Genomic DNA, 186,070 nt, shown 5'->3' on the forward strand with positions numbered 1-186,070 from the left:
AGTATCGTGCCGTGCGTTACGCGGAGCGACTCGCGGTAGAGGATGCTGTCGCGTCGGTCGGGTCACGTGGTGACTCGTATGACAACGCGATGGCGGAGGCGCTGAACTCATTGTTCAAAGCTGAGTTGGTCCGCAATCACGGGCCGTGGCGCGATGTGTCGCATGTCGAGGTCGCGATCGCGGAGTGGGTCGATTGGTACAACCATCGCCGTCTTCATGGCGAGATCGGGCACGTTCCTCCCGTTGAGTTCGAAGCAGTCCACGCGGAGCAGCCTGCTCGAGCATTGACATCAATTTCCAGATAGAAATCCCTCTACAAAACTCGGGGCTTGACATAGTTAGAAAACCGTTCCACCACCGTGCCAATGGCCGAGGCGCCGTTCTTACCCACGATCAGATCCCCTTCCCAATGACCGGGAACTTTCCGCTCCAGGGCTTCTGCGGGCCGCTCCCAGATCGAGGCCATGTTCTTGAGCCGGCCTCGGCGGGCATCGGGCTTGCGGTTGGGGTAACGGATAGTGCGCCCGGTGCGGGTCAGCGCGGTGAGATCTCGCTTGAGCCCGCCGCGGGCTTGGAGGTAGATCGTGCGGTAGATCGTTTCGTGGCTCACACGCATCCGAGGATTATCGGGGTAATCACGGTGTAATCGTCCCACGATCTGTTCCGGGGAGAACTTCTGATCCAACCCGGTCTGGACTGCTTCGCGTAGGAGGTGATCACTGGTGATTTTCAGTGGCTTGGGACGTAACCGGTTGAACCAGGCCAGATTCTGAGCTCGCGTGGGCAGGTAACGGCCTCGCGTTCCTTCCAGGGAGCCGAGTTTGATTTCGCGACTGATCGTTGATGGAGCCCGCCCCAGCTGGGCTGTGATCTGCCGGTAGGAACGTTTCTCTATCAACAGCTCCTTGATCAGCAGCCGTTCCTGGTAACTGAGCAGCCGGGAGGGATTAGCCCATTTTTGCGGACGTATCCCGCCACATCTCCAGATGTAATTTTCCATCGGACGCCTGGCTAGTCCCAGTGCGGAAGCGATCTCACCAGTAGTTCTTCCCATACCACGAGCATCCCAGACAGCCTCGGCAAGAGCCGGGGAACGCCGCCAGAACGCGAATGGACCAATCATGGGCCAACCCATCACACAACACCCCTGTCACTAGAAGCGTTGCAACCACCCTCTGAACCCGCGGGGATTTCGTGGCGGCACCGTCGATCAGAGCGCATGGCATGCGCGCGGGGTGGTCCTAATGTCGAGCAGATTGCGCGATGCCATGAATGGTGCTTGCGGGAGTTTATTAGCAGTTGGCTGGCTGCCGATCGCCAGGGAACCTATTGGGCGGGGTAAGCCCATTCCCAGCCGTTGTTGTCAGAAGCTGGCTCCAAGAGTTCCGGGAGGATGATGACTCCCTCGGCGGTCGGAACATCGAAGATGATCTTGCCGGAAGTTTTCTCGCCAGCATTTACATCGACCGGGACGGTGGGGCCTTGACCCCGAATCGTGGACACGGTGTCGTTTCGGTTATGCCGCTTCCGTGAGCGTAGCGGAGGCGGCGGTTTCGTAGGCNCCTGGCGGGTATCGCCCTGGGATGGCTCATGCTGGCGGTATGGGCGTTGTCCATGGTCCGTAAGGCGGCCCGGTACGGCCGTGATCAGGTCAAACAGGTGCAAGAGCAATTCGAAGCTCAACACGGTCGGGCACCGGTGGCCGGTGGTCAAGCCGGTTCGGGGCAGTCACTGCGCGACCAGAAACTTGCCCACGGCATGCAGGTCATCCTGGTGCAGTCCAAGGTGGTCAAGGAACAACTGGCCGAGACCGACCCGGATGAGGAGACGGTGCGCCGGGCCCTGGAAACCATCGACATGACCGCGGCCAACGGGCTCAACAGCCTCAAGGAATCGTCCAAGCCGGTCGACGGTACCGTGATCGACTGAACCACCCCTTCCACTCTTCTCTCGACGAGTTTTCCCACGCCGAGTTCTTCCACAGCGAGGTACTGATCTTTCATGGCTGATTCCGCGTCCACGATCCGCATTGCCACCGTCAACGTCAACGGCATCCGCGCCGCCTACCGCCGCGGCATGGCCGACTGGTTGCAAGGGCGCACCGTGGACCTGCTGTGCTTACAGGAAGTCCGCGCCCCGGACAGGATCACCCGTGACCTGCTCGATGAGGACATCTGGCACATCCACCACGCGGAAGCGTCCGCCAAGGGACGCGCCGGTGTCGCCATCGCCACGCGCCGCGACGCATTCGACGGATCCCTGCTGCCCGTGGCCACACGCGGCGGGATCGGGGACGCGTACTTTGCCGACTCCGGTCGCTGGGTCGAGAACGACATCACGCTGCCCAACGGTGAAACCCTGACCCTGGTATCCGCTTACGTTCACTCCGGGGAGGTGGACACCCCGCGCCAGGTGGACAAGTACAAGTTCCTGGACCTCATGATCGAGCGGCTCCCGGCGCTGGCCACGCACAGCGACCACGCGCTGATCGTGGGAGACCTCAACGTGGGTCACACGGAACTGGACATCAAGAATTGGAAGGGCAACGTCAAGAACGCGGGTTTCCTCCCCGAGGAGCGCGCCTACTTCGATCGTTTCTTCGGCGACCTCGGGTACGTGGATGTGGCTCGTTCCCTGGCCGGTGAGGTGCCCGGCCCGTACACATGGTGGTCCTACCGGGGTAAGGCTTTCGACACGGACGCCGGCTGGCGCATCGACTACCACATGGCCACCCCGGCGCTCGCGGATCGGGCGCGGTCGGCCACGGTGGACCGTGCCGCGAGCTACGACACGCGGTTCTCGGACCACGCACCGCTCGTGGTCGACTACATCTTCGACTGATTCGCCATTCCCCGACGACGACGCCGCTCGGTGACCTCGGCCGCGGGCCCGGCCGAGCGGCGCGGTCACCCGTGACACACAATGATTCGCACTAGGTGAAAGAAGTAACACTCGTGAACGAGCAGACCACCCCAGTATCCACCAAGCCCCGTGTGGTGTCCGGCGTACAGCCCTCGGCGGACTCCCTGCACCTGGGTAATTACGTGGGAGCACTGCGCAACTGGGTGTCCATGCAGGACGACAACGACTGCGTGTTCTTCGTGGCGGATCTGCACTCGATCACCGCGGGGCAGGACCCGGCCACCATGGCCGAACGCACCCGCGTGACCGCCGCGCAGTACATTGCGGCCGGTATCGACCCCGAACGCTCCACGCTGCTGATCCAGTCCCAGGTACCCGAACACACTCAGCTCGCGTGGGTACTCAACTGCATCACCGGCTACGGCGAGGCCGCCCGGATGACCCAGTTCAAGGACAAATCTTTGAAGCAGGGCGCGGACAACACCACGGTTGGCCTGTTCACCTACCCGGTCCTGATGGCCGCGGACATTTTGATCTACCAGGCCAACCAGGTCCCCGTGGGCGAGGATCAGCGCCAGCACCTGGAGCTCACACGCAACCTGGCGCAGCGCTTCAATGCGCGTTTCGGGGAAACTTTTGTGGTGCCCGACGCCAGGATCCTGACCAACTCGGCCAAGGTGTACGACCTGCAGAACCCCACGGCCAAGATGTCCAAGTCGGCCGCATCCGAGAACGGCTTGATCCGTCTGCTGGACCCGGCCAAGAAGAACGCCAAGAAGATCAAATCGGCCGTGACCGATGACGGCAACGTGATCCGTTTCGACCGTGCGGCGCAACCGGGTATCGCCAACCTGCTGACCATTTACTCATCGCTGACCGGCGAGCCGATCGAGTCCATCGTGGAACAGTTCGAGGGCAAGATGTACGGCCACCTGAAGGTTGGTCTGGCGGAGGTCGTCACCGACACCCTCGACCCCATTCAGCAGCGCGCCCAGCAACTGCTGGACGACCCGGCCGAGCTGGATCGGCTGCTGGCACGCGGCGCGGAGAAGGCGCGGGAGGTAACGGGCGAAACCCTCAAGGCGGTCTACGACCGCATGGGCTTCCTCCCGGGTGTGCGATCGCAAGGCGGCCTCGACTAGGCTGAAACTCGCGTGAGGCGAGGAGGCCCAGTGAAAAACCAACACAGTTCACCCACGGTCAAACCGGGGCAGGTCTACGCGGGTGTGGTCATCGAGTTGCCCGAACCCATGGGCAAGGAGCTCCAGGATTGGCGCGCTTCATTCGGTGATCCCGTGGCCGGAAGTGTGCCCGCGCACATCACGCTCATGATCGCGGCGCGGGAAGACCGCTGGGACGAGCTGGTGGCCCATGTGCGGGCCGTGGTCACGGGGTGGAAGCCCTTTCACGTGGAGATCAACGGCACCGGGACCTTCCGGCCCGTGACACCCGTGGTGTTCCTACGCATCGACAAGGGGTACCAGGACTGCGTGGCCCTGCACAGTCGCCTCAACCAGGCCGAACTGATTTCCGCCTCACCCTTTGAATTCCACCCGCACGTGACCCTGGCCCACGCCGTCCCGGATGAGCATCTGGACCGCGCCCAGCAGATGCTGCGAACCTACCGGGCCTCCTTCCTGGTGGATCACATCGATCTGTACGAGGGCGACGAGAACGGCCAATGGCACGTGCGTGAACGCATTGCATTCGCCGGCGATGACCGTCCCTGACAACACCCCGCCGCCAGTGGTCCCAGCGATCACCGACCGGCGTGGACTGACCGCGGAGTATCAAAGACTCGCTCGGGTCCGGAAGCAACTCGCCAGTGAAGGCGCTCCGCTGGGCAAGCGGTTGGGCACTTTCTTGGGGTGGGCGTTCGCGCGGCTGATGGCCCTTTTCCCCGCGCGCATCATCACGCACTACATGTTTCACGGCGGCCCGCTCATGGCTGCGGGCCTGGCCTACCAGCTGTTGTTCGCCTCCACGGCTCTTTTGGTCATTGGCTTCTCACTCCTGGGCATGATCCTGGGCTCCGACTCGGCCCTGCAGCAATCCCTTGTCCAGGGCATTGGACAGGCGGTCCCCGGCCTGTTGGACGTGGGTGACGGCCGCGGGGGAGTGATCCCGTTGGCACTGCTGGAAAACACGGCGCCGTTCACCGTGGCCTCCGGTATCGCCTCGGGTGTCTTGGTCTTCACCGCCTGGCGGTGGATCGCCGGGATCCGCCTGGCCACGCGTCGCATGTTCGAGTTGCCCCCGGCACCGGGAATGCCCATTGCCGCGGTGCCCCGGGATCTGGCGTGGCTCGCGGTCATCGGGATCCTCCTGCTCTCGTCCGCAGCCATCAGCGTGTTCGCCTCGGGCGCCGTGGAGACGGTGACGCGCTGGCTCGAGGACAGCGGATGGATCGAACCGCAAGCGTGGCTGGACGGCGGACTCAACGTGCTGTTCGCCGTCGTGGCGGGTTTCGTGGTGGATCTGCTCATGAGTTTCGCGCTGGTCCGTGGAGTCTCGCAGCTCAAGCTGCACCGTAAGGCGCTGTTGATCACGGTTCTGGTGGGCGCGATCGGTTCTCAGCTGCTGCGCTTCGCGGGCGGCGAGATCATTGCGCGAACCACGAATAATCCTTATCTTTTCTCCTTCGCGGTGCTGGTGGGCGTGCTGCTGTGGTTCAACCTCTACGGCCAAATCCTGCTGTTCGCGGCGGCCTCGGGTGCCGTGGTGCAGGCCGATATCCGCGGCGCGCGAGCACAACCCGAACGGGAGTCGCGCGCGGTGACCGTGGTGGCGGCGTCGTCCCTGCCCACCGCTTCGCGGGGGCATAAACCCTACGAGTCGGTAACGGCCAACGGCGAGGTCCCCGAGGACCGAGGACGTCCTGCGGATCGGGACGGCAGCACCGCGATCCGCCCTGGTTCGTAACGGTCATCCGCGCCGGGAAGCTCCCGGGACAATTCTCGGAACAGGAACCCGCACGGAAAAGTGGCCCGGATCCATTCGGATCCGGGCCACTTCACTGACCGCTGGTCACAGGGCGCTGGAGAAGACCGCCTTCTTGACCTCGGCAATGGCCTTGGTCACCTGAATGCCACGGGGGCACGCCTCGGTGCAGTTGAAGGTGGTGCGGCAACGCCACACACCCTCCTTGTCATTGAGGATTTCCAGTCGCATGTCGCCGGCCTGGTCGCGCGAATCGAAAATGAAGCGGTGCGCGTTCACGATCGCTGCGGGGCCGAAGTACTGGCCGTCGGTCCAGAAAATCGGGCACGACGAGGTGCACGCCGCGCACAGGATGCACTTGGTGGTGTCATCGAAACGCTCGCGGTCCTCCTGGGACTGGTAGCGCTCGTACGTGGGGTCGTGGTCGTCGTTCACCAGGAACGGCATGATCTCACGGTAGGACTGGAAGAAGGGTTCCATGTCCACGATGAGGTCCTTTTCGCACGGAAGGCCCTTGATGGGCTCCACCAGGATCGGCTTGTCCAGATCCAGGTCCTTCAACAAGGTCTTGCAGGCGAGGCGATTGCGGCCGTTGATGCGCATGGCATCGGAACCGCACACGCCGTGAGCGCACGAACGGCGGAAGGACAGCGAACCGTCCAGCTCCCACTTGACCTTGTGCAAGGCATCCAACACGCGGTCGGTGCCGTACATGGTCAACTGCCATTCGTCCCAGCGGGCATCCTCGCCGAACTCGGGGTCGTAGCGACGCACCTTGAGGGTGACATCGTAGGTGGGGATCGCTTCAGCGGATGAATCCTGCTGAACGTCCTGGTTCTCGTTCTCGGTTACTGCAGTGGACATTAGTACTTACGCTCCATCGGCTCGTAACGGGTAAAGATCACGGGCTTGGTCTCCTGACGGATACCGGCCGTGGACGAGGACGGGTCTTCGTAGACCATGGAGTGAACCATGAAGTTCTCATCGTCTCGGTCCGGAAAGTCCTCGCGGAAGTGACCGCCGCGCGATTCCTGGCGGTGCAGGGCGGCCACGGACATGACCTTGGCCAGCTGCAGCAGGAAGCCCAGCTCCACGGCTTCCAGCAGGTCCAGGTTGAAACGCTTGCCCTGGTCCTGGATGGAGATGTTGGCGTAGCGCTCCTCCAGCGCGGCAATGTCCGAAAGGCACTGCTCGATGGTGTCAGCGGTACGGAACACCTGCATGTTCAAATCCATGGTGTCCTGCAGCTCCTTGCGGATGGCGCCGACCTTTTCGCTGCCCTGTCCGCTGCGCGCGTTGTTCAACAGGGCCTCGGTGCGCTCGGTGGCGTCATCGGGGATCGGCAGGAACTCGGCGTCACGAGCGTACTCCGCGGCGTAGATGCCGGAACGCTTACCGAACACGTTGATGTCCAGCAGCGAGTTGGTGCCCAGGCGGTTGGAGCCGTGCACGGACACGCAGGCCACTTCGCCGGCCGCGTAGAGACCGGGGACGGTGGTTTCGGAGTCCTGGAAAACCTTGCCCGTGATGTCCGTGGGGATACCACCCATGCAGTAGTGCGCGGTGGGGAACACGGGTACGGGTTCGGTGTAGGGCTCGACACCCAGGTACGTGCGAGCGAACTCGGTGATGTCCGGGAGCTTGGCGTCGATGTGCGCCGGCTCCAGGTGGGTGAGGTCCAACAGCACGTAATCCTTGTGGGGACCGCAACCGCGACCCTCGCGAACCTCGTTGGCCATGGAACGAGCCACGATGTCACGGGGTGCGAGGTCCTTGATGGTGGGGGCGTAACGCTCCATGAAGCGTTCACCCTCCGAGTTACGCAGGATGCCGCCCTCACCGCGGGCCGCCTCGGACACCAGAATACCCAGACCGGCCAAGCCGGTCGGGTGGAACTGGACGAACTCCATGTCTTCGAGGGGCAGGCCGGCGCGGAACGCGATGGCCATGCCGTCACCGGTGAGGGTGTGCGCGTTGGACGTGGTCTTGAAGACCTTACCGGCACCGCCGGAAGCAAAGATCACGGATTTGGCCTGGAACACGTGCAGTTCACCGGTGGCCAGGTCGTAGGAGACGACACCCGCGGGGCGGCGCCCCTCCGGGGTGTCCACCATGATGAGGTCCAGCACGTAGTACTCGTTGTAGAACTCCACGTTGTGCTTGATGCAGTTCTGGTACAGCGTCTGCAAAATCATGTGACCGGTGCGATCTGCGGCGTAGCACGCGCGGCGCACGGGGTTCTTACCGTGGTCGCGGGTGTGACCGCCGAAGCGACGCTGGTCGATCTTACCCTCGGGGGTGCGGTTGAACGGCAAGCCCATCTTCTCGAGGTCGAGGACCGCGTCAATGGCCTCCTTGGCCATGACCTCGGCGGCGTCCTGATCGACCAGGTAGTCACCACCCTTGACGGTGTCGAACGTGTGCCATTCCCAGTTGTCTTCTTCGACATTGGCCAGCGCCGCGCACATGCCACCCTGGGCTGCGCCGGTGTGTGACCGGGTGGGGTAGAGCTTGGTCAGTACGGCAGTGCGGGCGCGCTGGCCGGATTCAATGGCGGCGCGCATGCCGGCGCCACCGGCGCCGACGATAACCACATCGTACTTGTGAACCTGCATACCAGATGCTCTTTCTATGTGGATGAATGAGGTGAGTGAACGTGCCCGTTCCGGGCGATCAACGAATTAGGCGGCGAAGCCGAAAGGCTCCGCCGCCCGATTCATCACGCGGCGGGGCAGAAGGAAGCCAACAGCTCCGGATCGGCGCTGGCCGGGCAGGGGTCGAAGGTGAAGATCACCAGGGTGCCCAGGAAGATCACGAAGCCCGACGAGAGGAACAGCAAAACCTTCAGCCAGAAACGGGTGCCACTACGCTCGGCGTAATCGTCAATGATGGTGCGAATACCGTTGGTGCCGTGGAGCATGGCCAGCCAGAGCATGACCAGGTCCCAGACCTGCCAGAACGGGTTGGCCCACTTACCACCCACGAAACCGAAGTCGATGGCGTGAACGCCGTCGCCGACCATCAGGTTCACGAACAGGTGACCGAACACCAGCACGACCAGCACAATGCCGGACAAGCGCATGAACAGCCAGGCGAGCATCTCGAAGTTGCTGCGGGAGGCACCTGAACGGTTGTACTTGACACCGTTCACCTCGAGGTCCCGGCTACGGGGGACCTGGATCTTGGTCTTGAGAGGTGTGCTCACGGAATCAGCCTCCGAATACGATCGACAGGTGGCGGATGAGGAACGGAATCATGACGATGACCCACAGGGCGATGACGCCCCAGAGCAGGCCCTTTTGATTCTTGGTGCCGCCCTTCCAGAAGTCGATCAGGATGATCCGCAGGCCGTTGAAGGCGTGATAAACGATGGCTGCTACGAGCCCCGCTTCGCCGAGGCCCATGATGGGGTTCTTGTACGTTGCCATCACCGCGTTGTAGGCCTCCGGGGATACCCGGACCAACGCGGTGTCGAGGACGTGGACCAACAAGAAGAAGAAAATGGCCACGCCGGTAATACGATGAGCTACCCAAGACCACATGCCGTACTGGCCGCGGTAAAGGGTGCCCCTGGTTGAGTTCGCCACGGAATAACCTCCCTGTGTCGCTCGTCGTCGTGCGCACTGGTTGCAGAAAAAACGGGATTAGCGCTGCTGCACGGCTTAAGCGGAGCCCTGGCTGGCCCTGTCATGGATGATGCGCTATTTCGATTCAAAGATACCAGCCTGCAGGGTAGTTCCTGACAACGTGTCGCTATCTGTATCGAGCAGAAAAACCCCGCAATTACGCCATGGATGTGTGCCTAAATTAACCGTTTTCGCCCCGTGGGGATGGTCCAGGCCACACCGCGGATCCCGGGGGCGAGAGCAGTTGTCCGCGAGTGCTCCGGGGGAGCCGTAAACTGGCGCTCGTGACTTCGCCATTGCAACGTTTCCATCCGTTCATCCCCGCCGGTGGAGTGGGGTCGCGATTGTGGCCGCTCTCACGTGCGGATGCGCCCAAGTTCCTTCTGGATCTCACCGGTTCCGGGTCCTCATTGTTACGGGCGACCTATGATCGACTCGCCGGACTGTCTGCCGGGCCCGTGATGGTCGTGACCGGGCGAAGCCACGCCGGTGCCGTGCAAGAACAACTGCCCGAGCTCACCGGCGATGACCTGGTGCTCGAGCCGTCTCCCAAGGACTCTGCAGCGGCCATCGGTCTGGCGTGCACACTGATCGCGCGCCGCGATCCGGACGCCATCATCGGTTCGTTCGCAGCAGATCATGTGGTGGAGCCGGCCGAGACATTCCAGGGGGTCGTACGGGAGGCCGTGGAGGCCGCCGCAACCGGCCGCATCGTGACCATTGGCATCACGCCGTCCTCGCCGGCCACCGGTTTCGGCTATATCAAGGCGGGGGAGTCCCTCGGTCTGGAGCGGGCACCGCACGCACTCACCGTGGAGCAGTTCGTGGAGAAGCCGGACATGGAGACGGCGCGGCAATACGTGGCCAGCGGTAAATACACGTGGAACGCGGGCATGTTCGTGGCCCCGGTCGGGCTCATGCTGCACTACCTCAGGCACAGCGAACCGGAACTGGCGGACGGCTTGGACGTCATTGCCGATGCCTGGGACACGGACCGCCGCGACGCCGTGGTGGACGAGGTGTGGCCCACCCTGACCAGAACGGCCATTGACTACGCGGTGGCCGAACCCGCTGCAGCCGCCGGCGACGTCGCCATGGTGCCCGGGGATTTCACGTGGGAGGACGTCGGGGACTTCGCCGCGATCAACAGGCTGAACCAGGTGGATCCAGGCGGCGATTCTGACGTCGCAATCCTTGGCAAGAACAACCGAGTGCTCTCGGATGAGTCGTCGGGCATCGTGGTTTCGGACACCGGCCGTTTGATTGCATTGATCGGTGTGCAGGACATTGTGGTGGTGGACACCCCTGACGCCCTCCTGGTCACGACCGCCGAACACGCCCAACGCGTCAAGGACGCGGTGAACTCGCTCAAGAAGAATGGCGACACGGACGTCCTGTAGTGCGTGCTGCGGTGCTCGGCGCTGCTCAACCCAGATCGGGCCGTGCAGCGGTACGCTGAAACCCATGTTGGATCTTCCGCTGCCGTCCGCAGATGACATTGGGCTCCCCCCGGCCATTGGGCCGCTGCTCTCGCATTACCTCCCGGGGTTGATTGCGTTCCGGCGTGACATCCACAAGCACCCCGAGCTGTCCTACGAGGAGTACCGGACCACGGATCGGATCGTCACGGCACTGGAGGCAGTGGGGTTGAACCCGGTGCGGTTCTCGGCCACCGGTTGTTACGTGGACGTGGGGCGCGGCCCCGTGATGGTGGGCTTGCGCGCGGACATCGATGCGCTACCGATTCAGGAGAACACCGGGCTCTCGTACGCGTCCGTCAACGAGGGCGTCATGCATGCGTGCGGCCACGATCTGCACACGACGATCATGGTGGGCGTGGCCCAGGTGTTGTCGGATCTTCACCGTTCCTCCCCGTTTGCGGGAACCGTGCGCGTGGTGTTCCAACCCGCGGAGGAAAAGCTTCCCGGCGGTGCGTTGACCATCATTGAGCAAAATGTGCTGGACGGGGTGCCGCGGATGTTTGCGCTGCACTGCGAACCCAAGGTTGATGTGGGCCACGTCGGGACGCGCATCGGTGCCATCACCTCGGCCTCGGACACCGTGCGGATCGAACTCTCCGGCCGCGGTGGTCACACCTCGCGCCCGCACCTGACCGAGGATCTCGTGTACGCCATGAGCCAGATCGCCGTGAACGTTCCGGCGGTGCTGTCGCGTCGCATTGACGTTCGCTCGGGCGTGGCCGTGGTGTGGGGACAGTTCCACGCGGGTGTCGCCCCCAATGCGATCCCGGTGTCCGGTTTCATGGCCGGGACCATGCGCTGCCTCGATGCCGAGGCCTGGCATCAAGCGGGCGGCCTGCTGGACGAGGTAGTGGAACAGGTGGCCGCCCCGTACGGCGTGACGGTGGACCTCGAACACATCCGCGGTGTGCCTCCGGTGGTCAACGGGGAAACGGAAACCACGTTGCTGGAAATCGCTGCCCGGGCGGAGCTCGGTGAGGACAGCGTGATGCTCGTGGAGCAGTCCATGGGCGGCGAGGACTTCGCGTGGTTCCTGCAGCACGTTCCCGGGGCCATGATGCGCCTGGGCACCCGGGCCCCGGACGGGCCCACCTATGATCTGCACCAGTCCGATTACGCTCCGCAGGAAGAGGCCATCAACTGCGGAGTCCAAGTGATGGCCTCCACCGCGTTGCGCGCCATTCGCCTGCGCGTGCGAGAACTCCACGACACAGCGAACTCGACTCCCGTCGAGTGATCCCGTGGCTACACTGAGACTCTCTAAAGTTTCCGGGGAGTAACTTTTGTGGCCTCCCCACCCGAAGAGCACCTTCTCTCGTATCACCGGAGGACAATGATGACCCCTCGTTACTCGCGCGCATTGAGCGCCATAGCACTGACCGGCGCGGCCGGACTGGTTCTAGCCGGCTGCGGTGCCGCACCCGAGGAATCCAGCGGCGGAGAATCCGAAGCCCAGGATTTCAAGGGCTGCATTGTTTCCGACGACGGCGGCTTCCAGGATCGTTCGTTCAACCAGGCGTCCTACGAGGGCCTCAAGGCGGTCGAGGAGAAGCGGCAGATCCAGGTGAAAGAGGCCGAGTCCCAGGCCGAAACCGAGTTCGAACCGAATTTGACCTCCATGGCACAGGAGGGTTGTGACCTCACCGTGTCCGTGGGCTTCCTGCTGGCCGACACCACCAAGAAGGTGGCCGAGGCGAACCCCGACAAGCACTTTGCCATCGTGGATGACCAGTCCATTGAGGCCGACAACGTCAAGCCCATTGTCTACAACACGGCCGAGGCCGCGTTCCTGGCCGGTTACCTGGCCGCGGGCGCGTCCGAAACCGGTAAGGTCGCGACCTACGGCGGCATGGACATCCCCACCGTGACCGTGTTCATGGACGGGTTCGCGGACGGGGTGGACTACTACAACGAGCAGAAGAACGAGGACGTGGAGGTGCTGGGCTGGAACAAGGAGTCTCAGAACGGAACGTTCTTGACCTCGTTCCAGGATTCCTCACGCGCCAAGACCGTCACCCAGAACCTCATAGGTGACGGCGCGGACGTGGTGCTTCCCGTGGCGGGTCAGGCTGCCCAGGGCACCGTGGACGCCGTGACCGAGGCCAACAACGGAGGCGACAACGTGCGCCTGATCTGGCCCGACACCGACGGATACGAGACCCTGGACACCGGCAAGGAATTCGTCCTCACGTCCGTGCTCAAGGAATTGTCCACCTCCGTGGAGGACGTGGTCGACCAGGCGGTCGACGGCAACTTCGACAATGGTCTGTACGTGGGCACCCTGGCCAACGAAGGTGTGGGCCTGGCCCCGTACCACGATCAGCAGGACTCGGTGGACGAAGAGCTCGACAAGGAGGTCCAGCAGCTGAAGCAGGACATCATTGACGGCAAGGTCAAGGTCGAATCCGAGAACGCGCCCAAGGCGTAAGTAGTCGCGGCCCCGAGCAGGAGTGAATCTGTGAAGTTAGAGCTGCGTGACATCACCAAGAAGTTCGGCGGTTTCACGGCCAACCAAAGTGTCAATCTGACCGTTGAACCGCATCAGATCCACTGCCTGCTCGGGGAGAACGGCGCGGGCAAGTCCACCCTCATGAATGTGCTGTACGGGTTGTACGAACCAACCTCCGGCAGCATCGAGATCGACGGTGAACCCGTGTCGTTCTCCGGTCCCGGTGAGGCCATGGCCGCCGGGATCGGCATGGTGCACCAGCACTTCATGCTCGTACCGGTGTTCACCGTGGCCGAGAACGTGGCTCTCGGTAAAGAGGCCACCAAGGGCGTAGGGCTGGATCTGAACTCCACCCGCCGCAGGATCCGTGAGATTTCCGAACGCTATGGGTTCCAGGTGGACCCGGACGCGATCGTCGAGGATCTTCCCGTGGGCGTGCAGCAGCGCGTGGAAATCATCAAAGCCCTCGTGCGCGACGCGGAGGTGCTCATTCTCGATGAGCCCACCGCGGTGCTCACACCCAAGGAAACCGACGAGCTGCTCAACATCATGCGGCAGCTGCGCGAGCACGGCACCTCCATTGTGTTCATTTCCCACAAACTGCGCGAGGTCAAAGCCGTCTCGGACGTGATCACCGTGATCCGCCGCGGCAAGGTCGAAGGGCAAGTGGGTCCCGAGACGTCCACCGACGAACTCGCGGCTCTGATGGTCGGACGCGACGTCTCCCTGACCGTGGACAAGGAACCCGCCCACGCCATCGGCTCCGCCCTTGAGGTCACCGACCTGACCGTGGTGGGGGAGAACGGCGTGGTGCTGGTCGACAACGTGTCCTTCACCGTGGCGCCGGGTGAGATCCTGGCCGTGGCGGGTGTGCAGGGCAACGGCCAGACGGAGTTGACCGAGGCCCTTGTGGGGTTGGCCGATCACGTGTCCGGTTCCATTAAACTTGAGGGCCAAGAACTGGCCGGGCGCGGAGTGCGCGAGGTGCTGTCCTCCGGCGTGGGATTCGTACCCGAAGACCGCTCGTCCGAGGGGCTCGTGGGTCCGTTCACCGTCTCCGAGAATCTCATCCTGGACCGCTACAAGGACCGTGCATTCACGTCGGGGCCCTCACTGAAGCTCGGTGCGATGCGCGATAATGCTCAGCAGGCCGTGGACAGCTACGACATCCGTGCCGGTTCGGTGGATGCGCCCGTGTCCACGCTGTCCGGCGGTAACCAGCAGAAAGTGGTGCTCGCCCGCGAGCTCTCCCGCCCCCTGAAACTGTTCGTCGCCTCCCAACCCACGCGCGGTGTGGACGTGGGATCCATTGAGTTCATCCACAAACGCATCGTGGCCGAACGCGACAAGGGTGTGCCCGTGATCATCGTGTCCACCGAACTGGACGAGGTGTACGCGCTCGCGGACCGGATCGCCGTGTTCTTCCACGGGAAACTGATGGGCATCGTCCCCCCGGATACGCCCAGGGAAACATTGGGCCGCATGATGGCCGGTGAGACGGCCGACGAGGTCCTGCCCCCCGCGCCCTGGGATGACAGCCAAGATCAGCATCAACACGAGGGGACGCACACGGCATGAGTGCTACGACCACCTCTCCGGAATCAAATCAGGTCTCGGCGCCCTCGCCGGTCGAACTGACCCCGGACGACTACCGCCGTTCACTGCTGGGCTCCACACTGCAATCGGTGTTGGCGGTCCTGGTCGCGCTGTTACTGGGCGGACTGTTGATCGCGGCCACCGACGAGACGGTGCGCGAATCCGCGAGCTACTTCTTAGCGCGGCCAGGGGACACGTTCACAGCCATGTGGGATGCGGCCTCCAGCGCGTACATCGCCATGTTCCACGGCGCCGTGTACAACCCCCACGGCAGCGGACCGGCCGGCAAGTTGTACCCGCTGACCGAAACGCTCACCGTGGCCACCCCGTTGATCCTCGCGGGTCTCGGCGTTGCCCTGGCCTTCCGCACGGGCCTGTTCAACATCGGTGCGCAGGGTCAGATCCTGATCGGCGCGACCCTGGCCGGTTACGTGGGCTTCGCGTGGCAGCTGCCCGCCGGTTTGCATCTGCTGGTGGTCGTGGTGGCCGGCGCGCTGGGAGGTGCCATCTGGGGCGGCGTCGTGGGCCTGATCAAGGCACGAACCGGCGCTCACGAGGTCATCCTGACCATCATGCTCAACTACATCGCGATCAACCTGGTGTCCTGGTTGCTGACCCTGTCCACGTTCCAGCGTGAGGGCTCCGCCAATCCCATCAGCCCGCCCATTGCCGAGACCGCGATGTTCCCCAAACTGCTCGGGGACGGTTTCCGGCTGCACTGGGGCTTCGTGGTGGCCGTGGTGGCGACCGTGGCCGTCGCGTGGCTGCTGAACCGCTCGACCATTGGTTTCGAACTGCGAGCCGTGGGCGCCAATCCGCGGGCCGCACGCACCGCCGGTATCTCGGTGACCAAGGGATTCGTGGTGGTCATGGTGATCGCCGGCATGCTGGCCGGTTTGGCCGGCACCGCGCAGATCGCCGGAACGGAACACTCGCTCACGGTGGGCATCGCGGCGTCCTTCGGATTCGACGCCATCACCGTGGCGCTGCTGGGCCGATCCAAGCCGTGGGGCACGTTCTTCGCGGGCATCCTGTACGGCGCGTTCCGCGCCGGAGGCGTGACCATGCAGACGTCCACCGGAACCAACATCGACATCGTCCTGGTCGTGCAGTCCCTGATCGTGTTGTTCGTGGCACTGCCGCCGCTGCTGAAACTCAAGTCCCGTCGCAAGGAGGTGGCAGCGTGAGTATCGCAATCACGGCACCCGAGTCCTCGGACGCGCCCCGGGAGGAACTGTCCACCGCGGCCGCGAACCGCACCGTGGGTGTGCGCACGTTCCGACCCGCCATCGGTCTGGCGATCTTGGCACTGGTGGCGCTGATCCTCTTCGCGCTCAACGCTGCCGGCGGGTCCGTGGAGTTCCGGCTCTCGGACCCCGGTGACGCCATTGAACTGCCCCACCTGTCCGTACCGATCACCCCGTACGGGTGGCTGGTCACCATTGCGCTGGCCGCTCTCGCGGTGTTCGCCGCGATCCGCGCCCGCAGTCTGCCTCGCTGGGCTCTGATCCTGGCCGGTTTCCTCTTCGTCACGGGTTTCCTGGTGTGGATCGTGGGCACCGCGCAGACCCCCAGCATCTCGCTGACCGCGCTGCTGGCCGGTTCGGTCGCCCTGGCCACGCCCTTGATCTTCGGTTCCCTGGGTGGCCTGTTGTGCGAACGCTCCGGCGTGGTGAACATCGCGATCGAGGCGCAGCTGCTGTTCGGCGCGTTTTCCGCAGCCGTGGCCGCAACGCTGGCCAACAACGTGTGGGTGGGTCTGCTGGCCGCCGTGGTCGGCTCCATGCTGGTGTCCCTGGTGCTCGCGATCTTCTCGATCAAGTACCGCGTGAATCAGGTGATCGTGGGCGTGGTGCTCAACGTCCTGGTCTCCGGCCTGACGGGCTTCCTCTTCGCCACCGTGCTGCAGCCCAACGCCGCGGACTACAATTCACCGGCCCGGCTGCCCCACGTCACCATTCCGGTGTTGTCCGAAATTCCCGTGATCGGCCCGGTCTTCTTCGATCAGTCCATCATTGGGTACATCATGTACGTGACCGTGGCGGTCGTCTGGTACGCCCTGTACCGCACCCGCTGGGGTCTGCGAACACGCGCCGTGGGCGAGCACCCCAAGGCCGCGGACACCCTGGGCGTGTCCGTCAACGCACTGCGCGTGCGCAACGTGCTCATGGGCGGTGCGGTGGCGGGCCTGGGTGGGGCGTTCTACACGCTGGTCTCGGTCTCGGCGTTCACACGCGACATGACCTCGGGCGCGGGCTACATTGCGCTGGCCGCGTTGATTTTTGGCCGGTGGAACCCGGTGGGCGCCCTGTTCGCCTCGCTATTGTTCGGTTTCGCATCCAACCTGGAATCGATCCTGTCGTTCCTGGGCACGTCCGTACCCAGCCAGTTCCTGGCCATGCTGCCCTACATCGTGACCATCCTGGCCGTAGCCGGCCTGGTCGGAGCCTCCCGGGGTCCCGCCGCGTCCGGCGAGCCCTACGTGAAGGAGTAACCATGATCGACGACGCCGCTTGGCGCAGCCTGCAGCAGGCCGCCACCGACGCCCTGCAACATGCGTACACGCCCTATTCGAACTACCCGGTGGGTGCCGCGGCTCTCGTGGACGACGGTCGCGTGGTCGCCGGGGCCAATATCGAGAACGCGTCCTACGGGGTCACCCTCTGCGCGGAATGTTCATTGGTCTCGGCCCTGTACATGTCCGGTGGCGGCAAGCTCTCTGCCTTCGTGTGCGTGGACGGCAACGGAGATGTATTGATGCCGTGCGGTCGTTGCCGTCAGCTGCTGTACGAACACCGTGCCCCCGGCATGGAACTGCTGACCGTGAGCGGCGTGCGCAGCATGGACCAGGTGCTCCCGGACGCGTTCGGACCCCACAACCTGGCATGACGCTTGGACCTTTCCACGACGGGCGAACCCCGGGTCATCACCGATGAGCCGGGGTTCGCCCGTCATGTCAACTCGGTTCACGCGCCGCCGGAACCCCCATTCCCACCCGGTGCTCAACACACAGCCCTATACTTTGGCAGAAGAGTACGCGACGGTCCGGAAGGAAACTACACGTGGGTTTGAGAGACTTGTTCCGCAGTAAAAGCACCACCCCCAGCACTCCGCAGCCAGCACCCGGAGCGCCCGCCAACGACCCCCGCGCGCAGGGCATTGATTCTCGCGCGCAGGACAATCAGAACGCGAGCACGTCGGGACAGGGTGCCCCCGTGGGTAACGCCCCGCGGGCAGAGGCCACCCACGACACGGCAGATGTCGCCGCCGACAACCGTGCCGATGATCGCCCCGCTCAAGAGGCCACGAGGCAGCAACTGCCGGAATCCGGTCCGCTGCGCAACCTGGTGGACATCCTGTTGTCCCGGGGCGCAGACCGCGCGCGCTTGACGCTGGTCCAGTCGGGAAACGTCATGACCCACCAGACGCGCCAGGCGCACGGTGATGCCCAGGACGAGGTGGAGAACGGCACCGTGGATCAGGGATCCCCGCTGTTCGACGATGTCGCCGATCTGTACACCCAGTCGATGAACACCCCCGTGGGCCCGTGGCGTCAATTGGATGTGACCGTGGCTCCCGAGCAGAACGGTCAACGCCTGGTCACGGTTGACTACGCCTTCCCGAGCGGGCAGTCCGGCAAGGAGAGTTATGTGCAGGGCCGCACCCTGTCCGATGGCGATGTTCGCCAGGACGCCCAGGGCTCCGAGCAGCGCAACCCGGCCGGACTCGACACTCACTCGGGCGCTACCGACACCCCCGTCCCGGACCATGAAGTCCACGACGACCGCCAGGCGAAGGACATCGAGTCCGTGCGCGTGGTCGACGGTACGGATACCTCCCCGGTGGCTGATGGCCAGATCGTGACGAAAGCCGACCCCGAACCCATCGTGGTTGCGGCCGACGACCAGGCAACCCACGACCACGCCCGGGAGCTCCACGAGAACCGTCCGGCCGAGGAGCCCCGGAGCGTCGATTCGGACCCCGCCCATGGTGAGCACGCCGATCGTGACGCGCAGGGCTCCGCGCAGGAGAGCCAGGAAACCGAGGTCCAGGTCCGAACCGAGCATGATGCGCCCCGTGATGAGCGCACCGACTTGCCGGAACACCTGGATGAGTCCGAGTTCGGCGGTTTCACCGAGCCCGAAACCCCGGTGGCACCCAGCGGCGCGGGAGCAGCGGCACTCGCCGCGGACGACGACCCCGCCGACGCCCCTCAGTTTGCGCAGAACACCGATGTGGCGCCGTCCTACACCGCGCCGAGTGAGCAGCCCAGCGGCGACTCGTTGGCCACCGGCAACCTGGTGTTGACCCTGGCGGACATCCAGTCGCGCCTGAGCGAGGCGCAGCAGCACCTCTTCGGTGACGGCGGCACGGCACGCGAGGTGTCCACCGTGCTGATCCGGGTGCGCGCGTTGGGTACCTACTACGACGCCCTGACCCACGTTCGCCTGAACGGGTTCTGGGATCAGCGCGCCACGTTCGACCTGGTTCCGGAAAACCAGTTGAAGGTCCAGGAGCTCAAGGACGATTCCTACGTGGAGGGCTCCGGCGCACCATTGGCCATGATGTTCCGCTTCCGCCCGGGCGTGCCCCCTGAGGTGTCCTTCGACTACTCGGACGAGGAGGCCTTTGTGCGGTACGAACAGCGCCTGCCGGGTCAGAACTACCTGGAGGAACTGCGCATGTTCCCGCGCACCGGTTCCAACATCCCCCAGCACATGAACGACGCACTGCAGGATTGGAACTACTGATTCATGAGGCAAGCAACACCCACCGAGGGCTCCGTCCGCGCCATGGACGGGGCCCTCGGGCCTATTCCGGCGGTGTGTCTCCACGATCACCTGGACGGTGCGCTGCGCCCGGCCACCATTGTGGCGCTCGCCCAAGACGTGGGCCATCAACTGCCCACCACTGATCCCGTGGCATTGGGCCAATGGTTCGTGGACAATGCGAACTCCGGCAGCCTGGAGCGCTACCTGACCACGTTCGCGCACACCACGGGGGTGACACAGACCGCGGCCGCCCTGGAACGGGTGGCCGAGGAGTACGTGCTCGATGCCGCTGCCGACCGGTTGCTCCACACCGAGGTGCGTTGGGCCCCCGAGCAACACGTGACCAGGGGACTCACACTCGAGCGGGCCGTTGACGCCGTTCAGAAGGGCCTGGCCCGCGGGGTGGCCGCGGTGAAGGCCTCGGGTGGTCACATTTCCGCGGTCCAGATCCTGTGCGCAATGCGGCACCTGAACAACTCCCGCGAGATCGCCCAGTTGGTGCTCGATCGGGTCCGTGCGGCGGCCGGTACGACGCCGCTCGGTGCCGTTGTCGGCGAACCCGAACCCGGTTCCGTGGTGGCCTTCGACCTGGCCGGCCCCGAGAAGGGGTTCCCCGTGTCGGATCACCGGGAAGCACTGGACCTGCTGGCGCAGAACCTGGTTCCCGTGACCCTGCATGCCGGTGAGGCGGACGGCCCGGAGTCCATTCGTGACGCACTGGTGGCCGGACGCGCCCTGCGAATCGGGCACGGTGTCCGCCTGCTCGAGAACGACCCGGACGCCACCGGGGCGCTGTCCCGTTGGGTGCGCGACCGTCGCATTGCCTTGGAAGTGTGCCCGTGCTCCAACCTTCAGACCGGGGCGATCAGCCACTGGGGTGATTCCATCAAGGATCACCCGATCACCCAGCTGCATCGAACGGGTTTCACCGTCACGCTGTCCCCGGACAACCGGCTGATGAGCGCGACCTCCGTGTCCCACGAGATGTCCTTGCTCATCTCGGACGCCGGATGGTCCAACCGGGAGCTCACGGACATCCAGCTCAACGCGGCCCGCGCGGCGTTCGTGCCCCGCGCATATCAGGAGTGGTTGTGCGAGCGGATCGAGGAGGCCTGCGCGTGAGCTCCCGAGATGTCTCACCGGCCGTCCCCGAAGGCACGGGCGAACGGTTCGAAGAGCTCGTGCGCGTGATGGACCGCTTGCGTTCCCCGGGCGGTTGCGAGTGGGACGGCGCCCAGACCCATGAGTCGCTGCTGCGCTACCTGGTCGAGGAGGCGTACGAGGTGGTCGAGGCGGTCGAGTCCCCGAACGACACGGAGGACGGAAGCGCGGGCAACCGGTCCGAGCTCGTGGAAGAACTCGGCGACATCCTGCTGCAGGTCGTGTTTCACGCGCGTATCGGACAGGAACACGCGGCTGGTGGGGCCTTCGACGTCACCGACATCGTGGCCGCGGTGACCGACAAACTGGTTCGCAGGCATCCGCTGGTATTCGGCGGCCGGCCCGCGCGGAACGGGGCCCCTGACACGGGCACGAACCCCGCCGGGGATCCCGCTGGCCCTGCACGGGCCACCCAGGAGGAGCTCTCCGCGCGGTGGGATGCCGTCAAGCGCTCCGAGAAACCACACCGCACCAACGTGTTCGACGGGATTCCCCCCGCGCTGCCCGCGCTGGCGCTCGCCGAAAAGGCCTTCACCAAGGCGCGTCGCCACGGCGTGGAAAATACGCCGGGCCCCATCGGGACCCAGGACGCCGCGGGCGTGGAACGTGCCGAGGCCGAATTCGGTGACCGGCTGCTGGAACAGGTGCGAGCGGCGTCGGCGATGGGACTGGATTCCGAACGTGCCCTGCGAGGCGCCGTGCGACGTTACATCGAGACAAATAATCGGCCGATCCAGCCGGGAACCAGCCGAGATCGGTAGGCTGACATCAGGGCACCGCCCGATAGGTCAACGACCAGCAAGGAGATTATCCATGGCAATGATCATTGCTTTGCAAGCCCGTCAGATTCTGGACTCGCGTGGTAACCCCACGGTAGAGGTAGAGGCACTGCTCGAGGACGGCAGCTTCGGCCGCGCAGCAGTTCCCTCGGGAGCTTCCACGGGCGAGTTCGAAGCAGCCGAACGCCGTGACGGGGACAAGAAAATCTACCTGGGCAAGGGCGTGCTGGACGCAGTCAACGCCGTGGATGAGGAGCTGGAAGAGGCAATCGTGGGCCTGGACGCCTCCGACCAGCGCGCCGTGGACCAGGCCATGCTGGACCTGGACGGCACCGACAACAAGTCCAAGCTGGGCGCCAACGCCATCCTGGGTGCTTCCATGGCCGTGGCCCGCGCCGCGGCCAGCTCCGCGGACCTGCCGCTCTACAAGTACCTGGGTGGCCCCAACGCACACCTGCTGCCCGTTCCGATGATGAACATCCTCAACGGTGGCTCTCACGCGGACTCCAACGTGGACATCCAGGAGTTCATGATTGCTCCGATCGGTGCGCCCACGTTCGCCGAGGCCCTGCGCTGGGGCGTGGAGGTTTATCACAGCCTCAAGTCCGTACTCAAGGATCGTGGCCTGTCCACCGGCCTGGGTGACGAGGGCGGTTTCGCACCCAACCTCAAGTCCAATGCCGAGGCCCTGGACCTGATCCTGGACGCCATTAAGAAGGCCGGTTACAAGGCCGGCACCGACATTGCCCTGGCCCTGGACGTGGCCTCCTCCGAGTTCTTCGAGAAGGGCAAGTACTCCTTCGAGGGCAAGAAGCGCTCCGCCAAGGACATGTCCGACTACTACGCGGACCTGGTCGACAAGTACCCGTTGGTCTCCATCGAGGACCCGCTGGACGAGGACGACTGGGAAGGCTGGGCAACCCTGACCCGTGCCATTGGCGAGAAGGTGCAACTGGTCGGCGATGACCTGTTCGTGACCAACCCGGAGCGTCTGGCTCGCGGCATTGAGGGTGACGTGGCCAACGCATTGCTCGTGAAGGTCAACCAAATCGGTTCCCTCACCGAGACCTTCGACGCCATGGAACTGGCGCAGCGCAACGGCTACCGCTGCATGGTCTCGCACCGTTCCGGTGAAACCGAGGACACCACCATTGCGGACATCTCCGTGGCCGTGAATGCCGGTCAGATCAAGACCGGTGCCCCGGCTCGTTCCGAGCGCGTGGCCAAGTACAACCAGTTGCTGCGCATCGAGGAGGAACTCGGCGACGCCGCTCGCTACGCCGGCGCTTCCGCGTTCCCGCGCTTCTCGGCCAAGTAAGACCCTCCACCCACACTGTTGGGTGAACGAACCGCCCGGTTCCCCTCGCGGGGACCGGGCGGTTGCGTGTGGGGAGCGCGAAGTTTTCGCCGCTAGAATGGCCGGCAGGATAAATTCGGAGCGCGTCTCACACGAGAGAGCGCCGTGCAACGCGGGAGGTGTGCATGGTTGGCCCCAGGCCGAGGATTCCTCGGTTCTCCGGTAAGAGGCAGGGCGCGGACGGGAAACCCACATTGGCCGAGGGCCGTGGCAAGAGCCGATCGGTCAACGCAGGAGAGCGCACACCCGCTTCGCACGCCGGTTACTCCGGCGGCGGATCGTCCACGGTCACGGCACCCACTCCCGCGCATTCCTTCAACGGCAGACTCATTGCCCTGATCTTGGTGGCCACCCTGATCTTGTTCCTGGCGGCGCCCACCGCCAAGATCTTCTTCGATCAGCGCGCCCAAATCACCGCGCTCGAAGAGTCCATCGCGGCCAAGGAACAGGAGCAGCAGCAACTCAAGCTGCAAGAGGAACGCTGGGGTGACGACGCGTACGTGGAGCAACAGGCTCGCGAGCGCATGTTCTACGTGATGCCCGGTGAACGCGCCTACCTGGTGCTCGGCGCCGAAGAAACGGGCCGCCAAGCCGCGGAGTCCTCCGCCGAACAGGTCGAAGCGGGTAAACCCGCGTGGGCGGACGGTTTGTGGCAGTCCGTGGTGGATTCGGCGTTCCCCCAGAGTGAGCCGGAAATCGCCCCGGTGGAGCCGGAGCAGTAACCGTTTATTTCCGCAGGGCATCCCTCCACACCGTTTTCTTCCCCATTGACCAACTGGCCCAGCAGTGCGCCGGAAAGTAGTACGCAAGTGACTGAAGCACAGCCGAACCCTGCCCCCGCAGTGACCCAGCAGGATCTCACGGTGGTGGGACATCAGCTCGGCCGCCCCGCGCGGGACGTGGTGGAGATCGCGGCCCGTTGCGTGTGCGGTAACCCCCTGGTGGTTGCCACCGCACCGCGATTGTCCAACGGCACGCCGTTCCCCACGGTGTTCTACCTGACGCACCCGGTGATCACGTCCGCGGTGTCCCGGCTCGAGGCCGAGGGCAGCATGTACGGCATGTCGGACAGGATCACAGAAGATGCGCAGCTCGCGGAGCAGTACCGGGCGGCCCACGAACACTACCTGGGGGAACGGCGTCGGATTGGTGAGAAAGCAGGAATCGGCGAGGTCCCCGAAATCGAAGGGATCTCCGCCGGTGGCATGCCCACGCGCGTGAAATGCCTGCATGTGCTGGTGGGACACAGTTTGGCCGCCGGACCCGGGGTGAACCCGCTGGGCGACGAGACCCTGGGCCTCATCGCGGACACCTGGAGCACGGACCGCTGCGCGTGCGACCCGGAATGGCGCACTGCGGACTGAGCGGGTTCACCGCTGAGGGCGGGGGCGTCATTCGCGCCGTCGCCGGGCGCCAGGTCTTCGCCGTCGTGAAGGCGTCAAGAACGTGGGTAAAGTGGGATCGCGCTGCTGAATCGGCGCACTCCCCATAGAGCCGAGGATCCATCACCCATGCGCGTTGCTGCCATTGACTGCGGGACCAACTCCATCCGCCTCCTGATTGCGGATGTCAAGGACGAGAACGGACACCCCGAGCTCATCGATATCGTGCGTGAAATGCGCGTGGTGCGCCTGGGTCAGGGTGTGGACGCCACGGGTTGGCTCGCCGAGGCCGCGCTGGACCGGACCTTCGCCGCCGTTGAGGAATACGCCCGCCTGATCAAGAAGCACAAGGTGGACAAGATCCGTTTTGTGGCAACTTCAGCCACGCGCGACGCCGGCAATCGCCAGGTGTTCGTGGACGGCATCAGGCAACGACTGGGTGTCGTGCCGGAAGTCGTGACCGGCGAGGAAGAAGCGGCCCTGTCCTTCCGCGGTGCCGCCAACGCGACCGGGCCACTGAAGCCCGAGGACCGCGTGCTCGTGGTCGATCTGGGCGGCGGTTCCACCGAGTGCGTGCTGGGCACGGTGGACGGCGTGACCGCGGCCAAGAGCGTGGACGTGGGATGCGTGCGCATGACCGAACGGTACCTGGGTGCCAACCCGCCCACCGATGAACAGCAACGCCAAGTGCTTCGGAACGTGGACGAGGCCATGGACTCCGTGGCCCGGATCGTTCCGTTGTCACAAACCACCCACCTGGTGGGTGTCGCTGGGACGATCACCACGGTGACGGCTCGCGCCATGGACCTGGCGAGCTACGACCCGGACGCGATCCACGGATCGACCATGTCCGTGGACTCGATCGCCCAGGCCTGCAAGGACCTCACGGCCATGACCAGGCAGGAACGGGCGCAACTGGGGTACATGCACCAGGGCCGCGTGGATGTGATCGGCGGCGGCGCCCTCGTCTGGCGGCGTGTCATCGAACGGGTTGTCTCCGCGACACAGGGCCGAGTGCGGTCGGTCACGGCCAGCGAGCACGATATTTTGGACGGAATTGGTCTGTCCCTGGTGCGCTGACCCCTCAATGGTTTTGAACACCCAACGGCCAGGGGTGTCCCCGCCAGTGCGTTCCTATTCAAGGTGAGGTTAGTCATGTCGGTCCACGCCACGCGCCGCCGCGCACTCTCGGGTGCGGCCGCTGCCGCCATGGTCCTGTCCCTTGCCGTAGCCCCCGCGGTGGCCATGCCCGACAACGAGCAGGCACCCGCGGCACCCGCGCCGTCGATCCCCCTGGAAACCCCGGTGGCACCGCCGCCCACGGACGGCAAGGTACCCGTGTCCGTGGACTCGATCCGCGAGCGAGAATACTGGCTCGACGAATACGGTGTGCGCGATGCCTGGAAGGAATCCACCGGCAAGGGCGTGAAGATCGCCGTGATCGACACCGGCGTGGACGCAACCCACCAGGATCTCAGCGACGCCGTTGTGGATGGCACGGACGTGTCCGGCAACGGTGCTGGAAATGGACACCGCGGCCTGGGCGCGGAACCCGAACACGGCACCCTGGTTTCGTCGTTGGCCGCCGGACGGGGCCACGGCGAAGCCAATCCGGACGGTCCAGGGAAGCAGAGCGGTGTGATCGGTGTGGCTCCCGAAGCGGAGATCCTGCCGGTGTCGCTGTGGCTCGGCAACGAGGAGCCCGGCGTCAAGGATGTCAACGAGCAGATTCCGAACGCCGTTCGCTGGGCCGTGGACAACGGGGCGGACGTCATCAACATGTCCGTGGGCTCGGACTCCACCGAATGGCCGCAGTCGTGGGACTCCGCGTTCGCCTACGCGGAGGAGAAGGATGTCCTGGTCGTGGCGGCCTCGGGCAACCGTGGTTCCGGGCTCAACCAGGTGGGAGCCCCGGCCACCATTCCCGGTGTCCTCACGGTGGGCGGCGTGGACCGCGCGGGCCGGGCGAGCTGGGACTCATCGTCCCAGGGAATCTCGATCGCGGTTGCGGGTCCGAGTGAGGACATGGTGGGCGCTATGCCGGGTGACGGTTACGCCGAGTGGTCCGGCACGTCTGCCACAGTGCCTCTGGTCTCCGGAACAGCCGCGTTGATCAAGGCCAAGAACCCGGATCTGAGCGTGGCGCAGATCGCCAACCAGATCATCCGCACCGCCCACGATGCCGGCGAGGAAGGCCAGGATCCGTTCTACGGATACGGGATCCTGGACGTGAAGGCCGCCGTGACGGAGGACGTGCCGGACGTCGACAAGAATCCGCTGGGCAGCATGCAGCACTGGATGAGCGTGCACCGGCCGGCATCGGCCGCGGCCAGTGAGACGGCGTCGTCGCCGGGGGCCACCGAAACCTCTGACACCGAGCAGGTCACGGAGGAAGCCACCCCGCCGGTGGCGCATGCCCCGCTCAACGAAACGGGTGCCCTGCCCGTGGTGATCCTGGCCGGTTTCGGACTGGTGGTTGCCGGGCTGACGGTCGCGGCGGTGTTCCACATCCGCTCCGTGAACCGCTGACGCGCACATTTCACGATCAGCGCAGCCCGCCCGGCGTCGTTCTGAACGGAAATGGGGTCAGTGATGAGTAGACTTTTGGGTATGGCTTTCAATCAATTGGCTAAAGACCGTCCGCGTCTTCTGATCGTCGGCGGCGGATACGTTGGTTTCACGCTCGCACAACGGCTACAAACGCGCATCAAGGAATCGGGTGGCGTCGTCACGGTTGTCGATCCCAACCCGTACATGACCTACTTGCCGTTCCTGCCCGAGGTTGCTGCCGGCAACATCGAGGCACGCAGCGCCATTGTTCCGCACCGTCAGCACCTCAAGGACTGCGAACTCATCGGTGGCCGCGTGGAGAGCATTGACCACGCCAACCGCACGGTCAGTATCCGCGGTATCGATCAGGGACCCAACTTCGATCTGCCCTATGACGAGATCGTCATTGCCGGTGGCTCCATGACCCGCACGTTCCCCATCGAGGGCCTGGCGGACAGCGCCATTGGTCTGAAGACCATTGAAGAAGCCGTCTCGCTGCGCAACTGGGTTTTGGAGCGCATTGAAATCGCGTCCCTGACTGACGATGAGCACGAAAAGCGTAAGGCTTTGACTTTCGTCGTGGTCGGCGGAGGTTATGCAGGTACAGAGGGTCTCGCCGAGCTTGAGGACATGGCCCGTACCGCCGTGGAGCGCAATGACCGCCTCAAGGTCTCCGACCTGCGTTTCGTTCTGGTCGAGGCCATGGACCGCATCATGCCCGAGGTTTCCAAGGAACGCGCCGAGCAGGTCGTGGCACAGTTGCGTTCCCGCGGTATCGAGGTGCTGCTCAACACGTCCCTGAATTCCGCCAAGGACCAGCTCGTCAAGCTGATCAACATGAAGGACAAGTCCCCGGCCGGCGAGATGTACACCGACACCCTGGTGTGGACTGCTGGCGTACAGGCCTCTCCGTTCGTCAAGAACAGCGACCTGCCCGTCGACGAACGCGGTCGAGTGCGTGCCGGCGCGGACCTGCGTGTGACCGGAGACGACGGACCGATCGAGGGCGCCTGGGCGGCCGGAGACATCGCGGCCGTTCCGGATCTCACCGGTACCGGGCCGGGTGGCTTCTGTGTTCCCAACGCTCAGCACGCCGTGCGTCAGGCCAAGACCATGGCCAAGAACATCATTGCCGCGCGCGAGGGCAAGGCGCTGGAAGATTACTACCACGAGAACTTGGGCGCCGTGGCCGGCTTGGGCCTGTACAAGGGTGTAGCCAACATCCGCGGTGTCGAGTTCAGTGGCTTGCCCGCCTGGGCGGCTCACCGCTTCTACCACGGCTACGCGATCCCCACGATCGAGCGCAAGGTGCGCATCTTCAGCGAGTGGGGCATCAACATGCTCTTCGGTCGCGACACCACCGGCATGCGCCACGTGCGCGACCCGCGCCGGTCGTTCAAGGTCGCCGCAGGTGACGAGGTGGATACGGCCAAGGCAAGGCTGTAACCTACGTGTACTCGCGAAGCTACCGGTTCAGCTCCCTTCCCGGGTGATGAACCGGTAGCTTTTGCACGGGCCCCCATAGCCCAATTGGCAGAGGCAGCGGACTTAAAATCCGCGCAGTGTGGGTTCGAGTCCCACTGGGGGCACCCCTTCCTTCTTATCCGGTCAGGGATTCGGCGCACCGGTTCCTGCCCGTGGCATCTGAGGCACAGGTTCGCGGCCCATGACATTTAAGGCGCCGGTTCGCAGCGTCGACCCAGGTTCCGCGGTGATCCGGAGCCTCAGATGTTCGGCTGCAGCGACCACTGTTCAAGAGGCACTCTGCTGCCGTCTCTGATCGAGGTGTCAACGGATGCGCGTGACGGAGACCCACACCTCCCGCTGTAGTAGTGCGGCAGTTATGCACATGTTTGACCTGCTGCAAGGAGGCCAAGAGGTCAACATGCGAAGCTTTGCGTATGGGTTCCGTTTCTGACTTGCCTGCAGGGGTGGCCTACGTCAGTGCCTTAGCACCAGCAGGAGTGGCGATAGTCGCTTCGATCGCGGCCATCATTGCATGGCGGTCTCATGTTCGGCAGAAGCGCACGGACCAAAGGAATGTGTTTTGGGACAGGCTCGTGTGGGCGCTGGATCAGTGTTCGGACCAGGATGCAGATATCTACTCCGTGAACATGGGCATGGTGGTGTTGACATCTTTAGCCAAGGATTCCTTGATGACGGCCGAAGACATCGAAATGATCGAGCAAGTCAACGACATTGTGGTAGACCGATTCTCGGGCATTCCTCCGGAGGAGGATGAAGAGTCAACTGACCCAGAAGCTACTCCAAGGCAGCAATGACCATGTGTAGAGTGGATGTGCACAGGAGGACGGTGTATCCCATGGCGACGACAAGAAAATTTTCCGCTTCTGGTCGTAACGCGCGCCCACGAACAACGGTAAGAACCGACAACGCCGCTCGTACGGGCAAGGTCATTACGTACAGCGCCAAGCAGCAGCAACAGCTCCTGAGGCAATCGAAGAAGCTGCAAAAAGTGCTTGATGAGCGAAAAAAAGAACTCGGCGTGGCCTGAGTCGAACTACTCGATAAAACCCCGCTACCCTCATCCACTCTTCTTCCCCACGAACCGATCCACGCGCTGCACCGTGTCCGGGTGCCCGGACAGTTCCGCGATGCTCGCGGATTCGTGACGCAAGTGCTCCTCGTACCCGTTCAGCGCGGCAGCCCGCAGCAACCTCTTAGTGGGCCCGTAGGTCTGCACCGCCCCGCCCAGGAAACGGTCCTCGACTTCGGTAAGGCGTTGCCCGAACGAGGCCGCCTCGGTCACCTCGTTGGCGATCGCCCAGTCCACGGCGTCGGCGCCGCTCAGTATTCGGCCATTGAGCGCCAGATCGATAGCACGTTGATGACCCACCGCGCGGGGGAGCAGATAAGCGACGCCGGTGTCCGGTGAGAGCCCCATCGAGGAATACGCCGCCAGCATGCTCGACCGATCGGAGACCAGTACCCAGTCGGAGTTCAACACCAACCCGAACCCGGCGCCGGCCGCCGTTCCGTTGACGCCCGCAAGGATGAGTAAGCGCGAACGCATCATGGCCAACGCGACGTCGTGGGCGGCGTCGGCGAGGGAGCGCAGGAATGCGGGCCGGTCGGCGGGCTCGTAGGACGCCATGCTCGTCACGTCCCCGCCGGCGCAGAAGAACCGGCCCTCGCCCGTCAGGGTGAGCACGTGAACGTCCGGGTCGGACTCGGCGTCGCGCAGGGCGGCCAGCACCCCTCGTGCCATGTCGAGAGTGAGGGCATTGCCGTCCGCGGGCCGGTTCAAGATGAGCCGAACCACGCCGGGGCGACGTTCGACCCGGACGGCTGAGGATGTGTTCGTAAAGGTCATGGTGCTCCGTAGGTAGTGGTCACGCGAAGGCGCTGATGCCGGTGAGATCACGGCCCAGAATCAAGGCCTGGACGGACTCGGTGCCTTCGTAGGTGTGCAACGCTTCCACATCGCTCAGGTGCCGGATCACGTGATTCTCGAGCAGGATCGCATTGCCTCCCAGCATGTCCCGCGCGACAGCGGCGATCCGGCGGGCCGCACGGGTGTTGTGATACTTGAGCATCGAGGCTTGGGCGGACCGCATGGTGCCCCCCGCCTGTAGGCGTGTCACGGCCACGCACTGCAACTGCATGTTGGTCAGTTCCGCGAGCATCTGGGCCAAACGCTCCTGCACCATTTGATGACCGGCCAGCGGCTTACCGAACTGGGTGCGTTGCGTTGAGTAGGACAGCGCCGCCTCGAACATTGATGTTGCGTGGCCCAGCGCGGACCACCCCACGTTCACACGGGTTTCCACCAGAGCGCGGGAGACGTCCTTGAACGAGTGCACGTCGGGTAGCTGCGCATCGGTGGGTACGCGCACGTTGCTCAGGGTGATTTCCGCCTGGTGAATGGCCCGCAACGCGCCCTTTCCCCGGATCACCTCTGCCGAGTATCCGGGCGTGGACTGTTCCAGAATGAAGCCCTTGACCTGGCCGTCCGCCTCATCGCGCGCCCACACGATGGTGATTCCGCCGGCCGCGCCGTTGCCGATCCACTTCTTGTGTCCGTTCACCACCCACTCGGATCCTTCGCGCCGGGCGGTGGTTTCCAGCGACACGGAATCGGACCCGTGGTGCGGTTCCGTCAACGCGAACCCACCCAGCAGATCGCCCCGGGCCACCGGTTCCAGATAGTTGGCCTTCTGTGCAGCACTGCCGAACAACACCAGGCTGCGCAGCACCAACCCACCCTGCACCGCCGCGGCTGCCGCCAGCGAACCGTCCGCGCGGGACATCTCCATGGTGACCAGCCCCGCCGCGAGCGGGGACATTCTCTGATGCCCGGGTATATTCAGTCCGTCGGTCAGCAGGTTCAGTTCGCCCGCCCGCCGGACCAGGTCCGTGGGGTACTCACCGCGGTCCCAATACTCGTTGACCAGGGGCAGGATCTGCGCGCCGTACTCGCGAGCCCGGTCCCAATGGGCTCGGTCGTCGTCACTGATGCCTTCGAGCACCGACAGGTAATCGGTACCCAGTGCCTCGGTCAGGTCATACCGCCGCGACGGCCCGGCGCTCACGCGCGATCTTCCGTGCTCGCGGTCCCGGTGCCGTCCTGGGAACGTTCCGCGCGCAGCTGGCGCTTGAGCAGCTTGCCGGACTGGTTGCGGGGCAGTTCCGCGACGAAGTCCACCCGCTTGGGCACCTTGTAGTCGGCGATCCGAGATTTCACGTGTGACCGCACCGTTTCGGGGGTCAGCGTGGTCCCCTCCTTGAGTACGATCACCGCCGTCACGGCCTCGATCCATCGCTCGTCCGGCAGCCCCACCACGGCGACCTCGGCCACCTCGGCCAACTCGTAAATACAGTCCTCGACCTCGCGCGGGGCCACGAGCACGCCACCGGTGTTGATCACGTCCTTGATCCGATCGACCACCTGGATGAACCCCTGCGCATCCCGGGTGACCTGGTCACCGGAGCGGAACCAGCCGTCCACGAATGCCTGCTCGGTGGCCTCCGGTTTGTTCCAGTACCCGGTCAGCAGTTGGGGGGAGCGGTACTGGATCTCACCGGGTTCACCGGGCGCGCCCAACGCACCTTCGGAGGTCACCACCTGGGCCTCCACATAGAACACGGGGCGCCCGCACGATGCCGGCCGCGCGTCATGCTCCTCCGGGCGCAGCACGGTGCACAGGGGACCCAGCTCGGACTGGCCGAAGCAGTTGTAGAAGCCGATCTTCGGATACCGCGAGCGCAACCGCTGCAGCACGGTCACCGGCATGATGGACGCGCCGTACTGGGCCTTGGTCAGCGACGAGAGGTCGCGGGTGTCCAGCTCGGGGGAATTGGCCAGGGGAACCCACACGGTGGGGGCCAGGAACAGCGAACCGATGTGTTCTTTCTCCACGAGCTCAAGGATCCGCGCGACGTCGGGCCTGGCGATCACGCGCACGGTGGCGCCCAATGTGAGGTAGGGCAACAGGAACACGTGCATTGCGGCCGAGTGGTAAAGCGGCATGGCAATCAGGGGCCGGTCCTCGGCCGTGAAATCCAGGGCAATGATCGAGGAAACGTACTCGGCGATCAGCGCGGCGTGCGTCATCATGGCACCCTTGGGCGCGGATGTGGTGCCGGAGGTGTACAGCAGTTGCAGCAGGTCACTTTCGTCCACTGGCACGTTGACCGGCTCCGACGACGCCGCCCGGTCCAGCGCCGTCTCCAGCAGCGAGACACCCTCGGATCGGGTGCCTGCGGACGGCTGCGGATCCGGGAACATGGACCACACATGTTCGACCTCCGGTGCCCGCCCGGAGCCGCGGACGTCATCGACCAGCGGCAACAACGCGTTATCGACCACGAGCAGGCTCGCCCCGGAATCCTCCAGGATGTAGGCCAACTCGTCACCTTTGAGTGCGAAGTTCACCGGTACATGCACCAGACCGGCCTGGGCACAGGCAAGGTACAGCAGCAGGTAAACATCAGAATTGGCGCCGTAGGCGGCAACCCGGGACCCCCGCGGCAACCCGGCATCGACCAGGCGGCGGGTGACGCGGTGGACCGCGTCGCCCAGTTCGGAATATGTCCAGCGCCGATCCTCGAACAGGACCGCGGTAGCCGGGCCGTTGCGGGTGACCGTGCGGCGCAGGAGTGCGCCCATCGTGTTGGACGTGGCCGTGGCCACCGCCGAATCGGTCTCGTGCTCCCGAGCTGATGCATTCATGACGGACGGGTCCTTTCGGAGGAAATCGGGTGGCTCAGAGACGTTCGATGATGGTGACGTTGGCCTGACCGCCGCCTTCGCACATGGTCTGCAGCCCCCATTGGGCGTCCCGGCGCTCGAGTTCGTGCAGCAGTGACGTCATGAGCCGCGCACCGGTGGCGCCGATGGGGTGGCCCAGGGCAATCGCCCCGCCGTTCACATTGACCGTGGACATGTCCGCACCGGTTTCGCGTTGCCACGCGAGCACCATCGCGGCAAAGGCCTCGTTGATCTCGATCAGGTCCATGTCGGCCAAGCGCATGCCCGTGCGCTCCAGGGCGTACCGGGTCGCGGCAATGGGTGCGGACAGCATCATGATCGGATCAGCACCGCGGGCCGACACATGGTGGATGCGGGCTCGCGGGCTGAGTCCGTACTTCGCCACGGCGCGTTCGGAGGCAATCAACAAAACCGCAGCGCCGTCGGACATCTGAGACGCGGTACCCGCCGTGTGCAGACCACCATCCACGATCGGTTGCAGGGATCGGAGTTTCTCGAGGTCGGGTTCGCGCGGACCCTGATCCTCGGACAACCCGGCCAGCGGCAGGATCTCCCGATCGAAATACCCCTCTCGCTGGGCGGCCAGTGCGCGCTCGTGGGATTGCACGGCAAAGGCCTCGAGCTCCTCACGCGTGAGACCCCAGCGATGGGCCATCATTTCCGCGCCCCGGAACTGGGAGACCTCTTGATCCCCGTACCGTTCGGCCCAGCCGTTGGAACCGGTGAAGGGGTCCGGAAACCCGAATTTCTGGGCGGCCGCGTTGGAGTAGGAAAGCGGAATGCTGGACATCGACTGCACGCCACCGGCCACCACCAGCTCGCTCGTGCCGCTCATCACCGCCTGCGCCGCGTAGCTGATGGCCTGTTGCCCCGAACCACACTGCCTTTCAATGGTGCTGCCGGGAACCGCCTGGGACAGTCCCGCCGCGAGCCACGCGTTGCGGGCAATGTCCATGGACTGTGGGCCCAGCTGGTCGATGCACCCCAGGATCACCTCGTCGTACTCCTGGGAATCAATGCCCTGCCGGGTGACCAGCTCCTTCAGTGGCGCGGCGGCCAGATCGAGCGGATGAACTTCCGCGAGTCCCTTGCCCCGGCGCCCCACGGGGGTGCGGACGGCATCAACGATGTAGGCCTCAGCCATGAAAAATTCTCCGAACGGTCGATCGAACAGGGGCGGATGTCATCAGGAGGATGTCAGCGCGGGGCCATGCGCAGGGCGCCGTCCATGCGCAGCGTGGTGCCGTTGAGGTAGTCGTTGTCCACGAACGTGGTCACGATCTGCGCGAATTCGGAGGGGCGGCCCAGCCTGTGGGGGAACGGAACACCGGCGGCCAGACCCGCGCGGTACTCCTCGCTGACCGTGGCCAGCATGGGGGTCTCCACGATGCCCGGTGCCACGGTGTTCACGCGGATACCCAGGCTTGCCAGGTCACGCGCAGCGGCGATCGTCAAACTGTGCACACCGCCTTTGGACGCCGCGTAGGCCGCCTGACCCACCTGGCCCTCGAAGGCCGCCACGGAGGCGGTGTTCACGATCACCCCGCGTTGGCCGTCCTCATCCACGGGATCGTTGGCCGCCATGGCCTCCGCGGCCAAGGTCAGGACGTTGAAGGTGCCGATCAGATTCACCCGGATCACGGTCTCGAACAGTCCCAGATCATGCGGGCCCTTCTTGCCCAGGATGCGGGCGGAGGGCCCGATGCCAGCGCAATTGACCACCGTTCGCAAGGGGCCGTTCGCGACCGCGGCACTCACGGCGGCGCGCACTTGATCGGGTTCGGTGACGTCCGTGGCGTGATAGGTCACGCCCGCGACCTCGGGAGCCTTCTCCACGCCCGCGGGCAGGTCCAGACCCACCACGCGCACGCCACGGGTGGCCAGCGCCGCGGCGGTCGCGGCGCCCAGGCCCGAGGCCGCGCCGGTCACCAGGGCAGAAGTGTTGGAGACATCCATGAAACGTTCCTTTCGGTGAGGTGCTTTAGTAGGATGCCCAACTATTCAAGTGTTGTCCAGGTCACACGTGATGCGCCCGTGGGAACATGCTGGACGGGCCTCGTGCTCACAGGTCATGGACGGCCGGATTCAGTGTTCGCTGTGCACAAACTCCCAGCTCCGGGTGACGCGTCACTGCTACCCTTGTTGCACAGCCCGTATACGTCATGAAAGGACGCACCCATGGCCGGTGGAAACCCGCTCCTGCGCGACTTCAACAAGAAAAGCGCGCGACAAGGCGCGCCCGGTTCCTACCAGGATCCGCGTTACTCGCCCGAACACCTCGAGCAGATGTACAACGCCCCGGCGGCTGGCCCCGCCCAGACCGGACGGATGAGCTACGACGACGTCGTGATGCGCACCGGCGTGCTGCTGGTCTGCATTGTCGTGACCGGTGTTCTCGGTTGGATGATGCCCATCCTCGCGCTGCCCGGCGCCCTGATCGGTCTGGTCCTCGGTTTGGTCAACGCGTTCAAGCGCGAGCCCAGCCCGGTGCTGATCATTGCGTACGCCCTGGCCGAAGGGCTGTTCCTGGGTGGCATTTCCGGCATGTTCGAGGCCACCTACCCGGGCATCGTGATCCAGGCCGTCATGGGTACCGTCGCGGTATTCGTGTCCGTGCTGGTGCTCTACAAGGTGGGTGTGCTGCGTTCCTCGCCGCGCGTGACCAAGATCTTCATGGTCGCCATCATGGCGTACGCGTTGTTCGCGCTCATCAACCTGGGCACCTCGCTCCTCGGCGGCTTCAACATGCGCTACGACGTCACCCTGTTCGGCATCCCCCTGGGGCTTATCGTGGGGGCATTGGCCATTCTGTTGGCCGCCTACAGCTTTGTGCTGGACTTCGAGAACATCACCGACGGCGTGCGCCGTGGCATCCCGGAGAAGGCAGCATGGTCGGCCGCATTCGGTTTGACCGTGACCCTGATCTGGGCCTACGTGGAGATTCTGCGCGTTCTCGCCATCATCCGCAGCATGGCCGAGTAATCCGGTTCGCTCGCGACCAGAGCAACTGACGACGCCGCGGGCCTCGCGTTATCAACGCGAGGCCCGCGGCGCGGTTTAACTCCCTCTTGTGCCCGACATGCAGCAAATTCCTGTCTAAGAGGGCAGGGCGAGGCCATCAGTCGGTCCACTGCACGCTGGCCCGGAGTGGGACTCAGATTGATCCACGGTTTTCGGAGTATTCGCCGCTACGGCCACTCAAGCGCTCGTGGCACTTTCTCTTGGGGATGGGGCCATCAGGCGTGCATGCTCGGGCAGCGGTCCTAAAAATGTTTGTGTTTTCATTGCAATTGCTCACACCCCCCCCTTAGTATCGCACGCATCACACAACGAAGTGTGTTATTCCTAGAAAAGGACAAGGTCATGAAACGTCTGAAGAAGGCACTGGTGACTGTCGGTCTCGCCGGAACCCTTGCAGCAGGAGCGGCAGGAGCCGCCAATGCTGCTGTCACTCACCCTGGTGGTGGCACTTGGGATTCCGGCGTCAGTTATTGGACCAATAGCGTGTGGTCTAATTATCACCACCCGACTCGTGCTCACGGCAGCACCGCTTGCAATAGCACTCGCTGTAACCGTTCTGCCACCGTTGCCCCCAACAGGTGGTCTTACGCCTCCATCACGGCCAGTCTTGGTGGTAACACCACATACTGGCGGTATTAACCGTTTCAATGGTTGGCCGGGTGACGGAACGCCGCTCGGCCAACCATCGTGAGGGCGACGAAACACGGGGCAGGGGCGCATGAATAATAACCTGGGATTTGCACGGGCTGTCGTATGGGTGTGCGCGCTATTGCTTTCCGGAATTCTCACCGGTGTCTCGGCCATGTTTTTCTTGGACCAAGACCGCTGGGGACCTGAGGGAATTACTGAGGTTTTCACCATTACGGAAATCCCACCTGACATATCGCGTGAGGCCCTGATTTCCACCGTGGATGACGTGGTAAACGATGCCGCTGTCAATGTTTACAAGATGTCACCCTTCTCTCAGGGGGATGACCGAGGCACTGATTATTATCTCTTCGCGGGTGACCCCTTATCGGTACTCGGAAATCCGGAAGACGGCAGCTTCCCGACATTTTCTAGCGGGTACCCCGCCGCACTCCATGATGCGACTGCCTTGACCCGGGACCGCCTGCTGGGTGCCTATGCCGTTCAAGGTAGTTCCGTTCAAACACATCAAATCGTTGACGCATTGGCGAGCCACCAGATTGTCGCCGCTCCGGTTTCCTCCCCGCCTGGTGTTTTTCTCTGGCCATTCTTTTTCTTGACCAGCCCCTGGGGTATCGCGGCCATCACTCTCTGGATCGGCTTAGTACTCGCGCTGGTGAACCAGTCCGCGGTGCGTTTGACCATCGTGGGATTGCGCCAAGCGACGGGGGCGGAGCCCTCCCGAGTTCTCACGCCCGAGGCAATCGCTGCGCTGGCACCGGCCGTCGCCTGCGCTGCGGTGATGCCGCTCGTTCTGCTGACTTATTCACAGTTGTGGGTAGACGGTTACCAGGTTCGCTCGATCTTGACGGTCGGGGTACTACAAGCGTTGATACCGTTGTCCGCGGCACTTTTCGCCCTTGTGGTTGCGATACTGGCGGCGCGGCGTCATTCGGTCGGGCGGATCCTCAATGGTGCGCGGCCGGCGGGGCTACTTGCGACCTTGTCCGTGGTTGCGATCGTGGCCACTGCGGCAGGAGTGGGCGCGAGTAGTGCCTCTGCGGTTCATCGGATGATTGACGAACAATACGCGCGCTCAGCCGACGTATATCGGGCACAACATCCCGAGCTCGTTCAGCCCGCACTTGGCTACGCAATTACCACGAGCCAGGCGTCCCACATCGATGACCAGCTAAGGCTCATCTACAGAGAGATGGAAGCGAATGATCAAGTGTTGTTGACGACGCCTGGTTCCCTCGATAGTTCCGGAGCCGTCCCTTCTGCAGCACTGCAAGAGCGCACGCTGGTGGTGAACACCGCGTTCCTCGCTTCCCTGTCGGCCGCGAATGCCGAGGTAATTCGCAAGACCGATGCCGCCGCACAACCCGGAGGACTTGTCGTATTGGTTCCCTCCAACCTGCTGGTCCAGCAACGCGACCAACTTCGCTCCGCCGTGGAACAGTGGGTGAATTTTCAGATCTCGCTGCGCCCTACGGCCGAGCAAGTCGAGCCGAAGGTGTCCTTCGTAGACAATGTAAATCTGGGCGTGGTCCCCAGGCTCGACTACGACGACTCGGACAACCCCATGTATGGGGTAGACCCCGTGTTGATCGTCACGGACGCGAGCAGCGGGGTGCTGTCCAATGACTTCTACGCCGGTCTGGGTGCCTATACGGATGGTGACGTGTACCAGCGCCTTCTCAATGACCACCAGGTGAGCCATGCGGTGGTGTCCTTGCGGAACGTCGCCCAGCTGTCGGCCCTGGACCACGCCGATCGGCGCTCCGAGCTGCGGGTCACCCTCACCGGAACTGCAGTCATGCTCCTTGCCTTGATTCTCGGTTCGGCCGTCTTCGCCGCCGTTCACCATGCGCGCCGTCGCACTGCCGTGTTCTTGCTGTCCTCGACCGGCAGTGGTTATCTCGGGATCCATGGCAAATTCACTGTGCTGACCGCAGTTCTCGCGGTAATCCCCGCCTCGTTGGGTGCGGCGGTATCGAGCATCCCTTGGGTTGCGCGCATTGGGGTGGTAGTCGTCTGCGCCGCGGTAGTTGTCGTTGCGACAGTCGTCACCCTGGGCGCGCTCCAACACAGTGTCAACAGGACCGCCCTAGAGATCTCATGACCCCTGCATCATTTGCTGAAAGGACAATGCATCCATGAGCGACAGTGTTGAAGGAATCACGGCCAAAAGTCTCGCCTTTGAGTATCCGGGTCGCGTGGTGTGGCAGGAACTGTCGTTCACACTCACACCCGGTTCGTTGGCCGCCGTCCGCGGCGAGAGCGGTTCGGGCAAGACCACACTGCTTCAATGCTTGGGAAGCCTGGAGCAATCCACGACGGGAGGCTTATGCGTCTTCGGCCAAGACGTGGGCGCGCTACGTGGCGCGGCCCTTCGGGAGTTCCGTCGAAATTGTGTCGGGTTCGTCTTCCAGAATGCCGGTTTGGTCGCGTCCTGGAGTGTGCGCAAAAACGTTGAGGTTGGGGGGTACCGCGTCAAGGATGACCCGGAGCGGGCGCGTGAGGTTTTTGAAGGCTTCGGGCTGCCCTTCGACCTTCTGGACATCCCGGCCCACCGGCTCAGCGGTGGTGAACAACAGCGCGTGGGTATCATTCGGCTTGCACTCCGACGGCCGCCGCTCATGTTGCTGGATGAGCCCACGGCTGCCCTTGACGACGAGAATAGTCAGCGCGTGACGAATTTCTTACGTGGGCATTGCCGATCAGGCGGCATCGCCCTGGTGGCCACTCACGATGCCCGCGTTGTAGAACATGTCACTGACGACATCAGTCTGTCACCTGTTCACTGCGGGAAAGCTGAAAATCCGCAGCGCGATACGGGCGATAGCCAATCCTGTGACGGGCCAACTGAATCCGGGACCTATCAAGAAAGCTTGATGCCCCGCAGTAACTAGATATAGGTGATCTCAAGGTCCCGGGGCGGTAAGTTGATGGCGCGATCCGGTGCCGAGTCGTGTGCCGGGCGGCCCACGAACAGCCAGCCGAGGATCTCCTCGTTCTCGGCCAAGCGATAAAAATCACGCAGCATCTGATCGTCGCTGGGAGTGCGTCGAGACCACACGGTGGCCCAGCCCTGCGCGTAGAAGGCGGCCTCCAGCAGGCCCCGAATCGAGTAAGCGTCAAAGCGTTGGACTTTCTTCGGAGTCTCCGATTCGGGATCGAACCGGAAAATGATGGCCAGTCCGGCCCCGCCCGTGGACGCCCACTGCAGACCGCCGCGGTAGGCCGCCAACCGACGGATTTTCTTCCCCTTGAGCCGCGGAACGGGGCCATCCATGGTGGGAACCGACGTCAGCCCGGCCATGGCAGCGGCCAGGTCCGAGGCCGACTGACGATTGGTCACGGCCACCCGCCACGGGGTGCGTGAATCGTCGAACCGGGCGCCCGCCACCGCGCGGAGCACGGATTCCAATTCGGGGCGTCTGGGCGCTTCCTGCGTCAGGACACTTGCGGGGCGGCGCTGGGACAGGACACGGAGCAAGGTGGCGGACATACCCACCATTTTTGCACCACTTGACAGTGACCTGTGAAATAAAGGATTCCCGGGCGGGCATGCCATGATGTAGCCATGTCTTCAACCGTGTCTACGTCACAGACGCATTCTCAGCAGGACCAACCTAAGCATGATTCCGTGCCGGTTTCGAACCCCGAACGTCACGGGCGTGACATGGTCTCCGCCCCGGTGCGCATTGCTGCCGCGTGGTCATGGCGCGTCATTTTGGTGATCGCGGCCATCGGCCTGGTGGGTTGGCTCATGTCCAAGGTTTCCACGGTCCTCATCCCGGTGGCCCTCGCGGCGCTGTTGGCGGGTCTGCTGGCCCCCGCCGTCAAGTGGCTGCGTTCCAAGCATGTGCCCAGCGGGCTGGCAGCAGCCATTGTCGAGGTCGGTCTCATCGCGTTGGTGCTCGGCCTACTGACCCTGGCCGGCCAGCAAATGATCGCCGGTTTCGCCCAACTTTCGGACAGCGCGGTGGGTGGCTTCCAGAAGCTCATCGGCATGCTCGAGGACAGCCGCCTCAACGTCTCCACCGACACCGTTAATCAGTGGTTCGGTGAGATCGGCAGCGCCCTGCAGGAGAACTCGCAGGCTATTCTGTCCGGGGCCATGACCTTCGGCTCCACCGCGGGCAACATTCTGACCGGCATCGTCATCATGTTGTTCGTGCTGCTGTTCTTCCTCATGCAGGGCGAGTCGATTTGGCTGTTCATGGTCAAACTGTTCCCGCACCGCGCCCGCGCTGCCGTCAACGGTGCCGGTCGTAAGGGTTGGGTATCCCTCGCCCAGTACGTACGCATCCAGGTGTTCGTGGCGTTCGTCGACGCCGTCGGCATCGGTTTGGGTGCCTTCCTCCTGGGCGTCCCGCTGGCGCTACCCATTGGCGTGTTGGTCTTCCTGGCCTCGTTCATCCCCATCGTCGGTGCCGTTGCCACCGGCATCATTGCCGTCCTGGTCGCGTTGGTGGCCAATGGCCTGGGTGTTGCCCTGGCCATGTTGGGTGTCGTGCTGCTGGTTCAGCAGATCGAGTCGAACGTGCTGCAGCCGCTGGTCATGGGCAAGGCTGTTTCCCTGCACCCCGTGGCAGTCTTCCTGGCCGTGGCCTCAGGTGCCGTGCTGTACGGCATTGTGGGCGCGCTGTTCGCTGTCCCCCTGTTGGCGATCCTGAACACGATCGTGCGATACCTGTCTTCCCGTGCATGGGAACAGGATGACCAAATCGCGTGGACCCCCTTCATGTATCCGTGGGAGATCAAGAAGGAAGCCAAGAAGCAGGACCTGACGCGCGAGCAGGTCATGGAGCAGCTCCAGCGATTCCGACTCAAGCGCCATAAGGACCGCGAATTGGAAGAGCTCAAGCGCGAGGAAAAACACAAGAAGGACACCGAGCACGACGCCACCATTAACCAGGACAGCGTGAATCGCGCATAGTCGCGGGACGAAACAGCGTCCGAACGGGTAATAGCATGGAACGCGGCGCCCTTGAACGAGGGCGCCGCGTTTTGGTACGGCAGCGCATAGACCGCGGCTGACCAACCGATACGGTGACCGCCCGCGTGCGGCGCGCAGTGCAGAGTGAAAGAAGTGTGAAGTGGGCCTCAACGAAATGCCGGTGACCGCGGCGGATGTCGAACGTGCCTCGCACATGTTGGAAGACGTCATTGAGCGAACGCCCGTGGCGCACTCACGAGCGCTGTCCCGCATGCTCGGCTCCGAAGTCCACATCAAGTGCGAGAATCTGCAGCGTGCCGGGTCCTTCAAGATCCGCGGCGCGTACATCCGGATGGCCGGGCTCTCCGAGGAGGACAAAGCGCGGGGCGTGGTGGCGGCGTCGGCGGGTAACCACGCGCAAGGTGTGGCGCTGGCCGCCAACAAGCTGGGTATCAAGGCGCGGATCTACATGCCGTTGGGCGCGGCGCTGCCCAAGGTCGCGGCCACCCAGGACCACGGAGCCGAGGTCGTGCTGTTCGGCAGTACCGTGGACCAGGCCCTGACCGAGGCTCAACGGTACGCGGAAGAAACGGGTGCGGTGTTCGTGCATCCCTTCGATCACCCGGCCATCATTGCCGGACAGGGCACCCTGGGGCTGGAGATCGTGGATCAGGTCCCGGACGTCGACACCATCATTGCCGGCGTGGGCGGGGGAGGTTTGTTGGCCGGGCTGTCCGTGGCCGTGAAAGCCAAGGCGAAGGAACTGGGACGGGACATTCGTCTGATTGGTGTGCAGGCGGAAAACGCCGCCGCCTACCCGCCGTCACTGGCCGGGGACGCGCTCGTGACGCTCAGCAAGGTGTCCACCATTGCCGATGGCATTGCGGTGGGCCGCCCCGGTCAGCTGCCGTTCCAGATCATTAAGGAACTCGCGGACGACGTGACCACGGTCAGTGAGGACTCACTGGCTCAAGCGCTCATCTTCATGCTGGAACGCAACAAGATGGTCGTGGAACCCGCCGGCGCCGTGGGTGTGGCCGCCATTCTGGAAGGCCGGCTCAAGGAGTCCTACGGGGATCTGGGCAACACGGTGGTGTTGCTGTCCGGCGGCAACATCGACCCCATGCTCATGCTCAAGGTGATCCAGCGCGGTCTGTCCGCGGCAGGCCGGTACATGACCATCAAGATGATGCTCACCGACCGCCCCGGTGAGCTGGCCCTGATCTCGCGGATCATCGCGGACATGGACGCCAACGTGACCGGAGTGGATCACACGCGCATCGGCGGTTCGCTGTCCATGGGGGATGTCTCCATCACCATTGACATGGAGACCAAGGGCCACGCCCACTGCGACAAGGTCATCGACGCGCTGGAGGCTCAGGGCTTCCGGCCCGTGGTGGTGCACTGACCCACACGGATGGGCGAGCAGCGCCGCGCATCGGGTGTCAGCGGCGTCGTCCACCCCGCGCGGTGAAATACGTGAGGAAGGCAACGACGAACGTTGCGAACCACAGGATGTTACGCAGACCGCCCGTGGCGTTGAGCTCCGGGTTCGACTGGCCCAAGAAGTGCACGACGATTGCGGAGACGGCCAGCAGCGCGGTCAGGGCGATCAGCGGCACGGTCCATGTGGTGGGTTGACGGCTCCAGTGGGTAACCACGAATGCTCCTGGGCTCGGGAAATCAGGGGATTGACGTGACAATGACCGAGGGCCGCCCTCGGATGGTGAGAGCGGCCCCGGATCATGACTGCGAGTGGGTCAGTTGTTGAACGGCTTGGCGTCCAGGACCTTGACCTTGATGTCCTTGCCGTTGGGAGCCTTGTACGTCAGCTCGTCGCCCACCTTGTGGCCGCTGATCGCCGCGCCCATGGGGGAGCGTTCGGAGAACACCTCGATGTCCTCACCGCCAGTCAGGTCCTCGGCGACCTCGCGGGAGCCGATCAGGAAGGTCATCTCGTCCCCGGCGATGTCCGCGGTGACCACCATGCCGGCCTCGATCACGCCGTCGTCCGCGGGGGCCTCGCCCACCTGAGCATTATCCAGCAACTGGGTCAGCTGGTTGATGCGACCCTCGTTCTTGCCCTGCTCTTCGCGGGCAGCGTGGTAACCGCCGTTCTCCTTGAGGTCTCCCTCGGAGCGGGCCTGTTCGATACGATCAACGATTTCCTGACGGTACGGCCCGGAAAGGTGGTCGAGCTCCTTCTTGAGTCGATCGTATGCTTCCTGGGTCAGCCAGGCGCCCTCGTTTGTAGCCACGCTATCTCCGTTCTCGGGTGCCCACCGGTGTGGTGAGCACGTGTGAAAAACCCCGCCCCGGTGGTGAGCCGTAGCGGCTCGCTGCCCATCCGGTCGGGGATCGTACAAAGTTTCTATACCCCAGTGTAAGTGAGGCCACGGTCCGGGCTCAAAAGCAGCCGCGTCACGCGACGGCGCGGGACCGTGATCAGTCCACGCTCCAGCAGGAATCCACGCCCACGGAATTGGCCTCGTTGGTGGTGCGCACGGGCACCCGGTGCGTGCTGGTGCGGCCGTTGAGTTCCTCGGGGGCCACCTCGCCGATGGTCACTTCATTCCACCCGACAATCGCGTACTGCTCGTTGAGCGCGCGCACCGCACACGTGACCGTCTGGTCCGGGTCCTTGGTGAGGTCGAAGTCCGCGTACGTGTGGCCGGCGTCCTGCACCCGGAAGCTGACGTCCTTGGCGGCCGGCGCGCTGGACTGACCCTGCACGATCCACACGACGAACAGCGCCGAGAGCACCGTGGCGATCACGGCAATGATCACCCATCCCCGGTAGGAAGGTCCGCGCCGGCCGCGTGCGGACACCGGGCCGCGCCCGGTGCCATAGCGTTGCGCCAGGACATCGCCCGAGGCGGATCCTGATGCGGGGGTGGAAGAACTCATGGCACCACTGTATCCAGTGCGGGTTGGGATCCCCTGAGAATGCGTGGTGCGGGTGACGGACCCGACAGCATTAACCGAGGTACGGGCGTAAGATACCGGGGATTGTGTTTTGTCCGAACCCACCCTGGAGGCTCCCGTTCCGTGACGGATTATTCGAAACTCCGGCTCTTGGCCATTCACGCCCATCCGGATGACGAGTCCAGCAAGGGCGCGGCGACCATGGCTCACTACGTGGGCCTGGGCGCTCGCGTCATGGTGGCCACGTGCACCGGTGGCGAGCAGGGCTCCATCCTGAATGCCCAGATGGCGGGTGTGCCGTGGGCCGAGCGTGACCTGCCGGGGTTGCGCCGTGAGGAAATGGCGCAGGCCGCCCGGGCCCTGAACGTCGAGCACCGCTGGGTCGGGTTCGCGGATTCCGGTTTGCCCGAGGGCGACCCGTTGCCCCCGTTGCCCGAGGGATGCTTTGCGTTGCAGCCGCTCGAGCGTGCGGCCGCACCACTGGTGCAGCTGGTGCGCGAGTTCCGCCCGCACGTGATTCTGACCTACGACGAGAACGGCGGCTACCCGCACCCGGATCACATCCAGACGCACAACGTGTCCATGGAGGCCTACCGCAAGGCCGGTGATCCGGATGCGTACCCGGGAACGGGCGAGCCCTGGACCCCGCTCAAGGTCTACTACGACCGCGCATTCAACGTGGAGCGGTTCATCGCCCTGCACGAGGCCTTGGAGGAACGCGGTTTCCAGTCCCCGTACGCGGAGCGCATTGCCGCCCTACAGGAGACCGATCCCGAGGGTCACCGCCCGCCGGTACCCCGTCATGAAACCACCACCAAGATCGAGTGCCCGGAAACCTTCTCCGCTCGAGACGACGCCCTGCGCTGCCACCGAACCCAGGTGGACCCGGACGGCCCGTTCTTCGCCGTGTCCTCGGACATGCAAGCCGAGGTCTGGCCGTGGGAGGACTACTCCCTGGCGGATGCGCGCGTGGAGATCTCCGTTCCCGAGACCGACTTGTTCGCGGGTATCGACCCGGACGCCCGGACAACTTCCCCTCGAAAGGCGTAACCAGTCGTGAACATGTTGACCACCGCGCTGCTCCGAGCCGCCACGGACAATCCCGCGGGTGATCTCAAGCCCGGGCTGGAGCCCAGCCAGGTGTCACCCGGACTTGCGGGTTTCCTGGCCACGTTCTTCCTGGTGGCGGCCGTGATCCTCCTGATCCTGGACTTCAACCGCCGCAATCGTCGACTGCGGTACCGGGCCCAGTACGCCGAGCAACGCGCCGCGGAGGACGCCCTGGGCGGTTACGCGCACACATCCGACACGACGTCTCCGGTCACCACAAACGCCGACGACGCCGCTCGTTCACCCGAACCTCGTACCGCACCCGATGCGGGCCGGGACCCACGCGGCGGAAGTTCTGCCCCCCGAGACTGAGTGCTGAAGTAGGTGCGGAGCGGGTCCGTCCGGGTTCTGAGAACATGGTTTTCGGACCCGGTGCGGACCCATTTCCATGTCCACCCCCTTATGCGTGTGAGGGGCTCGTGGCATCGTGGAGCCATGACCAACCGGCTCGCGCATTCCACCAGCCCCTATTTGCTGCAGCACGCCCAGAACCCCGTGGACTGGTGGGAGTTCGAGCCCGCGGCCTTTGCGCAGGCCCGCTCCCGGGATGTGCCCGTGTTACTTTCCGTGGGTTACGCCGCGTGCCACTGGTGCCACGTGATGGCCCACGAGTCATTCGAGGACCCCGCGGTGGGGGAGTACATCAACGAGCACTTCGTGGCTCTCAAGGTGGACCGCGAACAACGCCCGGACGTTGATGCCCTGTACATGTCCGCAACCCAGCTGCTCACCCAGCAGGGCGGCTGGCCCATGACGGTTTTTCTCACACCGCAGGGCCAGGCGTTCCACGCGGGCACCTACTACCCGCCGCGCCCCGTACAGGGTAGGCCCTCGTTCATGCAGGTGCTCCGCGCGGTCCATGATGCATGGGTCGAGCGCCGTGAGCAAGTGATGGAAGGCGCGCAATCGGTCACGGACGCACTGCAACGTCATCCGGAAGCCGTCGCGTCCATGCTCGGAACGGACCGGCACACCGCCGGGCCTGTGCAGGTGGCGGTTCCGGACCCCGCGGGGGACATCGACGAGCAGGAAGCGCAGCTGATCGGGCCGTGGCTGGACGCCCTGGAAGTAGCCCGGGACTCCACGCACGAGGGCTTCGGCAACGGTCCCAAGTTCCCGCCCTCGCCCATGCTCGAAGCCGCTCTTCTCATATCCTCGCGCGACGGTCGCGATTCAGCTCGGGCCGCTGAGCTTCTCACCGCTACGCTGGACGCCATGGTCACTGGCGCCCTGCACGATCATGTGGGCGGCGGGTTCTTCCGGTACTCGGTGACCCCGAACTGGTCCCTACCGCATTACGAGAAGATGCTTTACGACAACGCCCAGTTGCTGCGGGTTCTGGCCCACGCCGCCCGGCATCTGGGCAAACGTGGGACCGATCCGGTGCGTGCCGCTCGTTACCGCAACGCGGCTCAGGGCATCGTAACCTGGCTGGTGCGCGAAATGATCACCGAACAAGGCGCGATTGCTGCCTCCCTCGATGCGGACAGTGAGCCTTCCACACCGGGTGCTGAGCGTGAAGGTGCGTATTACACGTTCTCCTTCGACGATGTCACCGAACCGCAGCCCGCCGTGGCCGGCTGGGGTGAGTCTGGGGCCGTGAGCGGGATCCTGGACCGGAACGTGCGCGAGAAGTTGTGGGAGCAACGGGAACTGCGCACGCCTCCGCAACGCGATGACAAGGTCGTGACCGCGTGGAACGGTATGGCCATCGAGGCTCTCGCGGAGGCCGCGGTTCTGCTGGATCAACCGGCATGGTTGGAGACCGCCGAATGGGCTGCGGAGTTCTTGTGGACCCGCCACTGGAACCGGGACACCAAGACGCTGGCGCGCACGTCCCGGCAGGGCACCGTTGACCCGCATGACGGGCAATTGGAGGATTATGCGCGCGCGGGCCTGGCACTGCTCGCGCTGTACCGGGCCACGGGGCTCGGGCAGTGGTACGCCCGCAGTCTGGAGCTGGCCGAGGTAACGGTTGAGAAGTTCATGCGCGGGGACACCCCCCTGGATTCGGCGGATCCGGATGCGGTTCTGCTCACCGCGGGTGCCACGGGACAGGCGGACCCGTTCGACGGCGTCGCGGCGTCGGCCCAGTCGTGCCTGGCGCGGTGGCTCGTGCTCCTCGGGCAGCCGGAGGTGGCCGGGCGTTCAAGCGACGAGGTGGTGGACGTGCTGGTGAAGCCGGCCCAGGGGTTGGTCACCCGTGCTGCCACGGCGGCCGGGGGTGCTCTTCATGCGTGGATGCTGCGCCTTCAACCGCCGGCGCTGCTCGAAGTGGTGCACGCGAGCGAGGACGAATGGAATCGGGTGCAGTCGAGCGCCGGGCAACGGCGAGTCACCGATGTCCTGGTGCTGGGTAAGGAACAAGCACCCTATGGCGTGCCCGAAGCATCGAGCGGCGAGTTCGCGGTGTGGCTGTGCCGCAACGGGCAGTGCGAACTGCCGGTGCGTTCCACGCAGGAGGTGAGCGGACTCCTGGACCGGGCCTAGCGGCGTCGCCGGTCGTGATGGCCGGAAGGGGTGTTACCCCATGAACATGGCGAGCATGATCGCGATGTAATGGCACACGAAGCCCAGGATCGTGCAGGCGTGGAACACCTCGTGGAAGCTGAAAACCGCGGGCAGCAGGTGCGGGCGTTTGAGCGCGTAACACACGGCCCCGCCGATATAGAAGAGACCGCCGGCAATCACCAATACGGTCGCCGGGATGTTCGCCGCGAAGTAGGCCGGGAGGTACACCAACGACAGGCAGCCCATCAGGATGTACAGCGGAGTGTAAAGCCAGCGGGGCGCATGCATCCAAAACACGCGAAAGATCACCAGGGCCGCGCCCAGGGACCAAATAATGATCAGCAGCACCTGGGCTGCGTCCGGGGACAGCAATGCCACGGCCAACGGTGTGTAGGTGCCCGCGATGACCAGGGCGATATTCGAATGGTCCAGCCGGCGCAGTACGGCGTTCATGCGCAGGCCCCAGTAAAAGCGGTGATACACGGCCGACGTGCCGAAGAGCATCACGGCGGTGATCGAATACACCACGCACGCAGCCCGCAGTTCCGTGGTGGGTGCCAGGAGCACCGCGATCAGGCCGAGAGCCAGGGCCACCGGGGCGAATCCGGCGTGGATCCAACCGCGCCACGCGGGTTTCTTCTCGATGATCCGTTCCGCCGCCGCGCTCAGACTTTCCGTGGCCCGGTGCACCGTGGATCCGGTGCCGGTTCTGTTGCCCTGCGTCATGTCACCAGTCTCTTTCTCCGCTGCCGACCGGAGCGAACACCAGGATGCTGGGGGATTCGCTTGACCACCGGCGGCTGCCCATACGGGTAGTTTAGAGGGCATGGTTGTGTGTTGGCCCAGTCGAAACAGGGGAGGATCGCTACGGTGAAACTGCCTCGTCCGCTGTACTCCCTGTACGAATCGCGCCTGGCCAGCAGCCTGAAGAAGGACACTTTGCCGCATCACGTGGGTGTTCTGGTGGACGGCAACCGCCGGTGGGCCCGTCAGCTCGGCGCCTCCACCACGGACGGTCACAAGGCCGGCGCCCAGAAGATCGTAGAGTTTCTGCACTGGTGCGCGGATCTCGACATCGACGTGGTCACCCTGTACATCCTCTCCACCGAAAATCTGAAGCGGCCGCAGGAAGAACTCACGGCGCTGATCGAAATCATTTCCGGGCTGGTCACCCAACTGCAGGACGAGGCGCTGTGCCGGATCCAGCCGGTGGGCGCCTTGGATTCGCTGCCACCCCGACTGCGTGAGCAGGTTGCGTGCATAGCGGAATCGACCGCGGACAACCCCGGTCCGCACCTGAACATCGCGGTGGGCTACGGCGGACGGCAGGAAATCGTCGACGCCGTTCGCGAAGTCATCCGGGACGCCCGAGACCGCGGGGATTCGGTGGAGGCGTTGGCGGAGACCCTGTCCGTGGACGACATTTCCGCCCGCCTCTACACCCGGGGCCAGCCGGACCCGGACCTGCTGATCCGTACCTCCGGTGAACAGCGGCTGTCCGGTTTCCTGATGTGGCAGTCGGCCTACAGCGAGTTCTACTTCTGCGAGGCCTTGTGGCCGGACTTCCGCCGCGTGGACTTCCTGCGCGCCCTGCGTAATTATGCGACTCGTCAGCGGCGCTTCGGCAACTGAGTTCCCGGCCCGAATTCACCCGCCGTTCACCGCGTGTGTGACATGCGCATCCTTGCGGTCCCTACGGTGAAAGCAGCCGGTAACCCCTCAGCAACCGGTTGAACCCACCGTCGGAAGGTTTTCATGACCGTCAGCACCGAGTCCGTAGTTGCACCGTCCGCCCCGGCCGCGGCCCGAACGGTACGTTCCTACGTGATAGATACGTCTGTCCTGTTGTCCGATCCCCGCGCCATCCTGCGGTTCGCCGAGCATCGCGTGGTGCTGCCCGTGGTGGTCATCACGGAACTCGAAGCCAAGCGCCACGATCCCGAACTGGGGTTCTTCGCCCGCAAAGCACTGCGGCTGTTGGACGACCTGCGCGTGGAGCACGGGGGACTGGACCATCCCATCCCGTTGGGCACCAGCGGTGGTTGCCTGGTGGTGGAACTCAACCACGTGGCAGACACCGTTCTGCCCCAGAGCTTCCGGCTCAAGGACAACGACTCACGCATTCTTTCCGTGGCCAAGAACCTCGCCGAAGAGGGCCACGACGTGTGCGTGGTGTCCAAGGACCTACCGATGCGTGTGAAGGCTTCCGCGCTGGGGCTGGAAGCTGATGAATACCGGGCCGAGTGGGTGGGCACCGATGATGAGTACAGCGGCACGGCGACCCTCGACGTCACGGACGAGGAACTCGAGCAACTTTATGCGGAGTCCCAGGTGCACCTGGACCAGACCGCCGGGGTGCCCACGAACACGGGTTTGATCTTGCGCTCGTCCAAGGGGCACGCCCTGGGGCGACTGCACGACGATGGCAGTACACGCCTGGTGCGTGCGGATCGCGACATTTTCGGCCTGCACGGTCGTTCCGCCGAGCAGCGGCTGGCAATCGACCTGCTCCTGGACCCCGAGGTGGGCATCGTGTCCCTGGGCGGTCGCGCCGGCACCGGTAAATCCGCGCTGGCGCTGTGCGCCGGACTGGAGACCGTGCTGGATCGCCGCGAGCATCGAAAGATCATGGTGTTCCGTCCGCTGTACGCCGTGGGCGGCCAGGACCTGGGTTACCTGCCCGGCACCGAGGAAGAAAAAATGAACCCGTGGGGTCAGGCGGTCTTCGACACGCTCTCATCGGTTGTGTCTACCACCGTGGTCGAGGAGGTCGTGGCCCGCGGCATGCTCGAGGTGCTGCCCCTGACCCACATCCGAGGCCGCTCCCTGCACGACGCATTCGTGATCGTGGACGAGGCGCAGTCCTTGGAGCGCAACGTGCTCCTCACCGCGCTCTCGCGCATCGGACAAAACTCCAAAGTGGTCCTCACCCACGACGTCGCCCAGCGCGACAACCTGCGCGTGGGTCGCCACGACGGAATCATTGCCGTGGTCGAGGCCCTCAAGGGGCAGCCACTGCTCGGTCACATGACCCTGAACCGCTCCGAGCGCTCGCCGATCGCGGCGCTCGTCACCGACGTTCTGGAGCGTTCGGACATGTAGTCCGCACTCTCCTCCAGATGCCGACGCCGCGCGGTGGCCTAGTTCCCGAGGGTCACCGGGCGGCATCTTTCGTCAGCTGGATCAGTCCAGCGGAATGGGCCACGGCAAGTGGCCCGAGACGTCCGTCAAGTTGAAGTCCATATCGGTGAAGAGGTCGTCCAGGAGGTAGTCGTCCACGGCCTCGATGCCCACCTTGTGCCCCTGACCCGCGAAGGGGCCCTCGAGCACCGAGGAGTATACGCACACGCCGGTCGCGGTATCCACGGCAATGCGCGTGGGCCCGGGTGCCAGCGGATGTTCCGGGGTAAAGGGGCGGTAACGGGTTCTCGGAGTGACGGTGGCGATCCAGACCTTGCGGTTCGCGAAGCGACCCTGGACCACATCCGTGAGGTTGGACGGCCGCTGCTCGGGCAAGTTGTTCGGAATGGGGGCGGATCCCACGCACTCGACCGGGTCCAGGACCGCTTGCCAGCGGCCCCCTCCGAACATGGGGTCGCCGTAGGCGGCCTCGGGGCGGCGTCGTACGAGGCCGTCGTCGTCGTAGAGGGGCGTGACGAGCGCGGGTGGGAGCAGCCACGACTTAGGGGTGGCCGCCACGTAGAAATCGTCACGGGACTTTTCGAGGGAGGTGGCCGTATAGAGCAGCTTGCCCTGCAGTGTCTCGACGCGCAGATCCGACGGCCGCCGAATCCACGCCCGCACGGGAAGCGCTGCCGGTTGGTTGTCGCGCTCCGTCCAGTGCAGCGTGAACTGCAGCGTGTCCCAACGCCACGGGGACGATCGGCACAGCGCAGCGAACTGATTGGCCGGTACGCTCACTCGGGCGGGGCGGGAATCCCACGGTGCGCTCATACCCCTAGTCTAGGAACCCGTACTGCACATCCGCTGGGTCGGCTGACGGTGTCCGCGGGCGTGCTTAGGATGGAGATCATGATGCAGCCAATGACGGCGGGTGTCGGGGAGTTCGTGGGGCAACAGCTCCAAGCGGCCAACGCGTCAGGGTGGTTGGCTGCGGCGACCTGTGCCCTGGGTGTCCTGGTTCTTGCGTGCACAGGAGTGTGGTTGGCCGCGACCGACATCCGGTATCACCGGCTCCCGCGCAAAGTGGTGTGGCCGCTGTACCCAGCCGTCACCGCGCCCCTGGGTGTCTCCGCGAGTCTCGGTGGTGAACCCGTCCGTTGGTGGTGGATGCTGTGGGGTCTCATGATCATGGGCGGGTTGTTCGTTCTGCTGCGCCTTGTCTACCCGGCCGGCATGGGTCTGGGAGATGTCCGGCTGGCGGGAGTCCTGGGCATCGCCACGGGTTTCGCGTCCGTGAGCCACACGTTCATGGCCATCGCGGTGACCTTTGTCCTGGCGGGCTTGTTCTCCGCGGCTCTCTTGGCCGCGCGCAAGATCGAGATGTCCTCCCGGGTAGCCTTCGGACCCTTCATGCTGGTGGGCAGTCTGGGAGTCTTGGCGTTCATGTAGGCCGCTCCGGTAGACATGGAGCTCAGCATGCCAGCTCGACCAGCAGGAGGACCGCCCCGTGGCCACACCCGAATTCATCGTGGAATTGCGCAAAAAAATTGGTCACGACCTCTTGTGGCTGCCGGGCTGCACCGCCGTGGTCATCCACGAGGGCAAGGTGCTGCTGGGTCAGCGCTCCGACAACGGCAACTGGGGTCTGATCACCGGCATCGTGGAACCGGGGGAGGACCCGGGCGTTGCCGCACGCCGGGAATGCCTCGAAGAAACCGGTGTGGACGTCGAGGTCGAAGCGCTCGTGGGGGTCAAGGCCTACGACGTCGTGCGGTTCCCCAACGGAGACCTGTGCCAGTTCCTGGACCACACCTTTGTGTGCCGTTACGTGCGCGGCGAGGCGCGGGTCGCGGATGACGAATCATTGACCGTCGGCTGGTACAACCTGACCGACCTGCCGCCGATCCCCGAGCACCAACTGGAGCGTTTGCGTGCGGCCCAGGAGTTCACCGGGGTCACCGAATTCGAGCGGTAGGATTTCGCCCGGAATTCCTCGGTCTCATATGAGACACCGCTGATGCTCATCTGATATTCTCCAATGTGACCCAGCTCTCCCCGCTGCGGTTTGCTGCACACCTCTGGAGGATCTCGTGAGTTCTGACCATGCCGCGGGACAGGCCCGCCCGCTGAATCATTCGGTCCTCGATGCACTGGAGATTCCGGTGCCCGGCTATGACCGCTCCAAGGTCACGGTGGGCATCGTGCACTTCGGTGTGGGTGGCTTCCACCGAGCGCACCAGGCGATGTACCTGGATCAGTTGATGAATCAGGGCGAGGCCCTCGACTGGGGCATTGCCGGCATGGGGGTACTGCCCGGGGACGCTGCCATGCAGAGGGCCCTGGAGGAACAGGACCACCTGTACACCTTGGTCCTCAAGCACCCGGACGGCACGCTGGAACCCCGAGTCATCGGGTCGATCGTCGATTACGTGTTGGCTCCGGCCCAGCCCGAACGGGCCATGCAATTGCTGACCGCACCCAGCACCCGCATCGTCTCCCTGACGATCACCGAGGGCGGCTACAACTTCAACCAGGCCACGGGCCGGTTCGATGACACCAACCCCGCCGTGGTGCATGATCTCGAACAAGCCCAGGCCGCGGACAAGGAACTCTCTGCGGAACCGCCGGCCACCGTTTTCGGGCTGGTCGTGGAAGCACTCGCCCAGCGAAAGGCCGCGGGTACCGAGCCCTTCACCGTGATGTCCTGCGACAACATTCAGGGCAACGGGGACATGGCACGCGAGCAGTTCACGGCCTACGCGCGGCTGCGTGACCCCGAGCTGGCGCAGTGGATCCAGGACACCGTCCCGTTCCCCAATTCCATGGTCGACCGCATCACCCCGGTCACCACGGACGCGGACCGGGAACTCGTCACCCGCGAGTTCGGCGTGGTGGACACCTGGCCAGTGGTGTGCGAACCGTTCACCCAATGGGCGCTCGAGGATTCCTTCGTGTCCGGGCGGCCGCCGTTCGAGGCCGTTGGTGTGCAGGTCGTTCCCGACGTGGTGCCCTATGAACTCATGAAGCTCCGGTTGCTCAACGCCAGCCACCAGGCCCTGTGCTACCCCGGCTACCTGGCCGGCTACCGCTACGCACATGAGGTGTGCCAGGACCCGCTCTTCGTCGAGTATTTGCTGGCCTACATGGACCGTGAAGCCACGCCCACCCTGCAGCCCCTCGAGGGAGTGAACGTTCACGCCTACAAACGTCAGCTGATCGAACGGTTCGCGAACCCTCATGTCCGGGACACTCTGGCGCGGTTGTGCGCCGAGTCCTCCGACCGGATCCCCAAGTGGCTGGTCCCGGTCATCCAGGAAAACCTGGCCGCCGGAGGAGAGCTCACCCTCTCTGCCACCATCGTGGCCTCATGGGCGCGCTACGCCGAAGGGACGGACGAGAACGGCCAGCCGATCGACGTGGTCGATCAGCGTAAGGACCGTGTCATGATTGCCGCCGCCCAGCACGAGGATGACGAACTCGCGTTCATCCGGGACCCCGAACTCTTCGGCGACCTCGTGGCGCACCCCGAATTCACCACACCGTATCTCGCGGCGCTTCGCAGTTTCCGTAGCCACGGCGCGCGAGCCACCATCGAAGCGGCCGTTCGCGGAACCCTCGCCTGAGCCGCCCGGTCTCCGAGCGGCGTCGTCAGCTCAGCTGCTTTTCGTAGCGGCGCCGCAAGGCCCCGTAGCGCTCGCGGAACTCGCCGACGCCGGTGTCGCCGGTGGGTGCCAATTCGCTGTCGATCACGCGGGGCCAGTCGGGTTGCCGTCCGGTCGCTGCCCATGCTGCCTGGCGAGCGGCACCCAACGCCACGTACTCTGCGGAGCGCGGGACACTGACGGTCAGATTCAGGGTGTCCGGGAGCACACTGCGCAGCGCGTCCGACTTGGCGCCGCCGCCAATGAGCAACACCCGCTCCACGTCCACGTGAATATCGCGCAGGATGTCCAGGCAGTCCGCCAGCGAATTCGCCACGGCCAGGACGGCGGAGCGCGCGAGATTTTCTCGCGTGAACGACGCCCGGGTGAGGCCGTCCAAGCGTCCGGTGGCCTCGGGTAGGTTGGGCGTGCGCTCGCCGTCGAAATAGGGGAGCATCGTGAGCCCGCCGGCGTCGCTGGGTCCGCTCGTGGCCAGCCGCGTGAATTCGTCCAGATCGGCCCCCAGCGTGGCGGCGGTGGTGGTCATGACGCGCGCGGCATTGATGGTGCACAACAGGGGAAGGTGCTGGCCGGTGGCGTCTGCGAAACCGGCGGTGACACCGGAGCGATCGATCGTGGGCTCGGCGTTACAGGCGAACACCGTGCCCGAGGTGCCCACGGAAATGGCCACCTCGCCCGGCTCGAGGTTCAGACCCAGACCCGCGGCAGCATTGTCTCCCGCACCCGCGCCGACCACGGCGGGCGTGCCGCCGGTTCCGCACCACTCCGGCATGAGAGTACCGGCGGGCTCGTGAGCGGCCAGCACCCGCGGCAATTCCGGAACCGCGCCGAAATACTCCTGGAGCAGCTCGGGTCGGTACTGGTTGTCCGTGGCGTGGAAGTAGCCGGTACCGGACGCATCCGAGCGATCCGTGACGAACTCACCGCTCAGGTGCAGGGTCAGCCAGTCGTGCGGCAACATGACCCGGTGCACCCGGGCGGCGGCTTGGGGCTCGTTCTCGCGCAACCACGCGAGCTTGGCCAGGGTCATGGAGCTCACGGGCGCCATGTTGACCGTTTCCATCCACCAGTCCACGCCGTGCTCGCTCACCATGCGAGCGGCCTGCGGGGCGCTGCGCACGTCGTTCCACAGCAGCGCATCATGCACGGGTGCGCCCTGGACATCAACGGCCACCATGCCGTGCTGCTGCCCGGCCACGGACACGCCCACGACATCGCCGCGCTCGGGAACTCCCGCCTCCCGCCACGCGGTCTTGAGTGCTTGCAGCCACACGTGTGGATCGACACTCGTGCCGTCCGGGTGGGGTGCCGTGGCGATCGAGAGCACCTTGCCGCTCTCCAGATCCACCACCACTACTTTGCAGGACTGTGTTGAGGAGTCGATCCCCACCACCGTTGCGGACATATGCGAATACCTTTCCGGAATCTCTGGGTCAGCCGGCGCTGGCCGGCGTGGGTTCGGGGCGGTCGACGAGCGCGGCCAGGGCCTGGCGCAGTGGCTCGTCACACACGAGAACGTCAATGAGCCCGGCGCGCGCGGCGGCGTGGACCGCGGGTGCCCGGCCTGCATCAGAAGCAGCGGCCACGGTGGTGCGAGCGTTCCTGATCTGGTTCACCGAGGCAGCGACGACCATGGACTCGACCGGTGAGCTGACCGGGGCACCGTCCGCAGTCAGGAGATGTCCCGAAATTTCGGCGACGGCGCCCGCGTTGCGGGCCTGTTCGGCTACCTCCGGGGGCACCCTGTTCCACACGGAGGACAGCTCCGGCGACCAGGCCCCAATGGCGATCAGGGCGACGTCCAGGGCATTGGCCCGGTCAAGTGTCCGTGCAATTTCCGGGCTCTTCATGAGCGCATGGGCGTTCTCCACGATGAGTGGTGCCCAGAGCGGCCACGCGGATTGGCACGTCAGCTCCGCCAGGAGACGGGGAGCCGCCTGATTGTCATCGTTATTGAGCGCCCCGGCCAGTTGAATGACCTGGTTGTGGGGTAGCTGCGGCAGCTCCCGAGTGACGAGTTGAAGAGTGCGGGACCATGAAATGCCCAGCACATCTCCGGGCTCGACCTGGTCCATGAAGACACGGGCGGTTTCCCTGGCCAGGGTGTGGCGGTCCGCGGGCCACGGCCCGGTACCCACCGTGACGACCCGAGTGATTCCGAGTGCCTGGGCGAGCCGAGCGTCCTGGTCATTGTCCGGGATCACGATCTCGATGCGGACGATTCCGGTGTCTTGCGCCTCCTGGATGAGCGCGGCCACCTGGAACCGTGACAGGTTGATTTGTTTGCCGATCGCCACCTTGGACGCGCCGTCCACAAAGTACAGCTGGGCCAATTGAGCCAGAAGTTTTTGGCGCGCCGATGGATCATTGGGGGGCCATGGGTCGGTCGTGGGCATTTCTCACCGCATCTGAGGGGTCGGCTCTTGATCATCTGAGTCTATATGACTAACATCACTTCTCAGATGTGAATCGCAAGATTCTCACTTGAGAGTAGCTGTTGTTGGCTGCGCTCTTCCGACATCAGAACATCGATGACAAGGAACATCATGCGTAACAGCACAGCTGCTCCGGATCGTGTCAGGGATCGACCTCGCATCGCCGGGCGCCGGGGCGTGTGGTGGCAGGCCTTGCTACTGGCCCTGCTCACGGGCTTCGCGATGACCGGGTGCGCCGCGTCCGCGGACGAGACCAAGGACGAGATTGTCGTGGCCATCGTGTCCAACCCGCAAATGCAGGACGCCATGGAACTGCAGGACGAGTTCGCCAAGGCCCACCCGGACGTCAACGTGAAATTCGTGTCCCTGCCCGAGAACGAGGCCCGCGCCAAGATCACCGCTTCTGTCGCCACCGGCGGTGGCGAGTTCGACGTGGTCATGATCTCCAACTACGAAACCCCGATCTGGGCCGAAAACGGTTGGATCGAGAACCTCCAGCCCTACATCGACAAGACCGAGGGCTATGACGATCAGGACTTCATCGGCTCGATCCGTGAGGCCCTGAGCTATGAAGATGACATGTACTCCGTACCCTTCTACGGAGAGTCTTCCTTCCTCGTCTACAACGAGGAAATGTTCAAGAACGCCGGCGTCACCATGCCGGAAAATCCCACCTGGCCGGAGATCAATGAGCTCGCGGCCACCCTGGATGACCCGGACAACGGTGTCTCCGGCATCTGCCTGCGCGGGTTGGCCGGCTGGGGCGAGGTCATGGCGCCGCTGAGCACGGTCATGAACACCTACGGCGGCGGCTGGTTCGACCAGGATTGGAACCCCACGCTCACCTCTGACAAGACCAAGCAGGCCGTGAACGAGTACGTGAACCTGGTCCGCGAACACGGTCAGCCCGGCGCGGCGACGTCCGGCTACGGCGACTGCATCACCCGCTACAGCCAGGGAAACGCCGCCATGTGGTACGACGCCACGGCCATGGTGTCCTCGATCGAGGATCCCGCGTCCTCCACCGTGGCGGGGCAGAACGGGTATGCACCCGCCCCCGTCATGGACACCGAGGACGCGGGGTGGCTCTACAGCTGGTCGCTGGCCATTCCCAGCACCTCCGATCACAAGGACGCCGCGTGGGATTTCGTCTCCTGGATGACCAACAAGGAGTACATCGAACTCGTGGGTGAGCGCTTCGGCTGGGAACGCGTGCCTCCGGGATCGCGCTACTCCACCTATCAGGTGCCCGAATACCGCAAGATCTCTCAGGCATACGCGCAGCCCACCCTGGATGCCATGGACGGCGCGTCCCAGGAAACCTCCATGACTCATCCGGTCCCGTATGACGGCCTGCAATTCGTGGCCATTCCGGAATTCCAAGATCTGGGCACCCGTGTGGGCCAGCAGATCTCGGCGGCCGTGGCCGGCCAGATCACCGTCGACGAGGCTCTGGAACAGTCCCAGGCCTATGCAGAACAGGTGGCTCGCACCTACCAGCGTGAGGAAGGCCAGTAACCGCTATGTCCACATCAACCGGGGCCGCCCGTTCGAGCCGCCCACGCACATCTCGCGCTCACGCGCCGCGTCGCAGTGACGCGTGGCAGCGACGCCTACCGCTACTGCCGGCGTTGATCTTCACGATCATCGCCACGCAGATCCCGTTCCTGATCACCATTTGGTACTCGCTGCGATCGTGGAACCTGTTGAACCCGGCCTCGGACGTGTTCGTCGGTCTGAGCAACTACATCGAGATCTTCGCAGACCGCACCTTCCGGCAGGTCGCGATGAACTCGGTGATCTACACCCTCGGCTGCGTGCTGATCGCCATGGTCCTGGGCATCCTGTTCGCGCTACTGCTCGACCGCAAGTTCTTGGGCCGCGGCGTGGTGCGGACCTTGCTGATCACACCGTTCTTGATCATGCCGGTAGCGGCGGCCACGTTGTGGTCCACGTCCATGTTCAACCCCACGTACGGTCTGGTGAACTGGGTGCTGGGCATTTTCGGGATTCCCGCGGTGGACTGGACGTCGTCCCACCCCGTCATTTCGATCCTGATCGCCCTGGTGTGGCAGTGGACCCCGTTCATGATGCTCCTGATCCTGGCGGGACTTCAGTCCCAACCCAAGGACGTTCTGGAGGCCGCGCAAATGGACGGTGCCTCTGCCCTGCAGACGTTCTTCTTCATCACCCTGCCGCACCTGCGCCGTTACATCGAACTGTCGGTGCTGTTGGGTGCGATTTACGTGGTCAACACCTTTGACCAGATCTATTTGATGACCGCCGGCGGACCCGGTACGAGTAGTGCCAACCTGCCGTACTACATCTACCAACGCGCCTTCCTGGGCTTCGACATCGGTCAGGCCGCAGCCATGGGCGTGGTGGTTGTCATCGCCACGATCATTATTGCCAACTTCGCCCTGCGATTGATTTTCAAGGGCTTCATGAGCACGGAGCAGAACTGATGAGCACCACCGTTCAGACGCAGACGCCCGCAGCAGAGACCTCTCAACCGCTCGCGCGGCGCAAGCGCACGGGCGGCGGTGCGGGATCCGCAGCGCTGACCCTGTTCACGTGGCTGCTGGCCCTCGGGTTCTTCATGCCCGTCCTGTGGATGGTGCTCACCTCGTTCAAACAAGAGGCCGACGCCGCCGCCAACCCTCCCAAATTCTTCTTCACTCCCACGCTGGACCAGTACAAGGCCGTGTTCGAGGCGGGTGCGGGCGGGTACCTGTGGAACTCGGTCATTGCCACGGTGGTCTCCACGATCCTCGTGATCCTGTTGGCGATTCCCGCCGCGTACGCCGTGAGCATCCGCCCCGTGGAGAAGACCAAGGACGTGCTGTTCTTCTTCATTTCCACCAAGATGCTCCCGGTGGTCGCGGTGATCATGCCCATTTACGTTGTGGCCGGAAAGCTCAAGGTCCTGGACAATGTGTGGACCCTGGTGTTCCTGTACACGGCCATGAACCTGCCGCTGGCGGTGTGGATGATGCGCTCGTTCTTCCAGGAAGTCCCACGCGAGGTGCTCGAGGCCGCCCAGATGGACGGTGCATCGCTGATGACCACGATGCGCGTGGTGCTGATCCCCATGGTCGCCCCGGGTATCGCATCAACCGCCCTGATCTGCGTGATTTTCGCGTGGAACGAGTTCTTCTTCGCCCTCAACCTCACGGCCGCGGACGCCGCCACCGTGCCCATCATGCTGGTATCCACCATGACCAGCGAGGGCCTCTTCTTGGCCCGCCTTTCAGCGGCCAGCGTCTTGGCCTCTCTGCCCGTGGTGCTCGCCGGTTGGATCGCGCAGAAGCAGTTGGTGCGCGGCCTGTCGATGGGCGCCATCAAGTAGCGGACGCCCATCGACCCCGTCAGGGGTTCACGACAGCTTTCAACGCGCCTGGGCGCGTCCCCGCGGTCAGCGCCGCGGCGACGTCGTCCAGGCCGTGGCGCGAGGTGACCAGGGAATCCAGGTCCACGTGGCCCTGCTCGACCATGCGGATGGCGGTGTCCCACGTGTTGGCGTAACGGAAGATCCCGGTCAGGTGCAGTTGTCGCTCCTGTACCAGGGGCACCGGCAGGCGGAGTACGTCCGCGCCCATGCCCACGAGGACCACGCGACCTCCCGGTGCCAGCCGCTGCATCCCGGCTAGGATTGCGGGTTCGGCACCGCTCGCGTCCAGCAGCACGGTATAGCCACGGCCGGGGACGGGGCCCTCCGGGGACGGCTCATTGTCCGCGCGGAACGTCCCTGTGGCGCCGTAATTCATGGCCGTGTCGAGCCGATCGTCGCGGGTGTCGGTCACCACCACGTCCAGGGCGCCGGCCAGGCGAGCGCACTGAGCGACAAGCAGCCCCACCGGACCGGCACCGGCCACCAGGACACGGTCACCCAGGATGACACCCGCGGCGCGCACGGCACTGATACCCACGGACAGCGGCTCAAGGAGCGCGGCGGCGTCGTCGGAGAGCGCGTCCGGAACGGGATGCGAGAACGCGGCAGGGTGAGTCACGTATTCGCAGAACACGCCGTCGATGGGCGGAGTCGCGAAGAACCGGACCGCGGGGTCCAGGTTGTACTGCCCGTGCAGGGTTTGGGACGAGAACGGTTGGGGGATCCCTGGTTCCAGGGAGACCCGCTGACCCACGTGCCGGTCGTGGACGTCCGACCCAACGGCCACAATGACACCGGCGGGTTCGTGGCCCAGAATCAGGGGTTTCTCCACCACGAAATCACCGATCCGCCCGTGCTCGTAATAGTGGGTGTCGGAGCCGCACACACCCACCGAGGTGATGCGGATCAGCACCTCGTGCGGGCCGGGATGCTGCACGGACCGCTCCTGAATCTCCAGCTGATGCGGGGCCCGCAGCACACTGGCCCTCATGGTGGCGGGTACAACGGGGATCTCGGCGGGGCTGGTGGGAGTCACAGGGGTGGCCTTCCGATAGTCATGGAGTACAGGGCAGAAACGAAAGAAACGCCACGCGCTCCCCGAAAGGGCGCGTGACGTTTCACTTCATGGAGATGACATCAGTCCGGGAGTCGCTCGCCCGTGGTGGCGTCGAAGAGGTGGAGCCGGTCACCGTTGGTGCTGACCCACAGGGTAGTTTCCGCGGCCGGTGGTTGCCGGCCGTCCACGCGAATCACAATGGGACTCTCGTCCGCTTCCGCACTGGTTCCGGTGTTCGGAACGGTGTCCTCATCGTGGCCGGCCACTCCCGCAATGGGAGTGACGTGCTGGTCGGAGTTGTGGTCCAGGTGGCCGTAGACGTACGCGTCCGCCCCGAGTTCTTCCACGATGTCCGCGACGACCGCCAAGCCCCGGCCCCTCTCGGAAGGCACCAGGTCTTCCGGCCGGATGCCCACCGTGACCTCGGCACCGGTGAGCGCTTCCCGAGCCGCAGCGCTGAGAGGCAGTCTCAACGTGCCCAGTTCCACCGCGCCGTCCTGGGTCACGGCGGCACGGAAGAGGTTCATGGCGGGGGAGCCGATGAAACCGGCCACGAACTCATTGGCCGGGCGATCGTAGAGCTCACGGGGAGTGTCCACCTGCATGAGGCGCCCGTCCTTGAGCACCGCCACGCGATCACCCATGGTCATGGCCTCGGTCTGATCGTGAGTCACGTACACCGTGGTCACGCCCAGGCGGCGGGTGAGGGAGGCAATTTGGGTGCGGGTCTGCACGCGCAGCTTTGCGTCCAGGTTGGACAGCGGCTCGTCCATGAGGAACACCTGGGGCGAGCGCACAATGGCGCGTCCCATGGCCACGCGCTGGCGCTGACCACCGGACAGGGCCTTGGGCTTGCGATCCAGATACTCGGTGAGGTCCAGGATCCTGGCGGCTTCCTCGATGCGCTGATTGCGCTCGGCCTCGCCCACCTTGGCGATCTTCAGCGCAAAACCCATGTTGTCGCGCACCGTCATGTGCGGGTACAGCGCATAGTTCTGGAAGACCATCGCGATGTCACGATCGCGGGAGGCGGTGTCGGTCACCTCGTTGTCGCCAATGTGAATGGAGCCGCCCGTGACGTCTTCCAAACCCGCGAGCATGCGCAGGGTGGTGGATTTACCGCAACCGGAGGGACCCACGAGAACCAGGAACTCGCCGTCGGCGATATCGAGGCTCAGCTCGGAAACGGAGGGGCGCTCGGCCCCGGGATACTGACAGGTCACCCTGTCGTAGCGCACGCTGGACATGTGTTTCCTCTTTCCCGGCAGGCACGTGCCGGACGATCCGTAGGAGAAAAGGATGGCGGGAGTGACCTGAGCCACTCTCACATGAGATCATAGCGAAACTCATATGATAACCGCCACCCCTGTCGCCGTCGAAAAGGGGAGCCGCCCGGGTGACTCAGCCGCGCGGAATGTTGCGCAGGTTGGAACGCGCCATGGAGACGGCCTCGCCTGCGCCACCGTTGAAGACCATCTTGGACATGGCCGTGGCGAATCCGAAGACCTGGGCGCTCTCGATCTGTGGCGGGATCGACAGGGCATTGGGGTCCGTGATGATTTCCACGAGTGAGGGCCCCCGGTGTGCCAGCGCGGTGGTGAACGCGCCCTCCAGGTCCCCGGGTTGCTCCACGCGAATTCCCTGCAACCCGGCGGCCTGCGCAATGCCCGCGTAGTCGGTCTGCGGTACGTCCACACCGAAATCGGGCATGCCGTCCACGAGCATCTCCAACTTGACCATGCCCAGCGAGGAGTTGTTGAACACGACCACGGTCACGGGCAGGTCGTAGACGGCCAGTGTGAGCAGTTCCCCCATGAGCATGGACAGTCCGCCGTCGCCGGAGACCGAGATGACCTGGCGGTCCGGGAAGGCCAGTTGGGCACCGATGGACTGGGGGAGCGCATTGGCCATTGAGCCGTGCAGGTAGGAGCCGATCACGCGCCGGGTTCCCAGCGGGTTGATGTAGCGGGCCGTCCACACGTTGCACATGCCGGTGTCCGCGGTGAAAATCGCGTTGTCCGAAGCCACCTGGTCCAGGATCGACGCCGCGTATTCCGGGTGAATGGGCGTCATTTTCTCGACCTTGCGGGTGTACGCGCCCACGGCCTTGTTCATGAGCTTGTCGTGCTTGGCGAGAGTCTTCTTGAGGAACGAACGGTTCTTCTTCCGCGTCAACTCCGGCAACAGCTTGAGGATGGTCGATTTCACATCACCGTGCACGGGGATGTCCACACCGGTGCGGCGACCGATCACGGAGGCATCCGTGTCCACCTGGATGGTGGTGACGTCCGGCAGGAACTGGTCGTACGGGAAATCGGTGCCCAGCATGACCATCACGTCGGCACCCTTGAGTCCCTCGGCCGCGGCACCGTAGCCGAGTAGTCCGGTCATACCCACGTCGAACGGGTTGTCGTACTGGATCTGGTCCTTACCGCGCAGCGAATGCCCGATCGGGGCACCCAGGGTGTCCGCGAGGGCAATCACCTCGTCGTGGGCGCCGGCCACACCGATCCCGGCGAAAATCGCCACGTCCCGGGCATTGTTCAGGGCATTGGCCATGCGCTCGATGGTCGCGTCCGAGGGGACGACGGCGCCCGGTTCCGGCACGCAGAACGGCCGGGCATCCGCCTGGGTCTCGGACTCGGCGATATCACCGGGCAGGGTGATGACGGCCACGCCGGGAACCGTCATCGCGTGCTGTACGGCCGAGCTGACCACGGCGGGGGACTGCGTGGGAGTGCTGATCAGTTCGGAGTACACCGAGCACTCGTTGAACAATCGGTCCGGGTGGGTCTCCTGGAAGTAGGAGGCGCCAATGTACTGCGACGGAATGTGAGAGGCGATCGCCAATACGGGCGCTCCCGAGCGGTTGGCATCGTACAGACCGTTGATCAGGTGCAGGTTTCCCGGCCCGCACGAGCCCGCGCACACCGCCAATTGACCCGTCAGTTGGGCTTCGGCGCTCGCGGCAAAGGCTGCGGCCTCCTCGTGGCGCACGTGAACCCAGTCGATGCCGCCCTTTGCGGAGCCGCCGGTGCGGCGGACCGCGTCGACAATGGGATTCAGGCTGTCCCCCACCACGCCGTAAATGCGCTGGACGCCCGCGTCCATGAGTTGCTGGATGATTTGCTCTGCGAGTTTCATGTCTTACTCCTGCCGAACGGGGTGACCGTGGTCCGGTCACAAGGTTGCTTCCTATTCATCCTAGGCGGGCATGTGGGCATCGGGGAGGGGTTTGTGAGGAGCAGGACCGTGAGTGGTGAGGTGAATCACCCCGGGGGTCTGTCAAGAAAAGCTTGACAGACCGCATCGTGTCAATGTTTCCTTGACACATGACTTGTGAACAGAAGACCCACGCACCCCGGACCCGAGCACGCTGGACCGATATCGACTGGGCGGCCATTGACTGGACCTCCGTCAACTGGGCCGAGACCGCCTCGCCCCGGATCAACTGGGTTGATTTCTACCGCGGTGCACCCACCATCGACATTGCCGGCGGAACCACCCGTCCCGCTCGTGGCACCTCCGCCGCGACCGGTACCGAGGCATCCGACACCGAGACCGGCGGGGAGGGCTACGGCGCGGGAGCGTCGTCGTGGTCCGCGCAACGCGAATTCCCCGTGACGGTGTTCGGTATCCGCGAGCCGCAGCCGGGCCCGCGCTGGAAGGCCCTGTTCGACGCGACCTGGCCCGCCTACCGCTCGTGGTACCAGACCGGACCGGGCGCGCGCCCCGAGCTGGACGAGGCGCGCGGCATGCTCGAGAAGCACATGCCCCAGCTGGTGCCCACGTGGCGCAAGCTCGTGCAGCTCACCGGCAACGACGACGTCGCGGCGCGCTTTTTGACCATGTGGAACCTTCCCGCGTTCGCGCCGGCCTGCTCGCAGGTTGCGCTCACGGGTGAGGAGACCTCACTGACCCGCAACTACGACTACGTCCCGAGCCTGTGGGAAGCCACCGTGTACTCCAGTGAGTTCACCGGCCGCAAGGTCATTGGTACCGGTGACTGCCTGTGGGGCCTGCTGGACGGAATGAACGACGCCGGCCTGGCTGTGTCCCTCACGTTCGGTGGTCGACCGGGATCGGGCCCGGGATTCGCGATCCCGATCGTGATCCGGTACCTGCTGGAAGTGGCCGAGACCGCCCAGCAGGCACGCGAACTACTGCGTGAGCTGCCGGTGTCCATGTCCTACAACATCACCGTGGTGGACACCTCGGGCGAGAAGTTCACCGCGTTCGTGGCCCCGGGCCAGCAGGCGGAGTTCTTCGACGCCTGCACCGCGACCAACCACCGCGGTAAGGAGCCGGAGTACCCGGTCAAGGCCGCTCAGTTCTTCTCCGTGGAACGCCTCGAGCACCTGGACCGCACCGTGGAAACCGAGATTAGCGCTGACGAGATGCGCGATCAGTTCCTCGAGGACCCGCTCTACCAGGACAACTTCTCCGGCGGCTTCGGCACGTTGTTCACCGCCCATTACCGCCCGGACGAGGGTTCGGTCGAGTACCGCTGGCCCGGTGTGTCCTGGAAACGGGGCTTCGAGGACGCGGACGACACCCTGAACGTCGTACTGGTGGGCCGCTGAGCCTCGGTGCCATGATGGACGCGTGAGTACCGACATTCCTGAACCCAGTGACGGGCCGACCCCCGTGGTCCAGTTGGAAAGCGCGGCCATGGCGGCCGTACGCCAGCTCGCCGCGAGTGGCGATCCGGAGGCGTTCCAGTCGCTCCTGCGATTGAGCGGGGCCGTGGGTGAGTCCCTGGGGACCAGCGCCCGCAACGTTGCGGCGGCGTCGTCGTGGACGGCGGTGGCCGGTGCGGCCGGGACCTCCCGGCAGGCGGCCTGGTCCCGCTGGAAGGCCTGACCGGTTCTTAAATGCTTCGGCCCCGCACGGTGAGCGTGCGGGGCCGAAGCTTCCAATCATGCACCGGTGATCTGTCGCCGGGACCGATCAGTGTCCGGAGCTGACGTCGGCTCAGTACTTGCCCGTCATGGTGGTCACGTCCAGAGCCTTGTCCAGCTGCTCCTCGGTGAGCTTGTCGCCGTCCACGTAACCGAGCTCCACGGTGGCCTCGCGGACCGTCACCTTGTTGGCCACGGCGTGCTTGGCGATCTTGGCCGCGGCCTCGTAGCCGATGGCCTTGTTGAGCGGGGTCACGATGGAGGGGGAGGCCTCCGCGAGGAAGGTGCAGCGTTCCTCATTGGCCACCAGGCCGTCGATCATCTTCTCCGCGGAAACGCGGGAGATGTTGGCGAGCAGGCGGATGGACTGGAGCAGGTTGGCGGCCATCACGGGGATACCCACGTTGAGTTCGAACGCACCGTTGCTGGAGGACAGGGCCACGGCGGTGTCGTTGCCGATGACCTGGGCGGAAACCTGGATGGCCGCTTCGCAGATCACGGGGTTGACCTTGCCCGGCATGATGGAGGAACCCGGCTGCAGATCGGGGATGTGCAGCTCGCCCAGGCCGGTGTTGGGCCCGGATCCCATCCAGCGGATGTCGTTCATGAACTTCATGTAGGAGTACGCGATGTTGCGCAGCTGCCCGGAAGCCTCGACCAAACCGTCACGGTTGGCCTGCGCCTCGAAGTGGTTGCGGGCCTCGGTGATCGGCAGGCCGGTTTCCTCGGCCAAGAGTTCGATCACGCGGGCGGAGAAGCCGTCCGGGGTGTTGATGCCGGTGCCCACGGCGGTGCCGCCCAGGGGAACCTCGGCCACGCGGGGCAGGGAAGCGTCAATGCGTTCGATGCCGTAGCGAACCTGTGCAGCGTAACCACCGAATTCCTGACCCAGCGTCACCGGGGTGGCGTCCATCAAGTGGGTGCGGCCGGACTTCACGATGTCCTTGAACTCTGCGGCCTTCTTCTCCAAAGACGTGGCCAGCACGTCCATGGCGGGCTTGAGATCGTTGATCAGCGCGTTGGTCACGGCCACGTGCACGGAGGTGGGGAACACGTCGTTGGAGGACTGCGAGGCGTTGACGTGGTCGTTGGGGTGGACCTCCACGCCCTCGGACTCCAGCGAGCGGGTGGCCAGGGTGGCCAGAACCTCATTGGTGTTCATGTTCGAGGAGGTTCCGGAACCGGTCTGGAACACGTCAATGGGGAAGTTGTCGTTGTAGTCACCGGAGGCGACGGCGTCGGCGGCGTCGCGAATGGCCTGGGCGCGCTGGGCGTCCAGGACACCCAGTTCCTCGTTGGCGGTGGCCGCGGCCTTCTTCACCTGGGCGAGCGCCTTGATGTGCTGGGGCTCCAGGGTGGAGCCGGAGATCGGGAAGTTTTGCACGGCACGCTGGGTCTGAGCGCGGTACAGGGCGTTCTTGGGAACGCGGACCTCACCCATGGTGTCGTGTTCAATGCGGTACTCAGTATTTTCTGCCATGACCCCTAGCTTAGGCGCTCGGATCGGGGCCGGGCTCTTGGTGGCATGCGGTGACACGCCACCTTGCCCGGTGGAATCGGACGCGCTCTCAGCTGCGCTCCGGGAACCACGGGCCGTGACCGTAGACGAGTTCCGCCTTGCCCGCATCCAGGTGGTAGAACACGCCGATCACTGCAGCGTCCCCCTTGGAGACGGCCGCCGCAATCGATCGGGACTGGTCCAACATGCGCGAAGCCGTCTGTTTGGTGTGCTCCACGACCATGTCGGAGAGGGTGTTCAGACCCTTGCGCTTGGATTCCAGGACCGACGGCGTGATGCGCTCCACCAGGTCGCGCTGGAAACCGCGGGGCAGCTCACCGGAGTCGACGGCGTTCTTGGTCGCGGTCACGGCCCCGCACGAGTCGTGACCGAGCACCATGATCAGCGGGGTGCCCAAGACGTCGATGGCGTACTCGAGGGTGCCCAGCACCGCGTTGTCGATGACCTGGCCTGCCGTGCGGATCACAAAGGCATCGCCCAGGCCCAGGTCGAAGATGATTTCCGCAGCCAAGCGCGAATCGGAGCAACCGAAGATCACGGCGAACGGCTTCTGCACGTGCTCCAGGTCCTTGCGCCGCTGAGCGTCCTGGTGCGGGTGCAAGGTCTCACCGGCAATGAACCGCTCATTACCGTCCCGCAACCGCTGCCATGCTTCCTGGGGTGTCTTGGGTGTGCTGGTCGGCTTCTTGGCGTCGCTGATTTTCGGCTGGGTCTTTTCGCTCACGGTGGCTCCCGGTTCGACTCACGGTTGGTGCGCCAGGAGGTGGTGCCCCCGGGTGCGTTCCTAGCTTAAACCCCAGTTCGTTCCGCGTTGTGACCGATACGGGTCTGTGAACTCAGCGGCCCTCGGCCAGCGTCTTCGCGACGTGCTCGAACTCTTCCTCGCTGGCCTCGCCGCTGAGGATCACGGTGGAGTCCTCGAACGTGCCGACCCATGCGGTGAACTCGTCCTGTTTACCCGAGGGGTCACGGTGGTGAATGTCCCACGAGATTCCGCCCACGTCCTTCTGGCCGGTCACAGGGATCAACTCGGTGCGCTGCGCCAGCCAGGTGGGGTTGGATTCAGCGGTCTGGACCATTTCGACCAGGTGGTAATTGGGGGAGAGATACCCAACGCTCCACAGGGGCACTCCCTCTTGGGAGTTGGCGTCCCAGCGGGCGTAATTGGCCGTCCAGTCCTCACCGAGGTCCGGGGCTGCGGGGGTGAACTTCGCCTGCTCGGCCACGAAGCCGGCTTCCTCCGAGACATTCACGTCAGCGCGGTAGGGCTGGGCGTCAGGCCTGGGTGCCAGCCACAGGAACGGCAGGATCAGCAGGAGCAGCACAGCCATCGAGATGACCATGCCGCGAATGGGCGCGTTGATCTTGGCCGCCTGCTTGGTGGTGATCTGGGGCAGCGGGGCGCCTTCCTCCGGGATCGCGGAGGTGACCCGAGGCTCGTCAGGGTTGCGGGGCGGCGTCGTAGCTGAATCACTCACGGGTCCATTGTGCCGTGCCGTGACATAGCCGCCCAATCGAACAATGCCGGGGATATGCTGGAAACGCACGCAAGGCCTGTGTGCTCGCCCACGATCACGTGCGATGCGAGGCGCACCGGCGCAGCTGACTCGAAGGTGAGGAACATGGCGACTCAAACAACCGCAGGTAACGCTTCAGGTAACGCGGCGGACCGAAATCTGGCCCTGGAACTGGTCCGCGTTACGGAGGCTGCCGCAATTGCCGGCGGTCACTGGGTTGGCGCGGGCGACAAGAACCGTGCGGACGGCGCAGCGGTGGACGCAATGCGTTCGTTCCTGTCCACGGTCAGCTTCAACGGCACCGTGGTGATCGGTGAGGGCGAGAAGGACGAAGCCCCCATGCTTTACAACGGTGAGCAGGTGGGCGACGGCAGCGGCCCCGCCTCAGATGTCGCGGTGGACCCCATTGACGGAACGCGCTTGACCGCGTTGGGCATGAACAACGCCCTGGCCGTCATTGCCGTCGCGGACGGCGGTTCGATGTTCGACCCCTCTGCCGTGTTCTACATGGACAAGCTCGTGGTCGGGCCAGAGGCCGCGGACATGGTGGACCTGCGTCTGCCGGTCAAGCAGAACCTGCACCTCGTGGCCAAGGCCCGCGGCGTGAAGACCAACCAGCTCACCGTGTGCGTGCTGGACCGCCCCCGCCACCAGGGTCTCGTGGAGGAAATCCGCGCGACCGGTGCCCGTACGCGCATGATTCTCGACGGCGACGTCGCCGGGGCCATTGCCGCGTGCCGCGAGGGGACCGGCGTGGACGTGATGATGGGTATCGGCGGGACGCCGGAAGGCATCGTGACAGCGTGCGCCGTGAAGGCCACCGGCGGTGTGATCCAGGGTCGCCTGGCACCGACTGATGAGGCCGAGCGGGAGAAGGCCGCCGAGGCCGGCCTGGACGTGGACCGCATTCTGACCACCGATGAGCTGGTGACCTCGAACAACTGCTTCTTCGCCGCCACCGGCATCACGGACGGCGATCTTCTACGCGGCGTGCGTTACAGCGGACCCCGGATCACCACGCAGTCCATCGTGATGCGTTCCAGGTCGGGCACCGTGCGCATGGTCGAGGCGGAGCACGTGGCCAAGAAGTGGGAGAAGTACGAGCGCGGCAACGACTGATCCGTCTTCGCACCACTGATCTCCCCGAATTGAATCAGTACACGCGCGTGATCGCCCCACCGGGTGGTCACGCGCGAGTACTGTCCGCAGCTAAGCTGTAAGACGGTGTGCTGGGCACTGACGAAAGGACGCACCGTGTCATTGAGCGTGAACCCGTGTGACAACCGGAAAACGTGGGACGCAAGGGTTGGCGTGACCGGTGGGAATCCCCAGCTGCTATGGGGCATTGGTGAGGCCGAATCACTGGCGGACGAGCAGATCAGCGTGGAACGCGTCATGGTGGATCGCGCAGATCAGACGATCGGTTACGGCCAGCTCCTGATCTACCCCGAGGACAAGCACACGGTGGTGGAAGCCAAGTCCCTCCACGTGAAGAGTCCCCATGAACTCGTCGGAGTTCTCGGTGCCCTGCAGGACCATGCCCGCGAAAAGCACCACGGCGCCGTCCTGCGCGTCAGCCCGGACACCGCGGTCAACCCGCAATTGCTGTCTGATCTCGACGAGGCGGGGTACCGCCGTCGGCAGAAGATCCGCAAGGGCGAGGCGGGCCCGCGCGAACTGATCGTGCGCCTGGGCGAGGTCGAGAGCGACCTGTCGAAGCGTTTGTCCAGCGGCACCCTCGAACGCTGCCGCGCCGGTCTCAAAGTGGCCGGTGTCAAAGTGCGGCGCGTGTCCGCAAATACTCAGAGCCTGGCCAACGTGGGCCTGCGCACCGCGCACATCGACGATTTGCTCAAAGCCGTGGATCAGGATTCCGTGTTCCTCGTGGCCACCGAGCAGGCCGAAGGTGAACAAGAAACCGCCCTGGGCTACCTGTGGTTCGTGCACACCGGAGAGTCCGCCATGCTCTACCGCGTGGGATTCACCGACCGCGCCCGCCAACTGGGCGTGGATGATGCGCTGTTGCTCACCGGCCTGGTGCAGTTGCAGCAGCGGCGGGTCCACAACCTCGTGGCGGGGGACCCGGACTCCGAGAGCGCATCCGTGGTGCTGCGCGAGCTCGCGGAGGACCGCAGGGAGATTCTGGGCGTGTGGGAGTACCCGCTGGTCAGCGCCTACCAGTTGGCCGGTCGGGCGGAGAAGACCCGCCACAAGATTTTCGGTGAGCGCTCGCCCCAGAAGAAGCGGCGGCTCAAAGTGCTCGCCGCGCAGCCCGCTCGCGAAGGCGACCCGGCGGCACCCGAAACAGGTTCCCTCGCGGCACAGGAAGCCAACAACCCCGTTGACGCCGATCCGGACCTCGCCCGCCAACCCGCTGCGCCCAAGCAGAAGAAGCAACCGACCTCGGCTGAACCCGCAGGTGGCGACGTGACAGCCACCGCCGACACGGGCGAGCTGCCCGCGAAGGGCAAGAAATCGCGGGGCCTGCCCGGGGTCTCGGTTCCCCGCGTGCCCACGCCCGCACGCCCGTCCTTCATGAAAAAAGATGACGCCGACGCCGCTTCCTCCGGTGCTGATTCCACCGGGGCCGCTGCGGCCGAGCCGGGCAGGGTCCGTGGCCTCGCGCGTCGAATCGTGCATGAGGGAACCGCCGCCATCCGTGACGCCGCGCGCTGGTGAGCCCGAGGTAGAGCAGTTCCGTAGGGGCCGGTAGAACCCCGGGAAGCAGTTCAGGGTCCGCTGGAACCCTTTCGATCAGCGCGGAGGGTTCTACCGACGCCTCAGGTGCTGGCGAGGGCTCTCACGCAACCTCACGTGCGCCGCGGTGACTACCGCCCGGAAACGACGGCTGTCGCCCGTGCCATCAACGGTGCCGGCAGCACACGGGTGAGGGCCTCCATAGCGTGGAATGACCTGGGCGCCACCACGCGGGAGCGGCGCTTGTCCACGGCGGTCATGGCGGAGGCCACGATCTGTTCCGGTGGCACGGTGCGGCCAATGTTCACGGCATCGGAACCAGCCACCTCGAAGAACTGGGTGTCAACGGGTCCGGGGTTCACGCTGGTGACGAGCACGCCGGATTTCCGGGCTTCCGCGCCGACCGCGAGAGAGAACTTGTCCACGAATGCCTTGCTGGCGCCGTAGGTGGCCATGTAGGGCAGGGGTTGGAAACCGGCCACGGATGCAATGTTCAGGATCGCGCCGGTGCGGCGTGCGGTCATGGACTGGAGCGCCTCGTGGGTGGTAGCCATCAACGCGGTCATATTGACGGTGGCCTGTTCCAGTTCGCGGTGAAAATCAAGCTCCGCGAAGGAACCGTGCGTGCCGAAGCCCGCATTATTGACCAGGATGTCCAGCGGATTGGAGCGGATCACGTCCACCAGGGTGTCAATGCCTTCTTGGGTTCCGAGGTCCGCCGCAACGATCTGCGCCGCACCGCCGGTCACCGACTGCGACAGCTCCGTTAATTTCTCGGTGCTCCGTCCGGTGATAATCAATTGATAACCGCGCCGGTGCAATTCGGTGGTGAACGCGCGGCCAATTCCCCCGGTGGCACCGGTGATCAGAGCAGTTTTAGTCATCCCCCGATGGTACGCTCGCGAATTTTTTTCCGGGCCTTAGCGACCGCCTCCCGGGCGTGGCGCGCACCGGTGTACGCGGCGTATCCCCCGCCCGAGACCGGCAGGTCCCACGTTCCGGGGAAGGACACGGGGGAGCCCCCGAAGGACTTCTTGAAGGATGTGAATCCGTACCACTCGTGGTCGGGGCCGGCGCCCTCGGGGGCGGTGCCGAACAAATCGAACCACACCAACCCCTTCTCCTTGGCATCCATGATCATGGTGACCACCAGGGGAATGCCCGCGGACAGTTTGCGGTGGCGCTGGTCCATGGCCGCGTGGGCGTACGTGCGGGTATCGGAGGAGTCGTACACGAGGGACGCCGCAATGGGCTCGTCCTCGAGCTTCGCCAAATAGATGGCGGCTGCGCCGGCGGGCATGAGCGAGCGGGCCACGGCGCGCAGGTAGTCGTCGTGTTGGCGGTTGAAGTCCTTGCGCTTGGCGGTGTCGTCCAGGAACGTCAGCAGGTAGTTGACGTCCTCCGGGTTGGCCGAGCGCTCAATGGTCACGCCCTTCTTGTGGATGTTCCGGTACAGGTTCCGGTTGGTGGACTTCATGTCCTTGAGCAGCTCTTTCGCGTCCTTGCTCAGGTCGATGAGTTGCGTGTGCGAGGGCTGCACCTGGCGCGGGGCCAGCTTCATGCCGCGGCGGCGCAGCGAGGACTTGGCCGTTTCCAGACCGTCCGTAAAGCTCGCGTTGGCGGGTTCCACGCGCACGAACCAGCATTTGTGTTTCTTGGCCGCGCGCGTGAGGTCCGCCAGCGCGGCGTCGAAGGACTGCGGGGAGTCCGCCTCGGGTCCGTACGGGCAGTACAGGTACCGGCCCGTGCGCCCGCCCTCGACAGTCGCCAGGTAGCGCCATCCGTGGCCGGATGCCTGAAGGACCTGGTGTCCGATGCTTTGCTGAAACTCTGCCCATTCCTGGGACTGCAGGATATTTGCCACGCGTCCACTGTAGCGACCCGCGGCCACGGCCAGGACGCGCAGCGCGGATCCGGTTACGGAACGGAGCAGGTGCCGTTGGCAGAAAGCTCCTCGGCGGTGGTCACCATTGCGGGGGAGGCCGGCACGGGTACGGACATTGCCACGCCCACTCCGCCCGGCGCCCCGGCCACGCCTCGGGCCGGCACGTTCGACGACGCCGCCGCGTCAGCGCCGTCGTCGGTCGCCTTGTCGAGGACGTCCTGCAGGTCGGACTGGAAGAGCTCGAAATCCGGGTACGTGGGGAAGGACTGGTCGTAGAAGGGTGGGCCCACGGCGTAGGACTCGAGGTCGTGGTTCTTGGCCTTAACGGCCACATTGACCAGGGAGCCGATCGAGGACTGCGGGATGTCCGTCTCGATGATTTCCTCACCCGAGTTGGCGAGGTCCTGGAACTTGGTAGCCACGTTGACCGGGTTGAGCTGCTTGAGCATTGCGGCTTGGACGCAGCGCTGGCGGGCCTGCCGGTCGTAATCCGTGGCTCCCTCGCGGGAGCGGGCGTACCAGAGGGCGTGGTTGCCGTCCATGTGCTGAACCCCGGGTTCGATCCACCCCAGAATCGGGTTGGGCAGGCCGGTGGTCTCATTGGTGCCGCCGCCCATGGGAACGCGTCCTCCCACGTCCAGGGTGATGCCACCGAGGGCCTCCACGAGGGACTCGAAACCGTCCATGTCGATCAGCACGTACCCGTGGATCTCCACACCGGTGACGCCCTCGGCGGCCTCCTTGGTGGCCTCCGCCCCGGGATCCGCGACGTCCGGGTAGAGGTCCTGGTGGTTCTGCATCACATCCGTGTAGATCGCGTTCAGGATGCACTCGTCACCGCAGCTGAATCCACTGGGGTACACATCATGCAGCGGGGAATCTTCCGGGAACGGAACGTTCTGCAGGTTACGGGGCAGGGACACGGTCACGGTGCGGCCGGAGTCCGCGTCCACGCTGAGCACGGTCATGGAGTCCGGGCGGCGGCCCTCGCGGTCGTCCCCGGCGTCACCGCCCATGAGCAGGATGTTGTATCGCCCGTTGTCGGGGGCGAACGGCAGACCACCGGCAAAGATGTTGGACACGGCACCTCGCGCCACGGACACCAGGTGCGCTGCGTAGACCAAGCCACCACCGGTGACGACCATGGCCAGCACGGTGACGATCACCACGGCGCGCCGCACCTTGTCACCGAGCAGGCCGGGTCTGATCAGGCGCAGCGTGTCGAACCACAGGAACACCCAGCCCAGGGCCAGGGCCAGCAGGCCGAACATCAAGATCCATGACGTGATCGAGTTGGTGAGCAACCAGATCAGCGCTGTTTTCCACACGAGCCACAGCACGGCGGAGAACAGAATCAGCGCCCACACGGTCACGGTCACACGGAGGGCCACCCGCCCCAAACCCTTGCGGCCCGCCACCAGCTGAGCCGAACCCGGAACAAGTGCGGTGGCGCCCAACAGCCACCACGCACGTTTGGTGCGGTCGGCCGGCGCCGCGAATCTGGGGTTGACCAACGGATCGGCCACATTGGAGCGTTTCTTGCGTGGCCCACTGCCCGGATCCCGGGTTGCGGAGGCGCCGTGGAAGGTGTCTTCCGCGTAGTCCTCGTCCGTGTAGGGGGCTTGGGTGGACGGCGGGTAAGGGGTACCCCCTACATCGCTGGGGGATGATCCGTTCACGTGCAACTCCGTGCTGCTGGGGAAGGCGGTGTTGCGGCCGGCTCACGCGGGCGACTTGGGCAATCACTTTGACGCGAGACACGACGCACTGCGGACATTGTGCCGCTCCTGGCTGAGTCCTGGCCGTAAACCGGCCGGTCACCTGCCGATTAATCCTGGGTGGTGGCGCCTCTCAGCACCGTGTCCCGCAGTGCTTGGCCTTTACGATGCGCTGTTTCGGACAGCTCCCGGGCGAAATTCTGCAGGTTGGCTCGTAGGTGCGCGGCGGAGGTGTCCGTGGCCGAGGCAAGCACACGAGCGGCCAATAATCCGGCGTTGCGTGCCCCGCCGATCGACACGGTGGCCACGGGGACCCCCGCGGGCATCTGAACGATCGACAGCAGTGAATCCATGCCGTCCAGGGTCTTGAGCTGGACCGGCACGCCGATCACCGGCAGCGGGGTGACCGAGGCCAACATGCCCGGGAGGTGGGCAGCGCCGCCGGCGCCGGCAATGATCGCGCGTAACCCGCGTTCGTGGGCCGTCTGTCCGTAGTCGAGCATCTCGTGCGGCATGCGATGAGCGGAAACCACGTCCGCCTCGTAGGCGATGCCGAGCTCCTCGAGGGCTTCCGCGGCCAGGCGCATGGTCGGCCAGTCCGAGTCCGAGCCCATGACCAGCCCCACCACAGGGGCCTGGTCCTGGGACAGGGGAGTGGCGCCCCACGTGGGGTGCGCCTTGCCCTCGGACCGGATGTGAGTGGGTTCTGCCAAGCGATCCTCGCCGTCGCGAAGAATGCCCGCGGCGCACGTAGCGATGCGGCGCAGTTCGGCCGTCTCATCCGCCGATCCCACCACGTTCACGTGCCCGATCTTGCGACCCGGACGCACGGACTTGCCGTAGTTGTGGATCTTGGCGCGCGGTTCGGCAGCCATCGCGGCGGGGTAAGCGGCAAACAGATCCTGATTGTCCCCGCCCAGGAAATTTTTCATCACCGTGACGTCCGCGGTGAGCTCCGTGGCACCCAGCGGCCAGTCCAGGACGGCGCGCAGATGCTGCTCGAACTGACTGGTCGCGGAGCCGTCCATGGTCCAGTGCCCGGAGTTGTGCGGACGCATGGCCAGCTCGTTCACGGCAAAACCGGCGCCGTGGCCGGGAGTTTCGAACAATTCGGCGGCCATCACACCGGTGACGCCCAGTTCCTGGGCGAGCATGATCGCCACCTCGGACGCCGCCGCGGCCACGTCCGGGTCCAGGCCCGGTGCCGGGGCGATCACTTCGTCGCACACACCGTTGACCTGCACGGATTCCACCACGGGCCAGGCCTTGGTCTCACCCGAGGGCGTGCGCGCCACCAGAGCGGACAACTCACGCGTGAACGGGACGACCTCCTCGGCCAACAGTCCGTCCTCGGAAGCCTGGGCGAACCACGCCGGAACGGGGTCCTGGTGAACGGCCCGGGTGTCGTCGAGCTTCAGCACGCCCTTGCCGTCGTAACCGCCGCGCGGCGTCTTGAGGATCACCGGCCAGCCCGCGGTCTCGCCGAAAGCCAGCAGCTCGTCCGCGGAGCGCACCTGGGCCCACCGGGGATTGGGCAGACCGAGCTTCGCCACGGCCTTGCGCATGACCAACTTGTCCTGCGCATGCACGAGAGCCTCAGGGCCCGGCTGGACCGAGACCCCCGATTCCTGCAGGGCGCGCAGGTGCTCGGTGGGCACGTGTTCGTGGTCGAACGTGACCACATCCACCTCGGAAGCGAAGTGCCGGAGGGTGTCCACATCTGTGTAATCCCCCACGGGGGTGGTGCGGACGGCGGCCACGGCAGAAACTTCCGGGCCTTCCGCCAGGACGCGCAGCTCAACGCCCAACTCGGTGGCGGCGGGTGCCATCATGCGGGCCAGCTGGCCGCCTCCGACAACACCAATGACAGGACCTGTAATGGGGAAACTCACGCTCCCCAGCGTATCGCCACAGCGAGCCCCCAGCTATTTAGGAGTAGGCTGCACCTCAATATGCGGGTCGATCATGTACTGCTGCGGATCACCCATGAGCGTGCAGGAACCAGTGCGCACGTGACTTCCCCGAGCTACGGAAACCGAGAACCCTACGTGAATAGCATCATGGAACGCGCCGACGCGTTGTGGCACCTGTTCGTCAAAGAACTTATGAAGTTCGGCGTGGTGGGAGCGCTGGCCTTCGTCATCAACGCCGTCCTCGTGTGGGTTTTGATGCACACCGCGTGGTTCGAGGACAGCCACATCAAGGCCAAATTCGTGGCCACGGTGGTTGCCATCCTGTTCTCGTGGGTCGCCAACCGATTGTGGACCTTCCGTGAGAAGCGGCAGGAGAACAAGCGCCGCGAACTGGTGCAGTTCCTGGTGGCCAATGGCATCGGCCTGGCCATCGAACTCGGTTGCTTGGTCTTCAGCTACTACGTCCTGGGCCTGCAGTCGGCCACGGCGTCCTTCATTTCCGGCACGATCATCGGCACCATCCTGGGCACCGTTTTCCGGTACTTCGCCTACCGGTTCTGGGTGTTCCGCCAGGAGCTCGACGAGGACCCGGATTTCGCGGGCAGCCGGGAAGAGGAGTTCGCGTTCATCACCGGTCAGATCCCGGTCGTGCAAGGCAGGGACGAGACGCCCCGCACGGATTCGGACGCCCCGCCCCGCCAGGTCTAGGACACGGCCTGATTACCCGTCCGGGAGGCGGACGGCCCTCTCCTGCCCCAGGACGTCCGGCGTCACATCCGCCTCGTTCACGGCCATCAACACGGCACCGCCGCGCAGCAGCACCCCCAGTGTGATCAGCAGTGCCCGCTCGTTCCAGCCGTCACTCAACGGTAAGTACACGGTGTGGTCCTGGATCGCCGACGCCGCTCGTTCGGCTTCCGCAAGTAGCTCACCGTGCGTGATTCCCGACTCTGCCAAGGCATCATCCGCGTCCCGGGGTTCTTCCATGCCCATGTACACGTCCGGGAGGGAGCGGACCTCGGCGCAGAAGTCGATGGCCGGATCCGGCACCGGCTGCTCGCACCTAAAGGCGAGGGCGGGGGAAGCCACGGCCAGGACGTGTTTGGCGGGAACATTGACGTCGAGGTGAGCTTCGAGCTCGGCGTGGACGGCGGCGTCGTCGGCGGAATTGCCGGTGACCCGCACCGCGGCCCCTACCCGCAGTGCGGCGAGAGTGAGCACCACCAGACGCCAATGCGGTAGTGCGGACACGGTGATCAGCTGGCCGGACTCCACATCCAGTTCGTCAACCAACAGACTCGCGGATTTCTCAACCCAATTCACCAGCACGCGGCCGGAGAGCTCCACGCGTTCGGGCCCGTCCCGCCAGATGAGAGCGGGGGTGGGGCGTTCGGAAATGTGTTCCAGGGCCTGAGCGAAAGTGGCCGGTGTGCGTCTCACGCGAAAACTCCTTAGGGTAAGTGACGGTCCTTCGACCACACTGACGGCACGCCGGTCAGATCTGCAAGTCATTCGACCTCAGCTTGACTCTGTGGGACTTACACGCGTGTAATTAGGAGGTCCGCTTCGGGCCGAACGGACCAACCCCTCGCCTGGAGCGGTTAGTTCGCTGTGGCCCCAGTGGGCAGGTCACGGGCACCACATAGCTTTTGCTTCGGATGGAAGGACTGACATGGGAGAGGCCGCACGCCGCCACTTCAACGATCGCGAGGACACCACCGAGCAGGGCCGTGGAAACACGCACGAGGTGATCCCCGCGGATTGGTTCGTTGATCCGGTGGATCAGGCACGCGGCGGGTCCGCCATGGAAGTCACCACCCTGGATGATCTCGCGAGTGCCTTCCTGGCCGCGCATCCCGAATCCGCCGGTGATGTGATGTTGCGATCCGATCGTCGCACGACCGACAAACCCGAATCCGTGGCGCAGCCCCCCGCGCAGCCGCCGGTTCCGCAGAATCTCACCGACGTGGACGTCCACGACCCGCAGAGCGTGGATGCCTCCGTGTGGCAGGCCGTTGCAGGCCTGTACTCCGTGAGCGAGGGCGATGCCGAAGGCGAACTCGCCTGGCAGACGGACGCCCTCTGCGCGCAGACCGATCCCGAAGCGTTCTTCCCCGAAAAGGGCGGCTCGACCCGCGATGCAAAGCGTGTTTGCGAGGCCTGCCCCGTGAGTGGTCAGTGCCTGGACTACGCCATGTCCAACGACGAGAAGTTCGGGATCTGGGGCGGGCTCTCCGAACGCGAACGCCGCAGGCTGCGCCGCCGGGGACGCTGAACAAAGGCATGAACGAAGAACTCCCTCGGCGCAGCTGCAGCCGCCAAACCTGTTCCCGCGCGGCCGTGTGCACCCTGACCTACGTCTACTCGGACTCCACCGCCGTGATCGGTGCCTTGTCCGCGCGCTCCGAACCCCACGCCTACGACTTGTGCGCGTTCCACGCGGACCGCATGACCGCCCCGCGGGGCTGGCGCGTGGTGCGCCTGGAGTCCCCGGACGGGTGGAACCGCGATGATCTTGGCGCGGTGGTCGAGGCCGTGCGCGATGACGAGCCGGCCGCGCGGCGTCGTTCGCCGTCCCCGCAACGTCCCGGAATGCGCGCGCCCGGGCGATTATTGCGGGACGTTTCATTTAATCGCGCGCCCGTCGAAGCCACGGGAGACGAGCGCCCCTCGGGCGGCCGCGAGACAAAGTCCCAGGCCGCACCCGATTTCACGCCGGAACCCCTGCCGCAGAGCCTGCGCCGTCCACATTTGCGCCGCCCGTAGTACATCGATAGTCAACTTGTCGTTGGGCCGGTAAGCGGGCAGTCTGGGGGAGATCCAGCCACGCGAAGTGAGGTTCCCAATGGCCCCCCAGCCCACCCGTACAAGTACCTGGCGTTCGCGCGCCCTCACAGGATTGGCGGGGTTCAGCGTGCTGGCCCTGACCGCGTGTGGAACCGGCTCAGGTTCCGGTGGCGACGGCCCCGCAGCAGGCGGCGCCTCCGGCGCGGCTGCTTCTGACGCGCCCGCCACCGAACCCGCTGTGAGCGTGGCCCCGGCCGCGGACACCACCATGGTCAACCCCGTGGACCCCGTGACCGTGACGGCCGACCAGGGCCGCCTCACGGACGTCTCGGTGGTTTCCGACGAGGGCGTGGAGGCTTCCGGGGACATGTCCGAGGACGAAACCACGTGGACCTCCACCAAGCCCCTCGATTTCGATGCCGCCTACACCGTGACGTACTCGGCCGAAAACAACGGTCGCACGTCCGAGGGCACCTCCGCGTTCTCCACGGTGGACGCCGCCCACGAAATGGACGTCCGCATGAACGTGAGGGACGGCGGCACCTATGGGGTATGGCAGATCGTCGAATTCGATTTCTCCGAACCGATCCAGAACAAGGACGAGATCGAGCAGGCCGTGTCCGTCAACGGCGGCGGGGACCAGGACGGCGCGTTCCGCTGGTACTCGGACACCAAGCTCCGCTACCGGCCCGCCGAACCGTGGGCACCTGACTCGAAGGTCAAGGTGGCCATTGAGTTGCTCGGCAAGGACGTGGGCAACGGGATGATCGGCAACGAGAACCAGACCGTGAACTTCACCACCGGCCCCGAACATCGGGCGTACGTGGACAACAACACCAAGACCCTGGTGGCCTTCGAGAACGGTCGGAAGACCGGTGAGTGGCCCGTGACCCTGGGCAACCCGGACTGGCCGTCCACCACGGGTAAGAAGGTCATCATTGAACAGGCCGAGTCCTACGAGTTCAAGCCGTCGTCCCTGAACCTTTCACCCGGTGACCCGCATTATTACGAGCCCTTCAACGCCTCCAACGTGGCCCGCCTGACGTGGAGCGGCGAGTTCATCCACCAGGCGCTTCCCTCCGCCATGCCGGTGTTGGGCTATGCAAATATTTCCCACGGCTGCGTGGGTATGCCGCCGGAGGGCGCCAAGTACATTTTCGACACGTTCCGCCCCGGTGACATGGTGGAAGTGGTTAACACGGATTATCCCCAGGCCGATCCCGACGACGGGTTCGGCGACTGGAACATTCCCTTTGACAAGTACTCGGACGAAAACTGGCACGGAAACTGGTGATATCCCCGGTGAGCTCTTCCACCACGGCGGTCAAACGCCCCCGCGAGGCAAAGTTTCCTCGCATCCAGCAGGTCTTTCTGGCATTGACGTTCCCGATCCTCCTGATTGCCCTGGGGGTGCGGCTCGTTGCCACCCCCTTGTTCCTGTGGATCGAGTACCACCGCCCGGGCTTCCCCGCCGATTACTGGGGGATGAGCACCGAACAGCGCATGACCTACGGGTCCTACGGGCTGGACTACATTATGAACTTCGCCCCGCCCCAGTATTTGGGCGGGCTGGTCAACGATGACGGCGCCGCACTCTTGCAGGATCAAGAGGTCTCCCACATGACCGACGTGCAGCATGTGATCCAGTGGGGCTTCCTGGTGGCATTGATCCTGCTGGTGCTCAGCGTGATCAGCTGCCTCTACCTGCACCGCCGGGCCCCCGGAGCCGCATCCGGCGCGCTGTTCTTCGGCGCGTGGCTGAGCATTGCCCTGCTGGTCATTCTCCTGGTGATTGCGGTGCTGGCCTGGGAAACGTTCTTCGCACTGTTCCACTCCCTGTTCTTCGACGCCGGCAGCTGGACCTTCCGAATCACCGACACCCTGATCCGTTTGTACCCCACCCAGTTCTGGATGGACGCGGCGATCGCGGTGGCCCTGGTGGCCGTGATCGGCGCGTTCGTGACCATGCTGATCACGCGTCCGCGCATGCGATCCGTGTCTCGCGGTGGGCGTGCCGCCGGTGCTGAGGGTGCCGCTGGCGAGCCCGACGGCGCCGGTGTGAAACCCGCGCAGAGCGCTCGGAAGCCCGAAACCGGGGGCCGTTCCGCTCCCTGGGCCTAGTCACGCAAGTCAATTAACCAACCCGTGCGGTCTTGGCTAGTGGCCGGCATGAGGGGCTGAGGCCTGTTCCGGGGCTGTTCGATCCGACGGCGACACCTCGTGTTTAGTTAGAACCCTTCGGGCGCCCCTCGAGGGTTCTAACGGTCCACCTGATGTAGGACGGGGTCTCAACGGCGCATAGAGTGACACCGGGATTGGTCAGGTCAGCCGCGATTAACGGGTAGCGTCTAGACTTGCTTCACTTTTGAAGCTGAACCTGAGAGGTCACGATGCACCCGATCTGGAACATGGTTCATACAGAGCGAGCCGGGCTCATGGAGGACCTAAAGCACGTAAGCGACGACGACTGGAAGATGGACTCGCTGTGTTCCGGGTGGACCGTTCACGATGTTGCCGCGCATCTGGTGGACTGCGCATTAACCACCTCCGGGAATTTTGCCGTAACCATGATGCGAGCCGGTTTCGACTTCAATAGGCAAAACGCTCGTGGAGTCGCAGCGAACCGTGGTACTACACCGGCCGAGACTTTAACTCGACTGAGCGAGGTGGTCCACCGGTCCAGCGGTCCACCACGCATCCTTGCCCCTTTGGCCAGTCGACTGGTCGAAGAAATCGCGCATGGCGAAGACATCCGTCGACCGCTGGGCATCACAAGGAACTACCCCTCTGATGCTGTGGCTAAGGCCATCCGTTACCAGGTTCGGACCGGGGTCAAATTCGGCGGCGCCAAGGAATTGGTGAATTCTGTACAACTCGTGTCTGACAATTCCGACCTGGAAATCGGTGACGGTCCGGCCATCACGGGACCGGCTCTGGAACTACTCATGCTGGTCTCTGGCCGGAGCCCGCGCCAGGGGAGCTTGTCCGGGCCAGGTATGGAAGACATCGAAGTGCCGGGCAACGATAAAGCGTTCTAAGTCACCACCTTGTCGTCCAAAGCCGGCCTGGAATAGGTAGCTGCGAGCGCAGATTTAGATCCAGGAATCAAACCACATGCGCCAACGCCAGTGGTCGTACGGGATGGTTTGTCCGGTCCACACGGGCCAGAAGAAGACGGCGCACACGACCACCAAACTCATGAAGACGAGCCCTACGGTGGTCCAGCGGTGCGCCCACACGCGGGAGATGAAGCGATTCCGAGCGGTGGGTGTCCCTGCGGTGTCCCCGAACGGCGCGACGCCGAGCCGCCCGGTCAGGACCCCCAGAACGCCCACGATGATGAGCACCATGAACGGGAAGAACGCCAGGGCGTAGAAGTAGAACATCGTGCGCTCGGGGTACAGGAACCAGGGAAGGTAGGCGGCCGCGTACATCCCGAGCAAGCCGCCCAAGCGCCAATCCCGCTTCACGATCCACAGGACCAGGGCGAACAGGACCGCGGCAATACCAACCCACCACACGGCGGGATTGCCCTGGTTCAGGATCGCCTGGGAACACGAGTCCACGGTGCACCCGTCAACGCCGCGCTCGGGGGATTCGTAGAAGTACGAGGTGGGCCGCGCGAGGATCGGCCACAGTGCGGGCCCGGCCATATAGGTGTGCTCGCTGTCCAAACCCGCGTGGAACGAGTACGCGGCCACGTGGTACTCCCACAGGGAGCGCAGCGCGGGAGGCAGCCACTGGAGGCCTTCGCCGGGATTCAGTTCCGCCCACTGGCGGTGATAGCCGTTCGCTGTGGTGAGCCAGCCGGTCCACGTGATCACGTAGACGACCAGCCCGGTTCCGATCACGGCCACGAAGGCGGGGAGCCCATCTTTGACCGCGGCGCCCCAGAACCATTGCTTCACACCGGCGATCCGGCGGGCGTTCATGTCCCACAGCACCGTGAGGATTCCCAGGGCGGCCACCAGGAACAGGGCGTTCCACTTGACGCCCACGGCCAACCCGCACGCCACCCCGGCCGCAATCCGCCACCACCGGATCCCCAGCCACGGACCCGGACCGTGAGGCGAGAACCGGGCGACCAGGCGTCGTCGTCCGTCGTCACGGTCGAGCAGGAGGAGCACGAAGGCGAGAAGCACGAAGAACATCAGGAAGATGTCCAGCAGCGCCAGGCGGGATTCGACCAGGTGGAGGCCGTCCAGGCTCATGAGCAGCCCGGCGGCGGTTGCCAGGGTGATCGAGCGGAACAGAAGCCACGCCGCGGCGAAGATCAGGGCGATCGACAGAGTGCCGAACAGGGCGGCGGAAAAGCGCCAGCCGAAGGGATCGTCCGCGCCGAACAGCCACAGGCCGCCGGCGATCAGCCACTTGCCCACCGGGGGGTGCACCACGAACGAGGGCTCATCCAGGGTGGTGGTCGGCGCGCCCGCGGTAAAGGTTTCGTCCGCGTCGGAGGGCCATTGCTGCTCCGTGCCGTTGAGCAGGAGCGAATAGGAATCCTTGAGGTAATAGGTTTCGTCGAAGACCACCGCGTGGGGCCAGGAGAGATTGACGAACCGCATGACCCCGCCCAGCACGGTCACGAGGAGCAGCGGAACCCACCACAACCGGGGCAACCGGGTGACTGCGGGTAGCAGGAGACCACGAAGGTCTGTGGAGGGGCCGCGGGTCACCGGCTGGAAAGCAGTCAGATGCACTCAATCATCGTAGGTGGTGGTTACTGAAGAACCCCTGTTCACGATGGAGTTTACGGCGGTTCTCAGCCGCCGATTGGACAGGGTTCGTAGAGTACTGTGTGTGAGCTCGCAAGAATCAACGCCCCAGGAAACTCCCCAGACTCCTTCGGAGCAGCCCCGGGGCGGAGCCGTGGTGGTCGTGGGCACTCCCATTGGCAACCTCTCGGACGCGTCCCCCCGCTTGCTGGAGATTCTCCGAACCGCTGATGTGCTGGCCGTGGAGGACACTCGCACGCTCCACCGGCTGGCTGCCGGGCTGGACGTCCACTTCACCGGCCGGGTCATGACCCACCACGAGCACAACGAGAACGAGAGGGTCACCGAGATCCTCGATCTGGTTCGCGCCGGTAAGATCGTGGCCGTGCTGTCCGACGCCGGGATGCCCACCGTCTCGGACCCGGGCTTCCCGCTCACGCGTGCCGCCGCGCGGGAGGGGTTGCGGGTGACGGTGATCCCCGGGCCTTCTGCCGTTCTGGCGGCGCTCGCGGTGTCCGGACTGCCGACCGACCGATTCACCTTCGAAGGGTTTCTGCCGCGCAAGGCGGGGGAGCGGGCCACTCACCTCAAGGCCCTGGCCGAAGAGCGCCGCACCATGGTCTTCTACGAATCACCGCATCGACTGGCGGTGATGTTGGAGGCGCTGCGGGATGCTCTCGGCGGCGATCGTCAGGCCGTGGTGTGTCGCGAACTCACCAAACTCCACGAAGAAGTCCTCCGCAATGACCTCGCCGGTCTCACGGAGTGGGCGCAGAACAATCAGGTGCGCGGAGAGATCGCGGTGGTCGTCCACGGTGCCGCAGCCGCAAAGGCCCCGGAACCCGAGGACCTCGTGGGCGACGTCGAAAAACTCGTGGCCACCAGCGACATCAAGCTCAAGGCCGCCGCCCGCCAGATCGCCACGGACGCCGGCGTCAGCACCCGCCAGCTCTACGACGCCGTGATCACCGCCCGCGGTCAGCGCTGAGGCGCGTCCCGCGGATCGTCCCCGCCCGTCCCGTCAGCGGGGACCGGCCCGTCACCGGCTCGGGGCGCTCGGCGGCCCCTGAGCACCACGAGTGGAGCCTCAGCGCCGGAAAATCGACGCCGGCCACCACGTGGCGCGCAACCTCTGACCTCGGTCGGCACGGTTCGTGAGTTCGTTGCGCACCGTGCCGAGATCCGCGGCGGACGCTGACGGCTTCCACGAGGCGTCCGGGGCGGCGTAGGTGGCGTGCTCCATATCAGAGACGATCCGATCCACTGCCTCCGACGCCGCCGGGATCCCCGCTGCCATGCGCCGGGCTCGCACACGCGGGGTGTCTGATGCCTTGGGAGATCCGCCGTGGTCCACGGACAAGTCTTCCAACTCGTTCCACGCCGCGTTTGCCCGGTCCTGGGGCGAAAGCGAGGCGTCGGCCATGTCCGTCAACCGGGCCCGGCGGCGTCTTCCGCGCACGAACCGCGGCACGGCGGCCAGAGGTAGGAGAAGCAGCAGGACGCCGCCGAGCACCAGCACCCACAGCGGAATCATGAGTGCGGTGCTGGGTTCCTGCTGCGCATCTTCGGGTTCAGGTGTCCCCGGAGCGGGCGGTTGGCTTTGCTCGTCCGTGGGCTCCGAGGTCGGCTCCTGGGGTTGGGATGGCTCCTGGCTGGGTGTCTGATCGGGCTGGCCGGAGGCGTCCTGAGCGGGTTCGTTGCCGGATTCGGGCGCGTACTCCGGGGTGGTGGGAATGCCGGGCGTGGGTTCAAAACGCACCCACCCGACCCCCTGGAAGTAGAGTTCGGGCCACGCGTGGGCATCACCGGTGCCCACCTGGAACTGTTCTCCGCCCCGCGAATCATCGACCGGGGCCGTGGGCAGATAACCGATCGCCACGCGGGCGGGGATACTGACCTCGCGAGCCATCAAGGCCATTGCGGGCGCGAAATGCCCGGCGTACCCGGTGCGGGTCTCCATGAACTGTTCCATGCTGTCCATACCGCCGGCGTCGTAGCCCTGGGCGAGCGGGGCGTTCACGTCGTACTGGAAGTTGTGCCGCAGGCCGTTCTGCAGCGCCAACGCGCGGTCGTAGTCGTTCTCGGTGCCCGCGGTGAACTGACGGGCGGCACTGCTGATCGACTCGGGCATTTCGTCGGGCACCCCCAGGTAGTCGGCCAGGTCGCCGTTCGCGTTCGACGGCGCTGCCGAACGCATCGCGTCCGGCGTGGCCTGCGGAGCTGAGGACGTCACGGTGAACGTGCCCCCGGACATGTCCGAGTTCGCGCTGAAGACGGAGAGGTCGCGGGGGTTCCAGGACCAGCCCTCGGTGCCGATACCCGCGAACTCGGTGGGCGCGTACGGGGCAGGCAGCCAATGCTCGTTGTAGTCCTCGAACGTGACCTTGGTGGTCACGGGGTTTTCACGGGACACCGGATTGGTCTCCGGGTCGGCGAGACCAGCCAGGCCCTCTTCCAGGTTGTCCGTCTGTGGGAAGAACTCGGGCTGAGAGAAGTCGGACAGGCTCATGAGCCGCATGTATTTGGGCTGCCCGTCGGAGGTGGTGTAGCTGAAGCGCTGAACCCGTTCGCTCTCTCGCAGACCCTGACCCACCGCGCGCAGCGGACCCACACCGGCGGCACGCTCGGAATTGAAGGAACTGCCCTGCGGGAAAGCACCGCTGAAGAACCCGGGCATGACCGTGGGAACGAGAAGGCTCACGGCCAGGACACCGACAATTACCAGCAGCGCGCGCGGCAGACCGCCGGGGGTCGGCGCAACATGCTGCAGACGGGTGGCACCCCACAACCTTGACCCGGCGAGCAGGGCCAGCGCGGAAAGGATCGCGGCGCCCAGACCCCATATCGATACGCTGCCCGGCAAGGTCAGTGCGGGCACCACGAGCAACGCCAGGATGCCCACGCACGCCAAACCGGCCATGCGAAGGCCCAGCAGCGCGGTCTCCATGAACACGGCCACCAAGCCCACCAGGGCGCTCAGCACCAGAGCCAAACCGGCATTCTCTTCGTAGGGCGCGGACTGCCGGGCCACGAACGAGCCGGACTCACTCCACAGCGAACCCACTGCGGCAAGGGTGCCCGGGGTCGGAATGAACCCCAGCAGCGCATGATCGCTCACGTGCACCACGGTCAGCGCCAGGATGAGAGCGGCAAGACCCAGAACGGTCACCAGCGCAGAAGGCAAGCGCAGCCACCGCGCTGCCGCGGTGACCAGCACAACGATCACCACGGTGACCGCCACGGGCAGCACCCACCAAAAACCGGCGAGCGCCCCGGCCATCCCCACGCAGCCCAGGGCGACGCTTGCCAACAGCAACGCGTGCAACGGGAAGACGGCCATGTGCGGTGCTCGTTGGTTCCGCGGTGGTTCGGGGGGCCAGGAATTCTCGGGCGCCGCCGGCGTGGACTCGGCCCGCCCAGCGGGTCCCGTGCCGTCCCACGGGGTGGCCGGTGCGGCGGTGTGGCTCATGCGGTAGTCCTTGATCGGAAGTGCCCCATCACGTGGCCCATGTTCAGGTGTTCGACTCCGGGCGGCGCGGGCGGCGGATCCAGAAGTGTGGCGCCGTCCAGAATGGAGGTCCACGCGGCGTCAATGTCCGTCCAGCGCGTCACGAGCACCACGGACCAACCGGAGGTCGCCAGAACATCTGCGCTCTCGGGGCGGGCCAGGGGAGGGTTGAGCACCATGATCACCGAACCGGCGACGTTACTTTTCGCCGCGCTCACGTAGCGGCGCGCTGCCTCAGCGGACAGCTTGCCCGTGATGAGCAACAGCGGGTGGGTCAACGCTTCGCGGTCGAAGCGGGCGATCAGCGGATCGGTCGCGGCGTCGGGTTCGGGGCGGGACACCAGCGCGGCCTGCGCCAATCCGTGCACCACTTCAAGAGCCGTGTTGTCCGTGACGGACGTGTCGCGCTGGTCGGTGCTCTCCATGTCACCGCGCGGCAGCGCACGACCCTGGTCATCCAGGGCAAAGACCACGGTTTCGCGGCGGGTCAGGTGGTCCAACATGGACGCCGTGGCGCGTACGCCCCATTCGAACTCCTCGGTGGACGGCAGGATGCCCGCCCACACGCGCTCGCCGGGCCAGTGCTCCTGGGTCGTGTCCAGGACGAGCACGGCCTTGCGCGTGCTACGCGGGTCCTCCTGGCGCACCATGAGCTCGCCGTGCTTTGCCGACGCCGCCCAGTGCACCCGTCGCATCGGGTCGCCGTGGCGGTATTCGCGGGTGGTCACGTTGTCCGGACCGGGTTGGGGCATGGCCCGTCGGGAGGGATCACCGCCGGTTTCACGGACCCGGGATGCGCCCAGTTCGGTGAGGTCCTCGGCGCCCGGGGCGACCTGCAGGGTGGTGCGCTCGGCCACGTCCAACAGCTCGGTCACCACGCCGAACGGGTCTTGGACCCGCACGGTCGCCGGGCCCAGTTCATACATTCCACGACGCCGCGGGCGCACCGTGTACTCCACGGGCACGCCTGAGACGGGGACCGAGAAGTCCCGGTCCTTGCCCAGTTGCGGATCCACCGTTTCGTGAACCTCGACCGCGGCGCGATCGTGAACGGTCGAGCCCGAGGTGTCCGCGCGGCGTCGGGAACCGAACTGCGAACGACGTCGTACGCGCAAGGCGACCGAGGCGGCGTCGCCCACCGTGACCAGCGCCGGATCCACGGAACGTTTGAGCAGCACGCGGGGTTTGATCAACCACATTGCCAGCGAGGAAAACAACGGGAGCATGCCCAGGAATAAGGACAGCGCCAGAACGTCCTTACGGCCCAGCCACGTGGCCGCGACCAGGCACACGACGGCCGCGACCAGGAAACACCAGCCGCGCACCGTGAACTTGGCGCGGGAATCAACCCGCGCCTCGGCAGTGGAGGCGGTGTTGCTCATCGAGATCCGCTGCCGTCCTCGGTGGGGACGCGAACGTCATCAAGGATGGCGCGCACCACGTCCTGGGCGCTGTCGGTGCCGGAACGGCGCTCGAGTAACAGGCGGTGGGTGAGTACGGGTACGGCGATGGCCTTGACGTCGTCCGGGAGCACATGGCTGCGGCCGGCCAGGGCGGCCTCGGCGCGTGCGGCGGCCTGCAACTGCAGGGCGGCGCGGGGGCTGGCACCCAGGCGCAGGTGCGGGTGGGTGCGGGTGGCCTGGCACAGGGACACGATGTAGCGGCGCACGGCCGTGGACACGTGCAACGAGCGCACGTAGTCGACCAACTGCGTGGCCTGGTTGATGTCGAGCACCGGTTGCAGATCCTTGAGCGGTGAGCCGGAGCCGTGGCCGGCCAGCATGTGCACCTCGGCGTCAGCGTCCGGGTAACCCATGGAAATCCGCGCGGTGAAACGGTCGCGCTGGGCTTCGGGGAGCGGGAAGGTGCCGTCCATCTCGACCGGGTTCTGCGTGGCCACCACCATGAATGGCGTGGCCAGCTGGTAGGTGGTGCCGTCCGCGGTGACCTGGGATTCGGCCATGGCCTCCAAGAGCGCCGACTGGGTCTTGGCCGAGGCGCGGTTGATCTCGTCTCCGATCACCAGGTTCGCGAACACCGGCCCGGGCTTGAACTCGAATTCGCGGCGCACCTGATCGTAGACGGAGACACCGGTGATATCGGTGGGCAGCAGGTCCGGGGTGAACTGGATGCGACTCACCGTGCCACCGATCGCACCGGCCAGCGTGCGGGCCAACATGGTCTTGCCCACACCGGGAACATCCTCCACGAGCAAATGACCACCGGCCAACAGAACCGTGAGTGCGGTGCGAGTCTCGGTGGGCTTGCCGTCGATCACCGAGTTCATGCGGTCCAGGATGGCTTGGGTGTGCGTGGAGAACTGCTCCATGGTTCCTCGTCTCATGAGAAATCGTTGTATCTGTGTAAGTTGTTCATATTCTCTCGCATAGTCACCGTCTGCCAGTCATGTTGAGCGGGGATGCCCCGGCCGGGTTGCGCGTCGTATCGTGGGCGGGTGATCGAAACGCCTATTGTCACCACGCTGTGGGACACCCATCAGCGCCCCCAGCCCCAGCCCGGAACCACTCCCGCGGCCTATTCCGCCGAGTGGTATCGGCTGCCGGATTCGGTGGAGAGCGGCGAAGGAACCGAACGCCGTGCCCTCACCGACCGCGACGGTCGACGCCGCGACGTGGAGTTCCCCGCGCTGCCCGGACCACTGCCGCACCCGGTCGTGGACAACCACACCCACCTGGACATGGCGGACGGACTGGTTCAGGTGTCGGTGGCGGACGCGATGGATGCGGCGCGCTCCGCATCGGTGCTCGGGCTCGTGCAGGCCGGTTGTGATGTGGAATCCTCCCGGTTTGCCGTGTCCGCGGCCCAGTCCGTGCCGGGTGTGCTGGCTGCGGTCGCGTTGCATCCGAACGAAGCACCGTCCTTGGCGGCCTCCGATTCTTTGGACGAGGCCTTGGCGGACATTGCTGCGCTGGCCTCCCAGGATCGGGTGCGGTGCATTGGGGAGACCGGCCTGGATCACGTGCACACATCCGAGTCCGGGTACGCGGCACAGGAGGAGTCCTTCCGAGCGCACATCGAGTTCGCCAAGAAGCACGGCCTGGCCCTGCAGATCCACGACCGTGAAGCCCACGCGGACGTGGTCCGCGTGCTGCGCGAGGTCGGGGCGCCGTCACGAACGGTGTTCCACTGCTTCTCCGGTGATCCCGAGTTGGCGCGCATCTGCAATGAGAACGGCTGGTACATGTCCTTCGCGGGGACGGTCACGTTCAAGAACGCCAAGCCCTTGAAAGCCGCGCTGCTTGAAGCGGACCGATCACTCATCCTGACCGAGACGGATGCCCCGTTCCTCACCCCACACCCGTTCCGAGGCAGACCCAACGCCCCGTACATGGTCAACTACACGGTGCGAGGGATGGCGGAGATCCTCTCTGCGGACCTTGAGCAGTTGTGCCAGCAGATCTGGGCCAACTCCGAAAGGGTGTACGGGCAGTTCTAGGGATTCGGGACCGATGCGGGTGACACTCGGGGCGGAGCTTCGGGGTATTCGAGGGCCGCTGACATCTGAGGCCGAGGTTCGCGGTGATTCGGGGCCGCTGACATTTATGGCTGAGGTTCGCGGGGCACAGCTACGTATCTCTGCCCCAAATGTTCGCAGCCGCCACAACCCCTCGAAGCTCTGCCCGAAATGTCAGCCCCACCCGCGAGATCCCTCTCCGGGAGGCATCCCACCCGAGCAACGTAGGATGAACCGGTGACCGACCAGAGCCTTGACGGCCCGCTCCTGGGCCCCGCAGAAATTCGAGAACTGGCCGAGCGAGCGGGCATTCGCCCCACCAAGACGCTCGGCCAGAACTTCGTGATCGACCCCAACACGATTCGGCGGATCGTGGCCACGGCGCATCTCACCTCGGACGATCACGTCCTGGAGGTGGGGCCCGGCCTGGGGTCGTTGACGCTGGGTCTGCTGGCGGCGTCGTCGGCGGTGACGGCGGTGGAGATCGACCCGCCGCTCGTGGCGCAGCTTCCGGAAACGGTTGAGCGGTTTTATCCGGAGGCCGCGTCTCGCTTGACCGTGGTGCAGCACGACGCCGCTCGCGTCACCGACCTGCCCGGCGCCACCCCGCCGACGGCGCTCGTGGCCAACCTGCCGTACAACGTGGCCGTGCCGGTGCTCCTGCACATCCTGGAAACGTTCCCCACCGTGCGCCACGGACTGGTCATGGTGCAGGATGAGGTCGCCGATCGCCTCGCCGCGGGGCCGGGATCGAGGGTGTACGGTGTGCCGTCGGTCAAGGCGAACTGGTATGCGGAGGTGTCCAAGGCCGGTGTGATCGGCAAGAACGTGTTTTGGCCGGCACCCAAGATCGCGTCCGGGCTGGTGCGGTTCGAACGTCGTGACCCGCCGGCCGATGAGACGCTGCGCAAGGAAGTTTTCGCCGTGATCGACGCTGCCTTCGCCCAGCGGCGCAAAACCCTGCGTGCGGCGCTGAGCGGCTGGGCCGGATCCGGTGCGCGGGCGGAACAGATCCTGCGCGCGGCCGGTATCGAACCCGGCGAGCGCGGTGAAAAACTTGATGTCAAGGCCTTCGCGCGGATCGCGCGGGCCGCGGCAACGGTCCCGGATCCGCCAACGCAACCGCAGGCAGAACAGCCAACGCCGGTCACCCGGGAGACGCAGGCGGAACCGGCCACGGAGCACCACGAATGAGCCCCGCCGGATTGTGGGCCGCAGCCTCGGCCCCCGCCAAGACGAACCTGGCGCTGCACGTGGGGGACCCCGGGCCCGACGGGTTCCACCCGTTGGAAACCTTGTTCATCGCCGTGGACGTCCACGAAACCGTGACGGCCTCGATCAACTCCCACGTGACCCGGCGTGGCAGCGGAGTGCTGGTGTCCGTGTCCCCGGCACCGGGTAGCGAGTACGCGGAAATGATCCAATCCGGTGCGGCGAGGCTGTCGGACATTCCCCTGGACTCGTCGAACCTCGCGGTGCGTGCCGCGCTCGCCGTGTGCGCGGCTTACGAGTGCAATCCGGGGATCGAGCTGCGGATCGACAAGGCCGTTCCCGTGGCCGGTGGCATGGGTGGAGGGTCTGCGGATGCCGCCGCCGCACTCGTGGCCGTGGACGCGTTGCTCGCCCGGCACCTTGATCGGCCCCGGTTGGGCCGTGAGCGGCTCATGGGCATCGGGTCCGAGCTCGGTGCAGATGTTCCCTTCATGGTCCTCGGTGGTCTGGCCGAAGGCCGGGGCAGGGGCAACGACCTCCGCGCCGTGGAGACCGGGAACCAACTTCATGTGGTGTTCGTCCCCCAGGATCAGGGGCTGTCGACCCCGGCGGTCTTCCGGCAATGGGACCGTGCGCATCGGGCCACTGTGGACCAGGGAAGCGCCCAGGCCCCGGACCCGTTGAATCGGACGCTCGTGACGGCTGCCGCCGTGGGTGATGCCGCGGGGGTGGCCACGTGGGTCCGTAATGATCTGCAGCCGCCCGCCATCGAGCTGCTCCCCGAACTGGCCGCGCTGCTCAACCACGGCGTGGACCTCGGCGCGCTCGCCGGGTGGGTTTCCGGATCGGGGCCCACGGTGTGTTTCCTGGCCAGATCCGCACAGGATGCGGACAACCTGGTCGACGGCTTGCGCCGCGAGCACCGGCACGCGTTTTCGACCACGGGGCCCGTGGAGGGTGCCCAATTGATCCCCGAGTGGGGCACAATCTAGACCAATGCGCCCGCGCTCGCGGACCTTGACGTGAGGAGACAGCATGCCCATCCGTCCCCACCAGGTCCAGGCCGTGCCCAAGCCGCTCGTCGAGGGTTTGGAAAAGCTCCGCGAGGATTTGACCATTCCCGAGGACTTCTCGGTCGAGGTGCACGACGCCGCCCTGCACGCCGCGCGGTATCCTCGCCTTCCCGAGCTGGACCGTACCGATCTGGAATTCGTGACCATCGACCCGGAGGGCTCCCGGGATCTGGATCAAGCGGTGTTCATCGAGACATCAGGGTCCGGATACATCGTCTGGTACGCCATTGCCGATGTCGCCGCGTTCGTGAGCCCCGGGGACCCTCTCGACCTGGAGGCCCACATCCGCGGCCAGACCCTGTACGGTCCGCACAAACGCACTCCGCTGCACCCTCCGGAGCTCTCCGAGGATGCCGCGAGTTTGCTCGAGAACGAGACCCGCCCCGCCGTGCTCTGGCGAATTACTCTGGATGAGAAGGGGCACCAGACGGCTCGCACTGTCCGGAGGGCCCTGGTCCGCAGCCGCGCCCAATACACCTACCGGGAAGTGCAGGACGCCCTCGACCGCGGTACCGCCTCGGAACCACTGCAGCTGCTCAAGACCGTGGGATTGCTGCGCGAACACATCGAGCACGAACGCGGCGGTGTGAGCCTGCAAATTCCCGAGCAGGAGGTCGAGACGTCCAACGGGGAATGGCACATTGTGCATCGTTCCGCGCTCCCGATCGAGGGGTGGAACGCGCAGATCTCACTGCTTACGGGAATGGCCGCCGCCGACATCATGCTCGATGCCCGGGTGGGTCTGCTGCGGACCCTGCCCCCCGCCGACGCCGCCTCGTTGCGCACACTTCGTGAGACCGCCAAGGCGCTGCGGATCGACTGGCCGCCCGACATGGACTACCCCGAATTCGTGCGCACCCTGGACCCGCAACGCCCGGATCACGCGGCCATGCTGTACTCGTGCACACTGTTGTTCCGCGGGGCGGGATACCTGGCGTTCAACGGGCAACGGCCGGACAATGCGCAGCACGCGGCCCTTGCCACCCATTACGCGCATGTGACGGCTCCTCTGCGGCGGCTGGTGGACCGCTACGCGGGCGAAGTCTGCCTCGCCGTGTGTGCGGGGGAACCGGTCCCCGAATGGGTGGCCACCGCATTGGCCCAGTTGCCCAGGGAAATGGAATCATCCAACCGCAAGGCATCGGCCTATGAACGCGGCATCGTGAACATGGTGGAGACGTTCATGTTGTCCCCGCATGTGGGCAAGGAATTTACGGGCACCGTGGTCGAAGTGGATGAAACCGGGGAGAAGGGTCGCTTCATTATCAGGAATCCGGCCGTGGAGGCGGGCATCAGGGGCGTGGATCTACCGTTCGGGCAGGAGATCCGGGTGCGCCTGGTGGATGCCGATCTGCGGAACGGACAATCGCGGTTCGAACTCGTGTGCTCGGAGGCCGTGCTCTCGGCGACAGCCGATTGTTAGCTCTCCAAATGCATGCGCGGAACCGGCCTTGTGAACATCCGCGTGTGCCACATCAATTGAATGAAGCCCACAGCTATCCACGCCAATCCCAAGAGAACCGTATTTCCCGTGAGGCTCGTCCACAGCCATGCGGTGAGAAAAAATCCGATCAGGGGAATAACTCCATAACAGATCACCGCGCCCACCGAGCGGCGTCGATCTCGGATCAAGAACGTTGAAATGACGCTGAGGTTGACCATGCTGAAGGCGGTCAACGCTCCAAAACTGACGATGGAGGCAACGAAATCGACATCCGCGAAGACGGCCGATGTCGAGATGACGGCTACGACGAGAATTGCACCCACGGGCGTTCGAAAACGACGGGAAATGGTGCCGAACAATTTGTGGGGAAGTACACGGTCGCGGCCCATCGCATAGAGGATTCTTGAAACCGAGGCTTGCGATGCCAGCGCAGAACCAAGGGCACCGGTGACATAGGCGGCCAGAAAAAGCGCTGTCAACAGGTTTCCACCAATGTGGGCCAGGACTGAGATAGCTGCAACATCCGCGTCGTCTCCGGAGATGACCGCGGGGTGGGCCATGTAAGCGAACCATGACACGGACACGAAGAATACTCCGCCGATGATCGTGGTGAGAATGACAGCCCGAGGGATTGCTTGTTTAGGCTTCTGCGCTTCTTCAGCCATGGTCGAGATCGCGTCAAACCCAAGAAATGAGAGGCACAGTACTGCCGCGCCTGCGGCTACCGCGGTCAGATTGAAATCCGAACGAACAAATGGGTCCAGCGGGTTGGCGGCCGGGTCAAATGCTCGAGCCGCGAAGACGAAGAAAATTAGGAAGAAAACGATCTGCAGCAGGACAAGCACCATGTTCGCGCTCTTCACCACCAGGATTCCCACAATGTTGAGCACGGTGACAAGCACCAGGGCCGTCAGCGAGAAAACCCATGCCGGAATGGATGGGAACTGTTCCGAAAGGTACAGGCCGATCAAGAGGTAGTTGAGCATCGGCAGCAGGATGTAGTCGATCATGACCGCCCATCCGGTGAGGAAACCAATGCCGCCACCCAACCCCTCCCGGGTGTAGGCGTACGCCGAGCCGGCCGAATCGACTCTGCGCCCCATGAATGCATAGCTGCAGGCCGTGAACAGCATGGCTGCCAGGGTGATGAGATAGGCGCTGGCGAGGAATCCGCCGGTGATGTCGTTGACTATGCCGTACGTCGTGAAGACCGTCATCGGCACCATGTAGGACAACCCGAAGAACACAAGAGTGGGGAGTCCCATTGATCGGCGTAGGGAGCCACCCGGTTCGCGGCTGGCTCCTGTGGGTTCGTTGAGTTGTGGACTGAGCATGACCTGTGACTCCTATGTCCGGGGACCTGCACGTTTGTGGCCTGGATCAAAGCACGGACGTCCGGTGTCCTTGACACCTCACCGGGACAGCGGCATATTGACCATGTGGTCAATATCACTTTCCCGAGAGCCTAGGGTGGGCGCCGGGGACTGTCAATGGAGGCGATGGTGAGCAAGAAAGCCGGGGATGAAGGCGGCGGAACCGCCGGTGTGCGCCGTCGTTTGTCACCTGAGAAGCGCCGGGAGGCCATTGCGGCCACAGCACAACAACTGGCTCTGACCGAGGGACTGCAAAACCTAACGCATCGGAACATCGCTGCACGGCTAGGGGTCACCCACGCATTGGTGGTGCACTATGAGCCGAGTATTGAATCCTTACGGCTGCGCGTTTACCTGGACCTACTGCAGACCGAATTCGTGACGGTCACGTCGCACGTGGCCCGATACTCCAAGGCAGTACACAAGCTGTCCGAGTTGATTCGTTTGACGAGCCGGCCGGGCAGAGAAGACTACGCCGGAGTGTGGCTCGACGGGTGGAGCCTAGGGCGACGTCATCCGGAGACGGCTGACGCAGTGCGCCTCATGATGGACCGTTGGCAGGCCATGGTGGCCGCCATCCTGGAACAGGGCATGTCGGACGGGGACTTCGATGTGCCGTGTGCGGACAGCTGCGCCTGGGAAATCATTGCTCTCCTGGACGGGTTCAACGCGCACACCATCGTCGGTTACCGAGACCCGGGGCAGTACCGCGAGCGTATTTCGGCACCCATTGAAGCTCGATTGAACGTGCCCCCCGGAACTCTGACCAAGGATCCGCCGCCCCCGATGCAGAAGCCCGCGGATGGTGCACCGCGACAACAGGAGGAACAGTGAACGACGCCAAGCGTAACGACGTCCCCGAAAGAACCACGGACGTGGTCGTGGTGGGGGCCGGCATTGCCGGACTGACGGCTGCGGAACTGCTCGTGGAGCACGGGCAGGACGTCATTGTGTTGGAAGCCCGGGAACGAGTGGGAGGGCGACTCGAGGGCGGACACTTCACATCGGGTACGAGCATTGAACTGGGCGGCCAGTGGGTCGGACCCACTCAGGACGAAGTGCTGGCATTGGCTGAACGGCTGGGACTGGAGACCTTTACCGTGCGTGACAAAGGCAGGTCACTGCTCTTCGCCGAGGGTGGACGTCAAGAAAGCGATGATGACACGTTCGGCCTGCCGGGTGAGTCGGCGCGTGCGTTCCAGGAGTTGGTGGAGACCATCGACGGCACCGCCGCAACCATTGACCGGCAAGCCCCGGGGAACTCTCCCGGTGCCGCCGGTTTGGACCGCATGACGGCGGCTCAGTGGTTGGACGACACCTGTCAAGACCGCGCCGCCCGGAGATTCGCGGACACGTTGTTGGCGTCCATTTTTGCCGCGGAATCGGACGAGTACTCGGCCCTTCACATGTTGTACTACTTGAGTTCGGGAGGCGGCCTGCACCGAATGATGATCACCATCGGCGGGGCCCAGGATTCCCGCGTCCGCGGTGGTACGCACCAGCTGGCGGAACGCCTCGCCGAGTCCCTCGGCGACCGGGTAGTGCTGGACCACGAGGTGCTCGAGATATCCGAGTGGGACACGGAGCAGAGACTCAAGGCACCCAACAACCAGGCCATGGTCAGAACCACTAGTACGCGATACCGATGTGATCACGTGATCGTGGCGCTGCCGCCGGTCATGGCCGCAAGAATTGACTACGCACCGCCTCTTCCCGCCAATCGGGACATTGCGCAGTCGCACATGAACGCGGGGAACGTCATCAAGTTCCAGATCGAATACGACACGCCGTTTTGGCACGCGGAAGGGCTCAGCGGGACGGTACTCAGTCTCGACCACCACGTTTCCCTTGTGTACGACAACGGTGTTCCCGATTCCCAACGGGGCATTCTGGTGGCTTTCGTGGAGGGTCGCCATGCTCGGGCCTTCAATGACCTGTCCGAGGAACAGCGCGCTCAACTCGTCGTGGATGATCTGGAATGCTTCTTCGGGGAGACGGCATCTCGGCCGACCGAGGTGCTGCAGCGCAATTGGTCCGAGGAGCCCTTCACGCGGGGTTGCTACGGCGGGCGGTTCGGCACCGGATTGTGGACCACCGTGGGGGAGCACCTCGCGAAGCCACTGGGGCGCATCTCCTGGGCGGGCGCGGAGACGGCGTCCGTGTGGAACGGGTACATCGACGGCGCCATCAGATCCGGCCAGCGAGCGGCGGAGGAAGTCTTATCGACTATTGGGAAGCGCTGAAGGTGCGGATTATCCAGCTCCGACTCACCTCTGACTCCTAGTCTTGATTCCACCTCATCGACCATTGAAAGGTAGGCGCACATGTCCGTCGTCAAGATCAATGCCATTGAAGTTCCCCAAGGTGCCGGGCCCGAACTGGAGCAGCGCTTCGCCGCGCGCAAGCACTCGGTGGATTCCGAGCCGGGTTTCGAGGGCTTCCAGCTGCTGCGCCCGGTGGCGGGGGAGAACCGCTACTTCGTGGTGACCACGTGGGCCACCGAGGAGGACTTCGTGGCCTGGCGCGACGGTAATGCGCGCGCGGCACACGCCGGCCAGGGTAAGAAACCCGTGGCGACCGGAGCCAGCTTGCTCGAGTTCGAGGTCGTAGAACTCTAAGTGCGATCGCCGCCCGCTGACCCGAATAAGGGTCAGCGGGCGGTGTTGAACCGGCCACGGTAATAGCTGGGCGCCAGGCCGGTGGCTTCACCCCCATGGCTTCCGGAGTGGGAAGCAACCAGACTGAGCAACGAACCAACTGATAAGGAGCCTCATCATGACTGACACCATTGCCGGCATCTCCGTTCCCGATACCGCATTGACGCGTGAGATCACCGAGTACATCCGTGACACCGAGGACGACCTGCTGTACCACCACTCCCGTCGCGTGTTCTTTTTCGGTGCCTTCCAGGGCCGGGTGCGCAACCAGTCCGTGGACCACGAGCTGCTCTACGCGGGTGCCATGTTCCATGACATGGGGCTGACCCAGGGGTACATGGATTCCACGCTGCGCTTCGAGGTGGATGGTGCGAACGCGGTCAAGGAGTTCCTGCTGGATCACGGCACCTCCGCCCAGCGCGCCCACGACGCGTGGCTGGCCATTGCCCTGCACACCACCCCGGGCGTTCCGGAGTTCTTGTCCCCGGAGATCGCACTGGTCAGTGCGGGTGTCGAAACCGACGTGCTCGGCATGCACCTGGAAGACCTCACCGCCGAGCAGCGGGACGCCGTGGTGGAAGCCCACCCACGCCCTGACTTCAAGAACCGGATCCTCAACGCCTTCAATGACGGCAACGTGCACCGCCCGCACTCCACGTTCGGCAACATGAACGCGGATGTCCTGGAGCACTTCAACCCGGACTTCAAACGCGACAACTTCGTGGAAATCATCAAGGGCAATGACTGGAGCGAGTGATCCCACAAGGGGCGTCGCCATTGACCCTGCCTAGGTGAGGTCGTCGGCCTACTCGAGCGCCTCGCCCAACTCCAGCCACCGCATCTCCAGCTCGTCCATCTGTTCCTGAAGCTCGGACTTCTGCGCGGACAGCTTGCCCAGCCCCTCGAAATCGGAGGGGTCTGCGGCGGCCATGGTCTCGTCCAGGGCCTCGGCTTCCTTGTTGAGCTTCTGCAGCTTGCGTTCGACGGCGCCCAGCTCCTTTTGCGCGGCGCGCGCCTCGGAGCCGGAGAGCTTGGGCTCGGAAGGTGAGCCTGCGGCGGCGTCGGCCCCGGAACCCGAAGAGGAAGCCGCCATCGGGTTGGAGGCACCGGCCGAACCCGCGGCCGAGCCGGAATCGGAGGAGGCCGAGAGCTTCAGGTATTCCTCGACCCCGCCGGGCAGGTGGCGGAACTGGCCGTTGATCACCGCGTACTGCTGGTCGGTCACACGCTCCAGCAGGTACCGGTCATGGGAGACGACCAGGAGCGTGCCGGGCCAGGTGTCCAAGAGGTCCTCCATGGCGGCGAGCATGTCCGTGTCCAGGTCGTTGGAGGGCTCGTCGAGGATCAGCACGTTGGGCTCGTCCAGCAGGATCATCAGCAACTGCAGGCGGCGTTTCTGCCCACCGGACAAATCCTTGACCGGGGTCTTGAGCTGCGCGGAGGTGAATCCGAGTCGCTCGAGAAGCTGGGTGGGGCTCATTTCCTTGCCCTCGGTCACGTAGCTGGTCTTCTTGCTGGCGACCACGTCCGAGACGCGGTCGTTGGCGACGTCGTCGAGTTCCGCCAGCTGCTGCGTGAGCGTGGAGATCTTCACGGTCTTGCCGCGCTTGACCCGCCCGGTGGTGGGGGAGACCGCGCCCGTGACCAGTCCCAACAGCGTGGACTTGCCCGCGCCGTTGACCCCCAGGATGCCGGTGCGCTCGCCGGGGGCGATCAGCCACGTGACGTCGTTGAGCACGGTGGTTTCGCCGTTCGCGCCGTCGAAGGAGACCGAGACGTTCTCGATGTCCACCACGTCCTTGCCCAAGCGGGACACGGCCATGCGGGAGAGCGAGACCGAATCGCGGGGCGGGGGAACATCGGAAATCAATTGGTTGGCGGCGTCGATGCGGAACTTGGGCTTGGAGGTGCGAGCGGGTGCGCCGCGGCGCAACCACGCGAGTTCCTTGCGCATCAGGTTTTGCCGCTTCTGCTCGACCACGGCGTTCTGCCGGTCGCGCTCCACGCGCTGCAGCACGTAGGCCGCGTAGCCGCCCTCGAAGGGCTCGACCATGCGGTCGTGGACCTCCCACGTGTCGGTGCACACGGCGTCCAGGAACCAGCGGTCGTGAGTGACGACCGCCAGCGCACCAGAGTTCTTCGACCAGCGGTTGTTCAAGTGCTTGGCCAGCCACGTGATGCCGTCCACGTCCAGGTGGTTGGTGGGCTCGTCCAGGAAGATCACGTCCCAGTCCTGGGCCAGCAGGCTTGCCAGGGCCACGCGGCGTCGTTGTCCGCCGGAGAGCTCGCTGATGTCGGTGTCCCAGTCCACGTCCGAGACCAGGCCCGAAATCACGTCGCGCACCTTGGCGTCCGAGGCCCAGACATGGTCGGGAACATCGCCGACGACGGCGTGCCCCACCGTCTGATTCGGGTTCAGCGTGTCCGCCTGGTCCAGCATGCCCACGGTGGTTCCCGAGCGCACGGTGACCCGTCCGCCGTCGGGATCGATGCGGCCGGCGAGCAGGCGCATCAGCGTTGATTTACCGTCGCCGTTGCGCCCGACAATGCCAATCCGGTCACCCTGATCGATGCCTATGGAGACCGCGTCGAAAACGGTCTTGGTCGGATACTCGAGGTGCAGATTCTCTCCGCCAATCAGATGTGCCACGCAGGCCAGGATACAAGCGTCAGGGTTATCCGGGAGAAGTGCCAGATTGGCGTGGGAGACTTGACCCATGCAAGAGACTTACGTGGCCGGGACGGTTTTGGATATTCCCCAGGACTTAGCGAGCGCCGTCGAACACGTTCGCGAGCACCCGGGGCCCGTGGAAATCACGCTGGGCGCGGACCGTCCAGTGGGTCTCCACATGGGAAGTATGGTGCGTCGCCAGGCAGGCGATCAGTTGCGCAAGGCCGGCGCCGATCCGCTGATCCTGCGCGCACCGGTGTCCGTGGACGAGGACATGCCTGACGAGGGCGTGATCGCCGAGGCCGACGCCGCTCTGGTCCTGGCCCACGGCGTGGGCGCCCAGGCGCTCGTGCTCGCGTTGGGCGGCGTCACCCACCGCGGTCGACAGCGGCAACGGCTGTACTCCATGGTGGCCGCGCTCGCAGAAGCAGCTTCGGCTCAGGACGTGCAGCTGCTCATGCAGAACCACACCACCGTGGACGAGGTGGTCATGCTCCTGGTACTCCTGGACCGAGAATTCGATCAGGACACCCTGGACGTCACCGAACCCGAGGTCACCTCACTCGCTTGGGACGTGTCCCGCTCTCGAGGCGCAGGCCAGTCCGACGCGGATGCGTGGGAATTCGTGCAGCGTGCAGCCAAACGCGCTCCCGTGCTCGTGCGCGGACTGGAGCCGGGGGAGACCCGCCACCTCGCCCAGGCGTTACCGGGTTTCGAGGAGGCCATGGCCAACGGCCGCGTGGTCACGGTGGAACACTGCTCGGGATCGCACTGACCGAAGTTCGGGAAATGTTATGGTAATTTTCCGTGCATCCCGTGTGGTGCACGGTTGTGTTGTCACGACAGTGACGACCTTTCCGCCATGGTGTAATTGGCAGCACACCGGCCTTTGGAGCCGTGAGTCTAGGTTCGAGTCCTAGTGGCGGAACGCACGAACCACCCAGGTGCAGATGGGTACCCCCACCTGACGAGCAACCACGAGGAGTTAGCTCAGTGAGCATCGTCGATACCGCTGCCGATCAGAGCGCCGCGACCGGCGGGTCCAACCCCGCAGCAATCATCGTCCTGGCCGCAGGCAAGGGCACCCGCATGAAGTCCAAGACCCCCAAGATCTTGCATGAGATCGGGGGTCGTTCCATGGTGGGGCACGCCCTCAAGGTCGCCCGGGAACTGAACCCGGAGCAGCTCGTGGCGGTCATTCGTCACCAGCGTGATCTCGTGGAAGCGCACATCAATGAGCTGGATTCCGGCGTGTTGATTGCGGACCAGTCGGACGTTCCCGGCACCGGCAGTGCAGTGGATGCGGGTCTGGACGTTCTGGACCGTGAAGCTCCGGTGTCCGGCACCGTGGTCGTGACCTACGGCGACGTTCCGCTGCTCACCGCGCAGACCCTGCAGGACTTCGTGACCTACCACCGCGACCACGGCAACGCCGTGACGGTGCTGACCGCGGATCACCCCACTCCGGGCAAGTACGGCCGCATCCTGCGGGACGAGAACGGTCAGCTCGCCGAGATCAAGGAATTCAAGGACGCCACCGAGGAAGAACGCGCGGTCGTGGAGGTCAACTCCGGCATCTTCGCCTTCGACGCCGCCGTGTTGCGCGATTCCCTGGCCCAGGTGGATACCAACAACGCTCAGGCCGAGAAGTACCTCACGGATGTTCCCAAGCTCGCTCGGGCCGCGGGCCACCGGGTGGACGCCTTGAAGATGACGGACTACATGGAGCTCGAGGGCGCTAATGATCGCGAGCAGCTCTCCGAACTGGGCGGCTACCTGAACCAGCGCACCCTCAAGATGCACATGGCCAATGGCGTGACCGTGGTGGATCCGCGCACCACGTGGATCGATGACACGGTGGAGATCGAGCAGGACGTCACCATCCTGCCCGGCACCCAACTGCACGGTGCCACGCGAATCGCCGAGGACGCCGTCGTCGGCCCGGACACCTCCCTCACCAACGTGACCGTGGGCAACGGCGCAACCGTGATCCGCACCCACGGCAGCGACGCCGAATTGGGTGCGGGCGCGTCCGTGGGTCCGTTCGCGTATCTGCGTCCGGGCACCGTGCTGGGCGCCAAGGGCAAGATCGGCACCTTCGTGGAGACCAAGAACTCGACCATTGGCGAAGGCTCCAAGATCCCGCACCTGTCCTACGTGGGCGACGCGACGATCGGCGAGCACTCGAACATCGGTGCGGCCTCCGTGTTCGTTAATTACGACGGCGTCAACAAGCACCGCACCGTGGTGGGCAACCACGTGCGCATGGGCTCGGACAACATGTACGTTGCGCCCGTGACCATTGGCGACGGCGCCTACTCCGGTGCCGGCACCACCGTCCGCAAGGACGTGCCCGCCGGCGCACTGGCCCTCACCGAGGGGAATCAAGTCATCGTGGAAGGATGGGTGCAGAAGCACCGTCCCGGAACCGATGCCGCTAAGGCTGCGGAAGCGTCCAACGGCTCCTAAAACTCTGACCGCGCATCCCAGGCCTGAACCGGGCACGAGACACGCGACCAGCGCTCCATCAAGCATTTCGAGGAAAGCGAGTTCACATGACCGGAATTACGAATGCGGGGTCGAACCGCATGGTTCTGCTCTCGGGTCGTGCACATCCGCAGCTGGCGCAGGACATCGCGCGCGAACTGGGCACCGAACTGGTCCCCACCGACGCGTACGACTTTGCCAACGGTGAGACCTACGTGCGATTCGGTGAGTCGGTGCGTGGCGCGGATGCGTTCCTCATCCAGTCCCACCCGGCACCCATCAACCAGTGGGTGATGGAACAGCTGATCATGATCGACTCGCTCAAGCGCGCATCGGCCAAGTCCATCACCGTGGTCAGCCCGTTCTACCCGTACGCCCGCCAGGACAAGAAACACCGCGGTCGTGAGCCCATTTCCGCTCGTCTGATTTCTGATCTGTACAAGACCGCCGGCGCTGACCGTCTGATGTCCGTGGACCTGCACACCGCGCAGATCCAGGGCTTCTTCGACGGTCCTGTGGACCACCTCATGGCCATCCCGCTGCTGAGCGACTACGTGCGCTCCGTGGTGGACGAGTCCAACGTGACCGTGGTGTCCCCGGACACCGGCCGGGTGCGCGTGGCCGAGCAGTGGGCCGAGCGTCTGGGCGGTGCACCGTTGGCGTTCGTGCACAAGACACGCGACATCAGCGTTCCCAACCAGGCCGAGTCCAAGCAGGTCGTGGGTGACATCGAGGGCCGCACCTGCGTGCTCATCGACGACATGATCGACACCGGTGGAACCATCACCGGCGCTGTCCGCGTGCTGCGGGACAACGGCGCCAAGGATGTCATCATTGCCGCCACTCATGCGGTGTTCTCGGACCCCGCGGTGGAGCGCCTGGCCAACTGTGGTGCCATGAAGGTTGTCGTCACCGACACCCTGCCGGTTCCGAAGGAGCACCAGTTCGAGAACCTCGAGGTCATCTCGATCGCACCGTTGATCGCGCGTGCCATCCAGGAAGTCTTCGAGGACGGCTCGGTGACCAGCCTGTTCAACGGCCGGTCCTGACCCGCATGATCCGCGTCCGGTTCCCCTGAACCGTGACATGAAAAAGCCACCCGCCGGAATCCGGCGGGTGGCTTTTTCATGTCTGGCGGGTGGAACCCTTAGCGGGTGACCCACACGTGGTTGGTCGCGGAGGACCAGCGCACGGTGTAGCCCTTGGAGAAGCGCTGGTGCACTTGGTTGCCCACGCGGTACTCGTCGGTCACGGGGAACCCGTAGCCGCGCTCATGACCGCGCTTGCTCCAGAACTTACCGATGGCCCCATACTCCTTGATGGTGTTGGAACCGGTGGACGGTGTCCACATGACCTTGTGGGTGCGGCCGGTGGCCGTGGTGAAGCTCTGGTAGGCACCGCCGGAGATGGAGCGCTCTTCCGTGGACGGGAAGCCCAGTCCGCGCTCGCGACCGGTCTGCACGAACTTGTTGCCGATGCTCGAGGTGTTGCGCACCATGTGGGCACCGGTACGCGGGTGCCAGTACGCGGTGGCCTTCACGCCGTTGCGCACGAACTCCTGGTAGCGACCACCCGAAGCGGCAGCGCGCTCCGGGGTCACGGCCTGGCCCCACTTGGCGGCACCGCCGGTGGCGCGGTAAATGGAACCGATACCGCCGCTCACCGAGTAAGACTGGTTCACCGCATTGGTGCTCGGCGCGCGACCGCCCAGCGGCTTGTAGTTGCGAGAGCTGGCCATGGACTGCAACTGGGCCCAGGATCCGCGGTACTGGTTGGAGTCACCGGAGAAGGGGCCCGAGGCCGAGAACTGCCAAATGTCGTACGTGGACCAACCGTTGGGCATGGCCCCGGCACCGGTGGTGTTGTACGCGGCGATGTGCAGCGGGTGGGTGTTGAACTGCGCGGTGTTACCCGTGCAGGTGCGCCACCAGTCGGTGGTCGTGTAGATCGCGGGCAGGCGGCCGGTGCGCTGCTTGTAGCGGTCCGAGAAAGACTTGATCCACGAGTTCATTTGCGGCTGGGACATGTTGTAGCAGGTGTTGCCCAAGCTCGAATAGGGGTTGTACTCGATGTCCAGCAGGCCGGGAAGGGTCTTGCCGTCCGCGGACCAGCCGCCGCCGTTGTTCACGAAGTAGTCGGCCTGGGCGGCGCCGGAGGACACACTGGGCAGGGCGAAATGGTAGGCACCGCGGATCATGCCCACGGTGTACGAACCGCGGTACTGGGAGGCGAATGAGGGGGACGTGTAGCCGGTTCCCTCCGTGGCTTTCACGTAGGCGAAACGCGCTCCCTTGGAGTACTCGGCGCTCCAGTTCACGGTGGGCTGCCAACCCGAGACATCCATACCGGCAATGCCCGCCGGGCGCCACGTGTTGGCCTGGATCATGAGCGACATGGATCCGGCGGGGCCCACGTGTTGCGTGCTGGAGGGATCTGCCTGCGGGGACGCGGTGGTCTTCGGGGTCACCGCACCCAGGGAGGCCGAGGCCGCCGGGGCGGGTTGCATGTCCAGTTCCTTCTCGACCTGTGCCAGCTCGGCCTCGGACTCGGCGGACAGATTCGTGGTTTCGTCCATGGACTTCATGCGCTGACCCATGGTGGCGCCGGGGTTCTTGTCGCCGGTCTTGGGAGGTGCGCTGGGCAACTGGGGATCCTCGACCACGGTGTCGAGTTCTTCGGTTTCCACCGAAACGACGTTGCCGCGATCGGGGTCGAGATTTTCCTTGGGTGTTTCAGCGGCGACCGCCGGGACGAATGAGGTGAATGCCAGGACGGCTGCCGTGACGGCAGCGGGCAGGGTGATTTTGCGAGGGGGGATCACACGTATGACCTAACTAAGGGGGGAGAGATGCGCGGGGGGTGCGCAATTCACGGGGGGCATTAGGATTCTAAACAATTTTCACGGATTTCACAGGATCAAATCTCCGCGTCAATCACGGAACGATTTCGACAGCGCAAATTTTTCGTATCGCACATCGTTGGTACCCGTGGGCAGGACTGACATTGCCCTCCACCGCGTTATCGCGATGAAGGGCAATTCCCGAGCTGGTGGTGACCCGTACGGGCAGGGTCAGTAGGCGCCGTCCGAGGCGAAAACCGCCTTGAAGGTGCGCAATAAAATAATCATGTCTTGTACCGGGGACCAGTTCTCCACGTAGTAGAGGTCCAACCGCACCGACTGCTCCCAGTCCAGGTCGGAGCGTCCGGAGACCTGCCAGAGACCCGTGATGCCCGGACGGACACGCAAGCGGCGGTACACGTGTTTTTCGTACTGTTCCACCTCGGACGCCAGGGGTGGGCGGGGGCCGACCAGTGACATGGAACCGCCCAGGACGTTCAAGAACTGCGGGAGTTCGTCCAAGCTGTAGCGGCGCATCCATGTGCCGGGGCGAGTGACGCGAGGATCGTCCTTCATCTTGAAGAGCACGCCGCCTTCCGATTCATTGGCGGCCAGCAGTGCCTCCTTGCGTTCCTCGGCATCCGTGTACATGGAGCGGAACTTGAGCATCTTGAAGCGGGTGCCGTCAATACCCACGCGCTCCTGCGCGAAGAAGGCGGGGCCTCCGTCGTGCAGTTTGACGATCGCGCCCAGAACCAGCAGTACCGGAGAGAGCAGGATCAGCGCGCAGGAGGCACCGGCGATGTCGATGCCACGTTTGATCATTTTCTTGGAGCGGGTGAAGCGCGGGGTCGCCACGTGGATGAGGGGCAGCCCGGCCAACTGCTGGGTGTGAATGCGCGGTCCGGCGATGTCGGTGAGCCCGGTGTTCATGACCAGACGAATGTGCTCATCGGCAAGGGCCCAACCCAGGTGACGGATCTCGCGCGTACTCAACGGAACGGAGGCGGTCATGACCAGGGTTTCAATGCGGTTCTCGCAGCACGCGTGCACGATGCCGGCCACGCTGGGGCAGACTCCTGGATCCAACGTATTGACCGGCAGTTCCACGTGCGCGAGTTCCTCGGGCATCTCGCGCCGTGACGGCGGCATGTAGACGGCCACCGGTTTCAAGCCCGCGTGCGGACGCCGTTGCAATTCACCGACCATCTCCACCGCGCCGGGGAAGCGGCCGATAACCAAGGTGCGGGACATGGCGTGACCCCTGGAACGCCGTTGCATCAAACTGTGCCGGGCCAGTAACCTGCCGCTGATCAGCGTGAGAAGACCGAGCGGGAGAGCGATGAGCACGTAGCCGCGGGCCGTGGGAATGTCCAAGGCGTAGGACACGATGGCAATGGTCCCGAAAAGAACCAGTGTGGAGGTGACCACCTGTTTGGTCTCCTCAACACCGTTACCGATCAGTCGAATCCCTCGCGTGCCGCGCAACTCCAACCACGTCCACCACGCGAATCCGAGAATGACACCGACCAGCCAGTACGGAACGGGAATCAACCCGAGTGCGAGAAACCCGTCCCCCGAGCCGAAACGAATCAATTGGCTCAGCGCCAACGCGACGGCCAAACCCAAGGCATCGGATATTCGAAGAGTCTGCTGGTATCTCTCACGCCACAACGTTTGCGTGTGGCGCACCATTGGCTCCTTGAACATGATCGTTGCTCCCTCCCCCTGAAAACGATCGACGGGAGTGCGTGATGACCGCACGGCGTCGGCGTGGCCGTGATGTGAGGCGGCCACACTGTGGAATCTCCCCCGAGATTCACATTCTCCACACTAGCGCGAAATGCGCCCAGAAACCTTCTGTTTAGGACCAATGGGTGCACAACGGGGGACGAACTGGAATCCGGCCACGGGCATGGCACTACGTGCTATTCTGTGGAGGTTGCCAAGGCGAGGGGGCGGCATATTTTGCTGCCCCGTTATCGACGACGGCTGGTGGGATCGTGAACTCCCCGGTTCTTTCGGGAACGGGAGACCATGCGGTGCCGCACCACGTCGGTTTGCTGACCGGTTCGACGAATGGTGCGCGCGCCTTTCGGGCGGTCAGTGTGGTGACGAAACCGATACCCCACAATTGAAGGAGTTCCACCATGGTGGATATCATCAACATCCCCGGCACCCTGCGGACCGAATTCGGTAAGGGATATGCCCGCCGCGTGCGTCAGAACAGCCAGATCCCCGCAGTGATTTACGGCCACGGCGCCGAGCCCCTGCACGTGATCCTGCCGGGCCACGACATGATGCTGGCCTCCCGTAACCCCAACGCCGTTCTGGAGATCAACGTTGACGGCGAGGGTCACTTGGCCATGATCAAGGAAGTTCAGCGTCACGCCGTCCGCCCCGAAATCCTGCACATCGACCTGCTGACCGTTCGTCGCGGCGAGCGCGTGGAGGTTGAGATCCCCGTGCATGTCGAGGGTGAGGTCGCCCCCACCGCTGTGCACAACGTGGAAGAAAACGTTCTGGTGATCGAGGCCGACGCACTCAAGGTGCCCCAGTCCGTTGTGGTCGACATCGAGGGCCTCGAGCCCGGAGAGCACGTCTACGCCAAGGACATCACGCTGCCCGGCGGCGTGACCCTGATCTCTGAAGAGGACCTGCTCGTGATCAACGTGTCCGAGCCCGTCCAGCAGGATCTGGGCGAGGAGCCCGAGGAAGGCGACGAGACCGCCGAGGGTGCGGAAGCCGCCGAGGAGGCTTCCACCGAGGACGCAGAGTAAGTACTTCCCTCGCGCCGCGGGCTTGCTGGGCGGCGAGGCAAAGTATGTGAACGCGGCGGTAGGTACCCACGGGTGCCTACCGCCGTATTTTCGTGAGCGAGGCTTCCGGGAGCGTACCGTCAAGACGACGCACTCCGTGTCACGACAGATGAGCGCAGCGCAGGGGTGCTGCACCGAACCGAAGGAGGCCTGACGTGGCTGATCGCACGTTGGTGGTGGGGTTGGGCAACCCCGGTGACCGTTATGCGGGGACACGACACAACGCGGGTGCCATGGTGTTGGCCGAACTGGCGCACCGCGCGGGGGCCATGTTGTCCGCCCACAAGGCCCGTGCGGCGGTGGCGGAAACCCGGATGAGCCCTGGCGCTCCCCGGCTGGTCCTGGCCCAGCCCATGAGTTACATGAACACTTCCGGTGGGCCGGTGTCCGCACTGCTCAAGTACTACGATCTGGGCCTCGAGAACCTGGTGGTCGTCCACGACGAGATCGACCTCCCGTTCGGCGTGATCAAGCTCAAACGCGGCGGGGGAGAGGGCGGCCATAACGGGCTGCGCGACATCACCAAAGCACTGGGCACCAAGGACTACATCCGGGTTCGCGTGGGCGTGGGTCGGCCCCCGGGTCGCATGGATACCGCTGATTATGTGCTCAAGCGATTTTCCGGAGCCGAAGCCAAGGAACTGCCGCTGGTGATCGGCGATGCCGCAGACGCCGTGGAAATGCTGAGCGCTAAGGGGCTGACCGACACCCAACAGTACTTCCACGCCAAGTTGTCCTGACAGCTGACCGGGTCCTCCGTCCAGCACACACCGGCCGGTGACGCCGCCGACCCGGTCCGTAGCGGCCGCGGGCTCAACACTGCGTAACCACCATTCGTCACCGTGCTCGCACCGGACTACGGTAGAGACGGCCGCAGCGTTCGTCAATGAGCGAGAGCTCGTAAGTAGGAGTCATGACCACAACCCCCCTGGACAACGAGCAGGTCCTGCAGCTGAAGCAGGATTTCCCGCTGCTCACCGAATCGCAGGTGGCGGGTCATCCTCTGGTCTACCTCGACACCGGTGCCACCTCCCAGGTGCCCCTGGCGGTCGCTGACGCGGAACGTGACTTCACCCTGCACCATCGCGCAGCAGTCCACCGCGGCGCCCACACGCTGGCCGTCGAGGCCACGGATTTCTTCGAGGACGCACGGGCCACGGTCGCGCGCTTCGTGGGCGCCGACCCCTCTTCACTGGTGTGGACCTCCAACGCCACCGAGGGACTGAACCTGCTGAGCTACGCGATGTCCAACGCGGCCGCGGGTTCCAATGGTTCCGAGAACGCGGAGCGGTTCCGAGTGGGGCCCGGTGATGAGATCGTCACGACCCAGGCTGAGCACCACGCCAATTTGATCCCGTGGCAGGAACTGGCAGCCCGCACGGGTGCGAGCCTGCGCGTGGTCCCCGTGGACGAGCGCGGTCTGATCACGCCGCAGGCAGTTGCCAACACACTCTCGGAGCGCACCAAGCTCGTGGCGTTCACGCACGTGTCCAACGTGACCGGTGCAATCACGGATGTGCCGGCCATCGTGGGGGAGGCCCGGAAGGTCGGCGCACTCACGGTTCTCGATGCGTGCCAATCGGTGCCGCACATGCCCGTAGGTTTTCCTGCGCTCGACGTGGACTTCGCCGTGTTCTCCGCGCACAAGATGCTGGGCCCCACGGGTATCGGCGGGCTCTACGGTCGCCGCGAGTTGCTCAATGAGCTGCCCACGTTCCTCACCGGCGGCTCCATGATCACCAAGGTCACCACCGAGCACGCTCGATACCTGGACTCACCCGTCCGCTTCGAGGCCGGTACCCAGCGCATCAGCCAGGCCGTCGCCTGGGCGGAGGCCGTGCGCTACCTGCAGACGATCGGCATGGACCGGATCGAGGCGTGGGAGGCCGAGCTCGGCCGCCGATTGGCACGCGGCGTCACGGAGATCGACGGCGTTCGTCTCCTCGGTCCCGAACCCGGGGTGGAGCGCGTGGGCCTGGTCAGCATCGACGTGGCCGGGGTTCACGCCCATGATGTGGGTCAGCTGTTGGACGTTGCGGGAATTGCCGTGCGCGTGGGTCACCATTGCGCTCAGCCGCTCCATCGTGAATTGGGCCTCACGGCCAGCACGCGTGCAAGCACGTATGTGTACAACACCACCGACGACGTCGATCACTTCCTCGACGAGCTCTCGCGAGTTCGCGGCTACTTCCGGGCGGAGGGCGCATGAGCGCTGAACTGGACCAGCTGTACCAAAGCATTATTTTGGAGCATTCGCACAAGCGCAGTGGTGAGACGAGTCAGGACGTCTCATCGGCCGGTGAGCGCAGCGGGGTCTCGCACCAGTACAACCCCACGTGCGGTGACGAAATCACCGTGCGCGTGACCGTGACCGCAGGGGAGGCCCCCACGGTGGAGGCCGTGGAATGGAACGGCGAAGGCTGCTCGATTTCCATGGCGGCGGCGTCGGTGTTGGCGGAAACGGCGCCGGGAATGAGCCTGCCCGAGCTCGACACGATGATCGAACACTTCCGCGACATGCTGCGTTCGCGAGGCCGGGTGACTCCAGATGAAGAGATCCTGGGCGACGCCGCTGCCTTTGCGGGGGTGTCCAAGTTCGTGGCGCGCGTGAAGTGCGCGATGCTCAGCTGGGTGGCCGTCGGGGATGCCGTGAACCAGGCGGCGTCGAAGACCGTTTAGTTGTCGTAGACGTCCGGGTCCACGCCGTGGGCTCGGACCTTCTTGTACTTGGCGTTGCGGGTTAGCAGCATGGTGCCCCCAATGACGGCGGCCAACATGGAGCCGAACAGGATTCCCACCTTGGCGTGGTCGTTGTGGGGACTGCCGGTGCCGAAGCTCAGCTCGGCCACGAGCAGGGACACCGTGAAGCCGATACCGGCCACGAAGGACATGCCGAACATGTCGGTCCAGGTGTAGTCCTTGTCCTTGACCGCCGGACTGAACCGGTCCATGAGCCAGGCCGCGCCGAAAATCCCCACGGGCTTACCGATCAGCAGACCCGCCACGATACCCAGGGCCACGGGATCTGTGGCTGCGGACTTGATGCCGTCGATGCCACCCACGGCAACGCCGGCGGAGAAGAACGCGAAAATGGGGATGACCAGGCCGTTGGACAGCGGGCGGAAACGGTGCTCGAGTGCCGGGGCCAGACCCATCTCGGGGTCCTCATGACGAATGACGCGGGGTGTGGTCTTCATGACGGGCACCATGAAGCCCAGCAGCACACCGGCAATGGTGGCGTGCACGCCGGCTTCGTAGACGAACCACCACGTGGCCACTCCAAGGGGCAACAGAATCACCCAGGCGGCCCAGTGCTTGGCCATGAACCAGTTGGCGTACTTATGTGTGAGGACCCAGAAGATCACGAGCAACACGGCCGCGCCGCCCAGGAAGAGGACGCGCACGGATTCCGTGTACACGAAGGCAATGATGATGATCGCGATCAAATCGTCGACCACGGCCAGGGTCAGCAGGAAGGTGCGCATGGCGGTGGGCAGGGCCGAACCCACGACCGCCAGGACGGACACGGCGAAGGCGATGTCCGTGGCGGTGGGAATGGCCCAGCCGTGCATGGCCGTGTCCTCTGCTCCCGCCGCGATGTTGATGCCCAGGTAGATCAACGCGGGCATGATCACGCCGCCCACGGCCGCAACCACGGGCAGCATGGCCTTGCGAATGTTGCGCAGCTCGCCATTGACTAATTCGGTCTTGAGTTCCAGACCCGTGAGGAAGAAGAACACCGCCAGCAGACCATCGGCGGCCCATTCACCCACCGTGTGGTCGAATCCGGGAACTCCGATGCCCACATGTGCGTCACGCACTCCGAAGTAGAAATCGCCCAGCGGCGAGTTGGCAAAGACCAGAGCGGCGACCATGGCGATCAGCAGCAACAGGCCGCCCGTGGTGTCCTGCCGGAGGTAGGACCCCAGCTTGCTCGCGTGTGACGGATTGTTCACGGCCACATTCAATGCCAAACTCCATTCGGTCTGCCGGTATCTCGGCAATCATATCGGTTTGCGGACTAAAAACCGGGGGGCCGCGAAAGTGCCCCCCGGTGATCACGCGGTGCGTGAATGATTAGTTCTTGGCGATCCAGGACTCGGCGGCCCGGGCCTGCAGGGTCAGGGCCTTGCCGATGTAGGGCTCGGCGGCGGCGGCGATTTTCTTGCCGACCAGGGGGATGTTGGCAACCACGTCACCGGTCACTTCGACCAGCGTCTCGTCATTGGTGGACGTGAGGGTCTGAGTGGCATTGGCTCCCACGGGCAGCCCGTGTGCCTTGATCTCGGTGCGGGCGTTGCGGGAACCGTCAGCGGCCGGAGCGTCGTAGGTGTCCACCTGGTTGAGCTTGATGGCGCCCTTGACGAACTTCTGGACAACATCGGGGAGCTTGTCCGCGGACATGGTGCGCACGGTGGTCACGGTGAATGCCGTGTTGGTGTCACCGGAAACCTCGAAGGACTCCAACTTTGTACCCGCGCGGTCGCTCACGTGGCGGACGAATGCCTCGTCCACAAAGGTGTTGAGCACGGTGTCCAGCGGGGCCTTGATGGTGGTGGAGGCGTTGACAGGCATGGTTCTCCTTGAAGTCGATGTACGCGAAACGCGTTGTGGCCAGCGCAACCATCCTAGGCCCATGTTGGGTGCGAACAGCTGAGAGCAATCGCAACGGCGCTGTCCGCTCACTGCGGAGCAGGCAATTTCAATCGCCCGGTCTCCCCAATGGAACGCTGGATTTCCCGGATTCGTGGCCCGATGAGGGGACGCATCTCCGGGGGTCAACATCCGGCGTGTGTTCCTAGACTGGACGGGAGGCACGCAGGGGAGAGCGTGCCCATGAATTCAAGGGGAACCACGTGGACAACAACACGGGCACAGAACTAGAACAACCGCTCATCAGTGTGGTGATTGCGGTGTACAACGGTCAGGACGCGGTGGGGCGGGCCATCAGCAGCGTGCTGCGGCAGACCCATCCGAACATCGAGATGGTCATCGTGGATGATGGCTCCACGGACAACACGTCGCGGGTGCTGGAGGGCTATGGGGCGCTGAGCAGGCCGGGCCGCGAGATCCGGGTGTTGCGGCAGGAGAACGCGGGCTGCGCCGCCGCGCGCAACACGGCTTTGGGGGCGGTGAGGGGGGATTTCATCACCTTCGTGGATGCGGAGGACACCCTGCTACCGCACCACCTCGCTACTCTCCTGGCGCGCTACGAGGACGTGGCCACGAGTGAGAGTGGCTCCCGGACGGTGGTGTACGCCAATGCTTTCCGGTGCACCACGGGTGGGATCACCACCGGACAATTGCAGCACCGGGAGAAGATGCCGCGCCCCCGGCGGCAGCGGTCCGTGATCCTGGACTACAACTTCGGAAGTCTGCACGGCTTGTTTCCCCGGTATTTTTTCCCGGAGGTGGGGGTCTTCGACCCGGAGCAGGTCAACGTGGAGGTCTGGGAGTTGTGGCTGCGGGCCATTTATTCCGGGTGGCGTCTCGACCGCGTCAAGCAGGTCACCCGCATCATGTCGTGGACCGGCGAATCCATGCATAAGCAACGAGATGGTGTGACTGCCAGTGAAGAGCTTGCCCTGCGCAAGACCCTGCGTCGATTCGGCGACAAACTCAGCACCGAGGAACGGGCCAAAGTGCTGCGGCGACTCAACAACGGGTCTCCGCCCGCGGCGTCGGAGGCTGAGCAGGCACTGCACGAGGGTCGCGGGGAGGACGCCACGGATCACCTGAAGCGCGCCGCTGAGATGCTGCCCATGCAGCGCCGTGTGCGCGTCAAGTCCGCGATCGCGAGCCTGCCCGGCGGTTCGCGTTGGCTGGTCAACCGTCAACGCGCGGCGGATCGTAGCGTGGGGCGCGCCGAGCGCATGCATTGTTGAGCGCGGATCGTCACGCGAGGTAATGCTCATCGCCACGGACCGCGTGGCCTCGGGCAACGACGGCTCCCACCGATAGCATCGACTGCGAACCGCCCCGGGTCCCCGGGGTCACGCTTTGAATCCCGGGAGAGTTCATGCACGCCAACGTCGACCTCGGCTATGCGACGGTGGCCCTTTTGGGACCTCGCCCACTGACGCAGCGGCTGCGCGGCACGTACCAGCGCGCCGCGGCCGGAGTGGTGGAATTCGACCGTCCGGAGGAACTGTCGGAACAGTCGCTGCGGGGAGTGGGCTTCGCGGTCGTGGCGCTCCCCGCGGCTGAGGTGAACACACTGTCCGACACCAATGCCGACACCGACACCGGCGCCGACGTCGCGTGGCGCCGCGCCCTCGCGGCCGCCGGCGCAGCGTTGCCGGTGGCCGTCGAGCGGGTCGCGGATACCATCGGCGGCAGTATCACCTTGGTGGGCGGTGGTCCCGGCGACCCGGGGCTCATCACCGCGGCGGGGCTTGGTGCGTTGGCGCACGCGGACGTGATTTTCGCGGACCGGTTGGCCCCGGAGGTCACCGAGGACCTGGCCCCGGGTGTGCGTGTGGTTCCGGTGGGTAAACGTCCCGGCCACCACCCCGTTCCGCAGTCCGAGATCCAGGCCCGGATGATCCAGGCCGCGCTCGCGGGTCAGACGGTGGTTCGTTTCAAGGGCGGTGACCCGTTCGTCTTTGGACGCGGGGGAGAAGAGCTGTTGGCCTGCCGAGAGGCGGGGGTGGATGTCCACGTGATCCCCGGCATCACCTCCGCGGTTGCCGTGCCGGAGCACGCCGGAATCCCGGTGACCTTCCGTGAACTCAGCCGATCCTTCACCGTGGTCTCGGGACACGACCCCCTGGACGAGCGGGAGTTGGAGCACCTCGCGGGACTGTCCCGCTCCGGGGCGACCATTGTGCTCCTCATGGGTGTGGCCACCCTGCCCCAGACGGTCAGCGGACTGACGCGGCACGGACTGGCCGGTGACACCCCCTTGGCCGTCCTGGAGAAGGGTTTCAGCCCCGACGGGCGCAGCACGGTCACCACACTCGCCACCGCTGTGGTGGACACCGCCGCCGCCGGCTGCGCCTCGCCCGCCGTCACGGTGATCGGCCCGGTCGTGCATGCGCTCACCCACGGTGCCCCGCCGGGTCCGAACGTACCGGGTCCCGGACGGGTGGCGCGGCCATGACAATCAGCTGCGGACCCAGCGCACCGTCCGACGGCGGGGTGCCGGCCGCGGGCGCGGGCCGGCCCGTTCTGCTGGCCTGCTCCCACGGCACGGGAAACGCCTCCGGACAAGCCGCCGTGGCGCACCTTGTCGCGGAGGTCCGCGCGGAACTCGAACCGGTTCGCGTGATCGACACCTGGGTCGACGTCCAGGAACCGAGCTTGACGAACCGCACCCGCGAGCTGGCCGACCAGCCCGCCGTGATCGTCCCGCTGCTACTGTCGGCCGGTTACCACGTGTACGTGGATATGGCCCGGGCCATCAAGGGGAATCCGCAACACCGAGTGGCTGCGGCCCTCGGTCCGGATCCGCGGCTGTCCGTGATCATGGCCCGGCGTGTGAACGAGGCCTTGCGAGAACACGGCGCAGAGCCGATCACCGAGGACGACACCGTGATCATGGCCGCCGCCGGATCCTCCGAACCGGATGCGGTGCGGGACTGCCGCGTCACCGCTGACCACCTTGCACACGAACTAGGCGTTCCCGTGCGAACAGCCTTCCTTTCAGCGGCGGAACCCACGGTTCACGACGCGGTCGCGGAGGCTCGCGAGTCAGCGAAGAACTCGACCAGCCGTTCGGTGAGTGACCGAGGGGGTAAGAACGGCCGGGTCCTGGTGGCCACCTATCTTCTGGCCCCGGGGTTCTTCCACAACAAGACCATGAAAGCCGGCGCCGACATCACGGCTGCGCCCCTGCTGCTGACCAACGCACCCACGCCGCCCGAACTCACCGAGCTCGTGATCGAGCACTACGAACAAGCCATTCGTCCATAGTCGGGCCGGAGACTTTTCTGCGCAGAACCGAGCACGACAGACCGCAACCCCGGGCATGACCGGGCCTCATACACGTTCTGCCCAGTAGCGACCGTGTCCTACGACTAATCCGCGCGGGCGTGATCGCACACCGCACGCACCATGGCACCCAGGCGGAAGCGCTCGGGCACCACGGCCAGAACATCGGCCTCTTCCAACGGCTGAACGCACACCGGGCCGATGGCCACCGCGGTGCACCGACCACCCCTCAGCGCACCCAACAGCGATTCGTACGTCCCGGCGGTGCGGGCGGCGTCGAACAGCGCGTCCACGGCCGGTGCAGCGGTGAACGTCACATAGTCCACCTCTCCGGCGGCAATCGAGCGGGTCAGATCCGCCAAACGCGAGCCCTCATCCGCGGACGCCCATTCGTACGGGGCCACGGTCAGGACACGGAAGCCTGCCTCGGACAGCCGCGCGAGCTGTTCGGCATCGGTGATGCCGTGCACCTGCACGGCCACGGTCCCGCGCGCACTCCGGGAAATCAAGGTGTCCACGAGGTCACTGGTGCGTCCTGACTGGCCGACGTACTCGCACGAGATCTCCTGGGACTGCAACTGTCCCTTGGCCTTGGCCCCGCGGGCGTACACGGCGCTGTCGCGTAACAGCTGCACGAGATCCTCGTGCAGACCCGCGGTCTCGGCCACGGTCAGCCAACGTTTCAGTCCATATCCCGTGGTGATCACCACGGTGTCCGGGCGGGTGGCGAGAATCTCGCGGGTGGCGGCCAGAACGGCGTCGTCCTGGTCCGTGGGAACCAATTTGAGTGCCGGCGCGTGCACCACGCGGGCCCCCTGGCGTTCGAAGGCGCCGGCCTGCTCGTCGGCGCGACGGTGCGCGGTGATGGCCACGGTGCGGCCGGTCAGCGGTGCCTCTGCGTGAGCGTTCATGTCTCCAGCGTACGAGCTGAGCGTGTCCGTGGCGGCGAGTAGGCTGGGGCGCGTCCCTCACCGTCCGTGGGGATTTCGCCGTTCACACCAGGAGTACCCCGCACATGTCCCTGACCGGTTTGCACACCGCGCTCACCGAGGACCGCACGTTCGCCAACATCTTGGCGCAGGCAGCCCGCCCGCCGGCCGAACGTTCGAGCGAGACGATCATCAGCGCCCCGGACGGCCTCCGGGCGCCCATTCTGGCGCAGATCGTGGCGGGTGTGAACAACGACGCCGCGGGCTCGCCCGCCGCGCCCGCCCCCGTGACGGTCGTGGTCACCGCGACCGGGCGTGAGGCGGAGGACCTGCAGGCCGCGTTGGCCTCCTACATCCCGGCGGATCAGGTCATGAATTTCCCGTCCTGGGAGACCCTGCCCCACGAACGGCTCTCACCACGCTCGGACACCGTTGGTCAGCGGTTGAGCGTTCTGCGCAAACTGGCGCACCCGGAATCGAACGCGGCCCCGCTGCGAGTGATCGTGGCCCCGGTGCGTTCCGTGCTGCAACCGGTGGTGGCCGGGCTGGGGGACATGCAGCCCGTGACCCTGGTGGCCGGCGAGGAATACGTCTTCGACCAGCTCATCAAGGATCTGGCCGACGCCGCGTACTCTCGGGTGGACATGGTGACCAAGCGCGGTGAGTTCGCGGTGCGCGGAGGCATCATTGACGTCTTCCCGCCCACCGAGGACCACCCGGTGCGGCTGGAATTCTTTGGTGACGAGCTGGACGAGATGCGCTTGTTCGCGGTGGCCGATCAGCGCACGGTGACCGGCACCGAACATCCCACCCGCATCGTGGCATCACCCTGCCGCGAACTACTGATCACCCCCACGGTCATGTCCCGGGCGGCCAAGCTCAAGGACCAGCTGCCCGGCGGCCGCGAGATCCTGGAGCGCATTGCCGGTGGCCAGTACGTGGAGGGCATGGAATCCCTCGCCCCGCTGCTCGCGGATGACATGGTCCCAATGCTGTCTCTGGTGCCCCAGGGCTCCATGACCGTGGTGATCGAGCCCGAAAAGGTGCGCGCCCGCGCCCACGATCTGGTCGCGACCAACCAAGAATTCCTCATGGCGGCGTGGGAATCGGCCTCCGGTGGCAGCGAGGCGCCCCTGGACCTCAACACCGCCGTGGAGTCCGAGGACGGTCACGAGCGCAGTCTGGCGGCGGGGTCCTTCCACGAGATAGCCGAGACCCGTCAGCTCGCCCTGGATCACTCGGTGGGCTGGTGGTCAATCACCGGGCTCAATGTGAATGCCGTGAGCGCGGGTGATATCGACGCCGATTCCACGGACGAAGAAGTCCGCCTGGCCGACACGGACGCGGACACACTCAACGTCGCGGCGCGCGAACCCACGCGGTTCTCCGGCGATGTCGAGGCCATGCTCCGGTTTTTGGCCGAGCGGATGAGCGAAGGCTGGCGGGTCGTGCTGGTCACCGACGGCCCCGGGCCGCTCGACCGGCTCAGCGAACTCCTACACGGGGCGCAGATCCCGGCCGCTCGCTTCGACGCCATTGACGAGGCGCCGGAGGCGGGGCTGGTGGAACTCACCACCGCCCGCGCGGGCAGGGGCTTCGTGTTCGAAGGCCCCCGCATCGCGCTGCTCACCGAGGCAGACGTCCTGGGACGTTCCACCGCATACACCACGCGTGAGATGCGCAAACTGCCCCAGCGGCGTAAACGCAACCAGGTGGACCCCCTCACCCTGCAGAAGGGCGATTACGTGGTGCACGAACAACACGGCATCGGGCAGTTCATTGAACTCGTGCAGCGCCCGATTGCCGGTGCCATGATCACCCCGGGTCAGCCCAAGCCCATGCGCGAGTACCTCGTGCTCGAGTACGCCCCCTCCAAGCGCAACGGTCCGCGTGACCGACTGTTCGTTCCCACCGACCAGCTCGACCAGGTGAGCACGTACGTGGGCGGGGAAGCGCCGTCGTTGTCGAAGATGGGCGGCTCGGACTGGAACAAGACCAAGCGCAGCGCCAAGAGGGCCGTCAAGGAGATCGCCAACGAGCTGATCCGGCTGTACTCGGCGCGCATGGCGTCTAAGGGGCATCCCTTCGGTCCGGACACCCCGTGGCAGCGTGAGCTGGAGCAGGCGTTCCCGTACATCGAAACCCCGGACCAGCTGACCACGATCGACGAGGTCAAGGCGGACATGGAACGGCCCATTCCCATGGACCGGTTGATCTCCGGCGACGTGGGTTACGGCAAGACCGAGGTTGCGGTGCGCGCGGCGTTCAAGGCCGTGCAGGACGGTAAGCAGGTGGCCATTCTGGTGCCCACCACCCTGCTGGCCCAGCAACACACCGAAACATTTGCCGAACGGTTCTCCGGATTCCCGGTGCGCCTGGCCACGCTGTCCCGATTCCAGACCGCCAAGGAGTCCAAGGTGACCCTGGAGGGACTGCGCTCAGGCGCCGTGGACGTGGTGATCGGCACCCATCGGCTGCTGAGCAAGGAAATGCAGTTCAAGAACCTGGGCCTGGTGATCATTGACGAGGAACAACGCTTCGGCGTGGAGCACAAGGAGAAACTCAAGGCCATGCGCACGGACGTGGACGTGCTGGCGATGTCCGCCACGCCCATTCCCCGCACCCTGGAGATGTCCATGACGGGTATTCGCGAGACCTCCACCCTGGCCACCCCGCCCGAGGAACGCCACCCCGTGCTCACCTACGTGGGTCCGTACACGCAGAAGCAGGTCTCCGCGGCCATCCGGCGTGAGCTGATGCGCGAGGGCCAGGTGTTTTTCATTCACAACAGGGTCTCCTCCATTGACGCGCAGGCCAAGGCGCTCGCCGAGCTGGTGCCCGAGGCGCGCATTGCCGTGGCCCACGGTCAGATGACGGAGTCCCGCCTGGAGCAGATCATCGTGGACTTCTGGGAAAAGAAGTTCGACGTGCTGGTGTGCACCACCATTGTGGAAACCGGTCTGGACATCGCCAACGCCAACACGTTGATCGTGGACGGGGCGGACCGCTACGGCCTGTCGCAGCTGCATCAGCTGCGCGGCCGTGTGGGCCGAGGCCGTGAACGCGCCTACGCCTATTTCTTGTATCTGGCCGAAAAGCCTTTGAGTGAAACCGCGCTGGAACGGCTCAAGGCCGTGGCCGCGCACAACGAACTCGGTTCGGGTATGCAGCTGGCCATGAAGGACCTGGAGATCCGCGGTGCGGGCAACCTGCTGGGCGGTGAACAGTCCGGTCATATCGCCGGAGTCGGTTTCGACATGTACTTGCGTCTCGTGGGCGAGGCCGTGGCCGAGTACCGCGGCGATCAGGACCAGGCGCCGTCGGAAATGAAGATCGAGCTGCCCGTGAATGCCCACTTGCCGCACGACTACGTGCCGGGGGAGCGGCTGCGCCTGGAGGCCTACCGCACCATTGCCAACGCGGCCACGGAAGAGGCCGTGGTGGAGGCCGGTGAGGAACTTCAGGATCGTTACGGACCACTGCCCACCCCGGTCAAGAACCTGCTGGACGTGGCACGTCTGCGCATTTTGGCTCGTGCATCAGGACTCTCGGACGTGGCCACCCAGGGCACCATGATCCGGTTCGCTCCCGCCGATCTGCCGGAGTCTCGGGAAATGCGGCTCAAGCGGATGTATCAGGGCGCGCAGATCAAGGCGATCCCGGGAACCGATCGACACATGGTGCTGATTCCCAAGCCCAAGACGGACCGGATCGGCGGCAAGGATCTCCTGGACGAGGCGATTCTGGCGTGGGCCCGGGAGGTCCTGGACTCGATCTTCCCCGTGGCCCAGCAGAACAGCGGTCAGGACTAAGCTGCCGCCTGCGCCGGGTAGTGCACGGCCGAAAGACTGTGCGGTGCGGGCGCGGCAGTGGCCACCTGCGGGCGTGCATTCGCAACGTAGTGGAGCACCAGCGCGCCCAAGGCCAGCAGGATCAGCAGCGTCACCATGGTTGTCAATATCGTGGCGGCCCGCGAACCATGCGAGTCGTGTGCCGTGCTCTGCCTATGGATCATATTTTCGCTCAATTGAATCTGCCCCATAACGTGTTCTCCCCGGGAGGGTCCCCTCACCGTCCCGGATACTCACTATGCGCCTGAACGGGTGCAGGAGCCAGGGGAAAACGCGGAATGGAAGGCAAATCCGCGTAAGTGTGGACAACCACGAGACGGGTTTGTCCACCAATCGGCGGCGCGTTGGGCGAACCGTCTCTAAGTTCTTCCCGGTTTCGCGATCGTGGTGGGTCGATGGCACCAATCAAAGGACCCGAGCACGCAAGAACCCCGCCACCGAAATCCGGTGACGGGGTTCTTAGCAGTGAAACTTAGTGGTTGACCTGCGCCTGGTTGGGCACGTTGGGGCGCTGTGCCATCTCATGTGGTCCGCGGGGCAGATCCAGGGTGACATCGGTGCCGCCGGCGGAATGCTTGGCGGTGGATCCGGAGATCAGCGCGGTCGGAACAAACAACGCCAAACCGTACGCGAGGATGCCCAGCAGGAACAACCAGAAACTATTGGGGTAGCTGGCGAACAGCCAGAAGCTGGCCACAATGGTGATCATGCCGCCGATGAGCATAATCAGGTTCTTGACCGTTTCGCCCTCGCCCGAGAACCTGCGGGACTTGACCGAGTGGCTTCCGGGTTCGGCCGAGCGACGAGTAGTCTCCTGCTCGTTGACGGAGGCTTCATCTCTTCTGACCATGAGTGCACCCTTTCAGACTGCAACCGCGAGGGGTAATGAATTCTTCGCCCAGTCTAGACGGTTGCCCGTCTCCTTGCTGACATTCCGTCAGTTACGGAATGCGTGCGCCGTCGCCTGCCGGGAGAAAGTTCCGGCCGTTGATGGTGGTCGGCCCACAGACCGCAATGGGGCGTCAGAGCTTGGCCACGATGTCCGCGAGCAAACGCGAGATGCGCGGGCCCGCCGCGGCGCCGGCTTCGAGGACTTCCTCGTGGGAGAGCGCGGTCTCGCTGATACCCGCGGCGAGGTTGGTCACCAGGGACATGCCGAAGACCTCCATGCCGGCATGACGGGCCGCAATGGCCTCCAGAGCGGTGGACATGCCCACCAGGTCCGCACCGAGAACCTTGGCCATTTGCACCTCGGCCGGGGTCTCGTAGTGCGGGCCGGGGAACTGCGCATAGACACCCTCGTCCATGCTGGGATCGACCTCGCGGGCAAGTTCGCGGATGCGCGATGAATACAGGTTGGTCAGGTCAACGAACGTGGCACCCTCTAGCGGGGACGTGGCGGTGAGGTTGATGTGATCGCTGATCAGCACCGGGGTGCCGGGCTGCCACGCGGGATTCAGACCGCCGCAACCATTGGTGAGAATCATGATCTCGGTACCCGCGGCGGCGGCGGTGCGCACACCGTGGGCCACAGCGCGCACACCCTTGCCCTCGTAGAAATGAGTGCGGGCACCAATGACCAGGGCGTGATCGCCGCCGGCCAACTTGATCGAGCGCAACGTCCCCACGTGGCCTTCCAACGCAGGACGGGAGAAACCGGGGATCTCCGTGGCGGGGATTTCCTGTTCGGTCTCACCAATGAGTTCGGCGGCCTCACCCCACCCGGAACCGAGGGTCAGAGCGATGCGGTGGTTCTCCACCCCGGTGCGCTCGCGGATGGCGTCAGCGGCACGGCGGGCAATGTCAAAGGGATCGGCGGCAGCCGTTGCATTCTCAGTCACCCGCACCACTCTAGAACAGGGCCAAGGTATGCACGCGCGCCATTGCGACCGGGGCCGTGATCCACGGTGCGGCAGCGGTGGTGGACATGCAGTGAACATTCTGGGCAGAGGTACGCAGAAAATCGGCCCCGTTTGTGCGAACTTGCGCCTCAAATGTCCAGGTGTGCGAACCTCCGCCTCAAATGTTCACGGGAGGTGCGGAAGCGGTCCCCGCCGCCACCCCGGCCACCCTCGGCACGGCGGTGCGCGCCCTACCGTGGAGCCGGAAATCACCACCAACAGTGGGCCCGAGGTTCCGCTCACGCGTATTCCCGGGTCAATTGCTGCAACAATGGGAGGCGTGAATGTGCAGACTGAATTTGCGAATCCGAAACTCGTTGTCATTGGTGGCGGCCCGGGTGGGTACGAGGCTGCACTGGTGGCTGCGTCCCTGGGTGCCGAGGTCACGGTGATCGAACAGCAGGGCATGGGCGGCTCGGCGGTGCTGACCGACGTGGTCCCGTCCAAGACCCTGATTGCGTCCGCGGACACGATGAACCGTTTTGCGGAGGCCAAGGATCTGGGTGTCCACATTGTGGGTGGCTCCGGCGACGGTGATGAGATCAACCAACTGTCCGTGGACCTGGAAAAGGTCAACACCCGCCTGTTGCGCCTGGCCGCCACCCAGTCCCGCGACATCAAGCGTGGCCTGGAACGTCAGGGCGTGCACCTGGTCAAGGGTCGTGGCCGGATGGTCGGCCCGAACACGGTGCATGTGGACACGGATGAGGGGCTTGAATACGATCTCGAAGCCCAGTTCGTGCTGCTCGCCGTGGGCGCCTACCCGCGAGAGTTGGACACTGCCAAGCCCGACGGCGAGCGGATCTTCAACTGGAAGCAGGTCTACCAGATGCGGGAGATCCCGGAGAAGCTCATTGTGGTGGGTTCCGGTGTCACCGGTGCGGAGTTCGCGTCCGCGTACAACGGCCTGGGTTCGGACGTCACGTTGATCTCCTCCCGCGACCAGGTGCTTCCCGGGGAGGACTCCGACGCCGCAGCCGTACTGGAGAACGTGTTCGAGCGTCGCGGCTTGACGGTGCTGTCCCGTTCTCGTGCGGACACGGTGGAGAACACCGGCGACGGCGTTCTGGTCACCCTCGCCGACGGCCGTAAGGTCCGGGGCTCACACTGTCTGCTGGCCGTGGGTTCCATCCCGCACACCACCGACCTCGGTCTCGACGAGGTGGGAGTGGCCACGAGCAGGTCCGGTCACATCGTGGTCGACGCCGTGTCGCGCACCACCGTGCCCGGCATCTACGCCGCAGGTGACTGCACCGGCGTGCTGCCGCTGGCCTCCGTGGCAGCCATGCAGGGCCGCATTGCCGTGGCTCACCAGTTGGGGGACGCAGTGCGCCCGCTACGCACCGATCAGGTTGCCTCCAACATTTTCACCTCCCCGGAGATCGCGTCAGTGGGCGTTGGCCAGAAGGACGCAAAGTCCGATCCGTCCGTGATCGAGTACGCGGCACTCCAACTGGGCACCAATCCGCGCGCCAAGATGATGGCCGTGGACGACGGTTTCGTGAAGATCTTCGCCCGCCGCGGCACCGGCACCGTCATGGGTGGCGTGGTCGTGGGCCCGCGCGCGTCCGAGCTGATCTACCCGATCGCCCTGGCCGTCACCCACAACCTCAGCGTGGACGACCTCGCGGACACCTTTGCCGTGTACCCGTCCCTGTCGGGCTCCATCTCGGAGGCCGCTCGCCGGTTGCACGTGCACCGCTGACCCACGAACGTACGACGTCGCCCCGGTGACCTTTCGCGCGAAAGGTCACCGGGGCGACGTCGTACGTGATGGACGGCGGAGCGGACGGTTCGTTACTTCACGAGCTTGCGTCCCACGGTGTACATGTCCACGTGTTTGGTCTCCGGGGAGAACCACAGGGCGATCAGCGTGATGACCGCTGCGAAGGACAAGTACATGCCCACCGAGCCCACACCGAAGTTCGCATTGAGGACCACCGCGATGTAGGGGGTGATGGCCGCGCCCAGGATGGAGGCCACGTTGTACGCGATGCCGGAGCCGGTGTAACGCACGTTGGTGGGGAACAGCTCGGGGAGGATGGCGGACATCGAACCGAAGGTCAGGCCCATCAAGGTCATGCCGACCGCGAGGAAGAAGAGCACGCGGCCCACGGAGACGTTCTCCCCGGTGCCCACGAGCGCGGGGTCCATGATCAGACCGAAGCACAGGCCGAACACCACGATCGCGGAGGTGATCACGAGCTGCGAGGAACGGCGGCCGTATTTGTCGGCGAGCCAACCGGAGATCGGCACGGTGATGGCGAACAGCACCACGGCCAACAACTGGATGACCAGGAAATCGCGGTACTCGATACCCAGCCCACCGTTGTCCGGGGAGCCGATGCCGAAGGACAGCACCCACGCGGTCATGAGGTAGAACAAAACGTAGGTGGCCAGCATGATGAAGGTGCCCTGGATGATCTGGACCCATGAGGTCTTGAACACCTCGACCACGGGTGCCTTGACCTTTTGGCCCTGCCGTTCGGCCTTTTTGAAGACCGGGGTTTCCTCGAGCTTCATGCGCACCCACAGGCCCAGCAGCACCATGACCACGGAGGCGATGAACGGGATGCGCCAGCCCCAGACCAGGAACGGGTGGTCACCCACGGCGTGATGCCCGGCGGTGCCGAACTGCATGACGATGGTCAGGATCAAGAAGAAGCCGTTGGCCAGGATGAAGCCGAACGGCGCACCCAACTGGGGCCACATGGCGGCACGGGCACGCTTGCCCTCTTCCGCGTACTCGGTGGCCAGCAACGACGCGCCGGACCACTCGCCGCCCAAGCCCAGGCCCTGACAGAAACGCAGGATCGTCAGGATCAGGGGAGCCCAGATGCCGATGGAGTAGTAGGTGGGTAGCAGGCCGATCAAGAACGTGGCGATGCCCATGGTCAGCAGCGCGCCGATCAAGGTGGCCTTACGGCCGATCCTGTCGCCGTAATGGCCGAAGATCACCGAACCAATGGGGCGACCGAAGAACGCCGCGGCAAAGGTGGCCATGGAGGCCAGGAGCTTGGTGGTCTCGTCCTCGCCCGTGAAGAACAGCGCGGGGAAGACGGCCACGGCAGCGGTTGCGTACACGTAGAAGTCGTAGAACTCGATGGTGGTGCCCACCAGCGACGCCACGATCACGCGAGAGCGTGGGACGCGCTGCGCGGGTGGCTGATCCGATCCGGGTCCCTGGGAACCCGAATCCGTCACGGTTGTAGACATGATGAATCCTCACAGGGGAAGGGGTTGTGAATGGTTACACGCTAGACCCGGCGGTCCACAAGATGAATTCAGACATCCATTATGTGAGATATTTCTTGACACCCAGGATCGAACGCACTGATCGCGCTCGGGGCGTGAACGGAACACAAGAACGGCGGCACCCACGGGGGAGCCGCCGTTCTTACGCAGTCTTGAGGGATCAGTCCGTGATGTTTGCCAGTACCGTCCCCGCGGAGACCGTGTCCCCGGTGGAGGTCGACAGGTCCTTGATCACACCGGACTTGTGGGCCGTGAGAGGCTGTTCCATCTTCATTGCCTCGAGCACCACGATCAGGTCGCCCTCTGCCACGGTGTCGCCGTTGGCCACGGCAATTTTTACGATGGTGCCCTGCATGGGCGAGGTCAGCGAATCACCGGAAGCACCCCGGGCCGCGGCGGAACCACCGCGGTTGGCGCGTGACTTGCGCTTGGGCTGCGGGCCGCCGGTGGTGGTGGCGACGGTGCGCCCGGCACCGGGCAGTTGCGGCAGGGTGACTTCAAGTCGTTTGCCACCCACCTCGACCACCACGGACTGGCGCTCGGGTTCTTCCGTGGCGGGTTCGACGGGTGCTTCATACGGCTGGATCTGGTTGTCGAACTCGGTTTCGATCCACCGGGTGTGCACCGAGAACGCCGTGTCGTCCTCCGGGGCGAAAGCCGGGTCGGAAACGACCGCGCGGTGGAAGGGGACCACCGTGGGCATGCCCTCGATCACGAGCTCGTCCAGGGCACGGCGGGAGCGTTGCAGCGCCTGTTCACGGGTGGCGCCCGTGACAATCAGCTTGGCGAGCATGGAATCGAAGTTGCCGCCTATGGTTTCACCGGCCTCCACACCGGTGTCCACGCGTACGCCGGGCCCCGTGGGCAGCGAGAACGTGGTCAGGGTGCCCGGAGCCGGCATGAAGTTACGGCCGGCGTCCTCACCGTTGAGGCGGAACTCAAAGCTGTGGCCGCGTACCTGCGGGTCCTCGTAGCCAAGTTCCTCACCGCGTGCAATGCGGAACTGCTCGCGCACGAGGTCCAGCCCGGTGACCTCCTCGGACACCGGGTGCTCCACCTGCAATCGCGTATTGACCTCGAGGAAGGAAATGGTGCCGTCCTGACCGACCAAGAACTCGCACGTACCGGCACCCTGGTACTGAGCCTCCTTGAGGATGGCTTTGGAGGCCTCGTACAGGCGGTGGACCTGATCGTCCGTGAGGAACGGTGCGGGAGCTTCTTCCACGAGCTTCTGGTTGCGGCGCTGCAGTGAACAGTCGCGGGTGGACACCACCACCACGTTGCCGTGGCCGTCCGCGAGGCACTGGGTTTCCACGTGCCGCGGAGCGTCCAGGAACCGCTCGACGAAGCACTCACCGCGGCCGAAGGCAGCGGTGGCCTCACGGACGGCGGATTCGAACAGTTCCGGGATGGCAGCACGTTCGCGCACCACCTTGATACCGCGCCCACCGCCGCCGAAGGCCGCCTTGATCGCGATCGGGAGGCCGTGCTCGTCCGCGAAGGCGAGCACCTCATCCGCGGAGTTCACGGGATCGGCGGTGCCCGGAACCTGCGGGGCATTGACCTTCTCGGCGATGTGGCGGGCAGCCACCTTGTCGCCGAGCTTGGAAATGGCCGCCGGGGGAGGCCCGATCCACGTCATACCGGCATTGATCACCGCCATGGCGAAGTCCGAGTTCTCCGAGAGGAAGCCATACCCGGGGTGAACGGCATCGGCCCCGGCGCGAGCGGCGGCGTCGAGAATCTTGTCGATCACGAGGTACGAATCGGCGGCCGTGGTGCCGCCCAGGGCGTAGGCCTCGTCCGCCATGCGCACATGCATGGCGTCGCGGTCGGTATCCGCGTAGACGGCCACGGAGGTGAGGCCTTCGTCGCGTGCGGCGCGGATGACGCGTACCGCGATTTCACCGCGGTTGGCCACCAAGACCTTGGTCATGGGGCGCATGTCAGCGGAGGCCTGCTGCTGCGTGGAGGTGATTGTCACGTGAATAGCTCCTTGTCGATACTCTCCAGCAGATTAGTGCCCCGTACTGGAGATCACCTAAGCGAAGGCCCGGGTGCGGGGTTGATCTGTAGGTCTTCTACAAATCATGACGTGGTGACCTGTGGTGTTGGCCGCCACCAATGGCTTGGACTGATGCCGCGGGCGGCCAACAGCCGGCGAAGCGTGGAGATGCTCAGGCCAATCACGGCATTGGGGTCTCCGTCCACGCGTTCGATGAACACTGATCCTCGGCCGTCAAGGGTGAATGAGCCGGCGACCTGCAGGGGTTCGCCGGTGGCTACGTAATCGTCGATCTCCTCGCGGGACATCTGCGCAAAATAGACGTCCGCAGAGCTGACGGCACCCTCACCGAGGGTTTCGCCGTTTCCGCGATCCACGAGCCAATGGCCGGTGTGCAGGGTGCCTTTCCGTCCGCTCATGGCGGTGATTCGTTCCACCGCCACATCCGCGGTGTAGGGCTTGCCGTAACTCTCGCCGTCGAGTTCGAAGACCGAGTCGCACCCCAGAACCACACGGCCCTCGGCAACCTCCAGACTCGCCACCGCTTCCGCCTTGGCTCGCGCCAGCAGCAGTGCCGTGTCCGAGGGACTCAATGGCCCGTGCTCGGCGAGCGCGGCGTCCTCGTCCACGTGCGAGACCACGGTGTCGTACGGAAGGTGTGCGCGCGTCAGCAGGGATGCGCGCGCAGGAGACTGCGAGGCCAGAATGAGAACAGGACGCATGGGTTTCAATATACGAGTCGAACGACGAAGACCCAAAGGCGGTGACGCATGCGGGAGCGCAGCCACCGCCCAGATCCGTCCGGAAATCCTTGTCAACTATTTTTTGTCGATATCATTGACGCGTCACGGCTAATAGGTTACTTTTGAGTAACCCCAGCGATGACGGATTGAGTGCGCACTTGGCGTCCTCCCTCGGGGTCACCCGGCGGTGGTTGATGTTTCATTCCCGGGGAGGCGAAACAAGGCCTACACCGCCGGTTCACGGGGGATGTGGGAGCATGCGGAGAATACCGTGGCCAGCCGTGCAAGGCTGGCGCGATGTATCAGGGGACACAAAGTAATCCCCGCGTGCTCCCGCGTGAACTTCTCATGAAGCGCGCGGATGCCCCAGGGCCGGCGGGTGAAAGGTGGCCTCGCGGTTGTTGACCCACAGGATGCGTGTTGCGTTCTTACGGGCCTGACTCGACCGGCGGCACGATGCAGAGTTCGCTGCGCGTGAGAAACCGTTTGCCCGTGGGCGCTTCCAGGGAAAACCCCCCGCCCCGACCCGGAATCGCATCGATGATCAAGCGCGTGTGACGCCACACCTCGAATTGTTCGGTCGAGATCCAGAACTCCAAAGGGCCCAGCTCCCCACCGGACGGCGACGGCAACTGGGCAACCCCCAGCAGCGCATCCGCAGCTCCCGTTCGGAATTCTCCGGCGGGAAAGCACATGGGGGACGAACCGTCGCAGCAGCCGCCCGATTGGTGGAACATGAGCGGTCCGTGTTGGTCCCATAGTTCCTGCAGCAAGGCCACGGCGGGCCAGGTGAAGCCCACCCGAGAGGTGGTGTCGCCGGGCACCACCGGGGCGGTCTCGAGCACCACGTGGTACTCAAGACCGCCCAGGTCTTGCGGTTCAAAAGGTTGTGCGCTCATGGCACCTCACTACCTTTCGCTCAGGGTTTAGAAAAATCCCTGAGGGGTCTCGGTGTAGGACACCAACAGGTTCTTGGTCTGCTGATAGTGGTCCAACATCATCAGGTGGTTCTCGCGTCCGATCCCCGAGGACTTGTACCCGCCGAACGCCGAGTGAGCGGGGTAGTTGTGGTACTGATTCACCCACACGCGACCGGCCTGGATGGCGCGTCCGGCGCGATAGGCAATGTTGCCGCTGCGCGCCCACACGCCGGCACCGAGCCCGTACAGCGTGTCATTGGCCACGCCAATGGCCTCGTCGTAGGTGCTGAACTTGGCCACCGACAGCACGGGGCCGAAGATCTCCTCCTGGAAGACGCGCATGTCGTTGGTGCCCTCGAACACGGTGGGCTGCACGTAGAAGCCGCCCGCCAGATCGCCGTCGAGCTCGGCGCGTTCACCGCCGATCAGCACCTTGGCGCCCTCCTTCTTACCGATGTCCAGGTAGGAGAGGATCTTCTCGAGCTGATCGGTGGATGCCTGGGCGCCGATCATGGTGTCCGTGTCCAGCGGGTTACCCGCCGTGATCTTGGAGACCCGATCAATACCGTCGGCCAGGAACTGGTCGTAAATCGATTCCTGGACCAGCGCGCGTGAGGGGCACGTGCACACCTCACCCTGGTTCAGCGCGAAGAACGCGAAGCCCTCCAACGCCTTGTCGTAGAAGCCGTCCTTCTGCGCCGCAATGTCCTCGAAGAAGATGTTGGGGGACTTGCCACCCAGTTCCAACGTGACCGGAATGATGTTCTCGGAGGCGTACTGCATGATCAGGCGGCCTGTGGTGGTCTCACCCGTGAATGCGATTTTGCGGATCCGCTTGTTGGACGCCAGCGGCTTGCCGCATTCTGCGCCGAAACCATTGACGATATTGATGACTCCGGCGGGCACCAGGTCCTTGATGAGCTCCATGAGCACCAAGATGGAGGCGGGAGTCTGCTCGGCGGGCTTGAGCACCACACAGTTACCGGCGGCCAACGCGGGAGCGAGTTTCCACACGGCCATCAGGATCGGGAAGTTCCACGGGATGATCTGACCCACCACACCCAGGGGCTCGTGGAAGTGATAGGCCACCGTGTTCTCGTCCAACTGGGACAAGCGGCCCTCTTGGGCGCGGATGGCTCCGGCGAAGTAGCGGAAATGGTCGATTGCGAGCGGGATGTCCGCATTGAGGCATTCGCGAATGGGTTTGCCGTTGTCCCAGGTCTCCGCGACCGCAATGGTTTCGAGGTTCTCTTCCATGCGATCCGCGATCTTGTTCAGCATCAACGCGCGCTCGGTGGGAGACGTGGCATTCCACGACGGCGCTGCGGCCCACGCCGCGTCCAAGGCCGCTTCGATGTCCTCGGCGGTGCCGCGGCCCACCTCGGTGAAGGGTTGTCCCGTAATGGGTGTGATGTCTTCGAAGTACTGGCCCTTGACGGGCGCCACCCATTCACCGCCGATGAAGTGTTCGTAACGGGGCTTGAAAGTGACCTTGGCGCCGTCCTGGCCGGGCTGTTGGTAAACCGTCATGGCATGAATCTCCTACGTCATTGTGGTGATGTGGTTCACAGCCTAGTGGTTCCGTCGGGGGCGGACAAGGAGCGGCACGGGTATCCCGTGCCGCTCCTTGTCTGTGAGTTTTCGCCGTTTTTCGAGTTAGGGCTCAGTCCACGCGTTGCCCGTCACTGGGGCCCGACGGCGCAAGGGCGTGCGATCCCTCGCCGGTTCCGGTTCGGGTGCCGGCCGGGGACAATTGCTGGTGAGTGTCCTCGTCCGAGAACGGCTCACCGGAGCGCTGGGCGTTGTACAGGTCCATGTCGATGATGCCCTCACGCTTGGACACGATCGCGGCCACCAGGGCTTGACCGGTGACGTTGAGCGCGGTGCGACCCATGTCCAGGATCGGGTCCACGGCCAGCAACAGGCCCACTCCCTCGAGCGGCAGACCCAAGGTGGACAGCGTCAGCGTCAGCATGACGGTGGCGCCGGTGGTTCCCGCGGTTGCCGCCGAACCCAGCACGGACACCAGGGCGATCAGCACGAAGTGCATGGGGGTCAGCGCAACACCGTAGAACTGGGCCACGAAGATTGCTGCGACGGCCGGATAAATGGCTGCGCAACCGTCCATCTTTGTGGTGGCGCCCAGCGGGATAACGAAGGACGCGTAATGCCGGGGTACGCCCAGATTCCGTTCGCTCACGCGCTGGGTCAGCGGCATGGTTCCCAGGGACGAACGGGAGACGAAGCCCAGCTGCATGGCCGGCCACACGCCGGAGAAGAACTGCTTGATGGACAGGCCGTTGATCTTGATCAGGATGGGGTAGACCACAAAACCGACCAGGAGCAGACCCACGTACACGGTGATCACAAAGCTGACCAGCGAGCCCATGGAGGTCCAGCCGTATTCGAACACCGCGCGTCCGATCAGACCCAGGGTGCCCAGCGGTGCCAGGCGAATGATCCACCACACGATTTTCTGCATGATTGCCAGACCGGACTGCATGAAGGTCAGGAACGGTTCTGCGGCCTTACCGACCTTGAGCGCGGCAATACCCACCACGGCGGAGATCACCAGGATCTGCAACACGTTGAAGTTCAGTGCCGTGGTCACGGTTTCCGCGTCGGGCATCTTGGAGGTGGCCTCCAGTCCCAGGAAGTTCACCGGGATGATGCCCTTGAGGAATCCGAGCCAGGAGCCCTCGGAGCCCGTGTATTCACCGGGTTGTGCTTGGCCGGTACCCACGCCGGGCTGAATCACCACACCCAGCACCATGCCGATCAGCACGGCAATCAGCGCGGTGATCGCAAACCACACCAGGGTCTTCCACGCGAGCCGGGCCGCATTGGAGACGTCGCGGAGGTTGGCGATCGAGGCGATCACGGCGGTCACCACCAGGGGCACCACGGCTGCCTTCAGTAGCGTGACGTAGCTGGCGCCAATGGTGTCCAGCGTGGTCATCAACCAGTTGGGATTCTCCTCGGGGTCGCCACCCATGGATGCGGCCAGGGAGCCCAGGAGCACGCCCAGGATCAGGGCGATCAAGATCTGCCAACCGAAGGAGGTCATCCATTTCGGTAGGCGCCGAGTATTTTCTGCGGAATTCATATCAGCCAGCGTAGAGCGGCGAATCATAAAGCGCACGTGCTGTATGACGAAATGTTACGTACCGAGCGCCGTCGTTGTACCGAATCGGAAACAAACCCGCGAGAACACGCAGGACTAGAGAGTCATGGCGTGTGCGAGTGTGTCCAATCCCACGGACCCGAGGCGCAATGCGCGGCTGTGGAACTGTTTGAGATCGAACCGCTCGCCTTCGCGCGCCTTTACTTGCCGGCGCAGGTCCAGCCACAGTTCCTGGCCCAGTTTGTACGACGGCGCCTGGCCCGGCCAGCCCATGTAGCGCAACCATTCGAAACGCAGCACGGCGGGGTCCATGATCACGTTGTGGGTCAGGAAGTCCCACCCGTCCTGCGGGGACCACACCTCACCGGGGCGAGCGCCACCGAGCAGGTCACCCAGTTGCCCCGGCACTTCATAACCGCAGTGGAATCCGACATCGAAAATCACTCGCACCGTGCGCAGCCGCTGCGAATCGAGCATCCCCATGCGGTCACCGGGGTCATCCAGGTATCCGAGTTCGGCCATGAGGCGCTCGGCGTACAGTGCCCAGCCTTCACCGTGGCCCGACACCCAAATTCCCATGCGGCGCCAGTCATTGAGTTCACCCGCGTTGGCCAAGGCGGTCGCGCATTGCAAGTGGTGCCCGGGGACGCCTTCGTGGTAGACGGTGGTGGTTTCCTCCCACGTGGCGTGGTGGTGGGTGCCCTCGGGGACCGACCACCACATGCGCCCGGGGCGGGAGAAGTCGCTACTGGGCGGGGTGTAGTAAATTCCGCCGTCCTGCGTGGGCGCGATCCTGCATTCCAGGTTGCGCATGGCGTCCGTGAATTCGAAGTGAGTCGTGGACAGTTCGGACACGGCCCGATCGGCGAGTTCCTGCATCCAGTGCTGCAGGGCATCGGTGGAATCCAGGCGGCGGGCCGGGTCGTCGTTGAGCGCGTTCATGGCCTCACGAATGGATGAGCCCGGCAGGATCTCGTGGGCCACCAGGCGCTGTTCCTGATCCAACGTGCGCAACTGGTCGATGCCCCACTCGTACACCTCGCGAGGTTCGAGGGTGGCACCCAGGAAAGAGCGCAGATACAGGCGGTAGTCGTCCTCCCCCACGGAGTCGGATTCCCGGGCGGACGGGGCGAAATCTTCGTGATACGAGCGCACCAGGGCCGAGTAGGCCTCGCGGGCCCGGGTCACGGCTTGCTCCAACGCAGGCCGGAGGTGTGCGGGGACGGCTCCATGGGTCAGAAGTGCGCCCAGGGGCCCCTTGAGTTCGGAGTAGGCCTCCGCTTGCGCTCCGGCTTCTCGGATCTGGGTCATCGAGGCCATTTTGCCGAGCGAGGCCGCCTCGCGTAACCCCTCGGTGTAACTGCCCAGAGCGCGGGGCACGTGATGCAACCGCTCGACGATGTGCTCCCAGTCCTGCGTGCTGTTCGTGGGCATGTTGTCGAAGATTTCGCGCACCCCCTGCACCGGGGAGGCAATGTTGTTGACGGGTGACACATCCAGGTTCGCGGAATGCAGGTCCGCCTCCAGGTTCAGCTGATTGCGCAGGGCGTGAATCGTGACCCGATCGACGTCGTCCAGGGGTTGTGCTGACCGCAGGGCCCGGAGAGTTTCGGTGCGCAAGTGTGCTCTGTCCGCTCGACCCTGAGGTCCGTAATCAGGGTAGGCGGGTCCGTAACCGGTGAGACCGTTCAACGCGGCCGTCAGAGGATCCAGCCTCATGGAGCGCTCGAAATGCCGGTTGGCCAGGTCATCCACCGGGGTGGCGGGACGGTGAACCGTTCCCAGCGGGGGGAGCTCGTGGGTCGAACCGTTGCCGGTCTGCGTGTCAGTCACGAGAAGCCACACTAGTCCCACCCGGCGAGATGACACGGTCGCACGCGGGCGGTGGTTACGAACGGGGAGCCGTGTCGAAGCGTTCCAGCAGTTCATTCAGTAGCCGCCCCACGGCCGGGCCGCCTGCTACGGGACCGCCCGCCAGCAAGCCGTCGGCACCCAGGACCACGGCCCACGGGGTGGACACCATACCCAAAGAGCCGGCCAGCGACCGGTCCGGGTCCACCAGGGCGTTGGGGCGCAGGGACTCGGGCAGGGCCCGCAGAACATCTTCATGGGAGACCACGGTGTGCAGTGCCACCGGGCCCAGAGCATGGGGAATGTTCCGGAGCCGGTGAATGACGGTCAGGCACGGGTCGCATTCCGGGCCGACGTAGAACAGGGCACGTGCCTGGCTGTGCGCCATGATGCGCAGTGACACTCGCTGACCCTTGCTGTCAACGGCCCAGCCGAGGGGAATCGGAAGCCGAACGTCATTGTCTGCCTCGACAGCCGCGTCACCCGGGTGAGTGGTGACGGCGGGGTCCACGACCTCGGCGGTGCTGGGCCGGGAGGTTGTCTCCCGAGAGTTGAGGTACTGCGGCAGCGGCGCAAGGGTGCTCAGCTGAGCCGCGCGCAACCCCTGCTGGGTCGGGGCGCCCCTTTCGGCCCACACGATCACCCCGATGACTACCAGCGGAACAGCCGCCGCCACCACGGTCCACCACGGCAACGGCAGGGCGGGTCCGGGGTAGGAACCGGTACTCGCCGCAAGGAACGCAATGGTGGCCAGGGCCACGAAGACCAGATTGCGAACAATGGTGCGCCAGGACATGGGCGCTCGAGACCACGAACCAAAGCACCCGCAGGACGCCGGGTCACCCTGGCGCACACCGATGCTCACGAACACCGTGAATGCGGCGAAGAGCACCACGGCGGCGGCCGTGGCCGCCCAGAGGACGATTCCGGAGCTCAGCACCAGAGCCAGCGCCAAGAGGATCTCGACCCAGGGGAACGCGGTGCGCGTGGCCCGCCTGTTCACCAGGGCGGGTAGTGCCATGACATTCAGGGCGCTGTCGTCGGTCTTGCGGGTGAGCAGCTTGGCCACGCCACTGGCCAGCAGAAGGAGGGCCAGGCTCCACAACACGCTCGAGACAATGACATTCACGCCCACCATTATGCTGGGGAAATCATGAACCCCGGGGTCAGCTTTCCGGCCGTGTGCGCCGCCACGCGCCCCACCCGGGGCGAAGTTTCATTCCCAGCCGCATGCGACGCGACTGTACTCGCGGTACGCGAACGGGAGTGGAGTGCGCATCGCCCGCAGCGGCGTCGTAACTCATAAAGACCGCGGTGAGCGCGGCGAGTTCCTCGGCGGTCGGGTTGCCGCGCGTGACCGTGAAGAGGGGGTCGCGCTTGTCCTGGGGATCTACGGACTCCAACCCGGACACCGCCGCACACGTCTTGGCGTGGGCGCTCACAGCGGAATGTTCCCGTGCTTCTTGGCGGGCATCGACGCGCGCTTGTCGGCCAGACCGCGCAACGCCTTGATGATCTGAGTGCGGGTCTCGGACGGGATGATGACCGAATCCACGAACCCGAGTTCCGTGGCCTGATAGGGATTCAACAGGTCCTCCTCGAACTTCTGAGCAAGCTCCGCGCGCAGAGCGGCGGTGTCCTCGCCGTTGTCCGCTGCGGCCTTCAGATCGCGGCGGTAGAGAATCTCCACCGCTCCCTGAGCGCCCATCACACCGATTTGAGCGGTGGGCCAGGCCAAATTGATGTCCGCGCCCAGCTTCTTGGAACCCATCACGATGTACGCGCCACCGTAGGCCTTGCGCGTGATCAGGGTGACCATGGGAACGGTCGCCTCCGCGTACGCGTACAGCAACTTGGCGCCGCGGCGAATGATGCCGTTGAATTCCTGGTCCGTGCCCGGCAGGAAGCCGGGGACGTCCACGAAGGTCAGGATCGGGATGTTGAACGCATCGCAGTGGCGCACGAAACGCGCGGCCTTCTCCGACGCGGCGATGTCAAGGGTGCCGGCGAACTGCATGGGCTGATTGGCCACGATGCCCACCGTCTGACCCTCCACGCGGCCGTAACCGACCATCACGTTGGGCGCGTAGAGCTCCTGGATCTGCATGAAGTGACCGTCGTCCACCACGGTCTCGATCACGGTGCGCATGTCGTAGGGCTGGTTGGCGGAATCCGGAATGAGCGTGTCCAGACCCAGGTCCTCATCATCGATTTCCAGGATCTGGTCGTGCTCCATACGCGGGGAGTCCTGCAGGTTGTTACCCGGCAGATATTCGAGGAGTTCATGCACGAAGTCGAAGGCGTCCTGCTCATTAGCGGCCAGATAGGCCGCGGTGCCGGTGCGTTCGTTGTGGGAGCGGGCACCGCCCAGGGTCTCCATGTCCACTTCTTCACCGGTGACGGTCTTGATCACGTCCGGGCCGGTGATGAACATGTGCGAAGTCTTGTCCACCATGACCACGAAGTCCGTCAGGGCGGGGGAGTAGGCGGCGCCGCCGGCGCACGGGCCCATGATCAGGGAGATCTGGGGAACCACTCCGGAGGAACGCACGTTCATCCGGAAAATGTCCGCGAACATCGCCAGGGAGGCCACGCCCTCCTGGATCCGAGCGCCGCCGCCGTCGTTGATGCCGATCACGGGGCAGCCATTACGCAGGGCGAACTTTTGAACCTTGACGATTTTTTCGCCGTTGACCTGGGACAGCGAACCGCCGAAGACCCCGAAGTCCTGGGAGTACACGGCAACCAACCGGCCGTCCACGGTGCCGTAACCGGTCACCACGCCGTCACCCAGCAGCTTTTTCTTCTCCATGCCGAACATCGTGGAGTGGTGCACGGCCAGAGCATCGAACTCCACGAAGGAGTCCACGTCCAGCAGCATCTCAATGCGCTCGCGGGCGGTGTTCTTACCGCGGGAATGCTGCTTCTCGACCGCCGCGTCACCGGCGGGCCGCTCGGACTTCTCACGGCGCTCGCGGAAATCGGCGATCTTGCCTGCGGTGGTGGTCAGGTCGTGGCTCATGGCACCTCGCGTTATCTCGGTCCGGTACAGGGATGGGAGCACCGGGTGTCCCAGGTTCAGGACGTCACAAGCTTATTCTGCGGGGCGGCCCTTGCCTTTGTAGGGGTCCCACAATCCCGTGACGGGTTCTTACGTGTAGTCGTGGCCGGTCAGTCACGACCACGTGCCGGTGTTGATGCTCCATTCACGCACGCTGTGGTCGGTTACGACACCCTGAATGACCAGCGGATCCTCAGCCAGGATGGCCCGGACTTCCTCCGCGCTCTCGGCCGAGAACACGAGCAGGGCACCGGCGGCGCCCTGGTCCGTGAACGGCCCCGAGCCCATGATCTTTCCCTGCTGCGCCAGCTCGCCCAGGTAGGCGCGGTGAGCGGGGCGGTGTTCGTTGAGGGTCTCCGTGGGGCCGCCGTAAGAGTAGGTCACTGCAAAAATGCTCATAGTTGCCTTTCACCGGCCTGATGTGGGGTTGCTTCCGTTCAGCTTATGCCCCGACAGCGCCGGTAGACATAAGCTGAGAAATAACGACTTTCACGTCCCCTTCGAAGGAGTCACCCGCATGGACCCCACTGCCCTGGCACCGGCAGCGGATTTGCGCGCAGACCAGTTGCAGTCCTCGTTGGCGGACTCCGGATTTTCCGCCGTGACCGTGTTGGACCAGGTCGATTCCACCAATCGGTGGCTCGCGGACCGGGTGCGGGAAACCGGGGGTGCTGAACTGAGTGCCGTGGTCACCGGTTTTCAGAGCGCGGGTAAGGGTCGCCTGGACCGGCAATGGTTCACGCCGCCGGGCGTGGCGCTCACCTTTTCCGTGGCGTGCTCGCCGCACACGGCAGCGGGTCACCCTTGGCCCATGGAATACGTGCCGTGGCTGACGCTGATCATGGCGCACAGTGTGACGCGTGTGGTCCGGGACAGCGTGGGTGCTCCCGCGGTGATCAAGTGGCCCAATGATGTTCTGGTGGACTCGCGCAAGGTGTGCGGTGTGCTGGCTTCGCTGGTCTCTCCCCGGGATGGCTCCGCCCCCGGCGTGGTGGTGGGTGCGGGCTTGAACGTGAGTCAGCGTCACCTACCGGTCCCCGCCGCTACGTCGCTGCTCCTGGAGGCCGGTGACGCCGCTGCCGTACCCGGCCGACAAGCACTGCTCACCGAGATCTTGCGCGAATTCGCCCGCTGCTATCACCGAGCGAGCGCGGACCCCGGCGCCGAATTCGGACCGGGCGGGGAAATGCGCGCTCTCCTCGAATCGGAAGTGGACACCCTGGGACGCCGCGTGGCACTGCATTTGCCCGGCTCCACGGCGCCGGAACAGGCAGTGGCCGAGGGCCTGGGGACATCGGGTGAGTTGATCGTTCGCGGCCACGACGGCGCCGCGCGCGCCTTGTCCGCCGGCGACGTCGTGCACGTGCGGCCCGCACCCGGTGAGCCCCGAACCGCGGCCGAACAGCGCGCGATCCACGAGATCCAGGACCGCACGGCGGGGGACCGGGCATGAGAACCAAGAACCGCCTGGTGCCCAGGCCGGGTGAGGTAACGATTGTCGCCACCAGGGCCCACCCCGTGAGATTGGTGGGACCGGCCGTGATCGCGTGGTGCACCGTGCTGCTGTACTCGGCGCTGCGACGACTGCTGGACCTGATCTGGCGGCCCTACGAAGCACCCTGGACCACCCTGCATTCGCTGGTGGGTTGGGTCATTACCCTTGCCGCGCTGTGGGTGGCGTGCCGGTATGTGCTGCTGCCGGCGTGGCGCTGGCTGCGTACCGTGTTCGTTCTGACCAATCAGCGCTTGGCCCTGACCGGTCCGCCCGCCAAGGACAACGTGGTGGCCCTGCCATTGGATGCATTGCGCAGCGCACGCGCGGTGGCGCCCACCGGAGTGTTTGCCGTCCTGACCCGCCGAGTGGACCGGGGAACGGTCATTGCGGACTTCGGGGCCCTGGGCGGCCTCAAACTGGTGGCCTGCCCGCAACCGGCCGCCATGGTCGACCTGATTCAACAGTCCGCACGGCCCGCTGGCAATTACAGTAGGTCTGGCATGAGCACATCACCGACGAGCAGTTTTCAAGGAGGGCCGCGTGGCTGAAGACCCCAACGAGCGCTCGGACCAGCCCGTGGTCGGTCCCCAGACCGAGCAGATCAACCTCAATCTGCACAACCCGGTGCAGTCCAATCTGTACGGGTCGGAGGAGTCCAAGGCGGCCGTCAAGAACCTTGATCAGCTCCTGCTGGGCTCCGAGCGGAACCTCAAACGCCGCGACACCGCACACGCCGCGGATCTGTCCACCGCCTCCGCGCGAAAAATCTGGCGCGCACTGGGGTTCCCGAATCTCAGCGAGGACGAGGTGTACTTCACCCAGGAGGACGTCCTGGCGCTACGCGTGGTCTCCGACCTGGTGCAGCGGGACAAATTGTCCGAGGAAGCGGCGTTGTCCCTGGCCCGCTCGGTTGCGCAACTGTCCGACCGCATGGTCGTGTGGCAGATCGAGGCGCTCGTCGAGGACATGGTGGCGCACCAGGGCATGACGGACGCCCAGGCGCGGCGCGAACTGCTGCATGTGCTGCCCGACATGGTGGATCCGCTCAAGAAGTTGCTCGATTATTCGTGGCGTCGGCAATTATCGGCCGCCGTGCAGCGGCTCGCCATGCGCGGTGAGCGCGCCGATGGGTCCACGGAGAGCCTGGGGGAGCACGGTACGGACGTGGGCGGCTCGTCGCTTCCGCTGGCCCGCGGCGTCGGATTCGCGGATCTGGTCTCCTATACCTCTCTGTCGCGGCAAATGAACGAGCGCACCCTGGCCAATCTGGTGCAGCGGTTCGAGAAGCGCTGCGCGGAAATCATTTCCATGGGCGGGGGCCGGGTGATCAAGACCATTGGTGATGAGGTCATGTTCCTGTCCGAGACCCCGCAGGGCGGTGCCCAGATTTCCCTGGCGTTGTCCAGACTGATCAAGAACGACCCGCTCCTCCCGGAGGCCCGCGTGGCCTTCGTGTGGGGTCGCGTGTTACCCCGGCTGGGTGACCTGTACGGGCCCACCGTGAACCTGGCCTCCCGGCTGGTGGCGCTGACCGATCCCGGAGGAGTGGTGGTGGATGCCTCCACGGCCTCCGTGTTGACCAATGACAACAGGTTCGTCCTCACACCACAACCCTCCCGGAACGTACGCGGTTTCGGTGATGTGCAGCCGGTGTCCCTGACTCAGGGCGAGGGCCCCCGACTGGAAGACGAGGACGAATGAGCATCTCGCTGGCCATCCGGTCGGGCGGTGTCACCGATCGAGGTCTGCGGAGGGAATCCAACGAAGATTCCCTGGTCGTCACCGACACCATGGTGGCTGTGGCGGACGGTATGGGTGGTCACGAGGCCGGTGAGGTCGCCAGCGCGTTGTGCGTGTCCACTCTCGGCTCGTCGGAGTTGTTCACGCTCGAGAACTTCATGGACTACCGGATCGTGGAGCCCGAACCCGGCTTGGACGTGTCCCGGTTCCGCGCGACGATCGACCGGCAGCTTAAGCTCGATCCCGATGTGCCCAATGAGGCACTTGGCGCCGTGCATCGTTTGCGGTCCGTGTTGTGGGAAGCCGATCAGGCGATTCAGGCCCAGTGCGGTACCCGCGCGGGAACCACCGTCACCGGCGCGTGGCTGGTGCACATTGCGGGGCAGTGGCTGTGGCTGGTTTTCAACGTGGGAGACTCCCGCACGTACGAGCTGACCGGCCCGCCCGTGGGCGAGCGCCCCACCGATCCCGAACACCCCGTGGGCGTGGCCCAGTTGACCGTGGACCATTCCGAGGTCCAGTACCTGGTGTCGATCGGTCAACTCACCCCGGCTCAGGCGCTCGTTCATCCGCGGCGCAACGTGATCACCCGAGCACTGGGCACCGGTCAGGTGTGGGAACCGGACGTCATTGTGATTCCGGCGCGTCCGGGCCAGCGCTTGTTGATGTGTTCGGACGGTCTCACCGGTGAGCTGTCACCGGCGCACATCGCCCGGGTGCTCCACGCCGTGCACCATCCCAAGGAAGCCGCGGACGTCCTGTTGCAGGCGGCGCTGCGAACCGGCGGCCGGGACAACGTGACATTGATCGTGGCGGACGTCCTCGAGGCTGACGATCCTCGGCTCACCACGGGCACCATCAAACGCATTAATTAGTTCTGCAACGGCCGACGCCGCCCGCGAGAGTCTCGCGGGCGGCGTCGGCGTGGAGACGGTGAGACCTACGCGTGGTGACCCCGGGTTTCCGCCTTGGGGTCGCGAGCGGGCTTGGCCTCCTTGGCGGGCGCGTCACCGCTGGCGCGCAGGCGGCGGAAGTACTCGTCCGCTTCCTGCTGACGCTCCTCCTCCACGGTTCCGGCGATCTCCGCGCGCAACAGCTCTGCGCTCAGGCCGAAGGAGTCCACGAGTTCCAGGGAGTAGGGGCGCAGCCGGGAGATCAGCCGGTTCACGTAGCTCTGCAGGGCGCGGCCGCGGCGCATCGAGAGTCGACCGTAGGCCAGGTACCAGCCCAGGTTCTCCTCGAGCAGGTGCAGGCCGAACAGGTCACGCAACCACGTGAGGACGCGCTTGGTGCCGGGGTCCTGGATCTTCTCGAGCCCCTCGGTGAAGGCCTCCCACTGCAGCAACTGGGCGTGGGAGCGGGCGGCCTGGATCAGGCGATGTTGATTGTTGTTGAACACCTCCGCCTGTTCCTTCTTGGACTTGCGGGCCACGGCACGCATCTCGTCCGCGACGTCCTCAATGATGGTTTCGACGCGGTCCATCAGTAACGCGCGCTGTGCCTCGGGATCGCGCAGTGCGTTGACCGATCTGCGGGCGTCACCGGTGTCCGTGAAGGCCTGGGTGAGCTTGCGCAAACCGGAACGGTTGAAGCCGGCCTCGGTCGCGCGATCGGCCACGTAGCGGGCCATCACACCCACGTCCGCATTCTTGAACTCGTCCGAGTAGTCCGTGAGCAGGCGCTTGGCCACCAGCTGCAGCAGAACCGTGTTGTCACCCTCGAAGGTCGCGTAAATATCGAGGTCCGCTCGCAACTGCGGAATGCGGTTCTTGGCCATGAAGCCGGCGCCGCCGCACGCCTCACGGGTCTCCTGCAGGGTGGCCAGGGCGCTCCAGGTGGACATCGATTTGAAGGCGGCGGCCAGGGTCTCCAAATCCTGGCGGTTGCCGTCCGAGTCGTCCTCGCCGGAGAAGACCTCCTGGAACTTGTCGAGCAACTGCTGGTGGGCGAAGATCATCGCGTAGGTCTCCGCAATGCGCGGGATCAACCGGCGTTGGTGCTGCTGGTAATCCAGCAGGGTCTGCTCGCGGATGTCCGAGTCGGTGTTGAACTGACGGCGCTGTTCCGCGTACCGGACGGCAATGGTGAGCGCCATCTGGTTGGCGAGTGTGGCGGCACCGTCCAGGGACACACGCCCCTGCACGAGGGTGCCGATCATTGTGAAGAAGCGGCGGCCCGGGGAGGCAATGGGGGAGGAGTAGTCACCGTTCTCGTCCACGGCCCCGTACTTGTTGAGCAGGTTGAAGCGGGGCACGCGCACGTGCGTGAAGTGCAGGCGGCCGTTGTCCACGCCGTTGAGGCCACCCTTGCGGCCGTCGTCCTCACCGCCCACTCCGGGCAGGAACTCACCGTTGTCGTTGCGGAGGGGAACGTACAGACAATGCACCCCGTGGTTGGTGCCCTTGACGATCAACTGCGCGAAGACCACTGCGGCCCTGCCGTGCACCGCAGCGTTGCCCAGGTAGTCCTTCCATGCGGCCTTGAACGGTGTGTGGATCTCGAACTCGTCGGTCTCGGGGAGGTAGGTGGCGGTGGTGCCGATGGAGGCCACGTCGGAACCGTGACCGATCTCCGTCATCGCGAACACGCCGGGGGTGGTGAGATTGAGGATGTCCGGCAGCCACTGGAGGTGGTGTTCCTCGGACCCCAGATTGAGCACGGCCGAACCGAACAGGCCCCACTGCACGCCGGACTTGATCTGGAGGGACGGGTCAGCGAGCACGAGTTCCTCGAACGCGGAGACGTTGGCGCCGGGGCTGTTGGAACCGCCCAGGTACTCGGGCATGCCCACCAGTGCTGTGCCGGCGTCGCGAAGGATCTTGACCTGCTCGAAGGTGCGCTCGCGCTGATCCTCGAACGTGAGGTTGTGGTCACTGTGCAGGCGGGGATCCAGGGCGCGCTCTCGGGCGGCCTTGCGCGCCTCCGGCCAGCGGCCCAGTAGCACTTCACCCAGACCGGCCACATCGATGTGTGTGGGCAGCGCGGCGTCCTCGGAGACCTGCGCCATCCGGTGGGTCGAGGGGTGGGTTTCGGGGCGGGACGTGGTGGTCATCATGACTCCTGAGGGGTTGTCCGGGAGGAAGCGTCTTCCGCGGAGAATTCGGTGTAGGTCTCCGGCCGCAAGCCCTGAACGGCCCAGTCGGTAATGAGGCGGCCCATGGCGGTCCGGTCCGGTTTGTCATCGGTGTCGGGCAGGGCGAGCCAGGCTTCCCCGGCGCCCCGGACCATGCCCACGGTCGACGCCGCCCAACACTGCAGCAGCGCCCACGGCATTGCTTGTTCGCCGCGGTGCCGGATGTGCTGGTCCATGAGTAATTGGCACACGGAGTCCAGGAATTGTTCGATGGCCGAGTCCCCGTCTGCCGGGGCGGTCACCACAAAGCGGTAGACGTCCGCGGAGGCATCCACGGACTTCAGGTACTCCTTCACCAGGGCGTGCACCGTGGCCGCAAACGAGTCCGCCTCGTGGGCCGCGGCCACCATGCGGGTTCGCATGCGCGACACGAAGTATTCGCCCACGGCCGCTTGTACCCCGGACTTGTCCTTGAAGTACCGGTAGAAGACGGACTTGGACGTACCGCACGCGGTGGCGATCTCTTCCATGGAAATACCGGCACCGTGGGTGGCCACCGCGTCTCGCGCGGCGGTGATCAGTTCGATGCGTCGCTTGGCACGGTGACGCTGCCACCGCGAATTCCGACCATCAACGTTCTTTGAGACCTGTTTCACGATACCGAGAGTATCAGCTACTGTGGGTTTCAGGTGATCCACACCACAGGAACCCACGAGGAGTAGCTCTTCCATGGACAACAACCAGCAGAATGCACAGCAGTCCCTCCGGCGCGCCGTGGTGGTCGCGGGTAACCGCATCCCGTTCGCACGCGCCGGCGGTGCCTACGCGAGCGCCTCGAACCAGGACATGCTCACCGCTGCCATTGACGGCCTGGTGGCGCGCGCCGGAATCTCCGGCGAGCGGCTGGGCGCCGTGGCCGGTGGCGCCGTGCTCAAGCACTCCCGCGATTTCAATCTCACCCGCGAAGCCGTGCTGGGCTCCGCCCTGGATCCCGCTACCCCGGCGTTCGATATTCAGATGGCGTGCGCGACCGGTATGGAAACGGTGAGCACCATTGCGAACAAGATCCGCACGGGTCAGATCGAGGCGGGTATCGCCGGCGGCGTGGACTCCGCCTCGGACGCACCCATTGCCGTGAGTGAGGGTCTGCGCCGCGCGCTGCTGCAACTGCAGCGCGCCAAGACCACCACTCAGAAGCTCAAGGCGCTCAAGAACCTGCGCCCCAACGACCTGGTCCCCTCGGCCCCCACCACGGGGGAACCCCGGACCGGACTGAGCATGGGGGAGCACCAGGCGCTGACCACCCAGCAGTGGGAGGTGAGCCGCGAGGATCAGGATCACATTGCCGCGTCCTCGCATCGGAACCTGGCCGCCGCCTACGATCGCGGGTTCTTCGACGACCTGGTCACCCCGTTCAAGGGTGTGTCCAGGGACAACAACATGCGTGCGGATTCCACCGTGGAGAAGCTGTCCACCCTGAGCCCCGTGTTCGGTAAGAAGCTCTCCGGCGAGGCCACGATGACCGCCGGAAACTCCACTCCGCTCACGGACGGTGCCTCCGCGGTGTTGCTCACCAGCGAGGACTGGGCCGCCGAGCACCATTTGGCACCGCTGGCCGAGGTCGTCGATTCCGAGGCCGCCGCGGTGGACTTCGTCAGCGGTCACGAAGGCCTGCTCATGGCCCCGGCGTACGCGGTGCCGCGTTTGCTGGCCCGCCAGGGATTGACCCTGCAGGACATGGACCTCATTGAAATCCACGAGGCCTTTGCCTCCACCGTTCTGGCGATCATGGCCGCGTGGGAATCCGAGGAGTTCTGCCGCGACCGCCTGGGGCTGTCCGAGCCGGTGGGCTCGGTGGACCGTTCCAAGCTCAACGTCAATGGTTCCTCGCTCGCGGCGGGTCACCCGTTCGCGGCGACCGGCGGCCGCATTGTGGCCTCCACCGCCAAGGAACTGGCCGCCCGCGCCAAGACCGAAGGGCGCCCGCAGACCGCGCTGATCTCCGTGTGCGCCGCCGGTGGTCAGGGCGTGGCCATGATCGTGCGTTCCGTCTAGGGCGCGTTCCCCGCAGATTCTCGATTGTCAGGAGCTTTGAGTGGCAGATACATATTTGGACCTTGTCAGTTCCGGATTGGGTAAGCAGGTGGCGGGCAAGCTGGGCCTGCCCAACCCGGCCAAGCTGCGCCGTTACCGGGCCGGCGGCGATTTCCCCGAGGGTTCCGTTCTCGTTCTGGGTAAGGGACAGGCCGCCGACGCCGCCGCCCACGCGATGCTCGGGTGGAACCTCGATGTGCGCCGCCACGCCCAGGAAGTGGACCGCGTGGGAGCGGTGATCATCGACTACACCGAGCTCACCACTCCCTCCGACCTGGGCAAGGCGGCGCTCGAGCTGTCCTCCGTGCTGCGTAAGTTACGCGCCGGCGGCCGGGTCATCACGATCTCGCGACCGGCCCCGGGAATCGGGACCGGAGCGGCGTCGGGAACCCCGTCCGGCGCGGAAGCTCAGGACCCCGCCGTGGCCGCGGCCCGTCAGGGCGTAGTGGGGCTCGTGCGCTCGACCGCGCAGGAAATGCGCGGCGGCACCACCGCCAACGGCATCCTGGTGGCGGACGGTGTGTCCCCTGACGCACCCTCCGTGGTGGGCGCCCTGCGGTTCTTCCTGTCCGGGCGCAGCGCGTTCGTGGACGGGCAGTTCCTCACGGTGACCGACGAGCGCGGTGACTCGACCGCGAACTGGGATCAGCCCGTGGCCGGCAAGGTCGCGGTGGTGACCGGAGCGGCCCGCGGGATCGGCGCCCAGATCGCCCGGACCCTGGCGCAAGCCGGTGCCATGGTGATCGTGGTGGATGTTCCCGCCGCCGGTGAGGCACTCACCAAGCTGGCCAACGACCTGCATGTTTCCGCACTCCAGCTGGACGTCACGGACCCCAGAGCGGGGGAGAGGATCCTCGATCTGGCGGCGGAGCGGTACGGCAGGCTGGATCTCCTGGTCCACAATGCCGGCATCACCCGGGACAAGATGCTCGCCAACATGGATCAGGCCAAGTGGGACTCCGTGATCGCCGTGAACGTCGAGTCGCAGTTGCGGATCACCCAGGCGGTTCTGGCCTCCGACACGCTCGGGGAGCGCCCGCGCATTGTGTGCCTTGCCTCGACCAGTGGTGTGGCCGGTAACCGCGGCCAGACCAACTACGCGGCGTCCAAGGCCGGGGTCATCGGTGCCGTTGCGGCCACGGCCCCTTTGATTGCGCAAAAGGGTGGCACCATCAACGCGGTGGCACCGGGCTTCATCGAGTCCGAGATGACGGCCAAGATCCCGGCGGCCCGCCGCCAGATCTCACGTCGCCTCAATTCCCTGCAGCAGGGCGGCCTCCCGGAGGACGTCGCGCAGGCCATCACCTTTCTGCTGTCGGATGCAGCGGGCGGAATCAACGGCCAGACGCTGCGCGTGTGCGGCCAGAACCTCGTGGGAGCGTAGCGCCATGACCCGTTCACCCGAACAGCTACCCACCGTCCCCGGGAACTACGAACTCGTCGAACCCGCCGCCAAGCCGAACCTGGGCCTGCTCTACGCCACGGCCGGTGCCAGCGCCGCCGGTGGTTTCGCCAGCGACGCCGCCGCGCGCGCCTTGCCGGTGCTGCGCAGGTCACCGCTGGGCAAGGTACTTCCCGGCTCCCTGCTCCGTCGCGGTGGAGACCGATTGCGCGCAGCGCTGGAAGTTCCCCGGGTCGCACACGTGGTCGAGGGTCTCGTGGTGACCCCCGAATGGCATGAGAAATTCTGCCGCGTGGTGCACGCGACACCCGGGCCGCTGACTCCGGGATCCTCGGAGACCGCGGTGTTCTCCGGGGCCCTGCACTCGGTGGCGTTCCCCGTGGCCATGTCCGTGCTGACCCGCCAGGACTTCCCGTTGCCCGTCATGGGAATGGTCCACCTGACCAACACGGTGCAGCACGTGATGGACGTGGCCGTGGGCGAAGAACTCACCGCGACCGCCTGGACCGAGAACCTCCGGTCGCACCGGGCCGGAACCGTGGTGGACGCCGTCGTCACCCTGGCCCGGACGGACGGAACCGTGGTGTGGGCCGGACGCTCCGGTTACCTTGCCAAGGGCCGGACCGCCGCCGTAGCGGGGGAGGACGCACGGACCGGTGAGGATGAATCGACCCCCTCTTCGCTCGGTGTGCCTTTCAAGGCCCCGCAGCAGACCGCGCAGTGGTCCTTGCCGGCGGATACCGGCCGCCAGTACGCGGGAGTGAGCGGGGACTACAACCCGATTCACCTGTCGGGACCGTCGGCCAAGGCATTGGGCATGAAGGGCGCTATCGCCCACGGCATGTACACCGCCTCCCGCGCGCTCGCGGCCACCGCGGTGCCGGCCGGGGCGGGGTTCTCGTGGTCCGTGGAATTCGCGGCACCCGTCCTGTTGCCGACCACCGTCACCGTGGCCGTGCACGACGACGGTCGCCGCGAGCACTGGAAAAGCTCCCGGGTCACTGTCTGGAACGGCGAGCGCAACAAGCCGCACCTGGAACTGGTGGTCAAGCCGCTGTAAGGGCACCCGAGGCCCACGGGATCCTGCATGTGAAGTGCGGTGCGACCGAGACGCGAATGGTCTCGGTCGCACCGCCCATTTTCGCTGAGGGCCGGTCGAGGACCGCTGCAGCATGTCCGAGCCGTGGGACACAATGGTGGGGTGAGTGAGAACAAGGTGACGAAAACCCAGCAGGCCACGGATGCCTCCGGGCAGGACCTGAATCCGGATGAGCCCAGTGAGGCACTGCGCGATGAATACGCGCACCTGTCGGATCGCGTGCGTGAGGCGCGTACCGCCTATTACGTCCATGACCAGCCCGCGATGTCGGACGCCGAGTACGACGAGCTGTACCGCAAGCTCGAGGAGTTCGAGGCCCTGACCCCGCACCTCGTGGCCAATGATTCGCCCACGCAGGAAGTGGGTGGCGAGGTCTCCGCGGCCTTTGCGCCGGTCAAGCACCTCGAGAAAATGTATTCGCTCGAGGACGTTTTCTCGACCGATGAACTGACCGCGTGGCTCACTCGCGCCGAGGCCCAGGTCGCCGGACTTCCCGGCGCGCCCGGGGTTGAGTGGCTTTCCGAGGTCAAGATCGACGGGCTGGCCGTGAACCTGCTGTACCGCAACGGTGATCTGGTGCGCGCGGCCACTCGCGGCGACGGCACCACGGGTGAAGACATCACCCACAACGTGGCGACCATCAAGGACATCCCGCAGAAGCTCACCGGGGAGAACCTCCCCCAAGAGGTCGAGATACGCGGTGAAGTGTTCATTTCCTCCAAGGACTTCCGCGCGCTCAACGAGCAAATCGTGGAGGAGGGCCGTGCGCCCTTCGCCAATCCCCGCAACGCCGCGGCGGGGTCCCTGAGACAAAAAGATCCTCAGGTCACTGCCCGGCGCCCGTTGTCGATGTTCGTCCACGGGATCGGTGCGGCAAAGGGTTTCGACCTGCAGAGCCAATCCGGGGCCTACGACGTGCTTGCCTCCTGGGGTCTTCCGGTGAGCCCGTACTCCAAGGTTCTGGACAGTGTCGAGCAGGTACTGGAATTCATCGAGGAGTTCGGCAACAAACGCCACGACCTGCTGCATGAAATCGACGGCATTGTCATTAAGGTCAACGACCGCCGCACACAGTTCCGGCTGGGCTACACCTCGCGCGTGCCGCGTTGGGCCGTGGCCTACAAATACCCGCCGGAAGAGGTCAACACCAAGCTCCTGGACATCCGGGTGAACGTGGGGCGCACCGGCCGTGTGACGCCGTACGGACTGATGGAGCCCGTGAAAGTGGCCGGTTCCACGGTGGAGATGGCCACCCTGCACAATCAGGACGTGGTCAAGGCCAAGGGCGTGCTCATCGGGGACACCGTGGTGCTCCGCAAGGCCGGTGACGTGATCCCCGAGATCGTGGGCCCCGTGGCCGCGCTGCGTGATGGCTCCGAACGCGCATTCGTGATGCCCACGCACTGCCCCAATTGCGGTACCGAGCTCCGCCCGGCCAAGGAAGGGGACGTGGACATCCGCTGCCCCAACGCGGAAAGCTGCCCCGCTCAGCTGATGGAGCGGATCGCCCACGCGGCCGGTCGGGGCGCTTTCGACATCGAGGCGCTGGGTTATGAAGCCGCCAAGGCCCTTACCCGGCCCGTGCCCCAGGACGCCCCCGGTGGCACGGAGTTCTCCGAACCTCCCCTGCGGAACGAAGCACGGTTATTCGATCTCACCGCGGCGGATCTCGAACATGTCCGCATCTGGCGCGAGTCCAAGCGTACGGTCACGGACAAGGAGTCGGGGGAGAAGACCCAGAAGGTCACGCCGGAATTGGTGCCCTACTTCTGGACCAAACCCACCAAGGCAAAGCCGAGTGTGCCCTCCAAGACAACCCAGCAAATGTTCGAGGAACTGGAGAAGGCCAAGTCCAGGGAACTCTGGCGCGTGCTGGTGGCGCTGTCGATCCGTCATGTGGGCCCGACCGCCGCCCGCTCACTGGCCACGGCCTTCGGCTCCATGCAGGCCATTCTGGACGCCGATGAGGAGACCCTTGCGGGCACCGATGGAGTGGGCCCGGTCATTGCCCGGGCGGTCAAGGAGTTCTTCGGCGAGTCCTGGCGGCGCAACGTGGTCGACACCTGGGCTCAGGCCGGAGTGCGCATGGAGGACGAGATCGACCGTTCCACACCGCGCACCCTCGAGGGCGTGACCGTGGTGGTCACCGGATCCCTGGAGAACTACAGTCGCGACTCCGCCAAGGAGGCGATCCTGGTGCGCGGGGGTAAGGCCTCGGGGTCGGTGTCCAAGAACACCGATTTCCTCGTGGCCGGCGAGAACGCCGGTTCCAAATTGGACAAGGCCCAGTCCCTGGGTGTTGTCGTCCTCGACGAGGCCGGATTCGAGCGGCTCTTGGCAGAGGGGCCGCCCACCGCGGACGAGCCGAGTACCGGTGCAGACACCGACACCGAAAAGTCATCCACAGAACCGCAGGAGAACTAAGCACATGGATCGCGTACTGGAGGGCCTGGGCCCGGACACCGCCGAACTCGAAGAGCTTCTGGAGACGGCATTCCACGCGGCCGCCGCGGGCGCCGCAGTTCTGGACAAGCGGGACGAGTCCGAGTTCGACGCCGTGAACAAGAGCTCCGCGGGGGACTGGGTCACGGCTTTCGACGTGGCGGCGGAAAACGCCGTCGCGGACGTCTTGCGCTCGGAGCGGCCCTCGGACGCCATTACGGGTGAGGAATCCGGCACGTTCGTGCCGGAGAACCGCTCCCGGGTGCGCTGGTCGGTGGACCCGTTGGACGGCACCACGAACTTCATCAGGGACATCGTTTACTACGCCACCTCGGTGGCCGCGTGTGATGACCAGGGCAACTGGCTCGTGGGTGTGGTGCACGCGCCGGCCCTGGGGCGCATTTACTACGCGGTGCGGGGGATGGGCGCGTGGGTACGTCGCGAAGGTAGGGACAAGAGACTCACGGGCCCCGTGCCCGAACGCACCGGCGCCCTCTACGGAACGGGTTTCTCCTACGATCCCGTGATTCGCCGCGAGCAGTTCGGCTCGTTCCTGGACACCATGGACCACTACACGGACATGCGCAGGCTGGGGGCGGCCTCTTTGGACCTGTGCATGGTGGCCGAGGGAACATTGGACGGTTACTCGGAACGGGCACTGCACGAGCACGACTGGGCCGCCGGTGCGTTGATCGCCGAAGAGGCCGGCGCCCACGTGCAGCGTCCGGACCTTCCCGCGCCCACGGCGTTGCGCGGCCCGGATCAGGACGAACGTGCGTACGCGGACGCTTACGAGCGCGTGCGCAGCACGACCACCATTGGGGCGTCCGCCCGCGCGTAATAGCGGTTCAGCGCCACCGTTATCAAATCTCTATCATCCCGTTACATGTGCTTAACCCCACAACCTGTTGACCCCTCGTCAACGGATGTCATAGCGTGGCACACGTTGTGCGCCCCCGTGGCCCACGGCTTGTGTCCCCTAAAGGGACGCACCAAAATTTTGGGAATGGATTTGGCATAACGGTAATTGTTACGCTATCGTTATCAACGACTTCCCCAAAGGACTCTCCGACGCGGGAGTCCGTAACGCTTGAGGCGAACACGATCTGCGCCCCAAGCCGTGCTGGATGCTGCTGTAACACCGTACGTCGTCTACAGGGCAGCATTCCGTAGTTACTACCCTAGAACTCAACTTTTCACGGGTAGACGACGGCGCGAAGACACCCAGGGATGGGAACGAGCGTAGGTGGCCTAACGGAGCATGATGAAGACTTCGAACATGATTCGCCGTGGTGCCGCTGCTCTCGTGATCGGCGGTGCAGCCGTGGGTGCCATGGCCATGCCGGCCAACGCAGCTCCCGTTTCGACCTGGGACGCCCTCGCCGAGTGCGAGTCCGGCGGCAACTGGGGCACCTCCACCGGTAACGGTTTCAGCGGCGGCCTTCAGTTCACCCCGTCCACCTGGGCAGCTTTCGGTGGCTCCGGAGATCCGTCTTCGGCTTCCAAGTCCGAGCAGATCCGCGTTGCTGAAAACGTTCAGGCCGGTCAGGGCTGGGGCGCATGGCCCGCATGCTCCGCCAAGCTGGGCCTGTCCGGCGGCGGCGGGGGCTACACCCCCGAGCAGCCCGTGGCTGCTGCCGCTGCCGTGGCTCCGCAGTCCACCGAGGTCCAGCAGGCTGCTCCGGCTGCCGTTGCCGAGGCTCCCGTGGCTGCTCCGGCTGCCCCGGTTGAGGCGGCCGAGGTTGCTGCCCCCGCCGCTGTGGAGTACACCGCTCCGGCCGCTGCCGTGGCCCCGGCTGCTTCGACCGGTGCTTCCTACACCGTTCAGGCCGGCGACACCCTGGGTTCCATTGCCGCCAAGCTCGGCGTGAACGGTGGCTGGGAGGCTCTCTACGCTTCCAACGCTGATGCCGTGGCTGACGCCAACCTGATCTTCCCGGGCCAGGTCCTGAACATTCCTGCCTGATCGATCTGAACATCCTCGGGATGTTTGATTCCCGCTAGCGGGTCTCCGCTGCAGGATCACCAAAGGTCCCCTTTCGCATGATGCGGAAGGGGACCTTTACAGATCTTCGGGTAATTATGAAAATGAAAGAATAATCACATGATGGTGGACACGGTAATCATTGGCGGCGGCATAGCGGGCTTGTCATTGGCGTCCGAACTCGCGGATCGCAGGGGATCCGGGGCGGGAATCATGCTTGTCGAAGCGGAGGCCGATCTGGCGCATCACACCTCCTCACGATCGGCTCAGCAGCTCATCCCCAGCTATGGCCCGGAACCGGTTCTCGAACTGACCAGGCTCACGATTCCCGACCTGGTGGAGCCCACCCACGCGGTTCCGGCCCCGCTGGCGTGGCCCAGCCCCTTCGTGGTGACGGGTTCACTCGCCGACGTCGCTGCGGAGACCGTTCCGGGGCTGCGCACCTTGTCCAGTGCGGAACTTGTCGAGTACTGCCCCGAGCTGGCGGACAACCCCGAGCGTTACCGGGCGGCAATCATCGACGATTCCGCGGTACGGACCAATGCCACCGCGCTCGTGGAGTGGCACCGGCAACGCGCAGAGCGGGCCGGGGTCCGGATCATCACGGGCGCCACGGTCACCGCGGCCAGGCCCGCCGGTGACGGCGCGTGGGCATTGACCGCCGGTGGCGATGACCTGACGGCTCGCACGGTGGTCAACGCGGCGGGTGCGTGGGCGGATCACGTGGCCGGATTGTTCGGTGCGGTGCCGCAGAGCTTGCAGCCGCTGCGGAGGACCGCTGCCCTGGTTTCCCTCAGCCAGCCCCTGGGTCCGACACATCCCATGGTCGAGGACGCCACGTCCGGTTGGTATTACCGCCCCGATGCGGACGGCGCCATGATCTCGTGGGGAGAGGCCGAACCCAGCCCCGCGTGTGATGCCCAGCCACGTCCGTCGGCCATTGATGAACTGATCGAGACCGTCCAGCGGGAAACAACCATGAGGATCACGGGTGTCCGCAAGGCGTGGACCGGGCTGCGCACCGAGACGCCGTCCGACGTGCCCGTCTGCGGCTGGGACCCACGGGCCGGCAATCTACTGTGGCTCGCGGGCCAGGGAGGTTACGGTTTCCAGACGAGCAGCGCCCTGGCTCGCGCCGCCACGGATCTGCTGGTGGACGGCCGGATCGGGAACTGGCTCAGTGCGGAATCCGCGGCCGCTCTGCAACCTCGGCCGGCCACCAGCTGACCGACGGGGAAATCACTTAGCCCGCAACGCCCAACGTGTCGGCCAGCCACGCGTACTCCCACGCCGTGTCCTTCCACTGGGAGTAGCGCCCGGAGGCACCGCCGTGGCCACCGGCCATTTCGCAGCGCAGCAGCACGGTCTCCGGGTGTTCGGCGTGCTCGCGCAACGCGGCCACCCACTTGGCCGGTTCCACGTAGAGCACCCGGGTGTCGTTGAGGCTCGTCACGGCCAGAATGGGCGGGTAGTCGGCGGCGCGGAGGTTCTCGTAGGGCGAGTAGGAGCGCATGTAGTCGTAGACCTGCGGGTCCGCCACGGGGTTGCCCCACTCCTCCCATTCCAGGGCGGTCAGGGGAAGCTCGGGCATCAACATGGACGTCAAGGGATCCACGAACGGGACCGCGGCCAGCGCACCGCAGTACAGGTCGGGGGCCAGGTTCAGTACCGCGCCCACGAGCAACCCGCCCGCGGAACCGCCGAGAACCGCGATGTGAGCGGCGTCGACATCCGGCCGTTCGGCAAGGTGGCGGGTGACCGCGACGTAATCGGTGAAGGTGTTCTTCTTGGTGAGCTTCTTGCCGCGGTCGTACCAGGAGCGGCCCAGCTCGCCGCCGCCGCGCACGTGGGCCACGGCCCACACCACACCGCGATCGAGCAGCGACAGCCGGGAGATGGAGAATCCCGGGTCGGTGCTGGTCTCGTAGGAGCCGTAGGCGTACTGGATCACGGGAGCCGGGACGGTGGTGTCCAGGTCCGCGCGCCGCACCAGGGAGATCGGGATGCGTGTGCCGTCTTCGGCCACGGCCCAGTCGCGTTCCACCGTGTAATCGGTGCGCTCATACCCACCGAGCACCGTGGCTTCGCGGCGCAGGATGGGCTCACCCACGCCGAACTCACCCACACCCCGGTGTCCGGGGCCAGCCGTGGGGATGTCATAGATCCGCGGGGGCGTCACGAAGGACGTGTAGGACACCCGCACCACGGGGTTGTCGTAGCGGGCGGAGACGAGCGAGGCGGTGAAGAGCTCCTCGTCGAAGTCCGGTTCCGTACCGGTCAGGCCCTGCGAGCCGGCGGTGCCGTCCAGCAAGGACTCGAGGGCCGCGCGCGGGATGAGCCGCACCCGCGGGGTCGTCTCGGCACGCAGGGACACCACCAGATGCGTGGCCGTGGGCTCACACACCTCGATCCGGGCCTGTTCGCTGCCGGGAACCACGTCGACGAGATCGACATCGGTGATACTCGAACCGGCCTGGGACAGCGGCATGAGACTGACGCGGGAGTTCGGCGCCTGGTAGTCGTGTGTGAGCAGGACATAGTCGGTGCCGGCCACGGTGATGGGTTCGGCCGAGTACAACACACGGTCACTTTCCGGAATCAGGGTGAGCCACTCTTGGTGCGGCTCGGCCACGGGGCGGATGCGGTACTCGCCGTACTCGGAGCACGCGGAGACCACCATGAGCCACTTCTTGTCCGCGGACAGTTCCACGCCCAGCCACAGGCCGGGATTGTCCTCCTGGTACAACAATTCGTCCTGCTCGGAGGCGGTACCGATCACGTGTCGGTACACGCGCCAGGGCCGCCAGGAATCGTCGACCACCGTGTAGATCAGCTGTGCGGCGTCGGGCGTGAGGAACGCGCCGTAGGAGGTCTGCTCGATCCGGTCGGGCAGCAACTGCCCGGTGACCAGATCCTTGACGTACACCGTGAACCGCTCGTCTCCGGCGGTGTCCTCGGACCAGGCCAGGTGGGTTCCGTCCTCGGAGACACTGAATGCGCCCAAGGCATAGAACTCATGGCCCTCGGAAGCGGCATTCGCGTCCAGCAGCGTTTGTTCCCCGGGCAACGTCACACCGGGCTCCACCGTGGGAGGTGTCCAGGCAAGTTCAGGGTCCCCGACGTCGGATGCGGGGAACCTGCAGAAGACCTGATGCGCCCCACCCTCGACCGTGCGGGCGAAGTACCACCACGCTCCGTTGCGGGAGGGCACGGACATGTCGGTTTCCCGGGTGCGGTTCTTGATCTCACCGTAAATGTCCTCGCGCAACGGTTGCAGGTGCGCCGTCACGGCCTCCGCGTACTCGTTCTCGCGGTCCAGGTGCGCCCGCACGTCGTCTGAGTCCTTGTCTCGCAGCCACTCGAAATGATCCTCGAACACATGATCATGAAAACTGCGGTTAATGGTGCGTCGAACGGCTACGGGGTACGCGGGCATCTCGGAACTCATGACCCCAGTCTAGGGAGCACGGCACAATGGTGTTCGTGTTGACCGAAACCCCACAGCCACGACCCGCCCGTGACGGACCCGCCCGCTCCGAGGTGTGGTTCCACATTGTGTTGGTCCTGGGTGTGTCCTTGGGGTCCTCGGCGGTGTATGCCGTGTTGAACCTGGCCGAGACGCTGTCGCGGGGCCCACTCACGGATGCCGAGGCGACCTTGAATCAGGTCCTGAGCCCGGTTCCGGCCATTGATCTGCTTCGGCAACTTGCGAGCATCGGTTTCGCTCTGGTCCCCGTGTTGCTCGCCCTCTACCTTCTGGCCGGTTCGTTACCGGGTATCGCAGTGGTGCTGCGGCGGATCGGCGTGGACGGTCGCCGCCCGTGGCGGGACGCGGTCTGGGGCGTCGGGTTGTTCCTGGCCATGGGCGTGGGAACCCTGGTCCTCTACCAGACAGGCAGGGCGCTGGGGGTCACGGCCGCCATCACCACCTCGGCTCTGAACGAGCACTGGTGGACGGTGCCCGTGCTGATCCTGTCCGCGCTGCGTCACAGTGTGGTCGAGGAAATCATCGTGGTCGCGTTCCTGTGCGATCGGTTGCGGCGCATCGGCTGGTCCTGGGTCACGATCGCGGTACTCACGTCCCTCTTCCGCGCCAGCTATCACCTCTACCAAGGCTTTGGCCCCGCGCTGGGCAACCTGATCATGGGTCTGGTGTTCGTGTGGGTGTACCGCCGCTACGGTCGCCTCGCGCCCTTGCTGATTGCCCATGCGCTGCTCGACATCACCGGTTTCCTGCTCCCGCAACTGCTCGCGCGTTGACAAAGGACGACGCCGCTGCCGCGCCCCTGTCGCGTAGCAGGGTGCGGCAGCGGCGTCGGCGGGAAAATTCAGATGGTGACCAGGCCGTCCGGGGTGGCGAAAGAAACCTCCATGACACCGGGTGTGCCGTTGGGTGAGCACCAGGTGACGTCCAAGGCGGCCAGGACGTTCTCGACGGGGCCGCCCAGCCATTCGGTGACGCGCTCGGGAGAACCGGCGATCTCCATGCCGGCCAACCGGACGTCCGTGATCTGCGCCTGGGAAGGGTGCATGTCGGGCTCGGAATCAAAGCGGATCATGAACGGCAACTGTGGGTCGGCGATCAGACCCTTGACCCCGATCTGGTGCCACTCCAACTGGCGGCCGTCCGGGAAGAGCCGGGCACCGGGAACGGAGGGGCGGCCGAGCTTGTCCTCGAAGGGGGCCAGGTCCGCGACCTCGACCACCCAACCGAGCCAACCGCCGCCGGCTGCGGAGCGGGCGCGCACGGCCTGACCGAACGGGGCCTTCTCCGCGGCGGGGTGCTCCAGCACCTCGACGACCTCCACGTACTGGTGGTCGGTGAGCGGCAGGATCATGTTCCGAGTCCCGAAGCGCGGGTGGATTCCGCCCTTGACCGGCTCGATCCCTAGCTGATCGGCAATCCGTTCCGTGGTGGCTTCGAGACCATCGGATTGAGCTGCGAATGAGACATGATCCAGTTTCATGCTGTCATGGTGGCACCGCGCGGGATGGTCGCCAAATCGGGGCGTGAAACATGTCCGTGTGATGCGGGTAACTCAGCTTGACGTTCGAGGTACCGGCTCCGGACAATGAAGAGCAGGTCACGAGAGTCAGCGACAAGCCCCAGCTAGCTGACCGGCAACCCTCCCTCCGCGGTGGGGTGCCCTGGGTGAGGACCGGGCCGCATCGGAACAATCCGATGCCGGCAAGCGCGGGTCACAGGTGCCCGATCGCTGCACGGGCACCGTGCTGCGGATCGTTCACCGGGCCCCTGATCCCGAGAAAGGGAGTGCGGTATGAGTCCCGCAGCCACCCCGTCCCAGCCCCAGGGCTGGGCTTTCGAAACCCGTCAAATCCACGCGGGGCAGGAACCCGATCCCACCACGGGATCGCGGGCACTACCCATCCACCAGACCACCTCGTACGTGTTCCCAGATGCGGAAACCGCGGCCATGCGCTTTGCCCTGGCCGAACTGGGCCCCATTTACACGCGCCTGACCAACCCCACGACCGAAGTGGTGGAGAACCGCGTGGCTTCTCTGGAGGGCGGCGTGGGCGCGCTCATGCTCAGCTCGGGTCAAGCGGCGTCCACCTTTGCGATCCTCAACCTGGGCGGCGCCGGAACCCACGTGGTGGCCAGCCCGTCCATGTACGGCGGCACCTACAACCTGCTGCGTCACACCCTGCCCAAGATGGGCGTGGAGACCACGTTCGTGTCCGACCCTGACGATCCCGAGGCGTGGCGCGCCGCGGTCAAACCCAACACGGTCGCGTTCTTCGGGGAAACCATTCCCAATCCTCGCAATGACGTGCTGGACATCGAGGCGGTCGCCGCGGTGGCCCATGAGTCGGGTGTGCCGCTGATCGTGGACAACACGATTGCCACGCCGTACTTGATTCGGCCCATTGAATGGGGCGCGGACATCGTGGTTCATTCCGCCACCAAATTCATGGGCGGGCACGGCACCTCCATCGGCGGCATGATCGTGGACGCCGGCAACTTCGACTTCGGGCGGGACCCGCAGCGTTTCCCGGCCTTCAACGAACCGGACGAGTCCTACAACGGCCTGGTGTACGCCCAGGCGCTCGGCAAGGACGGTATTTTCGGGGTGAACCTGTCCTTCGTCCTCAAGGCGCGCGTGCAGTTGCTGCGCGACCTGGGCTCCTCGATCTCCCCGTTCAACGCGTTCCTCATCGAGCAGGGCATTGAGACGTTGTCCCTGCGCATGGACCGCCACGTGGCCAACGCCCAGAAGGTGGCCGAGTGGCTCGAAGCGCGCGACGACGTTCGCGCGGTCTCCTACGCCGGACTCGCGTCCTCGCCGTGGCACGAGCGCGCTGAGAAGTACGCGCCCAAGGGTGCCGGTTCCGTGCTCGGTTTCGTGCTCGACGGCGGTCGCGAGGCTGGAACTGCCTTCGTGGACGCCCTGACACTGCATTCCAACGTGGCCAACATCGGCGATGCTCGCTCCCTGGTGATCCACCCGGCGTCCACCACCCACTCACAGCTGACCGACGACGAACAGCGGGCCACCGGCATCGAACCCGGGTTCGTCCGGTTGTCCGTGGGTCTGGAGAACATCAACGACATCCTCGCGGACCTGGAGTCCGGATTCGAGGCCGTGGCCGCGCTGGGCGGCGCGGGGGCGTCGTCGTCGGCCGAATCCGGAGAGGGAGGAACACAGGCGTGACCATCGTGGGAGGCGGAACCACCGACTCACTCGTCCGCGAGGACGGCGTGGTGGGTTACATCAACGTGGGTCCCTTGACCTTGGAGTCCGGCTACCGCCTCCCTCGTGCGCGTCTGGCCTACGAAACATGGGGGCGGCTCAACGAGGACGCGTCCAACGCAGTGCTCATCGAGCACGCCCTGACCGGGGATTCCCACGTGGCACGGGGACAATCTCGCGATCACGCACCCGAGGTGGAACGTGTGGCCGCCGAGGCGGGCGGCTGGTGGGACGGCCTGGTGGGGCCCGGGGCGGCCATTGACACGGATAAGTACTTCGTGGTGTGCGCCAACATTCTGGGCGGCTGCTACGGCAGCACCGGCCCGGGGACCCAGGCCCCACCCGAGGTGGACCCGGCGCAAAAGGCCTGGGGTTCGCGGTTCCCGCGCATCACCGTGCGGGACACCGTGAATGCGGAAGCCGTCCTCTCCGATGCCATGGGAATCGAGCGCTGGGCACTGGTCATCGGCGGTTCCATGGGCGGGGCGCGTGCTCTCGAGTGGGCCGTGATGTACCCCGAGCGGGTGGCCGCGTGCGGTGTGATTGCCGCGTGTGCCTCCGCCAGCGCGGAACTTTTGGCGTGGGGCCAGGCGCAAGCGCTGGCGATCCGGCAGGACCCCAATTTCTGCGGCGGCGATTACTACGACGGCGACTTCCCGGAAGCCGGCCTGGGACTCGCGCGACGCATTGCCCACATCACCTACCGCTCGGCTGCGGAGTTGCACTACCGCTTTGGCCGGGAAACTCAGCCGAACGAAGACGTGGCCGCAACTCACACGGCGCAGCGCGGCCGTTACCGGGTGGAGAGCTACCTGGATCACCAGGCGTCCAAGCTGGCGGGCCGCTTTGATGCAAATGCATACTTGAGCGTGAATGAGACCTTGATGTCCCACGACATCACGCGCGGGCGCGGCAGCCTGACGGAGGTCCTGTCCGGCACCTCCTGCGACTGGCTCGTGGCCGGTGTGGATTCGGACCGGTTGTTCTTTCCCGCCGAATCCGCCGAGATCGTCCAGGCTCTACCGGGTGAGCAGGAGCTGCACATGATCAGCTCGCCCAGCGGTCACGACGGCTTCCTGATCGAAGCTCCGCAGCTGGGTTTGCTGCTCAAGAAAACGGTGCTGAGGGACTAGACCTCAGGAGTCGGATCCGGAGCGTTCGCATGCTCACCCGCGCCCGGGATCACGGCTCGACCGAATTGCGGGCGCTTGGCGGTAATGAAGTCACCGGAACTGCGCTTGGTGATGCGGCGGGCAACCCACGGGGCAAAATATTGACGCGCCCACACGAGATCGTCCCTGCGGACTTCCCGCTTGGTTCGCACGGGCTGTGCCTGCCGGGCATCGGGGACCAGCGCGTGCTCGATGCCCAGGCAGTCCAGCACCTCCACGGCGATGCGTTGATGGCCCGGCGGTGAGAAGTGCAGCCGGTCCGGTGCCCACATGAGCGGATCGGCCAGTTCATGCAGGCCCCACAAGTTGGTTATGACAGCGCCGTGGCGGGCGGCGATCACGCGCACATTCTCGTTCCAAATGGCCACCCGGCCCCGGATGCTGCGTAACACCGGGGTGTTGCCCACATCGGGGCCGTCGAACATGACCACCGTGGCGCCCGTCTCCGTAATCCGGGCAATGACGCCGTCCAGTTTCTGGGCAATGGCATCGGGGTCGGCGCCGGGGCGCAACATGTCGTTGCCGCCGGCGCTGATGGTGACAAGATCCGGGTGCAGGGCGAGGGCCGGTTCGAGTTGTTCATCAATGATGGGCTGATAGAGGCGGCCTCGGATGGCGAGATTGGCGTAGGCGAAGTCATCGGTGAGTCGGTCCAGTTCCTCGGCCACGCGGTCCGCCCACCCGCGATGACCGCCGGGCGCGTTCTCGTCGGGGTCGCCCACGCCCTCCGTGAAGGAGTCACCGATGGACACCATGCGGTGCCAAGGGTGTGCCGGGGGAGCGGGTCGCTCCTGACCGTCGTGATCGTTGTGCTCAGGGGGAATGTCGGGCAATGCCATACGCGCTGTTCTACCACTGACCGCAGGCGAACGCACGGGTGGGGTGTGCGGTCATGTCAGGATGGACCCATGAGTGATACCCCGTTCGTGATCTGGAACAACGAGCCCGCCGACCGCACCGACACGCCGCTGGTGGTGATGTTCCACGGTTACGGATCCCATGAAGAGGATCTGCTGGCCATGATTCCCGCCCTGTTACCCACGGCGACCTACGCGTCGTTGCGGGCTCCGCAGCAGGCAGGCATGGGATATCAATGGTTTCCGCTGTCCGGGGACCTGAGCTTCTCATCGGACGCCGTGATTGCCGCCGTCGAACCGGTGTCCGCATGGATCCAGGATCAAGCCCAGCATCATTCCAAGGTGTTCTTATTGGGTTTCTCCCAGGGCATGGCGGTGGCCACCAGCGTGGCGCGCCACATCCCCGAGACGGTGGACGCCGTGGTGGGCCTGTCCGGTTTCGCGGTTCCGATCGCCGACGACGACGCGCACGCGGACTTCTTCAACGACGCCTACCTCAGGGAACACCCCCTGCCGATGTTCTGGGGCCGTGATCCCGAGGACCCGGTGATTCCGCAGGCCATGGTGGACGCCACGGCGGACTGGGCGGTGGATCACGCGGAGGTCACCAAGGTGCAGTACCGGGGAATCGGTCACGGTGTCTCGCCCCAGGAGCTGGGGCACATCAAGGAATACCTTCAGCACGTGGTCAGCTGACATTTCACACGCGCGCGGGCGGCTCCGAATACTACGAAGCATGACGGTCGAGGTTCCCCGCCCCGCACCCGGGGCCTAGATTGGCGCCATGAGTGTTCAGACCAGGTGGGAACCCCAGCCCTCACGAACTCCCCGCGCCAAGAAAGCCCCGGTGGCCTCGGCACGCGGGGCCGCGGCGCTGACAGTGGGATTGGTGGTCAGTCTCCTGGCGGGCACGGCCCAGGCCTTGCAGTCCCGGGTCAACGGGGAACTCGGTCACGCCGTGGGTGATCCCTACGGGGTCGCGCTCGTGAGTTTCTCCTCGGCATTCGTGATCATCCTGGCGGTGACGATCGTGACACCCGCCGGTCGGCGGGGTGCCTCTCGGATTCCGGAGGCCGTGAAACGCGGCGAGATTCCGTGGTGGTACCTGAGCGCCGGTGTGCTGGGCGGTTTCATGATCGTCACCCAGGCCATGACCACCGTGGTGCTGGGGTTATCGGTGTACATCCTGGGGCTCGTGTTCGGTAAGTCCGTGGGGTCGTTGATCGTGGACCGGTTCGGGGTTGGGCCGGGCGGTGTGAAGTACCTGACCGGCTACCGGGTGGTGGGCACCGCCATCATCATCGTGGCCGCACTGGTGGCCATGGCCCCGCGTTTCGCGGCAACCAACCTGGCGGCGTCGCTCCCGCTGCTCATTCTCTTCGCCACCCTGTCCGTGCTGGCGGGGTTCGGCAACGCCATCATGACCGCGTGGAACGCGGGGATCGGCGCGAAGGCGGGGACACCGATCACCCCCACGCTGACCAATTTCGCCGCGGGAACCCTGGCCCTGATCATCACAGTCCTGATTGCCCGCGGCATCTCCGACCCGGGCCCGTGGGTCTGGCCCGGCCAGTGGTGGCTCTACGCCGGTGGCATCCTGGGCATTATCCACGTTGCGGCATCCAGTGTGTTGCCCAGGCATTTCGGGGTGTTGGAGACCAGCTTGGGAATGGTGGCCGGCATGCTGATCTCGGCCCTGGTGCTGGACGTCATTGTGCCCACGCCCAACACCATTGTCACTCCGGTCACCATCATTGGCACCCTGGTGACCCTGGTGGGACTGGTGGTGGTTACTCTGCCGTGGAAGCTGCGTCGCCAGAACTGACGATCTTGACCGGTCCGAGACCGGAACCCAGAACCTCGATCACATCGCCGTGGTGCAACTGTGCGCCGCGGCGTTGTTCTTCCTTGCCGTTCACGATCACCACTCCGCCGGCAATCAATTCCTTTGCGTGGTTACCGTCCTCGGCCAAATTGGCCAGCTTCAGCGCTTGACCCAGCCGGATCATGGCATCGCGGATGGGGAGTTCTTCCGTGGTCTCATCACTCATGGGTTCATCTTCTCAGAACGTGCCGATGAGTGAGGCGTGACGAGAAAATTAGTTGCATGTCCAATGGTTTGTCGTTAGATTATCTGTGAGACACAGGTCACAGCGCCATGCCGCAACCATTCAGGAGAGCACCCATGACCCAGGTTCCGCACTTCATGTCCGGCCGTCGCGTAGAAGGCACGTCCGGTCGCTTCCAGGACGTCTACAACCCCGTGAAGGGCGAGGTCGCTGCGCAGGTGCCCCTGGCCTCCGCCGAGGAAGTGCAGGGTGCGATCGAATCCTCGCAGCAGGCCTTCGCGACATGGTCCGCCACCAATGCGCAGCGCCGCGCTCGTGTGCTGCTCAAGTGGGTTGATTTGATCAACGAGAACATGGACGAGTTGGCCACGCTGCTGTCCAACGAGCACGGCAAGACCTTCCCGGATGCCAAGGGCGACATCCAGCGAGGCGTTGAAGTGGTCGAGTTCGCCGCCGGGGCGCCACATCTGCTCAAGGGCGAATACTCGAGTGCTGCGGGCACCGGCATTGATGTCCACTCGCTGCGACAGCCCCTGGGTGTGGTCGCCGGTATCACGCCGTTCAACTTTCCGGCCATGATCCCGCTGTGGAAAGCCGGTATCGCCCTGGCTGCGGGTAACACCTTTGTCCTCAAGCCCTCGGAGCGGGATCCGTCCGTCCCTGTACGCCTGGCCGAGTTGGCCCTTGAGGCCGGTATGCCGGAGGGGGCCTTGAACGTGATCCACGGTGATAAGACAGCGGTGGACGCTTTGATCCAGGATCCGCGCGTGAAGGCCGTGGGTTTCGTCGGATCCACTGCGATCGCCCAGTCCATTTACCTGGACGCCGCCAGGCACAACAAGCGTGCCCAGTGCTTCGGCGGCGCCAAGAACCACATGGTCATCATGCCGGACGCGGACCTGGAGCAGGCCGCCGATGCCCTCATCGGTGCCGCATTCGGGTCCGCCGGTGAGAGGTGCATGGCGATTTCCGTGGCCGTTCCCGTGGGTGAGGCCACCGCGGACAAACTGGTGGCGCTGCTGCGCGAACGGATCGACAGGCTCACGATGGGTCCGTCGCTGGATGAGTCCTCGGACTTCGGCCCCGTGGTCGGCAAGGATGCCAAGGAGCGGATCGAGAGCTACATCGGGATCGGCGTGGACGAGGGCGCGCAGCTGCTCATCGACGGCCGCGGCGCCACCGTTGACGGTCACCCTCACGGCTTCTGGGTCGGTGCCACGCTGTTCGACCGCGTGAGCCCGGACATGCGCATTTACAAGGAAGAAATCTTCGGTCCAGTGCTGTGCATTGCCCGCGCCGCGGACTACGAGGAAGCACTGCGCCTGCCCAGCGAGCACGAGTACGGCAACGGCGTGGCCATCTTCACCCGCGACGGCGACACCGCCCGTGACTTCACCACCCGGGTGGAGGTCGGCATGGTCGGTGTGAACGTGCCGATCCCCGTGCCCATTGCCTACTACACCTTCGGCGGCTGGAAGGCCTCCGGCTTCGGCGATCTGAACCAGCACGGAACGGACGGGCTGAAGTTCTACACCAAGACCAAGACGGTCACCACGCGCTGGCCCTCCGGCGCCAAGGAAGGCGCAAGCTTCGTGATGCCCGAGGGCAGCTGAGCTCGCGCGGTTTCCCTGATGCCCGAACTCGAAGGAGAGTCATGAGTACTTCACCGACAGCCACCCCGCCGCGCGTTGCGTTCCTGGGGTTGGGTCACATGGGCGGGCCGATGGCCGTGAATCTGATCCGGGCAGGGGTTCCGGTGACGGGCTTCGACGTGGTCCCGGCGGCCCTCGACCTTGCCCGAGCCAACGGCATCACCGTGGCGGACAGTCCCCAGGAAACCGTGCGGGACGCGCAGGTGGTCATCACCATGTTCCCGTCCGGCCAGCACGTGAAGGCCGCCTACACCGGGGCCGACGGCGCTCCGGGCCTTCTCGCCGCGGCGCCGGCCGGTGCCACGTTCCTGGATTGTTCGACCATCAACATCTCCGAGGCCCAGGAGGTGGCGCAGCTGGCCAGGGAAGCCGGCTTCAGAGCCGCCGATGCGCCGGTGTCCGGTGGTGTGGTGGGCGCACAGGCCGGAACCCTCGCGTTCATGGTGGGCGCCCCGGACGAGGTCTTCCAGGAGATCCACCCGCTCCTGGACATCATGGGAGCCCGGATCGTGCACTGCGGGGACAACGGCATGGGTCAGGCCGCCAAGATCTGCAACAACATGATCCTGGGTGTCTCCATGGTGGCCGTGAGCGAAGCGTTCGTGCTTGCCGAGAAGCTGGGGCTCGAGCACCAGGCCATGTACGACGTGGTGTCCAAGGCCTCGGGTCAGTGCTGGGCGCTGACGACCAACTGCCCCGTGCCCGGACCGGTTCCCACCAGCCCGGCCAACAACGACTACCAGCCCGGCTTCGGCGGGGCGTTGATGTCCAAGGACCTCAACCTGGCTGTCACCGCAATGGAGCAGACGGGAGTGGCTGCACGGATGGGGCAGCTCGCGGCGGAAATCTACAACGAGTTCTCGGACGGCGAGGGTGCGCGCCAGGACTTCTCCGGGATCATCAACACCATTCGTGCGGACAGTCGCGGTAAGAAATAATTTCAGAGGGCCAAGTTATTACGGAGCCGTAGGTGCGTCCTCGAAGTCACCGGACCGGGCGCGGAAGCGGCTCAGAATGCTGATGAGGGAGTCCACCTCGTCGGGCTCGAAACCTGTCCGCAGGAACAGGTCCTGATTCAGGGCCTGCGTGGCCCGGGCCGCGGTCTTCTTCCCCTGGGCGGTCAGCACGATGGTCATGGCGCGGCGGTCCGTCTTGAGCGGCTCACGTTTGACCAGTCCGGCATCCTCCAACCGGTCCACCGCGTTGGTCACGGACGTGGGATGAACCTGCAGCAGGGCGCTGGCCCGCTTCATGAGCATTTGCTGTTCCCGCGTAAAGCTCAGCAGTGCAATGAGCTCGTAGCGGGCAAAGGTCAGCTTGAACGGCTTGAGCACCTGCTCGGCCTCGGCCAAAAGGATCTGCTGGACCCGCATGATGGCGGTGACGGCAGCCATGGGCCCCGAGGCTTCTTCCCAGCCGTTGCGCACCCAGTTGCGCTGGGCCTCGGCAATCGGGTCTTTCGTGAGCGTACGACTATTGGACATTGGACCATTCTATTCCGGGGTTGGGCAGACTCTGACTGTGGGAGGGGCAACGGCCGGTGGCACACGTGCGCCACCGGCCGTCGCTCGAGTTCTAGCGCGTCAGCGACAGGTCTTCTTCGCGGAATTCCGTACCGTAGCCCTCGGGGGCCTCGCCGGACTCGGAGCGTTGCACCTCCGCCTTGCGCAGCTCCACGCGGCGAATCTTGCCGGAGATCGTCTTGGGCAGTTCCAAGAACTCAATGCGGCGGATTCGTTTGTACGGGGGCAACTTGCTCAGGCAGAACTGCAGGATCTCGGCTGCCGTCTCCGCAGTGGGCTCGTAGCCGGAACTCAGAGTCACGAAGGCCTTGGGGATCGCCAGTCGCAGCTCGTCCGGGGCGGGTACGATGGCCGCCTCCAAGACCGCCGGGTGCTCGACCAAAACCGATTCCAGTTCGAACGGTGACACCTTGTAGTCGCTGGACTTGAAGACATCGTCCGCGCGACCCACGTACGTGAAAATGCCGTTCTCGTCCCGGGAGACCACGTCACCGGTGTGATACAGACCGTTGCGGAACACATTGTCGGTCTTGGCCTTGTCGCCGTAGTAGCCGCGCATCAGCCCGACCGGGCGGGGGTCCAATCGCAGACACAGCTCGCCCTCGTCCGCTTCTTCATCCGTCATGGGATCGATCAGCACCACGTCGAAACCGGGCAGGGGTACCCCCATGGAGCCGATCACAATGCGGCGGCCGGGGGTGTTGGCCACCTGCAGCGAGGACTCGGTCTGGCCGAAGCCGTCGCGGATCGTGCAACCCCACGCCCGGTGGACCTGCTCGATGACCTCGGCATTGAGGGGCTCACCGGCGGACACGGTCTTCTGGGGTGGGGTCTGCAGCAAGCTCAGATCGGCCTTGATGAGCATGCGCCACACGGTGGGCGGGGCGCACAGGCTGGTCACGCCCATCTTGTCCATCACGCCCATGAGGGAGGCGGCGTCGAACTTGCGGAAGTTGTACACGAAAATCGTGGCCTCCGCGATCCACGGGGCAAAGAAATTGGACCACGCGTGCTTGGCCCAACCGGGGGAGGCTACGTTCAGGTGGATGTCACCGGGCTCAAGCCCGATCCAGTACAGGGTGGACAGGTGACCCACCGGGTAGGACGTGTGCGTGTGCTCCACGAGTTTGGGTTTGGAGGTGGTGCCCGAGGTGAAATACAGCAGCAGGGTCTCATCCGCGTCCGTGGGGGAGTCCTGGGTCAGTTCGGTGGAGGCGTCATAGGCCTCGTTGTAGTTGAGGACCGTGCGGCCACCGGCATCCGGGGATTCGATGTGGTCGTCCGGTGTGTAGGCCCCGGGCACATAGATCACGGAGTAGTCGCCGGCCACGGGTGCGAACTTGGGGGCATCCTGCATACCAACGATGGCCCATTTGGCTTCCGCGCGGGTGACTCGGTCCTCGAGGTCGGCCGGCCCCATTTGCGTGGTCGTGGGCACCATGACGGCCTCGAGCTTGATGCACGCAAGCATGGCCTCCCACAGCTCCACCTGGTTGTTGAGCATCAGGATCACGCGGTCACCGCGCTGCACGCCCTGCTCGCGCAGCCAATTGGCCACCTTATTAGAATCGCGGCTGAGCTCGCCGAAGGTCCGGCGCAGCTCCGAGCCGTCCTCCTCGAGAATGATCAGCGCGTCCTGATCCTTGCGCTCGTCAGATGCGGCCACGTGATCGAACCAATCGAAGCCGAAGTTGAAATGATCGAAACGCGGCCACTCAAATTCCTCGCGGGCGCGCTGCCAATCCTGTTGAAGCGACACCAGGTGGTCACGGGCGGAGCGAAATTCGTTCGTCACGGTCATGGCTTTCGGGTCCTCCTAGATGTGCGGTCGTGATCCTGGCGGGCCGTGCGCACCGACCGGTGGCAGCGGCGTCGAACGTCCCTTGGTAAGAAAGTGTGACTCACGACACCACAAATATACTTGGAAGGCCTATAGTTGGAAAGACCACAATCGGAATACCGAGAAACTTGAGGACCACGATCATGACCAGCGCGACCCTCTCCCACTCCGGTGAGGCACCACAGAGCCCGTTGCCGGACGTAGACCTTCTGCACGTGGAATACCTTCTCGATCCCGCCGAACGTGACCGCCTGGCCGTGATCAAGGACCACCTGCAGACCCACGTGCGCAAGCAGACCATCGACCCGTGGAACCGTGAGCACCTGCCCACCGAGCTGCTGCCCGCCCTGGCGGACCTGGGACTCGGCAACTTGTTCCTGGACGGCTCGTCGCGGTTGTTCCAGGGCCTGGTGCACTCGCAGATCGCCCGCGCCGATGTCTCGTTGTCCGCTCTGATCGGCATCCACAATGAACTGATCGTGGGCACGATTGCGGAGCTGGGTTCGGAGAAACACAAGGCCCAGTGGCTGCCCGCCCTGTCGCAACTCACGCAACTGGGTGCCTTCTGCCTGACCGAGCCGACCCATGGCTCGGACATTGCCGGCGGCCTGGCCACCACGGCCACCTTTGATGGCGACGAATGGGTCATCCGGGGAGAAAAGCGCTGGATCGGCGCCGGCACCGTGGCCGCCATCGCCCTGGTCTGGGCTCGTGACACCGCGGACGGTGTGATCAAGTGCTTTGCCGTGGACACCACCCATCCCGGGTATTCGGCCACCAAGATCGTCAACAAAATGGGGTTGCGCATCATGCAGAATGCGGACGTCGTGCTCAATGAGGTCCGCGTGCCGCGCAGCGCGCTGCTGCCCGGAGCCATTGGTTTCGACGCCGCCAACGCCCTGCTCAAGGATTCCCGCGCGTGGGTGGGGTGGCAGGCCGTGGGTGCCCAGCAGGCCGTTCTGGACATTCTGCGCGACTATTCCCTGGAACGCATGCAGTTCGGTAAGCCGCTCGCGAGCTTCCAGATCATCCAGCAAACCATGGCGGAGATCGCGGGCAACCTGGCCGCGAGCTCCGCAATGATGGTCCAGATGGCACGCCTGCAGGAGACCGGCGAGCTGGAGATGATGCACGCGGCCATCGCCAAATCCACCGCCACGCGTCTGGGCCGGCAATCCGCGCTGCTGGCCCGCGATGCACTGGGCGGCAACGGCCTGTTGAGCGATTACGAAATTTCCAAGGTGCTGGGCGATCTGGAAGCCATCTACACCTACGAGGGCAGCTACCACATCAACTCACTCATTGTGTCCCGCGCGCTGACCGGTGTCTCCGCCTTCGTCTGAGTCCGCACCACCGATCACCACGACGACCCGCCTGACTCGCCCCGGAGCCCACGAGTTAGGCGAGTTTTCCGCCTAATGGCTACCCTGGAACCGAGACGTCGTATTGGACGTCTCATTCGTGGTGCCTCGCGCACGTGAGCCGCCCCGCGGCGGCGTCGTCAGCGGCGCCCCCAAGCACCACCCAACGGATTCCACGCGCGCGGCCGCAGCCAGCGGTCGGGCGAGAAACGGATGTGAGAACGCATGGCTGCCAAATCCACCCTGGACAATGTCATTTCCTTGGCCAAGCGCCGAGGCTTTGTCTTTCAGGCGGGTGAAATTTACGGCGGTTCTCGCTCCGCATGGGATTACGGACCCCTGGGCGCGGAACTGAAGGAGAACATCAAGCGCGAGTGGTGGCAGACCTTTGTGCGCGGCCGCGCCGACATGGTGGGGCTGGACTCCTCGATCATCCTGCCCTCGGCCGTGTGGGAGGCCTCCGGCCACGTGGAAACCTTCACCGATCCGCTGGTCGAATCGCTGCACACCCACAAGCGTTACCGCGCCGATCACCTGCTTGAGGCCCACGAGGCCAAGCACGGTCACCCGCCGGTCAACGGCCTGGCGGACGTGAAGGATCCGGAGACCGGCCAGGACGGCAAATGGACCGAGCCGCAGCAGTTCTCCGGCCTCATGAAAACCTTCCTGGGCCCCGTGGACAATGAAGAGGGCAAGCACTACCTGCGCCCGGAAACCGCGCAGGGCATTTTCGTGAACTTCCTGAACGTGCTCAACGCATCGCGTAAGAAGCCGCCGTTCGGTATCGGCCAGATCGGCAAGGCGTTCCGCAACGAAATCACCCCGGGTAACTTCATCTTCCGCACGCGTGAGTTCGAGCAGATGGAGATCGAATACTTCATCCACCCGGACCAGGCAGCCACCTACTTCGACGAGTGGGTCGAGGCGTGCTGGGACTGGTTCGTGGACCTCGGTGTGAACCCGGACAACATGCGCCGCTACGACGTTCCCGCCGATGAGCGCGCGCACTACTCGGACGGCACCATTGACATCGAGTACCGCTTTGGTTTCCAGGGCTCCGAGTGGGGCGAGCTCATGGGTGTGGCCAACCGGACGGACTTCGACCTGAACAACCACACCGAACACTCCGGCGACAAGATGCAGTACTTCGATCAGGCCTCGGGCGAGCGCTACACCCCGTACGTGATCGAGCCGTCCTTCGGGCTGACCCGCTCCATGATGGCGTTCCTGGTGGACGCGTACGTGGAGGACGAAGCCCCCAACACCAAGGGCGGCGTGGACAAGCGCACCGTGCTCAGGCTCGACCCGCGCCTGGCTCCGGTCAAGGCGGCCGTGCTGCCGCTGTCCAAGAAGGACGACCTCAAGCCGGCCGCGGAGAACCTCGCGGCCGAGCTGCGCCGCCGTTGGAACATCGACTACGACGACGCCGGCGCCATTGGCCGCCGCTACCGCCGCCAGGACGAGATCGGCACCCCGTTCTGCGTGACCGTGGACTTCGACACCCTCGAGGACCAGGCCGTGACCATCCGTTCGCGCGACGAAATGACGCAGGAGCGCGTGGGCCTGGATCGCGTGAGCGCCTACCTCGCCGAGCGTCTCGAGAAGTAAGGACCGCATGAGCATCGAGTACCGTCCGTGGCGCGAAGACGACGACCTCCGTCTCCTGGAGGTCTGGCCCGACGCGCCGTCGGCCCCGGCCCGAGCCTTCCGCGCCCGTTTGGGCGCCAATGAGGGCACCGCTTTCTCCCGCACACTGGTGGCCATCGATTCCGGTGTGCCCGTGGCGGCCGGGGTCGTGTACGAATCCCCGTGGCACCCGCAGCGACAGTGGGCCTACGTGGAAGTGGCGCCGGATCGCCAACGCGAAGGCCTTGGCCGCGAGCTCGTGGCACGGTTACGAGCGGAAGCCGAGCGAGCGCCGTCGGGCGTCAGTGCCCTGCGCACCCGCGTGACCCCCGGGTCCGCGGGGGAGCACTTCGCGCAGGCCCAAGGCTTGCGGCCCGCGATGCGCTCGCGAGTGATTCGCGTGGCCGCCGGCGCGCTGCCGATGCCCACGCTGGGGCAGAACGCGGACGGAACTCCCGCTCAGGCCGTGGCGGACCTCGCGACGGGTTCCGTGGAACTCATCCGCGCCGTGTGGGATTTCTACCGATCCGTGCATGAGTGGGATCCCGTGGGCGAGATCGGCATTGGTGCCGTCAATCAGCAGTTGCTCTCGGACAAGGCCGGTGCCTTCGGTGCCGTGGTGCTGCGCGACGGCACGGCGGCTGCCGGCGGCAAGGACCCCATTTCGGCCTTCGCCGTGAGCTACCGCCCCTTCGACCCGCACAATCCGGATCAGGAACCGGCCGAATTCGAGGCCGCTGACGTGCTGCTGGGTTATGTGCCCGGGACTGCGGCCAGCGAGGCGGAAACCGGCGAGGCCGTGGAGAAGCTGCTGGCCCTCCTGGTCAACGACTACCCGGTGGAACTCGAAGTGGACGATTCCATGGCCTCGCTGGTCGCCGTGGTGGACAACCTGCTCGAGGCCGGTGTGGCGCACGTGGTCGCGGAAACGGTGACGCTGGTCGACTAATCGTCTTCCGGGACGGACCAGTGTGATTCAGCTGCGGTGGCGTTTAACCACCGGGTGGCCGTCAATGGTATGACGTTCTATGACGAAAGGACGGCCATGTCATTACACACGGTGCACTCGGAGGCCAAACCGCCCATGACCGGGCGGCTCAGACTGATCGCCACGGTGGCCACGTTCGGCGGGCTGCTGTTCGGCTACGACACCGGCGTGATCAACGGTGCGCTGCCGTCCATGGTGGAGGACCTGCAACTCACTCCGTTCCTGGAGGGTCTGGTCGCGTCCATCCTGCCCTTCGGTGCGGCGTGGGGTGCGGCGTTCGGTGGCAAACTGGCGGACCACTTCGGTCGCCGCAGGGTCCTGTTGTTTCTGGCGGTCATCTTTGTGATCGCGACCATCGGGTGTGGAACAGCGCCGACCGTCACTGTCCTTGTCGCGTTCCGCTGCATCCTGGGCCTGGCGGTCGGGGCGGCCTCCGTCATTGTGCCCGTATTCCTGGCTGAGCTCGCGCCGGCGCATCTGCGTGGCCGGGTGGTGGCCCAGAACGAGCTCATGATCGTGGGTGGGCAGGCTCTCGCGTTCGTGTTCAACGCCGGCCTGGCCACCGCGTTCGCTCACGTTCCCCACGTGTGGCGTTACATGCTGGTGCTCGCCACGGCCCCCGCGTTGATCCTGTGGGTGGGCATGATCATTGTGCCGGAATCCCCGCGCTGGCTGGCCCGTAACGGTTCTGTGGACCGCATGTTCGACGTGCTCCGCCGGATTCGCGAAGAGGCGTATGACCCGGGCGAGGGTCAGACCGTGCTCCGGTTGGCGAAAGAGGACGAGAACCGCCCCGCCGCGCGGATCACGGACCTGGTGCGCGTGCCGTGGATCCGGCGGATTTTCATCCTGGGCGCATCCATGGCCGTCATCAACCAAATCTCCGGCATCAACGCCATTCAGTACTACGGCGTGAGCGTGCTCCAGGACGTGGGTTTCGGCGGCAACGGTGCCTTCTACGCCAACATCATCCCCGGCGTGGTGGGTGTGCTGGCCGTGGGGCTGGCCATGTACCTGCTCAAATATGTGGGCCGCCGGAAACTGTTGCTGACCGGGTTGGTGGGCACAACGACGTCGTTGACCGCCTTTGCGCTGTCCTACCTGCTGATTCCCGACACCAACCCGGCGCGGGCGTGGGTCATTCTGACGTGCATTGTGGTGTTCGTGGGGTTCATGCAATGCTGCATCGGCACCGTGACGTGGCTGTACATGTCCGAGATTTTCCCACTGAATGTGCGCGGCGTGGGTATGGGTGTGTGTGCGTGGATCCTGTGGATGATGACGTTCGTGGTGGGTCTGACGTTCCCGATCCTCACCGACTCGTTGGGCGTGGCCTATACGATCCTGATTTTCGTGGTCCTCCAGGTCATTGCGCTGGTGTGGGTGTACCGGGTGGCTCCGGAGACCAAGGACAAGACCCTGGAGGAGCTGGAACATTATTTCCGCACCGGGTAGTGGACAATGGTTTGTCAGCCCCGTCCGCCGTACCCCGGTGCCCATGCCATGTGAGGAATCCGCCCGTGTCCTGTGAGCTCAGCGAAACCGCTACGCCGGAAGACTTCGCGCGCCCGCGCTGGGTCGCTCAGCCGGACGTCCGCGAGCGAGCGCAGCGCTTGAGCCAGAAGTTCGAAGAGGCCTACGGCCGCGCGCCGGTGGGCGTGTGGGCGGCGCCCGGCCGAGCCAATCTCATGGGCGAGTACGTGGATTTCTCCGGCGGCATGTGCCTCCCGTTCGCCCATCAGTACGTCACGTTGACCGCCGCGGCACCTCGCGAAGACGGTGTGCTCAACGCGCAGTCCATGCAGGACGCGGACGAGTCCGTGGCCGATGGCCGCCCGCAATCCACCCGCATCGAAGACATTGCCCCCGGGGCCATCCCGGGTTGGTTCGGGTACGTGGCCGGTGTTGCCTGGGGGATGAACCGGGTGGCGCGCGGCGAGTCCGCGCACCCGGTGGCGGTGACCGAGCTCGAACTGGCCGCCGATTTCGGGGCGGACCTCATGGTCGACTCCACGGTGCCGATCGGGGCCGGGTTGGCCTCGTCCGCCGCTCTCGAGTGCTCCGTGGCGCTCGCGCTGTTCTCACTGAACACCGGCCAGGATCACCCGGACGACCCCCAGCGCCGCGCCCTCGCCCGCTCCTGCATAGAGGCGGAGAACCACATTGTGGGCGCCAACACGGGTGGCCTGGACCAGACGGCGTCCCTGCGCTCCCACGCGGGGGAAATCCTGGCGCTGGACTGCCGCGATTTCGACGTGGCACGCTTGCCCGCCGATCCCGCCCTCGCCGGCCTCACCTGGCTGGCTGTCGACACCCGGGCACCGCACAAGCTCGCGGACGGTCAGTACAGCTCCCGCCGCGCCGAGTGCGAGGCCGCCGCCGCGGTCCTGGGCCTGCCCACCTTGCGTGATGCGCTTCCCGAGGCCCCCACGCCCGACGACGCCGCCGCCGTCCTCGCGCGCTTCGATCACCTTCTCGACGCGGGCGCGGAGCTCACCGAGGACCGTGCGAAGACCCGGCTGCGGTTACGGCACTCGATGACCGAGATGGTTCGTTCGGTGCAGATCGCCCACGAGATGCGCAGCGACGTGCCGGACTGGTCGCGTGTGGGTCACTTGCTGGTGGAAGGTCACGAGTCCATGCGCGATGACTGTCAGGTCACCGTGCCGGAGCTCGATGCCGCGGTGGACGGCTGTCTGAGCGCGGGTGCGCTGGGCGCCAAGGTGGTCGGCGGTGGATTCGGCGGGTCCGTGATTGCCCTGGTGCCGTTGGAGTCCGTGGAAAGGCTGGCCGCCGCCGTGCAGTTGTGCTTTACCCGCAACGGGTTCCGGGAACCGCTGTTCCTGACCCTGCAACCGTCCGAAGCGGGCCGCAGGATCCTCTGAAGCGCCCGCGTCCCATGACACGACCCCGCCGCTGAACATTTAGGGCAGAGGTTGGCCAGAATGAGGCGAGAAACAACGCGATCCTCTGCCATGAATGTCACTCACCCCTAGGAGCCACCCGTGTTCGCAGCGGCCAGTGCCACCCGACGACTCAAGCGCGGACTCGCGGCCCGCGACTCCGGGGACACGGCAGCGGCCAGGGAGGCCCTCGAGGCCGCCCTGCGTACCGCGCGCCTGGGTGAGGTGTGGTTGGTGGCCGGCGATGCGGCGGCGTCGTTGGGGGACCTGGCCCGGGACACCGGCGACTTACCGGGTGCCGAACACCATTACCGGCTGGCCGCGACCCAGTACCGGCGAGCTCCGCGTTCGGCTCGTTCCGTGGGCGGACGCGTGCGGTGCCTGGAGAATCTGGGCGATGTCCTGCTGTTGGCGGGGCGCCCGTGGGATGCCTATCGCGAGTTCCAGGAGGGAGCCACAGCGGCCGGGGTGGACCCCTCGCGGCCCACGAGCACCGGAGCCGGTGTGGAGTTCGTCTCACGCGAGGACCTGCGGTGGACCTCCCACCTGGCCACGGCCGCACAGGCTGCCGGCCGGCGCAGGCTGGCCAACGACCACTACGACAAGGTCCTCGCCGGTTGCGAGCTGCGCGGAGACGTTGCCGGTCAGATCCTGTGCTGGAGGGGCCTCGCGTCGCTCTCCGAGGACATGATGGCCTGGAACGACGCCGCTCACGCCCTCTACAACGCCAGTAACCTCTACCCCGCGCTGCCGGCACCGGAGGCGCACACGCGCGAGTGGGTGCAGTGCCTGCGTGATCTGGGGGCCGTGTACAAGACCCTCGGCCGCCGCGACGAACAGGTGAGGGCATTCAAGCTCGCGGTGCGCCTGGAACACGTGGACAGCTCGGCGCGGCAGCGCGAACAATGAGACAATGGCGCACGATGAGCACCACGAACATTGAGACCGCGGACCGGGAGCCGGCCGTGTTGAACCTGAAACCCTTGCAGTTGGGACCGTTGACCATTGACGTGCCCGTGGTTCTGGCACCCATGGCGGGGGTGACCAACAAGTCCTTCCGCACGCTGTGCCGCGAGTACGGCGGGGGACTGTACGTCACGGAAATGGTCACCGCGCGGGCCCTGGTCGAACGCCGCCCGGAGTCGCTGCGGATCATCCACCACGACCCGGATGAGACCCCGCGTTCGATCCAGATCTACGGTGTGGACGCGGTCAATGTGGGCAAGGCCGTGCGCATGGTCGCGCAGGAGGATCGCGCGGACCACGTTGATTTGAACTTCGGCTGCCCGGTGCCCAAGGTCACCAAACGCGGCGGCGGTTCCGCTCTGCCGTGGAAGACGGACCTGTTCCGGGCAATCATTCGCACGGCGGTCCGGGAGGCCTCCGAGGCGAATATTCCGGTGACCATCAAGATGCGGATCGGCATCGACGACGAGCACCAGACCTACCTGGATGCGGGCCGCATGGCACGTGACGAGGGCGTGGCCGCCGTGGCTCTGCATGGCCGCACCCTGCAGCAGCACTACTCCGGTAAGGCCGATTGGGCGTCGATCGCCCGGCTGCGCGAGGCGCTCCCGGACATCCCCGTGCTCGGTAACGGTGACATCTTCTCCGCCGAGGACGCGGTGCGGATGGTTGAGCAGACGGGTGTGGACGGGGTGGTGGTGGGCCGCGGTTGCCAGGGCCGCCCGTGGCTGTTCGGCGACCTGCAGGCGGCCTTCGAGGGCAGCCCCAAGCGCTACAGGCCCGGGGTCCGCAAGGTCGCGGACACTTTGTACCGGCACGCCGAGTTGCTCGCCGAGGAGTTCGGTGACGAGGCCAAGGGGTGCCGCGAAATTCGCAAGCACGTGCCCTGGTACTTCAAGGGATACCCGGTGGGCGGCGAACTGCGCGCGCACATGGCGCAGGTGCCCAGCCTGGCCCGACTGCGTGAACTGCTCGACCAGCTCGACCTGGATCTGCCGTACCCGGGTCAGGACGTGGAAGGCCCTCGTGGCCGCGCTGGCAACCCCCGTAAACCCCACCTCCCGGACGGCTGGTTGGACTCCCGCATCCTGGGCGACGCCGAACGTCTGGGACTGGTGCACGCCGAACTCGATGTCTCCGGAGGCTGACCGATTGCACACCCCTGACCGTTTGGGCATCCTGCCCGCCGGATACGCCTACGAGGACGCCGAACGGTACGTGGCCGAGAACCACCACAACCGGCACCGCTCCCACTTCGAACGTGACCGTGCGCGTGTGCTGCACAGCTCCGCTCTCCGGCGGTTGGCGGCCAAGACCCAGGTGGTCGCCCCCAGCACGGATGACTTTGTCCGCAACCGCCTGACCCACTCCCTGGAAGTCGCCCAGATCGGACGCGAACTGGGCAAGGCTCTGGGGTGCGATCCCGACGTGGTGGATGCCGCGTGCCTGTCTCACGACCTGGGGCACCCGCCCTTCGGGCACAACGGTGAAACGGCGCTCGCGGCCATGACCCGGGAGATCGGCGGTTTCGAGGGCAACGCTCAGACGTTGCGATTGCTGGTGCGCCTGGAACCCAAGATCGTCAGCGGGGACGGTCACCCGGCGGGCCTGAATCTCACGCGCGCCACCCTGGACGCCACGTGCAAGTACCCGTGGAGCGCCACGGACGCGCCACCTCGCCCGGACGGGAAACCCAATCGGAAATTCGGGGTGTACCAGGACGATCTGCCGGTGTTCCGCTGGATGCGAGAAGGGGCCGTGGCGGGCCGCAAATGCTTGGAAGCCCAGGTCATGGACCTGGCCGACGACATTTCCTACAGCGTGCACGACGTGGAGGATGCAATTGCCTCCAACGCCTTGCAACTGGGTCAGCTCGCGGACCCCGTTGCGCGAGCTCGCGTCATTGAATGGACCCAGCGCTGGTACCTTCCCCAGGCCACGGCGGAGGAACTGGACGCCGCCCTGCGCCGGTTGGAGGACTCCCCGGTGTGGATTCCGCTGATGAACGGTTCCCGCAAGGACCTGGCGCGGCTCAAGAACATGACGAGCCAGTTGATCGGCCGGTTCGCCATGTCCGCGGTGGAGGCCACGCGTGACGTGGCCGGCGACGGGCAGCTGACCCGGTACGGCGCACAGCTCGTGGTGCCGCATGAGACGGGCCTGGAGATCGCCGTGCTCAAGGGCATCGCTACGGCGTTCGTGATGACGGTGCGTGCTGCGCAGCCGCTGTATGAGAACCAGAACGAGATCCTGACCATCCTGGTCGATGCGCTCATGGAAACCGACGGCCGCTTCCTCTCCCCGGAATTCACGGGGGATTGGCGCGAGATCGGTGATGGACCCGGAACGGAGGCGGCGCGGCTGCGGCTGGTCGTCGATCAGGTCGCGTGCCTCACCGACACGTCAGCGGTTGCACTCCACGACAGGATCCGCGGTGCCAACTGGCGCACCGGTGACAAACCCCTCTGGTGAGGCTCATCTCATTCAATGGGATTGTGGCCGGGGCAACACCGGCGTGCGATTAGTATCACTGTGATCTGTCGCCCTATCAGAAGAGATTCCTCGTGAGCTCCACAGCCTCCTCACCCCGCGCCGGCACCACGTCCGGCAAGGGCCTCATCCTTAAATCCCCCCTGTGGGTCGCGCCCCTGTGTTGGATCGCGGTTCTGCTGGACGGCTTCGACGCCGTGGTCCTCGGTGCGGTCATGCCCACCCTGCTGGAGGACAAAGCCTTCGACATGACCACCGGCGAAGGCACCGCCGTGGCCACCGCCGGTTTGTTCGGCATGATGATCGGCGCGCTCGGCATGGGGTGGCTCACCGACCGCTTGGGCCGCCGCAAAATGCTGATCGGCGCCGTGGTCATCTTCTCCGCCCTGACCTTTGCCGCGGCCTTCGCTCCCACCGTGCTGTGGTTCGGTGTGCTGCGCTTCCTGGCCGGTCTGGGATTGGGCGGTTGCCTGCCCACCGGCATCTCCATGGTCAATGAATTCGCCCGGAAGGGCCGCGGCTCCAACGCCACCACCGTGATGATGACCGGCTACCACGTGGGCGCCGTACTCACCGCGGCCCTGGCCATCTGGGTCCTCATGCAGTTCTCGTGGCACACCATGTTCATCGTGGGTGCGTTGCCCGCCCTGATCCTGGTCCCGCTCATGTACTTCTTCCTTCCCGAGTCACCGTCCTACCTGGCGGCCAGGGGCGATTACGACGCCGCTCGCGCGGTTGCCGCGCATTACAACGTGGAACTCGAACTCCCCAACGCCGCGAACGCCACGCGTGTGGCCGGAGCGGACCGTGCGGCGTCGTCGACCGCGGGTGGCGAGAATGCCAAGCCCGCGAAGCAGGGCGCGGCGTTGCTGCTGAGCGGCACGTACGCGCGGAACTCGACGTTCATCTGGACCGCGTCCTTCATGGGTCTGCTGCTGGTGTACGGCCTGAACACGTGGCTGCCGCAGATCATGCGCGCCGCGGATTACGACCTGGGCAACGCGCTGGGTTTCCTGTTGATCCTGAACGTGGGTGCCGTGCTGGGCCTGTGGATCGGCGGGCGCGTGGCTGATCGCATCACCCCGCGAGTGGCGGGCATCCTGTGGTTCGCGGCGTCGGCCGTGCTGCTGGCGGCCCTTGCCATCAAGCTGCCGGTGTTCGGTATTTACATCATGGTGTTCCTGACCGGTTGCTTCGTGTTCTCCTCGCAGGTGCTCGTGTATGCGTTCACCGCCGCCAACCACCCGCCGCAGGTCCGCGCCACGGCGCTGGGCATGTCCGCCGGCGTGGGCCGACTGGGCGCGATCAGCGGACCCATTCTGGGCGGCACGCTGCTGACCGCGGGTCTGGCCTACCCGTGGGGCTTCTTTGCCTTTGCCCTGGTGGGTGCGCTCGGTGGCGCCTCCATGCTGGGGACCAAGACCGTGGATCCGGTCGACAAGCGGGTCGTGATCGATCCCGAGGAGTCTCCCGCGCGCTAGGTTCCGCGTGCTCCGCGACTGATCAGAGCGGCGTCGTCCCGACGGGCGACGCCGCTCTCTCGCGTCCGGGCTGCACAGACCCGCGCCGCGGTCTGGCGAGTTTGACGCGTTGCCTAGGATGAGAGGCGTGGCGGGACTGATCAGACGAGAAGACATAGACGAGGTGCGCTCACGCACCGACCTCAAGGAAATCGTCGACCAGTACGTGACCCTCAAGCCCGCCGGCATTGGTTCCTACAAGGGCCTGTGCCCGTTCCACGACGAGCGCACGCCGTCCTTCCACGTGCGCCCGCACATGGGTACTTACCACTGCTTCGGCTGCGACGAATCCGGTGACGTGATCGCGTTCCTCATGGAAATGGATCACACGCCGTTCACCGAAACGGTGGAACGGCTGGCCGGGCGCATCGGCTACGAGCTGCGTTACGAGCAGGGCTCGGGGCCCAAGCGCGAAGAAGTGGGGCGCCGGCAGCGGCTCCTGGACGCCCATAAGATCGCCGCGGAATTCTTCCAGCGCCACCTCTACACCCGGCAGGCCACGGCCGCCCAACAGTTCTTGGGCGAACGCGGTTTCGACGACGACGCCGCGCGCACCTATGGCATTGGTTACGCACCCAAGGGCTGGTCCAACCTGCTCAAACACCTGCGGGACCGGGGTTTCACGGACCAGGAACTCAAGCTCACGGGCATGTTCTCGGAGGGCAATCGGGGTCTCTACGACCGGTTCCGTGGCCGGTTGATCTGGCCCATTCACGCGGTGGCCGGTGAGGTCATCGGCTTCGGCGCGCGCAGGCTCTACGAGGACGACCAGGGGCCCAAGTACCTCAACACCCCCGAGACTCAGCTCTACAAGAAGTCTCAGGTGCTGTACGGCATCAACCTGGCCAAGCGGGCGATCGCCAAGGGCAAGCAGGTGGTGGTGGTCGAGGGCTACACGGACGTCATGGCCTGCCATTTGGCCGGTGTCGAGACCGCGGTGGCCACGTGCGGTACCGCTTTCGGGGCGGAGCACATCAAAATCGTGCGCCGTTTCCTCTCCGACGATTCCGCCGGGGGAGAGGTCATCTTCACCTTCGACGGCGACGCCGCCGGACAGAAAGCCGCGCTGCGCGCCTTCCAGGAGGACCAGCGGTTCGTGGCGCAGACCTACGTGGCCGTGGGACCAAACGGCATGGACCCGTGCGACCTGCGGCTGACCCGCGGCGACGCCGCCGTGCGGGACCTGGTCAGTACCCGGACCCCGTTGTTCGAATTCGCCTTGAAGGCGACCATTCGCGACTACGACGTGAACAGTCTGGAAGGGCGACTGCGGGCCATGCGGGCGTGCGCGCCCATCGTGGCGCAGATCCGCGACTCGTCCCTGCGCCCGGCGTATGCCCGGGAGCTGTCCGGGTGGCTGGGCATCGAGACCGATGAGGTGATGCGGGCGGTGGCGGCCGCGACCAAGCGGGGCTCGACATCGCAGCGGCTAGGGCAGCAACAGCGGACACCGCAACACCACGACTCGCAACAGTTCTCGGCGGTTCGTGATGGGTCAGGGCGAGCTCGAAGCGACGGCGAGCGTCAAGGACATCCCCGCGGGGATTCTCAAGAGCAGGAACGTCCGGCGGAGGTTCAGCTGCCCAATCCCCGTGAGCCCGTGGCCAGGATGGAACGCGAAGCGCTGGAGGTCGTTCTGCAGGTTCCGGATCTGGTACCCGAGGCGTACTGGGGTCATTTCGACTCCGCCGTGATGCGCTACCCGGTGCACCAAGCGCTCCACGACTCGATCGTTGCCGCGCGGCCCGAGTACGACGTCAACGACCCACGCGGCGGCCGCGGCTGGCTGGAGCACGTGCGCGGGCAACTGCCCGAACCGCTGCACGGTTACCTGGCGCAGCTGTCGGTGACCCCGCTGCCCGCCTCCTCCGAACAGCAGGTCCGCAACTACGCCGTGGGTGTGCTGACCAGCCTGGTGGAAATGCACATCAACCGCGCCAAGTCGGACAAGCTCGCGCACCTGAACCGCGCCGATCCGCAGCGGGAATCCGCCCTGTACCAGCAGCTGCAACGTGAGCTGTTGGACCTGGAGATGCAGCGGCGGAGCCTGCTGGGTAACTGAGGTGCACGTGTTGGCGGGCTGGATCCTGTTGACTCATGTCAAGATGCCCGCGTGGATTGAGTCGTTGACTCATCTGGTTTTGCCCGCTTCGGTGATCCCATCTTGCGTCGGCTGAGGTAGACGGCGTTGGTCTTGGCTCGTTGCTGGAGGAGTCCTCTGCGGCGGGCGAGGTCGATGAGGTTGGCTTGGAGGTCAGTGATTTGGTGACGCAGCGCGAGGA

163 protein-coding genes, 2 tRNA genes, 2 pseudogenes and 1 riboswitch are annotated in these 186,070 nt (G+C 65.1%); of the genes and pseudogenes, 102 read left to right on the forward strand and 65 right to left on the reverse strand.

Going from position 1 to position 186,070, the window contains the following annotated elements:
- On the forward strand, positions 1 to 305 hold a 305-nt coding region (locus ABEA06_RS06280; protein ID WP_345310936.1), incomplete at its 5' end, for an integrase core domain-containing protein.
- Between the two features lie 26 nt (positions 306 to 331).
- Here ABEA06_RS06280 and ABEA06_RS06285 read toward each other — a convergent pair.
- Positions 332 to 1,054: pseudogene (locus ABEA06_RS06285) on the reverse strand (IS30 family transposase); the annotation flags it as partial.
- Positions 1,055 to 1,326: 272 nt separating this feature from the next.
- Positions 1,327 to 1,503 carry a hypothetical protein gene (locus tag ABEA06_RS06290; protein WP_345310938.1) on the reverse strand — a complete coding sequence of 59 codons (177 nt, stop codon included), beginning with the start codon at positions 1,501 to 1,503 and terminating at the stop codon, positions 1,327 to 1,329.
- Between the two features lie 87 nt (positions 1,504 to 1,590).
- On the opposite strand from ABEA06_RS06290, the gene ABEA06_RS06295 reads away from it, so the two are divergent.
- From ABEA06_RS06295 to ABEA06_RS06315, 5 genes are all read left to right on the forward strand, one after another.
- Positions 1,591 to 1,929 (forward strand): hypothetical protein, encoded by a 339-nt coding sequence (locus ABEA06_RS06295; RefSeq protein ID WP_345310939.1) that lies wholly within the window; start codon positions 1,591 to 1,593, stop codon positions 1,927 to 1,929.
- 72 nt (positions 1,930 to 2,001) lie between these two features.
- A complete protein-coding gene (locus ABEA06_RS06300; protein WP_345310940.1) occupies positions 2,002 to 2,841 on the forward strand; it encodes an exodeoxyribonuclease III in 840 nt (279 codons plus the stop codon).
- A 113-nt stretch (positions 2,842 to 2,954) separates the two neighbouring features.
- The gene (trpS, locus tag ABEA06_RS06305) at positions 2,955 to 4,004 is read left to right on the forward strand and encodes a tryptophan--tRNA ligase (RefSeq protein ID WP_303382191.1); all 1,050 of its coding nucleotides are present in this window, start codon (positions 2,955 to 2,957) and stop codon (positions 4,002 to 4,004) included.
- 30 nt (positions 4,005 to 4,034) lie between these two features.
- Positions 4,035 to 4,592: a 2'-5' RNA ligase family protein gene (locus ABEA06_RS06310; protein WP_303382190.1), complete on the forward strand. Its 558-nt coding sequence runs from the start codon at positions 4,035 to 4,037 to the stop codon at positions 4,590 to 4,592.
- A complete protein-coding gene (locus tag ABEA06_RS06315; protein WP_345310941.1) occupies positions 4,579 to 5,784 on the forward strand; it encodes a YihY/virulence factor BrkB family protein in 1,206 nt (401 codons plus the stop codon). Before ABEA06_RS06310 ends, ABEA06_RS06315 begins: the two co-directional genes overlap by 14 nt.
- A 105-nt stretch (positions 5,785 to 5,889) precedes the next feature.
- Here the strand turns inward: ABEA06_RS06315 and ABEA06_RS06320 are convergent, their stop codons facing one another.
- The 4 genes from ABEA06_RS06320 to sdhC form a co-directional block, all read right to left on the reverse strand.
- Positions 5,890 to 6,666, reverse strand: coding sequence for a succinate dehydrogenase iron-sulfur subunit (locus tag ABEA06_RS06320; RefSeq protein WP_303382188.1), 777 nt, complete (start codon positions 6,664 to 6,666; stop codon positions 5,890 to 5,892).
- Entirely contained in the window at positions 6,666 to 8,417 is a 1,752-nt protein-coding gene (gene sdhA, locus ABEA06_RS06325; protein ID WP_303382187.1) for a succinate dehydrogenase flavoprotein subunit, read from the reverse strand. The genes ABEA06_RS06320 and sdhA overlap by 1 nt, the downstream gene beginning before the upstream one ends.
- Positions 8,418 to 8,521: 104 nt before the next feature.
- Complete coding sequence (locus ABEA06_RS06330; protein ID WP_345310942.1) at positions 8,522 to 9,007, reverse strand: succinate dehydrogenase hydrophobic membrane anchor subunit; 486 nt, start codon at positions 9,005 to 9,007, stop codon at positions 8,522 to 8,524.
- Between the two features lie 4 nt (positions 9,008 to 9,011).
- Positions 9,012 to 9,389, reverse strand: coding sequence for a succinate dehydrogenase, cytochrome b556 subunit (sdhC, locus tag ABEA06_RS06335; RefSeq protein WP_303382185.1), 378 nt, complete (start codon positions 9,387 to 9,389; stop codon positions 9,012 to 9,014).
- Between the two features lie 323 nt (positions 9,390 to 9,712).
- Between sdhC and ABEA06_RS06340 the strand changes: the two genes are divergently transcribed.
- The 19 genes from ABEA06_RS06340 (at position 9,713) to ABEA06_RS06430 (ending at position 29,470) form a co-directional block, all read left to right on the forward strand.
- Complete coding sequence (locus ABEA06_RS06340; RefSeq protein WP_345310943.1) at positions 9,713 to 10,828, forward strand: mannose-1-phosphate guanylyltransferase; 1,116 nt, start codon at positions 9,713 to 9,715, stop codon at positions 10,826 to 10,828.
- A 64-nt stretch (positions 10,829 to 10,892) separates the two neighbouring features.
- Positions 10,893 to 12,146 carry an amidohydrolase gene (locus tag ABEA06_RS06345; RefSeq protein ID WP_345310944.1) on the forward strand — a complete coding sequence of 418 codons (1,254 nt, stop codon included), beginning with the start codon at positions 10,893 to 10,895 and terminating at the stop codon, positions 12,144 to 12,146.
- Positions 12,147 to 12,245: 99 nt separating this feature from the next.
- Positions 12,246 to 13,337 carry a BMP family lipoprotein gene (locus ABEA06_RS06350; protein WP_345310945.1) on the forward strand — a complete coding sequence of 364 codons (1,092 nt, stop codon included), beginning with the start codon at positions 12,246 to 12,248 and terminating at the stop codon, positions 13,335 to 13,337.
- Positions 13,338 to 13,367: 30 nt separating this feature from the next.
- Entirely contained in the window at positions 13,368 to 14,936 is a 1,569-nt protein-coding gene (locus ABEA06_RS06355) for an ABC transporter ATP-binding protein (protein WP_345310946.1), read from the forward strand.
- Entirely contained in the window at positions 14,933 to 16,141 is a 1,209-nt protein-coding gene (locus ABEA06_RS06360) for an ABC transporter permease (RefSeq protein WP_345310947.1), read from the forward strand. The genes ABEA06_RS06355 and ABEA06_RS06360 overlap by 4 nt, the downstream gene beginning before the upstream one ends.
- Positions 16,138 to 17,448, forward strand: a complete 1,311-nt coding sequence (locus tag ABEA06_RS06365) for an ABC transporter permease (protein WP_345310948.1) — start codon at positions 16,138 to 16,140, stop codon at positions 17,446 to 17,448. The genes ABEA06_RS06360 and ABEA06_RS06365 overlap by 4 nt, the downstream gene beginning before the upstream one ends.
- 2 nt (positions 17,449 to 17,450) lie before the next feature.
- Positions 17,451 to 17,843: a cytidine deaminase gene (locus tag ABEA06_RS06370; RefSeq protein WP_303382648.1), complete on the forward strand. Its 393-nt coding sequence runs from the start codon at positions 17,451 to 17,453 to the stop codon at positions 17,841 to 17,843.
- 173 nt (positions 17,844 to 18,016) lie between these two features.
- On the forward strand, positions 18,017 to 19,705 hold the full coding sequence (locus ABEA06_RS06375) for a hypothetical protein (protein ID WP_345310949.1): 1,689 nt from the start codon (positions 18,017 to 18,019) through the stop codon (positions 19,703 to 19,705).
- Between the two features lie 3 nt (positions 19,706 to 19,708).
- Positions 19,709 to 20,848: an adenosine deaminase gene (locus tag ABEA06_RS06380; RefSeq protein ID WP_312394951.1), complete on the forward strand. Its 1,140-nt coding sequence runs from the start codon at positions 19,709 to 19,711 to the stop codon at positions 20,846 to 20,848.
- A complete protein-coding gene (locus tag ABEA06_RS06385; RefSeq protein WP_345310950.1) occupies positions 20,845 to 21,648 on the forward strand; it encodes a MazG nucleotide pyrophosphohydrolase domain-containing protein in 804 nt (267 codons plus the stop codon). Before ABEA06_RS06380 ends, ABEA06_RS06385 begins: the two co-directional genes overlap by 4 nt.
- A 52-nt stretch (positions 21,649 to 21,700) precedes the next feature.
- Positions 21,701 to 22,984 (forward strand): phosphopyruvate hydratase, encoded by a 1,284-nt coding sequence (eno, locus tag ABEA06_RS06390; protein ID WP_345310951.1) that lies wholly within the window; start codon positions 21,701 to 21,703, stop codon positions 22,982 to 22,984.
- A 164-nt stretch (positions 22,985 to 23,148) separates the two neighbouring features.
- On the forward strand, positions 23,149 to 23,745 hold the full coding sequence (locus ABEA06_RS06395; RefSeq protein ID WP_345310952.1) for an FtsB family cell division protein: 597 nt from the start codon (positions 23,149 to 23,151) through the stop codon (positions 23,743 to 23,745).
- 87 nt (positions 23,746 to 23,832) lie between these two features.
- On the forward strand, positions 23,833 to 24,387 hold the full coding sequence (locus tag ABEA06_RS06400) for a DUF501 domain-containing protein (RefSeq protein ID WP_303382654.1): 555 nt from the start codon (positions 23,833 to 23,835) through the stop codon (positions 24,385 to 24,387).
- Positions 24,388 to 24,534: 147 nt separating this feature from the next.
- Positions 24,535 to 25,485, forward strand: a complete 951-nt coding sequence (locus ABEA06_RS06405; protein WP_312394942.1) for a Ppx/GppA phosphatase family protein — start codon at positions 24,535 to 24,537, stop codon at positions 25,483 to 25,485.
- A gap of 75 nt (positions 25,486 to 25,560) precedes the next feature.
- Positions 25,561 to 26,934 carry a S8 family serine peptidase gene (locus ABEA06_RS06410; protein WP_345310953.1) on the forward strand — a complete coding sequence of 458 codons (1,374 nt, stop codon included), beginning with the start codon at positions 25,561 to 25,563 and terminating at the stop codon, positions 26,932 to 26,934.
- An 81-nt stretch (positions 26,935 to 27,015) separates the two neighbouring features.
- A complete protein-coding gene (locus ABEA06_RS06415; protein ID WP_303382657.1) occupies positions 27,016 to 28,401 on the forward strand; it encodes an NAD(P)/FAD-dependent oxidoreductase in 1,386 nt (461 codons plus the stop codon).
- 69 nt (positions 28,402 to 28,470) lie between these two features.
- A tRNA-Leu gene (locus ABEA06_RS06420) sits at positions 28,471 to 28,544 on the forward strand.
- 312 nt (positions 28,545 to 28,856) lie between these two features.
- Entirely contained in the window at positions 28,857 to 29,237 is a 381-nt protein-coding gene (locus tag ABEA06_RS06425; protein ID WP_345310954.1) for a hypothetical protein, read from the forward strand.
- A 41-nt stretch (positions 29,238 to 29,278) separates the two neighbouring features.
- A complete protein-coding gene (locus tag ABEA06_RS06430; RefSeq protein WP_303382564.1) occupies positions 29,279 to 29,470 on the forward strand; it encodes a hypothetical protein in 192 nt (63 codons plus the stop codon).
- Between the two features lie 30 nt (positions 29,471 to 29,500).
- Here ABEA06_RS06430 and ABEA06_RS06435 read toward each other — a convergent pair whose 3' ends face one another.
- From ABEA06_RS06435 to ABEA06_RS06455, 5 genes are read right to left on the reverse strand one after another with little or no spacing between them, the layout of a single operon-like run.
- The gene (locus tag ABEA06_RS06435; protein ID WP_345310955.1) at positions 29,501 to 30,289 is read right to left on the reverse strand and encodes an enoyl-CoA hydratase/isomerase family protein; all 789 of its coding nucleotides are present in this window, start codon (positions 30,287 to 30,289) and stop codon (positions 29,501 to 29,503) included.
- 19 nt (positions 30,290 to 30,308) lie between these two features.
- Entirely contained in the window at positions 30,309 to 31,508 is a 1,200-nt protein-coding gene (locus tag ABEA06_RS06440; protein ID WP_345310956.1) for an acyl-CoA dehydrogenase family protein, read from the reverse strand.
- Positions 31,505 to 33,148, reverse strand: coding sequence for a fatty acyl-CoA synthetase (locus tag ABEA06_RS06445; RefSeq protein WP_345310957.1), 1,644 nt, complete (start codon positions 33,146 to 33,148; stop codon positions 31,505 to 31,507). The genes ABEA06_RS06440 and ABEA06_RS06445 overlap by 4 nt, the downstream gene beginning before the upstream one ends.
- A 34-nt stretch (positions 33,149 to 33,182) precedes the next feature.
- A complete protein-coding gene (locus ABEA06_RS06450; protein ID WP_345310958.1) occupies positions 33,183 to 34,331 on the reverse strand; it encodes an acetyl-CoA C-acetyltransferase in 1,149 nt (382 codons plus the stop codon).
- Between the two features lie 53 nt (positions 34,332 to 34,384).
- Entirely contained in the window at positions 34,385 to 35,143 is a 759-nt protein-coding gene (locus tag ABEA06_RS06455) for an SDR family NAD(P)-dependent oxidoreductase (RefSeq protein WP_303382559.1), read from the reverse strand.
- Positions 35,144 to 35,365: 222 nt separating this feature from the next.
- Here ABEA06_RS06455 and ABEA06_RS06460 point away from each other — a divergent pair, with 222 nt between their 5' ends.
- The 4 genes from ABEA06_RS06460 to ABEA06_RS06470 all read left to right on the forward strand — a co-directional run bounded on the left by ABEA06_RS06460 (position 35,366) and on the right by ABEA06_RS06470 (position 39,750).
- Positions 35,366 to 36,169, forward strand: coding sequence for a Bax inhibitor-1/YccA family protein (locus ABEA06_RS06460; protein WP_345310959.1), 804 nt, complete (start codon positions 35,366 to 35,368; stop codon positions 36,167 to 36,169).
- Between the two features lie 381 nt (positions 36,170 to 36,550).
- Positions 36,551 to 36,847 carry a lactococcin 972 family bacteriocin gene (locus tag ABEA06_RS14560; protein ID WP_425559502.1) on the forward strand — a complete coding sequence of 99 codons (297 nt, stop codon included), beginning with the start codon at positions 36,551 to 36,553 and terminating at the stop codon, positions 36,845 to 36,847.
- 79 nt (positions 36,848 to 36,926) lie between these two features.
- On the forward strand, positions 36,927 to 38,960 hold the full coding sequence (locus ABEA06_RS06465; protein WP_345310960.1) for a hypothetical protein: 2,034 nt from the start codon (positions 36,927 to 36,929) through the stop codon (positions 38,958 to 38,960).
- A gap of 34 nt (positions 38,961 to 38,994) precedes the next feature.
- The gene (locus ABEA06_RS06470; protein ID WP_345310961.1) at positions 38,995 to 39,750 is read left to right on the forward strand and encodes an ABC transporter ATP-binding protein; all 756 of its coding nucleotides are present in this window, start codon (positions 38,995 to 38,997) and stop codon (positions 39,748 to 39,750) included.
- Here ABEA06_RS06470 and ABEA06_RS06475 read toward each other — a convergent pair.
- Positions 39,747 to 40,349 carry a nitroreductase family protein gene (locus ABEA06_RS06475; protein ID WP_345310962.1) on the reverse strand — a complete coding sequence of 201 codons (603 nt, stop codon included), beginning with the start codon at positions 40,347 to 40,349 and terminating at the stop codon, positions 39,747 to 39,749. The two genes, ABEA06_RS06470 and ABEA06_RS06475, sit on opposite strands and share 4 nt — an antisense overlap.
- A gap of 138 nt (positions 40,350 to 40,487) precedes the next feature.
- On the opposite strand from ABEA06_RS06475, the gene ABEA06_RS06480 reads away from it, so the two are divergent.
- Together ABEA06_RS06480 and ilvA are read left to right on the forward strand one after the other, a co-directional pair.
- Positions 40,488 to 41,783 (forward strand): AI-2E family transporter, encoded by a 1,296-nt coding sequence (locus ABEA06_RS06480; protein ID WP_345310963.1) that lies wholly within the window; start codon positions 40,488 to 40,490, stop codon positions 41,781 to 41,783.
- A 175-nt stretch (positions 41,784 to 41,958) separates the two neighbouring features.
- Complete coding sequence (gene ilvA / locus ABEA06_RS06485; RefSeq protein WP_303382567.1) at positions 41,959 to 43,191, forward strand: threonine ammonia-lyase; 1,233 nt, start codon at positions 41,959 to 41,961, stop codon at positions 43,189 to 43,191.
- Between the two features lie 37 nt (positions 43,192 to 43,228).
- Here ilvA and ABEA06_RS06490 read toward each other — a convergent pair whose 3' ends face one another.
- From ABEA06_RS06490 to ABEA06_RS06500, 3 genes are all read right to left on the reverse strand, one after another.
- A complete protein-coding gene (locus ABEA06_RS06490) occupies positions 43,229 to 43,444 on the reverse strand; it encodes a hypothetical protein (protein ID WP_345310964.1) in 216 nt (71 codons plus the stop codon).
- A gap of 99 nt (positions 43,445 to 43,543) precedes the next feature.
- Complete coding sequence (greA, locus tag ABEA06_RS06495; protein WP_303382554.1) at positions 43,544 to 44,041, reverse strand: transcription elongation factor GreA; 498 nt, start codon at positions 44,039 to 44,041, stop codon at positions 43,544 to 43,546.
- A gap of 187 nt (positions 44,042 to 44,228) precedes the next feature.
- A complete protein-coding gene (locus ABEA06_RS06500; protein WP_303382553.1) occupies positions 44,229 to 44,690 on the reverse strand; it encodes a DUF4307 domain-containing protein in 462 nt (153 codons plus the stop codon).
- A 141-nt stretch (positions 44,691 to 44,831) separates the two neighbouring features.
- Between ABEA06_RS06500 and mca the strand changes: the two genes are divergently transcribed.
- From mca to ABEA06_RS06515, 3 genes are all read left to right on the forward strand, one after another.
- Complete coding sequence (gene mca, locus ABEA06_RS06505) at positions 44,832 to 45,758, forward strand: mycothiol conjugate amidase Mca (protein WP_345310965.1); 927 nt, start codon at positions 44,832 to 44,834, stop codon at positions 45,756 to 45,758.
- A 12-nt stretch (positions 45,759 to 45,770) separates the two neighbouring features.
- Positions 45,771 to 46,130 (forward strand): hypothetical protein, encoded by a 360-nt coding sequence (locus ABEA06_RS06510; RefSeq protein WP_312395747.1) that lies wholly within the window; start codon positions 45,771 to 45,773, stop codon positions 46,128 to 46,130.
- Positions 46,131 to 46,253: 123 nt separating this feature from the next.
- Positions 46,254 to 48,308: a thioredoxin domain-containing protein gene (locus ABEA06_RS06515; protein WP_345310966.1), complete on the forward strand. Its 2,055-nt coding sequence runs from the start codon at positions 46,254 to 46,256 to the stop codon at positions 48,306 to 48,308.
- A gap of 33 nt (positions 48,309 to 48,341) precedes the next feature.
- On the opposite strand, the gene trhA is transcribed toward ABEA06_RS06515, so the two are convergent.
- The gene (gene trhA / locus ABEA06_RS06520; protein WP_345310967.1) at positions 48,342 to 49,055 is read right to left on the reverse strand and encodes a PAQR family membrane homeostasis protein TrhA; all 714 of its coding nucleotides are present in this window, start codon (positions 49,053 to 49,055) and stop codon (positions 48,342 to 48,344) included.
- 144 nt (positions 49,056 to 49,199) lie between these two features.
- Between trhA and ABEA06_RS06525 the strand changes: the two genes are divergently transcribed.
- Both ABEA06_RS06525 and ABEA06_RS06530 read left to right on the forward strand, forming a co-directional pair.
- Entirely contained in the window at positions 49,200 to 49,961 is a 762-nt protein-coding gene (locus ABEA06_RS06525) for an isoprenyl transferase (protein WP_345310968.1), read from the forward strand.
- A 123-nt stretch (positions 49,962 to 50,084) separates the two neighbouring features.
- A complete protein-coding gene (locus tag ABEA06_RS06530; protein ID WP_345310969.1) occupies positions 50,085 to 51,431 on the forward strand; it encodes a PhoH family protein in 1,347 nt (448 codons plus the stop codon).
- 81 nt (positions 51,432 to 51,512) lie between these two features.
- Here ABEA06_RS06530 and ABEA06_RS06535 read toward each other — a convergent pair whose 3' ends face one another.
- Positions 51,513 to 52,283, reverse strand: a complete 771-nt coding sequence (locus ABEA06_RS06535) for a hypothetical protein (protein WP_345310970.1) — start codon at positions 52,281 to 52,283, stop codon at positions 51,513 to 51,515.
- Between the two features lie 78 nt (positions 52,284 to 52,361).
- On the opposite strand from ABEA06_RS06535, the gene ABEA06_RS06540 reads away from it, so the two are divergent.
- From ABEA06_RS06540 to ABEA06_RS06550, 3 genes are all read left to right on the forward strand, one after another.
- Positions 52,362 to 52,901, forward strand: coding sequence for a prepilin peptidase (locus tag ABEA06_RS06540; protein WP_303383232.1), 540 nt, complete (start codon positions 52,362 to 52,364; stop codon positions 52,899 to 52,901).
- 58 nt (positions 52,902 to 52,959) lie between these two features.
- The gene (locus ABEA06_RS06545) at positions 52,960 to 53,427 is read left to right on the forward strand and encodes an NUDIX hydrolase (RefSeq protein ID WP_303383233.1); all 468 of its coding nucleotides are present in this window, start codon (positions 52,960 to 52,962) and stop codon (positions 53,425 to 53,427) included.
- 115 nt (positions 53,428 to 53,542) lie between these two features.
- On the forward strand, positions 53,543 to 55,075 hold the full coding sequence (locus tag ABEA06_RS06550; RefSeq protein WP_425559503.1) for a mannitol dehydrogenase family protein: 1,533 nt from the start codon (positions 53,543 to 53,545) through the stop codon (positions 55,073 to 55,075).
- Between the two features lie 25 nt (positions 55,076 to 55,100).
- On the opposite strand, the gene xylB is transcribed toward ABEA06_RS06550, so the two are convergent.
- Together xylB and ABEA06_RS06560 are read right to left on the reverse strand one after the other, a co-directional pair.
- The gene (gene xylB / locus ABEA06_RS06555; protein ID WP_345310971.1) at positions 55,101 to 56,519 is read right to left on the reverse strand and encodes a xylulokinase; all 1,419 of its coding nucleotides are present in this window, start codon (positions 56,517 to 56,519) and stop codon (positions 55,101 to 55,103) included.
- 28 nt (positions 56,520 to 56,547) lie between these two features.
- Positions 56,548 to 57,510 (reverse strand): sugar-binding transcriptional regulator, encoded by a 963-nt coding sequence (locus ABEA06_RS06560; RefSeq protein WP_312395744.1) that lies wholly within the window; start codon positions 57,508 to 57,510, stop codon positions 56,548 to 56,550.
- Positions 57,511 to 57,660: 150 nt separating this feature from the next.
- Between ABEA06_RS06560 and ABEA06_RS06565 the strand changes: the two genes are divergently transcribed.
- Genes ABEA06_RS06565 through ABEA06_RS06575 form a run of 3 tightly spaced genes read left to right on the forward strand, consistent with a single transcriptional unit; the run spans position 57,661 to position 60,898 of the window.
- Entirely contained in the window at positions 57,661 to 59,067 is a 1,407-nt protein-coding gene (locus ABEA06_RS06565) for an ABC transporter substrate-binding protein (RefSeq protein WP_396415697.1), read from the forward strand.
- A gap of 5 nt (positions 59,068 to 59,072) precedes the next feature.
- Positions 59,073 to 60,014: a carbohydrate ABC transporter permease gene (locus ABEA06_RS06570; protein ID WP_312395746.1), complete on the forward strand. Its 942-nt coding sequence runs from the start codon at positions 59,073 to 59,075 to the stop codon at positions 60,012 to 60,014.
- A complete protein-coding gene (locus tag ABEA06_RS06575) occupies positions 60,014 to 60,898 on the forward strand; it encodes a carbohydrate ABC transporter permease (RefSeq protein ID WP_303382290.1) in 885 nt (294 codons plus the stop codon). Before ABEA06_RS06570 ends, ABEA06_RS06575 begins: the two co-directional genes overlap by 1 nt.
- A 19-nt stretch (positions 60,899 to 60,917) precedes the next feature.
- Here ABEA06_RS06575 and ABEA06_RS06580 read toward each other — a convergent pair whose 3' ends face one another.
- The 3 genes from ABEA06_RS06580 to ABEA06_RS06590 all read right to left on the reverse strand — a co-directional run bounded on the left by ABEA06_RS06580 (position 60,918) and on the right by ABEA06_RS06590 (position 65,141).
- Positions 60,918 to 61,976 (reverse strand): NAD(P)-dependent alcohol dehydrogenase, encoded by a 1,059-nt coding sequence (locus ABEA06_RS06580; protein WP_312397362.1) that lies wholly within the window; start codon positions 61,974 to 61,976, stop codon positions 60,918 to 60,920.
- A gap of 101 nt (positions 61,977 to 62,077) precedes the next feature.
- A complete protein-coding gene (locus ABEA06_RS06585) occupies positions 62,078 to 63,244 on the reverse strand; it encodes an ABC transporter ATP-binding protein (protein ID WP_303382292.1) in 1,167 nt (388 codons plus the stop codon).
- A gap of 154 nt (positions 63,245 to 63,398) precedes the next feature.
- Positions 63,399 to 65,141 carry a pyruvate dehydrogenase gene (locus ABEA06_RS06590; RefSeq protein ID WP_303382293.1) on the reverse strand — a complete coding sequence of 581 codons (1,743 nt, stop codon included), beginning with the start codon at positions 65,139 to 65,141 and terminating at the stop codon, positions 63,399 to 63,401.
- A gap of 188 nt (positions 65,142 to 65,329) precedes the next feature.
- Here ABEA06_RS06590 and ABEA06_RS06595 point away from each other — a divergent pair, with 188 nt between their 5' ends.
- Both ABEA06_RS06595 and ABEA06_RS06600 read left to right on the forward strand, forming a co-directional pair.
- A complete protein-coding gene (locus ABEA06_RS06595) occupies positions 65,330 to 66,580 on the forward strand; it encodes a C45 family peptidase (RefSeq protein ID WP_345310972.1) in 1,251 nt (416 codons plus the stop codon).
- Positions 66,581 to 66,602: 22 nt separating this feature from the next.
- Positions 66,603 to 66,860 (forward strand): aldo-keto reductase family protein, encoded by a 258-nt coding sequence (locus tag ABEA06_RS06600; RefSeq protein ID WP_345310973.1) that lies wholly within the window; start codon positions 66,603 to 66,605, stop codon positions 66,858 to 66,860.
- 111 nt (positions 66,861 to 66,971) lie between these two features.
- Here ABEA06_RS06600 and ABEA06_RS06605 read toward each other — a convergent pair whose 3' ends face one another.
- The 3 genes from ABEA06_RS06605 to ABEA06_RS06615 all read right to left on the reverse strand — a co-directional run bounded on the left by ABEA06_RS06605 (position 66,972) and on the right by ABEA06_RS06615 (position 69,895).
- A complete protein-coding gene (locus tag ABEA06_RS06605; protein WP_345310974.1) occupies positions 66,972 to 68,378 on the reverse strand; it encodes a class II fumarate hydratase in 1,407 nt (468 codons plus the stop codon).
- Between the two features lie 88 nt (positions 68,379 to 68,466).
- Complete coding sequence (locus tag ABEA06_RS06610) at positions 68,467 to 69,141, reverse strand: carbonic anhydrase (RefSeq protein ID WP_312397111.1); 675 nt, start codon at positions 69,139 to 69,141, stop codon at positions 68,467 to 68,469.
- 112 nt (positions 69,142 to 69,253) lie between these two features.
- Positions 69,254 to 69,895 carry a DUF4245 domain-containing protein gene (locus ABEA06_RS06615; protein WP_345310975.1) on the reverse strand — a complete coding sequence of 214 codons (642 nt, stop codon included), beginning with the start codon at positions 69,893 to 69,895 and terminating at the stop codon, positions 69,254 to 69,256.
- Positions 69,896 to 70,039: 144 nt separating this feature from the next.
- On the opposite strand from ABEA06_RS06615, the gene glpX reads away from it, so the two are divergent.
- Entirely contained in the window at positions 70,040 to 71,053 is a 1,014-nt protein-coding gene (gene glpX / locus ABEA06_RS06620; RefSeq protein ID WP_312397109.1) for a class II fructose-bisphosphatase, read from the forward strand.
- Between the two features lie 135 nt (positions 71,054 to 71,188).
- Complete coding sequence (locus tag ABEA06_RS06625) at positions 71,189 to 72,613, forward strand: hypothetical protein (RefSeq protein ID WP_345310976.1); 1,425 nt, start codon at positions 71,189 to 71,191, stop codon at positions 72,611 to 72,613.
- 149 nt (positions 72,614 to 72,762) lie between these two features.
- On the opposite strand, the gene ABEA06_RS06630 is transcribed toward ABEA06_RS06625, so the two are convergent.
- From ABEA06_RS06630 to ABEA06_RS06650, 5 genes and pseudogenes are all read right to left on the reverse strand, one after another.
- Positions 72,763 to 73,515 (reverse strand): SDR family NAD(P)-dependent oxidoreductase, encoded by a 753-nt coding sequence (locus ABEA06_RS06630; RefSeq protein ID WP_345310977.1) that lies wholly within the window; start codon positions 73,513 to 73,515, stop codon positions 72,763 to 72,765.
- A complete protein-coding gene (locus ABEA06_RS06635; RefSeq protein ID WP_345310978.1) occupies positions 73,512 to 74,495 on the reverse strand; it encodes a lipid II:glycine glycyltransferase FemX in 984 nt (327 codons plus the stop codon). The genes ABEA06_RS06630 and ABEA06_RS06635 overlap by 4 nt, the downstream gene beginning before the upstream one ends.
- 53 nt (positions 74,496 to 74,548) lie before the next feature.
- Positions 74,549 to 76,195 (reverse strand): LCP family protein, encoded by a 1,647-nt coding sequence (locus ABEA06_RS06640; protein WP_345310979.1) that lies wholly within the window; start codon positions 76,193 to 76,195, stop codon positions 74,549 to 74,551.
- Between the two features lie 149 nt (positions 76,196 to 76,344).
- Complete coding sequence (purE, locus tag ABEA06_RS06645; protein WP_345311034.1) at positions 76,345 to 76,848, reverse strand: 5-(carboxyamino)imidazole ribonucleotide mutase; 504 nt, start codon at positions 76,846 to 76,848, stop codon at positions 76,345 to 76,347.
- A 108-nt stretch (positions 76,849 to 76,956) separates the two neighbouring features.
- Positions 76,957 to 78,066 (reverse strand): annotated as a pseudogene (locus ABEA06_RS06650) (5-(carboxyamino)imidazole ribonucleotide synthase); the annotation flags it as partial.
- A 228-nt stretch (positions 78,067 to 78,294) separates the two neighbouring features.
- Between ABEA06_RS06650 and ABEA06_RS06655 the strand changes: the two are divergent.
- The gene (locus tag ABEA06_RS06655) at positions 78,295 to 78,855 is read left to right on the forward strand and encodes a GtrA family protein (protein ID WP_345310980.1); all 561 of its coding nucleotides are present in this window, start codon (positions 78,295 to 78,297) and stop codon (positions 78,853 to 78,855) included.
- Positions 78,856 to 78,867: 12 nt separating this feature from the next.
- Here ABEA06_RS06655 and ABEA06_RS06660 read toward each other — a convergent pair whose 3' ends face one another.
- On the reverse strand, positions 78,868 to 79,587 hold the full coding sequence (locus ABEA06_RS06660; protein WP_345310981.1) for a TIGR03089 family protein: 720 nt from the start codon (positions 79,585 to 79,587) through the stop codon (positions 78,868 to 78,870).
- A gap of 232 nt (positions 79,588 to 79,819) precedes the next feature.
- On the opposite strand from ABEA06_RS06660, the gene ABEA06_RS06665 reads away from it, so the two are divergent.
- From ABEA06_RS06665 to ABEA06_RS06685, 5 genes are all read left to right on the forward strand, one after another.
- Positions 79,820 to 80,422, forward strand: coding sequence for a WhiB family transcriptional regulator (locus ABEA06_RS06665; RefSeq protein WP_345310982.1), 603 nt, complete (start codon positions 79,820 to 79,822; stop codon positions 80,420 to 80,422).
- An 8-nt stretch (positions 80,423 to 80,430) separates the two neighbouring features.
- Positions 80,431 to 80,913, forward strand: coding sequence for a DUF3499 domain-containing protein (locus tag ABEA06_RS06670; RefSeq protein ID WP_345310983.1), 483 nt, complete (start codon positions 80,431 to 80,433; stop codon positions 80,911 to 80,913).
- Positions 80,914 to 80,992: 79 nt separating this feature from the next.
- Positions 80,993 to 82,228, forward strand: coding sequence for a L,D-transpeptidase (locus ABEA06_RS06675; protein WP_345310984.1), 1,236 nt, complete (start codon positions 80,993 to 80,995; stop codon positions 82,226 to 82,228).
- Positions 82,229 to 82,236: 8 nt separating this feature from the next.
- Positions 82,237 to 83,055, forward strand: coding sequence for a TIGR01906 family membrane protein (locus ABEA06_RS06680; RefSeq protein ID WP_345310985.1), 819 nt, complete (start codon positions 82,237 to 82,239; stop codon positions 83,053 to 83,055).
- A gap of 287 nt (positions 83,056 to 83,342) precedes the next feature.
- Positions 83,343 to 83,972 (forward strand): maleylpyruvate isomerase family mycothiol-dependent enzyme, encoded by a 630-nt coding sequence (locus ABEA06_RS06685; protein WP_345311035.1) that lies wholly within the window; start codon positions 83,343 to 83,345, stop codon positions 83,970 to 83,972.
- A gap of 54 nt (positions 83,973 to 84,026) precedes the next feature.
- On the opposite strand, the gene ABEA06_RS06690 is transcribed toward ABEA06_RS06685, so the two are convergent.
- Positions 84,027 to 85,634, reverse strand: coding sequence for a dolichyl-phosphate-mannose--protein mannosyltransferase (locus tag ABEA06_RS06690; protein ID WP_345310986.1), 1,608 nt, complete (start codon positions 85,632 to 85,634; stop codon positions 84,027 to 84,029).
- A gap of 100 nt (positions 85,635 to 85,734) precedes the next feature.
- Between ABEA06_RS06690 and rsmI the strand changes: the two genes are divergently transcribed.
- Positions 85,735 to 86,637, forward strand: coding sequence for a 16S rRNA (cytidine(1402)-2'-O)-methyltransferase (gene rsmI / locus ABEA06_RS06695; protein ID WP_345310987.1), 903 nt, complete (start codon positions 85,735 to 85,737; stop codon positions 86,635 to 86,637).
- A gap of 99 nt (positions 86,638 to 86,736) precedes the next feature.
- Here rsmI and ABEA06_RS06700 read toward each other — a convergent pair whose 3' ends face one another.
- Genes ABEA06_RS06700 through ABEA06_RS06710 form a run of 3 tightly spaced genes read right to left on the reverse strand, consistent with a single transcriptional unit; the run spans position 86,737 to position 91,501 of the window.
- Complete coding sequence (locus ABEA06_RS06700; protein WP_345310988.1) at positions 86,737 to 89,118, reverse strand: transglutaminase family protein; 2,382 nt, start codon at positions 89,116 to 89,118, stop codon at positions 86,737 to 86,739.
- The gene (locus ABEA06_RS06705; RefSeq protein WP_345310989.1) at positions 89,115 to 90,539 is read right to left on the reverse strand and encodes a DUF58 domain-containing protein; all 1,425 of its coding nucleotides are present in this window, start codon (positions 90,537 to 90,539) and stop codon (positions 89,115 to 89,117) included. The genes ABEA06_RS06700 and ABEA06_RS06705 overlap by 4 nt, the downstream gene beginning before the upstream one ends.
- Positions 90,536 to 91,501 carry an AAA family ATPase gene (locus ABEA06_RS06710; RefSeq protein ID WP_345310990.1) on the reverse strand — a complete coding sequence of 322 codons (966 nt, stop codon included), beginning with the start codon at positions 91,499 to 91,501 and terminating at the stop codon, positions 90,536 to 90,538. The genes ABEA06_RS06705 and ABEA06_RS06710 overlap by 4 nt, the downstream gene beginning before the upstream one ends.
- A gap of 111 nt (positions 91,502 to 91,612) precedes the next feature.
- Between ABEA06_RS06710 and ABEA06_RS06715 the strand changes: the two genes are divergently transcribed.
- The 4 genes from ABEA06_RS06715 (at position 91,613) to ABEA06_RS06730 (ending at position 96,340) form a co-directional block, all read left to right on the forward strand.
- Positions 91,613 to 92,614, forward strand: coding sequence for a TatD family hydrolase (locus ABEA06_RS06715; protein ID WP_345310991.1), 1,002 nt, complete (start codon positions 91,613 to 91,615; stop codon positions 92,612 to 92,614).
- Positions 92,615 to 92,869: 255 nt separating this feature from the next.
- A complete protein-coding gene (rsmA, locus tag ABEA06_RS06720) occupies positions 92,870 to 93,826 on the forward strand; it encodes a 16S rRNA (adenine(1518)-N(6)/adenine(1519)-N(6))-dimethyltransferase RsmA (protein ID WP_312397646.1) in 957 nt (318 codons plus the stop codon).
- Positions 93,823 to 94,836 carry a 4-(cytidine 5'-diphospho)-2-C-methyl-D-erythritol kinase gene (locus tag ABEA06_RS06725; protein ID WP_345310992.1) on the forward strand — a complete coding sequence of 338 codons (1,014 nt, stop codon included), beginning with the start codon at positions 93,823 to 93,825 and terminating at the stop codon, positions 94,834 to 94,836. The genes rsmA and ABEA06_RS06725 overlap by 4 nt, the downstream gene beginning before the upstream one ends.
- 43 nt (positions 94,837 to 94,879) lie before the next feature.
- Positions 94,880 to 96,340, forward strand: a complete 1,461-nt coding sequence (locus ABEA06_RS06730; protein WP_345310993.1) for an RNB domain-containing ribonuclease — start codon at positions 94,880 to 94,882, stop codon at positions 96,338 to 96,340.
- On the opposite strand, the gene ABEA06_RS06735 is transcribed toward ABEA06_RS06730, so the two are convergent.
- Positions 96,337 to 97,695, reverse strand: coding sequence for an APC family permease (locus ABEA06_RS06735; RefSeq protein WP_303383488.1), 1,359 nt, complete (start codon positions 97,693 to 97,695; stop codon positions 96,337 to 96,339). The genes ABEA06_RS06730 and ABEA06_RS06735 overlap by 4 nt on opposite strands.
- Positions 97,696 to 97,863: 168 nt before the next feature.
- Between ABEA06_RS06735 and ABEA06_RS06740 the strand changes: the two genes are divergently transcribed.
- The 4 genes from ABEA06_RS06740 to ABEA06_RS06755 all read left to right on the forward strand — a co-directional run bounded on the left by ABEA06_RS06740 (position 97,864) and on the right by ABEA06_RS06755 (position 101,148).
- A complete protein-coding gene (locus ABEA06_RS06740; RefSeq protein WP_303383487.1) occupies positions 97,864 to 98,568 on the forward strand; it encodes a TetR/AcrR family transcriptional regulator in 705 nt (234 codons plus the stop codon).
- Positions 98,565 to 99,977, forward strand: coding sequence for a flavin monoamine oxidase family protein (locus tag ABEA06_RS06745; RefSeq protein WP_303383486.1), 1,413 nt, complete (start codon positions 98,565 to 98,567; stop codon positions 99,975 to 99,977). Before ABEA06_RS06740 ends, ABEA06_RS06745 begins: the two co-directional genes overlap by 4 nt.
- Before the next feature lie 81 nt (positions 99,978 to 100,058).
- Positions 100,059 to 100,352: an antibiotic biosynthesis monooxygenase family protein gene (locus tag ABEA06_RS06750; protein ID WP_345310994.1), complete on the forward strand. Its 294-nt coding sequence runs from the start codon at positions 100,059 to 100,061 to the stop codon at positions 100,350 to 100,352.
- A 157-nt stretch (positions 100,353 to 100,509) separates the two neighbouring features.
- Positions 100,510 to 101,148 carry an HD domain-containing protein gene (locus ABEA06_RS06755; protein ID WP_345310995.1) on the forward strand — a complete coding sequence of 213 codons (639 nt, stop codon included), beginning with the start codon at positions 100,510 to 100,512 and terminating at the stop codon, positions 101,146 to 101,148.
- A gap of 48 nt (positions 101,149 to 101,196) precedes the next feature.
- On the opposite strand, the gene ABEA06_RS06760 is transcribed toward ABEA06_RS06755, so the two are convergent.
- Positions 101,197 to 103,041 (reverse strand): ABC-F family ATP-binding cassette domain-containing protein, encoded by a 1,845-nt coding sequence (locus tag ABEA06_RS06760; RefSeq protein WP_345310996.1) that lies wholly within the window; start codon positions 103,039 to 103,041, stop codon positions 101,197 to 101,199.
- A gap of 67 nt (positions 103,042 to 103,108) precedes the next feature.
- Between ABEA06_RS06760 and ABEA06_RS06765 the strand changes: the two genes are divergently transcribed.
- The 4 genes from ABEA06_RS06765 to ABEA06_RS06780 all read left to right on the forward strand — a co-directional run bounded on the left by ABEA06_RS06765 (position 103,109) and on the right by ABEA06_RS06780 (position 106,598).
- Entirely contained in the window at positions 103,109 to 103,837 is a 729-nt protein-coding gene (locus tag ABEA06_RS06765) for a hypothetical protein (RefSeq protein ID WP_345310997.1), read from the forward strand.
- A gap of 81 nt (positions 103,838 to 103,918) precedes the next feature.
- Positions 103,919 to 103,990, forward strand: a tRNA-Gln gene (locus ABEA06_RS06770).
- 65 nt (positions 103,991 to 104,055) lie between these two features.
- Entirely contained in the window at positions 104,056 to 105,531 is a 1,476-nt protein-coding gene (glmU, locus tag ABEA06_RS06775; protein WP_425559504.1) for a bifunctional UDP-N-acetylglucosamine diphosphorylase/glucosamine-1-phosphate N-acetyltransferase GlmU, read from the forward strand.
- Between the two features lie 86 nt (positions 105,532 to 105,617).
- On the forward strand, positions 105,618 to 106,598 hold the full coding sequence (locus ABEA06_RS06780; protein WP_345310998.1) for a ribose-phosphate diphosphokinase: 981 nt from the start codon (positions 105,618 to 105,620) through the stop codon (positions 106,596 to 106,598).
- A 98-nt stretch (positions 106,599 to 106,696) separates the two neighbouring features.
- On the opposite strand, the gene ABEA06_RS06785 is transcribed toward ABEA06_RS06780, so the two are convergent.
- Together ABEA06_RS06785 and ABEA06_RS06790 are read right to left on the reverse strand one after the other, a co-directional pair.
- A complete protein-coding gene (locus ABEA06_RS06785; protein WP_345310999.1) occupies positions 106,697 to 108,370 on the reverse strand; it encodes a GH25 family lysozyme in 1,674 nt (557 codons plus the stop codon).
- Positions 108,371 to 108,619: 249 nt separating this feature from the next.
- Positions 108,620 to 110,098: a sugar transferase gene (locus tag ABEA06_RS06790; RefSeq protein WP_345311000.1), complete on the reverse strand. Its 1,479-nt coding sequence runs from the start codon at positions 110,096 to 110,098 to the stop codon at positions 108,620 to 108,622.
- 440 nt (positions 110,099 to 110,538) lie between these two features.
- On the opposite strand from ABEA06_RS06790, the gene ABEA06_RS06795 reads away from it, so the two are divergent.
- The 4 genes from ABEA06_RS06795 to sufU all read left to right on the forward strand — a co-directional run bounded on the left by ABEA06_RS06795 (position 110,539) and on the right by sufU (position 113,886).
- Positions 110,539 to 111,168: a 50S ribosomal protein L25/general stress protein Ctc gene (locus ABEA06_RS06795; protein ID WP_345311001.1), complete on the forward strand. Its 630-nt coding sequence runs from the start codon at positions 110,539 to 110,541 to the stop codon at positions 111,166 to 111,168.
- Positions 111,169 to 111,362: 194 nt separating this feature from the next.
- Complete coding sequence (gene pth / locus ABEA06_RS06800) at positions 111,363 to 111,947, forward strand: aminoacyl-tRNA hydrolase (protein WP_345311002.1); 585 nt, start codon at positions 111,363 to 111,365, stop codon at positions 111,945 to 111,947.
- A gap of 173 nt (positions 111,948 to 112,120) precedes the next feature.
- Positions 112,121 to 113,416, forward strand: a complete 1,296-nt coding sequence (locus tag ABEA06_RS06805; protein ID WP_345311003.1) for an aminotransferase class V-fold PLP-dependent enzyme — start codon at positions 112,121 to 112,123, stop codon at positions 113,414 to 113,416.
- Positions 113,413 to 113,886 carry a Fe-S cluster assembly sulfur transfer protein SufU gene (gene sufU, locus ABEA06_RS06810; RefSeq protein ID WP_345311004.1) on the forward strand — a complete coding sequence of 158 codons (474 nt, stop codon included), beginning with the start codon at positions 113,413 to 113,415 and terminating at the stop codon, positions 113,884 to 113,886. The genes ABEA06_RS06805 and sufU overlap by 4 nt, the downstream gene beginning before the upstream one ends.
- On the opposite strand, the gene nhaA is transcribed toward sufU, so the two are convergent.
- Both nhaA and ABEA06_RS06820 read right to left on the reverse strand, forming a co-directional pair.
- Positions 113,883 to 115,163, reverse strand: a complete 1,281-nt coding sequence (nhaA, locus tag ABEA06_RS06815; protein WP_345311005.1) for a Na+/H+ antiporter NhaA — start codon at positions 115,161 to 115,163, stop codon at positions 113,883 to 113,885. The two genes, sufU and nhaA, sit on opposite strands and share 4 nt — an antisense overlap.
- A gap of 121 nt (positions 115,164 to 115,284) precedes the next feature.
- A complete protein-coding gene (locus ABEA06_RS06820; protein ID WP_303382608.1) occupies positions 115,285 to 115,782 on the reverse strand; it encodes a DUF2505 domain-containing protein in 498 nt (165 codons plus the stop codon).
- Between the two features lie 281 nt (positions 115,783 to 116,063).
- Between ABEA06_RS06820 and ABEA06_RS06825 the strand changes: the two genes are divergently transcribed.
- From ABEA06_RS06825 to ABEA06_RS06835, 3 genes are all read left to right on the forward strand, one after another.
- Positions 116,064 to 117,092: a glycosyltransferase family 2 protein gene (locus ABEA06_RS06825; protein WP_345311006.1), complete on the forward strand. Its 1,029-nt coding sequence runs from the start codon at positions 116,064 to 116,066 to the stop codon at positions 117,090 to 117,092.
- 134 nt (positions 117,093 to 117,226) lie between these two features.
- Positions 117,227 to 118,309, forward strand: coding sequence for a uroporphyrinogen-III C-methyltransferase (cobA, locus tag ABEA06_RS06830; protein ID WP_303382610.1), 1,083 nt, complete (start codon positions 117,227 to 117,229; stop codon positions 118,307 to 118,309).
- Positions 118,306 to 119,121 carry a sirohydrochlorin chelatase gene (locus ABEA06_RS06835; RefSeq protein WP_303382611.1) on the forward strand — a complete coding sequence of 272 codons (816 nt, stop codon included), beginning with the start codon at positions 118,306 to 118,308 and terminating at the stop codon, positions 119,119 to 119,121. The genes cobA and ABEA06_RS06835 overlap by 4 nt, the downstream gene beginning before the upstream one ends.
- Before the next feature lie 104 nt (positions 119,122 to 119,225).
- Here the strand turns inward: ABEA06_RS06835 and ABEA06_RS06840 are convergent, their stop codons facing one another.
- The gene (locus tag ABEA06_RS06840) at positions 119,226 to 120,050 is read right to left on the reverse strand and encodes a uroporphyrinogen-III synthase (protein ID WP_303382612.1); all 825 of its coding nucleotides are present in this window, start codon (positions 120,048 to 120,050) and stop codon (positions 119,226 to 119,228) included.
- 104 nt (positions 120,051 to 120,154) lie between these two features.
- Between ABEA06_RS06840 and mfd the strand changes: the two genes are divergently transcribed.
- Positions 120,155 to 123,880 carry a transcription-repair coupling factor gene (gene mfd / locus ABEA06_RS06845; RefSeq protein WP_345311007.1) on the forward strand — a complete coding sequence of 1,242 codons (3,726 nt, stop codon included), beginning with the start codon at positions 120,155 to 120,157 and terminating at the stop codon, positions 123,878 to 123,880.
- Here the strand turns inward: mfd and ABEA06_RS06850 are convergent.
- From ABEA06_RS06850 to ABEA06_RS06860, 3 genes are all read right to left on the reverse strand, one after another.
- Positions 123,877 to 124,110, reverse strand: coding sequence for a hypothetical protein (locus tag ABEA06_RS06850; RefSeq protein ID WP_303383299.1), 234 nt, complete (start codon positions 124,108 to 124,110; stop codon positions 123,877 to 123,879). The two genes, mfd and ABEA06_RS06850, sit on opposite strands and share 4 nt — an antisense overlap.
- A gap of 281 nt (positions 124,111 to 124,391) precedes the next feature.
- The gene (locus tag ABEA06_RS06855) at positions 124,392 to 124,769 is read right to left on the reverse strand and encodes a hypothetical protein (RefSeq protein WP_303383300.1); all 378 of its coding nucleotides are present in this window, start codon (positions 124,767 to 124,769) and stop codon (positions 124,392 to 124,394) included.
- Positions 124,770 to 124,941: 172 nt separating this feature from the next.
- A complete protein-coding gene (locus tag ABEA06_RS06860) occupies positions 124,942 to 125,760 on the reverse strand; it encodes a purine-nucleoside phosphorylase (RefSeq protein WP_345311008.1) in 819 nt (272 codons plus the stop codon).
- 331 nt (positions 125,761 to 126,091) lie between these two features.
- On the opposite strand from ABEA06_RS06860, the gene ABEA06_RS06865 reads away from it, so the two are divergent.
- Positions 126,092 to 127,525, forward strand: coding sequence for an NAD(P)H-quinone dehydrogenase (locus ABEA06_RS06865; RefSeq protein ID WP_303382123.1), 1,434 nt, complete (start codon positions 126,092 to 126,094; stop codon positions 127,523 to 127,525).
- Between the two features lie 92 nt (positions 127,526 to 127,617).
- Here ABEA06_RS06865 and ABEA06_RS06870 read toward each other — a convergent pair whose 3' ends face one another.
- The 11 genes from ABEA06_RS06870 to ABEA06_RS06920 all read right to left on the reverse strand — a co-directional run bounded on the left by ABEA06_RS06870 (position 127,618) and on the right by ABEA06_RS06920 (position 141,178).
- Positions 127,618 to 129,036, reverse strand: coding sequence for an MFS transporter (locus ABEA06_RS06870; RefSeq protein ID WP_303382106.1), 1,419 nt, complete (start codon positions 129,034 to 129,036; stop codon positions 127,618 to 127,620).
- 199 nt (positions 129,037 to 129,235) lie between these two features.
- Complete coding sequence (locus tag ABEA06_RS06875) at positions 129,236 to 131,020, reverse strand: acetyl/propionyl/methylcrotonyl-CoA carboxylase subunit alpha (RefSeq protein WP_345311037.1); 1,785 nt, start codon at positions 131,018 to 131,020, stop codon at positions 129,236 to 129,238.
- 143 nt (positions 131,021 to 131,163) lie between these two features.
- Positions 131,164 to 131,802, reverse strand: coding sequence for a Maf family protein (locus ABEA06_RS06880; RefSeq protein WP_345311009.1), 639 nt, complete (start codon positions 131,800 to 131,802; stop codon positions 131,164 to 131,166).
- Between the two features lie 449 nt (positions 131,803 to 132,251).
- Positions 132,252 to 132,722, reverse strand: a complete 471-nt coding sequence (locus ABEA06_RS06885) for a DUF779 domain-containing protein (protein WP_345311010.1) — start codon at positions 132,720 to 132,722, stop codon at positions 132,252 to 132,254.
- A 27-nt stretch (positions 132,723 to 132,749) separates the two neighbouring features.
- Positions 132,750 to 134,273, reverse strand: a complete 1,524-nt coding sequence (gene exaC, locus ABEA06_RS06890) for an acetaldehyde dehydrogenase ExaC (protein WP_345311011.1) — start codon at positions 134,271 to 134,273, stop codon at positions 132,750 to 132,752.
- Positions 134,274 to 134,406: 133 nt separating this feature from the next.
- Complete coding sequence (locus tag ABEA06_RS06895; protein ID WP_303382109.1) at positions 134,407 to 135,849, reverse strand: dicarboxylate/amino acid:cation symporter; 1,443 nt, start codon at positions 135,847 to 135,849, stop codon at positions 134,407 to 134,409.
- A gap of 114 nt (positions 135,850 to 135,963) precedes the next feature.
- Positions 135,964 to 137,700: a DUF885 domain-containing protein gene (locus ABEA06_RS06900; RefSeq protein ID WP_303382110.1), complete on the reverse strand. Its 1,737-nt coding sequence runs from the start codon at positions 137,698 to 137,700 to the stop codon at positions 135,964 to 135,966.
- Between the two features lie 55 nt (positions 137,701 to 137,755).
- Complete coding sequence (locus tag ABEA06_RS06905) at positions 137,756 to 138,847, reverse strand: MauE/DoxX family redox-associated membrane protein (protein WP_345311012.1); 1,092 nt, start codon at positions 138,845 to 138,847, stop codon at positions 137,756 to 137,758.
- Between the two features lie 37 nt (positions 138,848 to 138,884).
- Positions 138,885 to 139,160 (reverse strand): acyl-CoA carboxylase subunit epsilon, encoded by a 276-nt coding sequence (locus tag ABEA06_RS06910; protein WP_345311013.1) that lies wholly within the window; start codon positions 139,158 to 139,160, stop codon positions 138,885 to 138,887.
- On the reverse strand, positions 139,157 to 140,740 hold the full coding sequence (locus ABEA06_RS06915) for an acyl-CoA carboxylase subunit beta (RefSeq protein WP_312396360.1): 1,584 nt from the start codon (positions 140,738 to 140,740) through the stop codon (positions 139,157 to 139,159). The genes ABEA06_RS06910 and ABEA06_RS06915 overlap by 4 nt, the downstream gene beginning before the upstream one ends.
- A gap of 153 nt (positions 140,741 to 140,893) precedes the next feature.
- Complete coding sequence (locus ABEA06_RS06920; RefSeq protein WP_303382114.1) at positions 140,894 to 141,178, reverse strand: YciI family protein; 285 nt, start codon at positions 141,176 to 141,178, stop codon at positions 140,894 to 140,896.
- Positions 141,179 to 141,296: 118 nt separating this feature from the next.
- Between ABEA06_RS06920 and ABEA06_RS06925 the strand changes: the two genes are divergently transcribed.
- Genes ABEA06_RS06925 through ABEA06_RS06940 form a run of 4 tightly spaced genes read left to right on the forward strand, consistent with a single transcriptional unit; the run spans position 141,297 to position 144,889 of the window.
- Entirely contained in the window at positions 141,297 to 142,232 is a 936-nt protein-coding gene (locus ABEA06_RS06925; RefSeq protein ID WP_303382115.1) for a biotin--[acetyl-CoA-carboxylase] ligase, read from the forward strand.
- On the forward strand, positions 142,229 to 142,822 hold the full coding sequence (locus ABEA06_RS06930) for a hypothetical protein (RefSeq protein ID WP_303382116.1): 594 nt from the start codon (positions 142,229 to 142,231) through the stop codon (positions 142,820 to 142,822). The genes ABEA06_RS06925 and ABEA06_RS06930 overlap by 4 nt, the downstream gene beginning before the upstream one ends.
- Positions 142,815 to 143,975 (forward strand): adenylate/guanylate cyclase domain-containing protein, encoded by a 1,161-nt coding sequence (locus tag ABEA06_RS06935; protein ID WP_303382117.1) that lies wholly within the window; start codon positions 142,815 to 142,817, stop codon positions 143,973 to 143,975. Before ABEA06_RS06930 ends, ABEA06_RS06935 begins: the two co-directional genes overlap by 8 nt.
- Positions 143,972 to 144,889 (forward strand): PP2C family protein-serine/threonine phosphatase, encoded by a 918-nt coding sequence (locus tag ABEA06_RS06940; protein ID WP_303382118.1) that lies wholly within the window; start codon positions 143,972 to 143,974, stop codon positions 144,887 to 144,889. The genes ABEA06_RS06935 and ABEA06_RS06940 overlap by 4 nt, the downstream gene beginning before the upstream one ends.
- Before the next feature lie 65 nt (positions 144,890 to 144,954).
- Here the strand turns inward: ABEA06_RS06940 and ABEA06_RS06945 are convergent, their stop codons facing one another.
- Positions 144,955 to 147,066: an acyl-CoA dehydrogenase family protein gene (locus ABEA06_RS06945; RefSeq protein ID WP_303382119.1), complete on the reverse strand. Its 2,112-nt coding sequence runs from the start codon at positions 147,064 to 147,066 to the stop codon at positions 144,955 to 144,957.
- Positions 147,066 to 147,743 (reverse strand): TetR/AcrR family transcriptional regulator, encoded by a 678-nt coding sequence (locus ABEA06_RS06950; RefSeq protein ID WP_303382120.1) that lies wholly within the window; start codon positions 147,741 to 147,743, stop codon positions 147,066 to 147,068. The genes ABEA06_RS06945 and ABEA06_RS06950 overlap by 1 nt, the downstream gene beginning before the upstream one ends.
- Positions 147,744 to 147,816: 73 nt before the next feature.
- Here ABEA06_RS06950 and ABEA06_RS06955 point away from each other — a divergent pair, with 73 nt between their 5' ends.
- From ABEA06_RS06955 to ABEA06_RS06985, 7 genes are all read left to right on the forward strand, one after another.
- The gene (locus tag ABEA06_RS06955; protein WP_345311014.1) at positions 147,817 to 149,142 is read left to right on the forward strand and encodes an acetyl-CoA C-acetyltransferase; all 1,326 of its coding nucleotides are present in this window, start codon (positions 147,817 to 147,819) and stop codon (positions 149,140 to 149,142) included.
- Positions 149,143 to 149,182: 40 nt separating this feature from the next.
- Positions 149,183 to 150,565 (forward strand): 3-oxoacyl-ACP reductase, encoded by a 1,383-nt coding sequence (locus ABEA06_RS06960; RefSeq protein ID WP_345311015.1) that lies wholly within the window; start codon positions 149,183 to 149,185, stop codon positions 150,563 to 150,565.
- A 4-nt stretch (positions 150,566 to 150,569) separates the two neighbouring features.
- Entirely contained in the window at positions 150,570 to 151,643 is a 1,074-nt protein-coding gene (locus tag ABEA06_RS06965) for a MaoC family dehydratase (RefSeq protein WP_345311016.1), read from the forward strand.
- Positions 151,644 to 151,799: 156 nt separating this feature from the next.
- Positions 151,800 to 154,106, forward strand: coding sequence for an NAD-dependent DNA ligase LigA (gene ligA, locus ABEA06_RS06970; RefSeq protein ID WP_345311038.1), 2,307 nt, complete (start codon positions 151,800 to 151,802; stop codon positions 154,104 to 154,106).
- A gap of 4 nt (positions 154,107 to 154,110) precedes the next feature.
- Complete coding sequence (locus tag ABEA06_RS06975; RefSeq protein ID WP_303382271.1) at positions 154,111 to 154,965, forward strand: inositol monophosphatase family protein; 855 nt, start codon at positions 154,111 to 154,113, stop codon at positions 154,963 to 154,965.
- Between the two features lie 438 nt (positions 154,966 to 155,403).
- Entirely contained in the window at positions 155,404 to 156,090 is a 687-nt protein-coding gene (locus ABEA06_RS06980) for a transglycosylase family protein (RefSeq protein ID WP_345311017.1), read from the forward strand.
- 138 nt (positions 156,091 to 156,228) lie between these two features.
- Entirely contained in the window at positions 156,229 to 157,335 is a 1,107-nt protein-coding gene (locus ABEA06_RS06985) for an NAD(P)/FAD-dependent oxidoreductase (protein WP_345311018.1), read from the forward strand.
- Between the two features lie 16 nt (positions 157,336 to 157,351).
- On the opposite strand, the gene ABEA06_RS06990 is transcribed toward ABEA06_RS06985, so the two are convergent.
- Complete coding sequence (locus ABEA06_RS06990; protein ID WP_345311019.1) at positions 157,352 to 159,556, reverse strand: S9 family peptidase; 2,205 nt, start codon at positions 159,554 to 159,556, stop codon at positions 157,352 to 157,354.
- 26 nt (positions 159,557 to 159,582) lie between these two features.
- On the opposite strand from ABEA06_RS06990, the gene ABEA06_RS06995 reads away from it, so the two are divergent.
- On the forward strand, positions 159,583 to 160,368 hold the full coding sequence (locus ABEA06_RS06995) for a CPBP family intramembrane glutamic endopeptidase (RefSeq protein WP_425559505.1): 786 nt from the start codon (positions 159,583 to 159,585) through the stop codon (positions 160,366 to 160,368).
- A 68-nt stretch (positions 160,369 to 160,436) separates the two neighbouring features.
- Here the strand turns inward: ABEA06_RS06995 and ABEA06_RS07000 are convergent, their stop codons facing one another.
- A complete protein-coding gene (locus tag ABEA06_RS07000; RefSeq protein WP_303382275.1) occupies positions 160,437 to 161,075 on the reverse strand; it encodes a VOC family protein in 639 nt (212 codons plus the stop codon).
- A gap of 115 nt (positions 161,076 to 161,190) precedes the next feature.
- A riboswitch (SAM riboswitch) is annotated at positions 161,191 to 161,309 on the forward strand.
- 78 nt (positions 161,310 to 161,387) lie between these two features.
- Between ABEA06_RS07000 and ABEA06_RS07005 the strand changes: the two genes are divergently transcribed.
- Positions 161,388 to 162,782, forward strand: a complete 1,395-nt coding sequence (locus tag ABEA06_RS07005) for a bifunctional o-acetylhomoserine/o-acetylserine sulfhydrylase (protein ID WP_303382276.1) — start codon at positions 161,388 to 161,390, stop codon at positions 162,780 to 162,782.
- Positions 162,779 to 163,954: a homoserine O-acetyltransferase MetX gene (gene metX / locus ABEA06_RS07010; protein WP_312395707.1), complete on the forward strand. Its 1,176-nt coding sequence runs from the start codon at positions 162,779 to 162,781 to the stop codon at positions 163,952 to 163,954. Before ABEA06_RS07005 ends, metX begins: the two co-directional genes overlap by 4 nt.
- Here the strand turns inward: metX and ABEA06_RS07015 are convergent.
- Positions 163,951 to 164,832 (reverse strand): SGNH/GDSL hydrolase family protein, encoded by an 882-nt coding sequence (locus ABEA06_RS07015; RefSeq protein WP_303382278.1) that lies wholly within the window; start codon positions 164,830 to 164,832, stop codon positions 163,951 to 163,953. The genes metX and ABEA06_RS07015 overlap by 4 nt on opposite strands.
- A 69-nt stretch (positions 164,833 to 164,901) precedes the next feature.
- Here ABEA06_RS07015 and ABEA06_RS07020 point away from each other — a divergent pair, with 69 nt between their 5' ends.
- A complete protein-coding gene (locus ABEA06_RS07020; protein ID WP_303382279.1) occupies positions 164,902 to 165,546 on the forward strand; it encodes an alpha/beta hydrolase in 645 nt (214 codons plus the stop codon).
- Between the two features lie 88 nt (positions 165,547 to 165,634).
- Positions 165,635 to 166,675, forward strand: coding sequence for a DMT family transporter (locus tag ABEA06_RS07025; protein WP_345311020.1), 1,041 nt, complete (start codon positions 165,635 to 165,637; stop codon positions 166,673 to 166,675).
- Here the strand turns inward: ABEA06_RS07025 and ABEA06_RS07030 are convergent.
- Entirely contained in the window at positions 166,641 to 166,901 is a 261-nt protein-coding gene (locus ABEA06_RS07030) for an RNA-binding S4 domain-containing protein (RefSeq protein ID WP_312395704.1), read from the reverse strand. The two genes, ABEA06_RS07025 and ABEA06_RS07030, sit on opposite strands and share 35 nt — an antisense overlap.
- 134 nt (positions 166,902 to 167,035) lie before the next feature.
- On the opposite strand from ABEA06_RS07030, the gene ABEA06_RS07035 reads away from it, so the two are divergent.
- Both ABEA06_RS07035 and mmsB read left to right on the forward strand, forming a co-directional pair.
- Complete coding sequence (locus tag ABEA06_RS07035) at positions 167,036 to 168,532, forward strand: CoA-acylating methylmalonate-semialdehyde dehydrogenase (protein ID WP_345311021.1); 1,497 nt, start codon at positions 167,036 to 167,038, stop codon at positions 168,530 to 168,532.
- Between the two features lie 41 nt (positions 168,533 to 168,573).
- Positions 168,574 to 169,509 carry a 3-hydroxyisobutyrate dehydrogenase gene (gene mmsB / locus ABEA06_RS07040; protein ID WP_345311022.1) on the forward strand — a complete coding sequence of 312 codons (936 nt, stop codon included), beginning with the start codon at positions 168,574 to 168,576 and terminating at the stop codon, positions 169,507 to 169,509.
- An 18-nt stretch (positions 169,510 to 169,527) separates the two neighbouring features.
- Here the strand turns inward: mmsB and ABEA06_RS07045 are convergent, their stop codons facing one another.
- Positions 169,528 to 170,055 (reverse strand): MarR family winged helix-turn-helix transcriptional regulator, encoded by a 528-nt coding sequence (locus tag ABEA06_RS07045; protein WP_303382284.1) that lies wholly within the window; start codon positions 170,053 to 170,055, stop codon positions 169,528 to 169,530.
- 91 nt (positions 170,056 to 170,146) lie between these two features.
- The gene (locus ABEA06_RS07050) at positions 170,147 to 171,895 is read right to left on the reverse strand and encodes an AMP-binding protein (protein WP_345311023.1); all 1,749 of its coding nucleotides are present in this window, start codon (positions 171,893 to 171,895) and stop codon (positions 170,147 to 170,149) included.
- Positions 171,896 to 172,077: 182 nt separating this feature from the next.
- Between ABEA06_RS07050 and ABEA06_RS07055 the strand changes: the two genes are divergently transcribed.
- The 10 genes from ABEA06_RS07055 to dnaG all read left to right on the forward strand — a co-directional run bounded on the left by ABEA06_RS07055 (position 172,078) and on the right by dnaG (position 185,850).
- Complete coding sequence (locus ABEA06_RS07055; protein WP_345311024.1) at positions 172,078 to 173,277, forward strand: acyl-CoA dehydrogenase family protein; 1,200 nt, start codon at positions 172,078 to 172,080, stop codon at positions 173,275 to 173,277.
- A 243-nt stretch (positions 173,278 to 173,520) separates the two neighbouring features.
- Positions 173,521 to 174,903, forward strand: a complete 1,383-nt coding sequence (locus ABEA06_RS07060; protein WP_345311025.1) for a glycine--tRNA ligase — start codon at positions 173,521 to 173,523, stop codon at positions 174,901 to 174,903.
- A 7-nt stretch (positions 174,904 to 174,910) separates the two neighbouring features.
- Entirely contained in the window at positions 174,911 to 175,870 is a 960-nt protein-coding gene (locus ABEA06_RS07065) for a GNAT family N-acetyltransferase (protein ID WP_345311026.1), read from the forward strand.
- A gap of 96 nt (positions 175,871 to 175,966) precedes the next feature.
- Positions 175,967 to 177,364 carry a sugar porter family MFS transporter gene (locus tag ABEA06_RS07070; protein ID WP_303383281.1) on the forward strand — a complete coding sequence of 466 codons (1,398 nt, stop codon included), beginning with the start codon at positions 175,967 to 175,969 and terminating at the stop codon, positions 177,362 to 177,364.
- A 65-nt stretch (positions 177,365 to 177,429) separates the two neighbouring features.
- Entirely contained in the window at positions 177,430 to 178,794 is a 1,365-nt protein-coding gene (locus ABEA06_RS07075) for a galactokinase (RefSeq protein ID WP_345311027.1), read from the forward strand.
- Positions 178,795 to 178,914: 120 nt separating this feature from the next.
- Positions 178,915 to 179,721: a hypothetical protein gene (locus ABEA06_RS07080; RefSeq protein WP_345311028.1), complete on the forward strand. Its 807-nt coding sequence runs from the start codon at positions 178,915 to 178,917 to the stop codon at positions 179,719 to 179,721.
- 14 nt (positions 179,722 to 179,735) lie between these two features.
- Positions 179,736 to 180,926 (forward strand): tRNA dihydrouridine synthase DusB, encoded by a 1,191-nt coding sequence (gene dusB, locus ABEA06_RS07085; RefSeq protein ID WP_345311029.1) that lies wholly within the window; start codon positions 179,736 to 179,738, stop codon positions 180,924 to 180,926.
- The gene (locus ABEA06_RS07090) at positions 180,910 to 182,250 is read left to right on the forward strand and encodes a deoxyguanosinetriphosphate triphosphohydrolase (RefSeq protein ID WP_345311030.1); all 1,341 of its coding nucleotides are present in this window, start codon (positions 180,910 to 180,912) and stop codon (positions 182,248 to 182,250) included. The genes dusB and ABEA06_RS07090 overlap by 17 nt, the downstream gene beginning before the upstream one ends.
- 92 nt (positions 182,251 to 182,342) lie before the next feature.
- Positions 182,343 to 183,749 carry an MFS transporter gene (locus ABEA06_RS07095; RefSeq protein WP_312397797.1) on the forward strand — a complete coding sequence of 469 codons (1,407 nt, stop codon included), beginning with the start codon at positions 182,343 to 182,345 and terminating at the stop codon, positions 183,747 to 183,749.
- A gap of 127 nt (positions 183,750 to 183,876) precedes the next feature.
- Positions 183,877 to 185,850 (forward strand): DNA primase, encoded by a 1,974-nt coding sequence (gene dnaG / locus ABEA06_RS07100; RefSeq protein WP_345311031.1) that lies wholly within the window; start codon positions 183,877 to 183,879, stop codon positions 185,848 to 185,850.
- A gap of 38 nt (positions 185,851 to 185,888) precedes the next feature.
- On the opposite strand, the gene ABEA06_RS07105 is transcribed toward dnaG, so the two are convergent.
- Positions 185,889 to 186,070 (reverse strand): hypothetical protein (locus tag ABEA06_RS07105; protein ID WP_345311032.1); only part of this gene is annotated, 182 nt, incomplete at its 5' end.

The organism is Kocuria gwangalliensis (genome assembly GCF_039544365.1).
GTDB classification, from domain to species: Bacteria; Actinomycetota; Actinomycetes; order Actinomycetales; family Micrococcaceae; genus Kocuria; species Kocuria gwangalliensis.

What these genes read in the sequence shown, in the direction of transcription:
- ABEA06_RS06295 (WP_345310939.1), top strand. Translation starts at nt 1,591, where the DNA reads ATGCTGGCGGTATGGGCGTTGTCCATGGTCCGTAAGGCGGCCCGGTAC.
- ABEA06_RS06300 (WP_345310940.1), top strand. Translation starts at nt 2,002, where the DNA reads ATGGCTGATTCCGCGTCCACGATCCGCATTGCCACCGTCAACGTCAAC.
- ABEA06_RS06315 (WP_345310941.1), top strand. Translation starts at nt 4,579, where the DNA reads ATGACCGTCCCTGACAACACCCCGCCGCCAGTGGTCCCAGCGATCACC.
- ABEA06_RS06320 (WP_303382188.1), bottom strand. Translation starts at nt 6,666, where the DNA reads ATGTCCACTGCAGTAACCGAGAACGAGAACCAGGACGTTCAGCAGGAT.
- sdhA (WP_303382187.1), bottom strand. Translation starts at nt 8,417, where the DNA reads ATGCAGGTTCACAAGTACGATGTGGTTATCGTCGGCGCCGGTGGCGCC.
- ABEA06_RS06345 (WP_345310944.1), top strand. Translation starts at nt 10,893, where the DNA reads ATGTTGGATCTTCCGCTGCCGTCCGCAGATGACATTGGGCTCCCCCCG.
- ABEA06_RS06350 (WP_345310945.1), top strand. Translation starts at nt 12,246, where the DNA reads ATGACCCCTCGTTACTCGCGCGCATTGAGCGCCATAGCACTGACCGGC.
- ABEA06_RS06360 (WP_345310947.1), top strand. Translation starts at nt 14,933, where the DNA reads ATGAGTGCTACGACCACCTCTCCGGAATCAAATCAGGTCTCGGCGCCC.
- ABEA06_RS06370 (WP_303382648.1), top strand. Translation starts at nt 17,451, where the DNA reads ATGATCGACGACGCCGCTTGGCGCAGCCTGCAGCAGGCCGCCACCGAC.
- ABEA06_RS06380 (WP_312394951.1), top strand. Translation starts at nt 19,709, where the DNA reads ATGAGGCAAGCAACACCCACCGAGGGCTCCGTCCGCGCCATGGACGGG.
- eno (WP_345310951.1), top strand. Translation starts at nt 21,701, where the DNA reads ATGGCAATGATCATTGCTTTGCAAGCCCGTCAGATTCTGGACTCGCGT.
- ABEA06_RS06395 (WP_345310952.1), top strand. Translation starts at nt 23,149, where the DNA reads ATGGTTGGCCCCAGGCCGAGGATTCCTCGGTTCTCCGGTAAGAGGCAG.
- ABEA06_RS06405 (WP_312394942.1), top strand. Translation starts at nt 24,535, where the DNA reads ATGCGCGTTGCTGCCATTGACTGCGGGACCAACTCCATCCGCCTCCTG.
- ABEA06_RS06410 (WP_345310953.1), top strand. Translation starts at nt 25,561, where the DNA reads ATGTCGGTCCACGCCACGCGCCGCCGCGCACTCTCGGGTGCGGCCGCT.
- ABEA06_RS06415 (WP_303382657.1), top strand. Translation starts at nt 27,016, where the DNA reads ATGGCTTTCAATCAATTGGCTAAAGACCGTCCGCGTCTTCTGATCGTC.
- ABEA06_RS06425 (WP_345310954.1), top strand. Translation starts at nt 28,857, where the DNA reads ATGGGTTCCGTTTCTGACTTGCCTGCAGGGGTGGCCTACGTCAGTGCC.
- ABEA06_RS06430 (WP_303382564.1), top strand. Translation starts at nt 29,279, where the DNA reads ATGGCGACGACAAGAAAATTTTCCGCTTCTGGTCGTAACGCGCGCCCA.
- ABEA06_RS06435 (WP_345310955.1), bottom strand. Translation starts at nt 30,289, where the DNA reads ATGACCTTTACGAACACATCCTCAGCCGTCCGGGTCGAACGTCGCCCC.
- ABEA06_RS06445 (WP_345310957.1), bottom strand. Translation starts at nt 33,148, where the DNA reads ATGAATGCATCAGCTCGGGAGCACGAGACCGATTCGGCGGTGGCCACG.
- ABEA06_RS06450 (WP_345310958.1), bottom strand. Translation starts at nt 34,331, where the DNA reads ATGGCTGAGGCCTACATCGTTGATGCCGTCCGCACCCCCGTGGGGCGC.
- ABEA06_RS06455 (WP_303382559.1), bottom strand. Translation starts at nt 35,143, where the DNA reads ATGGATGTCTCCAACACTTCTGCCCTGGTGACCGGCGCGGCCTCGGGC.
- ABEA06_RS06460 (WP_345310959.1), top strand. Translation starts at nt 35,366, where the DNA reads ATGGCCGGTGGAAACCCGCTCCTGCGCGACTTCAACAAGAAAAGCGCG.
- ABEA06_RS14560 (WP_425559502.1), top strand. Translation starts at nt 36,551, where the DNA reads ATGAAACGTCTGAAGAAGGCACTGGTGACTGTCGGTCTCGCCGGAACC.
- ABEA06_RS06465 (WP_345310960.1), top strand. Translation starts at nt 36,927, where the DNA reads ATGAATAATAACCTGGGATTTGCACGGGCTGTCGTATGGGTGTGCGCG.
- ABEA06_RS06470 (WP_345310961.1), top strand. Translation starts at nt 38,995, where the DNA reads ATGAGCGACAGTGTTGAAGGAATCACGGCCAAAAGTCTCGCCTTTGAG.
- ABEA06_RS06475 (WP_345310962.1), bottom strand. Translation starts at nt 40,349, where the DNA reads ATGTCCGCCACCTTGCTCCGTGTCCTGTCCCAGCGCCGCCCCGCAAGT.
- ilvA (WP_303382567.1), top strand. Translation starts at nt 41,959, where the DNA reads ATGCCGGTGACCGCGGCGGATGTCGAACGTGCCTCGCACATGTTGGAA.
- ABEA06_RS06500 (WP_303382553.1), bottom strand. Translation starts at nt 44,690, where the DNA reads ATGAGTTCTTCCACCCCCGCATCAGGATCCGCCTCGGGCGATGTCCTG.
- ABEA06_RS06510 (WP_312395747.1), top strand. Translation starts at nt 45,771, where the DNA reads ATGTTGACCACCGCGCTGCTCCGAGCCGCCACGGACAATCCCGCGGGT.
- ABEA06_RS06515 (WP_345310966.1), top strand. Translation starts at nt 46,254, where the DNA reads ATGACCAACCGGCTCGCGCATTCCACCAGCCCCTATTTGCTGCAGCAC.
- trhA (WP_345310967.1), bottom strand. Translation starts at nt 49,055, where the DNA reads ATGACGCAGGGCAACAGAACCGGCACCGGATCCACGGTGCACCGGGCC.
- ABEA06_RS06530 (WP_345310969.1), top strand. Translation starts at nt 50,085, where the DNA reads ATGACCGTCAGCACCGAGTCCGTAGTTGCACCGTCCGCCCCGGCCGCG.
- ABEA06_RS06535 (WP_345310970.1), bottom strand. Translation starts at nt 52,283, where the DNA reads ATGAGCGCACCGTGGGATTCCCGCCCCGCCCGAGTGAGCGTACCGGCC.
- ABEA06_RS06540 (WP_303383232.1), top strand. Translation starts at nt 52,362, where the DNA reads ATGATGCAGCCAATGACGGCGGGTGTCGGGGAGTTCGTGGGGCAACAG.
- xylB (WP_345310971.1), bottom strand. Translation starts at nt 56,519, where the DNA reads ATGTCCGCAACGGTGGTGGGGATCGACTCCTCAACACAGTCCTGCAAA.
- ABEA06_RS06560 (WP_312395744.1), bottom strand. Translation starts at nt 57,510, where the DNA reads ATGCCCACGACCGACCCATGGCCCCCCAATGATCCATCGGCGCGCCAA.
- ABEA06_RS06565 (WP_396415697.1), top strand. Translation starts at nt 57,661, where the DNA reads ATGCGTAACAGCACAGCTGCTCCGGATCGTGTCAGGGATCGACCTCGC.
- ABEA06_RS06570 (WP_312395746.1), top strand. Translation starts at nt 59,073, where the DNA reads ATGTCCACATCAACCGGGGCCGCCCGTTCGAGCCGCCCACGCACATCT.
- ABEA06_RS06575 (WP_303382290.1), top strand. Translation starts at nt 60,014, where the DNA reads ATGAGCACCACCGTTCAGACGCAGACGCCCGCAGCAGAGACCTCTCAA.
- ABEA06_RS06585 (WP_303382292.1), bottom strand. Translation starts at nt 63,244, where the DNA reads ATGTCCAGCGTGCGCTACGACAGGGTGACCTGTCAGTATCCCGGGGCC.
- ABEA06_RS06590 (WP_303382293.1), bottom strand. Translation starts at nt 65,141, where the DNA reads ATGAAACTCGCAGAGCAAATCATCCAGCAACTCATGGACGCGGGCGTC.
- ABEA06_RS06595 (WP_345310972.1), top strand. Translation starts at nt 65,330, where the DNA reads ATGACTTGTGAACAGAAGACCCACGCACCCCGGACCCGAGCACGCTGG.
- ABEA06_RS06605 (WP_345310974.1), bottom strand. Translation starts at nt 68,378, where the DNA reads ATGGCAGAAAATACTGAGTACCGCATTGAACACGACACCATGGGTGAG.
- glpX (WP_312397109.1), top strand. Translation starts at nt 70,040, where the DNA reads ATGGCGACTCAAACAACCGCAGGTAACGCTTCAGGTAACGCGGCGGAC.
- ABEA06_RS06630 (WP_345310977.1), bottom strand. Translation starts at nt 73,515, where the DNA reads ATGACTAAAACTGCTCTGATCACCGGTGCCACCGGGGGAATTGGCCGC.
- purE (WP_345311034.1), bottom strand. Translation starts at nt 76,848, where the DNA reads ATGGGCTCGGACTCGGACTGGCCGACCATGCGCCTGGCCGCGGAAGCC.
- ABEA06_RS06655 (WP_345310980.1), top strand. Translation starts at nt 78,295, where the DNA reads ATGGAACGCGCCGACGCGTTGTGGCACCTGTTCGTCAAAGAACTTATG.
- ABEA06_RS06665 (WP_345310982.1), top strand. Translation starts at nt 79,820, where the DNA reads ATGGGAGAGGCCGCACGCCGCCACTTCAACGATCGCGAGGACACCACC.
- ABEA06_RS06670 (WP_345310983.1), top strand. Translation starts at nt 80,431, where the DNA reads ATGAACGAAGAACTCCCTCGGCGCAGCTGCAGCCGCCAAACCTGTTCC.
- ABEA06_RS06675 (WP_345310984.1), top strand. Translation starts at nt 80,993, where the DNA reads ATGGCCCCCCAGCCCACCCGTACAAGTACCTGGCGTTCGCGCGCCCTC.
- ABEA06_RS06685 (WP_345311035.1), top strand. Translation starts at nt 83,343, where the DNA reads ATGGTTCATACAGAGCGAGCCGGGCTCATGGAGGACCTAAAGCACGTA.
- ABEA06_RS06700 (WP_345310988.1), bottom strand. Translation starts at nt 89,118, where the DNA reads ATGAGCCACACCGCCGCACCGGCCACCCCGTGGGACGGCACGGGACCC.
- ABEA06_RS06705 (WP_345310989.1), bottom strand. Translation starts at nt 90,539, where the DNA reads ATGAGCAACACCGCCTCCACTGCCGAGGCGCGGGTTGATTCCCGCGCC.
- ABEA06_RS06710 (WP_345310990.1), bottom strand. Translation starts at nt 91,501, where the DNA reads ATGAGACGAGGAACCATGGAGCAGTTCTCCACGCACACCCAAGCCATC.
- ABEA06_RS06725 (WP_345310992.1), top strand. Translation starts at nt 93,823, where the DNA reads ATGAGCCCCGCCGGATTGTGGGCCGCAGCCTCGGCCCCCGCCAAGACG.
- ABEA06_RS06730 (WP_345310993.1), top strand. Translation starts at nt 94,880, where the DNA reads ATGCCCATCCGTCCCCACCAGGTCCAGGCCGTGCCCAAGCCGCTCGTC.
- ABEA06_RS06735 (WP_303383488.1), bottom strand. Translation starts at nt 97,695, where the DNA reads ATGCTCAGTCCACAACTCAACGAACCCACAGGAGCCAGCCGCGAACCG.
- ABEA06_RS06750 (WP_345310994.1), top strand. Translation starts at nt 100,059, where the DNA reads ATGTCCGTCGTCAAGATCAATGCCATTGAAGTTCCCCAAGGTGCCGGG.
- ABEA06_RS06755 (WP_345310995.1), top strand. Translation starts at nt 100,510, where the DNA reads ATGACTGACACCATTGCCGGCATCTCCGTTCCCGATACCGCATTGACG.
- ABEA06_RS06765 (WP_345310997.1), top strand. Translation starts at nt 103,109, where the DNA reads ATGCAAGAGACTTACGTGGCCGGGACGGTTTTGGATATTCCCCAGGAC.
- ABEA06_RS06780 (WP_345310998.1), top strand. Translation starts at nt 105,618, where the DNA reads ATGACCGGAATTACGAATGCGGGGTCGAACCGCATGGTTCTGCTCTCG.
- ABEA06_RS06790 (WP_345311000.1), bottom strand. Translation starts at nt 110,098, where the DNA reads ATGTTCAAGGAGCCAATGGTGCGCCACACGCAAACGTTGTGGCGTGAG.
- ABEA06_RS06795 (WP_345311001.1), top strand. Translation starts at nt 110,539, where the DNA reads ATGGTGGATATCATCAACATCCCCGGCACCCTGCGGACCGAATTCGGT.
- ABEA06_RS06805 (WP_345311003.1), top strand. Translation starts at nt 112,121, where the DNA reads ATGACCACAACCCCCCTGGACAACGAGCAGGTCCTGCAGCTGAAGCAG.
- sufU (WP_345311004.1), top strand. Translation starts at nt 113,413, where the DNA reads ATGAGCGCTGAACTGGACCAGCTGTACCAAAGCATTATTTTGGAGCAT.
- ABEA06_RS06820 (WP_303382608.1), bottom strand. Translation starts at nt 115,782, where the DNA reads ATGCCTGTCAACGCCTCCACCACCATCAAGGCCCCGCTGGACACCGTG.
- cobA (WP_303382610.1), top strand. Translation starts at nt 117,227, where the DNA reads ATGCACGCCAACGTCGACCTCGGCTATGCGACGGTGGCCCTTTTGGGA.
- ABEA06_RS06835 (WP_303382611.1), top strand. Translation starts at nt 118,306, where the DNA reads ATGACAATCAGCTGCGGACCCAGCGCACCGTCCGACGGCGGGGTGCCG.
- ABEA06_RS06840 (WP_303382612.1), bottom strand. Translation starts at nt 120,050, where the DNA reads ATGAACGCTCACGCAGAGGCACCGCTGACCGGCCGCACCGTGGCCATC.
- mfd (WP_345311007.1), top strand. Translation starts at nt 120,155, where the DNA reads ATGTCCCTGACCGGTTTGCACACCGCGCTCACCGAGGACCGCACGTTC.
- ABEA06_RS06850 (WP_303383299.1), bottom strand. Translation starts at nt 124,110, where the DNA reads ATGGGGCAGATTCAATTGAGCGAAAATATGATCCATAGGCAGAGCACG.
- ABEA06_RS06855 (WP_303383300.1), bottom strand. Translation starts at nt 124,769, where the DNA reads ATGGTCAGAAGAGATGAAGCCTCCGTCAACGAGCAGGAGACTACTCGT.
- ABEA06_RS06865 (WP_303382123.1), top strand. Translation starts at nt 126,092, where the DNA reads ATGGGAGGCGTGAATGTGCAGACTGAATTTGCGAATCCGAAACTCGTT.
- ABEA06_RS06870 (WP_303382106.1), bottom strand. Translation starts at nt 129,036, where the DNA reads ATGTCTACAACCGTGACGGATTCGGGTTCCCAGGGACCCGGATCGGAT.
- ABEA06_RS06875 (WP_345311037.1), bottom strand. Translation starts at nt 131,020, where the DNA reads ATGCGCCCCATGACCAAGGTCTTGGTGGCCAACCGCGGTGAAATCGCG.
- ABEA06_RS06880 (WP_345311009.1), bottom strand. Translation starts at nt 131,802, where the DNA reads ATGCGTCCTGTTCTCATTCTGGCCTCGCAGTCTCCTGCGCGCGCATCC.
- ABEA06_RS06885 (WP_345311010.1), bottom strand. Translation starts at nt 132,722, where the DNA reads ATGAGCGCACAACCTTTTGAACCGCAAGACCTGGGCGGTCTTGAGTAC.
- exaC (WP_345311011.1), bottom strand. Translation starts at nt 134,273, where the DNA reads ATGACGGTTTACCAACAGCCCGGCCAGGACGGCGCCAAGGTCACTTTC.
- ABEA06_RS06895 (WP_303382109.1), bottom strand. Translation starts at nt 135,849, where the DNA reads ATGAATTCCGCAGAAAATACTCGGCGCCTACCGAAATGGATGACCTCC.
- ABEA06_RS06915 (WP_312396360.1), bottom strand. Translation starts at nt 140,740, where the DNA reads ATGAGCCACGACCTGACCACCACCGCAGGCAAGATCGCCGATTTCCGC.
- ABEA06_RS06920 (WP_303382114.1), bottom strand. Translation starts at nt 141,178, where the DNA reads ATGAGCATTTTTGCAGTGACCTACTCTTACGGCGGCCCCACGGAGACC.
- ABEA06_RS06925 (WP_303382115.1), top strand. Translation starts at nt 141,297, where the DNA reads ATGGACCCCACTGCCCTGGCACCGGCAGCGGATTTGCGCGCAGACCAG.
- ABEA06_RS06930 (WP_303382116.1), top strand. Translation starts at nt 142,229, where the DNA reads ATGAGAACCAAGAACCGCCTGGTGCCCAGGCCGGGTGAGGTAACGATT.
- ABEA06_RS06940 (WP_303382118.1), top strand. Translation starts at nt 143,972, where the DNA reads ATGAGCATCTCGCTGGCCATCCGGTCGGGCGGTGTCACCGATCGAGGT.
- ABEA06_RS06945 (WP_303382119.1), bottom strand. Translation starts at nt 147,066, where the DNA reads ATGACCACCACGTCCCGCCCCGAAACCCACCCCTCGACCCACCGGATG.
- ABEA06_RS06955 (WP_345311014.1), top strand. Translation starts at nt 147,817, where the DNA reads ATGGACAACAACCAGCAGAATGCACAGCAGTCCCTCCGGCGCGCCGTG.
- ABEA06_RS06965 (WP_345311016.1), top strand. Translation starts at nt 150,570, where the DNA reads ATGACCCGTTCACCCGAACAGCTACCCACCGTCCCCGGGAACTACGAA.
- ABEA06_RS06975 (WP_303382271.1), top strand. Translation starts at nt 154,111, where the DNA reads ATGGATCGCGTACTGGAGGGCCTGGGCCCGGACACCGCCGAACTCGAA.
- ABEA06_RS06980 (WP_345311017.1), top strand. Translation starts at nt 155,404, where the DNA reads ATGATTCGCCGTGGTGCCGCTGCTCTCGTGATCGGCGGTGCAGCCGTG.
- ABEA06_RS06985 (WP_345311018.1), top strand. Translation starts at nt 156,229, where the DNA reads ATGATGGTGGACACGGTAATCATTGGCGGCGGCATAGCGGGCTTGTCA.
- ABEA06_RS06990 (WP_345311019.1), bottom strand. Translation starts at nt 159,556, where the DNA reads ATGAGTTCCGAGATGCCCGCGTACCCCGTAGCCGTTCGACGCACCATT.
- ABEA06_RS06995 (WP_425559505.1), top strand. Translation starts at nt 159,583, where the DNA reads ATGGTGTTCGTGTTGACCGAAACCCCACAGCCACGACCCGCCCGTGAC.
- ABEA06_RS07000 (WP_303382275.1), bottom strand. Translation starts at nt 161,075, where the DNA reads ATGAAACTGGATCATGTCTCATTCGCAGCTCAATCCGATGGTCTCGAA.
- ABEA06_RS07005 (WP_303382276.1), top strand. Translation starts at nt 161,388, where the DNA reads ATGAGTCCCGCAGCCACCCCGTCCCAGCCCCAGGGCTGGGCTTTCGAA.
- ABEA06_RS07015 (WP_303382278.1), bottom strand. Translation starts at nt 164,832, where the DNA reads ATGGCATTGCCCGACATTCCCCCTGAGCACAACGATCACGACGGTCAG.
- ABEA06_RS07020 (WP_303382279.1), top strand. Translation starts at nt 164,902, where the DNA reads ATGAGTGATACCCCGTTCGTGATCTGGAACAACGAGCCCGCCGACCGC.
- ABEA06_RS07025 (WP_345311020.1), top strand. Translation starts at nt 165,635, where the DNA reads ATGAGTGTTCAGACCAGGTGGGAACCCCAGCCCTCACGAACTCCCCGC.
- ABEA06_RS07030 (WP_312395704.1), bottom strand. Translation starts at nt 166,901, where the DNA reads ATGAGTGATGAGACCACGGAAGAACTCCCCATCCGCGATGCCATGATC.
- ABEA06_RS07035 (WP_345311021.1), top strand. Translation starts at nt 167,036, where the DNA reads ATGACCCAGGTTCCGCACTTCATGTCCGGCCGTCGCGTAGAAGGCACG.
- mmsB (WP_345311022.1), top strand. Translation starts at nt 168,574, where the DNA reads ATGAGTACTTCACCGACAGCCACCCCGCCGCGCGTTGCGTTCCTGGGG.
- ABEA06_RS07045 (WP_303382284.1), bottom strand. Translation starts at nt 170,055, where the DNA reads ATGTCCAATAGTCGTACGCTCACGAAAGACCCGATTGCCGAGGCCCAG.
- ABEA06_RS07050 (WP_345311023.1), bottom strand. Translation starts at nt 171,895, where the DNA reads ATGACCGTGACGAACGAATTTCGCTCCGCCCGTGACCACCTGGTGTCG.
- ABEA06_RS07055 (WP_345311024.1), top strand. Translation starts at nt 172,078, where the DNA reads ATGACCAGCGCGACCCTCTCCCACTCCGGTGAGGCACCACAGAGCCCG.
- ABEA06_RS07060 (WP_345311025.1), top strand. Translation starts at nt 173,521, where the DNA reads ATGGCTGCCAAATCCACCCTGGACAATGTCATTTCCTTGGCCAAGCGC.
- ABEA06_RS07065 (WP_345311026.1), top strand. Translation starts at nt 174,911, where the DNA reads ATGAGCATCGAGTACCGTCCGTGGCGCGAAGACGACGACCTCCGTCTC.
- ABEA06_RS07070 (WP_303383281.1), top strand. Translation starts at nt 175,967, where the DNA reads ATGTCATTACACACGGTGCACTCGGAGGCCAAACCGCCCATGACCGGG.
- dusB (WP_345311029.1), top strand. Translation starts at nt 179,736, where the DNA reads ATGAGCACCACGAACATTGAGACCGCGGACCGGGAGCCGGCCGTGTTG.
- ABEA06_RS07090 (WP_345311030.1), top strand. Translation starts at nt 180,910, where the DNA reads ATGTCTCCGGAGGCTGACCGATTGCACACCCCTGACCGTTTGGGCATC.